The sequence below is a fragment of the Nocardia sp. NPDC101769 genome (assembly GCF_044766925.1).
Lineage (GTDB): Bacteria > Actinomycetota > Actinomycetes > Mycobacteriales > Mycobacteriaceae > Nocardia.
In genome coordinates this window covers 1-198,280 of the sequence record NZ_JBIWMX010000016.1, presented here as the reverse complement: position 1 = coordinate 198,280, position 198,280 = coordinate 1, and the positions used below count along the sequence as shown (strand labels likewise).

Below are 198,280 nucleotides of genomic sequence, written 5' to 3'. Positions count from 1 at the left end.
GTTCGGGCGCGCGAAACCAGACCTTCTCCGAAAGCGAATCCTGTTGAGTGACTGAGCAGCTCGGCCAACCGCATCACGAAATTTGTGCCAGATCCATTTTTCACGTGCTGCCGACACCGATGTCGTCTCGGCTGGTGATGCTACGAGGTGAGGGCGCGCTCGGGTGGGTTTGGCTAGGCGGTTGCCGGGTTGGCGCGACACGGTTTCAAAGGTGTTGACGGCGTCAGTAGCGAGGCGTTATCGTTTCGGCCGTCAACTGCAGCGAGATCCCCTGAAATCGCTGTTACCACTGGTTTTGACTTCGCTTGATCGATGTGAGCAGGGCCTCCACGCCCCGGAGGCAGGGGTTCGAGTCCCCTTAGCTCCACCCATCAATGCAGGTCGGGCCCGGCATTTTGCCGGGCCCGACCTGTTTGTATTGCGCCGACCCCGCGCTTACCCCACGGTTTCGATTCAATTTCTCTTTGAGTCGTGGAGTCGGGCGGTGTGGCCGACCTCCGGGTCGTCCCTTTCTGCCACGATCGCAGCCCGCCGAGCTTCTCCGGCATTCCGAAAGTCCTTGAACCCGGGCAGGCGTATGCCGAAAGTCGTTCCATGTCAATCTGTTGCAGGCTATGCAGGTGAGAAGTGGTCCGGCGCAGCGGTTTCGAGCTCATCGTGAAAGCGACCCGACCGAGATGTCGCAGGTTCGATTCCCCGGCAGGACACAATGTGATGTCTCGAGACATCGGAAACTCCCCGAACCCTGTTCGGCCGCATCTCGGATGTTCTCCGCTGCTCCGGGGGTGTGCAGCACCTGATCGATCGTCCACGCGATGATGGTGGCTGTCGTGTCGTGTCCGGCGATCAGGAGCAGTCTGAGCTGGTCGCAGATGGCGTGGTTTTCGAAGCTGTCGTGCTCGGGTCGCAGTCCGAGCAGGATGTTCAGGATGTCGAGAACGTCGTCTCGCCGCGTTCCGCCGGCATCTCGTTCGCGGATCTCCTCCAGCACGATCTGGTCCACCGCCCGGTTGCGTGCCTCGATGCGCGCCGACCAGCGATTTTCATGGGGAACGCTGACGATCGAAGCGGGATTCAGCTATCCGAATCGACCGTGATCCTCCTTGCAGGGTACGTGCAGCTCGTCGGGCGGGTGTTGGCTTCCGGGTGACCGTGCCGCCGGATCGGTGGGCAGGAGGTGATCGGGTGCGTAGCGGGCACCGGACCAACGGCGCGTTGCGCCGTCGCAGTCGACCAGGTCCGGGCCGCCGAGCCGAGTATCGAAACGGGCTGCGCAAACCTAATTCTGATCGACGATGTAGGAGAACGAGTAGGCGTCGAGCCGTCCGGCCAACACGCTGATCCGTTCGCCGGACCCACTGTTCTCCAACTGAATTCGTGCATGAGCGCGGCCGTTCACCGTTGATACGACGCTGTCTCCGCACAGCCCGGCGTCGCGTATTTCCCGCGATACCACCCGACGTACCGCGTCGTGGATCAGCGGCACCTTGTGCACCTTGCCGACGGCGGTGAGCGGTATCGCCGCGATGAGGTGCAGGAACTTCGGGGCAGCCGCCGGTTCGGGCGCGTGCGAGGCGGCCCATGCCAACAGGTCCGCCGACTGGGCCGTCGCACCGGAGCGCAGGACGACGTAGGCCGCAGGCACCTCGCCGGAATGGCTGTCCGGTCGCGGAACCACCGCGGCGGCAACGATATCCGGATGCGCGAGCAGCGATTCCTCGACCAGCAGTGGGTCTATATTGTGCCCGCCGCGGATGATGACATCCCGGGCTCGCCCGGCCAACGTGACAAATCCCCCGGCATCGACTCGGCCCAGGTCTCCGGTGATCAACCAGTCGTCCACCACGATTCCGGCCGGGTCGGGCTGCGCTCCCGCGGATCCGGCTCGGAGATATCCGCGAAAGACGCTGGGGCCTTGGATGGCGAGCACCCCGGCCTCGTCAGGTGCGCAGTCGCCGGTGGGCCGACCGTCTTCGTCGACCCGCACCGCCTTGATCCGCTGATACGGCAGTCGCAGACCTAGTGCACCGGGCCTGCTGCCGGTCACCGGCGCGAGCACGCTGACACAGGTGGCCTCGGTGAGGCCGTAGCCTTCGAGCATGGGCACCCCGGTGGCGGATTCGAAGTCCGTCCGGACTCGGCTGGGAAGTGGTGCGGCACCGACGATTCCTGCCCGCAAACTCGAGATGTCGACCCCGTCCGGCACTGCCGGAAGGGCGGCGTACACAGTTGGAACCGCCGAAAAGGTAGTGATCCGATACCGTTCCACAATCCGCCAGAAGTCAGCCATCGCCGCCCTGTCCCGATAGCCCAGCGGCCCTAGTGATACCACGGGTCGCCCGGAATGGAACGGCGCGAGAGCGGTCACATGCACCGCGTTGACATGGAACATCGGCAGTCCGGCGAGCACCACCGACTCTCCGGCGAAGACAGCGTGCTGTGCGAGTGCCCAAGCGAGGTACACCTGGTTCGCATGTGTGTGGGCCGCGACCTTGGGGGTGCCGGTGGTGCCACCGGTGTGGAAGTACGCGGCCACATCCGCAGGCCCGGGTCTCCGGTCGAAAGTGAGCTCCGCCGGCTCGGCGGCGGCCAGCTCGTCGAAGTCTCCGATCCATTGGGGCGGCGCGTCTTCGATCGCACCGCCGACGGAGATCAACGCATGCAGTTCGGGCAGCGCCGCGGCCACCGCGCAGGCTTCGCGCCACATTTCGGCATCGAGATCCGCTGCCGGAGCGACGAGTACGCGCGCGTCGGTGAGCCGGAAGATATCGACGATGTGCTCGACGGCGAGCATCGGGTTGACCGGGTTGGCGATGCCGATCGCCTGTGCGCCGAACAGCGCGGCGTAGGTGGTCCCGGTATTGGGCAGCATGATGCCGACGACACCACCCGGGGCGAGCCCCAGCGCGGCGTACAGGTTCGCGGCCTGCCCGACCCGGCGCAAAAGCTCGCCATACGACCAGGTTTCGGGCTGATCCCATCCGCGCCCGCCCGGCAGCAAGTGCAGCGCGGGCTGGTCGTGCCAACGATCGGCGGTGCGCGTGAGCAGGTCGTGGGTGCTGCTGGGTAGATCCCGACCGGACAGCGGTACGGACTCGATCCGGGCGAGTTGATCGAGCGCGGTCGCTACCTCGGATGGCGCGTTCACGCGCGCACCACCCGATTGCCGAGCACGCCGATTCCTTCGACCTCCACCTCGACGAGGTCGCCCGCGCGCAGATAGCTTCCGGAGAACACTCCGGCGCCACGTGGAGTGCCCGTGCAGATTACGTCGCCAGGTTCGAGGGTCTGATAGCGGGACAGGTGTGCGATCAGTTCCGGGATGGAGTGGATGAAGCTGCTGGTCCGATCCTCTTGGCGCAGCGTCCCGTTCACTCGGGTCCGGATGGCGAGATCGGGTGTCTCGGTGAATTCGTCGGCGGTGACCAGGCAGGGGCCCAGCGGTTTGAAGGTGTCGAAACTCTTGGCGATGCCGATCGACGCGGTGGGGTCGCCGGTCATGGCCCGGCGTTGGATATCGCGTGCGGACACGTCGTTGACGACGGTCAGCCCGGCCACGTGACGCCAGGCTTGGTCGATGGTCACGCAGCTCGCGGGGGTGCCGATGACGACAGCGACCTCACCTTCGTAGTCGACCTGTTCCGCGGCGACGGCCGGCAGCAGGATCGGATCGGCGGGGCCGGTCACCGCCGAGCCCGCGGTGACTTGCAGGTTCGGCTCGCTGGGCAGTGTGATGCCGGGTTGCCCCAGTGCCGCGAACATTTCCAGCGCCTCTTCCGCATGGCTGCCGTAGTTCAAACCGACGATCAGCACCTTCCCGGGACGCGCCACCGGTGGTCGCAGTATCGCCTGGTCGATGGCCTGTTCGCGAAGGGTTCTCGCAGTGCGGGCGGCATCGAGTCCGGGACCGCGCACCAGTGCGCCTACATCCGCGTAGGGCAGGTCGAGAACCGCGAGCACGCCGGATCGGTCCTCTCGCGCGAGCCCGTCGTCGGTGGTGTAGAGACGCATGTCGGACCTCCTTGTGTTCACCGGCGGTGCACCGGCCCCTTCTCTTGATTAACAGTTAAGAGCACGTCTTGGTTCCCAGTCAAGAGCGGGCTCTAGAGTTGCCTCATGCCCAAGAATCGCCAGGAGATACCCAAAGCTGAACGTCAGGCCGAACTGGTCACGCAGGCTCGCGAACTCTTCGCAGCGGATGGCTATCGCGGCACCAGCGTGGCGGCGGTCGGCCGGGCAGCGGGTATCGCGGCTGCGGCGGTGCACTGGTATTTCCCTACCAAGGACGACCTCTTCGCCGCGGTGATCGATTCGATCTTCGACGAGGCGAGCGCGCAGGTAGCGGCCGATCCGGGCTTGGCCGGCGATCCGCGCGACGAGCTGGTCGCCATGCTGCTGCGGATGGAGCCCTACCGCGGATTGCATCGGGTCGCCTACGAACGTATGGCGGAGTCCGCGGCGCTTCACACGGTCTACGAACGGATGCAGGAATGGCTGGAAGGACGCCTGCTCGCGGCCATCTCGCGGCGGGCCGGCAACGATGCGGACCTCGCGTCCATCGTCGATCTGGCTCATGTGCTGTTCGAGGGGTTGCTGGTCAGTGTTCGCCGCCTGGACCGGCCCACCGGTGAGTTGGTTGATCTGCTCATCACTTCGCTCGCGGCCACTGCGGAGGCCAACTGATCGACGCCTCTTGACTTTCATTCATGAGCGAGCCTAGCTTCTCTTGTATCGCATTCAAGAGAAGTTCCGGCTCAAAGGAGAGTCCGCTCATGGCATCACCCGCAAAACTCGCGCACGTCGTCCTGCGTACCGGTCGGCTACCCGAAATGGTCGACTGGTACTTGCGGGTTCTCGAGGGCCGCCTGGCATTCGGCAACGACATGCTGGCCTTCGTGACCTATGACGAGGAGCACCATCGCGTCGCGTTCCTCGCCACCGGCGCATCCCAGCGCCCCACCGACGCTCATTCGGGTCTGCATCACGTGGCCTTCGCCTACGACTCGCTCGCCGAGCTGCTCGGCACCTACCAGCGGCTGAAGAGTGCCGGTGTGCAACCCTTCTGGACGATCAACCACGGCCCGACCACCTCGATGTATTACGAGGACCCGGAGGGCAACCACATCGAATTGCAGATCGACAATTTCGCCAGCGACGCGGAGTTGACGGACTTCTTCGAATCCGGTGCGTTCGCCGCCAACCCCATCGGGGTCGAATTCGACGCGGACGAACTCGTCGCCCGTTTCGAAGCGGGCGAGCCGTTCGCCGAGCTGGTGCGGCGGCCGTGAGCGCGGCCGAACGAACCCCGGTGCTCATCGCCGGCGCGGGCCCGGTTGGTCTCGCGACAGCGTATGTGCTTGGACAACACGGTATTTCGAGCATCGTGTGTGAGCGATTCGGTGGGGTCAATCCGCATCCGCGCGCCCACGTGGTCAATACGCGCTCGATGGAGCTATTGCGCGCGTGGGGTATCGCAGACTCGGTCACGAGCGACGCGGTCGCGCCGGAGTGGATGCTGAATATCGTCTGGAAGCAGACGCTGGCGGACCGTGCGCTCGGCCGGATCAACCTTGCCGACCTCGATCGGGAACGAATCCTGCGGCGCGCCAATGCCTCTCCAGAGATGATTACGTCGTGTGCGCAGGACCGCGTCCAACAACGTCTGCTCGACGCACTCGGGGCGCAGGGCATGGCCACTGTCCGATTCGATACCCGTGTCGTCCGCGTCACCGATATCGGGGAACGAGTCGATGTCGTCGTCGAATCAGGCGGTGCCCGAGAAGCTTTGAGCGCCCACTACGTCGTCGCGGCGGATGGGGCAGCGGGCACCCTCCGCGCCGACCTCGGCATCGACATGGCGGGACTGCCCGAACTGGGGCAGCAGGTGAACATCTACTTCCACGCGGATCTGTCGCCCTGGACCGAACCCGATCCGGCCCTGTTGATCTGGATGATCAACGCCGAGTCGCCGGGTGTGCTCATCGGAATGGACGGCAAGCACCGATGGACGCTGAACCGGCCGTTCGACCCGGCTCGGGAGTCATTGTCCGACTACACCCCGCAGCGCTGTATCGACCTGGTACGCATCGCCGTCGGCAGCCCCGATCTAGCCGTCGACATCCGATCGGTGGGCACGTGGTCGATGGCGGCGCGCACGGCGGGAAGCTATCGCAAGGGCCGGGTACTGCTCGCGGGCGACAGCGCACACCAGTTCCCGCCGACGGGAGGTCTCGGCATGAATACCGGACTTGCCGACGCCGACAATCTGGGGTGGAAGCTCGCCGCCGTACTCGACGGCTGGGCGCCGGAATCCCTGCTGGACAGCTACGAAGCCGATCGTCGTACCGTCGCGCTGCGCAACAGCGAGCGCAGTGTCGGCAATGCCTTGAAGATGGTCGATGCCGGAATCGGGCCGCTGACCGTCGATATCGCACAGCGTCTCGACAGCGCTGATCCCGCGATCGCCGGGCTGGAGCGGGACCGGCTCGCCGCCGCAATCCCCAGGCACCGAGAGCATTTCGATGATCTGGACCAGGAACTCGGTTACGTCTACGGTCCGGTCGAGGCATCCGCCGATCCGATAACCACCGCGGTTGTCGGCGGCCGGTTGCCGCATGCGTGGACCCGCCACGAAGGCGTCACGGTGTCCACCCTCGATCTGCTCGGGCCATGGTTCACCGTGATCGCCGGTCCGAACGGATCTAGCTGGGCGACAGCACTTTCCGAGGCGATCGGCGAGATCCCATGCCGGGCCTTCGTGATCGGGCACGATGTCGACCTCGATGCCGGTCGGCTGGGCATCGGGGCAGCCGGAGCGATCCTGATCCGCCCGGACGGTCACATCGCCTGGTTCACCGATCGCCACTCCGATACAGCGGCAGCCGACCTTGCCGCCGCACTCCGAACAGCTTGCGGGTTCACGAATCCGTTTCCTGACGCTCCCACCTTGGAAGAAGTCATTCCGTGACGAATCAGATTGTGCGGGCCGCCCTTTCGGACCGATACACCCGGAGGTCCGGTGCCGTGCACCTCACCGGTATCCAGGCGCTCGCGCGGCTGCCGCTGGAATTGCGGCGCGCCGACCTGCGTGCCGGACGGCGTACCGCGGCCTTCATCTCCGGCTATGAAGGCTCACCCCTCGCCGGGTACGACACCGAACTCGCTCGCAATGCCGCCCTGCTGGACGAGCACGACATCGTCTTCCGGCCAGGAGTCAATGAAGAGCTGGCGGCGACCGCGGTGCAGGGCACGCAATTGGCGGCAACCCAGGACGACAAGCGCGTCGACGGTGTCATCGCGCTCTGGTACGGAAAGTCGCCGGGCCTGGATCGCGCCTCCGACGCCATCCGGCACGCGAACCTGATGGGCACGCATCCAGAAGGCGGCGTGTTGGCGCTCGTCGGCGACGATCCGGCCGCAAAGTCCTCCACCGTGCCCGGCGCATCCGAGGGGCTGCTGGCCGATCTGGGTCTGCCGATCCTCTATCCGTCGGATCCGCAGGAGGCCTTGGACTTCGGGCTGCACGGCGTGGCGATGTCGCGAGCGTGCGGGCTGTGGGTGGCGCTGAAAATCGCGACCAACGTTGCGGACGGATCGGGGACGGTGGATCTGGACCCCGACCGAGTCCAGCCCGTCCTGCCCGATCAGACCGTCGATGGCGTCGCCTACCGGCACGAGGTGACCGCGCAGGTGCTGCAGCCGACGCTCGGTGTGCTCGAACGCAGCCGCGAGGGCGCACGGCTCGAGATCGCGCGGCGCTATGCCGTGGCGAATGATCTCAATCGAATCACCCACAGCGGTGTCGGTGATCGGCTGGGGATCGTCGCGGCGGGCAAGACCTATCTCGATGTGTGCCAAGCCTTACGCATGCTCGGGCTCGACGAGGCCGAGCTGGCGCGCGGCGGCGTACGGCTGCTGCGACTCGGGATGATCCATCCGCTCGAGCCGTCGGTCGTGCGGCGATTCGCCGAGGGACTGGACGAGATCCTCGTGATCGAGGAGAAGCGGCCGTTCATCGAAATCGCGGTCAAGGATCTGCTCTACGGAGGCTCCGGCGCGCCCGCTGTCTTCGGTAAACGACTGCCCGGCGGCGCGGTATTCGTGCCCTCCGACGGCGAACTCGACCCGGACATCATCGCGGCGAAACTCGCCGCCCGGCTGTCGATCATCGGCGGGTTTCCCTCGGTGGACCGATGGCGCGCGAGTCAGCGCGGCACCGGAATCATCCCGCGCGCACTGCCACTCGTCACCAGGACGCCGTACTTCTGTTCGGGCTGCCCGCACAATATCTCGACCAAGACGCCGGACGGAGCGACGGTCGGTGCGGGCATCGGCTGCCACGGCATGGTGTCGCTGATGAGCCCCGACCAGGTGGGCACCGTCACCGGCCTCACCCAAATGGGTGGCGAGGGCACACAATGGATCGGCATGGCCCCGTTTCTCGAACGCACACATCTGCTTCAGAACCTCGGCGATGGCACCTTTCACCATTCGGGCAGCCTCGCCATTCGTGCGTCGATCGCGGCGGGCAGCCACATCACCTACAAACTGCTGTACAACTCCGCGGTGGCGATGACCGGTGGTCAACAGGCCGTCGGAGTCATGCCGGTGTCCGCGGTCTGTTCGGCAATGCTGGCCGAAGGCGTCGTGCGGATCATCGTAACGACCGACGAGGTGCAGAGGTATCGAAAAGTCGTGCTGCCCAGGGGCGTTCAGGTCTGGCACCGTGATCGCCTGATCGAAGCTCAGGAAACCCTGTCCCGCACAGCCGGTGTCACATTGCTCATTCACGATCAGGAATGCGCCACCGAGCTGCGACGTAAACGCAAACGCGGACTCGCGCCCACGCCGGCCGAGCGCATCGTGATCAATGAACGAGTCTGCGAGGGCTGTGGGGATTGCGGGCAAAAGTCGAACTGCCTGTCCGTGCAACCGTTCGACACCGAATTCGGCCGCAAGACCCGTATCGACCAGTCGTCCTGCAATATCGACCGCTCCTGCCTAGCCGGGGACTGCCCGTCTTTCCTTTCCGTCGTGCCATCCGGGGCACGCCGTCGCCCGGCGGGCCCTGCTATCGACCTGGATAACCTTCCCGCCCCGTCCGGAACCCTTCACGGCACCCACACCACTCGCATCACCGGCGTCGGCGGGTCCGGCGTGGTGACACTGGCGCAGCTGCTCAGTACGGCGGCCACGCTGTCGGGGTTGCGCGTGCGGGCGCTGGATCAGACCGGACTCGCGCAGAAGGGCGGAGCGGTCGTCTCCGACATCACGCTCTCGCGAGACCCGATCGAACAGGGCAGCAAGGCCATTGCCGGTGGGTGCGACCTCTATCTCGGATGCGATCTGCTGGTCGCCGCCGACCCCCGCTATCTCGCCGCCGCCGATCCCACCCGAACGGTCGCGGTGATCTCCACCAGCGAAGTCCCGACCGGACAAATGGTCACCGACCCGACCGTTGCTTTCCCCGCCGCCGGCCCGATTCGGGACCAGGTAGAGGCGAACACCACCGAGTCCTTCTTCCTCGACGCACGCAGTGCCGCGAATGCCTTGCTCGGCGCGGATCAGTTCGCCAATCTGCTGCTCGCGGGCGCAGCCGTGCAGACGGGTGCCTTGCCGCTGAAGCCTGCGGATATCGAAGCAGCCATCGTCCTCAATGGTGTTCAGGTCGAGGCGAATACATCGGCGTTCCGATTCGGCCGCCTGTCGGTCGCCGACCCGGTCGCCTTCGCGGCGGCCGTGGCCGAGACCGGCGGACCGGCCGAAACGCCTCACCCACTGTCGAATGCGGCGGCGGAGCTCATCGCGACCATCTCCACCGAGCCCGCATCGGAACTCCATCGCCTGCTCAGTATCCGGGTTCCCGATCTGATCTCATATCAGAACCTCTCCTACGCAAAGCAATACAGCACCTTCATCGCACAGGTAATGTGCGCCGAAACCGAAAAGCTCCCCGGCTCGACCGCACTCACCGAGTCCGTGGCGCGAAACTTGTACAAGCTCATGGCCTACAAAGACGAGTACGAGGTCGCTCGCCTCTCACTCGACCCCACGGTCCGCACCGCCATCGAAGCGGAATTCGGTCGCGGCGCCCGCATCTACTACCGCCTGCATCCCCCAGTGTTACGGGCCCTGGGCATGAAGAACAAGCTGGAACTCGGCCCTTGGTTCCGCCCCGTATATCGAGCCTTGGTCGCCCTGCGTCGAGTCCGTGGTACCCGGCTGGACCCCTTCGGCGCCGCCGTAATACGCAGAACCGAGCGCGCATTGATCACCGAGTATCGCGCCACCGTCATGGAGCTCCTCGACTCGTTGCGCGCCGACACCCACCCCCTCGCAATCGAAATCACCGAACTACCGGACATGATCCGCGGCTATGAGAGCATCAAAACCGCCAATATTGCGAGCTATCGCGCGAAATCCGCCGAACTCCTGCCCCGCTACCGCTTCGTCGCGAACAGGGGGCAATGAGTAGAAGGCCACGCGGGAGTGCGAATCCGCCGCGGAACCCCGCCCAGCACCACGAACGCATGGCGTGTCCCTCGAAGAACGCCTCCTGCCCACCAGCGGTCGATACCAGATGAACCGCCTTGCCCGAATGGGACATTCGTGACGAAAGCGGGAACCAGGTCGCCGGCTCCCCGCGCCGAGACATGTTGAACTCACCGAGAGGCCGCCTTTCCGAAACGGGAAGGGTGCACCGCCGCGAGGAGTTCCGGGCCTCCCGCATCATGCTCGAGCGCGCAAAGGCGAACGAGAAGATCCACTTCCGGCTCGACGCGGAAGTCGTTGTGGTACACGGCAACTCGAGTGCGACCAGCCTCACGCTGCGCAACACCCGCACCGGCGAGACCTCCGAGCTGGCCGCGACCGGCCTGTTCGTGGCCATCGGTCACGACCCGCGCAGCGAGCTGGTCCGCGGCCAGGTGGCGCTCGACGACGAGGGGTACGTGCTGGTCGAAGGATCCGGCACCGCAACGGATGTCGCCGGTGTGTTCTCCGCCGGAGACTTGGTCGACCACACCTACCGCCAGGCGATCACCGCGGCCGGCACCGGCTGCCGCGCGGCCATCGACGCCGAGCGCTGGCTGCCCGCGATGCGGCGCCGGTACCGGCACACGGCTGTTCACCACCGGAGCAGGGTCGGTGGATCCCACCCCGATGCTCGGTGACATCAACACCGCCGGAGCGGCCCTGCGCTCGTGGGTGCTGAACTTGCACAAGGAACTCGAACCCGAGGGCATCCAGGCCGCGCACGTGGCCATCGGGGCGTGGATCGGTGACCGCGCTCCGGAAGGCACCCCGAGCGCCTCCGCGGACCAGATCTCCCCGCTGTACTGGGACCTGCACGTCCAGCGCGACCAGGTCGAGAAGATTTTCACCCCCTGACCTGGCACGACCCCGGGACGGTCCCGCCCGGATGAAGGAGTTGCCCTGTGAATGTCGGCTTGTGGATCGTGGCTGGGGTATCGGCCGTTTTGTTCGCAGTGGCCGGGGTGATGAAGTCCACCCAGCCCAAGGACAAGCTCGCCGAGAACCTGCCGTGGGTCGAAGGCGCCTCCACCGTCACGCTGCGCCTGATCGGCGCGGCCGAGCTACTCGGCACGCTCGGGCTGATACTGCCGGCATGGACGGGATCGCACCGATTCTCACACCGATCGCTGCGGTCGGCGTGGCCGCGATCATGGCCCTGGCCATCGTCACTCATACCCGTCGCGCGGAACCCTCGGCGATCGTGGTCAACCTCGTGCTGTTGGCCGCAGCGGCATTCGTGGCCTGGGGGCGCTTCGGCCCCTACAGCTACTGACCAACCACTCGATCCGGTAGCGACATCACCGCATTCCGGTCCAGTGCGGCCGGTTGCGCGGCGATCGCCGACGCTGGGTGCCCTGCCACTCAGCTGTTGGCAGGCGCCGCGTTGGGACAACAATCGGGTGTGGGCGCAGACTCGATCCAGCCCCAACGGTTACCCCGCGCTTTCGTCGGCGAACTGGTGCCGGCGTCGGGTGCGACCGAGGGATGACCGCTCGCGGACCGGAAGGACATCGCCGACCGGTGTCGCCATTTTCCCTGCTCAATTGTCTACTCCGGCATCATGGACCGTCTCGACCGGAGTGGTCAGGGATGCTGCGTTGCCGCCGGCCGACTTGACGCCCTGACGACCGGTCATTGAGGTCGAGTAACTGATATGGAGGTCTTCCCGGGTCGCGCGGTGTAGAAGCCGGGCAGTTCGGTCCCGGCGGGAGTTCCTCAGCTTGCGCTGTATTTAGTTGTTGCCGAACACAATTCGCTGGGACCGTGACCGGCCGGTCCGGTCGTGTCCGGTGCCGTCGTGGAAGTGATCGTTGGCGTCGGAGCCGAAGGTGATACATCGGCAGACCGGGGAGTCTCATGAACCTCGTAGTGGGGGTCAGGGGTTCGAGTCCCCTTAGCTCCACTCCAGATTGGCTCGACGGCAACGTCGGGTCTTTCTTGCTTCTCTGGCACAGACTGTTCGCGGTGAAAATGATTGGTGGCCTTTCGATCCCGATCACTGTTCAGGGCTCGGGACTTCCCAGAGGGCGCTGACCGGCATTGCTAGCATCTTCGGTCCGAAGGGCAGGGTTTGCCGGCCGGTGTGGAGCACGATGCCGGTGAGGAAGTCCTCGCCGAGGCGTTCGGCGAGGTGGCGGAGGTGGCGGAAGTCGTCCGGTCCCACCGTGGAGGCGGCTTTGACTTCGATGCCGACGACTTCGCCACGTCGGTTCTCAAGTACGGCGTCGACTTCGACCCCGTCCTTGGTGCGGTAGTGGTACATCTCGACGTCCTCGGCAGACCAGGTTCGCTGGCGTGCGAGCTCCATTAATACGAACCCCTCCAGTAGCGGACCGAATCGGCCGTTGGGGCGCAACATATTCCGCACGTCGGCTCCGACGAGATTCGATGCGATACCGGAGTCGACGAAGGCTACCTTCGGGATCATTGTCGCGCGGTTGCTCAGGTTTCTGGACCATGCCGGTATTCGTTTGATCAGGTAGACCTCCTCGAGCAGCGTCAAATAGCGCTTGACCGTCGAGGCCCCGAGAGTGAGGTCGTTGCTGAGCGAGGTGTTCGCGAGCAGTTGCCCGGAGCGGGCCGCGACCAGTTGCAGGAGGGCGCGCATCTCGGAGGTGCGCTCGATTTCCGACAGTTGGCGGATGTCGCGAGTGATCAAGTCGCCGACATAGGAATCGAAGAAGGCCTTGCGTCGCTTGTCGGTGTTTCGCGCGACAGCATCGGGGAAACCGCCGCGGACGATCCGTTCGGCGTAGTCGGCGCGTGGCAGGGTCGTGGTGTGTCGCAACTTGTCTCGGTGGGTGAAGACGGCGTCGATGAAGGCGTCGGGTGTGCCGTCCATCTCGCCTTGGGAAAAGGGCCACAGTTCGATGGTCTCCATGCGACCGACCAGGGTGTCCGGTAGCGCTCGCAGCCCGAGTATGCGTGCTGAGCCTGTCAGCAGGTATCGACCCGGGCGTCCGTCTGCGTCCACTTGTGCCTTGATGGCCAGCAGCAGTTCGGGTACCCGCTGGATCTCGTCGACCACCATCAGGTTCGGCGAGTCGACGAACCCGTCCGGGTCCTCGAGTGCGGCCTGTCTGGTCAGGGTGACGTCGAGGTCGCGCCATTCTGCGTCGCGACCCTTCGAAACGAGGCGGACGAGGGTGCTCTTGCCGCATTGCCTCGCTCCATTGACGAGGACGACCCGGGTGTCGGCCAGCGCGTCGGTGACGGCGACTGCGGCCCGTCGAGGGATGACTCGGGTCTGCATGGTCATGCGCTCCGTTCGTCGAGTAGGACGAGCGCCTGTGGTCGCGCTTTTCCCCTGATCATAGCTAGTTCTTCCCTCTACGTCTGGTTGATTCGTCGCTATATAGCTGGTCGATTCGTCGCTACAGGTCTGGTTGATTTGTCGGAACATGGGTGGTTGATTTGTCGCTCAAACTGCAGTTGATTCGTCGCAATGGGACCGATGGATCGGTCGACCTGTCTGCCGCGCTCACTCACCGGCCGGATCGCGATGCCCGGTCCGTCGACCAGCACCGCGCGGTTCGTATGCTGGTCCGTCAGATCCACTCACTCACAAGCCGCAGGTCAAAGACCTGCGGCGTTGTGTTATCTGATCAGCGCTTGAACATTTCAGGCGGCTGGGGCCGATTCGTTTGCCGGATGGGTCAGGGTTGGCTCTCGGTGCTATGGCGCCAGGTTGGACAGGATCGCTAGTGCGGTCTCGGCCTGGGCCCGATGTTGGCGCGGCAGCGCACGCCAGGCGGAATGGTCGAACTCGAGTTGGGTGGCGAGTGCGGAAATTCGGCGCCGGTCGGAACCGGCGAAGGCGTCGCGTTCCGCGAACGGGTCCTCGATGCAGGCCAGCAGTGCCGCGGCATCGTGGAGATGGCGATCTCGATCGCGGGAATCTGTCGTGTAGGCGGCCGCTTTGAGGATCAGGGCGCCGAATGGGTTTGGCACGGAGATGTTTGCGACTGTCTCTGATTCGATCTCGATGCGTGCGTGGATGGTTCGGCGCAATGCTTGGGTCCCGCCCTCGATGCGTACCATGTCCCGGCCGCGGAGTCGTTCGACAACCTTGGGTGCCGGATGGTCGGCGATGAGGACATCGACGTGCTCTTCTGACGGGACACCTGCGGCGAGATCGACGGTTGTCGTCCCGCGAACGAACCGGTGCGCGGTGCTGTTGCGTGGGTCGATGGACGGCTGAAGTTGATAGCCGAGGCCTTCAAGGGCGGTCGCCGAGGCAGCCGGAATACCACGCCGGGTCTCGATGTGTAGCACGATGTCGACGTCGTTGGTTGGCCGAACGATGCCAATCCCGTGGTGGATCGTGTGCAGCTGAGTCATGAGACCACCGACGAGGGTCCAGGCGTTTTGCGGGAGTGCGTCGGCCAGTTCGGCGACATTGGGCCAGGGTGGTGGCCAGCCACCAGGCGGGGACGCGACATCGATTGTCGGTCGCGGTCGTTGCCCGCTCATCGGTAGGCCTCCAGCGTCTCGGTGAGAGCGCGTTGTCCGACTCCCCGGATGCGCGGATCGAGTGCGGTTGCGGCGTCGAGTGCCGCGACGACGACGCTTGTGGCAACGACCTTGCCGACCTGATCGAAGTCGAAGTCGGTGACGCGCAGCGTGACGTTGCCGGAGGGGTCATCCCGTAGCCCGAGGGTTTGGATTGTGTTGTTGAGCTGTTGTGCGGCGATATAGCCGTCGAGATAGTTCTCGTCGAGGTCGACGATGCCGAGAGCGTTCATGTCGGGACGCAGGACGATCGTGCGGAGCCGAGGCAGTGCGGCGCGGTGGGCCGTGAATATGCGCACGTGCGCGTGGTCGCGCACCCGTGCGATGAATTCGTTGGGGTCTGTCAGCTCCCGGAGCGTTCGCCGGACCCGAGAGACCTGAGTCTGCCCGAGCCAGTCGGCCTTCCCGCCGGAGAGAAGAGCGATCGCTCCCCAGGCCGTATGTTCCGCCCAGCCCCGGGTGCGACCTTGGCGTTGCGACATCAGATAGCGGTCCACCGAGTCACGCTCGAGCAGTCCGCGGGTGACCCGCGTCAGGTGTCCGGCATTCACGAGGCGACGAGCGTGTCGAACGGAGATGCCGAGCATTGCCGCCGCTGCGTCGAGGCTGATGAAGTCGCCTTCACTCATGACAGATAATGTCCCATTTCGGACCTATTCTGTAAAGAGTCGACGAGTCCCGGTATCGCTTGATTCGCGTTTGATTCGTTGTGGCGGACCTCAGTCGATCACCTTTGCTGCTGACACCGTCAATACCCGTTGGTCATCAAGGTGTCGGCCGGATCTGTTTTCGGGCTGCTGACCCGGACTGTCTTCATGGCCATCCGAGTTTGGTGGTGGGGTTGGTCCCCTTGCTCCCCTTTGTGGCTTGGAGATTCGGCCTGTTGGTTTCGTGTTGCGTAGCGCCGGTCTCGATCACTCGAACGTGATGATCGAGGTCGGAATTCAAATTGGCTGATCCGCGGTGTGGAATACGTTGCCAGGCAATGGTTTCTGTCCTCGATAACGCGGGTTGCGGCGGCGCGGGGTTTGTGGGTGTGCTGCCGGCGTAAGGCATTGTTCCGGTGAGAGGGACGGGTGCTCCGCGGTCGGTGGATGCACGGGAACCTGCTAGCCATGGACTCAGTGTGTGACGTGCGGTTGGAGACTTCTGTGCCTGGGGAGCGGGTGGTCGACTACAGGTTCACCCTCGCCGCCGAGCGGACGTTCCTGGCTTGGATTCGGACCTCGTTGGCGTTGATCGCAGGGGGTGTCGCTGTGCACGAGTTGGTGCATACGTTCGCGACTCCGTTGGTGCGGACGGTGGTGGCTACTGTGGTGATCGGGCTCGCCGCGGTGGTGGCGGCGGGGGCGTATGTGCGGTGGCGGTCGATTGACGACGCCATTCGTGGTGATCGCGCGCTGCCGGATTCGAGTCTGATGGTGGTGCTGACCGCGGTGATCGCGACGATCTGTGTCTTGGCCGGTGTGGCCGTGGCGATCGCATGAGCGATACCTGGCGGGATCCCGGATTGCAGGCCGAGCGCACGGCTTTGGCCTGGCGACGGACGGCGTCGTCGGCCACGGGGGTCGCGCTGGTCGTGGTGCATTTCTCGACACGGGTTTCGGGCTGGCGGGCCGGTGTCGGAGCCATGGTGCCCGCCGCTGTCCTCGTAGTTCTCGCTGTGTTCGCTCATTGCCGTGGGCGGCAACTGCGGACCGACTGTCGCAGCTCGATGGGGTGGGTGGCGCCCCTGGTCGCTGGATTCGTGGTGGTCACGGCGCTCGCTCTGGGGTTGTTGCTACCACTGTGACGTGAAACCTATGATTATGGACGTTCTGTCTATAATTAGATACGGTGTCTATGTAATGGTCGGATCGCCCGGCCTTTCTGAAGCACGGAACCGGAGGTGCGGCGATGAGCGCCGAGCGGCGGAACGTCCTGGTGTTGGTGTCCGATCAGCACAGCCCGAAAATTCTTGGCAGTAGCGGCAATTCGCTGGTGCGGACGCCGAACTTCGATGCGATGGCGGCGGCGGGCACGAGTTTCGACAACGCCTACTGCAACAGTCCGATCTGTGTGCCGTCGCGGGCCTCGCTCGCCACGGGGCGCTATGTCAATCAGACCGGCTACTGGGATAACGCCATCGCCTACGACGGTCGGATCGACGGCTGGGGGCATGCGTTGCAGCAAGCCGGTCGGCGGGTCGAATCGATCGGAAAACTGCACTACCGCAATGAGTCCGACCCGACCGGGTTCGATCGGCAGGAGCTGCCGATGCATATCAAGGACGGGATCGGCCAGGTGTGGGGATCGGTGCGCGATCCGCTGCCGCGCCGGGAGCAGGCACCGCTCATGGTCACGATTTCCGGCGGCGCCGACAGCGACTACACCCGCTATGACGCCGCGGTGACCGAGCGAGCGTGCCGATGGCTGGAGGAACCGTCGGCCAAGGCCGAACCGTGGGTGCTCTACGTCGGCCTGGTCGCACCGCACTTCCCGTATCTCGCACCGCCGCAGTTCTTCGAGCTGTACGACCCGGAGTCGATGCCCGACGCCACGATGCGTCCGGACCAAGGACACCCGCGCCATCCGTGGGTCGAACGGTACGCGCAAACGCTGCCCGGACTCGACGACGCCAACACCGAAGAAGAACGCCGTCGCGCCACGGCCGCCTACTACGCACTGGTCAGCTACCTCGACGACAATATCGGCCGCATCCTCGACGCCCTGCACCGCAGCGGAATGGCCGAGGACACCACCGTCGTCTACACCTCCGACCACGGTGATCTCGTCGGCAGCCGCGGGCTGTGGGGCAAGTCGCTGCTCTATCGCGAATCGGCAGGAATACCGATGATCGTGACCGGCCCCGACATTCCGGCCGGGCGGGTCAACCACACCCCCGTCAGTCTGGTCGACATTCATCAGACCGTCCTCGACGGTGCCGGAGTGCCGTTCGGCGACGACGATCGGCCCGGACGTTCGCTGCTCGACATCGCCCGTGGCGCAGACGAACCCGACCGTGTCGCGTTCTGCGAGTACCACGCGATGGGCGCGCCGACGGCCGCGTTCATGGTGCGCAAGGGCGATCACGTGCTGCATCACTATGTCGGCTACGAACCCGAGTTGTTCGATATGGCAGCAGATCCCGATCAGACTCGGGACTTGGCCACCGATCCCGCGCATGCGGCTGTCCTGGCGGATCTGGACGCCGAACTGCGCCGCATCGTCGACCCCGAAGCGGTCGATCACGCGGCGAAGAAGGATCAAGCGGCGCTCGTGGACAGTTTCGGTGGACCCGAGGTCGCGGCGACCATCGGAACCATCGGCGAGACACCGGCTCCGGCGACGAAATAGACGAATGGCTGTGGGAGGCAATCGAAGATGAGCGAACACTCGTGCTGCGGTCCCTCCCGCAGCCTCGATACGCCCGATCCTATTGCGGCACCGGCGTCAGCCGCCGCGCCGCGCCCGGGTCAGCGCCTGATCGATATCCCGGGCGGGACTTTCCTCATGGGTGCCGACGACCCCGACGGCATCCCCACCGACGGCGAAGGGCCGATCCGCGAGGTGGCCCTGCGGCCTTACCGGATTGCCGCCACCGCGGTCACGAACACCCAGTTCGCGACCTTCGTGAAGGAGACCGGCCATATCACCGACGCCGAGCGCATCGGCAGCGCCTTCGTATTCCACTTGTTCGTTCCGGCCGAGCAGCGGCACCGCTACCTGTCCCCGTCGCGAACCCCATGGTGGCTCGATGTTCGCGGAGCGTGCTGGCGATCCCCGGACGGCCCCGGCTCCGGCATCGGGGACCGCCCCAACCATCCCGTGGTTCAGGTGTCGTGGAACGACGCGACCGCCTACTGCGACTGGGCCGGCGTCCGGCTACCGACCGAGGCCGAATGGGAGCACGCCGCGCGCGGCGGCACTGTGCAGCAACGATTTCCGTGGGGCGACGAACTCGTCCCACGCGGCCGTCACCACGCCAACGTCTGGCAGGGTGTATTCCCCACCCACAACACCGCCGAGGACGGATACGTCGGCACCGCGCCGGTGAACGAATACGCTCCCAACGGTTTCGGCCTCTACAACGTCGTCGGCAATGTGTGGGAGTGGTGCTCGGACTGGTTCACCACCGAGCACCCGCCGGCCGCGCTGAACAGTCCGACGGGCCCGCCGACCGGCACCGCCAAGGTGATCAAGGGTGGTTCCTATTTGTGCCACCACAGCTACTGCAACCGATACCGGCTCGGCGCCCGCAGTTCCAACACTCCCGAATCTGCAACGGGCAACACCGGATTCCGTGTCGCGGCGGGGCCGATTTCCTAGCGCCCGGCGGTAGGCGTGCCGTCGCCGAGCCACTCCTCGGGCCCTCCGAGTGGGCCGAATCGACGCGCACGACCTCGACCGCGTTGCCGCGCAGGGGTGATCGGCCCCGCGGACGGGTGCCCGGCCGGACCGGCCGGGCACCCGGAGATCACTGCGTGAACGCGCCGCCGGTCGCCGGGGTGCGGCCGTGCTTCATGACCAGCACGATCAGCAGCGCGCAGATAGCCGCCGCCGCGCCGAACCAGAAACCGAGCTCATATCCCCTGTCGGCGAAGACATTCGGCAAGGGGCTCTGCTGCGGTGGCCGCCCCGCCACGCTGACGCTGGTGGTGATCGGGTGGGCGCTGACGAAGGCGGTGATGACCGCCGTGCCGATCGCCGTGCTCAGGCTCTGCGCGGCTCCCAGCATGCCGACGCTGATGCCCTGCTGCTCCGGGGGGACGGCTTCCACCATCAGGATCGGCATGCAGGCGTAGTAGAGCCCGAGTGCGGCACCGAACCCGAGGCTGGTGACCGCGAACACCTGCCAGGTATGCGGGAGCACGGCCAGTGCGACAGTGGTGGCGGCGAACAGAGTCAGCGCTCCGATCAGCGGCAATCGGGCCCCGACTCGGCGGGCGAGGAGTCCGGCGATGACGCCGAACAGCATGGCGACCAGCCCCTGCCCCAACCCGATTCGAAGCGCGAACTGCATGAGGGACAGGCCGTCACCGTAGGTGTAGCCCGGCGTGAGCGTCACGTGCACCAGTTCCGGCGGCAGCGTGTGCCCGGTCGCCTGTGCGACGCGCGCCAGTGTGCGCGAGACGATTGTCGGCTCGAGAGCGGATTCGGACGGTGTCTGCACCATGTAGGCGACGGCGTAACTGTGCACGCCGACCAGGCATGCCGCGAATACCGCCGTCATCAGCACCAGGCTGACCCGCGGCGCGAAAAGCAGCCGCATGTCCATGAGCGGGACGCGCGAGCGCAGCTCGACGATCACGAAGAGAACCAAGGCCACCGCACCGGCGATCAGCCAGGCCAGGGTGGTGGGCTTGGACCATCCCCAGCCGTTGCCCTTCGATACGAAGACCAGCACCGTGGCCACACCGCCGGAAAGCAGGACGGCCCCGGCGATGTCGACCCGGCCGGGCACACGCAACTTCGACTCGGGCACGACCAGAGCCGCCAGCGGCGTCATGACGGCCACGAAAACGAACAACACCCAGAACATCGCGCGCCAGCTGTGCTGGTCGACCAGGTATCCGGCCAGGAGCGGCGCGACGGCGGCGGAGAAGCCGAGACCGGTCGCCGAGATTCCGAGCCCGATCGGAACGTACTTGTGGGGCATGAGATCTCGGATGAGCCCGTAGGCGACGATCGCCATGCCCGCCGCGGTCGACTGGAGGCAGCGGCCGGCCAGGAACAGTGGCCAGCTGCTCGTGGTCGCGGAGAGCAGGCATCCGGCGGCGAACACGATTCCGCAGAGTAGGAAGATCCGCTTCTTGCCGTAGATGTCGCTGAGCTTGCCGATCACCGGTGACGCCGACGCCCCGATGAGCCCGAACACGATCAGCGACCAGGTGATGTTCGGCCCCGCCGCGGGAAACGATGGCGCGATCTTCTGGAGGGCGGCCGATACCATCGTGAACTGGATCGGTGCGACCTCGGTGTAGAGGACGATGACCGCCAGCACGGTGAAGATCCGTAGCCGCGACGCGTCGTCGAGCCGCCCGGTATCCGAGCCCGGCACGTCGGACGTGCCGACGGTGGAAGTTGTTGACATTGCACCTTCTTCGTCGAACGCAGGGAGGTTCCGCCAGGCTGCCCGCGAATCCCGCTGCTTCAGTGATGGTTTCGGTCAGCGGAACGGCGGTGGTGCGCCCATACGGCCTCGGTGGGGTTGTTCGACGGCCGAGTACCACTGACCGAAACCGCGGAACGAGTCCGGCTCTCGACTGGCTACCTTCCGTTCGGTCGAAGTGACCGCTCTCACATTCCATTAGCCAATCGAATGATTCGGCTTCAGAGGATCACCATGAATACACGCAGGACGACTGCTCTCGCCGCCTTCACCTCCGCCGCCGTCATCGGTGGTCTGGTGACCTCCGTCAGCGCCTCGGCCGCGCCACCCGCCACCGCACCCGCGGTGTCGTATTCCGCGACACCGACCGGGGATTCGGTGACCACCACCCTCGACGGTGGCACCTTCACACTCTCGCCCGACGGCGCCTCGGTGCTCATCCGCGACGTGGCCGGGCAGCTGCTGGACTCCTTGCCGACGGCGTTGCGGCTCGACGGCCATCAGATCGCAATCGATCAGCGGATCTCCCCGGACGGCCGCTCCCTGGTGTCGACGCCGGACTGGGATGCGGTGCGCCACGAGGACATCCGGCCCGTGGCCGCACCGCTCGAGAACCAGCTGGCCATGAACGACCTCATCAACTCGGTCAGCATCGGCAGCTCCATCGGCAGCTTGATCGGCACCGCGATCGGGGCGGTCGTCGGCGTCGGCGTCGGGTTCGCCATCGCGGGTGCCTCCTGCCTGGTCCTGACTCTCGGCTGCGCCCTGGTGGTGCTGCCGGTGGTGACCCTCGTCGGCGGCGTCGGCGGATTGGTGGGGCTGGCTCTGGGCGGCGGCCCGACCGCCGCGGCGGCGTTGTTCGACTACTTCTCGGTCCTGCGGGCCGCACCGGGGGAGAGCAAGTACGCGCCGTATCTGCCGAACCACGGTCGGCCCGCGGCGAGCGCGACGGAGGAAACCCGGTGACCGCCAGGCATATTGGGTCAGCTTCGGTTCGTATCGCGACCTTGGCCGCGATGGTGAGCGCCGGCATCGCGGTCACCACGGTCCCCGGCCGGGCCGACACCACCGAACCGGTGCACTACACGCTCACCGCGCTCGCGAACTCGGTGCAGACGGCCCTGAATGGCGGTACCTTCGCGGTGTCGGCCGACGGTCGGTCCATCGAGGTGCGTGACGACGCCGGGCAGCCGGTCGACGCGATTCCCCTGACCGTGTTCGTCGGTGACGCGCGTGTGCCGGTCGCTCAGCACCTGGACGACGAGAATCGAACGCTCACACTGACTCCGGACCTCAGCGCGGTAGATGTGGGCGCGCTGCGGCCGATCGCGTCACCGATCGAGGATCAGGCCGCGCTCACCGATCTGGCCAACAATCTCAGCCGCGGACCGCTGATCGGCACCGTCATCGGCATGGCCGTGGGCGCGGTGATCGGCGGAGTGCTGGGGTTGGGCACGTGCGCGGTGATAGGTCCGGCCTGTGTGGCGACGGTCCCGGCCGCCGTGGCCGTCTTCGCCGGGGCGGGCGGGCTGGCGGGAACGCTCGTGGGTGACGGCGTCGGCCTCGTGGACGGGGTGCGTAAGTACCTCATCACCCTGCAGTCCGCGCCCGGTGAAAGTCCCTACGCGCACAACGGATTGCTCGACCCGCAGGGCGCCGGTGTTCCGGACGGGATCCTGCGCCTGCCCAGCGGGTCGGCCAATGGGATCCGCACTGGATCCTCGGCGGGCTCCGCGCACCACTGAGGCGGATTCACAGCAGAGCGTCGTCGTCGAGCAGCGCCAGCACACGCGTGACCAACGCGTCGGCCGGTGCCGACGGCGACGCCTCGGCGGCATCGGGGTCCAGCCGCAGTGAGACCCGCCGCGCCGCGTCGACGACCAGGGGGGCGAATCTCTCTACGGTCGTGGCGGTTCCGGGCGCGCTCACCCCGAGTGCTCCGCGAACACCGTCGGCACCCCGGATCACCGTGGCTACACCGTAGATCCCAGGCAGATGCTCCCCGCTGTCGAACGCCAGCCCACCGCGGGCGCGGACCCGCCGCAGCTCCGCGTACAGGACCGGCAGACTGGTGATGGTCGCCGGTGTGCACGGCCGCAGTCGTCCCGCCAGCGCCGCCTCGGCTTCCTCCGGCTCGATATCGGCAAGCAGGGCCTTGCCCAGGGCGGTCGCGTGCGCGGGCGCGCGGTGCCCGACTCCGACCACTGTGGTCGACGGCAGCCTGGCGACCCGGTCGAGGAAGACGACTTCGTCGAAGTCGAGTACGCCGAGATAGGCGGTCGCGCCGGTGAACGCGTGCAGTTCCTCGAGCGCGGGCAGGGCCGCGACCCGCAGATCCTCGTTCGTGTCGTGGCCGCCGCCCAGGCGCAGCGCGCGCGGGCCGAGCCCGTATCCGCCGGGACGCTGTCGCAGCCAGCCCAAGACGGCCAATTGCTCGAGGATGCGGTAGCAGCTCGACCGTGGCAGTCCGGTGTGCGCGACGACCTCATCGAGACGCATGCGCACCGACCGGTCGTCGAACAGGTCGAGGATGAGCGTCATGCGCTCGAGCATCGACTGCGGCGGGCCTTCGGGATTCGGATTCATACCATCACCATGTCGTCGTGGACATCGAGGCCGAACGCCCATTGGCCGTAGAGCCGCAGCGCCGGTTCGGGTTGATTGACCATGTGGGCAGCGGCGGTTCGGACATCGCGCCACGTCCGCTCGAGGCTTCCGCCCTCGCGGACGGCTTCCGCACCGGCGCAGCGCATCAGCGATTCCAGGGCCGCGAGCGCCCGCTCGGTGGCACGCACCTGGTCACGGCGGGTCCGCAGCCGAAGTTCCGCCGAAACCGATGCGCCCTCGGTGATTACGGCCATCGTCTCGCGAGAATCCCGCTCCAACTGGAGGATCGACGCGTCGATCTCGCCCAGACCGCGCGCGACCGCCGCCTGCACCGCGGGATCGATGACCGAGCGCGCACCCGCCAGGCTGAAGGCGGCGCGGCGGCCCGCGCGTCGAAGATGGTCCTCGAACGCGCCCTGCACCGCTCCGACGATCGGCGTGCATGCCGCCAGGCTGTAGACGATGGAGAGCGGGCAGCGGCCGGGCGGATTCGCGCCCGCGGGCTCGAGCTCACGCGGCGGAGCGATTCGGACCCGGGAAGCGGGCACGTACACCTGGCGCGCGGTCACCCGCCTGCTACCGGTGCCGCGCAAGCCGGTGGTGTTCCAGTGGTCGCCCACCATCAGCTCCGAACACGGCACGACCGCGGTCGCGAGTCCGACCGGTACGCCCTCGGCGACCATTGTCAGGGCCGCCAGCGCGGCCCATCGGCAATGGTCGATCGCGGGCAGATTCGGCCATTCGCCGTCCAGCAGATACCCGCCGTCAACGGGTTCGAGCCGACCCGCCGGGGCGTGCGACGCGGATATCAGGGCCTGCGGTGACGATCCCCATATTTCTTGTCGCGCAGCAGGTTCCAGCAGGGTCACATGCCACGAGGCGGCACCCAGCATGGCGGCGACCCACCCGGTCGACGGTGCGGCCGCCGCGAGGGTGCGCACTCCGGCGTAGAAGCCGAGCAGGTCCGGTGTGGAGCCGCCCTCGCCGGGGTGCAGTAGATCGAACAGGCCGGTGTCGACCATCGCGGTCATGACCTGCGCGCTCGGCGAGCGATCGTGATCGGCGCGAGCAGCCTGCTCACGGACCACGGGAGTCAGCGCCGATAGCGCGGTCGCCACGTCGGCGTGACGGCTGCCGACTCCTGCTGTCGAGCGTTGTGGAAATCGGAACCCGGTAGCGCCGACGGGCGTGCTCGCGGTCGGGGTCGTCGGGGTCGTCTCGCTCACCGAAATAGCCCTCCTGCCAGTGATTTTCCGCTCCTACCGTCGGCTTCATGACCCATCAGACAGGAGCTACCCGTATGACCCAGGCACAGCCGGTTCCGGATGACACCACCTCCGCGGGTGAGACGGCGTTCATCGGATTCAATGTGGAGCAGATGACTCACCTGTTCTCGCGCGGCCACGGCCCGGTCGGTGAAGCGGAGATCATCGAAGCCGCGCCGCGCACCTACTACATCCGGCCCGGGACGGTCAATATCGCGCTGTTCGAGACCGACGAGGGCCTGCTCATGGTCGACACCGGGCTGGCCGGGGACGGTCCGGAACTGCTGCGGGCGGTCCGGTCGATCTCCGACAAGCCGCTGCACACCATCGTCTACACCCACGGCCACACCGACCATGCGTTCGGCCACTGGGCGTTCCTCGAGGCCGGTGAGACTCCGCGAATCATCGCGCACGAGAATCTGATCGGGCATTTCGAGCGCTACATGAAGACGCCGGGCCTGAACACCGTGATCAACAAGCAGCAGCCCGGTGGCACCGAGGGCAAGACGTGGCCCGCCGAGCGCACGGACTTCATCTGGCCCACCGAGACCTACCGCGACACACTGGAACTCACCATCGGCGGGGAACGGTTCGTGATCCGGCACGGTAAGGGTGAGACCGACGACTGCTCGTGGGTGTGGGCGCCCGAGCGCGGCGTCATCGCCGCGGGCGATCTCGTCACCGGCTATCTGCCCAACGCGGGCAACCCGCGCAAGGTGCAGCGTTATGCCGAGGAGTGGGCCGACGCCGCCGACGAAATGGCCGCCCTGCAGCCCGAGGTGATCATCCCCGGCCACGGGACCCTGGTCGTGGGCGCCGAGGCCATCCGGGACGAGCTGGGCGCCATCGCCGCGTACCTGCGCCACATCGTCGACCACGCCCTGACCGGGCTGAACGCGGGCGTGCTGCACGACGAGATCGTCGAGACGCTGCGCATTCCCGATCACCTGGCCTCCCATCCGCGACTCCCGGCCATCTACGACAAGCCGGAGTTCATCTGCCGCAATGTGATCCGCCGCTACAGCGGCTGGTGGGACGGCCACCTGGCCAACCTGCTGCCCGCGCCGGAACGCGACCAGGCCCTCGAGTACGCCGCGCTCGCCGGCGGGGCCGACCAACTGGCCGCCCGCGCGCGGGAACTCGCGCTGACCAACATCCGGCTGGCCTGCCACCTGGCCGAGACCGCCTTCTACGCAGACCCGGATGACACGGTCATCCAGTCGACCTATGTCGAGATCTTCGCCCGCCGTGCGGAAATCGAGCCCGCGCTGATGGCGAAGGTGATCTTCAGCGAGGTCTACCTGCGCGTCGAGGCGCGACGACAGTAGATCGACGCTGCCTGAGCCCCCGCGCCGCCACCACCCCAACCGGTGGTGGCGGCGCCGAGGCTGTATCGGAATCCTTCGGTCTGTCATGGTTTTCACTCGTCGGACTTTCCCGAGCGCGATCGTTGAACCTGGAGCCAGGTCAGGGCGATCAACACGACCACGGAGGGCTTGCCGAGCAGCATGGCGGCAAGCCCGAGCGCGGCAACCTGATTGGCCAGATACAGCGGCGTCAGCGCCACAACGTGCACGACCCAGTTCACGAACCACATGGCGGTGATGCGCCGATGCAGCCGCAGCCGACGTGCGGTGACCTCGCCCGCCGGTTCGATGCCCACCTTGCGGCACAGCCACAGCGTCACCGGACGTCGGCCGACCAGGCTGATCCCGAACACGATGGTCAGAACCGCGCATCCGATCACGGTGGGCAGGAAGAAGTCTCGGCCCTGACCGCTGAACTGCACGAACAGCGAATAGACCAGCACCGCGGCCACCGACACCGTGACGACCTTGACCGAATCGCCCCGGATCAGACGCACCAGCGCCAGGATCGCCGCCGCGGCGATCGCGGCGGCGATTCCGGCGTGCGCACCGGCGAGCTGATAGCCGACGAGAAAGGCCGCCACCGGGCCGACGGCGTCAGCGCTACGTTGGAATCCGTTGAGCTGCTTGAACTTCGCGAAGACTTCCGTCGCAGCCGACGCCGTACGACTCGTGTGTGTCACCTCGGACCTTTCTGTCGAGACCGGGTCACCGGTGCGGGCGGGTCCCGGCGATGGAAGCGCGTTCCATCACCCGGATCGCGGGCCAGTAGTCGCTGGAGGCGTAGTGCTGCACCGCGCGGTTGTCCCAGAACGCCACCGTGTGCGGCTGCCACTTCAGTCGCACCTGGTGCTCGGGGTAGTCGGCCTGGCGGCAGATTCGGTCGAGCAGTTCCGCGCCTTCGTCGCGGTCCATGCCCTCGATCTGCTCGACGAAGATCCGGTTGACATAGAGGTGCTTCTTGCCGGTCTCGGGATGCGCCGCCACGATCGGGTGCGCGACCGTCGGATGCGCGGCCCGCATGGCATCGCGCTTGCCTTCGGGCAACGCGTGCCCGAACGCCCGGCTGAAGTCGTGGATGGCGTCTCGCCCGTCGATGAGGCTCTTGGTCTCCTCGTCGAGTGAGTCGTAGGCGGCGTGCATATCGGAGAACAGGGTGTCGCCGCCGAGGGCCGGAATCTCGAGCGCATGCAGGATCGCGCCCGCCGACGGCTTCTCCCGCCAGGTCACATCGTGGTGCCAGCTGTTCTCGAATCCGCTGACCTGCGCGCTCTTCTGGAAACGGACCAGTTCGGGGTGATCGGTATTGGACGGGATGAACGGGTGGATCTCGAGCTCACCGAAGCGCCGGGCGAAGTGCACGTGCTGGGTGGAGGTCATGGGCTGGTCGCGGAAGAACAGCACCTTGTAGTCCCGAAGTGCTTGGCGCAGTTCGGCGATCACCTCGTCCGGCAGCTCGCTGGTCAGGTCGACGCCCGAAATCTCCGCGCCCAGGGTGGATCCCACCTGGACGGCATCGAAGTTCTGCCACCGCAGCGCGGTCAGCCGGTCGCGTTCGGCGGCCAGGTGGGTGAACGGTCCGGAGATCAGGGGCGATCCGGGCATCCGGACGGGGCGGACGTCGAGCGCGGCGGCGGGTTCCTTGTCGGCCACCACGATGGTGTCGTTCATTTCGGGATTCCTCTCGGATGGGCTGGGTGAACCCGCTGTAGTCGATCGACTACACAGCGGGTGTGCGCTAGTGTAGTCACATGACTACGAGTGGGGCAACCAAATCCTCGGGCGAGACCGGACCGGTGGGGCGTGACGAGGTCGTGGCAGCGGTGCTGACCAGCGCGGCTGATCTCTTCGCCGAGCGCGGTCCGGCCGCCACGTCGATCCGGGATATCGCGGATCGCGCGGGGGTCAATCACGGGTTGGTGTTCCGGCACTTCGGTGCGAAGGACAAGCTGGTGGCGGCCGTGCTGGCCTATCTGGGGACCGAGTCGGCGGCACTGGACGCCGACCATCCGCTGACCGCGGCCGACCCGCGCTGGCAACGTCACTGGGTCGTGTTGGTTCGCTGCATTCTCGACGGGTTCGACGTCGCCTCGCTGCAGGACCAGTTCCCGGTGATGTCCCTGCTGCTCGGGCAGGCGCGTCGCCACCATGACGATGAGCGGCGAGCGGCGATGGCGGTGGCGAATGTGGCCGCGCTCGAACTCGGGTGGAAGCTGTTCGGACCGTTCTTGCGCGCAGCCACCGGCCTGAGCGATGTGCCCGAGGCTGAACTGCAGCCGCGTATCGACAGCGAGGCCGCTCGCATTCTCCGGGGAGAGTAGAGCCAAGGCGGACAAGGGCTTCCGGAATGATCGGGCCGCTGGTTCGCCCTCTGCGCGGCCCGGCGGTTCTGCGGGCAGTCGGTCCCGCTGTCGGTCGCCTGCCCGGCCGATCGTCCAGGGTTCTCCATCATCACCGCGCGGGGACGCGGGATCAGGACTGTTCCGGACTGAGCGGCGCGGTGAGGGCAGCCGTGACCATCGCGACGAGATTCTCTTCGAATACCTTGGCGCTCAAGGGGATATCTGATCCGGTGGACAGGGAGCGCGCGCGGACCGACAGCATCGTCATCGTCAGCTGGAGAACCGACCGCACGCGTTCCTCGATCACCGCCTCGGGCAACTGGCCGATCGCTCGGCCCATCAGGCGCACTGTCGCCGCCATGGTCGGGTAGCTGAGCGACAGTGCGTCCAACTGGGACTGATCGAATCGATGCACTGACTGGGCGAGGATCTGGAGGTGGCGTCGCCCGGACTGGCTGTCGAGCAATTCGACCAATGGCGTGACGATCAGCGAAACGGCGTCCCGCACGGTCTCCGGGCCGGGGCCCGACCATTGCTCGAACAGCTCGGTCCTGCGTTCCTCCACACGGCTCAAATGCTTTTGCAGGATGGCCTCGAGCACACCCTCCCGGGAACCGAAGTGGTATCGCAGTGCGGACGGATTGCGTTGCCCGGCGCCTTGAACGATGTCGCCGACCAGCGTCGCGTCCACGCCGCGCTCCGCGAACAGCTCCTCGGCGACTTCGAGGAGTCGCTCTTTCGTCGACACCCTTTCGGAATTCATGGGCCTCAGGCTACCCTCTGCCTTGATAATAATACGGATTATTAGATGGAGGTTCGCATGACCCGACACCACACGTTCGCGATCGTCGCCGCCGCGGCATCGCTGCTGGCAATGACCTGCGGCGCCGGCGCAGCCTCGGCTGCCGATTCGATCCCGGACGTGGGCCCGACCGACACCTCGCTGATGCACAGCGACCTGTACTCGACGGACTCGATCGGGATCCCCGGCCCCGGCCCCGGCGCGCGGGTGCGCGCGGCATCGAGCCCGTCCGGACCCTGTGCGGCACCGTTCATCGGCAGTGATGGCATGCCGGTCGCGTTGTGTACCAGCTATGTCGGGCTCAACCCGCCGACCTTCCTGGCTCCCACGGTCAAGCTGTTCGACCCCGTGACCGCCCAGCCGGTCGCCCAGTTGCAGCTCGACAAGGGCAGCCTGCTGGGCAGCGCCTACGGCTACCTGGACAGCCGGGACCGGATCGTCGTCGCGGACGGGGCGAGTGCCATCGCGCGGGTCGCGCATCGCCGGACCGCGAACGGCTGGGAGTTGTATCTCGACCAGCGCATCGATGTGAAAAGTGCTGTCCCGGATGGTGACGAGCTCACTGCGATCGAGCCGGACTGGCAGGGGCGGATCTGGTTCGCGACGACCAACGGTGTGATCGGGACCATCGACGGCGACCGCGTTGCGTCGACCCACCTGCCCGCCGGGGAGAAGATCGCCAACGGTCTCACCCTGCGGCCCGCGGGGGCGTCCGTGCTCACCGATCACGCGCTCTACGAAATGACCGTCGGTGCCGACGGGGTGCCGACCACGGTCTGGAGCAACACCTATGACCGCGGCGTGGCACGCAAGCCGGGGCAGGTGAGCTGGGGTTCTGGCACCACGCCGATCTACTTCGGCGATACCGCCGACGAATACGTCGCGATCGTGGACAACGCCGCGCAGCCGAACCTGCTGGTGTACAACACCTCCGACGGCTCCGTGTACTGCAAGATGCCGGCCTTCGAAACCTCCGGACCCGGCACGGAGAACGCGCCGATGGCGTGGGGACACTCTCTGGTCATCGGCAGCACGTACGGCTACCAGATGCCGCCGGGCGCGGCCGACGGTCCGAGTGTGCCCGCCGACGCGCCGTTCACCGGCGGTATGACCCGCATAGACGTGACCGCCGACGGTTGCCGCCGGGTGTGGGAGAACAGCGACCGGTATGCCAACCTGCCGCATCTGTCGCGGGCGGACGGCCTGATCCACGGGCTGGCCTACGGCCCGCTCGCCGACCAACCCTCGACCAAGTCCGGTCCGGTGTACTACGCGGCCACCGACTTCAATACCGGTGACCGCGTCGAGACCGTCCAGGTCGGCACCTCCCCGCAGGATGATCTGATCCTGCTGACCGGTGTCATCGCCCCGGATGGAACGCTGTGGCAATCCACGAAGAGCCGCATGCTGGCGATCGGGCACTGAGATCGTGTCCGACGCGACGGAGATCGTTGTGAATGCCGTTGTGCCGGAACGAAAAGGCTCGCCCCCCACCGATCGGGTGATCGCCATCGTCGAACTGCTCGCCCGCAGCCGTGAACCGATGCTGCACCGGGTCATCGCGGAGCGGCTGCGGCTGAGCAAATCGACGACGTGGCAGATCCTGACATCCCTCGAACGAGCCGGATGGGTGTCCAAGCGAGACGCGCGCTACAGCATCGGTGACGGCCTCGCGACCACCGTGGCCCACGCGAGGCGTTGAGATACTCTCGGTGACTACGGGATTCAGGCTGGGGGCTCGCCCTCGAAGCCCGTCGCCCAGTAGCGGCCGCGCAGCGAGAGGGTGCGCAGCATTTCCGCGACCTGCTCCAAGGGCATTGGTGGTGGGTCGGTCTCGAGCCACCACTGCAACACGGAGATCTGCTCGCCAACCCAGGCGCGGGCCACGATCCCCAGATCGATCCGCGGGGTCAGCCCGAGATTGTCGGCGCGGGCGGTGAAAGCCGCTGTGGCAGCGGCGGTTCGCTCCTCGGTGAACCGCCGCAGCGCCCGTCCGTCGCCCTCGCCGCGCAGTATGACGCGGTAGGTGTCACGTTCCTCGGCGGCATGCCGGAACACCTCGAGCACGGGCTTGCCGGTAAATCCCACCTCGGACAGATCGGCGAGAGGCTCCAGACGTCCGTTCAGCTCGGCGATCACATCGGTGACCACCCGATCGAGCAGCGCGTCCTTGTCGGTGAAGTGCGTATAGAACGTCGCCCGGCCCAGATCGGCCCGCTCGGTGATGTCCTCGACGGTGACGTTCGCGTATCCGCGTTCCAATGACAGCGACACCAGTGCGTCGCGGAGTGCGCGCCGGGTACGGCGGACGCGGCGGTCTTCGGGTGGCACGGACGCCCCTTTCTCAACGTGATACGGGTCGCCTCAGCATAGCCGCCGTTGACACATCGACTGAAAATAGACAGTATGTCCAATATTGGTCTTTGTGTCATACGAGTGGAGGCTGTCGTGACCCGAGTGGTACGAAATGATGAAATGATCTGGGCGCGTGGGTTTCTCGACCCGGCGCACGTACGCCAGCACGCAACTTCGGTACGGGAAACAGGGCCGACTCGCTCGGTGTGGCGTGGCGAGACGGCACCATGGCGGTTGCCGCAATCGCCGATGGACCTGACCGAGCTGCCGATCGGATGGACCGGCGGGCGCACTATCACGCTCGCGTCGGCATTGGCCGAATCGGAAACCGACGCGCTGGTCGTCGTACACCGCGGCCGCGTTGTCCACGAGACGTACCTGCACGGCTGCCAACCCCATGAGCCGCATCTGAACGCTTCCGCGGCAAAGTCCTACCTGGGCCTGCTGGCCGCGATGCTCGAGCACGAAGGGCTGCTCCGTCGCGATGCGCTGACGGCTGAATACGTCCCCGACCTCGCGGGCACCGGTTACGGGGAAGCCACCATCGACCAACTGCTGCACATGACGACCGATGTGCGGTTCGACCGACGCCCGTACGATCGCATCCTCGAAGCCCACCGCTACTGGGCGGTGGTGACGCCGTCGCTGCGCCCCTACGGCTACACCGGGCCGACGACCATCCTCGATCACCTGGCCACCGCCCGGGCGGCCGGACCCTATGGTCGTGAATTCCGTTACGAGAACGGCAATGTCGAGGCCCTGGCGGAGGTTCTGCGCCGCATCACCGGACTGTCGACAGCGCAGTTGCTCAGTGACCTGATCTGGTCGAAGATCGGTGCCGCCGAGGACGGCTGTTACATGCTCGACAGCGCGGGCAACGAAATGGCCTGCGGTGGATTCGCCGCCACGGCAATGGATATCGCGCGACTGGGCGAAATGCTGCGTTGTGAAGGCGCGATCGGTGGCCGGCAGATCGTCCCGGGCGACGTCGTCGCCTCCCTCGGTCGTATCCCCGATGGCGCGACCGCGCGAGTCCAACTGCCGCGTGCGTCTGCCGATGCGCCCGGACAGCTCAGCTATCGCGACCTCTGGTGGCAGCTCAATGACGGCAGCGGCTCCTATATGGCCAGCGGCATTCACGGCCAGCGAATGCTGGTGTCGCCGGGACGCGATCTGGTGATCGTGCATTACGGCGCGCACATCCTGTCCCCGTCGCTGCCGCAGTCGCCGCTCATCCTGCTGTTCGCCCAGATCGCCGACGCACTGGCCACGACTTCGACCGCGGTGTGAGCGCCGAATGCAGAGAGGGCGTCGAATGACAACCCGAGCCGTCGGCTCCCGGCACCCGGCAGACCGTCGTCGAGGCAAGAACCTGGCGCTGCTGACGGCCTCGCACGCCTTCGACAACGCTGAGACCAGCGTGGTCAGCGTGCTTTTCCCATTGATCCGTGATGCACTCGGACTCTCAGCGGCGGCGCTGGGCGCGTTGGTCGCAGCCGGCAAGATCGTCGGTACGATCGCGGCGCTGCCATGGGTGTTTCTCACGCGGCGCTTCCCACGCAAGACCGTACTCGCGGTGTGCGCGGGATTCTGGGGCGTCTGGGCGATGGCGGCGGGGCTATCGGCCAATTTCGCGCAACTGATCGTATTGACCACCATCGCCGCCGCGGGTTTCGCCGGAGCCGGGCCGATCGCCCTGGGCATCCTCGGGGACCTCTACGACGACAGCGAGCGGGGCCGCGCGACCGGCGCCCTCTACGCTGGCACCGCGCTCGCCACCGGCATTGCGGCACCCCTGTTCGGTCGGCTTTCTGGATTTGAAAATGGCTGGCGCTACGGGTTTTTCATTTCCGGTGGAATCTGTGTGATCGTCGGTGTGCTGATCCTTGTGTTCCTGGACGAACCGGAGCCCGCGCATCGGCCCGCCGCGGCGGATGGTGAGATGACACCGGAGGAACGACATGCTCTCGGTTCAGTAGTGTCGAACGGCAGGGTGCGCCTAATTGGCGCGTCGCTGCGAAAGCTGTTCGGCATCAGGACCTATCGCTACCTGCTCGTTCAGCGGCTGTTCTCCGGACAGAGCATCATCATGAGCTTTGGCACGGTATTCCTGGTGCAGGACCGCGGATTCAACACGGCAACAGCCGCTTTGATAGCGCTCCCATTCGCACTCGGCTATATCGTGGGAACATTCCTCGGGGGCCGAGCAGTCGATGCCGTGCATCGGTCGCGTCCACGAAGTGGCCGTATCGCCCTGCTGCAAATCAGTCAGATCGCGTTCGCTGCAGTGGCTTTCACGGCGTTTGCAATTCCGTGGTCGTCTATCGCGGTGTACGTCGCCCTGTTTGCGGCAGTCGGGTTCCTCCAAGGACAGTACCCCGTGATAAACCGTCCGCTGATCATGGCGGTCGTGCCACCACCCCTGCGCCCGCTGGCCTTCGCGGTGTCGGTATCGGCCGCCGACGGCCTCGCCTACGCGATCTACTCCCTGCTCACCGGAGTGCTCGGCGACCAGATCGGTTTGGGCGCCGCGCTTCTGCTCGTCACGGTCGTTCTCACCGCCTCGAATGGCTTGGTTTGTGCCATCCTCTACCACCCGTACGCCCACGACAGTGCTGCTCTAGCCGAACAGCTGGCCTCGGGCGATGGCGTTACGGATGCCGTGCGGTGAGGAAGAATGCTGCGCACTGCTCGACGCCGACCTCGATCCAGCACAGCCGGCAGCGCCGAGGAGTATCGCGCCTACGACATGTTCACCCCGACAGTCGAATTCACCGACAGCGCCGATTCGTTCCTTCGGGTCATGGCTGCCTCCGGGCGAAACCCACACTGGGCGAACAATATCCGCGCCTGGTCGACATGCTCGAATCACTGCAATCCACGCTGACCCGGCGCGCGACATCGAAAGCAGGACGGCGATTATTCGGGTGTCGGTGCGGTCTCATCCGGTCATACCGTAACTCGTTCGGATCCATACACCGTCGATGAGACTTGGGATCAGGCATCACCGAGGCCGGAAGGCACGAGAAAGTCGCTGCGCTGGTGTACATCACCGCGTTCGCGCCCGACCAGGGCGAATCGGTGAACACGCTGCTCGCGTCGCCGACCTTGTCCGCAACGCGGCCGAGCCGTCTGGCCCAGCGGTCAGCGATGACGGGCTGTCGGCCACACGCTGGGATGGGGCCGACAGGTTTCGTTCGTATCGGGTCAGGGCCGTTCCTGGCTGTGGCCGAGGAAATTTCGGGGCATACCGACCGAATCGGATCGACGTCTGTTGACAGCCGCGTGAACGGCGGGCAACCATGGTTCATGCCATCATCTGACGAGGTCAAGCGGCTCGCGGAACTCACTGATCGGCTCGCGCAGCGGTTTCCGGCAATCAGCGTGTGGACTATCGCCACGATCGTGCACGAGGTCCACCACGGCTTTGATGGCCGGCCGGTGCGGGAATTCGTTCCGCTGCTGGTCGAGCGGGTCGCCGCACGACAGCTCGTGTCGGCCGTCCGCTGACCCCCCACCGCGATGCCGTCGGAATCCCCTCCCTGGCGGCGGCATCGTCAATCACTTTGGCGCAGAACGTGATTGCCGTGCTGGTCGCGATCGAATGTGACATACTGCCCGAATCGGAAATACGGGTAGTTGACGACGCAGGGGGTCGCGAACAACCATGAAGCATGGCAGTAAATGACGAAGACCAGCAGATCGCGGCACTCGTCCGACGCCTCGCCGCACAGTTTCCCACATTCAATACCGGCACCGTCGAGGGCATCGTCGCCGAAATCCACCGCGGCTTCGACGGCCGGCCGGTCCGCGATTTCATTCCGCTGCTTGTCGAGCGCGGTGCGCTGCGGAGGCTTTCCGCAACCGGCTGATATGAGCCGTCGGTGAGTGAGGATCCCGAAACCGCTCAGGCGCGCATGTTTCTCGCGGAACTCGAGTACTACGCCGAACGCCTCGTTCGCCGGCGCGGCCAGTGGCGAGACGACAACCCCAACCAGGCCATCGAGGTCGAACTCGCGCAGGTCCACCAGCAGATCGAGAACCTGCGCCGGCGATTCCCGGGATTGTGGCAGACATCCCGATGATTTCGAGCGATCGAACAATGAAACGGGATTCGGTGCGGGAACCCGGGCGCGGCTCCCGCGCTGGTTGTATCAGTTGGTCGCGGCTGCAGCCTTTTCGGTGGGATCCGCCACGCCGAAGTGGCTGATCATGACGACAGCCGATGTTCATCGGAGATCCTGCTTCAGGACAGTTCGGCGAGCGCGCCGGTGCCAGCTGGCCGGCATCGGCGAATGCACCGTGAACGAGGATTACTGTCGGGACGGACATGTGATTCTTTTCGGCGGCAGAAATCGCCGTGTTGCCGGTGGCAACCGGGTTGTGCTGTGTTCCTTCGAGTTTCGAACCCCGTGCACGATGATCGCCCCGCCTTGTCGACAGGAATCCGCCGGATCAGGACACTCCGCGACGAGGTTGTGCACCTTCCAGTGGGCGACTGTGGTCTCGGCTCACCCGGTCGGCAGGAATCCGCACCGTGATATCAGCTGCTGGAAGCCGGTACATGCCAGCCGATGACCAATGATGTCACGGCCGCCGGGATCACCACGTCGATGTACGCCGAGGGCAGGGTCCCGTCGAGTTCGAGCGTGACGAAGCCGTGCAGGGTCGCCCAGACCGCGACCGCGATGCGGTTCACCTCTGCGGTCGGGTACCGGGAGGCGTGTACGCGGCTGATCGCATCGACGAGCGGTGCCGCCGGGTCCCGGTCGCTCGGGGCGCCGCTGGGCGTGTAGGTCGTGCCGCCGCCGAAGATCACCGCGTAGAAGTGCCGCTCGTCGAGGGCCCACCGCCGATAGGCCGACGCCATCGCCAGCAGGTCGCTGAGCGGATCGTCACCCGCGGGCACCGCGACCAGAACCTCGAACAGCTGCGCCGCCAGGCGCTGGCGCACGGCAGCGAGCAGACCGTCCCGGCTTCCGAACAGGGTGTAGATCGAGGTCGTCGAAGCGGTTGCGGCAGCGGCGATTTCGCGCACCGACAAGCGATCCGACGAGCGGCCACGCAGCAGATCGGTCGCAGCGCTGATGAGGCATTCGCGCGTGGCGTCGTCGTTGGTTGGCGGACGTCCCATGGAGACGCAGTCTACCCGGCATGTAACACTGTTTCAGAACGATGTTCTGAAACTAGGGAGATCATAGTGACGTTCGTTCGACGAGGCTTGCGAGTGGTACGGACCACCGCCATCTACGTCACGGCCGTACTGGCATTGGTCGTGGTGTTCCTGGCTGTCGTGGTGCTGACCGGAGGGGCTGGGCGTGGATGGGCGGCATGGACCGTCACTGCCACGGTCGGCACGGCCACTGCCGGACTGCTGGCAGCCCGTCACCGTCGGCGCTCCGCCGTGCACGTGCTGATTCAGACGAGTCTGGCCTGCGCGCTCACCGCCAGCGCCTGCGTACCAACCGTTCCGACGAGTTGGCAATATCCTCCGGAACTGACCGGAGTTTCGAGCGAGCGTTGGACGTTGGCGACGGGCAGCCGTGTCGCTGTGTATCACTACGCACCGCCGGCGGGCGTCGCACATCACGGTATACCGCTGCTGTATCTCAACGGCGGTCCCGTCCGCAGCATCGCCCTGATCGATCACACGTTTCTGCAGCGGCTGGCGGGCGATGGCTTCGATGTCTACGCCTACGAGCAGGCCGGCGGCGGACGAAGCGATCCGCTGCCCATGCGCGACTACACCATCGACCGCTCGGTGCACGACCTCACGGCAGTGCTGGAGCACATCCCCGGCCGACGCGCCGACGTGATCGGGTTCTCCTCCGGGGCGGTGATCCTCACGCGAGCCCTGGCCGACGCCGCGAGCACGGTCTTCATCCATAGGGCAGTGATCGTGGAGCCGGGACCGATGGACGGACCCACAGCGCACGTGGCCGGCTGGACCGGAAGCGCTACGGCCGCCGGGATTGCTCCCCCACCCGGCGGTGCACGCTCGGTCTCGATGCCGCGCTATGCGGTTGCCTTCGGGCTGCAGCGGCTGGGGCTACTGTCTCCGCAGGATCAGATGGTCGGCCAGGCCGAAGCGGTCAACGCCTTCCGGGCCGCCGATCTCGGCAGCGACACCGCGAACAGCTACTGCGCGAAGGACGCCCAGCGCATCCCGGTCGAGGACAGCGCCGTGAACTTCTCGTTCAACCCGGCCGCCAGCCTCCGCATTCAGGACACGATCAGCCACTCGCCCTCGATCACTCCGCAACTGCGCGTATCCGAGGTACCGGCGATGCTGGTGATGGCCCAATGCTCGCACCAATTGCGGCAATGGGCGACGGCCATCCTGGCGTCCGATCCCGCGATTGCCCGGACCCAATACATCACCGGCGTCGGCCATCACATCTGGAACGGCCTCGACGACAACAACGACCGCGCAGCATCGGTGATCACCGCGTTCCTCGACGACGAGCCGGCACCGCTTCCCGACTACCCCACGGCCGCAGACATTCCGACCTTCCTCGGCGAACACCGGTAGGGCCGGTCCGGCGGCAGGGAACACCGCGGGCGGCTGGTGTGGAGACGAGTCTCAGGCCGGATAGGCGTCCTGGGGCTCGTGCACCGCGGGCCCGATCGCGACGTGTGCGAGCAACCCCGGTAGGTCGATGCCCAGATGCCGGGTGACCTCACACAGCGCGTTGTCCAGTGCCGCCCGGGTGGACCCCGGCTGCGGGTGCAGCAGCACGACGGTGCCCGCGTGGCGGATTTCGACGTGGCAGACCTTGTCACCGCGTGCGCACCCGGCGACCGGCCGCGGTGCACCGATGACGACATGGGCCTCACCGCCGCAGCGGCTGACCCTGCCGCTGATGAACATCTGCACTCCAGCACTTCCCCTCGACCGATTACAGGACCGCTCGATAGTTCGACGCCGCTGTGCCAGCGGATTGCTCGCACCGACGTAGCATTCCGGCCACACCGGCGATGGCGGCCATCACCAGCAGCGCATCTACTGCCCGACTCGTTGCTGTGCGATGACCTCGAAGCGCTGGTCGCGGCATCGCGGCGCACTGACAGCGCGGATCGTCGGCCGGGAGCAGGTTGTCGATGGTGGCGCGCCGGCGCCGGCGGATCCGATCGGGGACGGTGGTGTAATCGGCAGTGCGACTGTAGATGTCCGCGTCGAGGAGCTGGCGGCGGATCCCGATGCCGGCCCGGATGAGATCGGCGGCACCGCCCAGACCGGTCAACACCGGCACGCGACGGTCCAATGCTGCTCAGGCCGGGTGGATCAGAAGAGTCTGCGGGCCGATCCACCCGGCCGCCGAGCACGATGCACCGCTCGAGTTGGCGAAACGGGGCACCGGTTCCGGAGTCGTCCACTATGACCCCGGCCGGATGATCCGACGTGAGAATGCGGCGGGATAACCGCTGGATCCCCGCTACGCTCCACGATCAGCTCACCCACACCGCACAGTAATGAGATACCGTGCCGGAGCAGCCCGAATATCGCGCTGCTGGCACGAATCGAGAGTGCCCAGGCACGGAAGGTCGCAGATATCTCCGAATTAACTGCGAGATTCAGACCGGCCAGATCACCCTGCACCCGATCACTGACCGATCGTTTTCCGAACGATCTTCGGCCCTGGCCGAGGAGATGTGACTCGCCGCGGTGAATGGCGCTGTTCTCGCTGGGCCAGGTGGCGTCGATGGCGAGGACCGGAATCAGATTGCGTTGGTGAACATTCCGTTGACCGGTCCGTTCGAGGGGGCGGACAGAGCATCGCTACAAGATTTGGGCAGCGGACAACCGGTCGTGTTCGGTCACGGCTGGCCGCTCAACGCCGACGTCTGGGACGAACAACCGAAACTGGTCGCCGAGCACGGCTTCCGCGCAATCGCCCATGACCGCCGCGGACACGTGTCCTGGGTTACGTCCAGATCTGATGCTGAAGACCGCACTGTAGTGTGCGTTCGTCAACCAAGCTGATGCGATCAGCGAGGGCGATTACCCCCGAACGGGCCCCGTATCGATGTAGATCGGTACGGGGCTCGATTGGTCAGGTTCATGCGCGGTGCCATCCGGGGGCCGCATTGCGCTCGAAATATGAAGTGTCACTTCGACATAGTGCGACACGGGCCTGAGCGAAGTCGCAGACGGTTCGGCTGGTGTTTGCGCAATCCGTTCATGATGACCGCACGTGCCGGTTCGGGGACAGCATGCTGAGGTAGTGGTAGACGGCCACGACATCCTTTGGGGTGGTGCGGGTTTCGCCCCACTGGGAGGGGTCGCTCGGTGGCTGGGTGCCGGTGAGCCCGATCAGGTCGGTCATATGGCTCACAATGGCGGTGCCGCCCGTTGTCGAGCGGATCTAGAAAGCAATAACGCCGCTCTGGCGGAACTGAGCCGGGCGGCCGTGCCTATGGATTGGCACCACGATCTATCTGATGATCCTGGTGGCGATAGCGACGTGGATGATGTTCGCGATCAAATCACAAAGACACTGGGATCGGCCGGTTTCCACGCGTTGCCACCGACGGGGAGATCTCTACGCATCGATCGTCACGCCTGCCGGGATTGTGGTTGTCGACACACCGGGCGACGCTGCGCGCCTATAGGCGGATCCGATAATTCGATAAGGCATGACGATCGTTCGAGTTCGACCGGGCCGACAGACGTTCGGAAGCGGGAGTGAGTTAGGCATGTAAACCCTTCCTGTGCAATGGTTTACCTTATTTTGGCTAGCCTTACGTTGCTGGTCAGGCATCGGAAAACCTATTAGCGTCGACCTCGTGCTATTGATGAACGACGGAAATTCGGCGGTCTTGCCGCACTCCGAGACCCACGGTAACGGGCTTGCCGCACGGCTGAATTGGCTGCGCGCCGGTGTGCTGGGCGCGAACGACGGAATCGTTTCCGTGGCGGGCATCGTCATCGGTGTGGCGGCCGCCACGGCAGATCGCGGCACGATCGTGACGGCGGGCATCGCGGGCCTGGCCGCGGGCGCGGTATCGATGGCCCTCGGTGAGTATGTATCGGTGAGTACGCAGCGCGACAGCGAGCGCGCGCTTCTCGAGATCGAGCGCCGGGAGTTGGCCGAGCAGCCCGAGGAGGAGCTGGCCGAGCTGGCCGCCATCTACGAGCACAAGGGCCTGTCCCCGGCGACGGCCCGGAAGGTGGCACAGGAACTCACCGAACAAGACGCGTTCCTCGCGCATGCCGAGGCCGAACTCGGGATCGATCCGCACGAACTGACCAACCCTCTGCATGCGGCGGTGTCGTCGGCGATTTCGTTCACCCTCGGTGCCCTGCTGCCACTACTGGCGATCCTCGCCCCGGCCGCCATCCGCGTTCCGGTCACCGCGGGCGCAGTGCTGGTAGCGCTGGCGTTGACGGGCGCGGCCGGAGCCTGGCTCGGGCAAGCGCCGGTGCGGCGCGCGACGATCCGGGTGCTCATCGGCGGCGCCGCGGCCATGGTCGTGACGTATGCGGTCGGCCATTTGATCGGCATGGCGCTATAGCGGTGGCATGCCGGACGCTACTGTCCAGAAGCACTTCAGCGTGAGCGGGAAGCCGGTCGGGCTCGGACTACTCGGATAGTCCTTGGCCGGTACCATTTTCGCGACCGACAGCAACCCGAATCTCCCGCCGTACACCGACCTCGGTACCGGCTACCGTCCAGATCGGCGGCACCGCGAGGACGGAGGGCGGCCACGGCCAGATGGTAGCCACGTAGTGGCCCGCCTGTAGCAGTACATCTCGTTCCTGCGATCCGTGCGTCACGGTGGTTTGTCGGTGGGTCGCCGTAGTGTTGCGTTCATGAGCATTTCGATGTGTCGGCGCGCAAGCCCGGGCGAATTCAGTTGCGCGGCCGGGGGTTCGGATAGCACTGTGTCTGTCGTAAGCGATTCACGAGAAGGGTCATGGGGAGTGACCCTCCGGGGGAAGGAATGAATGCCATGAACCGCAATATGATTCGCGGGGAACATCGCGGCCCGAGGTTCGCCAAGAGCAGTTTCAGTTACGGTGGCGGCGATTGCGTCGAGGTCGCGTACCACGAAGGCCGGATCGCATTGCGTGATTCCAAGGATCGGCACAGCCCGACACTGTGGTTCACGAAATCTGAATGGCGAGCGTTCATGTCAGGTGTGCGGGCCGGCGAATTCGATTTCGGCGAGTGACGGGTAGGTGGTGTCGCAGCGAATTCACTGCGACACCACCACCCCCACGTGCGGCCGACCCCTCGTGCGGCCGCTGGAAAATGGTCAATTGGTTGCGATGCGGTGGATTTCGTCCCGGAGCTCGGCGAGGAATACGCGGGCATCGGTGTCGAACACGGCCATTCGAGTCAAAGCCACCCAGCGGCGGCGATGGGCGTCGACAAGTTCGGGGCCGCGAGTGACCATGCTTCCCGGGATCGGTTCCGCGGAGGCGAGCGCGTGGTCCTCGTTCTCGTAGATGACGAAACCGTGCGGGATCGTGGTGCTCGCCTCGATATCCTGCGGAATCACCCCGATGATGACCGTATCGAGTGTCTCGATCGAGATGATCCGGTCCAGTTGGGCGAGGAGCATGCGATGCGGGCCGGGCCGAAAGCGCAGGGCCGCTTCGGTAATCAGGAATTCGAAGCGCTTCGCTGGGTCGTACAACACACGCTGGCGATCCAGGCGCGCGGCGAGCGCGGCCGCCAGAGCGTCGGGCGTATAGGGCGGATCGAAAGTGGCGAACACCCGGCGGGCGTAGTCGGTGGTCTGGAGCAGACCCGGCACCAGTGCGGGCTGGAAGTTCCGCACCACTTGCGCGTCCTCCTCGAATGCCCGTACGTCGTCCTGCAAATGCGTGCGGTCCGCGAGCGAGGCGGCCCAGTCGCGCACCTCGGGTGAGTGCGCCGCTTCAGTGAGAGCGCGTAACAAATGCTGAGAATCAGGTTCTGCCCCAACCGCTTTGGCCCAGTCGAGCACCTGCGGTAGCGGGGGAACCACGTGGCCTGCTTCGATCCGAGACAACGTCGACTGGCTGATTCCGACTCGTTTGGCCAGCTCCCGCCCGGAGATTCCGGCCATGTCCCGCATCCGGCGCAGCTCCGCACCCAACTGCTGACGCGGGCCCGACTGGCGCGCAACAGAATTCGCGGCGGCTACCGCCGCCGCAGTCGCGCCCTCTGCCGGTTGATTCACTGGCAACATGATGATTCAGATCGAATCATCTCGATTCATCCGAGTCAAGACTCGGCCGGTCACAACGTGAATCAGGCGGTCACCGTCCAGCGCGCGGACAGCTGACCGGCCCATGCGCCATTGCCGGACCCGACCTGACGAGACGTCTATCCAGCCACCGTTGGACCTGTACGGTCACCTCTCTCGGATGATCTGGGCACGATGGCGGCGGCGATGAATGTCGGTGCTCACCCGTTTCCTGGGTCGCGACCACCGTTGCCGCACCAACGATCTCGCCCCGATCGATCATTGCCGCTGCCTCGTCGATCGGGACCCGGCGCACAGGTCGGTCCTCCAACCCTGCTCGAGGGTCTCTGGTCGGTGGGCCGATTGCGTTGGGCTGGAAGACCCTTTTGTGCTCGACCGACCCCAGTCGTTCGACGGATTCCGTCGGCGCGGACGGTTCTTAGCGTTGGGCGGGTCACCGTTCTCGAGGAAAGGCAATGAGATGAACGCCCAAGCTGTACCGGACCGGGAGCTCACCGAGCGGCCGGAGGGATATCAGGGACCGAACCTGTCACCGGTGGGGCTCGAGCATCGGGCACAGTGGTTCGCGGATGGGGTTGTCGCGCTGATGGCGACGCTGCCGCCGAAGGACAACAACGGGGTCATCGTGGGCAGCGCTGCGGCGCTCGTGGTGGATGCGGGTATCACGCCGGCCATTTCGGCGCGGATTCAGGCGCAGGTGGCCACATTGACCGATCGGCCGGTGCGGTACCTGGTGAATACGACCTATCACGGTGATCACACTTTCGGCAATGCCGCGTTCCCGGATGAGGTGGTGGTGATCTCGTCGCGTCTCAACAAGGAGAACATGTCCGATCTGGACAATGAGAAGCGGCACCGGACCGGGAACATGTACGGCGCGGAGGCGGAGTTCGATGCGGTGACCCGGTGGCGTACACCGGATGTGGTGTTCGACGATTTCGCCGAGATCGATCTGGGCGGGCGCGTCGTGCAACTGTGGCAGTTCGGTCCGGGTAACGGTCCGGGTGACACCGTCGTGTATGTCCCGGATACCCGCACCGCGTGGACCGGCAACTACGTCTGCCACGCGGGAGTCGCGCCGATGCTGCTGCAGGGCGGGCCGGAGCCCTATCTCGCCTCCTTGCGGAAGATGCGGGAAGCATTGCCGGACATGGCGATCGTGGTGCCGGGGCACGGGCCGATGGGCGATGCTCGCGAGGCGGTCGACTGGTTGATCGGATATCTGGAGCAGTTGCGGGACGAGGTGGCCGTGGCGGTTGCCGCGGGAGCGACCCTGGAACAGGTTCAGTCGCGGGTCACCGATCCGTGGGCGGAGACTCTGGCACCGAGTCTGATTGCCGCGCTTCGTGATTACGCGGTTCCGGTGGAGTTCGCTACTCAGGGCCTGCTGATGCTGTGCCGGAATCTGCACCGGCTCAATGTGCTGGCGACCTACCGGAGCCAGTCCCGCTCAGCGTGATTCGTGGAGGAGTGCGGCCAGTTCGGCCCGCGTCGCAACACCGAGTTTCGGATATGCCTTGTACAGGTGGTAGCCGACGGTGCGGGGGCTGAGGAAGAGCTGGCCGCCGATATCGCGATTGGACAGTCCTCGGCGGCCAGCCACACGTCCCGGCCTTCCGGGCGAGCACACCCGCGCGAGCGCAGGGAATCGCCCTGCGACCGCGTCACATCGATGCGGACTGGCCCCCAGCCGGGTGTCAGGGGCTCGAGTCCCTTGGCTCCACCGAAAGGGTCGTTGCGCGAACCGATTCCGACGGGGCCGATGCTGCGGTTTCGCGGCACCGGCCCCGTTGTCGTTATCGGGTCGGGATGGAGATCCCTTGGCCTCCGGGATGACTCCGGTTTCAGACGTGGTCGACCAGGCCTATGGCACCCTCGGACACGGCGCAGTGCACGCAGCAGAAGAACCGGCCCTCTGACTCCACACCGTGACCGATGATCTTGCAGTTGCAGTGCTCGCAGATGGGTGCCATCCGGTGGATCGCACATTCGAAGCAGTCGAAGACGTGCCGCACTCCCTGAGCTTCGACGACGATCGGCATAGCGTAATCATTACCGCAAACCTCGCATGCGCTCATGGATCGCACGCTACTCCGTGTGACCGGCTCGGTGTCTCCAGTTCCGTTTTTTAGGCCCGTGACCAGCCGAGTCATGGTGCCGAGGTTGCCGCCTCGGCTACGCCGGCAGCCCGGCGCGGCGGCGGGCCACGGCGGCGACGGCGGCCCAGTCCTTGTCGCCGTCGCCGTGGGCGAGGGCGTCGAGGAAGGCGTCGCGCAGCACGCTGCCGAAGGGCAGCGGGACATTCGCCGCGGCGCCGGCGGTAAGGGCGAGGTTGACGTCCTTGAGGCCGAGCGGCAGCCGGAAGCCGGCCGGTTCGTAGCGGCGGTCGGCGACCATTTCGCCGTAGCCGGAGTAGATCGGACCGGGAAACAGTGTGCCGCTGAGCATTTCGACCAGGTCTGTGGGCCGGACACCGTGGGACTCCGCCAGACTGCATGCCTCGGCCATGGACTCGATGGCGCAGGCGATCAGGAAGTTGGCGCTGATCTTCGCGGCGTTGGCGTGGCTGGGGCGGGTGCCGAACTGCCAGGTGTGCCGGCCCATCGCGGACAGTAGCGGTGCTGCCTGCGCCAGCGCCGTCTCACCGCCGGCGGCGAGGATGTTCAGTTCGCCGGCGGCGGCTACCTGGGGTCGGCCGAGGACGGGCGCGCCGACATACCCGATGCCGTGCTCGGCGTGCAGGGCTTCGGCCCGGTCGGCGAGCGCGATCGAGACCGTCGCCATATTGAGGTGCACGGACGCCTTCGCACCGGCCAGCAGCGCCGGGTCGAGCAGCAGCTGTTCGACGACGTCGTCGTTGGCCAGCATCGAGACGACCGCCTCGGCGGCGAACACGTCAGCGAGGCTCCCGGCCGCGTCGGCGCCCTGCGCGACCAGCGCGGCGACCGGATCGGGAGAGCGGTTCCAGACCAGGAGCCGATGGCCGGCCCGAAGCAGGCTGGCGGCCATGCCCTGTCCCATCGCGCCGAGCCCGATGAAACCAACTGTCATTGCGGTCATCGCACATTCCTCGCTGTCGTCGTCGGCTGAACGGCGGGCGTCTCCGGGTCGAAGGCCCGTGGGCTGGGCCGGACGGACCGAGCCCGATTCATCGTCCATCTTCGTCCGGCATCGCCGCGTTCCATTCCACGGCGCGGTTTTCGCTGCATCAGCCAGAAAATCTCGGTCGGCTCTCTTCCCGGCACCAACCCGCATTCGCCTGCTAATTCGCAGTGGACCGGCGACATATCGAGGCGGCGCGCGCCGGCCCGGCCCGGCGGTCGGTCGAACGGAGCACGGTGGAGATGGCGAGCCTCGCCGGCCATCACGGTGCTTTCCGATCGGTCTGCCAGGGTGTCAGAGCTCGCGTGCCGGTGTGGGCAGCGCGAATTCGAAGATTGCGCCGCCGCCGTCCGCGCTGTGGACGTCGAGGGTGCCGCCGTGGGCGTGGGCGACCCACCGGGCGATGGGCAGACCGAGCCCGGTCGAACCCGCATTGCTGTGGAAGGCCTCGAAGATCGAGTCGCGGTCGGAGTCTACGAGTCCCGGTCCCCGGTCCGCCATTATCACGCGGCCGCCGGCGACCGTCACGTGTACGCGTGCGGGTTCATCCGGCAGATGGCCGTGCCGGACCGCGTTGTCGAGGAGATTCCGGATCGCCCGGCACAGCAGGGTGGGGGCGCCGTTCACGACGGTCGGTGCGGTCGTCGAGGTGAATATTGCTGCGTCGGAGTCGATTTCCTCGATCAGATCGAGGACGATCTGATCGAGGCGCAGTGGCTGGGTTTCCATCTCCTCGATACCCGCGGTGAGCCGGGCCCGGGAGAGCAGATCCTCGACGATGTCGCCCATGCGACGGGACAGACGCACGGTGCGGTCGAGCAGTTCGGTGCGCTGGTCGGGGTGATCACGGGCGGTTTCGGCCAGTGCGCACAGCGCGGCGATCGGCGCGCGCAGGTCGTGTGCGACTCCGGCGAGAATGTCCTCCTGTCTCTCGACCGCGCGAATTCGCGCCGGCAGCAGTTGTGCGGTGAGCAGGTAGGTCATGAGGCCGAACGACGCGATGAGCGCGGCCGTGAGACCGCAGGTGAGCGCGGTGATCTGGCGTTGCCGGGCGTGGTCGGGACCCAGATCCGCCCATGCGATGGCGGCTCCGCCGAAGTGGTCGTACCGCCAATCGTCGACCGGCGTCGCCACCGCGCGGACGGCGCCGCCGGGGTAGGGAATGGTCACCTGTACCGGCACCCGCGTGTGGACCGCGCGGGCTCGCTGTCGGCCGACAAGTTCGGCGCGGGTTCGGCCGCTTCGAGCGCGCCGGTCGGCTTCATCCTCTTCTCCGCCGAGATCGCCACCCGACTGGGCTGACCGAGCTTCTGGCGTTTCGCGGAGATCGAGGGTCTCAGGGAGTCGTGAAGGTACCGAGCCCCGAGGACACGTTGACGGCTACGCCGTCGGCGGTGGCGGCAGCGACGATCCGGCCTGCCCCGGTGAACACCGGCACCGGTACCGGGGCACAGTCGCAGGGCTGCTGCGCTGTTTCTCGAATTCCCATGTCGATCACACCCGATGCTCCGGTCGTCAGGTTCACCCATCGGATCCGGGCTGCCGAGTCGAGCATGCTGCCACCGTCGAACGGTGGTGGGGTGGCGACACCGAAGGTGGTGACTCCGGGTTGGTCGCCGACGGTCGCCGTCAGGTAGATCGTGAATTGCATTGGGACACCCCATGATTGGGATACTTCAATCAATGGGAACTGGAACGTGGTCGTCTCCGCGGCGCGAGCGACGGCGTGCTGCTCCAGCACCACCCCACCCGCCATTGCACCCGCGAGACCCAGCCTGCCGACCACGCCTGCAACCCGGCGAATCACATTGTTCGTCACTGGCCCTCCTCGCAGTCGATTCCGGCGTGCATCGAGTGATTCCTGTGTGCATCGAGGTCGGCGGTGCGCTGACGACTGCCCTGAACCAGCACCCTGCCAGTAAACAACCCGAGATGCGATATTCACGGCATCGCCTCGCGCGTCGCCGCAGGGCAACCCGGTCGCGGTGCAGAGCCACCGACGCCCGCTAGGAATTTGCTCGGCGGCGGGACACAATAAGTGCAGGATGACTGTTCCAGAGCGATCTGTCGTGTTCGACAGACCCACCTCGTCTGCGCTGATTGGGGCGGAACTGACATGCACCGAGACGGTGAGCGACCGAAGCGGCTCAGTGTTTCCGCGCTGGCGGCGGTAGCCAATCCGTCGTACTCGCGAATCGATACCTGGAATCTGCTCGACGACGCGTGCCGTCAGCTGGCCGATGTCGACCATGCCGGTCAGGACACCACACACGAAGCCGCCGTGGTGCGACGTCTCCTCGATCGTCTCGGCGCCTACGAGCGGTACTGGCTGTATCCGGGAGCAGAGAGACTGGCGGCATTTCACAGATATGTCGCCGACCTCGCCACGGCGCGGCTCGCCGAGGAGGTGTCGTTGGCCGTGCGCCTGCTCTCCGAGTACGGCGACCGCACAGCTCTGTTCGACACATCCGCGACATCCGCGCCATTGGCCGATCAGGAACTCGTGGCTCGGACCAAACAGCAGCAGTTCTATACCGTCGTGCTCGGCGACGATTCCCCGCCCGAGGCTCCCGAGAGCCTGGCGGAGAGCCTGCGGGCGCTTCGCGACCCGTCCGACGATGTGCAGTTCGAGCTGCTCGTCGTCGCGAGCATCGAGGATGCCATCACCGCTGTCGCGTTGAACGGCGAGATTCAGGCGGCGATCATCCGGCATGACCTGCCGCTGCGTTCACGCGACCGGGTGCCGTTGATGAACACGTTGCTCGGCGCCAACGAGGACGTGGTCGTGACCGACCGTACCCACGACTGGGTCGAATGTGGTGAGTGGATCAGGAAGCTGCGGCCTCATATCGACCTGTATCTGCTGACCGACGAGTCGATCGCCGCGGAGACCGAGGGCGAGCTGGACGTCTACGATCGCACGTTCTATCGGCTCAACGATGTCACCGACCTGTACAGCACAGTGCTCGCCGGCATCCGGAGCCGGTTCGCCACACCGTTTTTCGACGCTCTGCGGGCCTATGCGGCCGCACCGGTCGGCCAATTCCACGCCCTGCCCGTCGCGCGCGGCGCCAGCATCTTCAACTCCAAGTCGCTGCAGGACATGGGCGAGTTCTACGGCCGCAACATCTTCATGGCGGAGACGTCGTCCACCTCCGGCGGGCTGGACTCGCTGCTGGACCCGCACGGCACGATCAGGGCGGCCATGGACAAAGCCGCCGCGACGTGGTGCGCCGATCGGACGTACTTCGTCACCAATGGAACATCCACCGCGAACAAGATTGTCGTGCAGGCCCTGACCCGGCCGGGCGACATCGTTCTGATCGACCGCAACTGCCATAAGTCGCACCATTACGGCCTGGTGCTCGCCGGCGCGTACCCGATGTACCTGGACGCGTACCCGCTCGCGCCCTTCGCGATCTACGGAGCGGTGTCCCTGCACACCATCAAGAAGGCGTTGCTGGACCTCGAGGCTGCCGGGCTCCTGGACCGAGTGCGCATGCTGCTGCTCACCAACTGCACCTTCGATGGCATCGTCTACAACCCCCGGCGGGTGATGGAGGAGGTCCTGGCGATCAAGCCGGATATCTGCTTCCTGTGGGACGAGGCGTGGTACGCGTTCGCGACCGCCGTGCCGTGGGCACGGCAGCGGACCGCGATGGTCGCCGCCGAGCAGCTCGAATCGACATTGTCCTCGCCCGGGTACGCCGAGGAGTACCGCCGGTGGAGGGCGTCGATGGAAGGCGTGGACCGTGCCGAGTGGGTCGACCACCGGCTGCTTCCCGACCCCGGGCGCGCGCGGGTGCGCGTGTACGCGACGCATTCCACCCACAAGTCGCTGTCGGCGCTTCGGCAGGCGTCGATGATCCATGTCCGCGACCAGGACTTCGCAGCCCTCGTCCGCGAGGCGTTCACCGAGGCGTTTCTGACTCACACCTCGACGTCGCCGAACCAGCAACTCCTGGCGTCGTTGGACCTGGCGCGCCGGCAGGTCGACATCGAGGGCTTTCAGCTGGTCCGGAACGTCTACGACATGGCGCTGGTCTTCCGTCACCGGGTCCGCAAGGACCGGCTGATCGGTAAGTGGTTCCGCATCCTGGACGAGGCCGACCTGGTGCCCGAGGAGTTCCGGGCCTCCGAAGTCAGCTCGTACCGGCAGGTCAGGCAGGGTGGGTTGGCCGAGTGGAACGAGGCGTGGCGGTCCGATCAGTTCGTGCTCGACGCGACACGGGTCACCCTGTTCATCGGTAAGACCGGCATGAACGGATACGAGTTCCGCGGGAAGATACTGATGGACCGGTTCGGCATCCAGATCAACAAGACCTCGATCAACAGTGTGCTGTTGATCTTCACGATCGGCGTCACCTGGTCGAGCGTGCAGTACCTGCTCGACGTGCTGCGGCGGATCGCCACCGACTTCGAGCGCAGCGAGAGCGCGGCAGGCAAGGCCGATCGCGCCCTGCACCTGCGCCGCGTCGACGCGATCACCAAGGATCTGCCCGCGCTGCCCGACTTCAGCGAGTTCGACACCGCGTTTCGTCCCGACGGCGCAAGCTCGTTCGGCGACATGCGATCGGCCTTCTACGCCGGATACGAGGAGTCCGACCGCGAACACGTCCTGCTCGGCGAGGCCGGGCGCCGGCTCGCCCATGGAAAGACCCTGGTGTCCACGACTTTCGTCGTCCCATACCCGCCCGGCTTCCCGGTGCTGGTTCCGGGGCAGGTGATCTCACGGGAGATCCTCTATTTCCTGGCCGAGCTCGACGTCAAGGAAATCCACGGCTACAACCCCGACCTCGGGTTGTCGGTCTTCACCGAGGCCGCGCTCGCGCGGCTCACGGCCCGGCGCCTGGGTGCCGCCGCGGCCAACGGTGCGCCGACTGTCGCTCCGACGCGCGTGTCGGCCACCGTCGGAAAGGTCTCGTGAGCCGTCCGACGACGGAACGGGCCGGGCGGGGTGGTCGCGGCTCACCCGAGGTTGCGATCAGAGGTGCGGGTCAGTCTTGCGGGGTGTCGGTGTAGCGCTGGAGATAGAGCGGTTCGCCGAGCTTCTCGAGGAGGTCGAGTTCGGTCTGCAGGTAGTCGACATGCTGCTCTTCGTCCTCGAGGATCTGCTCGAAGAGGCGAGCCGAGGTCGCGTCGCCTCGCGAGCGCATCAGCTCGATGCCCTGGCGAAGCCGGTTGACGGCGTCGATTTCGATCTGTAGATCGGCCTGTAGCTGTTCGGCGACGGTCTGTCCGATACGCAGCAGGCCGAGTTTCTGATAGTTGGGAAGCCCGTCGAGAAACAGGATTCGATCGGTGAGGATTTCCGCGTGCCGCATCTCGTCGATCGACTCGTGACGGGTGTACTGGGCCAGCTTCGGAAAGCCCCAGTGCTCCTGCATCTTGGCATGCAGAAAGTACTGGTTGATCGCGGTGAGTTCGGCCGTCAGCTGGTCATTGAGCAGTGCAATGATGTCCTTGTCGCCCTTCATGAGCGTGATAGTGGCACAGATCACACGGGGTGGCGAGGTGTGAGCGTGCGTGTCGGCTCAGGCCGCCGACGACTCGACGCCGGACGAGGCCCGGGCCTGGCTGAAAACCTCCGCCAGTCGCGTCGCGCAGTTGCCGCAGCCCGGCCGCCAGCCGCACGCGCGCTTCACCTGTCGGATGGAGTGGGCGCCACTCGAAACGCAGTCGTGCACATCGTCTTCGGAGACGGCGTTGCAAATGCAGACATACACGGGCGGGCCTCGCTGGCGGGAGTGATTTTCCGAACCGACCTACCATCTAGAGGTAAGCCTCCCCTAATTTATAGCACCGTATGGGGGAATCGGGAAGCCGGCAAACTCGGTGTGGCCGCTGCGCGGGTGGCGCCGACAATGGTCCTATGACCGCCAGTGTCCAACTGCGCGTGTACGCCGAGCTGAACGACTTCCTGCATCAGGACGTCCGATACACGGCGCAGCCTCGGCCGATCCGTCCCCATCAGACCGTGAAGGACGTCGTCGAGGCTGCCGGTATCCCGCATACCGAGGTCGACCTGATCCTTGTGAACGGCGAATCCGTCGGCTTCGGCCACCACCCGCAGCCCGGCGATCGGCTCGTCGCCTACCCGATGTTCGAGACGCTGGATATCGGGCCGCTGACCCGGGTACGTCCCCATCCGCTGCGTGATCCGCGTTTCGTCGTCGACGTCAATCTCGGCGGGCTCGCGCCGCTGCTGCGACTGATGGGACTCGACGCTCGCTGTGAGTGGGACGCCGACGACGCGACTCTGGCCGCGACAGCCGCCGCGGAGAATCGCATCCTGCTCACCCGCGACCGCGGACTTCTGAAGCGCCGCAACGTAACTCACGGCGTATTCGTTCGCTCGGACCGGCCATTCGATCAGATAGTGGAGGTGATCCGCCGCCTCGACCTGGCCGATCGGCTGGCCCCCTTCACCCGTTGCCCGCGCTGCGGCGGCCTGCTCGCCGACGTGCCCAAGCAGGACATCATCGATCGGCTCCAACCCCTCACCCGCCGCTATTACGACACTTTCCGCCAGTGCCCGGATTGCGGCCGGATTTATTGGCAGGGTTCGCATCAGCCCCGCCTGAACTACCTCGTCGCCCGAATCCGCGCCGCGATCGGATCGGCGTAGAGAGCCGGGAAAAAAAACTTGCCATCGAATTGCCCGCATGTATTGACTCCGGGCAAAGGTGGAGGAGACTTGTGTATACACCGAAACACCGGAGAACGCCGCAATGGCGATGGAGACGTCCATCAAAGTGAGCGGTGGTACCCACAGGATTCGGCCAGGCCCCCGGCAAGTCGATTGGAAAATCGAGTGGTCAGCGACGACTGGGACTCGAGATTTCGATAGAGACTACCGGGGACTGATCTGTTCGGGGGCAAATGTACGACGGCGCGGCGACCATCGGGGTCGCCGCGCCGTCCTTTCTCCAGTGGCGTCGCGCTCACCCGCACGACCGGATGCGCCGCGTCGACCACAACCTCGTGATGGCTCGGCACGGGCATCGGATGATCGCTGTCGGTTCATCGCCGCACAGCCGCCGACCCCGCCGTCGCCGACGGCGCGTCGCATAGTGGCAGCTGCCCGATCTGCCACATGAGCACAGCAAGCTGGATCGGGGACGAGCGCCCACCCTGAACCCCGTTGTGTCACTTGTTCGTGATCGTGTCGTGTGGAATGTCCGGCTGGGGTATACCTGCGGTATACGGTTTTCAGATTTCAGCGCCCAGGGGGCTTGCCGATGTCGGGTCAGATCGATCTGCATACCGACGTGCCGCACTCGGCTCGTATGTACGACTACTTCCTCGGCGGCAAGGACAATTACGAGGCGGATCGTGCTGCCGCGGAAAAGGCGTTGCAGGAGTTTCCGGCGGTTCGGGTAACCGCCCGCACCAATCGTGAGTTCATGCGGCATGCCACGCGTTTTATCGCCGGGCAGGGGATTCGGCAGTTTCTCGACATCGGCACGGGTATCCCGACGGAGCCGAATCTCCACCAGGTCGCGCAGGAACTGGCGCCGGAGTCCCGGGTGGTGTACGTCGACAACGATCCGCTCGTATTCGCGCACGCACGAGCACTGCTGGTGAGTTCACCCGAGGGCCGCACCGCCTACGTCCAGGCCGACGCCGCGCGCCCGCGGGACATCCTCGCAGCGCCGGAACTGCGGGAAACACTGGATCTTTCGCAGCCGGTGGCCGTCTCCCTGATGGCCCTGCTCCATTTCGTGCCCGGCGACGTCCGCGAGATCGTCGAGACCCTCATGGAACCGCTGGCACCAGGTTCCTACCTCGCGATCTCGCATGTGACAACGGACTTCGACGACGGCGACTCGGATCCCGACGGCATGGCCCGCCTGCTCCAGGTCTACATCGACCGCGGAATTCTCGTCCGGCCCCGCACCCGCGCCGAGGTCGAGCGCCTGTTCGACGGCCTGAAACTGGTGGCCCCCGGCGTCGAGGTGATCCACCGCTGGCGGAGCGAGGGCATCGACCATCCACCCGGCCACGACAAGGTCGTGTCGCTCTACGGCGCCGTGGGCAAGAAGCTCTAGTGCGTTCTCGCGGGCGACCGAGCCCAGCCAGGCCAGGCTGGGTTTCACGTCGAGAGCGCGAAGGTCGAGAGCGCGAGGATGGGGTCCCGTCGGTGTCAGTGCGCTGACAGCGGTTCGCCAGGACGGTCTCGCAGACTGGGGCAGGGCGGCGTGCGGAGCGTCGGTGGCCGTCCGGTTATATGAAAGCCGTTCCACCGCACCGACATCCGTACCAACTGAAGGAGTCAACCGTGCCGAATACCGCGCACCGCATCGCCCCGATCGCAGTCTTCGCCTCCCTCACCGCCGGATTGGTGGTCGCCGCGCCGCAGGCCGCGGCGCACACCATCACCGCGGTCACCGTCGCCCCCGGTCTGGGCGGCGGCTACGGCACCGGCTGCAGCTACCAGGTGTCCGCCACCGTGGACGAGGACGCCTACCGGATCACCTTCATCGACAACGACTATCCGATCCGCGGCAACCAGAACCTCCAGGTCTCCGGCAACACCGCCTCGCTGGCCTGGACGCCGTCCACCACCGGCACCCACGTCATCACGGCCCTGTTCACCACCGGTGACCAGGCGCCCGCGACCACGACCGTGCAGGTCGGCGGCGCCGGGGTCAACCTGGGCAGCACCTGCTTCGCCCAGTAACACCGGACGGGTTCGTCCTGCCTGCCTCGCAGGTTCCGAGAGATACTGCAATCCCTGGCACCAACCCGGCCGTTGGGCTGAACAACTATGCTGAACAGCAGCGTTCACTTCAGCTCAACGATTGGCAGGCATGGTCGACCGTCTCGAACCCGAGGCCTTCCTGATTCTCGCGGAGGAACGGCATTTCGGGCGGACGGCCCAGCGCCTGCGATCGACCACGGGCGCATCGGCCAGACCCCGCAAACTCGAGCGCAATGTCGGTGTGCCGCTGTTCGAACGCGCCATCCGCCGGGTGCGGCTCACCTCGCATGTGCGCGAGGTAGGGAGGTAGGCCGGTGGTTGCGGTATCGGCGGGGGAGGAGTTCCGCGTGCAGGTCGAGGCGACCGACAATGTCCGGCTGCCGCAATCGATACTGCGGCACGCGGTTTCGGCGGGACTGGAACCTCGACAGCTCACCCGGGACTCGGGGGTACCCGCGTGGACGCTGAGCGAGGGCGAGGAGTATCGCGTGCCCAGCGCCGGATACCTGCGCACGTGGGAGGTGGTCGAGCACGGGCTGGGTGACCCGGATGCGGCGCTCGAGATCGCCGAGCGGTACGTCCTGGGCCAAGTGGGTTTGTACGACTACCTTTTCAGCACCGCGCCGACGCTGGGGGCGGGGTTGGAACTGTGCGGAACGTACCTGGGGACCATCACTACGAACTTCCGAATGGAGCCGGGCCTCGAGACCGAGGAGGAGGTCACCTTCGACATCGGCATGATCAATGGCGAGGGCCGGGGCCGGGAGCTGGCCGCGCAGTGGGGTCTGGCGGCGATCTTCACGCGCAGCAGGCTGGTCATGGACGGGCCGGTGAACCCGGTCCGTATCGCGTTCCACCAGCGGGCCCCGCGCAACCACGACCGGCTGGTCGAGTTGTTCGGCACCGACGCCATCGATTTCGGCGCGCCCGCGGACAGCATCACGGTCAGCACCGCAGATCTGGCCCGCCCGCTGCGCACCGCGGACCCGCGGCTGGCCGAGATCCTCCAGCGGTACGCGGCCACCACCCAGCCCGTGGCGCCGCCGCGCGCCGCCACCTGGACCGACCATCTGGGCCTGGTCATTTCGGCTGCCCTGGAGGAGGATTCGGTCACCATCGACCAGGTCGCCGCCCGCCTGTTCCTGAGCCGCCGCTCGCTGCAGCGGCGACTGGCCGAGCACGGCACGACCTGGCGCACCGAGCTCGAGCGCGCCCGGCGCCAGCGGTACGAGCAGGCCGTGGTGTACGGCCCGCTCACCCGGTCCGAACAGGCGGAATTGCTGGGTTACAAGGATCTTCGGTCGGCTCGCCGCGCGGTGGAACGGTGGCAGAACTGACGGCGCTGTCGTCGGGATTGGCACGTTTTTGCCTTGTGATTGGCGCGATCAACCCTCGTCGACGGACCGGTCGTCCCATGAAACTGACGGGTGCGGGGAGTCGAATCGAGTGGGTTGATGTCGAGCGAGGGACGTGTGGGACAGATAACGCTCCTTGGTGGAGTGGGCATTTCGGCCGATGGGCAGACGAAACGGGTCGGTGGCCCGCGGGTGCGCACGTTGCTGGCACTGCTCGCCCTGCAGCCCGGCCGGGCGACGACCTGTGACGCGCTGATCGGCGCCATCTGGGGTGACAGCTTGCCGGTCGATCCGGCGAATGCCCTGCAGACGCTGGTGAAGCGGCTGCGCGCGGTGCTGCCGGAGCACGCGGTGGTGGAGTCGGACGGCGGCGGGTACCGGCTGCGCGTCGCGGCCGACGACATCGACGTGCATCGCTTCACTCGCCTGGCCGAGGAGGGCATCGGCCGGTTGGCCGCCGGTGATGCCGGCGCCGCCGCCCGGACCCTCGATATCGCGTTCGGCCTGTGGCGCGGTCCGGCCTTCGCGGACCTGGCCGACCATCCGGACCTGTACTGGCACGCGGACCGGCTGAACCAGCACCGGCTGCACGCGGTCGAGGCCCGCGCCGACGCCTATATCGCGCTGGGACGGGGACGTGAGCTGGTCGCCTCCCTCGAGGCGGAACTCCGCGACGAGCCGTTGCGAGAGTCCTTGGCGGTGCGGGTGATTCACGCGCTGACCACCGCCGGCCAGTCCGGCCGGGCCCGGGAGGTCTTCGACGCCACCCGCACGCAGCTGCGCCGTGAACTCGGCGTGCCGCCGTCCCGGGAGCTGGTCCTCGCCCTCGACCGCGGCGACAGCGCCGCAGCTCCGGCCACGCCCGCCCTGCCGGTCCGCCTGACCAGCCTGATCGGCCGGAAACCCGACCTGAACCACGTGGCGGCCCTGCTGTCCTCGACCCGGCTGCTGACCCTGACCGGTCCCGGCGGGATCGGCAAGACCAGCCTCGCCCTGGAGGCCGCCACCCGCCTGGCCCCCCGCTGGCCGGACGGCTGCCGCCTGATCGAGCTGGCCGCGATCGGCGACGCCGCCACCGCGGGCGAGCACCTGCTGGCCGCACTCGGGCTGCACGCCGACCCGAATTCGGTGCACGCCTGCCCGATCCACCGCCCGGCCGTCGGCGCCGAGGTGCTGCTCATTCTCGACAACTGCGAGCACGTGCTGGATATCGCGGAGCTGGTCGCGGACACGCTCAGCCGCTGCCCCAACCTGACGGTGCTCGCCACCAGCCGCGAGCCCCTCGGTATCAATGGCGAAACCCTGTTCCCCGTAAGGCCTTTGGCGTCGCCCCGGCCCGGATCGGCCCCTGCCGAGGCCCTCGGCTCGGCCGCGGTACACCTGTTCCTCGACCGAGCCCGCGCCGTCCGATCCGGCTTCACCCTGACCGACGAGAACTGCGAGACGATCGCCGCCATCTGCCGCCGCCTGGACGGCATCCCGCTGGCCCTGGAACTGGCCGCTGCCCGCGTCCACACCATGACCCCCGCCCAGATCCTCCGCCGCCTCGACGACCGCTTCCGCCTGCTGGCCGGTAAACGGTCCGCCGTGGAGCGGCACCGCTCCCTCTACACCGCCATCGAATGGAGCTGGGACACCCTCGCCGCCCCGGAACGCCGCCTGGCCCAACGCCTCTGGCTGTTCCCGGACGGCGCGACCCTCGAAACCCTCCAGGAGGTCGGCCCCGGCGACATCCTGGCCCCGCTGAGCCGCCTGGTGAACAAATCCCTGGTCGAGTTCGACGGTCGCCGCTATCGAATGCTGGAAACCATCCGAGCTTTCGTCGGTTCCACCGTCTGCTCCGAACAGAGCGTCGCGTAGTCACCGAGATCGCATGAGCCGGTACAGCATTCGATCAGACCGTCGCGGGTGAATGTTCCTCGTCCGAAGCGGCGGTCGTGGGCAGGGTGAAAACGGCTGCGACGCAGAGGATGCCGATGGCGAAGCAGGCGAGGGTGTACCAGAGGTTGCCGATGGGTCGCCGTTGCTGGTGACTCCACCGGTGGCGTCGAGGAAGTCGGAGAGGCCGGTGGCCCACAGGACGGCCATGACGAAGAGGTAGACCACGCTGTAGGCGCGGACGAACTGGTTGTCGTAGGCGGGGCCGGCCGATCCGGGCTGTCGCCGGCGGGTCCACTGGCGGTACGTCAGCGCGATCGCCGCCAGGGTGAGGACGATCAGTTCGAGTGCGTAGACGGTGCCGCGGACCGTCGTGCTGGTGGCTCCGAGCACGGTGGCGGGCAGCGGGAGGATGAAGGTTCCCAGTGAGGCCAGCAGGCCGATCACGATGGTGCGCCAGACCAGCTGGAGGCCGGTGAAGCGCTCGCCGCCGTCGACGCGGCGGCCGACGAACCAGTACACGCAGAACGCCAGCGACATCGGCCACAGGGCGGCGAAGACCACCACGCTCGGCAGCGGTACCGAATCGAACATGGGCTGGTTGAGCGGGTTCGAGGTCGACCACTCCCACCAGCGCAGCTGCGGCCCGATCTGATCGAAGATCTCGTAGAACGCATGGTGCACGAACCCGACGCAGGCCGCTCCGGCGATCGCACCGTAGGTCCGGAAAACCCCCAGCATGCGCACGATCTCGTATGCGAGCGTCGCCATGAACGGATAGATCGCCACGATGTAGAGCGGCAACCGCCCCCACAGGAAATCCACCGTGAAGACGTTGTGCGCGAACATCGTGTCCACATGCCCCGAAATACCGAACGCCGCAGGGAAATACAGGGGTGGCTCGATGATGAACAGGTACGCGGTCGCGCCGAACCACAGCACCAGGTTGGTGGGATCGCCGTGCCGGCGCAGCCGCACGATGGCCCACACCAGCGCGAGCACCGAGCCGAGGATCACGGTCAGCTCGAGGACGGGCAGCGTCCAGTTCTCCAGCGCCAGTGGGTTTCTTACCTCGACCAGCCCGCCCGCCCTGTCGCAGGAGAAGCCGAGCGATCGGGCGAGCTGGTCGAAGGTGGGTGCGCAGTGGCCGGCCATCAGTTCGCCTCCGCCCCGGTCGCCGCCGCGGTGTACCAGCGTGTGACGTCGTACCCGTCGTGGTAGCGCTCGAACCACACATCGGCCAGCGCCGGCGTGTTCTCGTGTGCCGGATCATAGTTGGGCAGCTGGCTGCGGATGATGCCGCGCAGCGCGGTGAGCTGCTCGCCCAGTGGCAGGTCGTAGAAGGCCCGCGGGCCCGGGCCCGCGTAGGGCAGCGCGAAGCGGGGCAGCAGTTTGCGCAGCAGTTGTTGGTAGCGGTAGGTGGCGAACATCGACATGGCGTCGATCTTCCGATCCTCCAGTGGCACATGCTTGTTGAACCCCGCGCAGGCGATGCGCACGACCCGCAGCACATGCCGGAAGATGGACGGCGCCACCCGCATGCGGTAGAGATCGCTGCCCACCAGCGAATCGAAGATGATGAGCGCGGAACTGCGGTGCTCGACCTCCTCGACGAAATGCCAGATGAACAGTGACGCGACCCGGTCGTCCCCGGGCCGGAACAGCGACGCCTCGTTGTCCAGCATGAGCTTGAAGACCGAGGTGAAGGTGGTTTCCAGATCGGCGGTGTAGGCCAGCCGGTACCTGAGCGGTGTCTCGGCGGTGAGCCGGTCGAATTCGGCGACCACCTCATCGAGGGTCTCCCGCAATCCCGGGTAGGCGCGGATCAATCCGCGCACATGCTGGCGGTGCGCGGTCGAATGCTGACCCTCCTGCCGCATGAAGGCGTCGGCCTCCTCGGCGACGGCGGGGTCGGTGAATTGCGGTTTGGCCTGCGTGATCATCTGCACGATCATCTTCTCGAAACCGATGGCCAGGAACGACACCGCGTTGGCCATGCTGGAGAAGGCCGGGTTCTCGGGATTCCAGAGGAACGGCACGTCGTGTTCCTCGAACGCGAAAGTCAGCTTCCGCACCATCAAATCCGTCATGTCGGTGGACTGGCGGCACTACGGCTACGACGACGAATCCCTGCGTGAGCTGGTGGAATTCTTGCTGCGCACCATGCGTCGTTCTTCGTCTCGCCGGGCAATCCGCCGCGCGAAGACGCGGAGTTGCGGCGATACCTGCGCCGCTGGATGGGGTCGGCGATCATCGCTCAGGCGAGCACCGTGCCGGGTGCGCCGAACGGGCGGTCGTGAGCGCGCCAGGTCATTCACTAGGCTGATCGGTTGTGTCGAATTCACGCTCGATGGAGGTTTCCCGCTCCGGTACAACGCTTTTCGTGCTCGGACTGGGTGCGGTGCTGGCGTTGGCGCTGGTGTTCACGACGGTCGATCCCTGGCTGGAGAAGGCGGGAATTCTCGCGGGCGGGCTCGATGTGCACATCTACCGCGAGGGCGCCTGGCGTTTGCTGCACGGGCATTCGCTGTATCGGGACGAGACCGTCGGCGGGCTGCTCTACACCTACACGCCGTTCTCGGCCATAGTGTTCATCCCGGGTCTCGCCGTGCCCGCGGCCTGGATCACCAATGCGTTCCTGCTGGTGAATCTCGGTGTGCTGTATGCCTGCGTCCTGCTGTGCTGGCGGATGCTCGGCTACCGGATGAGCACGCGCTCGGCGGGTATCGGTGCGCTGCTGGCGATTACGTGCGTCTTCCTCGAACCGGTGCGCACCACGCTGTTCTACGGGCAGATCAACCTGGTGCTCATGCTGCTGGTGCTGTGGGACTTCGCGCGGCCCGAGGGCGGGCGGCTGCGTGGACTCGGCGTCGGGGTGGCCGCCGGGATCAAGCTGGTGCCGGCCTTCTTCATCGTGCAGTATCTGGTGCTGCGCCAATGGCGTTCGGCCGCGACGGCGTCGGTGACGCTGGCGGCGACGATCGCCCTGGCCTGGCTCGTCTCGCCCGGTGATTCTCGCGAGTACTGGTTCTCGACCTTCTTCCGCTCCGAGCGCATCGCGCCCGATGTCGAGCCGGCCAACCAGTCGGTCCGCGGAGTGCTCGCGCACCTGACCGGGGGCAGCGAGCCTGTCTGGCTGTGGCTGATTCTCGCGGGCGTGTCGGCGGGTGTGGGCCTGACACTCGTTGTCGTGCTGGACCGCTGTGGCGAGCGGCTGCTCGCGGTCACGCTGGGCGGGATGACGGCCTGCGCGGTGTCGCCGTTCTCGTGGGGGCATCACTGGGTGTGGTTCGTCCCGCTGCTGGTCCATCTCGTGCACCGGGCGCAGACCCGGCCGCCGTGGTGGTTCGCGGCGGCGCTGCTGTTCGTGGCCACCGGGGCGTGGACGTACCAGTGGACCCCGGATTTCGCCTCGGTCGGCGTCTTCGTCCTGCCCAAGCCCTGGCATACCGAGCCGATTCTGGAGAACGCCCACGTGGTCGTGTATGTGTTCGCCCTGCTGTACGGCCTGTCGGTGGCGCGCCGCGCCGAGGTCGAGCGGCCCCGGTCATCGGTCGCGGATCCGATCCCCGTCGGCTGACACGCACGGGATTCGCTGCGGGTCATGTTCGACCATCCGATACTCGATTTATTCATCGTGATTTGCAAGAGCGTTGCGGTACCGGGGACAGGATTGTCCGGGAAATTCATGGCAAACTCGCTGCTGGGGTGAATGGTACGGTCCGGCGGCGAATTTTGTTCCTTTCCAAGGCATTTCCCGGACTATTCCGGCAGGAATGGATTTGCTTGCCATCCGTCCAGTCTCCGGCAACGAATAGGTGATCAGCACAGTTGCCGGTTCGGGTACGAACCCGCTGGTAACGGTTATTAGTTCAGAATTTCCACGAAGGAGAAAAGGCCCATGATTCCGCACTTGATCGGTGACTTCATCGACGCCGTGAATACCCTCATCGCGAAGTGGTTCCTCCCGTAGAGCCGCCGGCCCGGGGCGGTCCGCCGCCCCGGCCCCCGATATCACCCGTGCTACCGTGCCCCGGAACAGGAGGGTGCACATGGTGAAAAATGTTGTGGCACAGGTTGTGGGCGGACTCAATGCCGGTATCGTGGCGCTGACCAAGCTCCCGGTGATCGGCCCGCTCATGGGCCGCGGATTCGTCGTCATCACCTACACCGGCCGCCGCTCGGGCAAGACTTTCTCCACGCCGGTCAACTACTGGCGTTCGGGCGACGAACTCGTCATCGGCGTCGGCATGCCGGACAAGAAGAGCTGGTGGCGCAACTTCCAGGGCGAGGGCGGGCCGATCTCGTTGCACCTGAACGGCATCGACCGCACGGGGCACGCGGTGACCCAGCGCGACAATGGCCGGGTCTCGGTGCGGGTCACCCTCGACGACAAGGCCTGAGCTCCACCGCGGCCGGGCCGTGTCCCATGCCGGCAATACAGTGGCCGCATGGACATCTGCGTGTTTCTGTCGGCCGCCGACCTCGACGATCGCTACACCGGGCCCGCCCGCGAGTTCGCGGAGTTGATCGGGAAGGGCGGGCACACGCTGGTGTGGGGCGGGTCCGATGTCGGGTTGATGAAGATCGTTGCCGACGGGGTGCGGAACAGCGGCGGCAGGCTGGTCGGGGTATCGGCGGAGTTCCTGCGCGGCAAGGTGCGTGACAATGCCGAGGAGATGATCATCACCGCCGATCTGGCCGCGAGGAAGGCGAAGCTCCTCGAGCTCGCCGACTGCGTCGTCATCATGGTCGGCGGCACCGGGACCCTCGACGAGGCCACCGAGATCCTCGAGATGAAAAAGCATGGGATGCACCGGAAGCCGGTGGTGCTGCTGAACACCGCCGGGTTCTACGACGGGCTGATGCAGCAGTTCGAGCGCATGGAGGCGGAGGGTTTCCTGCCGCTGCCGCTGACCGAACTCGTGTACTGCGCCGACGACGGTGCGCACGCCATGGCCTATCTCGAGAACGCGGTACGACGCGGCTGAGCGTCTCCCCGGGCGGATTCGCGTTGCCTCGCCGCGGGGTCCGTGCCAGCCTGGTTGCAGTGGGACACCTGCCCGGGCATGTCGATCTGCGTCCGGCCGGGTGCTCGAGGAGGCAGCCGTGAAGGACCGGGCAGGACTCGAGGAGCGCTCGGCGCTGCGCGTCACCGTCGATTTCACCGATGCGGCCCATCGGTCGCTGGGGGTGGGCTGGTCGGTGGACGCCGCAACCTACCGCCGATTCGAATCAGCGCGAATCTTCCTGGTGGCGCTCGGTTCCCGGCCCTGCCGGACCTATCTGGGGCTGGTCGACGGGCAGGACAGGACCTCGATCCAGCTGCCCGAGGCGCTCCCCGCCGGCGCGTACGCTATCGATGTCGACGCCTACGGCAGTGCGAGCTGGGGCGACGGCCGACTGGATGCCCGCGGGCGCAGCCCGGTCTTCACCGTCGAGCCCGAGGCGGCCGAATCCGCCGGTGCCGATTAGCGCGGTGCGTCGGGCAGCCCGGGGCGGGCGAAGTCGACCGGCCCGAGGAGGTCCGCCACCTGGCACAGTTGCCCCGCGAACCAGGGAATCAGGTTCGGGTCCTTCAGTTTTCCGCCGGGCGCGAAGGTGAGCAGTTCGTTGCCGACCAGGCTCCACTGCGGCACCGCGCCCGCGATGTGTGCGGCGACCAGTGCCGGTCCGACCATGGCCTTGGCGTGCGCCGGGGCCATCGCATCGATCCGGAAGCGGGCGTCGAACAGCACATTGCCGGTGGCGGTCGGCTTGTCGCCGAACAGGGCCCGGCCGAACTGCGACATCAGTCCGCGCTGCCGCACCGCGAGAGCGGGCTGCGGCCGGTCGAGCAGCACCAGCGCTACCAGGTAGCGGTGCGTGGTGGTGGTCGTGGATTCACCTGTGCTCGAGGTGGTTTCGTACGAGTACTCGGCGACCGTCACCCAGCGCCCGCCCACTCTTCCGGTCAGGGTGACGCCGAGTCCGTGGCGATTGCGTCCGGGGAGCCGCGCGGTCCACGGCGCGGCCGACCGTTCCCGGAAGGTCCAGCCATTGGCCACCGCCCAATCTCGCAGTCGCGCCTTCCGATCCCGTTCGGCCAGAATCGTGATGGGCAGCAACACCACCAGCGGGATCCCGAACATCACACCGAAGACAAGCACCGCCGCCTCCATCCCCCGTCCCCTTCCATCGGCGTTCGGTCCTGCGGGACTCGAACTGTTCGCGGTGCCAGCCTTCGTGTGAAACCTTCCGGTTCGCTTAACAGATCATTGGGCCGCAGCGGTATTGACATCTTGTTGAGGAACTCTTCAACATCTTGTTGAATGTGACTTGTGACGCACCCGACCCGCATTCGTATCAGCTGGCCCGCCAACCGCCTGACCGCGACCCTCGACGACACCCCGACGGTGCAGGCGCTGCTCAACGCTCTGCCGATCACCGCTGTCGCCAGCACCTGGGGTGACGAGGTCTACTTCGAGACCGACGTGAGCGTCCCGCGCGAACCCGGCGCGCAACAGGTGGTCGAGCCGGGAACAGTCGCCTTCTGGACTGATGGCGATGCCCTGGCACTCCCGTTCGGCCCCACCCCCGTGTCCCGCGCCGGCGAATGCCGTCTGGCCAGCCCCTGCAATATCCTCGGCCGCATCGACGGCGACCCGCGCCTACTCGCCACGGTCCGCGGCGGCGACCCGATCCGCGTCGAACTGGCCTAGCGCATTCCGATTCGCCCCAGTGCCGCAATCTGATTCGGGGGGACCGGACCCGTCGGCAGCGGCTATGCTGCTCGGCGAACCGCCGCGCCGGGAACAGGGGAGCGGGGGAGGATCGAGGGGTGCGGCCGGGTTCGGCCGTGGAGTGAAAGGCACAACAGGATATGCGGGGTGGATGGGCCAAGCGGGGCCTGGCGGGAGCCGCGGTGGCCGTATTGCTGCCGTTCGGGGCGTTGACGGCCGGATCGGCTGCGGCGGACACGAATCCGGATGCGTTCGACTTCTATGTCGACTCCAGCATGGGTTCGATCAAGTCCCGGATCGTGCGCGCGGCCGACGGAAATACCGACCGAGTGGTGTACCTGCTCGATGGCGAACGCGCGCAGAATGATTACAACGGCTGGGAGATTCACACCAGCATCCCGGCGGCGCTGGCCAAGTTCAATATCAATGTGGTGATGCCGGTCGGCGGCGAATCCAGCTTCTATCAGGACTGGGATGCCCCGAGCAGCTTCGGCGGCGCCAATCCCGACGCGTCGCTGTTCCCGAGCCGGGATTCCGGTTCGGCGGTCGCGGGCTGGGACGAGACCTCCGGCAAGTCCTACACCTATCAGTGGGAGACCTTTCTCTCCCGGAACCTGCGTGATGCGCTGCGAGATCGACTGGGGTTCAGCGACTCTCGCAATGGCATCTTCGGACTGTCCAGTGGCGGTAGCGCGGCCCTGCTGATGGCGGCCTACCATCCCGACCAGTTCAACTACGCCGGTTCGCTGTCGGGCTACCTGTACATGTCGGCGCCCGGCATGCGTGAGGCCCTGCGCCTGGCCCTGCTCGCGGCCGGCGGCTACAACATCGACTCCATGGCCGCCGCGGGCAGCGCCAAGTGGCAGCGGATGGACCCGTACGGCTTCATCCAGCAGCTGATCGACAACAACACCCGCCTCTACATTGCCGCCGGCAGCGCCGTCCCCGCCCAGCAGGACCTGTCCTCGGCGGACGCGGTCATCCAGGGCATGCCCCTGGAAGGCATCGCCCTGGCCAACACCAAGGCCTTCCAGTCCCGCCTGCAGTCCCTCGGTTACGACAACGTCAGCTACGACTTCCCGAGCATCGGCGTCCACAACTGGGGCAACTGGGAGCAGGTCGCCAACCGCATGCTCCCCGACATCGCTCAGCACATCGGTAAGCCCCTCCCCCCGGGCGCCCAGCCCGCCCAGCCCCCGGCCGACGCCCCACCCGGCGGCCAGCCCCCGAACGGCGGCCCGCCCGCGGGAGCCCCAGCCCCGCAAAACTGACCGCACCCAACCGAATCAACAGCGCCAGAACCGAAAGACCCGCCGCCGCCCGAGTATTCGGACGGCGGCGGATCTCTTCTGCGCTACCCGGTGCAGCAGGCCGGCGGGCGGATCATTCTCGAACTCTGGGTGCCGGCCGGAGAACTGGAACAGTTCAATGCGCACCTGGTGGGCCCGATCGAAGTCGTTCACGAATTTCGTTGATGCACAGCCGGGTCCGGGCCGGAAGACCCGGCTCGGTCGAGTTCTAGTGGGTTTGGGTGGGGTCGGGGGTGGCCTCGATGGGGGTGTCGTTGGTCCAGCCCCAGCGGGTTTCGACGTGGACGGTGGCGGTGGCGGGGGGTGCATCGACGTAGGGGGTGAGTTTCTGGAGTTCGCCCCAGTCTCGGGTCCAGTCGTGGTCGAGGTAGGCGGGGACGGGCTGGGAGCGGAGAAGAAGGGTGGACCAGCCGAGGGGGCCGCCGCCCGCGTCACCCTGCCAGGTTTCGGAGACCTGGGCGTTCAGCTTGTCGGGGAGGATGCGCCAGGCGGGGAGTTGGGCTACCCCGTCTCGATGGTCGAAGGGGTGCTGGCACGGGAAGGCCAGGCCGACATGGAAATCGGTCAGGACGGGGGCGTTGTGGCCGACGACGGTGTCGAGGGTGGCCAGGTGGGGCAGGCGGGGTGGGGTGAGGGCGAGCCATTGCTTGCCGGTCGGGTCGTCGATGGTGGCTACCAGGCGAATCGCGGTGGTCCGGGCTGGGATTCGGTCCAGGGGGATGGGCAGGTTGCGCCAGCCGGGGGCGCCGCCGACGGTCGGGGGCGCCAGAGTCCCCAGGGGTTCGATGGTGCCGTCGTCGGCCCGGTGGGCGAACTCCAGGTGCAGTTGAGCGCCGTCGATCCGGTGGCCCTGCTCCTCGCCGGCGATGCGGCCGGCCACGGTCAACACCAGTACGTAATAGCCGGAATCCCGCTGTGCCGCGGCGAGATCCATCCGATACCACTGGGTGGTGAGATGCGCGGGCTGCGGCTGATCGGTGGTGTAACTGCCCAGGACGGGCGTGAGCTTGGGGTCGAGGCCATAGGGCAGGGCGATGGTGCTGCCGTTGATGCCGGGGTCGGCCTTGGGTCTGTCCGTGGGGCCACCGCCGGGCGGGGGAGTGCCGAGTTGCTGGCCGCCACCGCCACCAGGACCGCCACTCCCCCCGCCGCTGCTGCCACCGGGACCGCTGCTGCCGCCGGGGCCGCCCTCGGGGGCGAGGTCGCCGACGCCGTTGGCGGTGAATCCGCTGTTGTCCGCGGCGAGTCCGTCGGCTGCGGTGCCGGCGTAGGGCGTGAGGAGGGATTCCTCGGGCTTGGTCTCCACGAGCACGTCATCGGCCATGGAGCAGGGTTTCCCTTGCAGGGCATGCAGATTCGACAGCGCGACCGAGTACGCGGGGTACTGTGTCCACGCCGCCGAGGCCATGGTCGCTACTTCGAACAGCACCACCAGGGCGGCGGCGACGGTGAGCGGCCGGATGGCGATCCGATCGAAAACCCTTGCCGCCGCGCCGGTTCCGGTCGGTCGATAGGGCTCGCGGTAGTACTGCCAGGCCGCCGCCAGCAGGCACAACGCACCCAGCCCGAGGATCAGCGAGGCGACGCTGGTACCGCCCACCACGGGTGCGCGATCCGGCCAGCGCACGCCGTAGCCGGACACGTACCACCATCCGTTGGAGCCGGTGAAGCAGAATGCCACCAGGATCAGCACCGCCGCCGCGAACAGCGAGCGCAGGTACGGCAGCCGGATTCCCTTGCCGCCCACCGCGACCGCCGTCACCGCGGCCAGCGCACCTGCCAGCCCGGCATACACGCCGAAGTGATGCGTCCACTTGGTCGGTGTGAAGGCCATGAGCAGCGGTGACATGACGGCGATGCCGAGCACCCGTGCCACCGGCCCGCGGGCGGTCTCCGGAATCCGGCCACCCTTGCGCAGCGCCACCGCGACGCAGACGGCCAGGCACAACAGCATGGCGAGCACGCCGAAGCGCCGCGATAGGGAGCCGTCCGGGGTCAGGGAGAGCAGCGAGATCCAGCGGGTCGGTTCGTCCGGCCAGGACAGGTTGGGGCCCACCAGCTTTCGAACCCGGGTGGCCTCGGCGACCGCCGCCAGGGTCTGATCCGCGAAGACCACCGTCAGGACCAGGGTGCCCGCCGTCAGCACCGGAGCGATGCGCGCGAAACAACCCAGGAGCCCGCCGTTCTCCGCGCGCACCTGGGTGAGGAGAATCCGCAGCACCCGTCGTGAACCGGCGAAAAGTGCTGCCAGGCAGATCAATCCGGACGGTCCCGCCGCCAGCGAGAACGCCGCGATCAGCACCGCGACCGCGGCGGGCAGCAAGCGCCTGGTGGCAATCGCACGCTCGATGGAGCACCAGGTCAGCAGCGCGCCGAGCGCAATCAGGGGTTCCGGGCGCAGACCGTTGTCGTACGGCAGCCACAGCGCCAGGAACATCAGCACGGCCGCCCACCGCGGACCCGCCGCGGCGCGCACCCGGGAACCCAGGCGCGGCAGCACCTCCCGGCTGATCACCCACCAGCACAGCACCGCGGCCAGCAGCGCCGGTAACCGCATCCAGACGCCGGCATCGGTGACCCTGGTCATCTGCGACAGCAGTTCGTACGGCCACCCGAAGGGCGCTTCCGCCACCCCGTACCACCGGTAGTAGTTGGCGGTGTAGCCCGCGTATTCGGACACGCGCGCCATCGTGAGGATGTAACCGTCGTCGGAGGTATTGGCCCCGATCACATGCCAGACACCCAGCGTCGCGAGCGCGACCGCATCGGTGAGCGTGAACCGCCACCAGCGCGCCGGCAGGAACCGCCGCCTGCGCCTACCGTCCGCCACATCCATGAAATACAGGCAGACCAGCGCGATGAGGGTGCACAGCACCGCGCCCGCCATGGCCGCCAGCTTCAGTGCGCTCGGGCTCGACGAGAACCGCGAATCCACCTCGGCGTGCAGCTTGGCATCACTCAGCCGGGTCCGATCCAGATCGGTGTACACCCCGACGATCTGGGGCCGCACATCCCGCGAGACGGTGGTCCGGAACGGCGAACCGTCCGACCTGGTCAAGCCGGTCAACTCCGCGGTGGTGACCTCCGCACTCGAATGCACGACCAGCGCACCGCAACCGGCGTGCCGCACGAGATTCGGATTCGACCCGCTCCCCGCCCCGGGCCCGGCAGGCGTACCGGGATCGGTGCTACCGGCGGGCGGCGGTGGCGCATCCGGCGGCGGCGTCGAACCCGGCGGCGGAGTCGCTCCGGCAGGCGGATTCGCTCCCGGCGGCGGTGTGGCACCGGGCGGCGGAGTTGCTCCTCGCGCTGGATTCGAGCCCGCTATCGGTACGGTTCCGGGCGGCGGCGTGGCCCCTGGCGGCGGTGTGGCTCCGGGCGTGGGGTTCGCATTGGCGGGCGGTGTGACTCCGGGTGTCGGGGTCGTGCCGGATTGCGGGGTGACGCCGGAGGGCAAGGTGATGACCGGGTCGGAAGCTGTTCCGACGCCGGTCATCTCGAAGACGGAGGCGGTGAGCAGCGGGAGATTGCGCAGGGTCACCGAGAGAGTGCGGCCGGTGCCGGGTCGGTCCTCGACGCGGGCGATCAGACCTTTGGCCGCGGCGCCGGGAGCCTGTGCGGGCACCGTGGACAGCACTGTCCCGCTGGGCATGTCCCGCAGCACCGCGCACGGCACGCTCATATCCATCGACAGCGGCACGTAATCCACCAGCGGAGCGGTCATCTGAACCGCCTGTGCCTGTGGCCAATCGAGGCCGGCCCGATCCTGCCGAACCGGCAGCAGCGGTGTGAGAACCGCCAGCAGAACACCGAGCACCCCCGCCACGAGGGCGATCAGTCGAATTGGAAAAACTCCCCCGGAAACTGAACGCACGAACGCCGATGCTAGCCATAGCCTCCGCGAAACTCATTGCGGAATATTCGGACCGGCACGGTTTCCGGTGGCGGCCGACCCGTATCTTCGCAGTTCGAGCGGTGATCTTCGAAGATTGGCCTATCGTTTGTCGGGGCATTCGATCGGTGGACAGAGGACGCGGGAACCGGACTCAGGAGTCGTGATGGCGGAGGGGCTCGACAGCGGCGGCGTGGTACGGACCCTGGTGCCCGCCCGGATCGATCGATTGCCGTGGTCGAGATTCCACACCCGGCTGGTGGCCGCGCTGGGAGTGGCGTGGATTCTCGACGGCCTCGAGATCACGGTGGCCAGCGCGGTCGCCGACACCCTCACCAAACCCGAGACCCTGCACCTGTCCTCGACCGCGGTCGGACTGATCGCGACCGTGTACCTGGCGGGTGAGGTGGTGGGCGCGCTGGTGTTCGGCAACCTCTCCGATCGCCTGGGCCGGCGCAAGCTGTTCCTGATCACCCTGGGCATCTATCTGCTCGGAAGCGGGCTCACCGCAGCGACTCTCGGCAATGGCGCTGGCTGGGTGGCCTTCCTGTACGTCACCCGCTTCATCGCGGGCACCGGCATCGGCGGCGAGTACGCGGCCATCAATTCCGCCATCGACGAGCTGATTCCGGCCCGCTATCGCGGCCGCGTCGACATCGGGGTGAACGGAACCTATTGGGCCGGAGCGATAATCGGCACCCTCGGCACCTACATCCTGCTCAATCACCTGAGCCTGTCGCTGGGCTGGCGGCTGGGCTTCCTCATCGGCCCGGTGCTGGGCCTGGTGATCCTGTTCGTCCGCCGCCATCTGCCGGAGAGCCCGCGCTGGCAGATCATGCACGGCCGCGCCCGCGACGCGGAGGAGTCGATCGAGGAGATCGAGCGCGAAGTGGAGGCGACGGGGGCGTCGCTGCCGCCGGTCGACGAATCCCGGCTCATGGAGGTGAAGCCCGCCGATCGCATCGGGTATCTGGCGCTGACCCGGGTGCTGTTCCGCGAGTATCCGCAACGCGCGATTCTGGGCGCGAGTCTCATGATCAGCCAATCGTTTCTGTACAACGCGATCTTCTTCACCTACACGCTGGTGCTCGGCAAGTTCTACGGGGTGCCGTCCGGTTCCACGCCCATCTATCTGATCGCCTTCGCGGCCGGAAACCTGGCCGGGCCGCTCATCATCGGGCATCTCTTCGACACCATCGGCCGCCGTCACATGATCGCGGGCACCTACATTCTCTCCGGTGTGCTGCTGGCGATCTCGGCGGTGCTGTTCTACACCGGGGTCCTCAACGCGATCACCCAGACCGCATGCTGGTGCGTCATCTTCTTCTTCGCCTCGGCCGGCGCGAGTTCGGCATACCTCACCGTGAGCGAGATCTTTCCGCTCGAGGTCCGGGCCAAGGCGATCGCCGTCTTCTTCGCCATCGCACAGTGTTTCGGGGCGCTCGGACCCGTCATCTACGGTGCGCTCATCGGTGACGGCTCACATCCGGTCCGCCTGTTCCTCGGCTATCTGCTCGGCGCGGCGGTCATGATCGCGGGCGGCGTGGTGGCCCAGCTCCTCGCGGTGGATGCCGAGGGCCGGTCTCTCGAGGACATCGCCCTGCCACTGGCGGCCACCCGGCGCGAGGGCACGGCCCGGGCGGAGGGCGCGGGTTCGCCGTTCTCGACCTGAGTTCGGCAGGCCGGCACCGGATCTCAGTTGGCGAGCGACTTCATCCAGTCGAGGACAACCGCGCGGTAGTCACCCGTATTCGGCGCGAGATTGATGGCGTGGCCGCTGCCGGGGAGCACGAAGGTGCGCAACTTCGCCCGGGGGTGAAGTACGGGCGCTCGGCCGCGTAGAGGGTGGCCGTGTCGGTGCAGGTGCCGAACCCCGGGCCGCAGGTCATCCGATCCCGGCTCCCGTTCACGATGAGCACTCGCGCCGTGATGAAGCTGGAGGGCGATTCTCTGACCCGCGCCGGCGTGCTCGGGTCGAAGGCAGGGACGTGGGCGTTGGCTGCGACGAGTTCCACATTGAGGTTGCCGAAATTCACTCTGCCACTGGCGAACCCGCCGTAGTCGTCGTACTTCCAGGCGATAGGAAGGCCAAGCGTCTCGGTCAGCAGGGCGAACCCCGCGGCTGCGTCGGTCACAGGAGCGAAGACATGATCGATCCGATCGACCAGGGCTCTCGAATCCGCCATCAGAAGACCGCCACGAAGAACAACACACTGGTGGCGGTCGCCGCAGTGAGTCGGCCGAGATTGGAAGCGTGGAAGCGGCGGATCTCGGTGCGGACATCATCCGGTGTGGCTTCGGCGAGACGCCATTTGTCGACTGCCTTGTAGATGGGCAGGTTGAAGACGGCGGTCCAGATGAAGAAGCCGAGGAGGAAGACCCCGCCGCCGGTCAGCGCGCATACCTTGGCGGTGGTGTCGGGGGCATGCAGGAACGCCATCCAGATGGCGCTGATGATGGGGATGATGGTGAGTGTGGACAGGACGCGGTTGGTGCCCGCGTGTTTCAGGAAGTCCTGGAAGCTGCGCGCCGCGTCCGCTTCGCTCTGCTGATTCCACAGGCCGCGCATGACAGTCAGCAATGTGGTCATCAAGCCGACCAGCATGGCGGCCGAGAGAATCGCCAGGAAGGCAAGGGTCCGATACATTTTCGTGGTCCTATCTGTAATCGTAGGCACGCCAATTGGCGAGCACGCGTTCTTGAATGTCGGTGGGCCAGCCCTTTTCGAAGCTGCCATTCACGGGACGTCCGCCGTCCGGGTAGTGGTCGGCGAGCAGGCAGTTGTAGATGACCTTGCCCGCCATGTAGGTGTGCTTCTCTTGCTCGTCGCTCCGGGTGCGCCGAGCACCCGGAAACCGGTGCCCTGATAGTCGGTAATGTTGGTGAAAAGCGGTGCAGGTGCACACAAGTCGTAGGAATGCCGGATCACAGCGCCGATCTCCAACTGCCAGTCCACCTCCTGATCGATGGTCTGGACCTCGCCGCTGGCCTCGAGCGCGGTGATGAACTCCCTCAGGCTCTCAGGTGTTCCATGTCAGTCCTTCGCGTTCGGGCGCGGGATCCTCGCCCCAGTACGGCAGGTCGGGCACATCGATACCGAGCAGATCGAGGGCCCGACCGGCGGTGTGGTCGACGATGTCATCGACGGATCCGGGACCCAGATAAAACGCGGGCACCGGCGGCATGACGATCCCACCGGACTCGGTGACGGCGGTCATGGCGCGCAAATGCGCCATGGTGAGCGGGGTTTCGCGCACCAGCAGCACGAGTCGGCGCCGTTCCTCGAGGGTGACATCGGCGGCGCGGGGGAGCAGGTTGTCGTTGTTTGCGTAGGCGATGGCCGACAGCGTGCGGACCGAACAGGGTGCGATGATCATGCCCGCGGTCCGGAACGACCCGGACGCGGTGGCGGCCCCGACCTCGGCCGGGCGGTAGGTGACATCGGCCATGGCCGCCAGATCGCCTGCGCTGAGGTCGGTTTCATACAGGCGGGTCTGCTGAGCGGCAGCGGTCGCTACCAGGTGGGTTTCCACCTCGGCCTTGCGCGCCAGCTCCAGAATGCGCATACCGTAAGCGATGCCGGTCGCACCACTGATGCCGACCACCAGTCGTTTCGGGGTCACGGCCGTGTCCGTAGCAGGTCGGTGGTGAGCGAATTCAGTTCCACCGCACCGTTCGCGCCGACGACGACCGTGCCGCCGATATTGGCCAGGCGACCATTGAGCACACAGTTGGGTTCGAAGGCGAATGCCATGCCCTCGGCCAGCGGGAGATCGGTGCCGATGGTCGGCACCTCGGCCAGCAGCCCGTACTCGGCGGCCTCGGGCAACTCGCGCATCCCGTGGCCGAAACCACTGACGGTGCCATAGGGATTCAGGCCGTGCACCAGCGATCGGGTCGGCATCGCGAGGGAACACGACGATCGCGCCGGGGCGCTCATTGGTGAAGTAGACATCGGGCGCGTACGGCGCCGGGCCGCCGCGCTCGTGTTCGCCGTAGATGACCAGAGCATCAACGCCCTGCTCGTCCATCAGCTCGCGGGCCAGCGTCCAGCGCCGATCACGTTCGCTGAGCGAATAATTCGGGCACATGCGGGTTCCTTCCATTGGTTCGGTTCGACCTGGTAGGAACGCTATTTGTGGTAGGGGACCGGAGGATTCAGTCGTACGACTGGTCCGTAATCTGTCGTTCGTTAGGTAGGGTCCGTCGAGTGCTTCACGGGCGTGCCGAAGAACTGGCGCTGATCGATCGACTGCTGGCGGACGCGGTCACGGGCCGCAGCGGGGCGCTGGTGCTGAGCGGACCCGCCGGCATCGGCAAGACAGCATTGCTCGACTACGCGGCGGCGCGGGCCGACGGGTTGCGCGTGATCCGGGTGGCCGGAATCGAACTCGAGGCGGAATTGCCTTTCGCTGGACTGCATCTGCTGCTGCGCCCGGCCCTCGATCACCTCGACTCCCTGCCCGAACCGCAGAGCTCGGCCCTGAGAGGCGCGTTCGGACTGGCCGCGTCCAAGACCGGTGATCGCTTCCTGATCAGCCTGGCCGTACTGTCCATGCTGGCCGAACTGGCCGAGGACGGTCCGGTGCTGTGCCTCGTCGACGACGCCCAGTGGCTGGACCGATCCTCCGCGGAGGCACTGGCTTTCGCCGCCCGCCGACTACATCGCGAGGGCGTACTGCTGCTGTTCGGCGTACGCGGCGTCGCCCAGCCCATGGCCGGGATCGAGGCGCATGAACTCAGTGGCCTCGACCGCGCGGCCGCCACGGCCCTGCTCGACGAGCGGTATCCCGACCTGGCGCCGCAGGTGCGCGCCCGAATGCTCGCCGAAACCGAGGGCAACCCGCTGGCCCTGGTCGAATTGCCGTCCTCGCTCAGCGCGGAGCAACGCACCGGCGGCGGGCCCGCCGTGCCCTACGACTTGGCCGTGCTGCCATTGTCCGCTCGCGTGCAGACGACATTCGGCGCACGCGCCGCCCGGCTGAACGAAGCCGCGGGCACCCTGCTGCTCGTCGCGGCGGCCGAACCGACCGGGGAACTGTCGGTAGTGCTGGACACCGCCGCCGCGTTCGGCGCGACCACCACGGACCTGGCGGCGACCGAGGACTCGGGATTACTTGTGCGACATGGCGATCAGGTCAGCTTCCGGCATCCGCTGGTGCGTGCCGCCGTACTACGCGATGCCCCGCTGCATCGGCGGCTGGCCGTGCACCACGAGCTGGCCGAAACGCTGCGACGCAGCAATCGCCCCGAGGCGGTCGACCGGGCGACCTGGCATCGTGCAGTGGCCTCGACCGGACCGGACGACACCCTCGCCGACGATCTGGAGGCCGCCGCCGACCGCGCCTTCGAACGCACCGACCATGCCGCGGCGTCCGCGGCCATGGAGCGCGCCGCCGGACTGACCGTCGCCGCCATCCCGGGCACCCGGCGCCTCATCGGCGCTGCCGAAGCGGCCGCGCTCGCCGGTGACCTGCGCCGGACCCACACGCTGGTGCGCCAGGCCGGGCGGAGAACGATCAGCGCGACCGACACCCCGCGCCTGGCCATCCTGCAGGCCGTGGTCGAGGCCGAATTCGGCTCCCGGCACACCGCCGCTCGCATCCTCACCGACGCCGCCGATCAGGCCCCGGACGCAGCCGCCGGCCGGATGCTGGTCGACGCGGTACGCAATGGGTTCCTCGTCGGCGATGCCTCACTCACCATGCGCGCGGCCACCATGCTGCACCGTCGCCTCGGCCCCAACAGAGTGACCGAGGGGCTGCTCGGGCTGGCCCGAATGCTCGGCGGTGACGACGAATTCGGGCTGCCGCGACTGCGCGCCTGCGCCGAATTCGCACACGCCCACTCCGCCGAACTCACCCAGGACGAGCGGATGAACGGCGCCGCGATGGGCCTCATGACCGGTTTCGACCGCGAGGCCCGCGACCTGCTCGACACCCTCGTCGCCGAAGCACGCGAACAGTCGACGCTCGGCACACTGCCGATGCGGCTCTACTACCTTGCCTCGGCCGAACACGCCACCGGCCACACGCGCGACGCGATCATGCACGCCGAGGAGGCGCTCGCACTCGCGCAGTCCATCGGCCTGCACCACCAGATGGACGGCCCGCGATGCGTTCTGGCGTGGAGCGCCGCGCTGGCCGGAGACGAGACGCGCTCCCGCGAACTCGCCGAACCCGCCCTCACGGCCGCACTCGACCGCGGCGAGTCCGCGACCGCCGCCCTCGCCACCACCACGCTCGCCATGCTCGATCTCGGTGCGGGCCGCTATGACCTGGTGCTCGATCGGCTCGAATCCGCCGCTCGCGGAGAGATATCCGGTGACCGTATCGCCGTGCCCCCCACAGCCGCCGTCTCCTTCACACCCCTCCGTGTGGAAGCCGCGGTGCGCATCGGACAGACCGGCCACCTCACCGAACCCCTCGACCGGTTCCGCCGTTGGGCAGCCGCCAGCGGATCCCCCTGTACGCAGGCGGTGTACGAGCGCTGCCTGGCCCTGGCCGGGCCCGCCGACGCGACCGAGGAACATTACGATGCTGCCGAGCGTCTGCACGACAAGGGCGGGCGGCCCTTCGAAAGGGCCCGCACCGCCCTGCTCTACGGCGAATGGCTACGCCGGGACCAGCGCAAGAGCGAAGCCCGCACCCGGCTGCGCGCCGCCGCGGAAACCTTCGACCGGCTCGGCGCGCACCTGTGGGCCGAGCGCGCCCGCGCGGAGCTGCGCGCGACCGGCGATACCAGCCGCCGACGGCCCACCGCCTCGGTCCTGGATCTGCTCACCCCCCAGGAACTCCAGGTCGTCCGGCTGGCCGCGCAGGGACTGTCCAACCGGGACATCGGCGGCCAGCTCTTCCTCAGCCCACGCACCATCGGTTACCACCTGTACAAGGCGTATCCGAAACTCGGTGTGGCGACGCGAGCCGAGTTGGCCGCCCTCGTGCACGACTCATTTAATCGGAACAGCTCCGATAGGTTGCGAGCACATTGAGCCGGTGCAGATTCCGGCACGGCATGAGCAGGCCCTGGGTGGCGAACTCCACCGGAACCGCGTAATCACGAAGCGCGGCAATCAGACCCGGTGCCAGCCGCCGATCTCCTCGTCACAGATCTGCGGGTCGGTGACGATCGCCAGCAGTTCATCCAGCAGCGCTCGGCGGTCTTCTCCTGTCTTGCCGCATTCGGCCAGTTCCTCGCGCATCCGGTTCTCGGCGGCACTGAACTTCGCCGACAGCGCCTGGTCGAACAGCGCCACCACCTCATCGAGCACATCGGCGGCCGACTGCGCCAGCACGGTCAACAAGATCGGATACCGCCGCTGCGGATCACGACGTTCCAGAGCTTGACCGGTCAGACGGCGGCCCAACGTCGCCAGGAACCGGCGGCGCTCCGCTGGCAGCACCGACATGTCCAGGGTGCCGGCGCCCAGGCCACGCGCAAACCCCAGCTTCTCCCCCCGCCGATCGTAACAATCCGCGGCGCTCGCCAGAGGGAATCGCGCAGCTCATCGGCAACCTGCCAGGCGTCGGAAAAAGCCCGCGAAACCGGCTCGCGGGTGCTCGATCTCCGCGCCCGGAAGCGCTGGAATGGTGCCCATGACTCGAATCGGAGCCGAACGGGTACCGGTGGGAGCGGGACCCCTGACGCGGGCGGCCGTGGTGGCCGTGGCCCGGCACGGGGCGCGGGTGGAATTGGACGCGGAAGCGCTGACGGAGCTGGCCCGGGTGCGTCGGCACATCGACGCGCTGGCACACAGTGATCGGCCGGTCTACGGGGTGTCCACCGGGTTCGGGGCGCTGGCGCTGCGGCACATACCGCCGGATCGGCGAACCGACCTGCAACGCTCGCTGATTCGCTCGCACGCCGCCGGGGCCGGTGCGCCGGTCGAGGCGGAGGTGGTGCGGGCCATGATGCTGCTGCGCTTGCGAACCCTGCTGTCCGGGCACACCGGGGTGCGGCCCGAGACCGCGCTGGCGCTGGCCGGACTGCTCGACAGCGGGCTGATTCCGGTTGTGCCGGAATATGGTTCGCTGGGCTGCTCGGGCGATCTGGCCCCGCTGGCGGCGGTGGCGCTGGCGCTCATGGGGGAGGGGTCGGTGCTCGGTGCCGGCGGGCCGCGCCCGATCGGGCCCGCACTGGCCGAACACGGGCTGACGCCGATCACCTTGGCGGAGAAGGAGGGCCTGGCCCTCACCAATGGCACCGAGGGCATGCTGGGCATGCTGGTGCTGGCCATCGAGGACCTGCGACGGCTGTTCGATCTGGCGGATCTGACCGCGGCCATGAGCGTGGAGGCGCAGCTGGGCACCGACCGGGTGTTCGCGGCGGATCTGCAGGAGCTGCGCCCGCATCCCGGGCAGGCGGTGTCGGCGGCGCGCATGCGGGCGGCGCTGGCCGGGTCCGAGATCGTGGCCAGTCACCGGGGTGAGGACTGCCCGCGTGTACAGGACGCGTATTCGCTGCGGTGCGCGCCGCAGGTGCACGGCGCGGCGCGGGACACCCTGGACTACGCCGAGACCGTCGCCGCACGCGAATTGCGGTCCGCCATCGACAATCCCGTGGTGCTCGCCGACGGCCGCGTGGAGTCCAACGGGAACTTCCACGGCGCGCCCGTCGGCTACGTGCTGGACTTCCTGGCCATCGCGGTCGCCGACGTGGCCGGCATCGCCGAACGCCGCACCGACCGCATGCTGGACGTGCACCGATCCCACGGGCTGCCCGCGTTCCTGGCCGCCGATCCGGGTGTGGACTCCGGCTACATGATCGCCCAGTACACCCAGGCCGGGGTGGTGACGGAGCTGAAGCGGTGGGCGGTACCGGCCTCGGTGGATTCCATACCCTCCAGCGCCATGCAGGAGGACCACGTGTCCATGGGCTGGACCGCGGCCCGCAAGCTGCGGCGCGCGGTGGACGGGCTGACAACCGTGCTCACAATCGAATTGCTCACCGCCGCACGGGCATTGGACCTCCGCGCACCCCTGCGGCCCGCGCCGGTGACCGCGGCGCTGCGGGATCTGGTGCGGGCACGGGTGCCGGGACCCGGGCCCGACCGCCACCTCGCACCGGATATCGCCGCCGTGGCCGACCTGGTGCGGTCGGGTGCGGCGGATCACCTTCTCGACAAGGGGGTTTCGTCATGACCCGAACCGTCCGGGCCGCCCGCGGCGCCACGCTCACCGCCCGCACCTGGCAGACCGAAGCGGCGTGGCGCATGCTGCACAACAATCTGGATCCCGAGGTGGCCGAGCGGCCGCAGGATCTCGTCGTCTACGGCGGGACCGGCCGGGCGGCCCGGGACTGGCCCAGCTTCGACGCCATCGCGCGGACCCTGCTCGATCTGCGCGAGGACGAGACCCTGCTGGTCCAGTCCGGCCGGCCGGTCGGCGTGCTGCGCACCCACGAGTGGGCGCCGCGCGTGCTCATCGCCAACTCGAATCTTGTTCCGGACTGGGCGAACTGGCCGGAGTTCCGCAGGCTGGAGGCGGCCGGGCTGACCATGTACGGGCAGATGACGGCCGGGTCGTGGATCTATATCGGCACCCAGGGGATCCTGCAGGGCACCTACGAGACCTTCGCGGCGGTGGCCGCCAAGCGATTCGGCGGCACCCTCGCCGGAACCCTCACGCTCACCGCGGGTCTGGGCGGTATGGGCGGGGCGCAACCGCTGGCCGTCACCATGAACGGCGGCGTGGCGCTGTGCGTCGAATGCAATCCGCGGCATGCCCGCCGGCGGGTCGAGACCCGGTATCTGGACGAGATCGCCGACGACATCGACGACGCCCTGGACCGGGTGCTCGCCGCCAAGGCCGAACGGCGGCCACTGTCGGTGGGGCTCATCGGCAATGCCGCCGAGGTACTGCCGGAACTGCTGCGCCGCGAGGTCGAGGCGGACATCGTCACCGATCAGACCTCGGCCCACGACCCGCTGACCTACCTGCCGATCGGTGTCGCACTGGAGGACTGGGACGACTACGCGGGCCGCAAGCCCGACGAATTCACCCGCCGCGCCCGGGATTCCATGGCCATCCACGTCGGCGCCATGGTCGGCTTCCTGGACCGCGGCGCGGAGGTCTTCGACTACGGCAATTCCATTCGCGGCGAGGCGAAGCTGGCCGGGTACGAGCGCGCCTTCGACTTCCCGGGCTTCGTGCCCGCCTACATCCGCCCCCTCTTCTGTGCGGGCAAGGGCCCGTTCCGCTGGGTGGCCCTGTCCGGAGACCCGGCCGATATCGCCACCACCGACCGCGCCATCCTCGAGCTGTTCCCCGAGAACGAGTCCCTCGCCCGCTGGATCCGCCTGGCGCGGGACCGGGTCGCGTTCCAGGGCCTGCCCGCCCGCATCTGCTGGCTCGGGTACGGCGAACGACGGTCCGCCGGACTCCGGTTCAACGAGCTGGTCGCCGGCGGTCGGGTCGCGGCTCCCATCGTGATCGGACGCGATCACCTCGACTGCGGCTCGGTCGCCTCGCCGTACCGCGAAACCGAATCCATGGCCGACGGCTCCGACGCCATCGCGGACTGGCCACTGCTCAACGCCCTGGTCAACACCGCGTCGGGCGCGAGCTGGGTCTCCATCCACCACGGCGGCGGCGTCGGCATCGGCCGCTCCATCCACGCCGGTCAGGTCACGGTCGCCGACGGCACCCCGCTGGCCGCCCAGAAGATCGACCGGGTCCTCACCAACGACCCGGCCACCGGTGTGCTGCGCCACGTGGACGCCGGATACCCGGAAGCCGAATCGGTCGCCCGCGACAAGAACATTCGAATTCCCCTGTGGGAGGGCTGATTCGGCGCCTCAATCCAGGTCGATGCGGACGGTCAGGAGGTCGGTGCCCATCACTCGTACGGCTGCGCTGTTGGCCCTCGGGAGGGTGCGCAGCCGGGCGATGGGGTCGTCGTCGGGTAGGAGGTGGGCGGTGCCGGTGTACCAGCGGCCGTGGAGGCGGAGGCGGACGCGGGGGTCGGCTTCGATATTGCGGATGTACTGGGAGCGGGTGCCGAATTCGGAGACCAGCCAGAAGGACGCGCCGGAGCGCCGGCCGCCGATCGGGGTGAGGCGGGGGCGGCCGCTGACCCGGCCGGTGGTCTCCAGCAGGGTTTGGATGGGTAGGCGGCCCAGGATCGGGTTGCCCACCCTCCGCTGAAATGTTGTGACCATGGCATGTTGCAGATCGCGTCGGCTCGGCATGGGCCGACGCTAGCACCGGCCGCGGCTCACCGGGCCAGTTGCAGGGCCAGCGTGGCGGCGGCGGGGGCCAGGTACAGAAGGGGGAAGGGGGTGGTCTTGTAGGAGTGGGCGCGGATGGTGGTGGCCGCGGCGCCGGTGAAGTAGAGGATCAGGCCGATGGCGGCCGCGATGCCGAGGGGCGGGAGGAAGAAACCGGCCACCAGGCCCAGCGCACCGGCCGATTTGGCCAGGGCCAGCCAGTTCCACCAGGTGCGCGGGACGCCGTAGTCGATCAGCGGATCCACGACGAACTGCTGCTCGGTGAACAGGGAGTAGCCGGAGAAGCCGATCCAGAGGGCCGAGACGACACCGACGATGTGGTACGCGAGGTTCATGGGAGCCACGTCCTTTCAGGTTTGCTGTGCTCTTACCTGAATGACGAAGCGGGAGCCCGAGGAGTGACATCGGGGTCAGGGGAGATGGGATTGCAGGAAGGTGAGGGCGTCGGGCAGGGAGGCGAGAAACGCGCCGCTGTGGTCCTTGCCGGGGTAGGCCGTGACGGTGACGTGCACCCAGGGGTTGTGAGCCTGGAGGGCGGGACCGTACGCGGGGGTGTCGGCCGGAGGTACGTCGATATCGGCGGTGCCGTAGCCGATCATCAGGTCGGCGGGGACCAGGTCCTCCTGGTAGGAGACCAGCGATCTGATGTCGGCCTCGAAGGTCGGGGTGGGGTTGTCGGGATCGGCGACGAGCGCCTCGGGACGGCGGCCCTCGGCGGCGGCCACCAGATCCGAAAGGCATTCGGTGGCAGCCTTTTCCACGTACTGCCTGCCGAAGTCCGACAGGTACGGGGTGACGGTGCCGGGCGCCAGTTCCTCCAGCGCGGCGAGATAGTAGCCCGCGTAGCCGACCTGGTTCTCGGAGCCGGTCGAGCCGCGGCGGAACATCTCACGCAGGCTCTTGGCCGGATTCGTGCGCAGGCCGGTGGCGATCACGCCGGTGAGTCCCCCGACGGCGGACGGGTTCCGGGCGTACAGCGCGGCCGCGCTCATGACGGCGTGCGCGCCCTCGGACTGGCCGATGAGCACCCAGTGCGCCGACAGTGGGACGGGCAGACCACGGACCGCCGTGATCGAGTCGAGAATGGAGCGGCCCTCGACCGCGGCGTTGTAATAGCTGAAATTGCCGCCGGTGCCCAGACCCTGATAGTCGGGAGCCAGCACGGCGTAGCCCTGGTCCAGAATCTGGTTGAAATAGCTGCGATTTCGATCCGACTGCGGCCGATGCGAGGGCGCGCAGTCATTGCCGATCCCGGTCGTGCCGTGCGCCCACACCACCAGCGGCCAGCCGCCCTCCGGCGGCAGCCCGGACGGCAGATACAGCGCCGCGCCGGCCCGGGCCGGATTCTCCCGCTGATCGACCGTGGTGTAGGTGAAGCCGACCGACTCCGCGGCCTTGTCGAAAGACCATGCGCCATTGAGCAATTCGATCCCATTCGGCCGCCCGAGATCACTGCTGTCGGCCGCGGCCGGCGTCGCCGTCACGGTCAGGGTGGCGGTCAACGCGGCACATGCGCTCACCGTGCCCGCGGCCAGTGCGGCCTGCCGGACCGCGGCTGCGAACCTGCGACGAATCGGCATGGCCATCACTCCCTTTCGGTGGGCAACGCCCCGACCATACCGTCCGCAACGCACCCCGGACGGGCGCTCGAGCACGATTGGCGCGCCGCGACCTCGGTGGTGGTGTCGTCGAAGCCGGCCGTCACTCCATCCCGTGGGCCTGCGCCACCAGATCGAAGAACACCCAGACGCCGCCCTTCTGATACGCGTCCGGTGTCTCCGATCCGCCCAGGAACGGGTACGGGGTGGCGATGTAGACCTCGTCGTCGGCGAGGGGGCCCAGGCGCCGGCGGATCTCCGCGACGTGCCCCGGCTGGAGGACATAGGTGATGACGTTCGGATCGAACAGGACCCGGCTGACGAACTCGGTGATCTCGGTGAAGACGCCGTAGGGCTTCACGCCGGGGCTGTACGGATCGAGGATCCCGTACTCGCCGGTCCGGCTGCTCATCAGGAACGCGCACCCCAGATCCGAGTAGCCGACCACCGTGTCGAACTGCGGATAGTGTTCGGCCCAGGCCGGCATCACCCGGTCCATACGCTGGTCGCCGATCAAACGGAAGGGAACGCTGGTCACTGCGCCCATCCAACCAGACCGGCGGCCGGGACCGATCCTCGACAGGTCCGGCCGCGCCGCGCGAAGATCGAATCACCCGTCGCAGTGGAGGTGCCCGTGACCGAAGAATGGCGCAAAGTCGCTGAGCGCGTCCGCAACTGGGGCCGCTGGGGCGACGACGACCAGCTCGGCACCCTGAACCTGCTGACCCCGGACCGTATCGCCTATGCCGCCACCCGGGCGCGCGCTGGCCGCACCATCCAGCTGGGCATCCCGTTCGACGCCTACGGCCCGCAGGGCTCGAGCGGCTTCCGGCGCAACCCCATCCACCTCATGGCCGTGGACGGCGGCGATGCCGACCTCGCGACCGTCCTGGACGGCTGGGGTGGCCGGAACGAGGCGCAGGTGGCGGGCATGTACGCCGCCGGCCCGATGCGCTACAACGACGACTACATCATGATGCCGCTGCAGACGGCCACGCAGTGGGACGCGCTCTCCCACGTGTACTACGACGGCCTGCTCTACAACGGCTTTCCGGCCGCGGCCGTCACCAGCTTCGGCGCCGCCAAGCTCGGCATCGAACACGTCGCCGAGCGCGGCGGCGTGGTGGGCCGCGGCGTGCTGCTGGACGTGGCCCGGCACCACCACCTGGATCGGCTCGAGGCCGGGACCATCGTCACGCCGCGGGACCTGCAGGCGACGGCGGACGCGCAGGACGTCGAGCTGCGCCCCGGGGACATCCTGCTGGTGCGCACCGGCTGGTGGACCCGCTTCCTCGAAACCCGCAGGCCCGCCGAATGGTTCGGCGCCAGTCCCGGCCTGAGCTGGCGCTGCGCGGAATGGCTGCACGAGCACGACATCGCCGCGGTCGCGGTGGACAATCCGGCCGTCGAGGTCATGCGCCCCGAGGACGGCGTCATGATGCCGCTGCACATGCTCGCGCTGCGCGACATGGGGCTGCCGCTGGGCGAGATCTGGGATCTCGAAGCCCTGTCTCGCGACTGCGCCGAGGACGGCGTCCACGACTTCCTGCTGTGCGCGCCCGCCCTGCGGATTCCGGGTGCGGTGGGTACCCCGATCAGTCCGATCGCCATCAAATAGACCGGCCGGGAATACCTTTCAGAACGCCGCCAGAACCAGCGCGGCGATGAAGACCACCTGCACCAGGCCCCGCAGCGGCAGCGGCATCGACTTGATGCCGAGATCGGCGCGAGCTGCCCGGACGTTGGCCGGGAACAGGAAGACCAGCATGACGGCCAAGCAGACGGCCGCCAGGGGCGCGGCCCATGGGATGAGCAGGCCGATGGCTCCGGCCAATTCGAGGACACCGGTCAGGGTCACCAGGCCCGCCGGATTGCGCAGGCGCGGCGGAACCATGGCGATCAGGCCGTCGCGGCGGGGCTGGAGGAAGTGCGCCGACGCGGTCAGCGCGAACATGGCGGCCAGGCCGATCCGGGCGGCGTGTGGCCAGGAGTTCAGCCAATCGGTGATATCGAGCCACCCGGCCAGGCGGGCCAGACCGGAGACGACGACCAGAACGATGAGCGGTGCCATCGCGGACTCCTCTGGGGGAGAACAATCTTGACGGGGATGTGAATGATCATCGGCGACCGACCATTCCGGATACCCACGATGGCAGACAACCCCGGACGTCGGGGCCAGGCTCGGCGGTATGGGCCCGAAACCCGGGCCGGACCGGTAGATTCGGCACCGCTCATGGTCAAAATTGGACAGCCCATCCGGACATTGCGGTACGCGCCGACGGCCGGTTCCCCCACCGGTCTCGAACTGCTGACCTTCGACCAGTTGCGCCGGATGCCGGTGGCCGCCGGACACGAGGTGATCCGCGGCGACTTCCACGTCCTGGCCCGCTGCACCGCCGGAAGCGGGCGCACGACCATCGATTTCGTCGCGCACGACCTGGCCGCGGACACCGTCGCCTGGATCCGCCCCGGCTGGACCCACCGCTGGGATGACATCGCCGAGCTGAAGGGCGATCTCATCCTGTGCCGCCCGGAACTGGTGCCCGCCGCGGCCCTCGGGCACCTGCCGTCCCCGGCCACACCGCCGGTGGTAACCGCGAATCCCTTGACCGACTCCGCCTTCGAACACCTGACCAGCGAATACGCTGTCGATCCGCCGAATACGGCCATCCTGCACCACCTGCTCAGCGCGGTGACGCTCCGGCTGGCCGCGGGCCTGCCCGCCCTGCCCGACCCCACCGACCTCTTCGGCCGTTTTGCCCGCCTGGCCGAGCGGTACCACGCCGAAACCCGCGAAGTCGCCTGGTACGCGGCCCAACTCGGCTACTCGCCGCGCACCCTCTCGCGCGCCGTGCAATCGGCCACCGGCGCCACCGCCAAGCAGTACATGAACGCCCGTGTCACCCTCGAAGCCAAACGCCTGCTCGCCCACGAGCCGGTCACCACCGCCGAATGCGCCCGCCGCCTCGGCTTCGACGACCCGGCCAACTTCACCAAGTTCTTCCGCGCGAACACCGCCACCACCCCCACCCGCTTCCGCCTCGACCTCACCGGGCAGTAGACCCGGCCCGAGGCACAGCGCACCGCGACCCCGGCGGCACGTTGTTCGAGTCCGTCGAGCCGGGCCCGGCTCGGACAGCCGGGCCGACCTCGCCGATGGAAGATCGTTTCGGGGAATTCTGTGATCACCGGGCGATTCGTGTGTGATCTGGCGGATCGTCGCGTTAGGTTGGGCCGGTGCGGGTGGAGATGACGAGCGATCCGGCGGAATTCCAGCGGCGGGTGGCCGGGTTTCTCGGGCGTGATCCCTTGCGACACACGGTGATGTCGACCGTCCTCGTCCATGAAATCGCCGGTCCCACCATCGCCCGTGAGCCCTCCTATTTCGCATCGGTGCACACGGATGACGTTGTGGGCGTCGCCATGCGGAGCGCCGGGCGCGGAGTGTGGTTGGGGCAGTTGCCGATCGATGCGGTGCCGCTCCTGGTGACCCGGTTCGCCGAGCTCCTGCCGCAGATCGACGACGTGCACGGCACCGAGGCTGTGGCCGGACCGTTCGCGGCGGCGTGGAGTGCGCTGCGCGGCAGGGCCTATCACGCGGACCACGGTGCGCGGCTGTACCGGCTCGGGCCGATGCGCCCGCCGCTCGCGCCCCCGGGCTGGGCCCGGCCCGCCACCGCGGCCGATATCGAGATCAGCGGGCGCTGGCTCGCCGAGATGGCCCGCGAATTGGACGATGCGCACCTGGCCATGAGCGAGAAGGGAATCCGCGCCCGTATCGAGGCCGGACGCTTGTGGCTGTGGGAGGACGACGGGCAGCCGGTGTCCCTGACGGCGCACCAGGTCCCGGTCGGCGGCTGGGGCCGGATCGGGCCGGTCTTCACGCCCCGGGCCGCACGCGGCCACGGCTACGCCTCGGCACTGGTCGCGGAGGTTTCCCGGCGGCTGCGCGAGACCGGGGCCGAGGTCTGCCTGTACGCCGACATCGACAATCCGACCTCGAACAAGATCTACCGCGCCATCGGATTCGAGGCCGTCATCGATGAGGCGCACTACGCCTTCGAGTGATTCGCGGCCGGCGGTCACCGCCGGAACGGCCGCCTAGAGTGGGGTGCGATTTCCGGGAACTACCGCTAGGAGGGACGACCGTGGCCGCTGAACTGGTCGAAGGCGAACTGAGCGTCGATGGATTGCGCCGGACCTTCGGTGTCCGCCCACCGCAGCGGAAGCACGCGCCACTGGTGCTGGCGCTGCACGGAAACCAGGGCGCGACGACGACCGAGCGGCTGATGTACGACTGGACCAGCTTCGCCCGGCACGCCGACGAGTGGGGGATCGGGGTCGTCTACCCGGACGGGTGGGGAGGCTGCTGGGCCGACGGTCGCGGGGTCACCACGGCGGATGAGGCGGGCGTGGACGATGTCGCCTTCCTGCGGGCCGTGATCGACTGGTGCGCTGAGCAATTCGGTACCCAGGACGATCGCGCGGTCGTCACCGGCATCTCCAACGGGGCGTTCATGTCCCACCGGATGGCCCTCGAGGCCGGCGAACGGGTGGCGGTGTTCGCCGCCGTCGCGGGCGGGCTGCCCGAGGCGCTGACCGCGATCCGGCCCGGGCACGCGGTGTCGGCCATGCTCATCAACGGCGACGCCGATCCGGTGGTGCCGATCACCGGCGGCTACTCGCGCCATCTCGGTCCGAACGGCGAATCACGGGGCGGCACCAGGGGATTGGCGGAATCGGCGCGTTACTGGCGCGAGCTGGACGGCTGCGCCGGGCCCGGCGAGACCGTCACCACCGACCAATCGACCCGCACCACGGTGAGCCAGGGCGTAGGCGGCACCGTGGTATCGGAGTGGACGGTCTTCGGGGGCGGCCACACCTGGCCCGGCACACCCGTGCCGGAACGCTGGGCCGGCAGCCCGGGCTCGGCGGTGTCGCTGGAATTCGATGCCGCCGAGCAGATCTGGCGCTTCGCCGAGCCGCTGCTGCTGTCCGCGGACGCCCGCAAGCTCTGAAGAGCTCTATCCGCCGAAGGAGAACGGAATGGCGATCATCGGCAGACTGCTGCGGAACCGGCGCGCCGCGCCCGAGGACCTGGCCTGGTGCCGGCCGAATCTGGCAGCGGGTGACGTCTTCGAGGTGACCAGCTCGGATTTCGAGCACGAGGCGGCGCTCGATGTCCGGCACGCCATGAAACGGGTCGGGGGACAGGACCTGTCGCCCGCGCTGGCCTGGTCGGGAGTCCCTGCGGACACCGCGCAGCTGCTGCTGGTGGTGGAGGATCAGGACGCGCCGTTCGGCGGTCCTTTCGTGCACGCGCTCGCAATGCTCGATCCGAAGATCGGTGAACTGCCCAGTGGCGCACTGGCTCCCGGCTCCACAATCGACGGTGTCGAGGTGCTGCGATCGAGCTGGGGGCGCGGATACATCGGTCCGGGGCCGGTCCCGGGACACGGGCCGCACCGGTACGTCTTCCAGGTCTTCGCGCTGACAGAACGGGTCACCATCCCCGGCGGCGGCGCTCCCGAGTCGGCCAAGCCGCGGGTGGTACTCGCGGCTGCCAGGGCGCACGCCCGGGGCCGGATCGACGGTTTCTACGAACGTCCCTGACGGGATACGACAAGAACCCCGGCATGACGAAGAGCCGCAGCCCGATGGGCCTGCGGCTCTGTGCTTTTCGGATACGACTGTCAGTTTGCTTTTCGGATACCACAGTCAGTTGGCGGTGTTGACCGGTAGCGACAGCACCACCTCCTGCTCGTTCTCGGGCAGGTAGTGGACGTTCACCACGCGGCCGACCTGGACCATCGAGACCGCCGCCGGAGGCAGGAACTTCTCGGTGCGCGCCTCGAAGCTGCTGCCGTCCGGGCGGGTGACCACCAGCATCAGATCCAGCCGCGAGTGGCCGTCGCGGATCTCCCCGGGCACCGACAGCGACCGCACCACGGCCTGGGCCGCGATGCCACGCCGGGCGATATCGATCTTGGCGGGGGTGGTGAAGCCCTTGCGGATGTTGGCCGCGTTCATGGCCTCCTGTGCCGCGGAGGTATCGCCGGACAGGTCCACCTCGACCTTCTCGAGTCGGTCGGGCAGGTAGCGGACCGGCAGCACCACGCCGGGCCGCAGCAGCGCCAGCTGGGTCAGCGGCACGATCATCTTGGCGTGCGAGGCGAAGACCTTGCCGTCGGCGCCCTCGACCCGGAAGTCGATGCGCACCTGCGGCTGCTCGTTGAGGTAGACGCCGGTCTGGCGCACACCCTCGATGGTGCCCAGGCCCACCATGCCATTGCGGAACTGGGAGCTGTTGTTGCCGGTGAAGGCCGACATGATGCCGTCGCCGGTGAAGGCGAAGGCGATGGGGACGATGGTCAGGGCGATGATCGGCAGGGCCATCTGCGGGCCGACCCAGCCGAAGACGCTGACGGAGGTGAGGCCGTGCCACACGTAGTAGCCGATGGCCAGGACGCCGAGGGCGAGTGCTGCGTAGCGGATTTGGTTCTTCATGAGCTTTCCGGATCAGAGAGGTGGGGAGAAGAGCCCGCTCATGCCCGGCGGCACGAGCGGGGACAACGGGGCCCCGCTTCGGGGGCCGGTGGACGGACCGGCTCAGCCGCCGACGATGGTGCTGCAGGCGAAGACGATCTCGAACTTCTCGGTCTTCGGGCCGGCCATCGGGTTGGACAGGTCGGGGGTGCCGACGCCCTCGCCGGTGACGGTGAAGGTGTTGCCGCTCTTGGTGACCTTGGCGTTGCCGCCCGGCATACCGTTGCCGAAGCCGAGCGCGTACGGCTGTCCGTTGTCGCCGCCCTTGGTGCCGGTGATGCCGACCGCCTGCACGGTGGTGTCGCCGGTGATGGTGGCGCTCGCGCTGAGCGTGCCGTAGGTGGAGTTGCCGCTGTCGGTCAGTGCCAGCGCCAGGTTGCCGGCCTGCTTGGCGCAGGTGGTCTCGAACTTGGCCGTGATCGCCTTGCCGTCGACCGAGGCCGACGACGCGCCGCCGGCGGGGGCCGCGGAGCCCGGAGCCGAAGTGGCCGCGGCGGAGGTGGCCGCGGGGGCGGCGGTGGTCGAGCTGGACTTGGAGCTGCTCGAGTTGCTGGAGCAGCCGGTGACCAGCAGGGCCGCCGCGGCGGTGGCGGCGAGGACGGCGGTGGTCAGGCGGACGGGCTTGGAGTTCATGGTCATTCCTCGTTCTCGGGATGGTGGCTCCGTGGTGGAACCGATGCCAGAACCGTAGAAATCGGCACCCGGCCTACCGATCCCAACTTCCGGCACGCGAAAGCCGGTGACACTGGGCTAACCTGGGCGAATGCGACGACCGCGGGCCATGGTGCTGGATGAGGTGTGGCGCCGCCTCGACGGCGTCGAACCCTTGAGCGGACCGCACGGTGGACCCCTGCGGCGGACCGTCAAACTGATCCTGGATCCGCTGGTCATCCGCCCGGTTCAGCACCCGCAGTGCGCGGGCTCGATGCTCTCCGCCGACGGAGCGGTGTTGCTGGCCACCCGGATTCACGCCGCCGCCGATGTCCTGCGCGCCACCGCGGTCTGGTTCACACTGCTCAAGCAGACGCGCCGCGCGCTGCGGATCACCGAGGGCAATGCCCAGGACCTGTACTTCCAGCGCTGTTTCGAACTCGCCACCGTCTCGGGCGTGCCGGACCCGGTCGGCGACCGGGCCGCCGCGGAAGCCGCGCTGCGCGAGATCCACGGACTCGCCGCCGGCCGCACCACCCAGGCGCTCAAGGAGTACCTGTCCGAACCGGCCCGGGTCGGCGAGCTGACCGGACTGATCCGGACCGCCTGGCGGCGGCGCCCGCTGACCGAGGTGCCCGACCACTCCGAGCTGCTGGCCGGACTCCTGGAGGACTGCGCCGCAACCAGACTCGACGGCGCCGGTGGCCCCGCCGATCTCGACGCCGTCATCGACGCATCAGTGGGCACCCACACCGGAATCCGGTTGTGGCTCAATGAAATAGGCTGCACCGCACAGGAATTCGGCCTCACCCTGTACCCCCTTCCGCTCCCGCCCGAGGTCGGCTTCTCGGCCTCCACCGCCACTCTCGGCCTGCCCCTGGACCGCACCATCCACGAGCGCATCTTCACCGTTCTGCAAGCATCCAGCGAACGGTCCGACCTGCCTGCGATCCCCGAACTGGTCGCCGCCGAAATCGCCCGCGCCTGCGCCCCCTGGGCGCTGCTGGACGAATCCCTCCGGGTGGCCGCTGCCGCCGGTGCCACCCTGGCGGTCAACCTCCGCCCCCTCGGCGCAGCGCTTCCCATCGGCTACGACCCGGACGGCGACGCCGCCCCCACCCCCAGATCTACTGTCACCCTGGGCGGTGCGGCCACCGGTCTGCTGGGCGCGGCCGTCGGCCTGACCGGCACGGCCGCCGGGCTGCTCGGTACCCCCGCCGGGTTGCTCGGCGGTTCGACCGGGCTGGCGGGTACCGCGGCCGGGGTGACGGGCGTCGTCGCTGGATTGACCAGTGCCGCAGCCGGTCTGACCCGGCCGGGCGCACCATCGAGCGCTGCTCCGGAGGAGTCCGCGCGGATCGGCGGGTCGGCGGCGGGCCCGACCGGCAAACCCGTGGGATCGACCGGAGCTCAGAGCCCCGCCCGCTCGGTGGATGAGACGGGTGGCGCGGCCGAATCGGCCAGCGCCCGCTATACGGCGCCCGGTGCGATCGGGGGCGGCGGTGCCGCGGCGCGGTTGATCAATGGACGATGGCAGCGCGAGGCCTATGTGTTGCAGGCGCGGCGAATGGCGGTGCGGGTGGATGCGATCGACGGTCCACTGGGGGCGATAGCGGCGGATCTGCGCGTGCCGTGGCGTTCCTACCTGCGCAGATTATGGGCGCGACTGCACGGGCGGGACGTGCGTGAGTTCCCCGTGTACGCCGCGGACGAGCTCTGGGATCTGCTGGACGGGGTGGCCCGTTCGGTGATCCTGGATCACCGGATGCGGGTGAAACGGGCCCTGGCCGCCGGCGCGGCGGCCGAGCCCGGCGATCGGGAATCGAGAGTGGGATGACGAACTCGGCGGTCACGATCCATCGCTACCCCGACGGGTTGCGTGGCATAGTCCCGGTCGGCGACCCGGCCGCCCTGCACACCGCCCCTGGGCCCGACACCATGGTGCTCGAGGTCGTCGGCGGCCACCTCATCTGGAGTGTGCTTGCCGGACAAGAACTTCCGGCGGCCCTGATCGACAATGTGGATGCCGCGCAGGAATGGGTGTGGGCGCTCTACGGCGAATCCGCAGCCCTGGCCCTCGACTCCGTCCGGCCGGGCGGGCCGGTGGCGACCGCAGACGATCAGCCGGCACCGGCGGTCGCCGCGGACGAGCGCCCGGTCGACGTGCCCGCCGCTCCCGTGCTCCAGTCCCAGGCCGCCAGCGCCCGCCGACTCGCATACGCGCACTGGGCATCCCGGTGGTGGCCGGCGTCCACCCTGGACGGCATCGCCGACCTCGACCCGGCGCTGCTCGACCGCGATATCGCCCTGCTGACCGAGGAGTGCGAACTCCTGGTGGACGGCGCGGACGCGCTCGCCCCGCGGGTTTCCGCCTACCTCGAAACATTCCTGCGCGCTTCGGATTACGCCCTCGCGGCCGGTGACGAGGCCCGGCCCGGCGGCACCCTGGTGCTGGCTCGCGGCACCGGCGGGTGGGACTGGCGCCGCTGCCCGCCCGGGCTGGTCGACGCCTCCGAATCCGCGGTGTCCTGGCAACTCGTCCGCGAAGCCGGAGCGACCAGCGTGGCCATCGCGGTGGCGGCGCACCCGGGCCTGCCCGATGCGGTTCCGGCCCACCTGCGGCCCTGGGCAACCATCGATACCGGCCGTGGCGAGCTCGGCACCGAACTGCGTGCCGCCGACGACTCCTGGATCGGCGAATTCGCGCTGTCCGCACCGGCTTCCGCCGTCCGTGTCGCCATCCACGTCCCCGGTTTCGGACCGGATCCGGAGGCCGACCCGGGATCGGCCGGGGAACCCGCTGCGGATTCCGCGGCCGCCCTGCGCCGCCGGATCCGCGACTTCGCGGCCGAGCGGCTCCGCACGGCGGCCGAACCGGGCATCGGCGATTCCGGCCCGTTCGCGCCATTGCTCGCCGAAATCGCGGCCGCAGCGGGGGATTCGGACTTCTGACATGCCGAAGGATGACTCGGGCGGCGACACAGCCGAACAGTCGGAGGCACCGGCCCCGACCGCTGACGAGACCATGAACGCGGAGAGCCCCCTGCTCCGCGCGGGAGCCGAGGCGTTCGCCCGCGGCGAATTGCGGGAGGCGGTGCGGATTTTCGAGCGAGCCGTCGAGGCCGAAACCGGGGATCTACGGCTGTGCGCCCTGGTGGACATGGCGATGGTGACCGACCGGCTGGGAGACCACGCGACGGCGGTGGAGCGGTTCGTTGAAGCGCTGGAAGAGATGTCCTCCGACGCGCCGCGGGGGTATCCGGGCGCGTTGATCGGGTTGTCGCAGGCATTGCAGAATCTCGGGGATCTGGACGGGGCGCAGCAGGCTCTGGAACAGGCTCGGACCGCGCTGGGCCGGGAGGACGCGCCGGGGGATCTGCGGCTGGCCTGCCTGGTGTCCTTGACAGCGGTCGCGATGCGTCGGCAGCAGTGGTGGCGGGCGCTGGACCTGGCGGGCGAATCACTGGAAGCGGCACGGCGTTTCGGGCAGCCCGAGCAGGCCGGGCAGCCGCTGATGAACCTGGCCGCCGTGCATTTCGAGACCGGCCAGTGGGAGCTGGCACAGGATTTCGCAGGACAGGCCCTGGCCGCCTTCGAAGCGGTCGACGACATCGCCGGGGTCGCCGAGACACGGCAGAGACTGGCGCTGATGTACGCGCGCACCGGGTCGTTCGATGACGCGGAACCGCTGCTCGCCGCCGCGCAGGAGTACTTCGAGGTGGCCGGGGTCGCACACCGGGCCGGAATCGGGCTCAAGGTCATGGGGCTCATCGCCGAGCAGCGCGGACAGCAGGAGACCGCCCGGTCTCGCTACCGCGAGGCGCTGCGGCGTTTCGAGGAATCGCAGGCCGTGATCGACGCTGCGGATGTCCGAATTCGACTGGCCACCAGCGCATTTGCCTCGGGACAGTTCGAGGATGGGAAGTCCGAACTGGCCGCCGCGCGGGCTGTCTACGCGGTCCGCGGCCTCGGCCTGCACTGTGCCCAGCTCGACTACTGGTATGCAGAGCTACTGGAGCCGCTCGTCACGCAGGTGCCCGGATTGCTGACGCGGGCAGTGGATCTGGCGATTCCGGCGGCGCTGGCGCTCGATGCCGTCCGCTACGAGCTCCCCGACGGAGCACAGCGCGATTCGTGGCACCGGCGCATCGTGAATCCCGCGCTGCGGCTCGCCTTCCGCTACTCCTATCTGGCCGGTGATGCGCGACTGGTCGCCGACCTCATCGAAAATCACTGTGCGGGAGCCATCTTGGATATCAGCAAGCTGCCGGCGGAACCACCCGCGCCGCTCGATCTGCTCCAGCCCTTCGAACCGCCCTCGGAATCGGCCGCCGCCGTCCAGGACGCACTGCAACTCGGTACCGCACTCGCCGCGGTGGCGACCGGTGCGGGCCTGCCCGTCAGCCCGCCGCCGCGGGTTTCCGTTCCGCCGGACGGGCATATCGCCCTGTCCGCCTGGCTGGACGCCGCCGAACAGCGCTACGGCCGTCGTGTCCGCTCCGAGCGGGTGATACCCGCATGACACCCACCGTCTGCATCCGCATGGCCGATGCGGGCGACCTCTACGTGACCTGGCGCTGGACCGACGAGAGCGCGCGCGGCGGCGTCGGCGTGGTGCCGGAGGAACAGGTCGAGGCGGCCGTGGCCCGGTTCGCGGCGGCCCTGCCCGCGCCCGGCGTGGCCGGCGGCCTCGAATCCGCGCTCACCACCGGTGAACTGGCCTCCTACTCGGCGGAAAACGCGCTGGCCCAATACCTCTCGTCGACCTTCCTGCACTACAACCTGGCGGTGCGCCTCCACGAGCTCCATTCGCAGGGCATCCGGCCGCGTATCCGCATCCAGCCCTCGCCGCGCACCGCGCAGGTGCCGTGGGAGCTCATCGCCCCCGATCCGGACGTGCGGCTGGTGGAGATCGCCGACGTGAGCGTGCTCGCGCCCGCCGGCATCGTGCACGCGCCCGCCCGGGTGACGCGGTCGTGGGCGGAGACCCGGACCCTGCCGGTGGTCGCCATCCTGGATCCGCGGGTGCCGGGCTTTCGCGCCGACTCCGCACTGGGATCGGTGCTCGGCCGGATGGCCGCGGACGCGCCGCTCGCCGCCCTGGTCGCCACGCATGCCGCCGCCGATCGGCTGAGCCCGCCCGTCGGCGATCCCCTCGCGGCGTTCCGCCGCACCGATCTGGACCGGGCCTGGCTGAGCCGCACCCTGCACGCGGGCGCGGCACGCCTGCTGTACGTCGGTCACGTCACCGCCGCGGCCCCCGAATCCGGCCGCAGTGAATCGGCCACCCTGCATCTGTCCTGTACTGCCGCCAGCCCGGGCTGCGCACCGGCCTACCGCGACCACCGGCCGCTCTCGGCCCGCGACCTGCTGCTCGGCACGTACGCACTCACGGACGGTGCGGGCCACGACTATTCGGGCAATGGGTACGGCGAGGCAGTGCCTCGCAATGGGCACGAGGCGGTGCCTCGCAATGGGCACGGCGAGGCGGTGCCCCGCACCGGGCCCGAGATCTGGCCGATCCCGAGCCGGGTTGCCCTGATCGCCTGTGAGAGCGGCGGCGACCTCCGGTTCGCCGAGCCCCTCGGCCTGGTCGCGGCCATGCTCACCGGCGGCGCGGATGTGGTGACGGCCGGACGTTGGCCATTGCCCACCGATCTCGCGTTCCATCGCTTCGCGGGCACGCCCACCACCACGCACCCCTTCCAGGAGGCGGTGTGCGCCATCGACGCCGCCCACGAATCGCCCGATCCCGTCGCCGCTCTCAACGCGTGGCAGCGTGCGCACCTGGCTGCCTGGCGCAGCACCGGCGAGATCCAGCATTCCCCGCTGATCTGGGCCGCCTTCGCCACGGTCGACGCCCGCTGAGTCACCGGCACGGTTGACCCCCCAGAACTATCGCCCCAGAAAGTCGCGGGTCTCGAAAAGATAACGGCCCCAAGGGCTCTCCGATGAAGCTTCACGACCGATCGGGAGCGGAGGGCGAATGGCGCGAATCGTGACAGGCATCGTGGTGGCGGCGCTGGCGGCCGCCCTGGCATTGATCGCCGGGCCGGCCGGCCGCGCCGAGCCGGATGGCCTGCGGCACTGCGAGGTCAGCTCGGGTCGGCAGCCCGAGACCGCGACACCCGAAGAGGTGGGACTGGATTCGGCCGCACTACGGCAGGCGGTGGACTTCGCCTCCGACCCGACCCGATTCACCGTCCAGGTGTTCCGCGACAACTGCCTGATCGGGGGTGGGCCCAGCAATCAACGCGCTGGCGGCGTCGCCTGGAATCTGTGGAGCGGCACCAAGAGCGTGGTGTCGCTGGTGGCCGGGATCGCCGTGGACGAACACAAACTGCGCGTGGACGATCCGATCGATGTCTACCTCCCCGCCGGGCTCGGCGATGCCGAACATCGCGCGATCACCGTGCGCAGCCTGCTGACCGAGACCTCCGGCATGGAGGTCGCCATCGCCTCCGAGGGCATCACCGGGCTGGCCCGGCTGGACCCGAACGTGGTGGCGCAGGCGCTGGCCATGCCCATCGAGCATCCGCAGGGCGAGACCTGGCAGTACAGTCAGCGGGCCGTGGACCTGCTGGTCTATGTCGTCCAGCGGGCCGTGGGCGAGGACTTCCAGGCCTACGCGCAGCGAAACCTCTTCGACCCGTTGGGCATCGAGACGTCCGACTATCTCTGGGCGCGGGACCGCAGCGGCAACACCTACGGGCACGCCCACCTGGTGCTGCCGCCCGACGACTACGCCAAACTCGGGCTGCTGCTGGTGAATCGCGGCAATTGGCATGGCCGGCAGCTGATCTCCGCGGGCTACCTGACCCAGGCCACGAGGCCGAACGACGTCAATCCCTGCTACGGCTTCCTGATCACCGTCAACGGCCCGGACTGCGAGGACCTGTTCCCTGGACTGCCCAAGGACGCCATCCAGATGGCAGGGATGATGCGCCAGGACAACTTCATCGTCCCCAGCCTGGGCCTGCTGGTCAGCTGGACCGGCATCACGGTTCCCGGTGGCGCGGTGAGCTTTCCGCACGACGTGCTGCGCGGGCTCACCACCGCGTTCCGGACCCCGAGCCTGCCCGACCCGGGTCCGTACGTACCGCGGCCGGACACCAGCCTCACCGACCCGATGTTCATGAACCCCGACGCCACGCTGTCCGCTCTGGGCCTCGGCCCGATGGCCTACCCGGGCTGCGGCATTCTGGAATGCCTCGGCAAGCCGCTGTATCCGCCGTTCGGCGACTGGCCGCCGGGCTGCTTCGTCCTCGGCTGCGTGGGAACCGACCCGGCGACCCCCGGCATCCGCTGACCGAACGCTACTGCGGCTGAGCGTAGTTGGCGCAGAAGGCCGCCCCGGACCGTGTTTCGTCAGGTCCTCATCGTATGGCTCGCTTCGCCCGCAACACATCTCACGAATCCCCAGCGGCCGGGGGTGCGTGTCAGTCGGTGAAGCCGACCTCCACCTCGGTGCGGTCGCGCTGGGTGTACATGTCCCAATACCGATCGCCCAGCTCGTTATTGGTCATGCGCGGGATGCTCACGCCCGCCGGAACCACCTCGGGATGCTCGTCGATGATCTGCTCGGCCCGGCTGTCGCCGATCAGCGCGCCGATATTCAGCAGGCCGACGTACACGCCGGTGTCGCGCAACTCCTCGGCGAGCTGCAGCAGGTAACCGCGCTGGGCGGCCAGGGCGACACCGATATTGGCCAGATACGGCTGCACCGTATGCGCGGACGAACCGGAGGAGTACAGCAGCGCGCCCTCTCCGCGCTCGATCATGGCGGGTGCCAGGGCCCGGGTCATGAGCACGGGGGAGTGGAGTTTCAACGCCATCGGGACGCGCAGGTCCGGAATGTCCAGGGCGAGTGTGGAGGGAATGCGGTCGGTCATCTCGCCGGCCGCGCCGTGCAGAGCTACATCGATGTCGCCGAAGGTCTTTCGGATGGTCGCGACGGCATCGGTGAGCTGTTCCGCGTCCGTCACATCGGCCGGGAAGGCGGCCGCCTCGATGCCCTCGGCCTTCAGATCGACGACGTGCTGCTCGGCCTTGCCGGGTTTGCGGCCGATGACTGCCACCCGGAAGCCTTCCCGGCCGAAGCGCCGGGCGACGCCCATGCCCAGGCCCGGGCCGAATCCGAAGATCGCGATGGTCTTGCTCATGCTCATTCCTCACTAAGTTGAGCCATGGTTCAAGTTATGCAACCGACGCTAGCATGAACTTGAACCTATGCTCAACTTAAATCCGCAACCCGATTTGTAGGATCGGCGCATGCCCGCGCAGAAACCCCTCCGCCTCGACGCCCGCCGCAATCGCGATGCGCTGGTGACCGCGGCGCGCGAGGTCTTCGCCGAACGCGGGCTCGACGCGCCGCTCAAGGAGATCGCCGCCCGCGCGGGCGTGGCCATCGGTACGCTCTACAACCGCTTCCCGACCCGGGACGATCTGATCGCGGCCGCCGTCGAGGATCGCATCGAGGCGGGCGGGCGCATCGCGGAAGAGGCGCTGGCACTTGGTGATCCGTGGGAATCGTTCGTCTATCTCGTCGAAAAGATCTGTGAGCTACAGGCTTACGATCGGCTGCTCAACGAGCTGGCGCTGCGCGCCGCGCCGAGTCCGGAGATCGCCGCGCAACGCGATCGCGGGCATGCGATCATGCGCGAAATCATCACGCGCGCACAGGACGCCGGGGTGCTGCGGGCGGACTGGGCGCTCGAGGACATCGCCTTCATCACCTGGTCGCACACCCGGGTGGTGGAACAGACCGCGGGCATCGCGCCCGAGGTCTGGCGGCGCAATCTGGCGCTCATGCTGGACGGGCTGCGCGCGGAAGCCGCTCACCCGCTGCCGGTTCCACCGATCAGTGAGGACCAGCTGAACCGCTCACTGCTGACCGATCCGGATCGTGGCTGACCGGGCGGATCGTGGCCCCGGGAAAACGGTGGAATCGGCTCCGGTTACCGTCGAGGGGATAGTTCGTTCGCTTGCGTGTTTGGAGGTAGTGACAATGGCAGGGATTCTCGCGGTACCGACCTCGCTGCTGGTGGCCGGAGGGCTCACCGGTGGCTTCGCCCTCGCTCAGGCCACCAAGAAGCGTCAGCTCGGTGGCGCGGTGTTCGCGGCAGGCACGGCGGCCGCCTTCCCGCGCTGGCGCAAGACGGTCGGCACCGGTGGTGCGGCCGCGCTGACCGGGCTCGCCATCGGCGCGATGGGGGCCTCGCACCCGCTCGCCAAGAAGATCGGCGCCTGGCCGTCGGTCGCGGTCGTGTCCGGTGTGGTCGCGGTGGCTGCGTGGGCCGCGGTGGACCGCCGCGCCTGATTCATCCGCCGGTCCCCCGGCGTGTTTCGGACCGTAAGGTTCGAGGGCGTGCCGGGGGGCCGGAAGCGCAATACCGTGGAGTATGCGCACTTTCGTTCATCTGCTGCTGTTCGCCGCCGCCATCGCGGTGGCGGTCGGGGTTTTCGGTCCGCTGGTCGGCACGGTCGACGCGCGGAATGTCCAGTTCACCGACCTGCGGAACGGTTTTGCCCCGGGCCGGTCGCTGGACCAGATCGGGGCGCAGTCAGGGTCTTTCACGACCTCCCTGGCCATCGGGCTGCTCGGGGTGGCGGCAGTGGTGCTGGTGGCCGCGCTGGTCGGATCGCGGATCCTGGGCTGGATCGGCGTCCTCGTCGGCCTGGCCGGGCTCGGCGTGCTGGCCTGGCGCCTCGACCAGCGCTTCGATCACGAGCTGCGCACCGACTATCGGCATCTGCTCAGTGGGACCTGGGGGTTGTACCTGGTCGGCGGCGGGCTGGTGCTGTCGCTGCTGCTTTTGTCGATCCCCCGCGAGCGCCGCTTGCCGCTGTCGCCCGGACCCGGCTTCTGATCTCGTAATCCGCTGTCGGCCTTCACTGTTCGATCAACTACCGAACCACCACGTAACCCGGCGTCGTATCTAGGGCGAACGAGGAGGTTCATTCAATGCACACCAGCAACGCCCTGATCGCCGTCCGGAAACCGCTGACCTGCCTGGTCGCGGCCGGAGTGCTGTTCGCCACCGCCGCCGGCATCGCCGCGGCCGAACCGCCGGGCGCGACGATCTCGGGCGGCTCCGGGGCCGGATCCACCACCCCCGGCACATCCCACCACACCGCCATCACCTACTCGACCGACCCATACGGCTACTCCTACCAGTACGAATACGTCGACCCCGCCCCACAACCCGCCACCCCCGACCCGGCAACCGCCAACCGGCTCAGCACCGGCGGTTCGGACCACACCTGGATGCCCGCGGCCCGCCCCGACGGCACCGGCTGGACGGTGTGCACCCCGTATGCCACCGTCTGCAGATAATCCCCGCCGCAGTCGAAAGTCCTGTCTCGCCTTCGGTGAGATCGCCCCGAACCGCTGCTCGCGCGGTGAATTCCGAACCTCACCGGCCGAGTAACTGGATCAATCTGCGCAGCTGCGCGCCGTAATACTCTTCGAATTCCGGTGAGCCGGGCTGCTTTCCGGTCGCCTGCAGGGCGGTCTCGGGAAGCATGACGGGTGCCAGGATCATGCCCATCAGGGCCATTCTGATGAAGGCGGGGTCGAGCTCGGGCGAGATCTCACCGCGTTCCCGGGCCCGGGTCAGGTTGGCCAGATCGGTGTCGACGGTCGCGGATCCGTCCAAATAGTCTGTGGTAGAACCACTTCCGGTGAGGCCGCGCCACACCAGGAGGCGGGCCGGACGGGGATCGGCGAGCACCGCGGACAGATAGCGCGCGGCGACCTCGTCGAGCGGGAGTTCCGGATCCGCGCGCTCGGCTTCCGCTGCGGGCCAGCCGCGCTGAATCTCTCGGTACAGGCCCTCTTTGCCGCCGAAGTAGTAGGCGATCAGCTGTTTGTTGACCCCGGCCCGATCGGCGATCTCCTGCACCCGTGCGCCGTCGAAACCCTTGGCGGCGAACTCGTCCAGGGCCGCGTCCAGCAGGGCCCGGCGGGAGCGTTCGGCGTCGCGGCGGCGATCGGCGGCGCTGGGCGCGCGCCGGGGCCGGCGGCCCGCGGTAGGCGGGACGGGGTCCGTGTCGGGGTCGGGTGCGGTTGCCATGCGGCCATCGTAATGCGGTGGATGACTGTGTCATCCGCCGTATCGACTGTGTCATACATCCGTATGTCATCCAAATGGTTGACTCTTTTATCCAAACGGATGACACTTCGATGTGTGACTATCTCGAATATCCCGGGCGGGGTCGTGGACCGGTCCGCCCTCACTCCGCAGGCGCGCCGCGCCATCGTGGTCGTGCTGGTCGGCGCGATACTCGCCTTCCTCGACGCGACCGTCGTCAATGTGTCCCTGAAATCGCTGGCCGCCGATCTGGGCGGCACGCTCGACGCGATCCAGTGGGTCGTCACCGTCTACCTGCTGGTGCAGGCGGCCGTGCTGCCCGTGACCGGTTGGGCCGCACGGCGCGTCGGGGCCAAACGGCTCTATCTCGCCGCGCTGCTGCTGTTCACGCTCGCCTCGGTGGCCTGTGCCGCCGCGGGGAGCGTCGGCATGCTGATCGCGGCCCGGGTGGCCCAGGGGCTGGGGGCCGGGGTCATGATCCCGGTCGGGCAGATGATCCTGGTCACTGCGGCAGGGCGGGACGGGATGGCGAAAGCCATGGCGGCGGCGGGCATTCCGATGGTGCTGACCCCGGTGATCGGACCGACGATCGGCGGTCTACTGCTGGAATACGCGGGCTGGCAATGGATTTTCCTGATCAACGCACCGATCGGCGCGATCGGGCTGGTGCTGGCCGCGCGCCTGCTGCCGTCGGATGAGCGCGCCGAGTCGGCCGAGGCACTGGATGTGCTCGGCCTGATCCTGGTCTCGGCGGGCATGGCCGGAATCACCTATGGACTGTCCGAGGCGGCATCGCGTGGCCTGACCGACCCGAAGGTGCTCGTAACACTGTGTGGCGGAGCGATTCTGGTCGCGGTATTCGTCGCGCATTCGCTGCGGATCCGGAATCCGGTTCTGGACCTGCGCCTGTGGCGGGACCGCTACTTCGCCGCGGGGACTGTCTCGACCCTCGTCATCGGCGCGGTGACGTTCGGCGCAATGGTGCTGCTGCCCTTGTACTTTCAGCTGATCCGCCATCAGGACGCCGCCCACACCGGCCTGCTGATGGCACCGCAGGGCGTCGGCGCGGCCATCGCCATGGGCCTGTCCGCGCGCCTCTACGAGCGCATCGGCGCCCTCACCTGCCTGCTGGGCGCTCTCGTCTGCTGCGTCGCCACCGTACCGTTCATGCTGCTCACCGACGACACCCCCTATTGGCTGCTCTGCCTCGCCATGATCGCGCGCGGCCTTGGCATCGGCCTCGCCGCCATGCCCGCCATGACGGCGTCCATGCGGCATCTCACTCCGTCCCAGATCATCGACGCCACACCACAACTCACCATCATGCAGCGTGTCGGCGGCTCGATCGGCACCGCCGCCTTCGTGGTGATCCTGCAACAGCACCTGCCGGGAGGCATCGGGCAGCCAGGCCGAGGAGACGCCTTCGCGGTCACCTTCGGCTGGGTGCTCGCAGGCTCCGCCCTCGCCGTCCTGCCAACCGGCCTGCTGGCAGTGCTCGAGCGCCGATCGCGTCAGCGCCCGGTGTCCAACGCTGCGGCGAGCTGATCGGCGACCCACTGCTGGGCGTGGGCGAGGCCCTCGGGTTCGAGGGACAGCCAGTGCTCGCGGCCGCGTATCTTCCGGTGCACGAGTCCGGCGGCCGGATCGCCGCGAACCGGGCCACCCGCCCCTGACGACCATCCACCACGTCGTCGATCTCGACGCCGCGCGCCTGCGGATGTCCGTGCGTCGAGAGGGGCGGGAAAACCCTTCCGGCACAGCTGGTTCGGCTGGTGTGCAGGGCCGGTCACCGGTGGGCGTCCAGCCAATGCGCCAGGGCGTCCAAGGCCGACTGGTCAATGGGCTGGAAGTCGTCGTGGAGGACGTCGGGGGTGGGGCCGAGGGAGTGGCCGAGGCCGGGGAAGACATGGAGGGTGTGGTCGCGGTTGCCGGCGGTGGCCAGGGCGGCGTCGAGGCTGGACGAACCCGCAGGCGGGACGTTGGCGTCTTCCGCACCCTGCAGGATGAGCACGGGCGCAGTCAGTTTCGGGGCCTGTTCGATGACGCTGGGGAGGGCGCGGGCCGGGTCGTAGATGTCGTAGATGCCGCCCGGGCGCATGGCGGACTCCAGGTAGAACTGGTAGACGGGGCGGAACTCGAGGTTCACGTCCAGCTTGCCGTCTCGGTTCAGATCCCAGGTCGGGCGGACGGTGAAGTCTCCGCCATCGGCGTTCACACAGGCGAACCGGAGTGCGAACTTGGCCATGAGGCCGCCATCGCCGTGGAAGGCGCGGGCGAGTTCGTCGGGTCCGAGCAGGCCGTCCACCGCGAACCGAGAGAGGTACGGCGCGTAGACCTGCTCGCCCTGATAGCCGAAGGTCACGCGCCAGGGGAGTGCCACCGGGCCCTGGAAGATGGTTCCGGCCAATTCCGGATGGGTCGTCGCCAGGGCGGCCGCGACGGTGCTGCCCTCGCTCCAGCCGTAGACGAAGACACGGTGCGGGTCGACGTGTGAATCCTGTTCGGCGGCACGCAGGACCTGATCGGCGTCGTCGCGCATGCCGTTCAGGTCGAGTTTGGTCCAGTAGTCGGCATTGTCGACGTCGCCGGGGCCGTGCACGTAACGCTTGTTGTAGCGCATGACGGCGTATCCGCGGCTGGTCAGGTCGTCGGCGATATCGAGGAAGATGTGGGAGCCGGACGCCTGGTCGGCGTTGAGATCCTCGGGGCCCGAGCCCGGAATCAGCACCACCACAGGCGCATTGCGCGCGCCCGCCGGATAGTCGAGCTCACCCGAGCCGGTGAAATCTCCGAACTGGAAGGTGAAGGACTCGCGTTCGACCGTGGGCTCCGCCGCGGCCACGCCGCCGGTTCCCACGACCAGCGCGATCGCCCCCAGTGTCACTGCCCCGCGGATCCCCATGAGCGGCAATCTAACTGTCGCTGCGCGATGCGGCAATCCGATTCAGCGGTCGAGGTCGTGCAGGCGGGAGGTGAGAAAGTCCGCTTCGACCGTGTTCTCGGCGAGTAGCAGGGCCTCCTGGTAGGCGAGCCGGGCCTCGTCGAATCTGCCCAGGCGGGTGAGGAATTCGGCGCGGGCGGCGGGCAGGTAGTGGTAGCCGGTGAGCTGGGGTTCGGTGGCCAGGCGGTCGAGTTCGTCCAGGCCGCGCTGCGGGCCGTGGGCGTGGCCGAGGGCGACGGCGCGATTGAGGGCGACGACGGGGGATGGCCAGACGGCGATGAGATGGTCGTAGAGACCGGCGATCTCGTGCCAGTCGGTGGCGTCGAAGGCGGGGGACTCGGCGTGGACGGCGGCAATGGCCGCCATGAGCGGGAAGCGGCCCGGTGTACGTCCGCGTAATGATCTGCGCACCAAGGCTATTCCCTCGGAGATGGCTCGGCGGTCCCAGTGGGTGCGGTCCTGCTCGGCCAGCGGCAGGAAGCGTCCGTTCTCGTCGGTGCGGGTGCCGCGGCGGGCGTCGGTCAGCAGCAGCAGCGCGTACAGACCCGCCACATCGGGATCGTTGGGCAGCAGCAGGCGCAGCATGCGGGCCAGGTCCAGGGCGCGTTCCACCAGCTCGGGGCGGACCAGCTCGGCGCCGGCCGGGGCGGTGTGGCCGGTGGTGAACAGCAGGTGCAGCACGGTCAGCACCGCGTCGACGCGGTCGGGCAGTTCCTCGTCGGACGGGAGGCGGTAGGGGATGTGCGCCTCGGCGATCTTCTTCTTGGCCCGCGTGATGCGTGCCGCCATGGTCGGTTCCGCGACCAGGAAGGCGTGCGCGATCTCCGGGGTGGACAGACCGCACAGCAGGCGCAGGGTCAGCGCCACCCGCGCCTCCATCGACAGGGCCGGGTGGCAGCAGATGAAGATGAGCCGCAGCCGATCGTCGGCCACCGAGTCCGGGGCTGCCGGATCGGGAACCGGATCCTCCACCAGCAGTGGAATCGAGCGCTCGAACGCGATGTCGCGGCGCCGGGCGTCCAGGGCGCGCCGCCGGGCCACCGTGGTCAGCCAGGCGCCGGGGCGATCCGGGATCCCCGACTCCGGCCAGGCCTGCAGGGCCTGCGTGAACGCCTCCTGCACAGCCTCTTCGGCGAGATCGATATCGCGGGTCACCCGCACGGTCGCCGCCAGCACGAAGCCCCACTCGCGCCGGTGCGCGTCGGCGACCGCGGCGGCCACCTCCGGCGTGGTCACGGCTCGTCGTGCGGGTGGATCGGCCGGACCTCGACGCAACCGAACGGCGACGGTACGTCCGCGGCGATCCGGATGGCCTCGTCCAGATCGGCCGCCTCGACCAGGTAGTAGCCGCCCAGGACCTCTTTGGTCTCGGCGAACACACCGTCGGTGATGACCGTGCGGCCGTGCTCGTCGTGCCGGACCGTGGTCGCGGTCGAGGTGGGGCGCAGGCGGTTACCGCCGCGCAGCCGGTCGGCGTGCGCGGCCATGAACTCGACGTGTTCGTTCAGGGTGCGCTGCCGCACGGCCGGATCGGCGGCCAGCCAGGTTTGCTCGTCCTGGTGGATCAGCAGCAGGTACTCGGGCATGTCACGGCTCCCTTCGCTGGGGTGGATCGCACGGCTCCATTGCCGTGTCACTGCCGACGTCGTTGTCACTGAGCACGTCGTTCGGGATGGCGGCGAAATCGACACGGTCGCGAAAAAGATTCTCGACCAGATTGTCGATTTCCGGCCGGAGCCGCGCGACGGACTCACGAGTCGGCCGACCGGGCCGTCCACCCGATAGGAGAAACGACAATGTCCACTTACATCCTCGCCTTCCGCAACGACCCCACCCGCGCGCCTACGCCCGAGCAGGAGCAGCTGTGGGTCGACTGGTTCGCCGAGCTCGGCGAGCGCGTCACCGATTTCGGTAATCGCATGGGCCAGGCCGTCATGCTGGGCGACAACCCCGCGGCCCCCGACCGGCTCTCCGGCTACGTCGCCGTCGAGGCCGACGACCTCGACTCGGCGGTGAAACTCGCCTCCGGCTGCCCGGGCCTGACCTATGGCGGCCGCGTGGAGGTCGGCGAACCCGTCCCCATGTCCTGACGCCCCGAGTGCCCGGGCCCGCACCCCGCCGGGCCCGGCGCCCGGCTCAGCTGCGCCGGATCGCTGCCAACTACCCCTATGGGGTATGTGGCCGAGGGCGGTGGGGGCCAGTCGGCAGAGGAGTGTGAGCCCGAACGGGACTGAGCCGCACCGGTTCCGCTGTGCGCTGGGTTACAGCTCGGCCGTGGGGTGAGTCGATTCATGATGCTGGGAGTTAGCTGTCGCTAATACAGTGGAACTGCACCATGTTCCCGGCCCGAAAGACTTGAAACATGCCCATCGTCAACCTCGGTTCCTCCGCCATCGACCTGGCCAACACCGTCACCGGAATCGCCGCCAACATCACCTACATCCTGAAGGCGTGGGGCCTGGCCTGATTCGCCCCGCAACGCACGAAACCGCCTCCCCGGAGGCGGTTTTCGCGTATGTGGGCAGGATTACGCGGGATGGCCGCGGTGCTCGGCCCATTCGCGGGCCAGGATGGACATGACGGTCGCGTCGATCCACTCGTCGCCGTAGCGCAGGGATTCGCGCAGGACGCCCTCGGGTCGGAAGCCGGCCTTCTCGTAGGCGCGGCGGGCGCGTGGGTTGAAGGCGTAGACCTCCAGGGAGATTCGGTGCAGGCCGAGCTTTTCGAACCCGTAGCCGACGATCAGCCGCGTCGCCTCCGTACCCAGTCCGCGGCCCTGGCCATCCGGGCCGATCAGGATGCGGAAGTTGCAGCTGCCATTGCCGGGATCCCACTGGTTGAGGACGGCCTCTCCGGCACAGCGGCCGGTCGCCATGTCGACGATGGCCAAATCGAGGCGGTCCGGCTGGGTTTCGCGCGTGGCATACCAGTCGCGCAAGCGCTCGTGCTCAGCCGGATCCTCCGGCCCGGGCTCCGTGGTCTCCTCGTGGACGCTGCCGGTGAGCCTGCGTACGTCGGGATCGCGCAGGGCCGCGAGGATGGCGTCGAGGTCCCCGGGGATGAACGGACGCAGGAGAATTTTCGCGCCGGTCAGGGTGGGCTTGATCGAAAAGTCGGCGGATTCGAACACCGGTGAATTATCGCGCCGAGATCAATAGAGTCGGCGAATGGCCAGTTCACCCTCGGGGACGTCGCCGGCCACGCTCGCCGACGTCCTGCCGTCCGTCGCCGCGTCCTTCGGGCTCGACCAGCGCAATCCGCTGGCCCTGGCACCCAACCGGGATGTGGTGGTGCTGCTGATCGACGGCCTCGGCGCGGAACTCCTCGCCCGCCACCGCGACAGTGCGCCCACCCTGGCCGCGCACGTCCGCACCACGCTCACCGCGGGCTTCCCCGCCACCACCGCGACCAGTCTCGCCAGCCTCGCCCTCGGCGCGCCCTGCGCGACACACGGCATCATCGGCTACAGCTTCGCCCTGCCCGCCGGCGACCGTCTCCGCCTGCTGAATGCGCTGCGCTGGAATCTCGACGGCGCGACCGGCGAGGATGCCCGCGAGGCGTATCCACCGGAGTCGGTGCAGCCGCACACCAGCCGCCTGGAGGACCTCGCCGCCCACGGCGTCGAGCTGCACTACGTGATCCCCGCCTACCAGCGCACCTCCGGTCTGACCCGGGCCGTCTTCCGTGCGCCGGGCACCCTGCACGCGGCCACCACCCTCGACGAGTTGCGCACCGGAATCCTCGCTGTCGCACGGCATTCCGGCGTGAACTCGCGCTTCGCCTACGCCTATTTCCCCGATCTCGATGCCAACGGACACCTGTACGGACCCGAATCGCCCGAGTGGCTGGCCGTTCTCCGCGATATCGACGCCTGCCTGGCCGGCCTCTTCGCCGAGCTCCCCGCCACCTGCACGGTGCTGATCACCGGCGATCACGGGATGATCCACGCGGACACCGTCATCGATCTGGATGCGCGTCCCGCACTGCATCGCGATGTCCGGCTGATCGGCGGCGAGGCGCGGGTCCGCCACATCTACCTCGACCGCCCCGAAGCCCTGGCCGACGCCCACTCCGCGTGGACCGCCGAACTATCCACGCACGCAACGGTTGTGACCCGCGAGCAGGCTCTCGACGAGCACTGGTTCGGCCCGACCCCGCCCACACCGGTGATCGCCTCCCGCATCGGCGATCTCATCGCCGTCGCCGAGGGCACCGCGGTGCTGGTCCGCCCCGACCTCGAGCCACTGGAGTCCGCCCTCGTGGGCCATCACGGCGCGCGCACCTCGGCCGAGCAACTCGTCCCGCTCATCTCCACACCCTGATCTCGGTCGCGGTGCGGTGGGACACGCCGGCGGGTGCGGGGGAGATGGGCCATAGAAAGCTCACCCACCGGATCTGCGTCGCAGCGGCTTGGAACCCACTCAGGTGCGCAGTAGTGCGGTCTGGACTTTGCGCAGGCGGTCCACATCGCCGCGGAAGCCGGCCACGGCATCGTTGTAGAGGAATGCGTCCCAGAGCCGGACCAGGGCATAGGCCAGCGTGTCGCGTTCGATGGGCGGTTGGTAGCCCTCGGATTCGGCGTTTTCGATGAGCCGCTCGAGCAGGGCTACCGCGGTCTGATGGACGGTGCCGTCACTGCGGGTGATCAGACGCAGGGCGGCGGTGGACTCGTTGTCGAAATACGAACGCAGCGCATCGTTCTCGACGAGCAGGTCGACGGTACGGTTCAGGACCGCGATGAGCCTCTCGCCGCCCGAACCGCCGGAGCGGCGATCGGCGTGGGCCACGACCCTCTCCAGCTGCCGTGCCACAGCCGCGTCCAGTAGCCCGTCCCGGGACCCGAACCAGCGGTAGATGCTGGCCCGGCCCACCCCCAGTTGCGCGGCAATGGCATTGACGTCCACCCGCTTTCCGGCCAGGAACACCGCGATGGCGGCCTCCAGCACATCCTCCCGGCTGGCCGAGGCGGGCCGGCCCGGGGCTCTGGTTCCATCGGCGCGTGTCACGCGGACAGTTTAGGTGCCAGGTATGCAGACAAGGTGCGGGCGGTGGCCGCGCGTCCCAGGATGAGGGCCTGCTGGAGTACGCCGGGATCGCGGGCGATGCGCCCGATATCGGGTGCGCTCTGCGGCGGGCGGATCTGCAGCACGGCCGGATCGGAGCCGAAGTCCTGCTCGTCGCTGTGGTGTCGCTGGAGCCGATCGAGCCACGGCCCCACCGTCCCCGGCGCGTGCTGGGACAGGAAGCGGGCCACCACCCGGGATTCCAGACTCGAAGGAGGGCGCATGGGTTCGCCATCACGGCGGGTGCGCAGCACCAGAACGCGGGTCGCGCCCTGCGCCAATGCCGTTCGCACCGGTACGGATTCGGAGAGCCCGGCATCGACGTATCGGCGCGGGCCGATCCGCACCGGCCGCCCGGCCAGGATCGGCAGGCAGGTCGAGGCCCGCAGCGCCGTCTGCAGCGAGCGCACATCGCTGAGTTCCGGATGCAGATCGACGGCCGCGCCGGTGTCGGCGTCGGTGGCGATGGGGTGGAAGGTGATCGAATTGGCCAGGATCGCAGGGAAATCCATCGGCACGATGCGCTCGTACACGGTGTGCACCAGGTACTCGGTATCGACAACGCGGCCGCCGCGCAGGGCCCGGGCCGGATTGATCACGCGGTTGATCACCTCGGGATTCCAGGCTCGCCGCGAATCCGCCGCGCGCCCGCACAGCAGCCAGGCGCCGTTCAGCGCACCCGCCGAGGCTCCGTACACCGCGTCGAAACAGGGCAGGATGCCCAATTCCTCGATGGCCATGGCCATGCCGTGCGAGTACGCGCCGCGCGAGGAGCCGCCCTCGATGACGAGGGCCAGCCGATGTGAGTCGGTGCGCTGCCCGGGTGCGCTGCCCTCGCGATGCCGGCGGGCGATGAGTTCGCCGACGCCGAGTGTGCGGTCGTGGTCGGGCACGGATGGCTCCCTTGGCTGTCGGTGGTGTGCGCGGCCGTTCGAGTATACGACCCTATTTGAGACACTGATGTCTCTGTGTATCATATCCGGCGATGGCGCGGGTAGCCATGAAACTGGAGGTCAACGCATGCAACTAGCGCTCACCGACGACGAGCTCGCCTTCCGCGACGAGCTGCGCGCGTTCTATCGGAGCGAGATCCCGGCCGATATCCGCAACCGGCAGCGGCACGGGCAGGAACTCGGCAAGGACGACATCGTCACCACCCAGCGCATCCTCAACGCGCACGGGCTGGCCACCCCGAACTGGCCGGTGGAATGGGGCGGCAAGGACTGGACCCCGATCCAGCGCCACCTCTGGCACGACGAGATGCAGCTGGCCTCGGTGCCCGAACCGCTGACCTTCAACACCAATATGATCGGCCCGGTCATCGCGCACTTCGGCGCCCAGGAGCTCAAGGAACGCTTCCTGCCGGCCACCGCCAACCTCGACATCTGGTGGTGCCAGGGCTTTTCCGAACCCGAGGCGGGCTCCGACCTGGCCGGGCTGCGCACGGTCGCGGTCCGCGACGGCGACAGCTACGTGATCAACGGCCAGAAGACCTGGACCACCGCCGCCCAGTCCGCCGACTGGATGTTCTGCCTGGCGCGCACCAACCCGGGCGCGCCCAAGAAGCAGGCCGGCATCTCCATGCTGCTGTTCCCGCTCGACACCCCCGGCGTGACCGTGCGGCCGATCAAGCTCATCGACGGCGGCCACGAGGTCAACGAGGTGTTCCTGGAGAACGTCCGGGTTCCCGCGAATCAGCTTGTCGGCGAGGAGAATCAGGGCTGGACCTACGCCAAGTTCCTGCTCGGCAACGAGCGCACCGGCATCGCCGCGGTCGGCCAGACCAAGGTGAAGCTGTGGCTGGCCAAGGAGCACGCCAAGCAGACCCGCCTGGGTGAGAAGACCCTCCTCGAGGATCAGCTCTTCGCGACCCGCCTCGCCGAGCTCGAAAACGAGCTGCTGGCACTGGAACTGGTGCAGCTGCGGGTGGCCGCGGGCTCGGCCGACGGCAAGCCCAACCCGGTCTCCTCGATTCTCAAGCTGCGCGGCACCGAACTCCAGCAGGCCGTCACCGAACTGCTGGTGGACATCGCCGGACCGGATTCCGTTGCGCGCGAAGACGAGTCGGACCCGGACTGGGCCCGCCGCAGCACCGCCACCTACCTGAACTACCGCAAGACATCGATCTACGGAGGATCCAACGAGGTGCAGCGCGGCATCATCGCCTCGACGATCCTCGGACTGTGAGGCAGCACCATGGATTTCGATCTCACCCCCGAACAGGACATGCTGCGCGACACCGTGCGTGAGGTACTGTCCCGCGGCTACACCCCCGAGCGCCGCAACGACATCGTCGGCACCGAACTCGGCTGGGATCCCGAGATCTGGGCCACCTTCGCCGAAATCGGCCTGCTCGGACTGACATTCGCCGAGGAGGACGGCGGCATGGGTGCCGGGCCCATCGAGGCCATGCTGGTCATGACCGAGATCGGCCGCGCACTGGCCCCCGAACCCGTGCTGGATTGCGCGCTGCTGCCGGGCGGGCTCGTCTCCGCCGTGGGCGCCGACGCGCAGCGCAAGGACCTGCTGCCGCGCATTGCCGAGGGGGAGCTCAAGCTCGCCTTCGCGCACGACGAGCCGGGGCTGCGCTGGCCCGCCACCGACACCGTCACCCAGGCGGTTCGGCAGCCGGACGGCTGGCGCATCACCGGCCGCAAACACCCGGTCTCCCACGGTGATTGCGCCGATCTGCTCATCGTGAGCGCCGCGCTCGAGGACGGCATCGGGCTGTTCCTCGTCGATCCCGCCGATCCGGGCGTGCGGCGCACCGCCTACGCCACCCACGACGGGCTGCGCGGCGCGGACATCGCATTCGACGACGCCGTGGCCGAACCGCTCGGCGAGCCGGTCGATGCCGCCGCCGCCATCCAGGCCGCGCTGGCCGGGGCGCAGGCCGCGCTGTGCGCCGAGGCCATCGGCGCGATGGAGGAGTCCCTGCGGCTCACCGCGGAATACCTGAAGACGCGCAAGCAGTTCGGGGTGCCGCTGCGCACCTTCCAGACGCTGACCCAGCGCGCCGCCGACATGTACGTGTCGCTGGAGCTGGCCCGCGGCATGAGCATGTACGCGTCCATGTCGCTGGCCGACGGCATCGTCGATCCGGTCGTCGCCTCCCGCGCCAAACTGCGGATCGGGCGTTCTGCCCGGCACATCGGGCAGGAGGCCATCCAGATGCACGGCGGCATCGGCATGACCGACGAATACCCCGTCGGCCACTACACCGCGCGGCTCACCGCCATCGAGCACACCCTCGGTGACTCCACCGACCACCTGCGCTACCTCGGCGGGCACGTGGCCGACTACCAAATGGTCGAAATCTGATGCACATTCGCGGCGCGGTTCTGGAGGAGATCGGACGCGGGCGGCCCTACGCACAATCGCGGCCGATCAGCGTGTGCCGGCTCGAACTCGGCGATCCCGGGCCCACCGAGGTGCTGGTCGCCATCGAGGCGGCCGGGCTGTGCCACTCGGATCTGAGTGTGGTGGACGGCAATCGGCCACGCCCGCTGCCCATGCTGCTCGGCCACGAGGCCGCGGGCACCGTGCTGGCGGTCGGCGAGCGGGTCGCCGATCTGCTCATCGGACAGCGAGTGGTCATGTCCTTCCTGCCGCGCTGCGAAGAGTGCGACGCGTGCGCGCGGGACGGGCAGCTGCCCTGCACCGCGGGCACCCGCGCCAATACCGCCGGTGAGCTGCTGCACCATGCCGGGCACCTGTCGCGCGGCGGCGACCGGGTGCGGCATCACCTGGGCGTCTCCGGCTTCGCCACGCACGCCGTGGTGGACCGGGCCTCCCTGGTGCCGGTCGGCAACTCGGTGCCGCCGGAGATCGCGGCACTGTTCGGGTGCGCGGTGCTGACCGGCGGCGGAGCCGTGCTGAACGTCGCCGATCCCGGGCCGCAGGACAGCCTCATGGTGGTCGGGCTCGGCGGAGTCGGGATGGCGGCAGTGCTGACAGCGAAAGCCATTGGCGTGGAACGTGTTATCGCCGTGGATCGGATGGTGGACAAGCTCGCCATGGCCGAGGAGCTCGGGGCGACCGAGGCGTACACGCCGGAGCAGATCACCGACGAGGGGATCCGGGCGCGGTATGTGGTGGAGTGCGCCGGGCATCCATCCGCGTTCGAAACCGCCTATGCGGCAACCGAACCCGGCGGCATGACCATCACGGTCGGTCTGCCCGGGCCGAATTCGACGGTGACCCTGCCACCGCTGAGCATAACCGCCGAGGCCCGCACCATCGTCGGCAGCTACCTGGGTTCCGCCGTGCCGGCCCGGGATATTCCCCGCTACGAACAGATGTGGCGCGACGGGCGGCTGCCGGTGGAGAAATTGATCTCCTCGCGCATCCGGCTCGAGGAGATCAATGCCGCGATGGATCTGCTGGCCGAGGGAAGAGCGGTCCGTCAGATCATCATGTTCGACCATTCCTGATCCTGCTCCGGAATGCCCGGTGAGCCGACATCTCGCCGGGCATTCCGGCGCGGTGGCGTCGGACCGGTGACGGTTGCCGCGGAAACCGATGATCGCTGAGCACGGGAACTGCGCCGCCTCCTGTCCCGTACATACTCTTCCGGGCCGACGCCGGTCCGCTTGGCGTAGTCGGTTACCCGCTTGACGCGATCGGTCCTAGGCCTGGCGTGGGGTTCTCGACAGAATGGCAGAGGTTCGAAACCGGAGAGAGAAAAGGGATTTCGACTGATGTCGCAAGTTGTGCGGGACCTCGAGGGCAAGGTCGCTCTGATCATCGGCGGAACTCGCAATCAGGGTGCGGAATTCGCCAAGAACATCGCCGGGCGCGGTGCCACCACGATCGTCACCTATCAGGGGGACGAGCAGGCCGCCAAAGCGACGCTCGCGACGCTCGAGACGCTCGGCGCGACGGTGGAGGCGGTCCGCTCCGACGCCACCTCGGCCGCGGAGGTCGACGCACTGTTCACGGATGTCGTCGCGCGCCACGGCAAGCTGGATATCGTCGTGCACGTGCCGGGGCGGGTCATCAAGAAGCCGATCGCGGATACCACCGACGACGACTTCGATCAGCTGATCGTGCGCAATACCCGGACCGCGTTCAATACGCTGCGCGCCACGGCCCGGCGCATTGCCGACAATGGCCGCTATGTCGTGTTGTCCACCACGCTCACCTCGATCATGACCGGCACCTACGGGCTGTATTCGGGATCGAAGGCGGCCGTCGAACGAATGGTGGTCGCCGCGGCCAAGGAGTTGGGTGAGCGCGGTGTCACGGTCAATGCCGTCGCGCCCGGCCCGGTCGACGACGACTTCTTCCGTGGCGCGGAGACGCCCGAATCCATTGCGGCCGCGGCACTGCACAATCCACACGGGCGTCTCGGGCTCCCCACCGACACCGCCCCGTTGGTCGGGTGGCTGGTCAGCGCCGAGGCGGGTTGGGTCTCCGGACAGACGATCCGCGCCAACGGCGCGATGTTCTGAGCACGCCCGCGCCAACCGGTGACACCGGCCGGGTGCGGTCGAACCGCACCCGGCTGCCATGGGCCACCGCGGCTTGCTGAACTTTGCCGGGGCACCGAGTTGGGCGCGGATGTGGAGCGGTCGTCGATTCCGGGCCGGGTACGCGCTGGTGGCTGTCGCCGGTGTCGGGACCTCCGAATACAGTGCCGTGCACAAGGATTCGATCAGTCTCCGAGTTCCGCTCGACCCCCCGAGCGGCCCGGTGCGACGGTCGCTGGATAGCGGACGGTCAGTGCGCCGTGGACAACAGGCGGGCTCGCTGACGGGCTTCGTCCTCGGCGCAGGTGGTGGTCAGGGCGCGGCGGCGGCTGGTGCGGACCGCCGCGCTGAAAAGCTGGTATTCGGCCGAGGGGACGCAGACCTCGCGATAGGGATGTCGGTGACCGACCCGGCGCTGCGGGCCCGGAATGACCACGCCGCGACGGGGATCGGGGCCGCCCTCCTGTGAGCGCACCCACTTCTGCATGGTGCGGGAATCGATACTGGGCAGGTATTCCACCGCACGATCCCATTCCAGGCCCTCCACCTGCATCGGATCGGCGACCGCGGTGACGACAACGGCGTATGCCGCACCGACGGAGTTGTCCGCCATTGGATCTACCCCCTGTCCATGCTCGAGATCTCCGGCGTTGCGCGGGGAGTGTTCAGGATACGTCGAAAGATCTTGCACTACTGAGTCTTTCGCTGTACCCACAGGTAGTTTGCGGGTACTCCGCAGTCCTCGATAGACCGAATCGGCCAGGTGTCGGCGGAATTCCGGCATTGTGGCTCGGGTTGCTCCGCGGGTGCGGTAGTGGCACGAATCACCCCGTGCTCACGCCCCGGAATAGCCCCGCCACTCGCCATGTTCAAGTGGTTGCCATATCCACCAAAGATGGCAGCGACCCGAGGAGGACCTGTGCAGTTCGGAATTTTCAGCGTCGGTGACGTGACGATGGACCCCACCACCGGCCGCACCCCGACCGAGGCCGAGCGCATCCAGGCGATGGTCCGCATCGCCCTCAAGGCCGAAGAGGTCGGCCTCGACGTGTTCGCCACCGGCGAGCACCACAACCCGCCGTTCGTGCCGTCCTCGCCGACCGCCATGCTCGGCTACATCGCGGCGCAGACCGAGAAGCTCGTGCTGTCCACCTCCACCACCCTCATCACCACCAACGACCCGGTGAAGATCGCCGAGGACTTCGCCATGCTGCAGCACCTGGCCGGCGGCCGGGTGGACCTCATGATGGGCCGAGGCAACACCGGACCCGTCTACCCGTGGTTCGGCAAGGACATTCGCGACGGCATCCCGCTGGCGGTGGAGAACTACCACCTGCTGCGCCGGCTGTGGCGCGAACAGCGCGTGGACTGGGAGGGCAAGTTCCGCACCCCGCTGCAGGGCTTCACCGCCACCCCCGCCCCGCTCGACGGCACCCCGCCGTTCGTGTGGCACGGCTCCATCCGCTCGCCCGAAATCGCCGAGCAGGCCGCCTATTACGGTGACGGCTTCTTCCACAACAACATCTTCTGGGACCAGCAGCACACCCGGCAGATGGTGAACCTGTACCGCCGCCGCTTCGAGCACTACGGGCACGGCGCCGCCGAACAGGCCATCGTCGGACTCGGCGGCCAGGTCTTCATGGCCGAGACCGAGGCCGAGGCCAAGCGGATCTTCCGCCCCTACTTCGACAACGCGCCCGTGTACGGGCACGGCCCGTCGATGGAGGACTTCACCGAACTGACCCCGCTCACCGTCGGCACCCCCGAACAGGTCATCGAACGCACCCTGGGCTTCGCCGACAATGTCGGCGACTACCAGCGGCAGCTGTTCCTCATGGACCACGCCGGCCTCCCGCTGGACATGGTCCTCGACCAGCTCGAGATCCTCGGCAAGGAGGTCGTCCCGGTGCTGCGCAAGGAATTCGAGGCGCGCCGCGCGGCCGGAGTACCCAGCGACCCGCCCACCCACGCGTCGCTGGTCGCCGCTGGCCCAGATGCCCCGCACCACCTGGTCGAGCCCGCCCGCGAGCGCGTGCTCGCCGAAAAGAACTGAGGACGAGCATGAGTCGCAAACTCGTAGTGCTGACCGCCGGGCTCTCGCAGCCCTCCTCCACCCGGCTGCTCGCCGACCAGCTCGCCGCCGCGGTCGCCGCGGCGGTGGGCGGGCGCGGGGAGAACCTCGAGGTCGAGGTCATCGAACTGCGGGAACTGGCAGTCGATCTCGCCACCACCATGACCACCGGCGGGCTGCCCACGCCCGCGGTGGTCGCGGCCCGGCAGCAGGTCTCCGACGCCGACGGCATCATCGCGGTGACACCGGTGTTCACAGCGAGCTACAGCGGCCTGTTCAAGATGTTCATCGACGTCCTCGACACCGATGCGCTCAATGGCATGCCGGTCCTGATCGCCGCCACCGCGGGCACCGCCCGGCATTCGCTGGTGCTCGATCACGCCGTGCGTCCGCTGTTCACCTACCTGCGGTCCGTGGTGGTACCGACCGGCGTCTTCGCCGCCACCGAGGACTTCGGCTCCACCGGACTGACCGAGCGCATCCACCGCGCGGCCGCCGAACTGGCCCAGCTCGTCGTCGCCGAACCCGCTGGCGTACAAGGCTTCCTGCAGGACGAGCCGGTCCGCGGCCGCAGCTCCGGCAATGGCGTCGGCGCGGTGCGCCCGTTCAGCGAGCTGCTGGCCGGGCACACCGGAGACGGGCGGTAGTCGCACGGCGGAGACGGGCGGTAGCCGATCGGTCGCTGGGTAGCATGAGCGCATGGCCGAGGAAATACTGCCCGCCATCCCGCTCGAATCGTGGCGGCCCACCAAGGAAACCCTGCACCGCTACGCCCAGATCATCGGCAAGGTGGCGCTGGCCAAGGGCATCAGACGCAACCACTGGTGGCACCTGACCTACCGGCTGACCGCCCGCGGCTGGACCACCGTCGCGCTCGGCACCGCCACCGAGGGCCCGGTCTTCACCTGCTCCTTCGACTTCTTCGATCACGTGCTGCGGATCTGCAACGACCGCGGCACGGAGGAGGAGGTCCCGCTTGCGGGCCAGTCGGTGGCGAGCTTCTACGGCGAGGCCACGAACGCGCTGCGCATCCTGGGCGTCGAGGTGGTCCTGGCCCACCCCACCCCCTTCGACCTGCCCGACCACGGCCGGCCCTTCGACGAGGACGAAGAACACCGCACCTACGATCCGGCCGCCGCCCAGCGTGCGTTCCACGTACACAGCCAGGTCGGGCGCATTCTGGAAGAATTCAGCGCCACCTACTCCGGCAAGATCAGTCCGGTCCAGCTGTTCTGGCACACCTTCGACCTGTCCGTGCAGCGCTTCTCCGACCGCAAGGTCCCGATGCCCGACAGCGTGGATCCGGTCACCCGCGAGGCGTATTCCAGGGAGGTGATCAGCGCCGGATTCTGGTTCGGCGACGACAAGACCCCCGCCCCGACCTTCTACTCCTACACCGCTCCCGAGCCCGCCGGACTCAGCGATCGGCCGCTCCGACCGGCCGAGGCCCGCTGGGTGGTCTCCGGCTCCGGCCACAACGCCTACCTGCCCTATGACGACGTCCGCACCAGCGCCGACCCCGTCGGCACCGCCCTGGACTTCTTCCAATCCCAATACGAGGCCGGATCGAATCTCGCAGGCTGGGATGCGGTCGGTCTGGCCTGCAACAATGGCATCACCGACCCCGTGCTCACCTCGCCACGGCTGGGTTGGCCGGAATAACTCGGTGCCTCGAATCGTCTCTCCGACATAGTGTGTTGAAGAGGGAGATGCGGAGGACTCACCATGGGGAGAGGGCCCGTGAGACTTTCGCATGTGGAGAAAAGGGGTCCAGATGCGTGAGCAACGCATACCGAATCCGACGTTGACCGCGTATCGGGAAACCACCTTCACCGCCGGTCCGAGTACCCGTGTCGGCCTGATGGGAGCGCTGGTCCTGGGCAGCGTCATCCTGGTCTGGGCAGCCGAGCGGGCCTCCCGTGAGGGCAATGACCACGGCTGGTTCGTGGCGGTGTCCCTCGCCGGGCTGTTCGTGGCCCGCGGGCTGTACCTGCGCCGGCCCATCACCCTGCCGCACCTCACCTACGCGGCGCTGACCCTGGTGGTCTCGAACTTCAGCTATCGCACCGACCACCCGGTGGTCGGCTTCGTCTTCCTGGCGGCCAGCGGCGCCATGCTGGTGCTGCCGCAGGGCAGCAAGCCGCAGCCCGAGCAGTTGCCCCGGGTGGCCGAACTGGTGCGGCGCAGCCAGGGGGATCCGCTGGCGCCCTTCGCGCTGCACTCGTCCAAGACCTACTTCTTCAACGAGAGCGGCTCCGCCGCCATCGCCTACCGGGCCCGGCTCGGCATGGCGGTGGTCTCCGGCGACCCCATCGGTGACCCCGGCCGGTTCCCCGAATTGCTCACCGAATTCTCGCTTTTCGCGGGCAGCCACGGCTGGCGCATCGCGGTGCTGGGCGCCAGCCCGGAGGTCACCGAGATGTGGCAGCGGCGGGCGGTGGACCACCGTGGGCTGCACGCCATCGCCGTCGGCCGGGACGTGGTCGTCGACGTCGACCGCTTCGACATGGTCGGCCGCAAGTACCGCAACCTGCGGCAGGCGGTGAGCCGCACCAGGAACTTCGGCGTCACCACCGAGATCCTGCCCGAGGTCGCACTCACCGAGCCCCAGCGCGAGACGCTGCTGTCCATCGTCGATGAGTGGGGAAGCGGGCGGCAGACCCGCGGCTTCTCCATGATCCTCGACCACCTGCTCGACGGCCGGCACCCCGGCATGCTGGTGGTGATCGCCCGCGACGCGGACGGCCAGGTGGTGGGATTCCAGCGCTACGGCGCCTCCGGCAACGGCCAGGACCTCAGCCTGGACGTGCCGTGGCGGCGGCGCGACGCACCCAACGGGCTCGACGAGCGCATGATCGTGGACCTGGTGGAGTACGCGCGCGAACACGGGATCAAGCGAATCTCGCTGGCCTTCGCGGCGTTTCCGGAGATCTTCGCCGACAAGCACCGGTCGCGGACCATGGAGACCGTGTATCTCGCGGTGCGGCTGGGCGATCCGCTCATCCGGCTGGAATCGCTGTACCGATTCCTGCGCAAGTTCAACGCCTTCGGCGATCAGCGCTACGTCCTGATCCGCTGGCGCGAGGTCCTGATCGCGGCGCTGGCGCTGCTCACCCTGGAGTTCGTCCCGCACCGCAAGCAGTATTAGCCGACTCTCGGACGGCTCTCACCGCAGGAAGTCGACCAGGGCCGCGGAGAAGGCGGGGTTGGCGACGGCGGCGAGGTGATCGCCGGGGACCACCACACAGGTGGCGTCGGGCAGGGCGGCGGCGAGACGTTCGGGTTCGGCCGCGAACGGATCGTTGTCGCCCGCCAGCACCAGGGTGGGAATGGTGATGCCGGACAGGGATTCGATCGGGGCCTCGCGCAATCCGGCGGCGAGCATCGCGATGGCCTCGAGGTCTGCGCCCAGCGCGTCGGCCAGGATGCGGAACATGCGAGCCTGGGGAACCGCACCGGAGCCGTTACCGGACATGGCGGTCGTGATGTCCGCGGCATTGATAACGCGCCAATCGATTCCGCCGCAGTCCACCACGCCGCTGCCGATACCGCCGATGGCCAGCCGCTCCACCCGCTTGTCGGCGCCCGCGACCAGCAGCGAGACGATCGCACCCATCGAATAGCCCGCTACCGCGACGCGATCCAGCCCGAGCTCGTCGAACAGCGCGCGCATGTCGTCGGCCATGGCCTGCCACGAGTAGCGGGCCGGGTCGTGCGGCTTCTCGGAGCGGCCGTGGCCGCGCGCGTCCAGCGAGATGACGTGATGGCCCGCCCGCTGCAGCGCCGAGACCACACCCACGCTCATCCAATTGGCATTGGTGTCGGCCACGATTCCGTGCTGCAACACCACCGGAACGCCCTCGCCCTTCCACATGCGGTAGTTGAGCTCCAAACCGTCCCAGGTGGTGAATTTCGCCATGGCCGCGATGCTATCGGTGCGATTCGATCATGCGACAGCCTTCGCGCCGATTGCTCACCGTCCTAGCCCATCCGCGCCATGATCGCGCGCGGCAGCAGCGGCATCACCAATCCCAGTACCCGCCAGGGCCATTCGGGCACGGACGCGCTCACCGCCTCCCGCTCGATGGCGGCCACCATGGAATTCACGCCTTTGTCCAGCGGCACAACCAGTTTCGCGTCCCCGGCCTTGGCGGCCATGTCGGTGGCGATGAACCCCGGCTGCACCGTGGTCACCCGGATCGGGGTCCCGCGCAGCTCGATGGCCAGCCCCTCGCCCAGCGCCGTCACGCCCGCTTTGCTGGCCGCGTATGCCGCCTTCTTGCCCGGCAGCCCGCGCACCGCGCTCATGGACGAGATGAGCACCAGGTGCCCGGCCCGCTGCTCGCGGAAGATGCTCATGGCTGCCTCGGCCTGGGCCAGCGCGCTCACGAAGTTCGTGGTGGCGGTGGCGAGATTGGCGTCGGCGCGGCCGGTGCCGATGCGCGCGCCCTTGCCGATCCCGGCGTTGACGATGATCCGGTCCAGCCCGCCGAGCTCGGCGCGCAGCTCGTCGAAGACCTTCGGGACGGCCGCGTGATCGTCGACGTCCAGCGCGCGCACCGCGACCGTGATCCCCGGGTGCGCGGCCAGCAGCTCGTCGCGCAGCTGCTCGAGGTTCGAGACCCGTCGCGCGCACAGCGCCAGATCCCGTCCCCGACGCGCGAATTCGCGGGCCATGCCCGCGCCCAATCCGGAGCTGGCGCCGGTGATGAGAATCTTCCGCCTGGTCATGCGGCCACCCTAGCCGTGGGATGCGCTCGGAAGGGGTCTCGGGCAGGCCCCCGAGACCCCTTCCAAACCGTGGTCACCCGAACGAGCCCGTATCGGGCCGCGCGGGCTGTAGATGCCAGGCCCCGCAGTTCTCGGTCGAGAACCCCACATCGGTCGCCTTGATCTCCACCGTGATCGGCTTCGTCCGGGTGAAGTCGCTGGCGATGATGTAGTAGTTCGGGTCCGGGTAATCGCCCGGCTGCTGGACCTTCCACAGCCGCCGCCAGAAGCACGCGCCGGCGCCCGGATCCTGCGTCCCGTCGCCGATATACGTGCCCGGCTTGATATCCACATTGACCAAATACGTCCCGTCCACCGTGATATCGGTGGCCGGTTCGGCGGCCGCAATTCCGGTTGCGGCCATTGTCAGCGCGGAAGCGAATGCTCCCGCGGCCGCGAGCGCGCTTGCACGCACGGTGTTCCTCCCTGAGCAGCTCACTGCACCGCACGGTTCCCGGCGTGCGGTCTCGGGAGAGATCCCCGCATCTCCCGGGGAGGGTCTATCAGAAATCGCGGTCTGGTTCCGGGAAAACGGGGAGTTTCGGTGAATTCACAAACTCGAGCGATGCTCTTTCGGCTCCCGCGACGATATTCAAGCATGGGAAGTCTTCGCCCGGTCAGCACCGGATGCGCCGTCCACTGCGCTCGGCTGTGCACCGATGCGGGCCTGGCGGCCGTCCTGGCCGCCGACCGCGGCCTGCTGCACTGGCGGGCCATCAGCCGCCTCGGCGACCAGGGCCTCGCCGAACACGCCGTGCAGGAGACCCTGCTGCGAGCATGGCGCGCCTGCGCCAGCTATGACCCTGATCGGGGCAGCGTGCGCACCTGGCTGCTCACCATCGAACGCAATGTGCTCATCGATACCGCCCGCTTCCGGGCCGCCCGCCCCGGCGACACCAACTGGGACGAGATCGGGGAGCAGACCGAGAACCACTTCGCCCGCCCCGACTTCACCGAGGCGCTGACCGACGGGCTGCTGGTCGCCGACCTGCTGGCCCAGCTGCCGCCGCAGCAGCGCGACGCGGTCGTGCAGGTGATCCTGTGTGATCGCGCCTACCAGGATGTGGCCGCCGACCTGGGCATACCGGTCGGCACCGTCAAGACCCGGGTGCACTACGCCCTGCGCTCGCTGCGCCGATTGCCGATCAGCGCGTGACCCGACGCCGGAGGAGGTAGTTTCCCTGCGGCCGCAGGTATGTCGCGGACATGTGAACCCACCGACCCCCTCCGCACGTCGAACAAGCAGCGGCCGATCCACATCGGCTCGGCCCCTAGCGAGGAGTTACCGATGACCGACACCACCCCTGCTCCCGACGGATTCCGCATGGACCGCCGGACCGCCCTGGCCACCACCGCGGTCGCCGCGACCGCGCTCACCGTGGCCGGTTGCAGCAGCACCTCCGACAAATCGGCCTCGGCCGCACCCAATCCGACCCCCGCCAAGAAACAGGGCAATGTCCTGGCCAATACCAGCGACGTTCCGGTCGGCGGCGGCATCATCAGCGGTGACACCGTGATCACCCAGCCCGTCGCCGGCACCTTCGACGGGTTCTCGTCCACCTGTACCCACCTGGGCTGCAAGGTGAATACCGTCGAGGGCGGCCTGATCAAGTGCCCGTGCCACGGCAGCACATTCAACCTGGACGGCACGGTCGCCGGCGGTCCCGCGCCGCGCGCGCTGGACCCCAGGGCCATCCGCGTCGACGGGGATCAGATCGTCTCGGCCTGACCGCACCCGTCATCCAGCTCGACGCCGGGGAGAGTATCGAGCCGCCCCGAGCTCGGCTCGGGGCGTATAGCGCCGCCCGCTCTCAGCACCGACCTGACCGCCCCCGCACGCCACGATGTGCGGGGGCGGGTTCCGTGTGGCGCGTCGCCCGGGTAGGGCTGCCGAGTGCGGGATAGTGGGCGCAGTGGTCTTTGCCCATTGCGGCCGGTGGTGCCCGGATGGTGATTTTCGGACGTCTGACCACTAGTAACGGTTCCATCACGAAGCTTGCCATAGAGTAACTGATGTTGCCAGAGTGAACAGCTGGGTCTGGTGTTACTAGTGGGAAGGGAGGGGCGCTCCGCCCCGAGCGCCGTCCGCTTATGAAGCCAAGCATCACTAAGGCCGGAATCTTCACCGTCGTCACCGCGGCGGCCATCACCACCGTGGCCGGGATCGTCCCGGTCGCCGCCCTGGCCGCACCCGCGCTGCCGGAGCTGCCCCAGAAGCTCGCCGGGAAGACCATCTTCCTGGACCCCGGCCATCAGGGCCCCAATCACACTCAGGATGAGAACAAGCAGGTCAGCAATGGTCGCGGTGGCACCAAGGCATGCGAGACCACCGGCATGACCAGCCTGCACGGCATTGCAGAGCACACCATCAACTGGAATGTCGCGCAGCTGGTGCGCACCTCGCTCGAGGGCCTGGGCGCACACGTGGTCATGAGTCGTCCCGATGACATCGGCTGGGGTGGCTGCATCGACGATCGGGCCAAGGCCGCCAATGCCTCCGGCGCCGATATCGCCCTCAGCATCCACGCCGACAGCGGTCCCGCCGACGGGCGCGGCTTCCACCTCATCGTGCCGGCGCTGCCCGTCGCCGACGCCAAGGTCAACGAGGTGCAGTCCGGCGCCGGGCTGACCGCCAGCAAGGTCATGCGAGATGCCTATGTGCAGAGCGGGTATCAGGTCGCCACCTACAACGGGGCGGTCGACGGACTTCAGACCCGCTCCGACATCGCCGGGCCCGCGCTGACCACGGTGCCGGACGTGTTCCTCGAAATGGGCAACGGCGCCAATGCCGAGGACGCGCAGCAGCTGGAAACTCCCGAGGGGCAGCTCAAGCACGCCGTCACCATCACCACCGGGATCGCGTCCTACCTGCTCGGCGTGCCGGTGCCCGCCGACACCGGGCAGGCGTCCGAGCCGGGAACGCAACCGGGACAGCAGGTTCCGGTGCAGCCCGCCCGGACGCCGCAGGCTGCCCCGACGCAGCCTTCGCAGGCCCCCGCCTCGGCGCAGACGCCGCAAGCCGTGGCGCCGACTCCGCAGGCCGCAGTCCCGCAGGTCCCGCGGACGGTGGTTCCGGCGCAGGCGCCCCAGACCACCGTTCCGGCTGCTCCGGCGCAACCGGGACAGACGCAACCGGGACAGGGTCAGCCAGGGCAGGCCCAGCCAGGGCAGGGTCAGCCTGGGCAGGGTCAGCCGGGGCAGGGTCAGCCGGGACAGGGTCAGCTGTCCGCGCCGACGGCTCCCGCTCCGGCGCAACGCAATCCGGCTCCGGCGCAGCAGCCAGGCAACGCGGTGCCCGGCTTCGAGGTCGGCCCGCAGTTCTTCCAGCAGCTCGCCGAACAGCTCATGAACTCCTGGGGACAGTCGCAGACGCCGGGGCAGCCGGGTACCCAGCCGCAGACCGCACCCCAGGCGGGAACGCAGCCGCAGGCGGCAGAGCCCGCGCAGACCAACCCCGCCGTCCAGCCGATCGCGGATCAGCGTGCGCCGCAATGGCAATCGCCGGGCACCCTGGGCGGTCAGGGGACTCCGGCCACGCCGGATCGCCTGGGCACACAGTCGATTCTGGGCCCGCAGGCCCCTGTGATCGACAAGAACTCCAAGTCCAACGGTCTGAACGTGAACTCCGTGAGCACGCTGATGCAGATGGCCGTGAAGTTCCTCGGCCCGCTGGCCAATATGCTCACGGGCGACTCCGGTCTCGCTTCCGGCCTGGTCAACCTGGCCTACACCGTGGTGTCGGTGCTGGGCAGCACGCTGCTGAGCGCGGCCACCAAGTAGCGCGGCCACCAAGTAGTTCGAACCGCCATCGCGGGTCGCCCCCGCTCCGAATCCTCCGGAGCGGGGGACGTTCGTCTACCTCAGCCCCATACGAACCGTTCGGCATCTGCTGTCCCGTATCGGGCGAAAATGCCGATATGAGGCAAACATTCCGCGATCCGAACGCGCGCGGGCTGATTCGCCGTCACCTGCCCGGAACGGGAATCGCGGTGACCCATCCGGCCGGATACCCCGCCGCCCTGATGGCCGATCTGCGCACCGCCCTCGACGGTGTCGGCCTCACTCGGGCCACCGTGGTGGCCGAGCCGATCACCTGGGTGGCAGCGCTCTGAAGTGATCATTTGTCCTGCTACTCGCCGGTTCGCCGCGGCACCCCCGTGCTAATCGCCGCTAACTCGTGCAAGCATCTTGCGAACGGGCTGTTGACGCCTCTCCTGTTTGGTGTAACTATGGGGTACACATAACGCCACTGACTGGAGAGGTGACGACGATGTCTCCGACCACGACCCCCCTTGACGACCCCGTGGTTGCCGAAGCTCAGGAGTACGCCAACAAGCTGCTGCTGCTCTCGGAAGGGTCGGTGAACAAGCACTTCGACCCCTACGAAGACATCGACTGGGACAACCCCGACTTCGACGCCGACGCCCGCCCCGAGCGCTGGATCCTGCCGGAGTCCGCGGACCCCCTCGGCCGCCACGACTGGTACCAGTCGCTCCCGGTGGAGCGGCAGATCGAGGTCGGCAAGTACCGGCAGGCCAATATCGCCAAGGTCGGCCTGCAGTTCGAGTCCATCCTGATCAGCGGCATGGTGAACCACACCTTCTCGCTGCCCAACGGTGACGCGGAATTCCGCTACTGCACCCACGAGATGGCCGAGGAACTCAACCACACCCTGATGTTCCAGGAGATGGTGAACCGCATCGGCGCGGACGTCCCGGGCATGGGCCCGCTCGTCCGGCAGCTGCGCCTGTTCGGCGTGCCGGTCGCGATCGCGTTCCCCAACCTCTTCTTCATGGCCGTGCTCGCCGGCGAGGAGCCGATCGACCACATCCAGAAGCAGATCCTGCGCTCGGGTGAGGAGGTGCACCCGATCATGCGCGGCGTCATGAGCATTCACGTCGCCGAGGAGGCGCGTCACATCTCCTTCGCGCACGAGTTCCTCAAGCACCATGTGCCGGCGCAGAACGCGGCCAACCGTTTCATCCTCTCGATCGCCATGCCGATCGTCATGTTCATCCTGGGCCGCTCCATCGCGACCCCGCCGAAGAAGTTCTTCCAGGAATTCGACATTCCGGCGCAGGTGCGCAAGGAGCTGTTCTACGGTTCCGAGGAGGCCAAGCAGGTCTTCAGCGACTACTTCATCGACGTGCGCGCGCTGGCTCACGAGATCGGCCTGATGAACCCGATCTCCAAGCGGGTCTGGAAGCTGCTCGGCATCGACGGCCCCGCCTCGCGCTACCGCTCGGAGCCGATCCGCTCCGGCAAGGCCGCGTAGGGCAGGGGGACGTACAGTGCCGTACGTTGTCACCCAATCCTGTTGCAGCGACGCGTCCTGCGTCTACGCCTGCCCGGTCAACTGCATCCATCCGACCCCGGATGAGCCGGACTTCCTGACCGCGGAAATGCTCTATGTCGACCCGCAGGCCTGCGTGGACTGCGGGGCGTGCGCCACCGCGTGCCCGGTGGACGCCATCACGTCGTCGAAGAAGCTGACTTCCGAGCAGATGCCGTTCATCGAGATCAATGCCGACTTCTACCGGCAGGAGCGGCCGCGGCCGCTGCTGGCGCAGCCGATTCCGGCCGCGGAGGTCAAGCCCGGGCGGGAGCCGCTGCGGGTGGCGGTCATCGGCTCCGGGCCCTCGGCCATGTACGCGGCCGACGAACTGCTCACGCAGCCCGGTGTTTCCGTGACAGTGTTCGACAAGGTGACCACGCCCTACGGCCTGGCCCGCTTCGGTGTCGCGCCCGATCACACCAAGACCCGCAAGGTCGGGGACCTCTTCGACGTGATCTCGGCGCAGCCGGGCTTCGGGTCCTATCTGAATGTGAATGTGGGACAGCATGTCTCGCACGAGGAACTGCTGGCGCACCACCACGCGGTGATCTACGCGGTCGGCGCGTCCTCGGACCGTAAACTCGGGATTCCGGGGGAGGGGCTGCCGGGTAGCACCTCCGCCACCGAATTCGTGGCCTGGTACAACGGGCACCCGGATCAGGCGGGCCGGTTCTTCGACCTGTCGCACCGGCGCGCGGTGATCGTGGGTAACGGCAATGTGGCGCTGGACGTCGCGCGGATTCTCACCGCCGATCCGGAGCTGCTGGTCGGCACCGATGTCTCGCAGCGGGCGTTGAATGCCCTGCGGCGCAGCAATATCGAGGAGGTCGTGATCCTCGGGCGACGCGGTCCGGCCGAATCCGCCTTCACTGTGCCGGAATTCGTCGGTCTGCTGGGCGCGGACGTCGATATCGTGGTCGAGGGCGAGATTCCCGAGATCGTCGAGGGCATGTCGCAGAAGGTCGAGCACAAGCTGAAGCTGTTGCGCGGCTTGGCCGATCGGCCGATCGGCGGGCGCAAGCGCATCGTGTTCCGGTACCTCTCGGCGCCCACCGCCATCGCGGGCGTGGACCGGGTGACCGGGGTCGAGGTGGTGCGCAACGAGCTCGTCACCGGTGATGACGGTGCGGTGCACGCGGTGGCGACCGGCGATGTCGGGGCCCTCGAGGCCGGGCTGGTGCTCACCTCGGTGGGCTACCGGGGCGTGGCGCTGCCGGGCGTGCCGTTCGACGAGCGGGCCGGGGTCATCCCGAATCTGGACGGCCGGGTGCTCGAGGAGTCCGGCGGCTCGGTGGTGCCCGGTGCGTATGTCACCGGCTGGATCAAGCGCGGTCCGACCGGGTTCATCGGCACCAACAAGTCGTGTGCGCAGCAGACGGTGCGTCAGCTGGTGAACGACTTCAATGTCGGCCGCCTGGCCCGACCCGCGTGTAGTGCAGGCGATTTCGATCGACTGGTCGGTGAGCGTCAGCCGCACGCCGTCCGTGGCGGCGCGGTCAACCGCCCCCGCCGCAAGCTTCCCCTGATGGTGCGCCGCTGACCCGCCCCTTGTCAGTGCCGCCCATGAAGGCCGCCGCCCGCCAACCCCCTGCGCGTGCGGTGGCCTTCGCCGTTTCGCCCCCTTCCGCAGCCGGTGTTCCTCTACCTCGGACGGCTTCTCGTGCCGTCGATGATGACTTTTTGTGCTGGGCAACGTATCCGGTCGCGCATCGGTTGCGAATCGTGGGAGCCGTCTGGATGCACTGTACCGATGGTGTTGTGCGAGTTGTAATGCCGTGTTTGCTCGCGGCGACATCTGCAGGAGTAGAGAAGATTTCATCGCGAATCACGGAAGGTGAAGCGGCTCACGCGGGGTAATCCGGGGCAGCTACCGACCAGTGATCGGTAATTCACACCACCGCACTGACGTTGCGGTTTTATTTTTCGGACACTCCTCGCCTACCGGTTGGTATGAACTATTGGTTCGCTGAATCGTAGCCATTAAGAAGGACTGTTCGGTTGCTTTTATTGTGCGGTCGGATTCGATCTTGCTCGCAGTATTGCCTGACCAGTAGATTTGCCATCTTCGCTACTGGACGCGAAATCTTTTCTCCCGATTCGAGATTCAGGTACCGCAAACGACAGCTAACCTGAACGCGCTGTTTGGAAAACGACCGCGACCACATGGTTGGTATGCCCGTGGGCCGTGGTCTCGGTGCGTTGACGGGATGGCAATGACAGTTGGCTTTGGCATGAGCATCGGCACAGTGAACTCGGTCTGGGCGGCCACGGCCGGTGATCGGCACCGGCCCGCGGTGCGCGTTCGCCGGACCGCCGTCACCTTCGACAGCGCCGGCGGACCGCAGATCGGGGGCATTCCCCGGTTCGCCCCGGTGGTCACCGACTTCGCCGATCTCACGACCGAGCCGGACCCGGTGGTCATCGGTGGTCGCATCTGGTCTCCGGCAGACCTGGTGGCGGCCGTGGTGAACGGGCTCATCGAGACCAACGCCCCCGAGGCCCCCGCCGTAACCACCTATCCCGCTTGCTATTCGGACAAACACGTCACGCGATTGCGGCGGGCACTGGACTGGTCCGGCGCCGCCGACGTCACGCTCATGCCCGAGCCGGTGGCGGCCGTGGAATGGCTCGACGAGGAATACGGCATCTCCGAATCCGGGCTCACCCTGGTCTACGACCTCGGCGGGAACGCCCTGGACATAGCGGTCGTGCGCACCGAGTCCGATCGCGATGAACGCGGCATCCTCGGGCGGGTCGAACGCTCGCAAGACTACGGCGGACGCCCGCTGGGCGCCCTGCTGGCCCGCTACGCGCGCAGCATCGCGCCCGGCTCGACGCAGCCCGTCTCGGCCGTGGTGCCCGCCGCCGACACGAATCGCCTGCGCAGCTGGCACATTCGCAATTCGCTACGGCTGGTGCGCTCGGTCGTAGACAGCGCCGGTCTGCACATGGAGGAGATCGACCGGGTCCTGCTGATCGGTGGCGCGGCCCGCCCCGCCGAGGTGTCCCGCGTGCTGTCGGATCTGGGCCGCCCGGTCGTCATGTCGCCCGATCCGGCCAACACCGCGGCGGTGGGTGCGTCCATCGCGGCCTTTCACAGCGTGGACACCGGCTCTGCCATCGCCCGATACGCCCCCCGCGCCGCCGTAATCTCGGGCGCCGCAGTGGCTTCCGCGCTCGCGATGTCCGCCGCCACCGTGCTCGGCGGGTCCGTCGCCGGACCGCCCGGACTCCAGGCCGCGCCCGAACCCGCCGAACCGTCCTCCGGTACCGTGGCCCTCGGCACCCACGATGTCGTCGTCCTCGACGAAGTCGCCGCGCCGCCCGGCACCGGCTCCCACGCCATCGCCACCGTGGCAGCCGTCCGCGGATACTCCCCGCTGGCCCCGACCGTCACCCCCACCTGGGTCAACGGCCACCCCGTCGACTCCACCGGCGGCGGCACCCACTGCGAAACCCGCACTGTCACAGGCACAATCGGCACTTACGGCAACCCGGCGCAGTTCACCAACCCCCTCCCGTTCCCCAACCCCGCCCCCATCGGCTGGACCGTCGGCTCCTTCTCCGGCCAGGTCCCCAAGGTCAGTGCCCCCGGCACCCTCCCCGGCGGAACCCTCTCCGGCGCAACGCAACCCGGCGCGGGTCAGCCTGGTACCGGTCAACCCGGCGCGGGTCAGCCCGGGAGTGGCCGGCCCGGCTCGGGTCAACCGGGCACCGGTCAACCCGGCAGCGACCAGCCCGGCGCAGGTCATCCCGGCAGCGCAACTCCCGGAAGTACTTCGGGCGGAACCCAACCCGGCACCCCGGGTGGAACACCGGGCGATGGAACCGCGGGCGGTTCGAACCCCGGCGGTTCCACGCCGGGCACTTCCACCGGTGGAACCAACACCGGCGGCAATCCCGGCACCTCGATCCCCGGCAGCGGCACCCCCGCAGGCGGTGGCGGCAGCACTCCCGGCGGCGCAACCGGCGACCCGGTGGGAGCCAACACGGGCGGCTCTCCGGGTGGTGCCAACCATGGTGGCTCGATCCCTGATGGTTCCGATCCCGGTGGCCCGAACCACGGTGGCTCGACACCTGGCGGAACCGGCGCGGGCGCAACCTCTCCCGGCGGCTCGACCCCCGGTGGCGGTTCCCCGGGCGGCTCGACTGGCGGCGGCACCCGTACCGGCGGCAACGCGTACGGCGGCGGCTCCACCAAGGGCGGCGGCACGGGCAGGCCCGGCGGCTCCTCACCAGGCGGCAGCCACGGCGGCATGGGCGGTGGCATGGGTGGCGGTGGCAAGGGCGGAGGTGGCGGCGGTGGCCACCACTGATCTCCTGCGGCACTGTGCATCCCGTCGGCGGGGGTCATCCGGCTGCGGCGTCGATCCGGCCGGCCTCCTGGCGGCGCTGATCTTCGATGGGCGCCTGCATCATTCGGACGCCGGACCCATGGTGCGTTCGATTCGTTGTGGGCGAAGGCTTTTCGGCAAACCCCCGGTCGGGTGTGTTGTCCCGCACGCCGGTGGGGGTTGCGGGGGAGGTCGGGCGGTGGCGTCTCGCCATCGGCCTGCTCCCCACGGTGACGTAGGTGGCCGGCGGGACTGACCAACCCGCCCCACCTCGTCCCCGGGGCCCTGGCGAGCGGCAGCTCGCCCTCGTGGACCGGCGATGAGGAAGCAGCGGACCCGCGACGTCCGCGTGCCCATCGTCGAAAGTGACCGGCCCACCCAGCGCTTCTGTGCCCGGGCGCGGTGGTGGGCCAGTCGCGGGTCAGCGGGCGGTGAAGCCGCCGTCGATGGCGAGGGCCGCGCCCGTGATGAAGCTGGCCTCGTCGCTGAGCAGGTAGGCGCAGAAGGCGGCGATTTCCCCGGGGTGGGCGATGCGGCCGAGGGGGTGCAGGGCGGCGATGGCGGCCTCGCCCTCCGGGGTGGCGCCCATGGAGGCGCGGAAGGCGGGGGTGTCGACCGCGCCGGAGACCAGTGCGTTGACGCGGATGGACCGCTCGGCCGCTTCCATGGCGACGGCCCGGGTCAGGCCCACCACACCGTGTTTGGCGGCGACATAGGGCGCGACCTGGGCCATGCCGACGACGCCGAGGTTGGAGGCATTGTTGAGGATCGCGCCGCCACCGCCGGCCGCCAGCGCCGGAACCTGGTGGCGCAGGCCGTAATAGACGGCGGTCAGGTTGAGTTCCAGATCCGCCCGCCACCCGGCCTCGTCGATGTCCTGCACCGGACCGAAGGCATTGACCGCGCCCGCATTGTTGAAAGCCGCGTCCAGGCGGCCGAATTCGGTGATCGCGGCCCCCGTCAGCCGTTCCACGTCGGCTTCGACGGTGACGTCGGTGGGCACGAACAGCGCGCGTCCGCCCGCGGCGCGGATCTCCTCCGTCATCCGATCACCGGCGTCCTTGCCGCGTGCCCCGAGCACCACGGCCCCGCCTTCGGCGGCGATTCGCCGCGCGACGGCCGCACCGACCCCCGAGGTGGCGCCGGTGATCAGAACGACCTTGGATTCGAATCGTGCATCCGTCATGACTGCATTCCCCTTGCGGTAGAGCGATTTTCGTTGACATGTCATAGTCAACGCTGCAGGGAGAGTGGCCGCTGGCGGAAAACGGCCGTCACGCTTGTTGTGTCATCCAGCCGGAATCAGGCGGGCGCGAGCAGATCCGGTAGCTCGTCGAGTCCGTCGACGACCGTCGCCCGCGCGGCGTCGGGCTGCTCGGCGGTCAGGTAACCCCAGGGCCCGCGCCGGATGAGCACCGGCATCATGCCCGCCGCCAGGACCGGCAGCACGTCATTGTCGACCCGATCTCCGACGTAGCAGATCTCGCCGGGCATGACCCCCGCCACCTCCGCGACCCGCGCGAAGAACTCTGGATCCGGCTTCTCCAGCGCCCATTCGGCCGAGGTGTACACCGCGTCCACCGGCAGCTCCATCCGCTCCAGTGCCGATTTCGCCTGCGGCGGTTGGTTTCCCGCGATGATCACGGTGATTCCGCGCGCCCGCAGCTCGCCGAGCGCCCGGCGCGCATCCGGGTACAGGTCGTCGGCGTCGAAGTTGTTGCGCAGGCTCTCCGGTTCCTCGGCGGCCCACGCGATCTGCTCGGCCTCGATATCGATGCCCGGCCGCACCAGCTCGAAGGCGTCGGTGAGCGGCCGCCCGGTGGCCGCCATGCCGCCGATGACGCCCAGGAACGCGAAGCGCGGCACGCCGAGCCGATCGGCCCAGCGGCACCAGATGCGCGTCTCGTCGATCAGCGTCTCGCCCACATCGAATACCGCAGCCTTGATCATTCGCCCAGCGTATCGGGCGGTCGTTCAGCGCTGTGCATTGAGGAAGCCGATGACGGTCGAGCCCCACCAGCACAGCTGCGACACCAGTCCGGTGGCCGTGCCCCAGGCCAGCAGCCGTGGCGTGAGCGGGCTCTCGCCGCGGGCCTGCAGGCAGCGGTTGAGCGCGCACGCCTGAATCCCGTTGAGCGTCAGCACGAGTACCAGCGCCAGTTTGGTGCGGGTCATGGTGGAGGCGAGATTCGGTTCGAGGACGCAGCCGCTGGCCACCAGTCCGGCCAGGCCCAGCCAGATCGGCACGTGCAGGCGGCCGACCGCCCGCAGGGTCTCGGCCAGGCCGAGACGTCCTGCGGCCCACCGCAAGACGAAGGAATCGGCCATGAGCACGCCGCCGAAGCCCACCACCAATGAGGCCAGGTGGATGAACAGCCCGCCGGTGTGCACGGCCGGGCTGGCGGTGACGTGGGCGGCGATCCAGACGGCGGCCGCGAGGGCGCCGGTAGCCAGCAGCGCGGCGGCGGACACGATTCGCCACGAATCGTGCGGGAGTGCCGCGGTCCCGGTGCGGTACCGGGCGTCACTGGTCTGGAGCATTGCCGAGCCTTCTAGTAAGTAAGGGAAGCCTAAACTACTAAGAAGGTGAGCCCGGTGGCAAGTCGGCAACCGGCCCGTGGCCGCCCGAGTCGAGGCACACTGGTGTGAGTTGTCGTGCGCGGGAGGGGAGAACCTGATGGACGCCAGGATTCGCGGGACCGTCATGCCGGTGCTCGAGGTTGCGCTGGATCCGGGCGACCGGCTCATCGCCGAGGCGGGCCAGCTCTCCTGGATGACCGATTCCATCCGCCTCAGCACCTCCACCCGCGGCGCCGCGGGCGGCGTCTTCGGCGCGGTCCGCCGTGCTATGGCGGGCGCCGGCCTCTTCATGACCGAGTACACCGCGCACCGCGATCCTGGCCGCGTCTCCTTCGCCGCCAAACTCCCCGGCCAGATCCTGCCGGTGCAGATCGGCAAGGGCCGCGAATACCTGGTGCACCGCCACGGATTCCTCTGTGCCGCAGGCGATGTCCGTGTGGCCTTGAGTTTCCAGCGCCGCCTCGGTGCGGGCATCTTCGGCGGTACGGGCTTCACCCTGCAGCGGCTCAGCGGTGACGGCTACGCCTGGGTGGAACTCTCCGGAGAGGTGGTCCAATACGACCTGGCCCGAGGCGAAACCCTCCGTGTCCACCCCGGCCATGTCGGATTGTTCGACGCCTCGGTGAATTTCGACATCACCATGGTCAAAGGCATTCGCAATGTTCTCTTCGGCGGTGACGGGCTGTTCCTCGCCGCGCTCACCGGCCCCGGCCGAGTTTGGCTGCAGTCTCTGACCATCGCCAACCTCGCCCACTCGCTGATTCCCTACCTGCCGATCGCCGACCCCGCCGCCCAGTCGCGCTGACCAGGGCTTCCGGTCATCCGGGCGTAGCATCGGGCGACATGGACGCTGAAACCGTGGACCGCGGCTGGGCCGCCCTGCAGCAGCAGGCGCAACAGACGGCACAGCTGATCGAAACGCTGGCGGGCAAGCTGCAGGCTGCTGCGGCGGCCGGGGACCAGAACGCCCGGGAGTGGCTGCTGGACCTCAGGGAAGCCACCCTCTCCGTCCGTCAGGAGGAGAACGAGACCGCGCAGCTGCTGCAGTCGGTGCACCAGCTCGTGGACAATCACGTCAACCAGGTCGCACAGGCCGGATATCCGCAGCAGCCCGGATACCCGCCTCCCGGCTACCCCGAACCGCAGTACCAGCAGCCGCAGTACCAGCAACCGGCCTATCCGGCCGCACAAGCGGCCTACCCCCAGGGCTACGCCGCACCGCAGAGCGGTGGCATGCTGCATCGGTTCCTGGGCAGTTCCTTCGGCAGCGCCATGGCCATGGGCGCCGGTTTCGGTCTCGGCGACGACCTCATCAACGACATCTTCCGCTGACCGGCGGGCCGGCAGGTTCGGTCAGGCCGAGAGTTCGAGGGGGAGGGCGGCGGTGGCGTACCGGTCCAGGGCCACTTCGGCCAGCAGCGGGTGCGCGCCAAGGGTTTCGGCGTGCGGCAGTTCCGGCAGGGCGTCGTGCAGCCGGTCGGTGAGCAGGCCCGGGGCCAGGAACCAGGGCGCGACCAGGATTCGGTCCGCGCCGCGGGCCCGGAGCCGGGCGAACGCCTTCTGCACCGTGGGTTCGGTGGTGGCGAAGCAGATTTCGGTGTCCCAGCCGGTCATCGCGGTCAGCAGCCGTGCCACGTCGCCGGTGCGGGTATTGGCGGCCGCGGATGAGGAGCCCACGGCGGCAACGGCAACGCCCCAGCGTGGACCGGCGGGCCGGTTCACGCCGTGGGCGACGTCGGTCAAGGTCACGGGCGAGGTGTCCGCGGTCATGGCCTCGACGATGCGATCCCGCAGGGCGATGATCAGATGCGGATCGGGGCCGAGCACCTCGGCCTGGGTCAGCCGTAGCCGGGGATGCCGGGCGCGAGCGGCCTCCAGCATTCCGGGCAGGTCCACCCGGGCATGAAAGGCGCTGCCCAGCAGCAGTGGAACCACAACCGCATGCGAATGCCCGTCGGCCGCAACCGCATCCACGACCTGATCCACCGAGGGCGTGCTCAGATCCAGAAATGCCAGGCGCACATCGAGATCCGGCCGCTGGGCCGCGATCCGCGCGACCACGGCCCGCATGGTCGCGGCCGAGCGCGGATCCCGGCTGCCGTGCGCCACGGCGATGAGCGCGGGCGCGTCCTCGATCCGGAAGGGGCGGGCCGGGCCGCCGCGCACCGTGGACAGCGCCCCGGACGCTCCGCCCGGCGGGACGGCCGGAACTGCGCCGCTGCCGGGCGGATTCATCTCAGGCCCCGACCTCGACCGCGGTCAGCGCGTCGCCGACCAGGCCCGCGGCCAGGGTGTTGCCGCCCGCGGGGTCGATGAGCAGGAACGAGCCGGTGTGGCGGTTGACGCTGTAGTCGTCGGCCACGATCGGGTCGGCCACGCGCACCGAGATGCGACCGATGTCATTGAGCGACAGCGACTCCGGATCCGGATCGGCGGCCAGATGCTGCTCGTCGAAACGCTCCAGCAGCGCGCCGACAATGGCCTGCGTGGTGCGGGTGCCGTGCTTGAGCAGCAGGCGCGCGCCCGGGCGCAGCGGCTTGTCGCCGAGCCAGCACACGGTGGCGTCGAAGGCCTCGATCGGTTCGGGGGCGCCGGTGGCGGCGGCGATCACGTCACCGCGCGAGACGTCCACGTCGTCGGCCAGGATCAGGGTGACGCTGCGGCCGGGCTGGGCCGAATCCAGTTCACCGTTCGGGGTGTCGATGCGCTCGACGGTGGTGCGGGTGCCGGACGGCAGCACCACGACCTCGTCGCCCTTGGACACCACGCCCGCCGCGACCTGACCCGCGTAGCCGCGGTAGTCCGGGTACTCGGCGGTGCGCGGCCGGATCACGTACTGCACCGGGAAACGCAGGCCCACCTGGTGGCGGCCGTGCACGTCAGCGTCTACCGGCACCGACTCCAGGTGCTCGATCAGCGAGGGCCCGTCGTAGTACGGGGTGTTCTCCGAACGCGAGGCGACATTGTCACCGTGCAGCGCGGAGACCGGGATCTCCTGCACATCGTCGGCCGACCAGCCGAGTTTGGCGGTCAGCTCGGCGAATTCGGAGGTGATCTTGTCGAAGACGCCGGCCGGATCGTCCACCAGGTCGATCTTGTTGACGGCCAGCACCAGCTTCGGCACCCCCAGCAGCGCCATGACCGCGGCGTGCCGGCGGGTCTGCTCGATGACACCCTTGCGGGCGTCGACGAGCAGGATCACCAGCTGCGCGGTGGACGCGCCGGACACCGTGTTGCGGGTGTACTGCACGTGTCCCGGGGTGTCGGCGAGCACGAAAGACCGCTTGGGCGTGGCGAAGTAGCGGTACGCCACGTCGATGGTGATGCCCTGCTCGCGCTCGGCGCGCAGGCCGTCCACCAGCAGCGACAGGTCCGGCGTGGACAGACCCTTGTCGACCGAGGCGCGGGTCACCGCGTCGATCTGGTCCGCCAGCACGGACTTGGTGTCGTACAGCAGCCGTCCGACCAGGGTGGACTTGCCGTCGTCGACCGATCCGGCGGTGGCCAGTCTCAATAGGTCGGACATCAGAAGTAACCCTCTCGTTTGCGGTCTTCCATCGCTGCCTCGGACACTCGGTCGTCGCCGCGGGTCGCGCCGCGCTCGGTGAGCCGGGACGCGGCGACCTCGGCCAGAATCGCGTCATTGTCGGCGGCGTCGGAAATGATTGCGCCGGTGGTGGATCCGTCGCCGACGGTGCGATAGCGCACCGACTTGATCAGCAGCTCCTCGTTGTCGGCCGGACCGCCCCACACGCCGGGGGTCATCCACATGCCGTCGCGCTGGTACACGGGGCGCTCGTGGGCGTAGTAGATGCTGGCCAGTTCCACGTCCTCGCGGGCGATGTAGCGCCAGATGTCCAGCTCGGTCCAGTTCGAGATCGGGAACACGCGGACGTGCTCGCCCGGAGCATGCCGGCCGTTGTACAGGTTCCACAGCTCGGGCCGCTGCCGCTTCGGGTCCCAGCGGCCGAAGGCATCGCGCAGCGAGAAGATGCGCTCCTTGGCGCGGGACCGCTCCTCGTCGCGCCGGCCGCCGCCGAAGACCGCGTCGAAGCGGTTCTCGTTGATGGCGTCCAGCAGCGGCACGGTCTGCAGCGGATTGCGGATCCCGTCCGGGCGCTCCTGCAGGCGGCCGTCGGCGAGGTACTCCTCCACCGATGCGACATGCAGTCGCAGCCCGTACTTCTCGACCACCTTGTCACGGAAGTCGAGGACCTCGGACAGGTTGTGCCCGGTGTCCACGTGCAGCAGCGCGAACGGCAACGGCGCGGGCCAGAAGGCCTTGATCGCCAGGTGCAGCAGCACCGTGGAGTCCTTACCGCCCGAGAAGAGAATGACGGGGCGTTCGAACTCGCCCGCTACCTCACGGAAGATATGGATGGACTCGGACTCCAGGGCGGCCAGAGTGTCGAATTCTGCCCCGGGCGGAGCGAGAAGATCAGATGCAGCGATGGAAGTCATGATGCGTGCAACCCGCATTCGGTCTTGGCGAGCCCGGCCCAGCGGCCGGATCGCGGATCGGATCCAGGTTCCGGCTTCCGCGTGCACGGAGCGCAACCGATGGACGGATATCCCTCTTCGACAAGGGGATTCACGAGGATGCCGTTCGCCTCGATGTAGGCGGCCATCTCCTCGTCGGACCAGGCGGCGATCGGGTTGATCTTCACCAGGCCGAAGCCCTCGTCGAAGGAGATCAAGGGCGCATTGGCGCGGGTGGGCGCCTCCACCCGGCGGATGCCGGTGACCCAGGCGTTGTACCCGGTCAGCGACTTCTTCAGCGGCACCACCTTGCGCAGGCGGCAGCATTCGGCGGCGTCCCGCGCGAACAGATCCTTGCCGAGCAGCTGATCCTGTTCGGCCACACTGTGTTCCGGCTGCACATTGACGATGTTCACGCCGTACACCAGCTCGACCGCGTCACGGGTGCCGATGGTCTCGGCGAAGTGGTAGCCGGTGTCGAGGAACAGCACGTCCACGCCCGGGCGCACCTGGGCGGCCAGCTGAACCAGCACCGCGTCCTGCATGTTCGACGCGACAATGTAATTCGCGCCGAAGGTGTCCTCGGTCCACTGCAGCAGTTCCTGCGCGGTCGCGTTCGGGCCGAGTTCGGCATTGCCCTTCTCGACCAGGGCGCGCAGCTCGGATTCCGCGAGTTTCGTTGTGGTCATTGATGTTTCTCCCAACTACCGCAGGTCTGCTTCATCGGCTCGGACCGCCCACTGCGCGAAACGTTCACCCTCATCACGGCTCTTGATGAAGTTGCGCACGACGCGCTCGATGTAGTCGCCCAGCTCTTCGCTGGTCACCTTGTGCTGCCGGAGCTTTCGGCCGAAGCCGGAGTCGAGCCCAAGGGAGCCGCCCAGATGAACCTGGAAGCCCTCCACTTGATTCCCGTCGCCGTCGTCGACCAGCTGGCCCTTGAAACCGATGTCGGCGATCTGGGACCGGCCGCAGGAGTTGGGGCAGCCGTTGATGTTCACCGTGATCGGCACGTCCAGGTCGGCATTGATATCCGCGAGCCGGGTCTCCAGCTCGGGCGCCAGCACCTGCGACCGCTTGCGGGTCTCGGTGAACGACAGCTTGCAGAACTCGATACCACTGCACGCCAGCAGGTTCCGCCGCCAGTGCGACGGACGGCCGTGCAGCCCCAGCGGTTCCAGCTCCTCGATCAGCCGCTCGACCTTGTCGTCGGGGACGTCGAGCACGATGAGCTTCTGGTACGGGGTGAAACGGATCCGGTCGGAGCCCGCGCGCTCGATCGCGTCGGCCGCCTGGCTCAGGATGGTGCCCGAGACACGACCGGCGATGGGGGAGAAGCCGATCGCGTTCAGCCCGTTGCGCAGCTTCTGCACCCCGATGTGGTCGATGGGCCGCTTCGGCTGCTCCGGAGCCGGGCCGTCGATGAGCTTCCGCTTCAGGAACTCGGTTTCGAGCACTTCGCGGAATTTCTCGATGCCCCAGTCCTTCACGAGGAACTTGAGGCGGGCCTTGGTGCGCAGGCGTCGGTAGCCGTAGTCGCGGAACAGCGACACGACCGCCTCCCACACGTCGGGCACCTCGTTCAGCGGCACCCACACACCCACGCGCTGGGCCAGCATCGGGTTGGTCGACAGGCCGCCGCCGACCCACAGGTCCAGGCCCGGGCCGTGCTCGGGGTGCACGACGCCGACGAAGGCGACGTCGTTGATCTCGTGCACCACGTCCTGCTGACCGGAGATGGCGGTCTTGAACTTGCGCGGCAGGTTGGAGTATTCCTTCTTGCCGATGTAGCGCTTGACGATCTCGTCGATGGCCCAGGTGGGATCGATGATCTCGGTGAGGGATTCACCCGCCAGCGGCGAGCCCAGCACCACACGCGGGCAGTCGCCGCACGCCTCGGTGGTCTGCAGGCCGACCGCTTCGAGCCGCCGCCAGATCTCCGGCACGTTCTCGATCTCGATCCAGTGGTACTGGACGTTCTCGCGGTCGGACAGGTCCGCGGTGTCGCGCGCGAACTCGGTGGAGATCTGCGCCAGGGTGCGCAGCTGCTTCAGGTTCAGGGCACCGGCGTCGCAGCGCACCCGCATCATGAAGTAGCGGGCCTCGAGGATGTCGATGTTCTCGTCACCCGTCCAGGTGCCGTCATAGCCCTGCTCACGCTGGGTGTACAGACCCCACCAGCGCATGCGGCCACGCAGATCGCTCTTGTCGATCGAGTCGAATCCGCCCTTGGCGTAGATGTTCTCGATGCGCGCCCGCACGTTGAGCGGGTTGTCGTCCTTCTTGCTCTGCTCGTTGGCATTGAGCGGCTCGCGGTACCCGAGTGCCCACTGTCCCTCGGACTTGCGCTTCACCGGTCGCGCGGTGCGCTCCCGCGGCGCGACGGGTGCTTCCGACCGCGGGCGATCCGGACGCACGCGGCGCTCGGCGGCGGGCTTTTCGGGCCGGGCGGATCGAGCGCTATCGGAACTGGTGGCGTCGGTGCTCGACGTCATGGGGTCGCTCCTGAAGGGTCTTGCGGGCAGGCGGGAGGGGCTTGCTCACGCCTCCGATATCAGAGAACCGGCTCTTACGGCGTCAGGTGGACGCCGGATTCCGGGAGAATGGGAGCCGATCTACCGGAGGCTTCCCGGCAGACAGCTCGCGCTGCAGACACGCTTGAAGTCGACATGGCGACGCGCCACGAGTCGTACTCCAAGTCCAGTCATGGGGCTTATTGTGCCACGTCAGACGGGTCGTTCCGACTGCCGGATCGAATTTTCCGCAGTTTCCCGGGAAATCCCCTGGATATATTGTCCGATTTGTGACGGGCATCATAGATCGACGCCCGGCAACCTTTGGACGGTCGACCTGAACGGTTGGGCCGGCGAGGCTAGGTCATCCGATCGGCGTCGGACGCCGCGAGGCGGGCCTTGGCCGCCGCCAACCGGCCCAGCTCATCGGCCAGTTCGGGGGAGGTCGCCCAATCCGGGCGATCGATGAATCCTGCTGGCAGGTACGGCGAGCGGACGGCGGTCCGATAGCCCAGATCCCGCGCCCAGCAGGCCAGACCCAGCAGCGGCAGCGCCGAGACACCCTCGGGATCGTTGCGCCAGGTGTCGTTGTCGAAGAAGGCGCGATGCAGTCGCAGCGCGTTCGTCATCTCCCAGTCGAACCCCTCGGAATCACCATCCGCCAGGCGCAGGAACACCTCCACGGCCGGGCGGAACAGCAGGTCCGTCACCCGCTGCGCACCCACCCGGCTGGTGGTGTCCAGCGCCCAGGCCGCCTCGTACACGCTCTTCGGGCCGAACCGCCAGGCCGTCTGCAGCAGCCGCACCCACTCGTACTGGAAGTCGTCGAAGGCGTCGTCGCCGAACTCGCGCAGCCGCTCGATCGGATACTCGACCAGCTCACCCATGGCCTCGGCATCGCGGGCGACGAGCGCCCACCAGAACGCGGCCCGCCAGCCCGCCACCCGGTCGTACTTGTCGAAGCCGGATTCGATACCGCTCGCCCGGAACCGCCCCGTCACCGTCTGCTCGGTCGAATGCGCGAAATACCAGGTCCGTGCCCGAAACGCCGCCGGATCCGACATCAGCATGGTGGCCAGCAGCACACCGTCCATCGACCGCGAGAAGTTCGGGCCCTCCGGCCGCACCGGCATCCGCGACCGGTAGACCACCGGCGCCACGGAGCCCTCGTCGACCTCCCTGATCGATCTGGCATCGATCCCGTGCCGCGGTACCTCGATCATCGGCCCGTCCCCGTCCGCACCTGGAGCCGCTCGCCCGGCTCGCCGAAATCCCTTGGAATGTATCCGGATTCGAGGTGCCCCGCAGTCCGAGCAGCCTCCCCGCGCAGGCGGGTGCGCTGTGACCGGGACAACCGGTCACACTGGATGGGTGACCTCGACTGTTCCCCCACAGACCTCCGGCGCTGCCGCGGCGGCCGGCGCCGACGTGCCGGTGCTGCGCGATTTCGGGGGCGGGCCGTTCGGGATCTACATCCACGTGCCGTTCTGTGCGACGCGGTGCGGGTATTGCGACTTCAACACCTATACGGCGGGGGAGTTGGGTAGCTCGTCGTCGCCGCAGTCGTGGTTCGAGGCTCTGAAGGGTGAACTTGCCACGGCGGCACGGGAATTCGATGCGCTGCAGTCGGCTACGCCTGCGGTGGAGACAGTGTTCGTGGGCGGCGGCACGCCATCGCTGCTCGGTGGTGACGGGCTCGCCGGGGTGCTCGACGCCATTCGCGCGAACTTCACGCTCGCGCCCGGGGCCGAGGTGACGACCGAGTCCAATCCGGAATCCACCTCGCCCGAATTCTTCGATCGCATCCGCGCGGCCGGGTACAACCGCGTCTCGCTCGGCATGCAGTCCGCCGCCCGGCACGTGCTGAAGATCCTGGACCGGACCCACACGCCCGGCCGGGCCGTGGCCGCCGCCAAGGAAGCTCGTGCCGCGGGCATCGAGCACGTCAATCTGGACCTCATCTACGGCACCCCCGGCGAAACCGACGCCGATCTCGACGCCAGCCTCGATGCCGTCCTGTCCGCGGGCGTCGACCATGTGTCGGCGTACTCCCTGATTGTCGAGGACGGTACCGCCCTGGCCCGCCGGGTCCGGCGCGGCGAACTTCCCGCCCCCGACGACGACGTGCTCGCCACGCGCTACGAGCGCATCGACACCCGCCTGGCCATGGCCGGCCTGGAGTGGTACGAGGTTTCCAACTGGGCCGCCTCCGACGCGGCCCGCTGCCGCCACAACCTCGGCTACTGGGACGGCGGCGACTGGCTCGGCGCGGGGCCGGGCGCGCACAGTCACGTCGGCGGCGTTCGCTGGTGGAACGTGAAACACCCTGCGCGCTACGCGGATCGGGTGACCACCGGCGCCCTCCCCGCCGCGGGCTGGGAGTCCCTCACGTCCGACGAGCGCTACACCGAGCGCGTCATGCTCACCGTCCGTCTCCGGACGGGTCTCCCGTTGGCCGATCTCGATGCCGACGGCCGCGCCGCCGCCGACGGCGTCATTGCCGATGGCCTGGCCGAGCGCGTGAGCGACCACCTGATTCTCACCGACCGTGGCCGACTGCTCGCGGACGGTGTTGTCCGTACCCTCCTGGGCTGACCTCGGCGCCTGGGGCCGACGGGGCCGGATCGACCGTTTCCGTTCCGGGTCGCGGTCGGACTTGGGCTTCGACCTGCGGAGATCGGCGAACATCGGGTAGAACCGCTCGGTCCGGACTAGATTGACGGACGGAGATTTCGTACAGCCGGTCCGGATCGGGGTCGGAGCCTCGGCCGCGGCCCGCGCACTGCAGCGCCCCGAACAACTTCGGCAGCGCTCCGGACACCCTTCGGCCTGAGGACATCTCATGATGAAGCCACTCGTGCGACCCCTCGAACTCCTGCATCGCCTCCGTGCCCGCGCCGGTCACGCCGCCGCCCGCACGATGAGCGCCGCCGCGGTAGCGCTGGCGCTCGCCATGACCCCGCTCGCCGCCGCGCCGGCCACGGCTGCGCCCATGCCCACGATCGTCCTGGTGCACGGCGCCTTCGCCGACTCCTCCAGCTGGGACGGGGTCGCCGCCCAGCTGCGCGCCGACGGCTATTCCGTTGTGACGCCGGATAATCCATTGCGCGGACCCGCCTACGACGCGGCGGCGATCCAGCGCACGATCGACGGCATCCCGGGCCCGATCGTGCTGGTCGGTCACTCCTACGGCGGCACCGTGATCAGCAACGTGCACGACTCGAAGATCGAATCCCTGGTCTACATCTCGGCTTTCGCTCCGGTCCAGGGTGAAGCCGCACTGCTGGAACTGAATCCGATCCAGTACCCCGGCTCGCAACTCGCAACCGCCCTGCGGCTGAAGGTGGTGAACGACCAGCAGGGGATCATGGGCAGGAACATGGACGCCTACATCGACCCCGCCAGTTTCCCCGACGTCTTCGCCCAGGACGTCGATCCGGCCACCGCCGCCGCCATGGCCGCCCGCCAGCACTCCCTGGCCCTGTCCGCCAACCTCGAGCCATCTGGCCCGCCCGCCTGGGCCGCCACGCCGAGCTGGTATCTGGTCAGCACCGCCGACCGCACGATTCCCCCTGCGTCCCAATGGGATATGGCCGCGCGCATGAACGCCCACACCTCCTCGATCGACGCCTCCCACGCCGGCCTGGTCTCCCACCCGGCCGAGGTGGCCGCCGTCGTGGAGGCCGCCGCCGGTCAGTGACACCGGGGCACCGTGTTTGCGGACACCGGGGCACCGCCCTTGCGCCGACTCCGCCCAGGTGGCGGGCGGTGGCGCAGCTACTTGCGTCGGGGACACTAAACTGGAGGAGATAATCCGGGAAATCCGCGTGGCCGGTGCCGAATGATCGGCTGCTTCCTGCCGCGGAGGGCTCGGGCGTGCACGAGGCGTACCCGAGGGCGAGCAAGGAGGTGGGGCCGTCATGTCGAGCACCGAGCAGAGACGGCTCGAGGTCCTGCGGGCCATCGTCGCGGACTACATCGCGACGAAGGAGCCCATCGGGTCCAAGACCCTGGTCGAGCGGCACAATCTGGGTGTCTCCAGCGCCACCGTCCGCAATGACATGGCCGTGCTCGAGGCCGAGGGCTATATCGCCCAGCCGCACACCTCCTCCGGCCGCATTCCCACCGACAAGGGCTACCGGCAGTTCGTCGACCACATCTCCGAGGTCAAGCCGCTGTCCGGCGCGGAACGCCGCGCGATCATGGAATTCCTGGAGAGCGGAGTCGATCTCGACGACGTGCTGCGCCGCGGCGTCCGCCTGCTGGCCCAGCTGACCCGGCAGGTCGCCATGGTCCAGTACCCGACCGTGTCCGCGTCCACCGTGCGCCACATCGAGGTCGTCGCGCTCAACCCGGCCCGCCTGCTGCTGGTCGTGATCACCGACACCGGCCGGGTCGATCAGCGCCTGGTCGATCTGGGCGCCGTCATCAGCGAGGACGATCTGGCCGCCCTGCGGGGCATGCTCGGCAAGGCCATGGAGGGTAAGCGCCTGGCTGCCGCGTCCGCGTCGGTCGCCGAACTCCCCGAGCATTCCCCGTCGCCCAAACTCTGCGATGTGCTCATCCGCGTCTCCACCGTGCTGGTCGAGACGCTGGTCGAGCATCCGGAGGAGCGCCTGGTGCTGGGCGGCACCGCCAACCTCACCCGCAACGCCTCCGATTTCGCCGGGAATGGTTTCCCGGGTTCGCTGCGTTCGGTCCTGGAGGCCCTCGAGGAACAGGTGATCGTGCTGAAGCTGCTGGCCGCGGCACAGGTCCCGGGTACCGTGACGGTGCAGATCGGCGAGGAGACCAAGGTCGAGCAGATGCGCGGGACGGCCGTGGTGTCCACCGGCTACGGGCTGACCGGTACGGTGCTCGGAGGTATGGGGGTGCTGGGACCGACCCGCATGGACTACCCGGGGACCATTGCCTCGGTGGCGGCTGTCGCCCGATACATCGGTGAGGTGCTCGCCGAACGGTGAGCAGGCCTAGAAGACGAAACAGGACTAGAGAGCGCACGTGGCACGGGACTATTACGCACAGCTCGGAGTCGCACGCGGTGCGACCGACCAGGAGATCAAGCGCGCCTACCGGAAGCTGGCGCGCGAACTGCATCCCGACGTCAATCCGGACCCGGAGGCGCAGGAGAAGTTTCGCGAGGTCTCCACGGCCTACGAGGTGCTGTCCGATCCGGAGAAGCGTCGCATCGTCGACCTCGGCGGTGACCCGCTGGAATCCGGTGGCGGCATGGGCGGTGGTTTCTCCGGCGCCGGATTCGGTGGCCTCGGCGACGTGTTCGAGGCGTTCTTCGGCGGCATGAACACCTCCGGCGGCACCCGCAAGCCGCGCGGCCGCGTGCAGCCGGGCGCGGATTCGCTGCTGCGCACGCGACTGTCGTTGCAGGAGTGCGCGGTCGGTGTCACCAAGCACCTGACCGTCGACACCGCCATCCTCTGCGACCTGTGCCAGGGCTCGGGCACCAACGGCAATTCGAAGCCGGTGCGCTGTGAGACCTGTGGCGGCGCTGGCGAGGTCCAGACCGTGCAGCGGTCCTTCCTCGGCCAGGTCATGACCTCCCGCCCCTGCCCCACGTGCCGGGGCGCGGGCGAGACCATCCCCGACCCCTGCCGCAAGTGCGGCGGTGACGGCCGCGTGCGCTCGCGCCGCGAGATCGCCGCGCCCATCCCGGCCGGTGTCGCCAACGGCATGCGGGTGCGGCTGGCCGCCCAGGGCGAGGTCGGCCCCGGCGGCGGCCCCGCCGGCGACCTGTACGTGGAGATCGTCGAGCAGCCGCACGACACCTTCGTGCGCGACAGTGACGACCTGCACTGCACCATTCGCGTTCCCATGGTGGACGCCGCGCTCGGCACGACCGTCGTCATCGACACCATCCTCGACGGCCCGGTGGAGCTGACCATCCCGGCGGGCACCCAGCCCGGTGAGGCGTCGGTGCTGCGCGGCCACGGCATGCCCAAGCTGCGCGCCAACTCGCGCGGCGATCTGATCGCGCATCTCGACATCGTGGTGCCGAGCAAGCTCGACTCCAAGCAGGCCGACCTGCTGCGCAAGTACAAGGGCATGCGGGTGAACGAACACACCGAGGTCCTCTCGGCGCAGTCGGAGCACAACTCGGGCCTGTTCGCACGCCTGCGCGCCTCCTTCAGCGGACGCTGATCCGTTGGCCGCCACCGTCTTCTACCTCGACGAGATTCCTGAACCGGGTGCGACCGCGGTGCTGGACGGCCCCGAGGGCCGCCACGCCGCCACGGTGCGCCGCATCCGGGTCGGGGAACCCATCACCCTCTCCGACGGGCACGGGATCCTCGCCGACTCGGAAGTGGTTGCGGCCCAGAAGGATCGCCTCGAACTGAAGGTGCTGGCCAAGCGCGTCGCCGCGCCCTGGACCCCGCAGGTGACGGTGGTCCAGGCCCTGCCCAAATCCGACCGTTCGGAACTGGCAGTCGAACTCATGACGGAGGCGGGCGCCGACGCCATCGTCCCCTGGCAGGCCCTGCGCTGCGTCTCCAACTGGGAAGCCAAGGCCCGCAAGGGCGTCGAGAAGTGGCGTGCCGCCGCCAAACAGGCCGCCCGCCAATCCCGCCGCCCCTACATCCCGGACGTCGCCGACCTCCACACCACCCGCGACCTCCTGGACCTGGTCCGCACCGCGAGGGCGAACGGCGCAATCGTCGCCGCCCTCCACGAGTCCGGCGAATCCCGCCTGACCGACCTTTCCTTCACCGGCGTCCCCGAAGTCGTCCTGATCGTCGGCCCCGAAGGCGGCCTGGACGACTCGGAACTGAAGGCCCTCGCCGACGCCGGCGCCGACGTGGTCCTGCTCGGCCCGACCGTGCTGCGCACCTCCACGGCGGCCGCCGTCGCCCTCGGCGCGCTGGGCGCGCTCACCCCGCGCTGGTAGGCCGCCCCGCGCCCGGTCCGGCACGGAATGGATTCGGCGGTGCGGCAGTTGGATGACACCGGTGTGTTGCCCCTGCTGGTAGCCGTCTATTCACTGGGCGGTGTCGGTGGGCGGCGGTAAACTTCTGTCAACGAAAACGGCATCGAGACCGGAAAGCAGGCCATAGCCACTTTTGAGAACACCAGGCGAAATCGGCGATCAGAGCACACCCATTGCCGGCATCGGCGCCGGCGGCAACGGTTCCGGACCGGCGGGGCGGACCGTTCGTTCCAGCATCGAATTGGCACCGGAATCGGTGTTCGGTTTCCTGGGTTCGGCTGACGAGAACCTGCGTGAACTCGAGCGCCTCCTCGATGCCGACATCCACGTTCGCGGCAATTCCGTCACGCTGACCGGCAAACCGGCCGATGTCGCGCTGGCGGAGCGAGTGGTGGCCCAGCTGGTCGCGCTCACCGCGCGCAATCGGGTGGTCTCGCCCGAGGCGGTGCGGCACACCTACTCCATGCTCACCGAGGGCTCCTCGGATTCTCCGGCGGAGGTGCTGAGCCTGGACATCCTGTCCCGGCGCGGCAGGACCATCCGGCCCAAGACACTCAACCAAAAGCGCTATGTCGACGCCATCGACGCGCACACCATCGTGTTCGGGGTGGGCCCGGCCGGTACCGGCAAGACGTATCTGGCCATGGCCAAGGCCGTGCAGGCGTTGCAGACCAAGCAGGTCAACCGCATCATCCTTACCCGGCCCGCGGTCGAGGCGGGCGAGCGGCTGGGCTTCCTGCCGGGCACGCTGAACGAGAAGATCGACCCGTACCTACGCCCGCTCTACGACGCCCTGCACGACATGATGGATCCGGAGGCGATCCCGAAGCTCATGCAGGCCGGTGTCATCGAGGTCGCTCCGTTGGCCTACATGCGCGGTAGAACGCTTAATGATTCTTTTATCATTCTTGACGAGGCGCAGAACACCACGGCCGAGCAGATGAAGATGTTCCTCACCCGTCTGGGCTTCGGTTCCAAGATCGTGGTGACCGGTGACATCACCCAGGTCGATCTGCCGCACGGCGCGCGCTCGGGTCTGCGTGCGGCGACGGAGATCCTGCACGGCATCGACGACATCCATATCGCCGAGCTCACCAGCGCCGATGTGGTCCGTCACCGCTTGGTCGGGGAGATCGTCGACGCCTACGAACGGTTCGAGGCGGAGACGCGTCCCCCGGCCGCGGTCCACTACCCCGGCAATCGGGCGCAGCGACGTGCCGCGAGCCGAGGAGAGCGACGCTGACCTCTCCCTCTAGGCTGATCGGGTGAGTATCGAGATCGCCAACGAATCGGGTATCGAGGTATCCGAAGAAGAACTGGTCAGCGTCGCGCGGTTCGTGATCGGTCAGATGGATGTGCATCCGGCGGCCGAGCTGTCGATGGTGCTGGTCGATCTCGACACCATGGCGGATCTGCACATGCGCTGGATGGACCTGCCGGGTCCCACCGATGTCATGTCCTTCCCCATGGACGAGCTGGAGCCGGGCGGGCGGCCCGATGCCGCCGAGCCCGGCCCCTCCATGCTCGGTGACATCGTGCTCTGCCCCGAGTTCGCGGCCCAGCAGGCCGAGAAGGCCGGGCACTCCATGGATCACGAGCTGGCGCTGCTGACCGTGCACGGCGTCCTGCACCTCCTCGGCTACGACCATGCCGAGCCGGAGGAGGAGAAGGAGATGTTCGCGTTGCAGGCCTCCCTGCTGGAGGGCTGGTACGAGAACGTGCGCCAGGAAATGCGCCGCGCGGAGCTCGCCGAGCGCGACCAGCGGCTGCTGGGCAAGACCGGATTCACCGATACCACCGGTGATCCGCTGGGCCCGGCGTGAATTCATTCGTTCTGCTGCTGCTGGCGATCGTCCTGGTCCCCGCGGGTGGCGTGTTCGCGGCGCTGGATTCGGCGCTGAACACGATTTCGCCTGCCCGCGTGGAGGACCTGGTGCGCGCCGACCGGACCGGGGCGGCGCGGCTGGCCCGCATCATCGCGGATCGGCCGCGCTATGTGAATCTCATGGTGCTGCTGCGTCTCACGTGTGAGATCACCGCGACGGTGCTGCTGGCGGCGGTGCTCATGGACTGGCTGGACGAGGCCGCGGCGCTGCTGATCACCGCGGCGGTCATGGTGCTCGTCGACTATCTGGTGATCGGTGTCGGGCCGCGCACGCTGGGCCGCCAGCACGCGTATTCGCTGGCGCTGGGCGCGTCGCTGCCATTGCAGGCCATCGGCTCGCTGCTGGGCCCGATCAGCCGGCTGCTGATTCTGATCGGTAATGCGATCACCCCCGGTAAGGGTTTCCGCAACGGCCCCTTCGCCTCCGAGATCGAGCTGCGCGAGGTGGTGGATCTGGCGGGGGAGCGCGGCGTGGTGGATGCCGACGAGCGCCGCATGATCCAGTCGGTCTTCGAGCTCGACACCACCCCGGCCCGCGAGGTCATGGTGCCGCGCACCGAGATGGTGTGGATCGAGGCGGATAAGACGGCGGCGCAGGCCATGTCGCTGGCGGTACGGTCGGGGCACTCGCGAATTCCGGTGGTGGGCGAGAACGTCGACGACATTCTGGGTGTCGTCTACCTGAAAGATCTGGTGCCGTACGCAGATCGGAGCCGGAAGGTGAAGGTGCGGCAGGTCATGCGGCCCGCCGTGTTCATGCCCGACTCCAAACCGCTGGATGCGCTGCTGGACGAAATGCAGCGTCGCAGAAACCATATGGCGGTGCTGGTGGACGAGTACGGCGGCATCGCCGGGCTGGTCACCATCGAGGACATCCTCGAGGAGATCGTGGGCGAGATCGCCGACGAGTACGACAAGGACGAGATCGCGCCGATCGAGAAGATCGGCCCGGGCAAGTTCCGGGTCTCGGCGCGACTGCCGGTGGACGACCTGGGCGAGCTGTTCGACATGGAGATCGAGGACGAGGACGTCGACACCGTCGGCGGTCTGCTCGCCCACGCCCTGGGCCGTGTCCCGCTGCCCGGCTCCAAGGCCGTCATCCACGGCCTGCAACTGAAGGGGGAGGGCGCGGCCGACGCGCGCGGCCGCATGCGGATCCACACCGTGGTGGTGCGCAAGAGCCCGGAGAAGACGAGAACCGAACCGGCGGAACATGAACCGGCCGACGACGCACACGAGGATGGAGAGGCCGATGATTGAGTTGGATGCGGAGGACAACAAGCTGTTGGTCCTCGCCCGTGGCGCCATGGGCCGTACCGGCGGCAATGGCGGTGCGGCCGTGCGTGATTCGGACGGACGCACCTACGCCGCCGGGACCGTGGAGCTGACCGCGCTGAAGCTGACCGCGTTGCAGGCGGCGGTGGCGGCCGCGATCTCCAGTGGCGCAGGCGGTTTCGAGGCGGCCGTGGTGGTCGCGGGCAAGCTGTCGGATCCCGGGGTGTCGGCGGTGCGTGAGGTTTCGCCGTCGGCGCGCATCATTTTCACCGATGCCAAGGGCGCGGTGTTCGAGGTGCTGGAGGCCGGTGCGCCCGCGGACTACGGCGTCGAGAATCCCATTGCGGCCCAGCGCCCCGCGGCGGGCGACGCGGCCGGCGAGCGCGAGATCCCGGCGGGCTTCGATCTGGACACCGAATCGGAGGTTTTCGAGTGAGCGGCCAGGGTAAGGACAGCGGTGAATTCCGGTCCGGCTTCGTGTGTTTCGTGGGCCGGCCGAACACCGGCAAGTCCACGCTCACCAATGCCATGGTGGGGCAGAAGATCGCCATCACCTCCTCGCGGCCGCAGACCACGCGGCACACCATTCGCGGCATCGTGCACCGCGATCACGCGCAGCTGATCCTGGTGGACACCCCGGGTCTGCACCGGCCGCGCACGCTGCTCGGCCAGCGCCTCAACGACCTGGTGCGCGATACGTATTCGGAAGTCGATGTCATCGCCGTCTGCATTCCGGCGGACGAGAAGATCGGCCCGGGTGACCGCTGGATCGTCGATCAGATCAAGACCATGGCGCCCAAGACGACTCTGCTCGGTGTGGTCACCAAGATCGACAAGGTGAGCCGCGACCAGGTCGCCCACCAGCTCATGGCCGTCTCCCAGCTGCTCGGCCCCGAGGCCGAGGTGGTTCCGGTCTCCGCGGTCAAGGGCGAGCAGGTCGAGGTGCTCGTCGACGTCATCGCCTCCCAGATGCCCGAGGGCCCGGCCTTCTACCCCGACGGCGAGCTCACCGATGAGCCCGAGGAAGTCCTGATGGCCGAACTCATTCGCGAGGCGGCCCTCGAGGGCGTCCGCGACGAGCTCCCGCACTCGCTGGCGGTGGTGATCGAGGAGGTCCTCGAGCGCGAGGAGAACGAGGACCAGCAGACCGACGGCCGCCGCTCGGCCGAGGGCATGCTCGACGTCCACGCCCTCCTCTACGTCGAACGCCCCAGCCAGAAGGCCATCATCATAGGCAAGGGCGGCGCCCGCCTCAAAGAGGTCGGCACCAACGCCCGCAAGCAGATCGAGCACATCCTCGGCACCCGCATCTACCTCCACCTGCACGTGAAGGTCGCCAAGGACTGGCAGCGCGACCCGAAGCAGCTCGGCAAGCTCGGCTTCTGACCCGCTGGCTGCCCGGGGCTACCTGAGCGGCTGCGGGCAGCCAGCGGATCGCCCTGTGCTGTAGGCGATTTCGGCGCCGCTGCGGCGCGGGACCAGGTGTCGTATGTCCCTGCGGGGCGGACGCGTCGGCGTGTAGTCCATGCCGCCGGTGCATCCGGCGGAGCCGCCTCCTGGCTGTGGGTCAGGGCTGGGGCCACCAGGGTGCCGGGCGGTTCTTGTGCCACTCCAGCTCCGATTCCAATTGGGCCGCAACGGAAACCAGGAGGGGTTCGGAGTTGGCGGGGCCCATGAGCTGGGAGCCGACGGGGAGGCCGGTGGCGGTGAAGCCGGAGGGGATGTTGACGGCGGGCCAGCCGAGGACGTTCCAGGGCCAGGTGTAGGGGCAGGCGGCGGTGATGAGTTCGTCGGTGGCCCAGCTGCCGATGTCGTCGATCTCGTGGACGCCCGGGGGCGGGGTGGCCGTGGTGGGGGCCAGCACCAGGTCGAAGTCGTCGAAGATGCGGCCGGTTCGCGTGCGCAGCAGGGGTTCTGCGCGGCGGGCGGCGAACAGCAGCGGCGAGAGGATGCGGCCGACGGCGGCATTGTGGGTGGTGCGCGGGTCCACCCGCGCGCCGGGGAGGCGGTCCAGCGCCTCGCGGATGCCGACCATGGAGCGCGGGAGGAAGGTCGCACCCATCAGGACGCCGTAGTGGACGTCGGCGATGGTGACCTCGTGACCGAGGCGGCGCAGCGTGGCGGCGGTGGCGTGCACCCGGGCCTCGACCTCGCGGTCGAGCGTGGTCCTGGTGGCGGTGAACGGAATACGTAACGAGAGCGCGATGCGCAGGCGGCCGGGATCGCGGCCGACGGCGTCGGAGACGCGCAGTGCGGGCGGGGTGTGCAGATCGCCCGGATGGGGTCCGGCGGCGGCGTCCAGCAGCAGGGCCGCGTCGGCGACGGTGCGGGCCAGCGGGCCGTTCACGGTGAGCCCGTAGAAGGCTTCCGGCAGCGGCCAGGTCGAGATGCGGCCCCGCTGCGGCTTGATGCCGACCAGGTTGTTCCAGGCCGCCGGGATGCGCACCGAGCCCGCGCCGTCGGATCCCAGTGCGGCGGGCACCAATCCGGCCGCCACCGCCGCGCCGGATCCGCCGGACGATCCGCCCGGCGTGTGGCCGGCGCTCCAGGGATTCGTGGTGTGCCCGAAGGCGTCTCCGCTGGTGAACGGCAGCTGTCCGAGCTCGCAGGTATTGGTCTTGCCGACGATGACCGCCCCGGCCGCGCGCAGCCGCCGCACCGCCTCCGCGTCCTCGGTCTTGGCGGGGAATTCGCCGCCGCAGCCGAAAGCCGTTGGGGTGCCGGTCAAGTCGGTGTCGTCCTTGATGGCCAGTGGCACCCCGAGCAGGGGCTCGCGGTGTCCGGCGGCGAGTTTGCGGTCGGCGTCGGCGGCCTCGGCGAGCGCTTCGGCCCGCCGCACGATCCGGAAGGCGTTGAGCGCTCCCTGGCTGGCCTCGATCCGGTCGAGGGCAGCGCTGGTCGCGTCGACCGAGGTGAGTGTGCCTGCCGCCAGTGCCGCCGCGAGTTCCGCCAGCCCGAGTTCGCCAACCGACGCCAGTGTCATGTGAATCCCGTCTCTTCTGTACCGGGGAGTAACCTAGCGCGATTCTGGTCACACGTCCAACGTGTGGCGGCGTGATCGACCGGGCAGTGGTCGATCACGCCTCATCGGCATCGCGGCGAGGGCGCGGCCGATGTGTCACCCGACGTTCCACTGTGTCATACGATGTTCGACACCAGCGGCGTCCCGATCGTGAGTTCCTCCGGAAGGGCGTATCCGAATCCTCGGTCCGAGGGTCGCGTTCAGCGTGCGGCGGACGGCTAATCGCCGGCCAACGAACTTCTAATCGGCACACACCCGGTGACTCGTCGTGGTCCGGTCGGCCGCGCGTGCGAGACTGTTGCGGTGCGGTTGTATCGGGATCATGCGGTGGTGCTGCGCCAGCACAAGCTGGGCGAGGCGGACCGTATCGTCACGCTGCTGACCCGCGAGCACGGTCTGGTGCGCGCGGTCGCCAAGGGTGTGCGGCGCACCCGCTCCAAGTTCGGGGCGCGGCTGGAACCGTTCGCCTACGTGGATGTGCAGCTGCATCCGGGCCGTAATCTCGACACCGTCACCCAGGTGCACACGGTCGAGACCTTCGCCGCCGACATCGTCGCCGACTACGGCCGCTACACCACCGCCTGCGCCGTGCTCGAGACCGCCGAGCGCCTGGCCGGCGAGGAGGGCGCACCTGCCGCCCGCCTCCACACCCTCACCGCCGGCGCGCTGCGCGCCATCGCGCTGGGCCGTCGCCCCCACGAACTGATCCTGGACGCATACCTGTTGCGCGCCATGGCTTTCGCCGGTTGGGCGCCCGCCCTCGACGACTGCGCCCGCTGTGCCACCCCCGGTCCGCATCGCGCCTTCCATGTGGCCGCGGGCGGCGCGGTGTGCGTGCACTGCCGTCCGCCCGGCGCGGCCACACCCATGGTCGGCGTCCTCGACCACATGAGCGCCCTCAATCGGGGCGACTGGTCCGGCGTCGACGCCGTCCCCGACGCCATGCGCCGCCAGGCCAGCGGTCTCATTGCCGCGCATCTGCAGTGGCACCTGGAACGGCAGCTGCGCACGCTGCCGCTCATCGAGCGCACCCGCCCGCACGAGGCGATCGAGCGCGATGCGGTGGCCGAACGGCCTCGTGCCGTCATCGGCTGACGCCGAGACGAACCACCCTGGGAGTCCCGGTGAGCGGGCGTGGGAAAGCGGGTCCGGATCAGTGAGATTCGATACAGGGCCATCGAACGTTAGGGAGCCTAAAGTTCACGGCGTGTCGGGTTCACCTAATCGAAAGTTCTCGCCGTCGGCCGTCCACCGCCTGCCGGTGACGCTGGCCGTCGCCGCCGTGCTGGCCGTCTCGGCGACCGCGACCGCCGCGGCCCAGCCGGTGCTGCCGAGCTCACCGTTCGGTGGGCTCGCGTACACGGTGAAGGTCGAAAAGCCCGGCGAGAGCGACGGATTCATCTACTACACCACCGGCGTGAGCGCAGCCGCGCTGGTGCCCGGGCTGGGGACCGTGGCGCAGGTGCTGCCGGGCGGAAAGCCCGCGAACGTGATTGCCGACCGATCCGGCAAGGAGATCGAACGCTACGAACCGCCTGCGGGACAGGATGTCTCGAACTTCCGGACGCAGATCTACCAGGGGCGCAAGGTGCTCACCTGGTGGCAGGGCAGCACGGTCGCCGGACACGGCTCGGGCGTGGGGATCATCGCGGACGAGAACTTCAATGTGCTGGCGACCGTCGACCCGGGCGGCGCGGGCGCGGATGTGCACGAATTCCGGCTGACTCCCGACGGGCACGCCCTGCTCACCTCGTATCCGCAGGTCGATGCCGACCTCACGGACATCGGCGGCCCGGCGAACGGGAAGATGTTCGACACCGTGGCCCTGGTGATCGATGTCGCCTCGGGCCGGCAGCTGTTCCGCTGGAGCGCGGCCGAGCATGTGCCGCTGAGTGATTCGGAGACCTCCGGCAAGCTGGCCGGCGACGTTTACGACCCGTATCACATGAACTCGATCAGCCAGGATCCGTCCGGGAATCTGGTTGTGTCCCTGCGCAATACGGCCGCCATCTACGACGTCGACCCCAATACCGGCGATATCCGGTGGCAGCTCGGCGGCAAGCATCCGACCCTGACCGCGGATCCGGACGTGCGGTTCGCCTTCCAGCACGACGCCGAGTTCGCCGACGCCTCGACGCTGCGGCTGTTCAACAACAACTCCAGCGGTGTGGAATCGCGCGGGAAGTCGAGTGTGGAGTGGATCCACATCGACCCGGCCGCGGGGCGCGCCACCCTGGTGCGCGATCAGGAGCACCCGGACGGTCTGGTCACCCCGGCCATGGGCAACGCCCAGGCCCTGCCGAACGGCAACACCCTGGTCAGCTGGGGCATGACGCCCCGCATCTCGGAGTTCACCCCGAGCGGCGAGCTGGTCTACGATGCCGTCCTGCCCTTCGGCAGCTACCGCGCCTACCTCGACAGTCTCCCCAGCTGACCGGCCGGGCGCTCGGCGGCGGGGAAATGCCGGTTTCCCTGCCGCCGTACGCCGTCCGGTGGAGGAAATGTGGAGGTCCGGTGGCAATGGTGTGGGCGCCGTCCGGCGTCGCGGAGCGTCGGGCAGGATGGTGGGCGTGATCGGGAACCGGAAGTCATCGACTGAGCAGCGTGTTGTGCGGCCGCCGTCGCCGCATCCGTCGGGGGCGAAGCCGCCGGCGATTCCGGCGGAGTTCGTGCCCAGGCATGTGGCGCTGGTGATGGACGGCAACGGCCGCTGGGCCCAGGAGCGCGGGCTGCCCCGCACCGCGGGCCACGAGCGCGGTGAGGCGGTGCTCATGGACACCGTCGAGGGCTGTATCGAAATGGGTGTGAAGTGGCTGTCGGCCTACGCCTTCTCCACCGAGAACTGGCGGCGCAGCCCCGACGAGGTGCGCTTCCTGATGGGCTTCAACCGCGATGTGATCCGCCGCCGCCGCGACGAGATGCACGAGATGGGTGTGCGGGTGCGCTGGGCGGGCCGCCGGCCGCGCCTGTGGCGCAGCGTGATCAAGGAATTGGAGATCGCGGAGGAGCTCACCCGGGACAATACGGTGATGACCCTCACCATGTGCGTCAACTACGGCGGTCGCGCCGAGATCGCCGACGCCGCACGGGAAATCGCGCGCCGGGTGGCAGCCGGGGAACTCGACCCGGAGAAGATCACCGAGGCCACCGTGGCCCGCTACCTCGATGAACCCGATATGCCCGACGTGGACCTGTTCCTGCGTCCCTCGGGTGAACTGCGCACCTCCAACTTCCTGATCTGGCAGGCCGCGTACGCCGAATTCGTGTTCCAGGAAACGCTTTTCCCCGATTTCGACCGCCGCAATCTCTGGGACGCCTGCCTGGAGTACGCCAAGCGTGACCGTCGCTTCGGAGGCGTGAAGTGACCGACCAGCTCACCCCCGCCGAGGCGCTCCAGGACCGCGCCCGCGCCCTGCTGCTGCGCTACGGCGTGGAGGTTCGCGAGGAGGACGGCGGCCTCGGCTTCGAATACGAGGGTGCGCTGTGCTCGCTGCGCGGTGTCAACCTCTCGCCCGGCCTGGATGTGCTGGCGCTCATGTGCATCCTGGCCTGGGATCGTCCGGTGAAACCGCAGCTGCACAAGCGGGTCGCCGAACGCAATGCCGCGCTCCAGTTCGGCACGCTCACCGTCGTGTCCCGCGAGAAGCTCGCGGACGTCATCCTGCGCTACACCTTCCCGGCCGCCGGGCTAGAGGACGAGCCCCTGGCCACCATCCTGCTGCTGACCCTCTCCGGCGCGGGCCGTGCCCGCCAGGGCCTGCTGCCCTGACGCCGCTACCCGGTTCCGCCCGGGATCGGTTCAGGCTCGGGCGGATTCGGCCGCGGCATCGGCGGCGCGGCGGTAGTCGGGGAGGATCTCGGTGATGCCGCGCGCGAAGGTGTCGGGGTCGACGTCGCCGAGGATGAGGTGCTGGAGGATGAAACCGGGTAGTAGGCCGAGGAAGATCTTGGCCACCGCGTCGGTGTCGGCGTCCGGGGGGAGCCAGCCGACGTCGCGCATGCGTTCGGCGTAGTCGAACCAGAGGCGGCGGAGGCCGAGGATATTGGTGCGGACGTAGTCGGCGATATTGGCGTCGGTCAGGGCCAGCGACCAGGCCTGCGGGATGATGCGGACCGGCCCGCCGGGGACGCTGAGCCGCACGATGGCCTCGCACATGATGCGGACCAGGTCCGGGGGAGAGGGGAGCGGGTCGCTGTAGACGGCCTCGCTGAGGGCCGCGCGCAGGTCGACGGTGGCGTCGGTGGCGAGGTCCTTGATGATGTCGTCCTTGGACTTGAAGTACCGGTAGACCGCCCCGGCCGACAGTCCGGATTCGGCGAAGACGTCCTGCATGGTGGTGGCGTGCAGTCCCTTGCGGGCGAAGCAGGACTGCGCGGCGTCGAGAATCTGCTGCCGGCGGCGTTCCAGGTGTTCCTCGCTGACTCTGGGCATGGGCCCAAAGTAAAACGAATATCCGTTCTTGACAAGGTGACATCGGGGTGTCAGCCTTGTCCTAATAAAAAGAACGAACCTTCGCTTTCTTTTGGATGAGTCATGAACACAGTGCAACGCTCCCTCGCGCTCGGGCTCGCCGCGGCCGCCATTCAGGCCCTGATGCTCATCGCCTTCGCCTGGCCCGCCGCCCGCGTCGCGCCCCGGGATCTCCCCATCGCGGTCACCGGCCCGCAGGCCGCCGCAGTCGCCCGGCAGCTGACCGATCGTGAGCCGGGCGGTTTCGACATCCGCACCGTCGCAGACGAATCCACCGCTCGCGACGCCATCGAACATCGAGATGTGTACGGGGCCATCCTGACCGGCGGGCAGCCCCGGGTGTTGATCGCCTCGGCGGCCAGTCCGATTGTGGCCCAGCAACTCTCGGCCTTCGCGCAACAGCTGAACGGCGTGCAGGCGGCACCGGTGCAGGACGTGGTCGCCGCCGACGTCCACGACCCGCGCGGAAGCGGTTTCGGCGCAATGGTTCTCCCGCTGGTCATGTCCGGCCTGGCCGGTGGCGTGCTGCTGACCCTGCTGGTGCCGTCGCTACGCGCCCGCGCTCTCGGCCTGGCCGTCTTCGCGATCGCCGGTGGGCTGCTGAGCATGTCGATCGTCCAGGGCTGGCTGCACCTGCTGCCCGGCGCGTACCCGGCCATGGCCGCGATCAGCGGACTGGTGTCCCTCGCCGTCGCCGGAACCGTGGTCGGCCTGGCTGCCGTGCTCGGTCAGGCGGGTATCGGCCTGGGCGCGCTCACCATGCTGCTGGTCGGAAACCCCTTCTCCGGAGCCACCTCCGCGCCCGAGCTGCTGCCCAAGCCGTGGGGCGAGATCGGCCAGCTGCTGCCGCCCGGCGCTGCCGCCACCCTGCTCCGCTCGACGGCCTTCTTCGGCGACGCCGCCATCGCGGGCCCGCTGACGGTCCTGCTGTGCTGGGCCGCAGCCGGTCTCGCCCTGCTGGGCGTGGGTATGGCCCGCACGCGACGGACCGTCCGGGCTCTCGTTCCGGACCTGGTGCCCGCGGCCTGAACTCGCCGCTCGGACGGCAGCGGCCGCGCACCCCTCGCTCGATGAGCAGGGGTGCGCGGCCGCTCGCTGTCAGCTCTTGTGGCAGCAGTTCTGGCAGGTGCCGAAGATCTCCATGGTGTGGCTGATATCGGTGAACCCGTGCTCGGTGGCGATCGAGTCCGCCCAGGCCTCCACGGTCGGTCCCTCCACCTCGACGGTCCGGCCGCACTCGCGGCAGACCAGGTGATGGTGGTGCCCGGTGGAGCACTGCCGGTACACCGATTCCCCGGTGTCGGTGCGCAGCACGTCGACCATCCCGGCGTCGGCGAGCGACTGCAGGGTCCGGTACACCGTGGTGAGCCCGATGCCCTCACCGCGCTTGCGGAGTTCGTCGTGCAGCTCCTGTGCGGAGCGGAATTCGTCGATGTCCGCGAGCAGGGCGGCGATGGCACTGCGCTGGCGGGTGCTGCGGACCCCCACGGTTTTCTCGCTTGTTCCCACGGATCACCCTTCCTCGGCGTGCGCGACCGCGTCGATGACTATGTGTGCGAGATGTTCGTCGACCAGTTCATAGATAACCTCGCGGCCGGTGCGTTCACCGCGCACCACTCCGGCGGACTTGAGGATCCGCAGGTGCTGGCTGATCAGCGGCTGGGTCACCCCGAGAGTATCGACCAGTTCGTGCACGCAGCGCGGAGACTCCCGCAGCTGGAGCACGATGGCGATGCGGACGGGCGCCGCCAGTGCGCGCAACAGTTCTCCGGCGGAGTCCAGAATGGTGCGCGACGGCACGGCCGGCGGCTGGGGAGACCGGTAGGGGTACGGGTCATGGGGGATCGCGGCCGGGGTCTCCGTCGCGACGTGCGAGCGCCGCAGGGGCGCGCCGCTGTCCGTGGTCATCGAACCAACTCCTTATTGGAAACCGATGCCATTCTTATATGCACGTGTACGCATGTCAAACGCGACACGGTGTCAAACCCGTAGCACGCGGCAGATAGTCTGGTCTGAATCCTTTGCAATCTTCCGGACACGGATGGAGAACTGTTCAGTGGCACCCAAGTCGAAGGTGGACACCGTCGCCAATCTCGCCAAGCGTCGGGGTCTCGTGTACCCGAGCGGTGAGATTTATGGCGGAACGAAGTCGGCCTGGGATTACGGACCGCTGGGCGTCGAACTCAAGGAGAACATCAAGCGGCAGTGGTGGCGGTCCATGGTGACCAGCCGCGACGACGTGGTCGGCCTCGACTCGTCGATCATCCTGCCGCGTCCGGTGTGGGTGGCCTCGGGCCACGTCGCGGTGTTCAACGACCCGCTGGTGGAATGCCTCAACTGCCACAAGCGGCACCGGCAGGACCACCTGCAGGAGGCGTACGCCGAGAAGAACAAGATCGACGACCCGGACTCGGTGTCCATGGAGCTCGTCGTGTGCCCCGACTGCGGCACCGTGGGCAAGTGGACCGAGCCCAAGGACTTCAACATGATGCTGAAGACCTACCTGGGCCCGGTCGAATCCGAAGAGGGCATGCACTACCTGCGCCCGGAGACCGCGCAGGGCATCTTCGTGAACTACAAGAACGTCGAGACCACCGCGCGCAAGAAGCCGCCGTTCGGCATCGCGCAGATCGGCAAGTCGTTCCGCAACGAGATCACCCCGGGCAACTTCATCTTCCGTACTCGCGAGTTCGAGCAGATGGAGATGGAGTTCTTCGTCAAGCCGGGCGAGGACGAGCAGTGGCACCAGTACTGGATCGACACCCGCCTGGCCTGGTACACCGACCTCGGCATCGATCCGGAGAACCTGCGCCTGTTCGAGCACCCGAAGGACAAGCTCTCGCACTACTCCACCCGCACGGTGGACATCGAGTACCGCTTCCGCTTCCAGGGCAGCGAGTGGGGTGAGCTCGAGGGCGTCGCCAACCGCACGGACTTCGACCTGAAGACCCATTCCGAGCATTCGGGTACGGATCTGAGCTTCTTCGATCAGAACACCAACGAGCGCTTCATCCCGTTCGTGATCGAGCCGGCGGCCGGTCTGACCCGCTCGCTGATGGCCTTCCTGGTCGACGCGTACCACGAGGAGCAGGTGCCGACGGCCAAGGGCACCATGGAGACTCGCACCACACTGCGCCTGGATCCGCGCCTGGCGCCCGTCAAGGCGGCTGTCCTGCCGTTGTCGCGCAATGCGGACCTGTCGCCGAAGGCCAAGGACCTGGCAGCGCAGCTGCGCCGGAACTGGAATGTGGACTTCGACGACGCCGGGGCGATCGGCCGCCGCTACCGCCGTCAGGACGAGATCGGCACCCCGTTCTGCATCACGGTCGACTTCGACACGCTGGAGGACCAGGCCGTCACGGTGCGTGAGCGGGACTCGATGGCCCAGCAGCGCATCGCTCTCGACCAGGTAGAGGGCTACCTGGCGGCGCGCCTCGTCGGCGCCTGACCCCAGGTTCACAGGAAAGACCGGTCAATGCCTGACCGGTCTTTTCTTTATTCTATTGCCTCGAAATTCGGGGTGGCGGTGCGAAATTGGGTAACCGACTACTCACGTTAACGGCCCATGACCGGCGCACTATTTAAGGAGAGTGGGCAACGGCGCGTCTGCCGTAGCTCGATCATCCGAGGTGAGTCATGAGCGTGCGTGTTATCGGCCCCCGCTCGGGGCTGCAATGGGTCTCATTGGGGGACACCGGATCATCGTGCCCTGCCGCCCGATCCACGGTGGCGGCATTTCGATCATGGGCCGACTCCTATCTGACCCAACCCAGCGACGAACTGGGCCGCGACGGGCCGGTCTGCCCGTATGTACGACCGGCCATGCGGCGAGACCTGATGTGGATGGCGCAGGTTCCAGCGGTGGAGCCGCGGCCGATGTGGGTGCGCGCGATCATCCGTGACGCGCTGGAGGTCTATTCCGGACTGCCCACGGGGAACGGCAGTTCCACTTCTGTGCTGCGTGCATTGATCACCGTATTCCCGAATTTGAAGGATTGTTCGCTGATCGATGAGATCCACGATGAATTCAAGACCAAATTCGTGGAACGCGGCATCATGCTCGGGCAATTCTATCCGGGCTGTGACCAGGAGGGCCTGTGGAACAAGGATTTTCGGCCGTTGGACGCACCGATGCCCATGTTGGTGGTGCGCAGCATGATGACGACCGATTTTCCGTTCCTGCTCGACAGACCGGAGTGGGCCGACGCCTTCGTGCGCAAGTTCGCGCCGGGGCTGCCCGCGCACGTGCGCTCGGTCATGGTGGAGCGCTTGACCTCTCGTCCGGCCTTCGTGCCCGCCTACGAGGTGGGCGCCGTCGACGACGCATCCTGCTCGGCCAGCAGTTAGGCAGTGGTAATGACACGTGAGATCGCGGCGGATCGGACCGCCACCGTCTTCCCGCTCTCCCCGGCTCAGCTGGGGATGTTCTATGCGCAGCAACTGGATCCGGCGGTGCCGCTGTCGGAGGCCCAGTACATCGAGATGCACGGACCGCTGGATATCGCGGTGCTGCGGCTCGTGGGGGCGCAGGCAGCGCGTGAATTCGGTTCCGGTGTCCTGCGATTCGCCGAGATCGAGGATCGGCCGTATCAGGTGGTCGATACCGGGTTGGACGCGACGGTCGGCTTCCTGGACTTCCAGGACCGACCGGACCCTGTTGCGGACGCGCTGGAGTGGATGCGCGCGGATGTGGCGGCGCCGATCGAGCTGTTCGGTGCGGAGACCGGGATATCCACCGTGATCCGGGTCGGCGAGTCCCATCACCTGTGGTACACCAGAGCACACCACCTCCTCATCGATGGATTCGGCTCGATGACCATGCTGTATCGGGTCGCCGAGCTGTACAACGCCGCGGTGCGCGGGCAAACGGCGCCTCCCGGCACCGCGGCCTCGCTGCTGGACGTGCACGAGTCGGAGATGGCGTACCGGGAATCGAGCCGGTACGCCACCGACGAGCGCTACTGGCGCGAGGTCACCGCGGGCATGCCCGACCGGTGCAGCCTGGTCGGGGCCACCGCGCCCGCGAGCGCGCTGGCCCGCGAGGCGCGCGCCCAGCTGGGGGAGCGGACGGCCGCGCGGCTGGCGAGTGCAGCCCGCCGTTTCGACACCAGTTCGGCGGGCGTGGTGATGGCCGCGGTCGCGCTGTACTACGCCCGGCTCACGGCCACCGAGGACGTGGTCCTGAGCCTGCCCGTGTCCGGCCGCACCACCGCGGTGCTGCGGCGTTCCGGCGGCATGATCGCCAATGTGGTGCCGCTGCGGGTGCCGGTGCCGCGCGCGGGACGGGTGGGGGAGGTCCTGGATGCCGTGCGGGTGGCGGCGCCGGGGGCCTTGCGGCATCAGCGTTTCCGCCACGAGGACATGCGGGACGAGGCCGATCGGGACGAGTTCGGACGCGGCATGACCGGGCCGGTCATCAACATCATGATGTTCCCCGCCGGGATCGATTTCGAGGGCGTGGAGTCGAGCCTGCACGTGGTCACCTCGGGCCCGATCGAGGACCTGTTCGTCAACTTCTACCAGCACGGTGCGGGCGCGCCGATCCATGTCGACTTCGCCGCGAATCCGCGCCTGTACGACGAGGATTCGCTGAGCAGGCATCACCGGCGATTCCTCGCCGTGCTGGATTCGCTGCTGGAGGCGGAGGCTGGAACACCGGTCGCGGCACTGGATTACACGGTGGCGGACGAGCAGCCGGTGCTGGCGGGTGCACACGGGGCGGCGGCGCCGCAGCCGAAGCTGCTGCCGGAGATCCTGGCGGACGGCCTGCGCCGCGCCGGACTCGAGACGGTGGCCGTCATGGGCCGCGACCGGCGGCTGACCTACGGCGAGCTGGACGCGCTGTCGAATCGGCTGGCACGCCGGATCGCACGGGCCGGCGCCGCCGAAACCGGGGCCGGGATGCCGGAGACCGCGAACGTCGGACCGGAATCGACCGTGCTGCTGGCACTTCCCCGTTCGATCGAGGCGATGGTCGCGCTGTGGGCGGTGGCCAAGACCGGCGCGGCGTTCGTGCCGCTCGGCACCGCGCTGCCTGCCGACCGCATGGCGCGCATTGCCGCCGAGGCGGGCGCGACGATCGGCCTGACCCTCGCGGAATCGACTGCCGCGCTGCCGGATTCGGTCCACTGGATCACCCTCGACAACCTGCTGGACGAGGACGTGGCGCCGTCCGATCCGCCGCTCACCGCCGAGGAGGTGCGGGGGCGGCCGCGGGTCGGCAATCCGGCGTACGTGGTGTTCACCTCCGGATCGACCGGAGTGCCCAAGGGCGTGGCGGTGACCCATGCCGGATTGGCCGGGCTGGCCGCGGCGGTCGTGGCGGCGTACCGGGTCGGGCCCGGTGCGCGGGTCCTGCAGTGTCTGAACCCGAGTTTCGATGCGTCGGTGCTGGAATGGCTGATGGCGTTCGCGTCGGGCACGACCCTGGTGGTGGCCGAATCGGATCCGGTGGTGGGCGCTGAATTGGCGGGGCTGGTCCGGGATTTCGGCATCACCCAGGTGTGTTCGACACCCGCGGTGCTGTCCACGCTGGAGCCGGGTGCGCTCGACGGGGTGCGCGCGGTGTCCTCGGGCGGGGAGCCGACGCCGCCGGATATCGTGGCGCGCTTCGGGATCGGGCGGGAGCTGCTGAATTCGTACGGTCCCAGCGAGACCACGGTGGCCGTCACCTACACCCGGGGGCTGGTGCCGGGCGTGAATGCCGGGCTCGGCGACCCCATTCCGGGTGCCGGGATGCTGGTGCTGGATCGCTGGCTGCGGCCGGTGCCGATCGGGGTGGCCGGGGAGCTGTACGTGACCGGGCCGGGGGTGGCACGCGGGTACGTCGGCCGTCCCGGGCTGACCGCCGAGAGTTTCGTGCCCGCCCCCTCGGGTCCGGCCGGGGCCCGCATGTACCGCACCGGAGATCTGGTGCGCTGGACCGAGAGCGGCGTGCTCGAGTATGTGGGCCGCGGCGACTTCCAGGTGAAGCTGCGCGGTATGCGGATCGAGCTGGGTGAGATCGACGCCGTGCTCAACACGCACTCGTCGGTGGAGATCGCGGTCACGGTGGCGCGGCTCGGTCCCGGTGGCGGCACCGTACTGGCCGCGTATGTGGTTCCGCACGCCGGTCAGGTGATCACCGAGCCCGAGCTGCTGAATCACGCCACCCACCGCCTGCCGCCGTACATGGTCCCGGCGACCGTCACCGTGCTGGGCGCGTTGCCGCTCACCGCCAATGGCAAGGTGGATCGCCGGGCGCTGCCGGAACCCATGGTGGCGCAACCGATGTCCGGTCGCGCGCCCGCCACCGACACCGAACGCCTGCTCTGCAGCCTGTTCGCGGAGATTCTCGGGACCGAGGCCGGTCCGGACACCTCGTTCTTCGCCCTGGGCGGCGATTCGATCATGGCGATCACGCTGGTGTCGCGCGCTCGCGCTGCGGGCCTGGTCTTCTCCGCCCGTGAGGTTTTCGAGCACCGCACCCCGGCCGCCCTGGCGGCCGTGGTCACCCGGCTGGAGGACCGTCCGCAGCGGCTGCCCGAACTGCCGGGCGGTGGTGTCGGCCGCCTGCCGCTCACGCCGATCGCGGCCTGGCTGCTCGGTCGTCCCGGCTGGCGGCACTTCGCCCAGTCGATGGTGGTCCAGGTTCCGGCCGGGGTCGAACTCCCGGTGCTGCTGCGCGCCGTCCAGGCGCTGCTCGACCGCCATGAGCTGCTCCGCGCCCGCCTGGTCGACACCGACGACGGGCTCCGCTTGGACGTTCCGCCGGCCGATGACATCGAGGCGGCGGCGCTGCTGACACACGACGACTGCGCGGCGGCCGACGTGTCCGGGGCGGCGATCGACCGAGCGCTGACATCGGCCGCCGGTCGGCTGGATCCGCGTGCGGGTGTGATGATCGCACTGAACTGGCTGGACGCCGGTCCGGCGCGGCCGGGCCGGTTGGCGATCGCGGTGCACCACCTGGCCTGTGACGCGGTCTCGTGGCGAATCCTGCTGCCCGACTTGATGTCCGCCTGGACGCAGGCCGCGGCGGGGACGAAACCCGAGCTGCGGGAGACCGGGACCTCGGTGCGCACCTGGGCGTATGCGCTGGAGGCGCTGGCGTCACCGGGCATCCCGAGCGCGCCGGACGATGACTCGGAGGCCGTCGAATTGCCCTGGCCCGCCGGTGAACTCGGGTACTGGCGTGACGTGCTGGCCCCGGACGCCCTGATCGGGCGGCGCAGGCTGGACATGGCGGTGGACACCCATCGGACCGCCCGGCGGATCGATATCGAGGTGCCGGGCGAGGTGTCGGCGGCGCTGATCGCCCGGCTCGCGGGCACCTACCGCTGCGGCGTCGAGGACGCGCTGCTGGCGGCCCTCGCGCTGGCGCTGGCGCGCTGGCGGGACGGGCAGGATGCGGTCGCCGCCGGCACCGTGGTCACGGTCGAGCGGCACGGCCGCGACGAGGCCGCGGTGCCCGGGGCGGACCTGTCGCGGACGGTCGGCTGGTTCACCACGCAGGTGCCGGTGCGGCTGGGACCCGTTGCAGTGGGCGGAGATTCGGGCGCGGCCAGCGTGGACAGCGCGTTGAAGACGGTCAAGGAACAGCTGCGGGCCGTGCCGCGCGGCGGCTTCGGCTACGGGCTGCTGCGCTATCTGAACATGCGGACGGCCCGGGAGCTCGCCGCACTGCCGGATCCGCAGATCGGATTCAATTATCTCGGGCAGATTCCCGAGCTCGCCGTGGGCGATTGGCTGCCGGTCGCGATGAAGGATCGGCTGGGCGGGCTCGCGGATCCGGATATGCCACTGGCGGCGGTCATCTCGGTGGACGCGGTCACGCTGGAGTCGGAGAGCGGGCCGCGGATCCGGGCGGTGTGGCAGTTCGCCGGCCACGCCGTCGCGGCGGGGGACGTGGAAGCGCTGGCGCGGGAATGGCTTTCGGCCGTCGGTGAGATCGCCGAGCTGGTGCGGCGACCCGACGCCGGTGGCCTCACCTCCGCCGATCTGCCGCTGCTGACCGTCGCGCAGCCGGAGATCGAATCGTGGGAGCGGGCTTTCGGCCGTCTCGCCGATGCCTGGCCGCTGACGCCGCTGCAGCGCGGTCTGCTGTTCCAGGCGCAACTGGCCGCGGGCGGCCCGGACGGCTACTCGGTGCAGGCGATCATCGATGTCGAGGCAGACCTCGACCGCGACCGGCTGACGGCCGCCGCCGAGGCGCTGGTCCGCCGCCACGATGTGCTGCGCGCCGGCTTCCTCGCCTCGGATACCGGTGCAGTGCAGGTGATTCCGGCGGAGGTCGCGGTGCCGTGCGCCTATCGGGAGGCTGTCGGCGCCACGCCGGAGGAGCTCGACGAGATCGCAGCGGCCGAACTGCGGGAACCGTTCTCGGTCGACCACCCGCCCCTGATCCGATTCCTGTGCATCGCGGCGGGGGAGCGGCGCTTCCGGCTGGTCATCACCAACCACCACCTGATCCTCGACGGCTGGTCCATGCCGATGCTGTTCGCGGAACTCATCGCCCTCTACGAAACCTCCGGCGACGACACCGGATTCGCGACCCCGGCCCCCTTCCGCATGCACCTCGAGTGGCTGGCCACCCGCGACGACAACCGGGCCCGGGAGGCCTGGGCGCAGTCCCTGTCCGGCCTCGACGGCCCGACCCTGATCGCCCCGGCCGCACCGCGCGCCGACGCCGCGACCGCCCCGGTCGCCCACGAGGTGCCCCTGCCCGACGGGCTGCCGGACGCCCTGCGCCGCACGGCCGCGGCCTGCCAGGTCACCGTCAACACCCTCGTGCAGGTGGCCTGGGCGCTGCTGCTGGCCGAGCAGACCGGCGGCTCCGACATCGTTTTCGGCGCCACGGTGTCCGGCCGGCCGCCGGAACTGCCCGGCGCGGAGCGCATGGTCGGCATGCTGGTCAACACCGTCCCGGTCCGCATCGCCCTGGACCCGGCCGAATCGATCGCCGACCTGCTCACCCGCGTCCAGCGCGAGCAGGCCGCCCTGGCCGACCACCAGCACCTGGGCCTCGATGAGATCCAGGCCGCCACCGGCCTGGGCCCGCTCTTCGACACCGCCACCGTCTTCGAGTCCTACCCGGTGGACGCCGCGACCCTCACCGCCGCCACCCGCCAGGCCGACCTCACCGTCACGTCCCTGCGCGCCCAGGACGGCACCCATTACCCCCTCTCGCTGGCCGCCTACGCCAACAACGGCCTCCGCCTCGAACTGACCCGCTCCCCACACTATTTCGACGCCGATCAGGCCGATGCGCTGGCAGCATCGCTGTCCCGCCTGCTGACCGACCTCACCGGCGACTCGCGCCGCCGCGCCGCCGGGCTGCGCGGCACGGACCCCGACGCGCTGGTCTCGATCCGACCCGGAGCCGAGTCCCGCGAGGTACAGCTCCTCCCGGATCTCCTGTCCGCCAACGGATACCCGGACACACCGGCGATCATCAGCGCCGCATCGCCGACCGACAGTGCGCGCAGCACTGCCGAGCTGACCTACGCCGAGCTGGCCGCCGCGTCGAATCGGTTGGCCCGGAGGCTGATCGAAGACGGCGCCGGGCCCGAGCGGGCGGTGCTGGTGGCCCTGCCGCGATCGGTGATGTCGATGGTCGCGGTGTGGGCCGTTGCGAAGACCGGGGCGGCGTTCGTGCCGGTGGATGTCACGCAACCGGCGGCGCGGACGAGCGCGATCGCCTCGGAATGCGGTGCGGTGCTGGGGATCACCTCGGATCAGGTCACGGATCTGCCCGGCGAGGTGGAATGGTTGCGGCTGGACAGCGATGCGCCGGCCGCCGAGTGCGCGGCGCTGTCCGCCGAGCCGGTCACCGATGCCGACCGGCTCGCGCCCCTGCGCCCGGAGCATGCCGCCTATGTGGTGTTCACCTCGGGGTCCACGGGCACGCCGAAGGGTGTCGTGGTCTCGCACACCGGGCTGGCCAATATGGCGGCGGCCATGGCGGAACGCGGTGGCATCGATCGCGATTCGCGCGTGATGCACTGCCTCAACCTGGCTTTCGATGCGGCCATGCTGGTGTGGATGTCCGCGTTCGCCGCCGGAGCGACGCTGGTCGTCGCACCGCCGGAGGCGAGTGCGGGTGCGGAGCTGGCGGCGGCCATCCGTGCTGGCGCTGCCACCCACCTGACTTGTACGCCGAGCGTGCTCGCGACCCTCGATGCCGCAGACCTGCACGGTGTGCGGACGGTCGTCATGGGTGGCGAACCCTGCCCGCCCGCGCTGGTGACACGTCTGGGCCAGGGTCGCGCGTTCGTGAATTCCTATGGCCCGGCGGAGACCACGATCGCCGCGAGCTTCGGCGACCCGATGACGGCCGGCACCTCGGCCCTGCTGGGCCACCCCGTGCCGGGAGCGTCTCTGCTCGTGCTGGACGCCTGGCTGCGCCCGGTACCGCTGGGCGCGGTCGGTGAACTGTATGTGCGCGGTTCGGGGCTGGCACGTGGCTATGCCGGTCGCGCCGCGCTTTCCGCGAGCCGGTTCGTCGCCGACCCGTTCACCGCCGGGCAGCGCATGTACCGCACCGGTGACCTGATGCGCTGCACCGCGGACGGTTTCGAGTACGCCGGTCGCAGCGACTTCCAGGTGAAGATCCGCGGCATCCGGGTGGAGCCGGGCGAGGTCGACGCCGTCCTGCTGACGCATCCGGGCATCGAGGCCGCGGTGACCGTCGCCCGGCGCAATCCCGCCGGCGCGATGACGCTGTGCTCGTATGTCGCACTGTCGGATCCGGCCTCGGTGCCGGAACTGCTGGCCTGGGCCTCCGGCCGGCTGCCGCGCTACCTGATGCCCGCCGGCCTGCAGGTGCTGCCGGAGCTGCCGCTGACGGCGAGCGGCAAGGTGGACCTGCGCGCCCTGCCCGAACCCCAACTGGTGCAGGCCGAATACGTCGTCCCGGCCGGTGCCGAGGTGGCCATCGCCGAGATTTATGCCGAGGTACTGGGGCTGGATCGCGTCGGTGCTCGCGACGACTTCTTCGCGCTCGGCGGCGATTCGCTCATCGCGACCCGCGTCGCCGCCCGTCTCACCGCCCACCTGGGCCGCACCGTTCCGGTCCGCTCGCTCTTCGAGGCCCCGGTGATCGCCGACCTGGCCGTGCGGCTGTCTGCCGCCGAGATCGACACCGCCGCACCCGCTCTCACCAGGACCGAGCGCACCGACCTGATCCCGCTCTCCCCGGCCCAGCAGCGCATGTGGTTCGTCAATCGCTACGACCCCGCCTCCCCGGCCTACAACGTTCCGGTGGCGCTGCGTCTTTCGGGCCACCTGGACCGGGACGCCCTGCGCGCCGCGCTGCGGGATGTACTGGCCCGCCACGAGACGCTCCGCACGGTCTACCCCGATATCGACGGCGTCGGCATGCAGCGGGTGCTCCCCGCCGAGGACGTCCCCCTCGACCTCGAACCGGTGCCGGTGTCCCTCGCCCGGCTACCCGAGGTCGTCGCGGACACCGTCGGCCGTGGGTTCGATGTCACCGCGGCGGTGCCGCTCCGGGTCCAGGTGTTCATTGTCGGCGATCACGAAATGAGCTCGGCCGCAGCCAGTTACGGCCCGCGCGCCATGACGGACGGCCAATTCGAAGAACACGTGGTCGTGCTGGTGGCGCATCACATCGCGATGGACGGCTTCTCGATGGCCCCGCTGACCCGCGATGTGGCCGCCGCCTATGCGGTGCGGGCCGCTGGGCAGGCGCCGGCGTGGGAGCCGCTGCCCGTCCAGTACGCGGATTACACGCTGTGGCAGCGGGATCGGCTCGGCTCCGAGGCGGACACGGACTCGCTGGCGGCCCGGCAGCTCGAATACTGGTCGGATACCCTCGCCGGGGTGCCGGATCATCTGGAGCTGCCGGCGGATCGGCCGCGTCCGGCCCGCGCCTCGCATCGGGCGGCCGAATGCACCGCCCGCGTGGACCGGGACCTGACCGCCGCGATCGACCGCTGCGCCCGCGCGCATCGGGCGACCCCGTTCATGGTGGTGCACGCCGCACTGGCCGTGCTGCTGTCCCGCCTCAGCGGCACCGCCGACGTGGTGGTCGGCACCCCGGTCGCGGGGCGCGGCGTGCGCGAACTCGACGACCTGGTCGGCATGTTCGTGAACACGCTGGTGCTGCGCACCGGTGTCCGCCCGGAGGAGGGTTTCGCCGCGCTTCTCGATCGGGTGCGGGACACCGATCTCGCCGCCTTCGAACACGCGGACGTGCCGTTCGAGCGGCTCGTGGAGGTGCTGGCCCCGGCCCGGTCGGAGTCCCGGCACCCGCTCGTCCAGGTCATGCTGGTGTTCCAGAACCTGGCCATGCCGGAGCTCCAGCTGCCCGGGCTGACCGTGTCCCCGCTCGAATTGCCGCAGACCAACAGCCGTTTCGACCTGAGCCTCACGGTCATCGGCGACACCGACGGCATGGAACTGCGCTGCTGCTACGCCACCGACCTCTTCGATGCGTCGACCATGGCGGACTTCACCGGCCGACTGGTGCGCGTGCTGGCCGAGATCACGGCCGAACCCGCCCGCCCGGTCGGCGATCTTCCCCTGCTCACCGCCGCAGAGCACGAGCGGCTGCACGCGGTCGCGGAACCTGTCGCGTCCCCGCGCATGCTGGCCGACCTCATGGCCGACGCGGTCGCGGCGAACCCGGACGGCCTCGCCGTCCTCTGCGGGGACCGCCGGCTCACCTACCGTGAGCTCGACGCACGGGCCGAGCAGCTGGCGCGGCGGCTGACCGCGGCCGGCGCCGGACCGGAGACACTGGTGGCCGTGGGCATTCCGCGGTCCATCGAATCGGTGCTGGCGGTCTGGGCCGTCGCGCGGACCGGGGCGGCCTTCGTCCCGGTGGATCCGGCCTATCCGCCGGATCGGATCGCCCGGATCATCGACGTTTCGGGGGTATGTCTCGGTCTCACCGTGCGCTCGCAGTGGGACCGACTTCCGGGCACGGTGGAGTGGTGGTGCCTGGACGACCGTGACACGGAGGAGTATCCGGTCGCGGTTCATGAAATCAGCAGGAACACAGCCCATCCGGCGTACGTCATCTTCACCTCGGGATCGACGGGCGCACCCAAGGGGGTTGTGGTCTCCCACGCGGGTCTGGCGAATCTCGCTGCCGCGCAGCAGGACCGGGATGCACTCACCTCGGAATCCCGGGTCCTGCACGTCGCGTCACCGAGTTTCGACGCCTCCGTCGTGGAACTGCTGATGGCGGTGGGCGCGGCCGCCACCTTGGTGATCGCGCCCCCCACCGTCTTCGCCGGACCCGAGCTCGGCGAACTGCTCGCACGCGAACGGGTTTCGCACATCGCGCTCACGCCCTCGGCGCTGTCGACCGTGGATCCGTCCGGCCTGGACGATCTGCGCCTGATCGTCACCGGCGGCGAACCGTGCCCGCCGGAACTGGTCACCGCGTGGGCGGCCGAGGGCCGCAACCACTTCAACGACTACGGGCCTACCGAGGCCACGGTGACCGCCACCGGCGCGCCCGTACATCCCGGTGCGCCGATCACCATCGGCCGGGCCGCGCCCGGCATGCGGGCCCTCGTCCTCGACGACCGGTTGCGCCCGGTCCCGGACGGCGTGGTCGGCGAACTGTATCTCGCGGGAATCGGGTTGGCGCGCGGCTATTTCGGCCGCTACGACCTGACCGCCGCCCGGTTCGTGGCCGACCCGCACGGCCCGGCCGGCCGGCGCATGTACCGCACCGGCGACCTGGTACGGCGTCGCGACGGGAACCTGGAATACCTGGGCCGCACCGACACCCAGGTCAAACTGCGCGGCCTGCGCATCGAGCTGGGTGATGTCGAGGCCGCGCTGGCCGCGGAGCCCACGGTCGCGCGCGTGGTCGCGGTGGTCCGCGACGACGGGCGCGGCGGCATGCTCGCCGCCTACGTGGTCGCCGCGGACGGCACGGAACCCGATCCCGTGGCTCTGAAGAAGGCGGCCGCGCAACGACTCCCGTCCTACATGGTGCCGTCCGCCATCACGGTGCTGCCCGATCTGCCGCGCACCGCCAACGGCAAACTGGACCTCGATGCCCTGCCCGCACCGCAGCTGGTGGCCGGGGAGCAGCGACCGCCGGAGGGGCCCGCCGAGACGGCGGTGGCGGCGGCCTTCGCCGAGGTCCTCGGCGTCGACCAGGTCTGGCGTGACGACGATTTCTTCGCCCTCGGCGGCAATTCGCTCATCGCCACCCGGGTGGTGGCGCGGCTCGGCGCGGCACTCGACACGGCCATCCCGGTGCGCGCCCTGTTCGACGCCCCGACGGTGGCCGAGCTGGCGGCGCTCGTCGCCTCCGGCGGCGCATCGGATCGTCCGCGCCCGGGACCGCGCCCGCGTCCGGAGCGCGTCCCGTTGTCGGCGGCACAGCAGCGCATGTGGTTCCTCAACCGCTACGACCCCGCCTCGCCGCTCTACAACATCCCGGGGGCCTTCGAAATCACTGGTGCACTGGATATTTCAGTGCTGCACGAGGCGCTCGACGATGTCGTCGCCCGGCACGAGACACTGCGCACCATCTATCCGATCGGGGCGGACGGGCGTCCGTACCAGCAGATCCTGCCCGCGACAGCGGGTTCGCTGCCGATCACCGAACTCGAGGTCGCGGAGGCGGATATCGCGGCGGCCCTGATCGCCCAGCTGTCCCGCGGCTTCGACATCACCCGCGAGACGCCGCTGCGGGTCTGCGTGCTCCGCGTCGCGCCGGACCGCACGGTGCTGGCCATGGCCGTGCACCACATCGCGGCCGACGGCTGGTCCATGGCCCCGCTGGCCCGGGATGTCATGTACGCCTTCGTCGCTCGCTCGAGCGGGGTGGCGCCCGAGTGGATTCCGCTCCCGCTGCAATACGCCGACTACGCGCTGTGGCAGCACGAACTGCTCGGCTCCGACCGCGATCCCGGCAGCCTGGCCAGCCGTCAGCTCGAGTTCTGGCGCACCACCCTGGCCGGTGCGCCCGAGGTTCACGCGTTGCCCACCGACCGCCCGCGCCCGGAGGCTCCGTCCGGATCCGGCGACCGCATCGAATTCACCGTTCCCGCAACGGTTCACGACCGCATCCAGGTACTTGCCCGCAGCCACGGTGCCAGCCCGTTCATGGTGGTGCACGCCGCACTGGCCGTCCTGCTGGCGCGGCTGTCCGGCCGGACCGATATCGCCATCGGCTCGGTGGTCGCCGGCCGTGGCGACGGCGAATTCGACGACCTGGTCGGCATGTTCGTCAATACCGTGGTCCTGCGCTCGCAGCTCGATCCCGCCGCCGGCTTCGCCGACACCCTCGATGCCGTGCGGCAGGCCGACCTGGCCGTCTACGGCAATATGGACCTGCCGTTCGAGCGGCTGGTGGAGGCGCTGGCCCCCGCTCGCTCCACGGCGCACCACCCGCTGTTCCAGGTGCTGCTCGCCTTCCAGAACCTGCGGACCGAGGCAACCACGCTGCCCGGCTTGGAGATTCGGCCGCTGGAGGCGCCCGCACCCGGATCCAAGTTCGACCTGGAATGGATGCTGGCCGAACAGTTCGGGACGGCGGGGGAACCGGCGGGCATCACCGCCTCCCTCACCTTCACCACCGACCTGTTCGATCGCGGTACCGCCGCCACCATGGTCGACGGCTTCCTCGCGCTCCTGGACGCGGCGACCGCTTCCCCGATGAAGGCGATCGGCACGCTCGCCGTGACGCCTGCCGAGGGGACCCCACTGCCCGCGCTCACCGTGCATCCCCAGGACGAAGCCGCCGCCGTGGTGAATCCGCGGACCGCCCCCGCCCGCCGGGCCTACCGCGCCCCGCGGACCGACGCCGAACGCACCATCGTCGACGCCTTCGAGACTGTGCTGGAATCCCCGCGAATCGGCGTGGACGACAACTTCTTCGACATCGGCGGCAACTCCATGGGCGCGGTCCGCCTCGTCACCCTGGTGCGCGAGCACACCGGTATCTCCATGCCCCTGCAGTGGATGTTCCTCGACCCGACGCCGGCCGCGCTGGCGGAGCGCCTGGTCGAGGCCGCCGACCAGCCGGGGGTGGAGGCGTCCATGCGGGTGCTGCTGCCGATGCGCCCGCAGGGCGACGCGCCGGCCCTGTTCTGCGTGCACCCGGCCATCGGACTGGCCTGGTGCTACGGCGGATTGGTGCAGTACATCGATGGTGACCGCCCCATCTACGGCATCCAGTCGCCGGGCGTCACCGACGGCGGCACCGCCGACCGCACCGTGCGCGGGCTGGCCGTCCGGTACGTCGAGGAAATCCTCCACGTCCAGCCCGAGGGCCCATACCACCTGCTCGGGTACTCGGCGGGCGGGCCGCTCGCGCACGCCATGGCCGTCGAATTGCGCCGCCGCGGTGCGGAGGTGCCGTCGCTGGTCATGATCGACTCGCGCGCCGACGTCGCGGTGCCCGACGACAGCGCCCTGCCGCCGCTGTCGATGCTGCTGGCCGAATTCGGCGGCATCGACATCCCGCCGGAGCTCGAGCACCTCACGCCCGCCCAGGCGGCGGATCTGCTGGCGGCGTCCGGAATCACCTTCACCGCAACCGAACTGGAGAACTTCTACAGCGATCTGCAACACCTGCTGCGCCAGATCGCGGCCCACGAGCACGAGGTATTCGACGGCGACCTGCTCTTCTTCGCCGCCGCCCACAACCCGGACCCCAACCCGAACGTGACCACCTGGCGGCCCTACATCGGCGGCAGCATCCAGGATCGGCCGCTCCCGTACAGCCACAACGAGATGATCACCGCCCAGGCGCTGGCCGTCATCGGACCCCTCGTGGACGCCTACCTGCGGCGGTGATGCCGCGCAAAGCGCGCGATCTCGCGCCGCCGCTGGGGAAGAATGGCACTGGAAACCCGGTTGGTTACGGAAGGTTCGGGCGAGTGTCGGTGAACGGGAAACGGCGGCTGCTGGGGGCGGCGGTGGGGCTGGGTGCGCTCGGCGCGGGCGAGCTGCTCGCCGCGGCCAGGGGCGGGTCCGTGCTCGACGGAATCGGGCGGCTGGCCGCCGACTACGCGCCCGTGCCGGTGGTCGAGACCATGGTGGCGCAGGCCGGGGAGCACGACAAGGAGATGACCCGGCTCGGGGTGGCCCTCGGCGGCGTCGCCGCGGCCGCCGGGATGGCTCTGCTGCCGGCGCGGCTGCGGACCCCCGCCGCGGTGGCCTTCGGCGCGGGAACGGCGGCCGCGGCACTGCGCAGCGCCAACCGGTCGGTGCCCGGCGTGGCCGGTGGCGTGACCGCGGCGGCGCTGCTGCGCGCGGGACTGCGCCGCTCCACCGGGCCCCGTCACGCATTGCTGTGGGCGGCAGCGGGAACCGCCATGCTCGCGGCCGCCGAGGTGCTGGTGCGCCGCGAGGATCAGCGGCACCGCGAGGTGGCGCGGCGGTCCGGGCCGTGGAGCGCGCACGCACCCGTCCCCGAGGACGGCCTCGGGGTGGAACCGGGACTGTCGCCCCTGATCACACCTGCGAGCAAATTCTATGTGGCGGACGTGAATTCGCGGCCACCGCGCATCGACCCCGCCCAGTGGCGGCTGGCCATCGGCGGCCGGGTGGCCCATCGCCTGCGGCTGTCGCTGGCCGAACTGGCCGAGCAGGCCGTGGAATTCGACGCCGTCATGGTGTGCGTGCACAATACGGTCGGCTCGGGCCGCTGCGGCAATGCCCGCTGGTTCGGTGTCCCGCTGACCGCGCTGCTCGACCACGCCGTCCCAGAAGCAGGGGCGACCCGGCTGGTCACCCGCGCCGCCGACGGCTACACCATCTCGCTGCCACTGGAACCGCTGCGCACCGGCGAATGGCCCGGCTACCTGGTCATCGGCATGAACGGCGAACCGCTGCCGCCCGAACACGGCTTCCCCGCACGGGTTTTCGTACCCGGCATCTACGGGCAGTACTCCGGGGCGAAGTGGATCACCGAGCTCGAACTGGCCGACGACACCCATGTCGACTACTGGTGCAAGCGCGGCTGGCCGGTCGAACCGCTGTGGGTGCGCCCGCAGGCCCGCATCGATGTGGCCACCTGCGGCGGCACGAATTCCGGCAAGTTCACGGTCGCGGGCGTGGCCTGGGCCCCGCCGCACGGGGTCGCGGGTGTCGAAATCCGCATCGACGAAACCGAATGGCTCCCGGTCGAACTCGGCTCCGAACTGACGCCCGCGGCCTGGCGGCGCTGGCGCACGCTCGTCGATCTCCCGCCGGGCGTCCATACCCTCCAGGCCCGCGTGACCAGCCGCTCCGGCGAGGTCCAGGACTCTGCCGAACGTCGGCCCTTCCCGCTCGGCCCGGGCGGCCTGCACACGGTCACGGTCACCGCCTAGTCCGCCGCGGGCACCGGGCATGACATCTGTCATGCCCGAGTAGTGACGGACGACTGAGGCGCCGCGGACCCCGGCGGCCGACAGTGGAGCTATGAACGCTACTGCTGATGGCATTGCGGTCCAGCGGCTCGGGCATGGGGCGGCTCCGGCCATCGAGATGCGAGGTCTGGTCAAGACTTTCGCCGCGCCCGGTGGGACGGTGCGTGCCGTGGACGGACTGGATCTCACGGTGCGGCCGGGGGAGATCGTCGCCTTCCTCGGGCCCAATGGGGCCGGGAAGACGACGACCATCGACATGCTGCTGGGCCTTGCCCGGCCGGACGCGGGGGAGGTGCGGGTCTTCGGCGCAACACCCGTGGAAGCCGTTGCCGGGGGCCGGGTTTCGGCGGTCATGCAGTCCGGCGGGCTGCTGCCGGACCTGACCGTGGGCGAGACCGTGCGCCTGATCACCACCCTGCACGCGCGCCCGCGCCCGGTCGGGGAGGTGCTGGTGCGGGCCGGGATCGACGATATCGCCGACCGGCCCGTCGGCAAATGCTCCGGCGGCCAGCAGCAGCGGCTGCGCTTCGCGCTGGCCCTGCTGCCCGATCCCGACCTCATCGTGCTCGACGAACCCACCACCGGCATGGATGTCGAAGGGCGGCGCGACTTCTGGCACGCCATCCGCGACGACGCCCGCCGCGGCCGCACCGTCCTGTTCGCCACCCACTACCTCGACGAGGCCGACGCCTACGCCGACCGCATCGTGCTGGTGCGGGCCGGGCGGGTGGTGGCCGCCGGCAGCGCCGCTCGGATCAAGAACCTGGCCGCGGGCCGCACCATCAGCGCCACCCTGCCCGCCGCCGATCCGGCGCGACTGCTCGCCCTGCCCGGCGTCGATCAGGTGGAGCAGCGGGGCAGCCGGATCATCGTGCGCGCCAAGGACTCCGACGTGGTGGCCCGCTACCTGCTGACCGCCACCGAGGCCGTCGATCTGGAGATCTCCGGACACAACCTGGAGGATGCGTTCCTCGCCCTGACCACGACGGGAGACCACCGATGATCCCCCTCGGCACCCGGCCCGCACGACAGCTGGGCGGCTTCCGGCCCGCCTTCCTGAACCTGGAACTGCGGCGCACCCTGCGCGACAAGCGCACGGTCCTGTTCGCGCTGGTCATGCCGCCGCTGTTCTTCATCATCTTCGGCACCAGCGCCGGCTATCGCAGCGAGGGTTTCGGCACCGGCAATGCCACCGGCTACGTCATGGTCTCCATGGCCGTCTACGGCGCGTTGCTGGCGACCTCCACCGGCGCGGCCCGGGTGGCCGTCGAACGCGCGGCGGGCTGGAGCCGCCAGCTGCGCCTGACCCCGCTGCACCCGCTGGCCTACATCGCCACCAAGATCCTGGTGGCCATGGTGCTCGGATTGCTGTCGGTGACAGTGGTTTTCGTGGCCGGAGCGATCTTCGGCGCACACCTGCCGGCGTCGGCGTGGGCGAGCTGCTTCCTGATCGCCTGGCTGGGCTCGCTGGTCTTCGCCGCCTTCGGCCTGTTCATGGGCTACCTGCTGCCCGCGGAGAACGTCATGCAGCTGCTCGGCGTCTCCCTGGCCCTGCTGTCCTTCGCCGGCGGCCTGTTCAACCCGCTGCACGGCTGGTTCGAGATCGTCTCGAAACTGGTGCCCACCAACGGAATAGCCGTCCTCGCCCGCGCCCCCTTCGCCCAGCCCAGCGCGGCGGGCATCGTCCTGGCCATCGTGAACGTCGTAACCTGGGCGGCCGTTTTCATCCTCGGCTCCGCCTACCTCTTCCGCCGTGACACCGCACGCTGAGCAATCCGGCGACGCCGGCCCGGCCGAGCGCACCGCCCGGCCGGGCCTCGGCGCGTCTGTCCGCGCGGTGTGGAGCGGCTCCGCGGACCACGGCGGCCCGGACACAGAGCGATCCGCCCGCGGCACACGCGGTTCGCGACCGTCGTTGCGACCGGTCCTGTTCGGTGTAGCGTCCGGCTCTGTGGACGTGGAGGAAGAGGGCATTCGGCGACGGCGGCGGTTCGGGGCGGTGTTCGCGGCGGTGTGGGCCGTGTATCTGATCGAGCCGTTGCGGCGGGGCTGGGAGCTGGACAACCCGATGGCCCGGGTGTACACGCTCGCGGTGATCGTGGCCTTCGGCGCCTGCTACATCTGGTCGTACTGGAGGCTGGTGGCGGGCAGCCGTCCGGTGAGCGGGGCGTGGCCGCCCAGTCCCGACCTGCGGACGGTGCTGATTCCCCTGGCCGCGCAAGCGGTGCTGATCGCGGCGGCCGCGGTCACGCTGCATTCCGTGGTGCTGAGCATGAGCGTCTACATGGCCTCCTATATCGGCTTCAGCGCACCGGTCCGGTGGGCGATTCCGCTGGAGCTGGCGCTGATCGTGGCGTTCGGGGTGGTACCGCAACTGGCCACCGGGCAGTCGCCGGACTACGGGCTCATCCAGTCGATCGCATTGGCGGGCTTCGCGGTCGGCGGGATCCGCGTGATCCTGGTGCGCAATCACCAGCTGTACCTGGCGCGCAAGCAGCTCACCGAGCTGGCCGTGGCGGAGGAACGACTGCGGGTCGGGCGCGACGTGCACGACATCCTCGGCCACTCGCTGACCGTCATCACGGTGAAAACCGAACTGGCGCAACGGCTCATCGATCTCGACCCGGACCGGGCGAGGACCGAGATGGCCGATGTGGAGCGGCTGGCCCGGGAGGCCCTGGCCGGGGTGCGCACCACCGTCGGCGGCCTGCGTGAGGTGTCGCTGGCGGGTGAGCTGGCCAATGCCCGCACCGCGCTGCGCGCCGCCGAAATCGAGGCCGAGCTACCGGACTCCGACGACCTGCCGATCCGTCACAGCGTGGTGTTCGGCTGGGTGCTGCGCGAATCCGTCACCAATGTGGTGCGGCACAGCGGCGCGGCCCACTGCCAGGTCCGGGTCACCCCCACCAGCATCGAGGTGTCCGACGATGGCGTCGGCATGAACGATTCGGCGCGCACCGGCTCCGGCCTGTCCGGCCTGCGCGAGCGGGTGCAGGCCACCGGCGGCACCCTCATCCTGGCCAACCGGCCGGAGGGCGGATTGCGGGTGCTGGCAAGCTTTCCGGCGACCATCAAGGAGCCGGAATGATCAAACTGCTGCTCGCCGACGACCAGGCCCTGGTGCGCGGCGCGCTCGCCGCCCTGCTCAGCCTCGAGCCCGACCTCGAGGTGGTCGCCGAGGTGGGCCGGGGCGACGAGGTCCTCGCCGCGGTCGCGCGCACCGCCCCCGACGTGGCCCTGCTGGACGTGGAAATGCCCGGCCAGGACGGTATTTCGGCTGCGGCGCAGGTGCACGCGGCCCACCCCGAGGTCCGCATCCTCATGGTCACCACCTTCGGTCGCCCCGGCTACCTCCGCCGCGCCATCGACGCCGGAGCCTCGGGCTTCGTCGTCAAGGACACGCCCGCCCGGGAATTGGCCGATGCCGTACGCCGAGTCCACATGGGCCTGCGCGTCGTCGACCCCGCCCTCGCCACCGAAACCCTCACCGCCGGAACCTCACCCCTGACCGCCCGCGAACGCGAAGTCCTCGCCGCCGCGGCCAACGGCGCAACCGCCGGCGCGATAGCCGAACGACTCCACCTGTCCGAAGGCACGGTCCGCAACCACCTGTCCTCCGCAATAGGCAAGACAGGCAGCCGAACCCGAGCCGAAGCGGTACGAGCCGCCGAACGTCTTGGCTGGCTCTGACCTGTGCTCCCCGCGCGTTCGAACCGTCGTCCGGGCAGACCTCAGAACCTCCCGCCGCGGCTGATGCGGCGGGAGCCGTCGGAGCCGCCGAAGGTGCCGGGGCCGTAGCTGCTGCCCCCACCTCCGAAACCTCGTCCGCCGCGGCGGTATTCGTTGCCCATGCCGCGGAGCATGCCGTCGATGAGGATGCCGCCGAGGATGGCGCCGGTTTGGGGGCCGGAGGTGACGCGCTGCTGCCGGGCCTGCCAGTCGCAATTCCTCGGTGCTGATGCGAATGGCCTTGTCGGTGTCGACGAGGGTTTCCTTGGACAGCGCGTCCAGGACGACCAGGGGGAGGGCTTCCAGCGCCGCGGGATCGGTCGGATCGGTCTTGCGGGCCGAGTCCATCACCGAGCGCTCGCGCCGCATCTTTCGCCGCCGTGACCACAGCCACACGCCCAGCGCCGCCACCAGCGCCAGGATCAGCAGTTCCCGTGAAGGCGTAGGCCCGATCGTCGATGGCCACCGACAGCAACACGTCCCGATCTCCGAACCCGGACAGCCGCGCGGTCTGCTCGCCCCACGAATGTGAGTCCATCCCATTGAAATTGCGCACGTAGACGACCCACAGCCGCTCGCGGTCGCGCGAGTACAGCGAGTCGATGGCCTGCTGCAGTTCCGCGGTTTGCCCCGGATCGAGCGCGCCGGCATTGTCGGTCACGTAGCCGGGCAACCGAAGCGGCGCTTCGGCCGCGGCCGGTGCGGCCCACCGGCCGACGAGGGTCGAGGCCAGGAGCAAGCCGATCACGAGGAGGAACAGCTGCTTCGGTGGCCGCATGCCTCGAATCCAACTCTGGAACGCTGAGGGTCGGTTTCTTCTGCACACTGTGTCGACGGCCATGACTACGATCGGGGAGTGATCACGATCGATTCGCCCTATACGGGACACGTCTCGTCCGGCTCCAATCCGCAGCAGCGTGAGGTGCCGGGTGCGCGCATCGTGAAAATGTCGGTGGGCCGTATGGACAACAACACCTATCTGGTGCAGTGCGCCGCTACCGGCGCGACGCTGCTCATCGACGCCGCCAATGAGGCGGACCGGATTCTCGAGCTCATCGGCCAGGAGGCGCCGGGCCGGGTGGAGCTGATCGTCACCACGCATCAGCACCGGGACCACTGGATCGCGCTGCTGGATGTCGTGAAGGCGACCGAGACTCCCACCGCCGCCCACGCGCTGGACGCTGAGCCGCTGCCCGTCACCCCGGCCCGGCTGCTCGCGGAGGGCGACCGGATCCAGGTCGGTGAGCTGGAGCTGGAAGCCATCCACCTGCGCGGGCACACGCCTGGCTCGGTCGCGCTGGCCCTCACCGACGGCGCCGGCCGCACTCACCTCTTCACCGGCGATTCGCTGTTCCCGTGCGGCGTCGGCCGCACCCTCTCGCCGGAGCAGTTCACCTCGCTGCTCGGCGATGTCGAGACCAAACTTTTCGGCCGCTACCCCGACGACACCGCGGTGTACCCGGGCCACGGCGACGACACCACCCTCGGCGTGGAGCGCCCGCAGTTGCCCGAGTGGCGGCGACGCGGTTGGTGAAACTCCGGAACCGCCCGACCGAACCGGACCGGCTGATCCGGGACACGACCTCCGTCAACCTCGCGGGCGGACGCGGTGTGCTGCGCTGGGCCCGGCGACTGCTGGTCGGCTCGCTCCTCATGGGCATCCTGGTGGTGGGCGGCACCGCCGTGCGGGTCTGGCAGGTGGCCCGAATCGACGACTACACGCCCGCCGACGCCATCGTGGTGCTGGGCGCGGCCCAGTACGACGGCACGCCCTCGTCGGTGTTCGAGGCGCGACTGGACCAGGCGTACAAGCTGTTCCGCAAGCAGATCGCGCCCATGATCGTCACCGTGGGCGGTAAGCAGGTCGGTGACAATTACACCGAGGCGGCGTCGGGCAAGAACTATCTGAAAGACCGTGGCGTGCCGGAGGGTCGGATCCTGGCCGTCGAAACCGGTTCCGACACCCTGCAGAGCGTGGAGGCGGTGTCGAGAGCGCTGCTGGCGCGCGGCAAGTCGTCGGTGGTGCTGGTCAGCGACCCCTGGCATTCGCTGCGCACCCGCACCATGATGCGTGACGCCGGGCTGGCCGCCTGGACCGCGCCCACTCGAACCGGCCCGGCGGTGTACACCCGGGAATCGCAGGCGCACGGCATTTTCCGCGAGACCTTCGCCTTGCTCTGGTACCAGCTGACCCATTTTTCGGCGGATTTCAAATACACGGCGGATCAGTGAGTGATGAACGCGCGTATCGACTATGACGGTGTGTACTCCGAGGCCGATCGGGAACGAATGGTGCCCGAAACCGAGCGGACCGCGGGACTGAGCTGGTCGCCGTGCCCGGCCCGGCGGAGTGAATTCGCGCGAGATCGGGCGCGGGTGCTGCATTCCGCGGCGCTGCGACGTTTGGCGGACAAGACGCAGGTCATGGGTCCGCGCGACGGGGACACACCGCGCACGCGGCTGACCCATTCGCTGGAGGTCGCCCAGATCGGCCGCAGCATCGCCGACAGCCTGGGCTGTGATCCCGATCTGGTGGATCTGGCCGGGATGGCGCACGATATCGGCCATCCGCCCTACGGCCACAATGGCGAGAAGGCACTCGACCAGTTCGCCGACGCACACGGCGGTTTCGAGGGCAATGCGCAGAACCTGCGCATCCTCACCCGGCTGGAGCCGAAGGTCATCGACGATCAGGGGGTCAGCTTCGGGCTCAACCCGACCCGGGCCGCACTGGACGCCGTCATCAAATATCCCTGGGGCAGAACGGGTCCCGGCTCCAAGTTCGGCGCGTACGGGGTCGACACGGAGCGCCTGGACTGGGTCCGCAAGGGCGCGCCGGATCGCAGCCAGTGCCTGGAATCGCAGATCATGGACTGGTCCGACGATGTCGCGTACTCGGTGCACGATGTCGAGGACGGGGTGATCGTGGGCCGCATCGATCTGCGGGCGCTGGCCGACCCGGTCGAACAGGTCGCGCTCGCGGAACTCGGTGCGCGCCAGCATCCTTCGCTGACACTGGAGGAGCTGGTCGCCGCCGCCCAGCGGCTCTCGGAGATGCCGGTGGTCTCCGCCGCCGCCGAATACGACGGCTCCCTGCGCGCCTCCGTGGCCCTGAAACGACTGACCAGCGACCTGGTGGGCCGCTTCGCCACCGCCGCGGTCGAGGCCACCCGCGCCGCCTGGGGCGGACGCCAATTGTCGCGCTACACCGCCGATCTGGAGGTGCCGCGCATCGTGGCGGCCGAGGTCGCGGTGCTCAAGACCATGGCGCTGCGCTACGTGCTCTCCGACCCCATCCACCGGGTGCGCCAGGCCGGGCAGCGCGAACGCATCCTGCTGGTCGCCGACCGGCTGCTGGCCGCCGCCCCGCACGGGCTGGACCGGCTGCTGCTGCCGTGGTGGGAGGCGGCCGGCGACGATACCGCGCGGGTGCGGGTGATCGTCGACCAGATCGCGTCCTACACCGAGAGCCGCCTGGAACGGGTCGCCGCCGCGATACCCTGAATCCGGTGGAACCGGCGGCAGGGGGCGCGATGTCACGTGAGGTGGACGGCATGGTCGACCTGGATCGGTACCCGCTGGACCGGAGGTCGGTGGCACGGCTGCGCGAGGTGATCGAGCGGGCGCAGGCGGACTTCCTGGTCAGCGGTGTCACCGTGCTGCCCGAATTCCTGCGCCCCGCCGCGGTGACCGAGATGGCCGCGGATGTGCTCTCCGACGGGCTGGGCGACACCATGCGGTTCGAGTACACCGTCGCGTGCGACCGGATTCCGGATTCCTCGCCGCTGAAGGCGCTCTACCACTGGGAACCATTGCGGGAGTTCGTGTCCTACCTGGTGGGGGAGCAGGCGTACCGCTCGGCCGACGAGCTGGGGGCCATGACGGTGCAGATCCACGAGAACGGGGATGTGCAGGACTGGCACTACGACATGTCCGATTACACGGTGATGCTGCACATCGTCGCGCCGGAGCGGGGCGGCGCGCTCGAATACATTCCGCTGCCCGGGGCTTTCATCGAGCGAGGGGGCGGGCTGCCCATGCGGCATCGGCACATGGTCAGGATGCTGCCGACCGTGCCGGGGACATTGGTGCTGCACGCCGGGCGGCGATCACGGCATCGGGTGACGCCGGTGCAGGGGGAGATTCCGCGGGTGAGCGTGCACATGGCGTTCAATGCGCGGCCGGGGCAACGGCTCAACGCACACGTGCGGCGGCATCTGTTCGGGCGCGAGGAGTGATGCTGACGCATCGGGTCTCGCGGGGCATGCGTCCGCACTGGCTCCGAATCGGGAGACCCCGCTGATCAGTTCGCGGTATGCATGGCCACATAGTGCGCGATGCATTCGCCCGGCGGGCCGTCGGCCACGATGCGGCCCTCGTCGAAGACCAGCACCCGGTCGAAGTCGGCGAGCAGGTCCAGATCGTGTGAGACCACTATCAGCTGCTGCGGAAGTTCGTGCAGCAGACGGGAGATGCGGCGGGTGTTGCGCAGGTCGAGCAGCGTGGTGGGCTCGTCGAACACCACGTACTTCGGCCCCACCGACAGCACCGCGGCGATCGCGAGCAACTGCTTCTGCCCGCCGCTGAGCAAATGCGCCGGGTGGTCGCGGAATTCGGTGAGACCGTATTCGGCGAGGGTCGCGCCGACGCGGTCCGGGATCTCGGATTTGGCGACGCCGTGGTGCTTGAGCCCGAAGGCCAGATCCTCGGCGACCGTCGGCATGACGATCTGCACATCCGGATCCTGGAAGACGAATCCGACCAGTTTGCGAACGGCCCTGCCCTGCTTACGGGTATCGAGCCCGTCGACCCGTACTCGCCCGTCGGTGGGCACCTGCAGCCCGTTGAGCAATCGCGCGAACGTGGACTTTCCGGACCCGTTGGAGCCGATGACGGCAATCCGGTTCTCGCTCAGGCACAGATCGAGGTCGCACAGCACCTCACGCTCCCCGAACCGATGCGAGACGCCGTCGAGTTCGATCATGCCCGCGCCGGAATCATGGGGTACGCCCTTTTGACCGCTACCGCGGCCAGCGAGCCGATCACGGTCTTGACCACATCGCCCGGCAGGAACGCCACCGAGGTGGTGATCGCCTTGCCCAGCGAGATGTGCGCGGCCGCGGCCATCCACGGAATGCCGATGGCGTACAGCACGATCGCACCGCCCAGAAAGTTGATCAGCAGGGCGATGGGCAGGTTGTAGTACCGCCACAGGCGTTCGGTGAGCAGCCCGATCACCAGTGCGCCGATCGGATAGGCGATCACGAAGCCACCCGTCGGGCCCATGATCACCGACAGCCCGCCGCGCCCGCCCGGCAGCACCGGCAGGCCGGCGAAGACCAGCACATCGAACAGCAGGATGGCCAGCGCACCGCGCTTGGCGCCCAGAATCGACCCGGCCAGGATGACGCCCAGGGTTTGCGAGGTGAACGGCGCGAAGGCTCCCGGCAGCTGAATGAGCGGGAAGAATCCCAACACCACCATGATTGCCGCGAACAGCGCGATCTGCGCCAAATCCCTACTACGCACCGAGGCATCCTAAATGGCTGCGGTTCGAACCCCTCAGTCCAGGCCCCGGGCGTCCAGCGCCTCGCCGACCCCGTCGGCCATGCGGAGTGTGCGGATCAGTAGCGGGACCAGGAAGACCGTGCTGCGCTCGATGCCGCGGGCGCGCTGGGCCGAGCGCACGAGTTCGGCCTGGTCACGGATGACGGGGATGAATCGGATGGTCATGGCGACCAGCAGGCCCACGCGCTCGGGACGGACGCCCAGCGGCCGGAGCGGACCGAGCGCCCGCTCGATGGTCTCGACCATGGCCGAGGTGCGTGTGGTCAGTGTCACCAGATTGGCCAGCAGGACCAGCGTGAGCAGTCGCTCGCCGACCAGGATCGCGGTGTGCCTGCCGGTGAAGATCACCTGCGCGACCACGATCAATACGAGAAACGGAGCCAACCCGAGTACCTGCCGCCCGGTCGTCCGCCACGGAATCCGCGCGACCGCATACAAACCCAGCACCACCGCCAGCGCGACCCCCACCCACGCGATCGACGGCACGAAGAACAACGCCGTCCCCGCGACCGCCAGCACCAACACCTTCACCCCGGCGGGCGCAGCATGCACCGGCGTCCGGGCGTCGTGGTAGAGGCTGAGCACCGCTTGATCCTCGCAGCCCGGTCCGGCGGTTCGTCGTTGGGGACTGGACAACTGATTTCGCTGCGAGTGGGGTAACTCGTCGGGTACGTCCAAAATTCTCGTCGCCCCTGACCGCCGGCACGCGTGCAGAACGGCCAACGGCTCTTGGTTGTGCGCCGAAGGCTCGGGGAGGCGGGACTGTGCGCCGAAGGCTCGGGGAGGCGGGGGAGTGGGAGCGCTAGACTCGCTGCGTGGCAGGCCGACTTCCTGACCGCGATATCGCGGCGATTCGTGAACGTGTCCGGATCGAGGATGTCGTGGGTGAGTACGTCACTCTCAAGCGCGCCGGCGCCGACTCCATGAAGGGCCTGTGTCCCTTCCACGACGAGAAGTCCCCGTCCTTCCACGTGCGCCCCAATCACGGCGTCTTCCACTGCTTCGGCTGCGGTGAGGGCGGCGACGCCTTCGCCTTCCTGCAGAAGATCGAGCACGTCGGTTTCGTCGAGGCGGTCGAGCAGCTGGCCGACCGCATCGGCTACAAGATCAACTACGAGGGTGGCGGCACCTCCGTGCAGCGCGACCGCGGCACCCGCTCCCGCCTGGTCGCCGCCAATGCCGCGGCACACGAGTTCTACATCTCCCAGCTCGGCGAGCCCGGCGCGGAAGCGGCCCGCAAGTACCTCACCGACCGCAACTTCGACCACAACGCCGCCCGCCAATTCGGCTGCGGCTACGCCCCCGGCGGCTGGGACACGCTCACGAAACACCTGCTGCGCAAGGGTTTCGACTTCAAGGAGCTGGAGGCCGCGGGCCTGTCCAAGCAGGGCCAGCGCGGCCCCATGGACCGCTTCAACCGCCGCCTGCTGTGGCCCATCCGCAACCTCGGCGGCGAGGTCATCGGCTTCGGCGCGCGCCGCCTGTACGACGACGACACCATGACCGCCAAGTACATCAACACCTCGGAAACGTTGCTGTACAAGAAGTCCCAGGTGCTCTTCGGTCTCGACCACGCCAAGCGCGAGATCGCCAAGGGCCACCAGGCTGTCGTCGTCGAGGGCTACACCGACGTCATGGCCATGCACATGGCCGGCGTCAAGACCGCTGTCGCCTCCTGCGGCACCGCCTTCGGCGACGAGCACCTCGCGATCCTGCGCCGCCTGCTCATGGACGACAACTTCTGGCGCGGCGAGATCATCTACACCTTCGACGGCGACGAGGCAGGCCAGGCCGCCGCCCTGAAGGCATTCTCCGGCGACCAGAAACTGGCCGGCCAGACCTACATCGCCGTGGCCCCCGACGGCCTCGACCCCTGCGAACTCCGCCAGCGCAATGGCGACGGCGCGGTCCGCGACCTGGTCGCCCGCCGAGTCCCGTTGTACGAGTTCGTCATCCGCGGCCTGCTCGCCGAACACAATCTGGATTCCCCCGAGGGTCAGGTCGAGGCGCTCCGCCGTGCCGTCCCCGTCGTCTCGCAGATCAAGGACTTCGCCCTCCGCAAGGCGTACGCCACCAAACTGGCCGGCTGGGTCGGCTGGGACGACATCCAGCAGGTCGTGCGCCGCGTCGGCGATGAAGCCCGCAGGGGCGCCCGCACCGGCGCCAAACCCGGCATCCCCGAACGCCGAGCGCGCCAAGAGGTCACCGAGCACCCCGCCGCCCGCCCCAACCCCCACGACCCCACCCTGCTCCCGCAACGCCAAACCCTGGCCGCCGCACTGCAATACCCCGCCTTCGCGGGCCCCGTCTTCGATGCCCTGGAGCCGGAAGCCTTCACCCAGCCCGCCTACATCGCGGTCCGCGCCGCCATCGCCGAGGCCGGTGGCACCGCCAGTGGCCTGACCGGTGCGGAATGGGTCGCCTCGGTCGCCGACAACACCGAAGACCTCACCCTGCGGGCCCTGGTCTCCGAGCTGGCCGCCGAACCCCTCCCGGTGAAGTCCGCCGACGACATCCCCCGCTTCGTCACCGGCGTCCTGGCCCGCACACAGGAGTCCTGGGTCGGCCGCCAGATCGCCGAACTGAAGTCCAAACTCCAGCGCATCTCCTCGACCGAACAGCCCGAGGGCTACATGGCCCTGTTCGGCGACCTGGTCGCCCTGGAGCAGTACCGGAAGAGCCTGTTAACCCAGGCCATGGGCAACTCGGGCGATTTCGCAATCGGCAGCTGACCCCGCTCTCGTCCCGGGTCGGACAGCTCTCATGCCGGGAGCGGGCGCTCTCATGCCGGAAGCGGCGCTCGCTCGGCCGGCAGCCGGCGAAGCTCGCCGCCCGAGGCAGGGACGTGGTGTGTCTCAGGGCACGACCGATAGACCTGCCGACTGTGGATCGGCAGGTTCATGGGTTTCCAGATTCGGGTGGGGAGGCCCCAATCCCTCAGCGGCGCAGCTGATCCTGCGGCACAAGGATCGTGGTGCGCTCATCCAGCGGCACCATCGGCTCCAGCTTCGGCTGGGTGCTCAACTTGTCCGCGAGCTTCTGCCGCCCCATCAACACGACCTTCCGTGTGACCGGGCTCTCGCTGATCGCGCGGGTCGTCTTACTGATCTGCTCATACCGAGCCCGCCCGGCCTTAGCGCCCAGCACATACCCGGCCGCAACACCGATGATCAACCGCAGCATCCCGAGAAGCTCCTCCCATAGACCAGTCGCCCCACCATCCTGCCCGACCCCACCCCCGCCTGTCGATCCGGCACCCCGCCCACATCCCCGCAGGTAGAGCCGCGATTTGGGAACTGTACAACCGATACGCTAAAGTTTTCTCCGGCCGGTCCGAGAGGGTCGGCCAGGGAAACAATCCCCTATAGCTCAATTGGCAGAGCAGCCGACTGTTAATCGGCAGGTTTCTGGTTCGAGTCCAGATGGGGGAGCAGAAAAAGGCCCCTGACCAGCGTGAGAATATCACCGGGTCAGGGGCCGAATTCGTTCCGAGGGTCGAAAGTCTCAACTAAGTCGCACAAAAGTCGAGACCCGTCCATTTCCGTCGTGACCTTGGTCGGTGCCGGTCTCCCCACCCGTGACGACCTCGTGCAGGATCGCGGCGGCGTGATGGTGCACCCTGCCGCGGGCCATGTACTTGCGCTGGGTCATCGCAGGGTCGGCGTGCTGGAGCACATCGGCCACGACCCGCGCCGAGAGCCCGGCATCGTCGAGCACCACGGCCATGAACTTGCGGAACGTGTAGGGCACCAAGTTGTTCGGAAGTCCCAGCGCCTCACGAACCCGCTGCCATTGGTGATTGGCATTCACCGGGTCGCGCAACGTCCAGTCGAACGACGGAAAGATCAGATCGTCCTCGTAGTCGTCGGGCGGCGGATTCTCGCGCTTGCGTTGCTGGATTCTCTTCCAGCGGCGATCGAGAATATCGACGGCGAACTGCGGAAGGGCGATCGTGCCTTGCGGATTCTTCGGGTCGTCGTCCTTCACCACGCGGACCAGGCCCACGCCCGGCACACGGACCACCTTGCCGAGCGTGCGGATCTCCTTCTTCTTACTGTTGTAGTCCAGCCACGTCAGCCCGAGCACCTGACTCGGGCGTTGCCCGGTGGCCACCTCCAGCGCCACCAAGTCCGCGAGATCGGCACCCTCGCAGTACTCGGCCACCGTCGGCGGTGTGTAGGAACTGATTCCGCGCGCCTTCTCGGCCTTGGTGAGCTTGCGCGGGCACGGCACCGTGGACCAGTACACCGAGGACAGGACGAACCGCAGGTCTTCGGTCTCGATATGCGCGGCTCCGCCGGTGCGGCCCTTCGGGGTGATGTTCTCGGGAATCTCGGCCTCCCGCACCGGATTCACGCCGAGCGGCCCCTTGCGTACCGCGTAACGAAACATGCCCGACAGCATCGAGCGGGCATTCAGCATCGAGGACCGGCCGTGCTCCTCGGCGACCCATTCGAGGAACTCCTCGGCATCCCCGGTCGCGAACTCGTCGGGCATGTGCCGCCGGTAGCCGTACTTCTCCACCAGCAGCGCCGCCCAGCGGTCGTACAGCCGAAACGTATTCGGAGCACGGCCTTTCTTCACCAGGTGGCCCCGGTACAGCTTCCACAGCTGCTCCATGGTCGTCGCCGAGGTCACCTCGCTGCGGGTATCCGGAGCCAGTTCCGCCGCCGCGGACCGGACAGCGGCCTCGGCGCGACTTCCGTCGCGGTCGGGAATCCGCCGGCCGATGCTGTCGAAGCGTTCGGGCGAGACCCGCTGGAGTCTGCGACGCTTGCCGCTGCGATCACGGACGACGGTATCGGCTTCCCAATGGCCCGGTCGAAGTTCTCTAAGACGCACCGACCCCGGAGCGCCGAGCGGCTTCGGCGGGCGACCGGTTCTAGCCATGGCGCCGCTTGGGAGTGTCGCTGTCGATGGCTTCCATCGCTCGAATTAGCTCATCGACATCCCACAGCAGTTCGCGGCCGCGGCGTTTCGGGCTAGGCAGCCGGAAAGGCGCGGTTCCCGTGCGATGCCAGCGACGGAGCACCTCGGGATGGCAGCACACGATCCGAGCGGCTGCATTGGTTTTCACCCAGCGCCGAGAACCCTCGTCCTGTCGTTCGGCCATGGCACTACGCCGCCCCGCCGCGCTTGGTCGCGGCCTCCTGCTCGGCGATCCAGGTCCGAATGACGCTCTCGCGCCAGACCCGGCGGTTGCCGAGTTTGAAGTTCTCGGGGCCGCTGCCAGCCCACGCCCAGTAGCGCCAGGTGGCGGCGGGGATGCCGGTGAGTTCTTCACAGTCTTTTGCCTGGAGGTAGCGGTCGTCGTTCATGGAATGTCCTCGGGGAGTTGTGGTGTCGGGGGTGGTGCGCAGGGTGTCGCGCGGTGCGCACGAGCTGTCGCAGGCGGTGCGCAGGCTGTCGCGGTGCGCACCATCGGTGTGTCGCATGTCGCTCTCGGCGTCGCGGTGGTGTCGCATCAGTGCGCACCGCCTGTCGCACGGTGTCGCAGGGGGAAGACGCGGCCGTCGCCGGAGCGTTTCGGCGAACTCCGCCGCGTGATCAGCGAGTCCAGATCAACTGTGGCGAAGCCCAGGTCAGACTCGTAGCGGAGTATCCGTCGCGCGGTAGCGACAGCAGTCTCGGGCCGGATGTAGCCGCCGCACACGTACAGCAGTTCTGCGCACTGGTCGCGGCGCGCCTGGTCCCGTATCGCGTGCAGGCGGTGCGAGAACTCCTCCGGTGTCAGGTAGCGGGTGGTATCGACCTTGACCGCTACGCACTGCCAGTCCGGTCGCATCAGCCGCCCGTCATAGGGATAAGGGCCACGTCCGGGTGCCTCGTGTCGCATGATGCGCTCGGACATCCACTGCTGCGACGCGCACGCCTCCAGTGCGACACGGGTTTGGGCAACCGCGCGGTAATGCTCGGCCCACATCGGTGAGGGCCGCCAATCGGCGGTCCGCCAGCCCAGCGCCCACGCCGACGTACCCGGTTTGGGCACTACCCATTTCGTGCCCGCCTGCATTTCCATCAGCGGGTGGATCAGGTCGGCATCGAGCAGTCTGCGGGCCAGCCGGTAGACCTCGGAGCGACCGATCTGGAGGTAGTCGGCGAGGACATCGGTTTGCATGGCGCGCATCTCGGCCAAGCCGACCAGGGCGCGCACCTCGCGGTGAGTGAGGGTTTCGGTGTTGATCATGAGGCATCCTTGGAAGTGCGAGTTTTGTTGCGGCGCTTGCGTTTCGCCGCTCGGTCGAGGAGGAAGTCGTTCCAGGCATCGTCGAAGTCGCGGGCATCGAAAGCGATGTCGATGGAGGCGACCTCAGGCGGGAGTCGGTCGAGCGCGGCGTACACGCCGTCCTTGACGCCCGCCGAGCGGCACAGATACAGCAGGCCGACGACCTTCTCCGGGGCGGCGTCGCGGGCGGCCCACACCGCGCCCCGCAGGGCGGTATCCATGTCCTGAGCCGACTTTCGGGTCAGTTCGACCTCCAGCGCCCACCAGCCGGACACGCCGTTCACGGTGGCCAGGAAGAGCCCGTCATGGATATGGGTGACACCGCCGCGCGGGTTGCGTCCGGTGCTGAATTCCCGGTACTTGGACTTGGATTCCTGGGCCGCGACATCGGCGCGATGCCACAGGACCCGCTCGGAAACCCACGCCTCCAGATCGTCGCCGACGAGCATGATCCTGGCCTGAGCGACCGCGCGATGATGCTCGGCCTGCTTGGGCGAGGGCCGAAACTCCCGCACCGGGAACCCGAGAATCCGGGAATCGACTCCCGGGCGCAGCATCACCCACTTGTCGCCCGCCTTGATCTTCTCCAGCTCGCGGACCAGCTTCTCCTCGCGCAGATCTTTGACGAGGACATAGGTGTGATTGCGGTCCATATCCAGGAACCAGCCCAGGACATCGAGTTGCATGCCGCCCTGTTCGGCCAGTGCGGTGATCGCGGCCGACTTCCGCAGGGTCGAGCGCGGAGACCGTTTGTCGCGCAACAGGTCTCGTACGGTCCGGCGGGGCAGGCCGACGCGGCGGCCGATCTCGCTGTGACCGATGCCTGCTGCCCGCAATGCCGCGATTTCGCCGAGGACGTTTTCGACCTGGCGGGCGGTGATCCCCAGTGTGTTGGCGATGTCGCGGTAGCCTCGCCCGTCCGAGCGCAGGCCCAGGATGATTGCTTCATCTGTCACCGTGACCGCCTCCGATCTACCGTCGGGCGCGTCGGCGCTTCCACCGAAGGGCCGCGAACGTTGTTACGGTGGATGTCGCGTTCCTTGATCGGGGCGGTGTCACTGATCCAGCTCATGAGCGAACGCAGCCGATCATCGATGGCCGCAGTCACTTCCCGCTGATCACGAGGCTGCCCGAAACCGACCACAGGGTCAGGTGATTCATGTGAATCACCTGCGCGACCTGTCCGCAGATTTCGGCCCGCGACATCCGCCGATGTACGGGAACCGACCACCGAGTCACGTGAGTCAGATGGCTCAGGTGGTTCATTGTGAACCACCTGCCGCTGATCGTCCGGCCGCGGCAGGTGCTGTCCAGTTTTCTGGACACTGACCACCGGGGCGGCGGGTGCAAACAGCTCGTCGACGGTGTAGCCGGGCAGCATCATCTCCAGTACCTCGCAGTGGTGCGGCAACGGAAGGCTTTTCACCTCACCGGTCATCCACCGGTAGAACTGACCTCGGCCAGGGGCCGTGCCCACCAGGGACCGGTCGACGCGGGCGGCGGCCTTGTCGTAGGCGCGGCAGAACGTGCTGTGGGACTGCCAATGCTTCTCCCGCAGAACCGCTTTCAGCAGAGTCCCGCGAACGGCGATGATTCTGGACATCAGGCCACCGCCTCGGCCGACATCCAGGCCATGAGCCGGACCAACTCGGTCTTTCTGATGGCTACCGCATTCGGTGCTGGGAGCGGCGCACCGCCGAGCAGGTCGAACGGCGCGAACAGTTCCTCGATTGTGTAGCCAGGGAGCATCGCCTCCAGGACCCGCCGGTAATAGCGGCGCGGCAGGTCATCCATGCGCCCCAGCCAGCGCCGAAACGTCCGCGGCTCGGGCGGGTATCCGTCGACACCGAGTTCAGCGGCGATCCTGCTGTACTCGCGGGCGAAGCTGTCGTAGCGATGCCAACCACGCTCGCGCAGCAACGCCTTCAACACGGTGCCATTGGTTCGCGCGGGGTGCATCAGGCCACCTCCCGAATGGGCAGGGCCCGTACGCCCGATTCGCGAACCAGGCCAAACAAGCACACGCAGCCCACACCGCGCCCGGCGCAGTCCGCGCAGCGCGCCCATCGCGACGTCAAGTGCTGTCGGATGCAATCGTCGGAGTCGCACCCGGTTTCGCCGCACCACAAGCACTTGCCGCCGAAGCTGATCCGGCTCGGACGCGCGACCGGCTCACTCGGGCGGACCGGAATCGACCACCACGCGCACTGTTCGAACGCGGTACTCATCGCGCCCACCCCGATTCCAGTGGGGCCCAGGCCGGGCGATCCGGGACCGCCGAGGTGGTCGGGACCAGACCGTAGGCGCACATGCACCAGCCGGGCGCGGTTCCCCGGCAATCCGGGCAGATGCGCCAGGTCGAATCATTGTGGCTGGCAACGCATTCGGAGTCGGTGCAGCCGAACTGGCCGCACCAGATGCAGATATCAGCGAAGGTCAGCCGCGGCGGGCGCGCGAGACGACGGATCATCGCTAGGCCGCCTTCTCTTTGTGGTCGGCCTCGACGAACCGGACCGCGACGCGGAAGCTCACGTCGCCGTCGCCGGTGTCCACGCAGTCGATCAGACCTTCGCTGACCAGGTCAGCGATAGCGCCGAGGACGTCGGCGAACGATGCGGCAACCAGGTCGGCGGCCTCGTAGACAATCTCTTTGGGATCTAAACTGGACATGCTTCAGGGACCTTTCGTCCTGGAAGTAGGTGAATTGCTGAAGCGGCTGGAACCGCTTTGGTGTTGACTCCCCGGTAGCTGGACACTGCCGGGGAGTTTTGTTTTGGCCTGCGCCACATCGCTTTTGGGCTTTGCTGACCCGGTTGAGTGGTGCTGATTCCACTGTACATACACAGCTGTGCATGTACAAGACCTGACGATAGTCGAGCTGGTTTGACCTGCGAAAATAGATCATTGTGCATACACAGTTGTGTATGCTAAGAATGATTTTCATTAAGAATGAGGTCTACTGCCGAGCCTGGAAGGACTCAGATCCATGGGAGAACCGGCTTACGTCGCGATCGCTGCGGACTACGCTCGCCAGATTCGAAGCGGTGCGCTGCCTGCTGGCACCCAGCTCCGGAGCCTCAATGAGATGGTGGAGAAGCACGGCGTTTCAAAGATCGTGATCATCCAAGCCATTCAGCTGTTAGAACGCCAGGGGCTTGTCCGCACGGTCGCTCGTCGCGGCACCTTTGTCGCCGATCACCCGAATCTCGTCCGGGTTGCACCTGAGCGGCAGATGGAAGACCCTGAGGACACTTTCGGTCACGAATCCGACCGTGACGTCCGAATCGAGCGGGGCAGCCAACGGGTGCGGGCTACACGCGAACTTGCCGAAGCCTTCGCGCTCGATGTGGGTGCCGACGTAATGCACGTCGTCACTCGCGCATCCGAGGACGGGCGGCCGATTTCCATCTCGGATACCTACCAGCCGATCGGCCACCCGGACATCTCAGCGGCGCTGGTTCTCGAAGAGACGGTAGCGGACCGTGTGCCGACGAAGTCCCATGCCGAATGGCTCAAGGTTCCCGCTGGCGGCCTGGTGAAGGCCGTGCATCAGAGGTACATCGGAGAATCGGACCAGGTGCTGATGCTGTCGGACATCTCGTACCCTCATGACCGCTACGACGCGTTCGTTTTCCGGATGGCGCTCACGGACCCCCTGAAGCAGTCACCCAACGAGTAAGCGGGGCTCCCCTACCGCCGTATCCAGCCCTGCGCGACATCCGCAAGGTTCCACCACGAAACATATTGGGCATCTGGCGATTTCATTTCCCAGCGAGCGGAAAGAGCATCGAAAAAGGCGTCGTCGCCCGTCTTTCCGCCCTTGGGTTCGCCGATGAACACCAGGCGCTCACCGCCGGCGCTTTCGAACTCCGAGAGGGCGGCCGAGGCCATTGTGTTGCCCCATCCCGGTGGCCAGCACAGGAACAGGACGTGGTCACCGCGGCTGGCAACACGCGCCGAGAACTGTCCGAGATCTCCGACGTGATGCCACACCGCCCGCTGTCCGGCGGCATCAGGAAACGAGACGTTCTCGGTCTGGTCCGGCGGTTCGGAGTCATATGCATCAACCGAGAGGCCGAGCGACGCCAGCTGCATAGCCCAATACCCGCGACCCGCACCAAGTTCTACGATCGGCCGACCCGAGGAAAACTCTGCAATCCAGGCCAGCGTCTCGGGTGCGGGTACCGCGTAGGCGTAGACAGCCTGGAGGATCGTCTGAGCGAACCCGAGCCGTGCGCTTCCGGTCGGTCGGCCACCGTTCACTCGACGGTGGCCTTCGTGCTCGAACACCGATGGCGCGACGATATCCCAGTAGGGATTGCCGCTGGCTGATTCTCCGCCTGTCATGTAGTGCACGAATCGAAGATCAAAGGCCGAATCTGCGGTCGGATCGCCAGTGCCTGAGAGCATCGGCGCGGTGTCGAGGTACTCCGCGACCTTCGGGAACTCCGCACGCAAGCGCTGTGCGTCCTCCAACAAGGCAGCCAGTTCCTCACGGCGTTCGGCGGTCAGCGCAAGATCGGTCATGATACTGATTTTCGCTTGCACCAACCGATCTCGCGACAGACTTGCCGAAATGACCTGCCGCTGCTCGGCCAGAGACACGCCGCGGGGCCGCAGTGCACCGGCGGAGCCCCCATGTGAAGGCCCATGTGAACCGGGCCATGAACACGAGCTGAAGCTCGCAAACGGACTCGGAACTGGCGGAAGAATGGCGGGACTTTGGCGGGACAAAGGCGGGACTGTGGCGGGACTAAAAATTCCGGATCTAGTCCGGGCAATCGCTCCCGCCCATGCCCTCTGATCTGCGCCTTCGGCGCAGGCTCTTGTCTCTCGTGCTCCTGATTCCCTCCCACTTCGTTGAAGGGAATCAGGAGCACGAGAGACAAGAGCCAGTTTTGGGTTCAGAGGGCATGGTCGGGAGCGATTGCGATTGGGAGAGTGAGAGTTTCAAAAGAAGGGACCACAAGGGGAGGACCACAAAGGGGGACGTTGGGTGCGGATGTTGCGTTGGCATGTGAGTTGCGTTGAGCCTCGATCCACCGACGTAATTGGGAATCGAGAGTGCGGTGAAATAGCGAAAGTGCCCTCTGACCTGGAATGATTGGTGTTCTTGACGCAACAA

General features: G+C 68.2%; 184 protein-coding genes, 1 tRNA gene and 8 pseudogenes. 110 read left to right on the top strand and 83 right to left on the bottom strand.

Annotated elements, in window-relative coordinates; genetic code table 11:
* Positions 1–652: 652 nt before the first annotated feature.
* From ACIRRA_RS24985 to ACIRRA_RS24975, 3 genes are all read right to left on the bottom strand, one after another.
* Positions 653–991 carry a cytochrome P450 gene (locus ACIRRA_RS24985; RefSeq protein WP_402772483.1) on the bottom strand — a complete coding sequence of 113 codons (339 nt, stop codon included), beginning with the start codon at positions 989–991 and terminating at the stop codon, positions 653–655.
* 288 nt (positions 992–1,279) lie between these two features.
* Entirely contained in the window at positions 1,280–3,148 is a 1,869-nt protein-coding gene (locus ACIRRA_RS24980; protein WP_402772457.1) for an acyl-CoA synthetase, read from the bottom strand.
* A complete protein-coding gene (locus ACIRRA_RS24975) occupies positions 3,145–4,011 on the bottom strand; it encodes a fumarylacetoacetate hydrolase family protein (protein WP_402772454.1) in 867 nt (288 codons plus the stop codon). Before ACIRRA_RS24975 ends, ACIRRA_RS24980 begins: the two co-directional genes overlap by 4 nt.
* Before the next feature lie 105 nt (positions 4,012–4,116).
* On the opposite strand from ACIRRA_RS24975, the gene ACIRRA_RS24970 reads away from it, so the two are divergent.
* From ACIRRA_RS24970 to ACIRRA_RS24935, 8 genes and pseudogenes are all read left to right on the top strand, one after another.
* A complete protein-coding gene (locus tag ACIRRA_RS24970) occupies positions 4,117–4,683 on the top strand; it encodes a TetR/AcrR family transcriptional regulator (protein WP_402772451.1) in 567 nt (188 codons plus the stop codon).
* A gap of 89 nt (positions 4,684–4,772) precedes the next feature.
* The gene (locus ACIRRA_RS24965) at positions 4,773–5,288 is read left to right on the top strand and encodes a VOC family protein (RefSeq protein ID WP_402772448.1); all 516 of its coding nucleotides are present in this window, start codon (positions 4,773–4,775) and stop codon (positions 5,286–5,288) included.
* On the top strand, positions 5,285–6,967 hold the full coding sequence (locus ACIRRA_RS24960) for an FAD-dependent monooxygenase (protein ID WP_402772446.1): 1,683 nt from the start codon (positions 5,285–5,287) through the stop codon (positions 6,965–6,967). The genes ACIRRA_RS24965 and ACIRRA_RS24960 overlap by 4 nt, the downstream gene beginning before the upstream one ends.
* A complete protein-coding gene (locus ACIRRA_RS24955) occupies positions 6,964–10,470 on the top strand; it encodes an indolepyruvate ferredoxin oxidoreductase family protein (protein ID WP_402772443.1) in 3,507 nt (1,168 codons plus the stop codon). The genes ACIRRA_RS24960 and ACIRRA_RS24955 overlap by 4 nt, the downstream gene beginning before the upstream one ends.
* A 224-nt stretch (positions 10,471–10,694) precedes the next feature.
* Positions 10,695–11,171 (top strand): annotated as a pseudogene (locus ACIRRA_RS24950) (FAD-dependent oxidoreductase); the annotation flags it as partial.
* Positions 11,146–11,388 carry a hypothetical protein gene (locus ACIRRA_RS24945; RefSeq protein ID WP_402772440.1) on the top strand — a complete coding sequence of 81 codons (243 nt, stop codon included), beginning with the start codon at positions 11,146–11,148 and terminating at the stop codon, positions 11,386–11,388. The pseudogene ACIRRA_RS24950 and the gene ACIRRA_RS24945, both read left to right, overlap by 26 nt.
* A 110-nt stretch (positions 11,389–11,498) precedes the next feature.
* Positions 11,499–11,570 (top strand): annotated as a pseudogene (locus ACIRRA_RS24940) (hypothetical protein); the annotation flags it as partial.
* 56 nt (positions 11,571–11,626) lie between these two features.
* Positions 11,627–11,806 (top strand): DoxX family protein, encoded by a 180-nt coding sequence (locus tag ACIRRA_RS24935; RefSeq protein WP_402772437.1) that lies wholly within the window; start codon positions 11,627–11,629, stop codon positions 11,804–11,806.
* A gap of 723 nt (positions 11,807–12,529) precedes the next feature.
* Here ACIRRA_RS24935 and ACIRRA_RS24930 read toward each other — a convergent pair.
* From ACIRRA_RS24930 to ACIRRA_RS24920, 3 genes are all read right to left on the bottom strand, one after another.
* On the bottom strand, positions 12,530–13,792 hold the full coding sequence (locus ACIRRA_RS24930) for an ATP-binding protein (RefSeq protein WP_402772434.1): 1,263 nt from the start codon (positions 13,790–13,792) through the stop codon (positions 12,530–12,532).
* Between the two features lie 416 nt (positions 13,793–14,208).
* Positions 14,209–14,874, bottom strand: a complete 666-nt coding sequence (locus ACIRRA_RS24925; protein ID WP_402772431.1) for a hypothetical protein — start codon at positions 14,872–14,874, stop codon at positions 14,209–14,211.
* Between the two features lie 128 nt (positions 14,875–15,002).
* Positions 15,003–15,674, bottom strand: coding sequence for a helix-turn-helix domain-containing protein (locus ACIRRA_RS24920; protein ID WP_402772428.1), 672 nt, complete (start codon positions 15,672–15,674; stop codon positions 15,003–15,005).
* A gap of 522 nt (positions 15,675–16,196) precedes the next feature.
* Between ACIRRA_RS24920 and ACIRRA_RS24915 the strand changes: the two genes are divergently transcribed.
* From ACIRRA_RS24915 to ACIRRA_RS24900, 4 genes are all read left to right on the top strand, one after another.
* Positions 16,197–16,532 (top strand): YidH family protein, encoded by a 336-nt coding sequence (locus ACIRRA_RS24915; RefSeq protein ID WP_402772425.1) that lies wholly within the window; start codon positions 16,197–16,199, stop codon positions 16,530–16,532.
* Positions 16,529–16,837, top strand: coding sequence for a DUF202 domain-containing protein (locus ACIRRA_RS24910; RefSeq protein ID WP_402772422.1), 309 nt, complete (start codon positions 16,529–16,531; stop codon positions 16,835–16,837). Before ACIRRA_RS24915 ends, ACIRRA_RS24910 begins: the two co-directional genes overlap by 4 nt.
* 104 nt (positions 16,838–16,941) lie before the next feature.
* Positions 16,942–18,381, top strand: a complete 1,440-nt coding sequence (locus ACIRRA_RS24905) for a sulfatase-like hydrolase/transferase (protein ID WP_402772419.1) — start codon at positions 16,942–16,944, stop codon at positions 18,379–18,381.
* 27 nt (positions 18,382–18,408) lie between these two features.
* Positions 18,409–19,353 carry a formylglycine-generating enzyme family protein gene (locus ACIRRA_RS24900; RefSeq protein ID WP_402772416.1) on the top strand — a complete coding sequence of 315 codons (945 nt, stop codon included), beginning with the start codon at positions 18,409–18,411 and terminating at the stop codon, positions 19,351–19,353.
* A gap of 148 nt (positions 19,354–19,501) precedes the next feature.
* Here ACIRRA_RS24900 and ACIRRA_RS24895 read toward each other — a convergent pair whose 3' ends face one another.
* On the bottom strand, positions 19,502–21,118 hold the full coding sequence (locus ACIRRA_RS24895) for an MFS transporter (protein ID WP_402772413.1): 1,617 nt from the start codon (positions 21,116–21,118) through the stop codon (positions 19,502–19,504).
* A 252-nt stretch (positions 21,119–21,370) separates the two neighbouring features.
* On the opposite strand from ACIRRA_RS24895, the gene ACIRRA_RS24890 reads away from it, so the two are divergent.
* Positions 21,371–22,102 (top strand): hypothetical protein, encoded by a 732-nt coding sequence (locus tag ACIRRA_RS24890; protein ID WP_402772410.1) that lies wholly within the window; start codon positions 21,371–21,373, stop codon positions 22,100–22,102.
* 50 nt (positions 22,103–22,152) lie between these two features.
* On the top strand, positions 22,153–22,881 hold the full coding sequence (locus tag ACIRRA_RS24885) for a hypothetical protein (protein WP_402772407.1): 729 nt from the start codon (positions 22,153–22,155) through the stop codon (positions 22,879–22,881).
* Positions 22,882–22,888: 7 nt separating this feature from the next.
* Here ACIRRA_RS24885 and ACIRRA_RS24880 read toward each other — a convergent pair whose 3' ends face one another.
* Positions 22,889–23,722, bottom strand: a complete 834-nt coding sequence (locus tag ACIRRA_RS24880) for an IclR family transcriptional regulator (protein WP_402772404.1) — start codon at positions 23,720–23,722, stop codon at positions 22,889–22,891.
* On the bottom strand, positions 23,719–24,969 hold the full coding sequence (locus ACIRRA_RS24875) for a hypothetical protein (RefSeq protein WP_402772401.1): 1,251 nt from the start codon (positions 24,967–24,969) through the stop codon (positions 23,719–23,721). Before ACIRRA_RS24875 ends, ACIRRA_RS24880 begins: the two co-directional genes overlap by 4 nt.
* A 47-nt stretch (positions 24,970–25,016) precedes the next feature.
* On the opposite strand from ACIRRA_RS24875, the gene ACIRRA_RS24870 reads away from it, so the two are divergent.
* Positions 25,017–26,336, top strand: a complete 1,320-nt coding sequence (locus tag ACIRRA_RS24870) for an MBL fold metallo-hydrolase (protein ID WP_402772398.1) — start codon at positions 25,017–25,019, stop codon at positions 26,334–26,336.
* Between the two features lie 92 nt (positions 26,337–26,428).
* Here the strand turns inward: ACIRRA_RS24870 and ACIRRA_RS24865 are convergent, their stop codons facing one another.
* Together ACIRRA_RS24865 and ACIRRA_RS24860 are read right to left on the bottom strand one after the other, a co-directional pair.
* Entirely contained in the window at positions 26,429–27,058 is a 630-nt protein-coding gene (locus ACIRRA_RS24865; protein WP_402772396.1) for a DUF3159 domain-containing protein, read from the bottom strand.
* A gap of 25 nt (positions 27,059–27,083) precedes the next feature.
* Positions 27,084–28,046, bottom strand: coding sequence for a TauD/TfdA dioxygenase family protein (locus tag ACIRRA_RS24860; protein WP_402772393.1), 963 nt, complete (start codon positions 28,044–28,046; stop codon positions 27,084–27,086).
* An 80-nt stretch (positions 28,047–28,126) separates the two neighbouring features.
* On the opposite strand from ACIRRA_RS24860, the gene ACIRRA_RS24855 reads away from it, so the two are divergent.
* Positions 28,127–28,696 (top strand): helix-turn-helix domain-containing protein, encoded by a 570-nt coding sequence (locus tag ACIRRA_RS24855; protein WP_402772390.1) that lies wholly within the window; start codon positions 28,127–28,129, stop codon positions 28,694–28,696.
* Between the two features lie 151 nt (positions 28,697–28,847).
* Here the strand turns inward: ACIRRA_RS24855 and ACIRRA_RS24850 are convergent, their stop codons facing one another.
* Complete coding sequence (locus ACIRRA_RS24850) at positions 28,848–29,480, bottom strand: TetR/AcrR family transcriptional regulator (RefSeq protein WP_402772480.1); 633 nt, start codon at positions 29,478–29,480, stop codon at positions 28,848–28,850.
* Positions 29,481–29,537: 57 nt separating this feature from the next.
* On the opposite strand from ACIRRA_RS24850, the gene ACIRRA_RS24845 reads away from it, so the two are divergent.
* Together ACIRRA_RS24845 and ACIRRA_RS24840 are read left to right on the top strand one after the other, a co-directional pair.
* A complete protein-coding gene (locus ACIRRA_RS24845; protein ID WP_402772387.1) occupies positions 29,538–30,944 on the top strand; it encodes a hypothetical protein in 1,407 nt (468 codons plus the stop codon).
* Between the two features lie 4 nt (positions 30,945–30,948).
* Complete coding sequence (locus ACIRRA_RS24840; RefSeq protein WP_402772384.1) at positions 30,949–31,221, top strand: helix-turn-helix domain-containing protein; 273 nt, start codon at positions 30,949–30,951, stop codon at positions 31,219–31,221.
* A gap of 23 nt (positions 31,222–31,244) precedes the next feature.
* Here the strand turns inward: ACIRRA_RS24840 and ACIRRA_RS24835 are convergent, their stop codons facing one another.
* On the bottom strand, positions 31,245–31,850 hold the full coding sequence (locus tag ACIRRA_RS24835) for a TetR family transcriptional regulator (protein ID WP_402772381.1): 606 nt from the start codon (positions 31,848–31,850) through the stop codon (positions 31,245–31,247).
* Between the two features lie 273 nt (positions 31,851–32,123).
* On the opposite strand from ACIRRA_RS24835, the gene ACIRRA_RS24830 reads away from it, so the two are divergent.
* From ACIRRA_RS24830 to ACIRRA_RS24810, 5 genes are all read left to right on the top strand, one after another.
* Positions 32,124–33,164, top strand: coding sequence for a serine hydrolase domain-containing protein (locus ACIRRA_RS24830; RefSeq protein ID WP_402772378.1), 1,041 nt, complete (start codon positions 32,124–32,126; stop codon positions 33,162–33,164).
* 25 nt (positions 33,165–33,189) lie between these two features.
* Positions 33,190–34,545, top strand: coding sequence for an MFS transporter (locus ACIRRA_RS24825; protein ID WP_402772375.1), 1,356 nt, complete (start codon positions 33,190–33,192; stop codon positions 34,543–34,545).
* A 320-nt stretch (positions 34,546–34,865) separates the two neighbouring features.
* Positions 34,866–35,384: a three-helix bundle dimerization domain-containing protein gene (locus ACIRRA_RS24820; RefSeq protein ID WP_402772372.1), complete on the top strand. Its 519-nt coding sequence runs from the start codon at positions 34,866–34,868 to the stop codon at positions 35,382–35,384.
* Positions 35,385–35,548: 164 nt separating this feature from the next.
* Positions 35,549–35,746, top strand: a complete 198-nt coding sequence (locus ACIRRA_RS24815; RefSeq protein ID WP_402772369.1) for a three-helix bundle dimerization domain-containing protein — start codon at positions 35,549–35,551, stop codon at positions 35,744–35,746.
* 12 nt (positions 35,747–35,758) lie between these two features.
* Entirely contained in the window at positions 35,759–35,959 is a 201-nt protein-coding gene (locus ACIRRA_RS24810; protein WP_402772366.1) for a hypothetical protein, read from the top strand.
* Between the two features lie 458 nt (positions 35,960–36,417).
* Here the strand turns inward: ACIRRA_RS24810 and ACIRRA_RS24805 are convergent, their stop codons facing one another.
* Positions 36,418–37,008: a TetR/AcrR family transcriptional regulator gene (locus ACIRRA_RS24805; RefSeq protein WP_402772363.1), complete on the bottom strand. Its 591-nt coding sequence runs from the start codon at positions 37,006–37,008 to the stop codon at positions 36,418–36,420.
* Positions 37,009–37,074: 66 nt separating this feature from the next.
* On the opposite strand from ACIRRA_RS24805, the gene ACIRRA_RS24800 reads away from it, so the two are divergent.
* Positions 37,075–38,406 carry an alpha/beta hydrolase gene (locus ACIRRA_RS24800; protein ID WP_402772360.1) on the top strand — a complete coding sequence of 444 codons (1,332 nt, stop codon included), beginning with the start codon at positions 37,075–37,077 and terminating at the stop codon, positions 38,404–38,406.
* A 51-nt stretch (positions 38,407–38,457) separates the two neighbouring features.
* On the opposite strand, the gene ACIRRA_RS24795 is transcribed toward ACIRRA_RS24800, so the two are convergent.
* Both ACIRRA_RS24795 and ACIRRA_RS24790 read right to left on the bottom strand, forming a co-directional pair.
* On the bottom strand, positions 38,458–38,745 hold the full coding sequence (locus ACIRRA_RS24795) for a hypothetical protein (RefSeq protein WP_402772357.1): 288 nt from the start codon (positions 38,743–38,745) through the stop codon (positions 38,458–38,460).
* Between the two features lie 28 nt (positions 38,746–38,773).
* Positions 38,774–39,127 (bottom strand): hypothetical protein, encoded by a 354-nt coding sequence (locus ACIRRA_RS24790; protein WP_402772354.1) that lies wholly within the window; start codon positions 39,125–39,127, stop codon positions 38,774–38,776.
* A 491-nt stretch (positions 39,128–39,618) separates the two neighbouring features.
* Between ACIRRA_RS24790 and ACIRRA_RS24785 the strand changes: the two are divergent.
* Positions 39,619–39,789 (top strand): annotated as a pseudogene (locus ACIRRA_RS24785) (alpha/beta fold hydrolase); the annotation flags it as partial.
* Between the two features lie 265 nt (positions 39,790–40,054).
* On the opposite strand, the gene ACIRRA_RS24780 reads toward ACIRRA_RS24785, so the two are convergent.
* Complete coding sequence (locus tag ACIRRA_RS24780; protein ID WP_402772351.1) at positions 40,055–40,201, bottom strand: hypothetical protein; 147 nt, start codon at positions 40,199–40,201, stop codon at positions 40,055–40,057.
* 469 nt (positions 40,202–40,670) lie between these two features.
* Between ACIRRA_RS24780 and ACIRRA_RS24775 the strand changes: the two genes are divergently transcribed.
* Together ACIRRA_RS24775 and ACIRRA_RS24770 are read left to right on the top strand one after the other, a co-directional pair.
* A complete protein-coding gene (locus ACIRRA_RS24775; RefSeq protein ID WP_402772477.1) occupies positions 40,671–41,390 on the top strand; it encodes a VIT family protein in 720 nt (239 codons plus the stop codon).
* Positions 41,391–41,828: 438 nt separating this feature from the next.
* Entirely contained in the window at positions 41,829–42,050 is a 222-nt protein-coding gene (locus ACIRRA_RS24770; protein ID WP_402772348.1) for a DUF397 domain-containing protein, read from the top strand.
* 84 nt (positions 42,051–42,134) lie between these two features.
* On the opposite strand, the gene ACIRRA_RS24765 is transcribed toward ACIRRA_RS24770, so the two are convergent.
* On the bottom strand, positions 42,135–43,055 hold the full coding sequence (locus ACIRRA_RS24765) for a helix-turn-helix domain-containing protein (RefSeq protein ID WP_402772345.1): 921 nt from the start codon (positions 43,053–43,055) through the stop codon (positions 42,135–42,137).
* A gap of 478 nt (positions 43,056–43,533) precedes the next feature.
* Here ACIRRA_RS24765 and ACIRRA_RS24760 point away from each other — a divergent pair, with 478 nt between their 5' ends.
* Positions 43,534–44,532 carry an MBL fold metallo-hydrolase gene (locus ACIRRA_RS24760; protein WP_402772342.1) on the top strand — a complete coding sequence of 333 codons (999 nt, stop codon included), beginning with the start codon at positions 43,534–43,536 and terminating at the stop codon, positions 44,530–44,532.
* Here ACIRRA_RS24760 and ACIRRA_RS24755 read toward each other — a convergent pair.
* The 5 genes from ACIRRA_RS24755 to ACIRRA_RS24735 form a co-directional block, all read right to left on the bottom strand.
* A complete protein-coding gene (locus tag ACIRRA_RS24755; protein ID WP_402772339.1) occupies positions 44,524–44,676 on the bottom strand; it encodes a response regulator transcription factor in 153 nt (50 codons plus the stop codon). The genes ACIRRA_RS24760 and ACIRRA_RS24755 overlap by 9 nt on opposite strands.
* A 241-nt stretch (positions 44,677–44,917) precedes the next feature.
* The gene (locus tag ACIRRA_RS24750; RefSeq protein WP_402772336.1) at positions 44,918–45,115 is read right to left on the bottom strand and encodes a hypothetical protein; all 198 of its coding nucleotides are present in this window, start codon (positions 45,113–45,115) and stop codon (positions 44,918–44,920) included.
* A gap of 133 nt (positions 45,116–45,248) precedes the next feature.
* Complete coding sequence (locus ACIRRA_RS24745; protein ID WP_402772333.1) at positions 45,249–46,133, bottom strand: NAD(P)-dependent oxidoreductase; 885 nt, start codon at positions 46,131–46,133, stop codon at positions 45,249–45,251.
* 336 nt (positions 46,134–46,469) lie between these two features.
* Positions 46,470–47,345, bottom strand: a complete 876-nt coding sequence (locus ACIRRA_RS24740) for a sensor histidine kinase (RefSeq protein WP_402772330.1) — start codon at positions 47,343–47,345, stop codon at positions 46,470–46,472.
* Between the two features lie 166 nt (positions 47,346–47,511).
* A complete protein-coding gene (locus ACIRRA_RS24735) occupies positions 47,512–47,994 on the bottom strand; it encodes a hypothetical protein (protein ID WP_402772327.1) in 483 nt (160 codons plus the stop codon).
* Between the two features lie 297 nt (positions 47,995–48,291).
* Between ACIRRA_RS24735 and ACIRRA_RS24730 the strand changes: the two genes are divergently transcribed.
* Positions 48,292–51,102: an aminotransferase class I/II-fold pyridoxal phosphate-dependent enzyme gene (locus ACIRRA_RS24730; protein ID WP_402772324.1), complete on the top strand. Its 2,811-nt coding sequence runs from the start codon at positions 48,292–48,294 to the stop codon at positions 51,100–51,102.
* 70 nt (positions 51,103–51,172) lie between these two features.
* Here ACIRRA_RS24730 and bfr read toward each other — a convergent pair whose 3' ends face one another.
* Both bfr and ACIRRA_RS24720 read right to left on the bottom strand, forming a co-directional pair.
* Positions 51,173–51,652 carry a bacterioferritin gene (gene bfr, locus ACIRRA_RS24725; RefSeq protein ID WP_402772321.1) on the bottom strand — a complete coding sequence of 160 codons (480 nt, stop codon included), beginning with the start codon at positions 51,650–51,652 and terminating at the stop codon, positions 51,173–51,175.
* A gap of 57 nt (positions 51,653–51,709) precedes the next feature.
* On the bottom strand, positions 51,710–51,901 hold the full coding sequence (locus tag ACIRRA_RS24720) for a bacterioferritin-associated ferredoxin (protein ID WP_402772318.1): 192 nt from the start codon (positions 51,899–51,901) through the stop codon (positions 51,710–51,712).
* Between the two features lie 146 nt (positions 51,902–52,047).
* On the opposite strand from ACIRRA_RS24720, the gene ACIRRA_RS24715 reads away from it, so the two are divergent.
* From ACIRRA_RS24715 to ACIRRA_RS24690, 6 genes are all read left to right on the top strand, one after another.
* A complete protein-coding gene (locus ACIRRA_RS24715; protein WP_402772315.1) occupies positions 52,048–52,803 on the top strand; it encodes a Mut7-C RNAse domain-containing protein in 756 nt (251 codons plus the stop codon).
* A 613-nt stretch (positions 52,804–53,416) separates the two neighbouring features.
* Positions 53,417–54,226 carry an SAM-dependent methyltransferase gene (locus tag ACIRRA_RS24710; protein ID WP_402772312.1) on the top strand — a complete coding sequence of 270 codons (810 nt, stop codon included), beginning with the start codon at positions 53,417–53,419 and terminating at the stop codon, positions 54,224–54,226.
* A gap of 230 nt (positions 54,227–54,456) precedes the next feature.
* Positions 54,457–54,858, top strand: a complete 402-nt coding sequence (locus ACIRRA_RS24705; protein ID WP_402772309.1) for a hypothetical protein — start codon at positions 54,457–54,459, stop codon at positions 54,856–54,858.
* A 130-nt stretch (positions 54,859–54,988) separates the two neighbouring features.
* The gene (locus ACIRRA_RS24700; RefSeq protein WP_402772306.1) at positions 54,989–55,189 is read left to right on the top strand and encodes a LysR family transcriptional regulator; all 201 of its coding nucleotides are present in this window, start codon (positions 54,989–54,991) and stop codon (positions 55,187–55,189) included.
* A 4-nt stretch (positions 55,190–55,193) separates the two neighbouring features.
* Positions 55,194–56,216 carry an AraC family transcriptional regulator ligand-binding domain-containing protein gene (locus ACIRRA_RS24695; RefSeq protein ID WP_402772304.1) on the top strand — a complete coding sequence of 341 codons (1,023 nt, stop codon included), beginning with the start codon at positions 55,194–55,196 and terminating at the stop codon, positions 56,214–56,216.
* 210 nt (positions 56,217–56,426) lie between these two features.
* A complete protein-coding gene (locus ACIRRA_RS24690) occupies positions 56,427–58,094 on the top strand; it encodes a BTAD domain-containing putative transcriptional regulator (protein WP_402772301.1) in 1,668 nt (555 codons plus the stop codon).
* Positions 58,095–58,126: 32 nt separating this feature from the next.
* Here the strand turns inward: ACIRRA_RS24690 and ACIRRA_RS24685 are convergent.
* Positions 58,127–59,267, bottom strand: a pseudogene (locus tag ACIRRA_RS24685) (hypothetical protein); the annotation flags it as partial.
* Positions 59,267–60,202: a metal-dependent hydrolase gene (locus ACIRRA_RS24680; protein ID WP_402772298.1), complete on the bottom strand. Its 936-nt coding sequence runs from the start codon at positions 60,200–60,202 to the stop codon at positions 59,267–59,269. The gene ACIRRA_RS24680 and the pseudogene ACIRRA_RS24685, both read right to left, overlap by 1 nt.
* Before the next feature lie 4 nt (positions 60,203–60,206).
* Here ACIRRA_RS24680 and ACIRRA_RS24675 point away from each other — a divergent pair.
* The 5 genes and pseudogenes from ACIRRA_RS24675 to ACIRRA_RS24655 form a co-directional block, all read left to right on the top strand.
* Positions 60,207–60,412: pseudogene (locus ACIRRA_RS24675) on the top strand (TetR family transcriptional regulator); the annotation flags it as partial.
* 32 nt (positions 60,413–60,444) lie between these two features.
* Positions 60,445–61,692 (top strand): glycosyltransferase 87 family protein, encoded by a 1,248-nt coding sequence (locus ACIRRA_RS24670; protein ID WP_402772295.1) that lies wholly within the window; start codon positions 60,445–60,447, stop codon positions 61,690–61,692.
* Positions 61,693–62,164: 472 nt separating this feature from the next.
* Positions 62,165–62,515 (top strand): nitroreductase/quinone reductase family protein, encoded by a 351-nt coding sequence (locus ACIRRA_RS24665; RefSeq protein WP_402772292.1) that lies wholly within the window; start codon positions 62,165–62,167, stop codon positions 62,513–62,515.
* Between the two features lie 48 nt (positions 62,516–62,563).
* On the top strand, positions 62,564–63,103 hold the full coding sequence (locus ACIRRA_RS24660) for a TIGR00730 family Rossman fold protein (RefSeq protein WP_402772289.1): 540 nt from the start codon (positions 62,564–62,566) through the stop codon (positions 63,101–63,103).
* Positions 63,104–63,221: 118 nt separating this feature from the next.
* Positions 63,222–63,587: a hypothetical protein gene (locus tag ACIRRA_RS24655; protein ID WP_402772286.1), complete on the top strand. Its 366-nt coding sequence runs from the start codon at positions 63,222–63,224 to the stop codon at positions 63,585–63,587.
* Here ACIRRA_RS24655 and ACIRRA_RS24650 read toward each other — a convergent pair.
* Positions 63,584–64,273 (bottom strand): hypothetical protein, encoded by a 690-nt coding sequence (locus tag ACIRRA_RS24650; protein ID WP_402772283.1) that lies wholly within the window; start codon positions 64,271–64,273, stop codon positions 63,584–63,586. The genes ACIRRA_RS24655 and ACIRRA_RS24650 overlap by 4 nt on opposite strands.
* A gap of 159 nt (positions 64,274–64,432) precedes the next feature.
* On the opposite strand from ACIRRA_RS24650, the gene ACIRRA_RS24645 reads away from it, so the two are divergent.
* A complete protein-coding gene (locus ACIRRA_RS24645; RefSeq protein ID WP_402772280.1) occupies positions 64,433–64,813 on the top strand; it encodes a cyclophilin-like fold protein in 381 nt (126 codons plus the stop codon).
* A 161-nt stretch (positions 64,814–64,974) separates the two neighbouring features.
* On the top strand, positions 64,975–66,105 hold the full coding sequence (locus ACIRRA_RS24640) for an alpha/beta hydrolase (RefSeq protein ID WP_402772277.1): 1,131 nt from the start codon (positions 64,975–64,977) through the stop codon (positions 66,103–66,105).
* Positions 66,106–66,352: 247 nt separating this feature from the next.
* On the opposite strand, the gene ACIRRA_RS24635 is transcribed toward ACIRRA_RS24640, so the two are convergent.
* A complete protein-coding gene (locus ACIRRA_RS24635; protein WP_402772474.1) occupies positions 66,353–69,961 on the bottom strand; it encodes an arabinosyltransferase domain-containing protein in 3,609 nt (1,202 codons plus the stop codon).
* Between the two features lie 241 nt (positions 69,962–70,202).
* Here ACIRRA_RS24635 and ACIRRA_RS24630 point away from each other — a divergent pair, with 241 nt between their 5' ends.
* A complete protein-coding gene (locus tag ACIRRA_RS24630; protein ID WP_402772274.1) occupies positions 70,203–71,708 on the top strand; it encodes an MFS transporter in 1,506 nt (501 codons plus the stop codon).
* A gap of 40 nt (positions 71,709–71,748) precedes the next feature.
* Here the strand turns inward: ACIRRA_RS24630 and ACIRRA_RS24625 are convergent, their stop codons facing one another.
* From ACIRRA_RS24625 to ACIRRA_RS24600, 6 genes are read right to left on the bottom strand one after another with little or no spacing between them, the layout of a single operon-like run.
* On the bottom strand, positions 71,749–72,171 hold the full coding sequence (locus ACIRRA_RS24625) for a hypothetical protein (protein WP_402772271.1): 423 nt from the start codon (positions 72,169–72,171) through the stop codon (positions 71,749–71,751).
* 50 nt (positions 72,172–72,221) lie between these two features.
* Positions 72,222–72,683 (bottom strand): anthrone oxygenase family protein, encoded by a 462-nt coding sequence (locus ACIRRA_RS24620; RefSeq protein WP_402772269.1) that lies wholly within the window; start codon positions 72,681–72,683, stop codon positions 72,222–72,224.
* Between the two features lie 10 nt (positions 72,684–72,693).
* Entirely contained in the window at positions 72,694–72,840 is a 147-nt protein-coding gene (locus tag ACIRRA_RS24615; RefSeq protein ID WP_402772266.1) for a hypothetical protein, read from the bottom strand.
* Positions 72,774–73,040, bottom strand: a complete 267-nt coding sequence (locus tag ACIRRA_RS24610) for a hypothetical protein (protein ID WP_402772471.1) — start codon at positions 73,038–73,040, stop codon at positions 72,774–72,776. Before ACIRRA_RS24610 ends, ACIRRA_RS24615 begins: the two co-directional genes overlap by 67 nt.
* A gap of 16 nt (positions 73,041–73,056) precedes the next feature.
* Positions 73,057–73,659 (bottom strand): UbiX family flavin prenyltransferase, encoded by a 603-nt coding sequence (locus ACIRRA_RS24605; protein WP_402772263.1) that lies wholly within the window; start codon positions 73,657–73,659, stop codon positions 73,057–73,059.
* Positions 73,656–73,940, bottom strand: coding sequence for a hypothetical protein (locus tag ACIRRA_RS24600; RefSeq protein ID WP_402772260.1), 285 nt, complete (start codon positions 73,938–73,940; stop codon positions 73,656–73,658). Before ACIRRA_RS24600 ends, ACIRRA_RS24605 begins: the two co-directional genes overlap by 4 nt.
* Positions 73,941–74,246: 306 nt before the next feature.
* Between ACIRRA_RS24600 and ACIRRA_RS24595 the strand changes: the two genes are divergently transcribed.
* The gene (locus tag ACIRRA_RS24595; RefSeq protein ID WP_402772257.1) at positions 74,247–77,027 is read left to right on the top strand and encodes an AAA family ATPase; all 2,781 of its coding nucleotides are present in this window, start codon (positions 74,247–74,249) and stop codon (positions 77,025–77,027) included.
* A 96-nt stretch (positions 77,028–77,123) separates the two neighbouring features.
* On the opposite strand, the pseudogene ACIRRA_RS24590 reads toward ACIRRA_RS24595, so the two are convergent.
* A pseudogene (locus tag ACIRRA_RS24590) lies at positions 77,124–77,492 on the bottom strand (Tn3 family transposase); the annotation flags it as partial.
* A 139-nt stretch (positions 77,493–77,631) separates the two neighbouring features.
* Between ACIRRA_RS24590 and hutH the strand changes: the two are divergent.
* A complete protein-coding gene (hutH, locus tag ACIRRA_RS24585; RefSeq protein WP_402772254.1) occupies positions 77,632–79,176 on the top strand; it encodes a histidine ammonia-lyase in 1,545 nt (514 codons plus the stop codon).
* Positions 79,173–80,822 carry a urocanate hydratase gene (gene hutU / locus ACIRRA_RS24580; protein WP_402772251.1) on the top strand — a complete coding sequence of 550 codons (1,650 nt, stop codon included), beginning with the start codon at positions 79,173–79,175 and terminating at the stop codon, positions 80,820–80,822. The genes hutH and hutU overlap by 4 nt, the downstream gene beginning before the upstream one ends.
* Before the next feature lie 9 nt (positions 80,823–80,831).
* Here the strand turns inward: hutU and ACIRRA_RS24575 are convergent, their stop codons facing one another.
* The 4 genes from ACIRRA_RS24575 to ACIRRA_RS24560 form a co-directional block, all read right to left on the bottom strand.
* Entirely contained in the window at positions 80,832–81,224 is a 393-nt protein-coding gene (locus ACIRRA_RS24575) for a nitroreductase/quinone reductase family protein (protein WP_402772248.1), read from the bottom strand.
* Positions 81,225–81,250: 26 nt separating this feature from the next.
* Complete coding sequence (locus ACIRRA_RS24570; RefSeq protein ID WP_354835600.1) at positions 81,251–81,598, bottom strand: DoxX family protein; 348 nt, start codon at positions 81,596–81,598, stop codon at positions 81,251–81,253.
* A 75-nt stretch (positions 81,599–81,673) separates the two neighbouring features.
* Positions 81,674–82,843: an alpha/beta hydrolase family protein gene (locus tag ACIRRA_RS24565; protein WP_402772245.1), complete on the bottom strand. Its 1,170-nt coding sequence runs from the start codon at positions 82,841–82,843 to the stop codon at positions 81,674–81,676.
* 121 nt (positions 82,844–82,964) lie between these two features.
* Positions 82,965–83,399: a T6SS immunity protein Tdi1 domain-containing protein gene (locus tag ACIRRA_RS24560; RefSeq protein WP_354835595.1), complete on the bottom strand. Its 435-nt coding sequence runs from the start codon at positions 83,397–83,399 to the stop codon at positions 82,965–82,967.
* A 90-nt stretch (positions 83,400–83,489) separates the two neighbouring features.
* Here ACIRRA_RS24560 and ACIRRA_RS24555 point away from each other — a divergent pair, with 90 nt between their 5' ends.
* On the top strand, positions 83,490–84,479 hold the full coding sequence (locus ACIRRA_RS24555; protein WP_402772242.1) for a cyclase family protein: 990 nt from the start codon (positions 83,490–83,492) through the stop codon (positions 84,477–84,479).
* Between the two features lie 18 nt (positions 84,480–84,497).
* Here ACIRRA_RS24555 and ACIRRA_RS24550 read toward each other — a convergent pair whose 3' ends face one another.
* Positions 84,498–84,932, bottom strand: coding sequence for a DoxX family protein (locus ACIRRA_RS24550; RefSeq protein ID WP_402772239.1), 435 nt, complete (start codon positions 84,930–84,932; stop codon positions 84,498–84,500).
* A gap of 162 nt (positions 84,933–85,094) precedes the next feature.
* Between ACIRRA_RS24550 and ACIRRA_RS24545 the strand changes: the two genes are divergently transcribed.
* The 4 genes from ACIRRA_RS24545 to ACIRRA_RS24530 all read left to right on the top strand — a co-directional run bounded on the left by ACIRRA_RS24545 (position 85,095) and on the right by ACIRRA_RS24530 (position 88,474).
* Positions 85,095–85,922 carry a helix-turn-helix domain-containing protein gene (locus tag ACIRRA_RS24545; protein ID WP_402772236.1) on the top strand — a complete coding sequence of 276 codons (828 nt, stop codon included), beginning with the start codon at positions 85,095–85,097 and terminating at the stop codon, positions 85,920–85,922.
* 188 nt (positions 85,923–86,110) lie between these two features.
* Positions 86,111–86,929 carry a GNAT family N-acetyltransferase gene (locus ACIRRA_RS24540; protein WP_402772234.1) on the top strand — a complete coding sequence of 273 codons (819 nt, stop codon included), beginning with the start codon at positions 86,111–86,113 and terminating at the stop codon, positions 86,927–86,929.
* A gap of 80 nt (positions 86,930–87,009) precedes the next feature.
* A complete protein-coding gene (locus tag ACIRRA_RS24535; protein ID WP_402772231.1) occupies positions 87,010–87,879 on the top strand; it encodes an alpha/beta hydrolase family esterase in 870 nt (289 codons plus the stop codon).
* A gap of 28 nt (positions 87,880–87,907) precedes the next feature.
* Positions 87,908–88,474, top strand: coding sequence for a YbhB/YbcL family Raf kinase inhibitor-like protein (locus ACIRRA_RS24530; protein WP_402772228.1), 567 nt, complete (start codon positions 87,908–87,910; stop codon positions 88,472–88,474).
* A 105-nt stretch (positions 88,475–88,579) separates the two neighbouring features.
* On the opposite strand, the gene ACIRRA_RS24525 is transcribed toward ACIRRA_RS24530, so the two are convergent.
* Together ACIRRA_RS24525 and ACIRRA_RS24520 are read right to left on the bottom strand one after the other, a co-directional pair.
* Complete coding sequence (locus ACIRRA_RS24525; protein ID WP_402772225.1) at positions 88,580–89,368, bottom strand: hypothetical protein; 789 nt, start codon at positions 89,366–89,368, stop codon at positions 88,580–88,582.
* A gap of 102 nt (positions 89,369–89,470) precedes the next feature.
* On the bottom strand, positions 89,471–90,040 hold the full coding sequence (locus ACIRRA_RS24520) for a lipoprotein LpqH (protein WP_402772222.1): 570 nt from the start codon (positions 90,038–90,040) through the stop codon (positions 89,471–89,473).
* A gap of 130 nt (positions 90,041–90,170) precedes the next feature.
* Here ACIRRA_RS24520 and ACIRRA_RS24515 point away from each other — a divergent pair, with 130 nt between their 5' ends.
* The 5 genes from ACIRRA_RS24515 to ACIRRA_RS24495 all read left to right on the top strand — a co-directional run bounded on the left by ACIRRA_RS24515 (position 90,171) and on the right by ACIRRA_RS24495 (position 97,367).
* Positions 90,171–91,895, top strand: coding sequence for a hypothetical protein (locus ACIRRA_RS24515; RefSeq protein ID WP_402772219.1), 1,725 nt, complete (start codon positions 90,171–90,173; stop codon positions 91,893–91,895).
* Positions 91,892–93,010 carry a hypothetical protein gene (locus ACIRRA_RS24510; protein WP_402772216.1) on the top strand — a complete coding sequence of 373 codons (1,119 nt, stop codon included), beginning with the start codon at positions 91,892–91,894 and terminating at the stop codon, positions 93,008–93,010. The genes ACIRRA_RS24515 and ACIRRA_RS24510 overlap by 4 nt, the downstream gene beginning before the upstream one ends.
* 1 nt (position 93,011) lies before the next feature.
* Positions 93,012–94,580, top strand: coding sequence for a tetratricopeptide repeat protein (locus tag ACIRRA_RS24505; RefSeq protein WP_402772213.1), 1,569 nt, complete (start codon positions 93,012–93,014; stop codon positions 94,578–94,580).
* A complete protein-coding gene (locus tag ACIRRA_RS24500) occupies positions 94,577–95,926 on the top strand; it encodes a hypothetical protein (protein WP_402772210.1) in 1,350 nt (449 codons plus the stop codon). Before ACIRRA_RS24505 ends, ACIRRA_RS24500 begins: the two co-directional genes overlap by 4 nt.
* Positions 95,927–96,044: 118 nt before the next feature.
* Positions 96,045–97,367, top strand: coding sequence for a serine hydrolase domain-containing protein (locus tag ACIRRA_RS24495; RefSeq protein WP_402772207.1), 1,323 nt, complete (start codon positions 96,045–96,047; stop codon positions 97,365–97,367).
* 130 nt (positions 97,368–97,497) lie between these two features.
* On the opposite strand, the gene ACIRRA_RS24490 is transcribed toward ACIRRA_RS24495, so the two are convergent.
* Complete coding sequence (locus ACIRRA_RS24490) at positions 97,498–98,220, bottom strand: SDR family NAD(P)-dependent oxidoreductase (RefSeq protein WP_402772204.1); 723 nt, start codon at positions 98,218–98,220, stop codon at positions 97,498–97,500.
* Between the two features lie 109 nt (positions 98,221–98,329).
* Between ACIRRA_RS24490 and ACIRRA_RS24485 the strand changes: the two genes are divergently transcribed.
* The 4 genes from ACIRRA_RS24485 (at position 98,330) to ACIRRA_RS24470 (ending at position 100,394) form a co-directional block, all read left to right on the top strand.
* The gene (locus ACIRRA_RS24485; protein ID WP_402772202.1) at positions 98,330–98,971 is read left to right on the top strand and encodes a TetR/AcrR family transcriptional regulator; all 642 of its coding nucleotides are present in this window, start codon (positions 98,330–98,332) and stop codon (positions 98,969–98,971) included.
* 94 nt (positions 98,972–99,065) lie between these two features.
* Positions 99,066–99,377 (top strand): hypothetical protein, encoded by a 312-nt coding sequence (locus ACIRRA_RS24480; RefSeq protein ID WP_402772200.1) that lies wholly within the window; start codon positions 99,066–99,068, stop codon positions 99,375–99,377.
* An 82-nt stretch (positions 99,378–99,459) separates the two neighbouring features.
* On the top strand, positions 99,460–99,927 hold the full coding sequence (locus ACIRRA_RS24475) for a hypothetical protein (RefSeq protein ID WP_402772197.1): 468 nt from the start codon (positions 99,460–99,462) through the stop codon (positions 99,925–99,927).
* 95 nt (positions 99,928–100,022) lie between these two features.
* Positions 100,023–100,394 (top strand): hypothetical protein, encoded by a 372-nt coding sequence (locus tag ACIRRA_RS24470; RefSeq protein ID WP_402772194.1) that lies wholly within the window; start codon positions 100,023–100,025, stop codon positions 100,392–100,394.
* A 79-nt stretch (positions 100,395–100,473) separates the two neighbouring features.
* On the opposite strand, the gene ACIRRA_RS24465 is transcribed toward ACIRRA_RS24470, so the two are convergent.
* Positions 100,474–101,133: a TetR family transcriptional regulator gene (locus tag ACIRRA_RS24465; RefSeq protein WP_402772191.1), complete on the bottom strand. Its 660-nt coding sequence runs from the start codon at positions 101,131–101,133 to the stop codon at positions 100,474–100,476.
* A gap of 114 nt (positions 101,134–101,247) precedes the next feature.
* On the opposite strand from ACIRRA_RS24465, the gene ACIRRA_RS24460 reads away from it, so the two are divergent.
* Positions 101,248–102,696: a DHA2 family efflux MFS transporter permease subunit gene (locus tag ACIRRA_RS24460; RefSeq protein ID WP_402772188.1), complete on the top strand. Its 1,449-nt coding sequence runs from the start codon at positions 101,248–101,250 to the stop codon at positions 102,694–102,696.
* Between the two features lie 241 nt (positions 102,697–102,937).
* Here ACIRRA_RS24460 and ACIRRA_RS24455 read toward each other — a convergent pair whose 3' ends face one another.
* Genes ACIRRA_RS24455 through ACIRRA_RS24445 form a run of 3 tightly spaced genes read right to left on the bottom strand, consistent with a single transcriptional unit; the run spans position 102,938 to position 105,678 of the window.
* Positions 102,938–104,053, bottom strand: coding sequence for a serine aminopeptidase domain-containing protein (locus tag ACIRRA_RS24455; protein WP_402772185.1), 1,116 nt, complete (start codon positions 104,051–104,053; stop codon positions 102,938–102,940).
* A 42-nt stretch (positions 104,054–104,095) separates the two neighbouring features.
* Positions 104,096–105,328, bottom strand: coding sequence for an RNA polymerase sigma factor (locus ACIRRA_RS24450; protein ID WP_402772183.1), 1,233 nt, complete (start codon positions 105,326–105,328; stop codon positions 104,096–104,098).
* Positions 105,325–105,678 (bottom strand): YciI family protein, encoded by a 354-nt coding sequence (locus tag ACIRRA_RS24445; RefSeq protein ID WP_402772180.1) that lies wholly within the window; start codon positions 105,676–105,678, stop codon positions 105,325–105,327. The genes ACIRRA_RS24450 and ACIRRA_RS24445 overlap by 4 nt, the downstream gene beginning before the upstream one ends.
* Before the next feature lie 210 nt (positions 105,679–105,888).
* Here ACIRRA_RS24445 and ACIRRA_RS24440 point away from each other — a divergent pair, with 210 nt between their 5' ends.
* Positions 105,889–106,182, top strand: coding sequence for a hypothetical protein (locus ACIRRA_RS24440; protein ID WP_402772178.1), 294 nt, complete (start codon positions 105,889–105,891; stop codon positions 106,180–106,182).
* A gap of 437 nt (positions 106,183–106,619) precedes the next feature.
* On the opposite strand, the gene ACIRRA_RS24435 is transcribed toward ACIRRA_RS24440, so the two are convergent.
* Positions 106,620–107,222 (bottom strand): GNAT family N-acetyltransferase, encoded by a 603-nt coding sequence (locus tag ACIRRA_RS24435; RefSeq protein ID WP_402772176.1) that lies wholly within the window; start codon positions 107,220–107,222, stop codon positions 106,620–106,622.
* Positions 107,223–107,259: 37 nt separating this feature from the next.
* On the opposite strand from ACIRRA_RS24435, the gene ACIRRA_RS24430 reads away from it, so the two are divergent.
* Positions 107,260–108,414: an alkaline phosphatase family protein gene (locus ACIRRA_RS24430; RefSeq protein WP_402772173.1), complete on the top strand. Its 1,155-nt coding sequence runs from the start codon at positions 107,260–107,262 to the stop codon at positions 108,412–108,414.
* A gap of 99 nt (positions 108,415–108,513) precedes the next feature.
* Here the strand turns inward: ACIRRA_RS24430 and ACIRRA_RS24425 are convergent, their stop codons facing one another.
* Both ACIRRA_RS24425 and ACIRRA_RS24420 read right to left on the bottom strand, forming a co-directional pair.
* Positions 108,514–109,098: a QsdR family transcriptional regulator gene (locus ACIRRA_RS24425; RefSeq protein ID WP_402772170.1), complete on the bottom strand. Its 585-nt coding sequence runs from the start codon at positions 109,096–109,098 to the stop codon at positions 108,514–108,516.
* On the bottom strand, positions 109,095–110,048 hold the full coding sequence (locus ACIRRA_RS24420) for a patatin family protein (protein ID WP_402772167.1): 954 nt from the start codon (positions 110,046–110,048) through the stop codon (positions 109,095–109,097). Before ACIRRA_RS24420 ends, ACIRRA_RS24425 begins: the two co-directional genes overlap by 4 nt.
* A gap of 127 nt (positions 110,049–110,175) precedes the next feature.
* Here ACIRRA_RS24420 and ACIRRA_RS24415 point away from each other — a divergent pair, with 127 nt between their 5' ends.
* From ACIRRA_RS24415 to ACIRRA_RS24400, 4 genes are all read left to right on the top strand, one after another.
* Entirely contained in the window at positions 110,176–111,342 is a 1,167-nt protein-coding gene (locus ACIRRA_RS24415; RefSeq protein ID WP_402772164.1) for an acyl-CoA dehydrogenase family protein, read from the top strand.
* Positions 111,343–111,351: 9 nt separating this feature from the next.
* Positions 111,352–112,476 (top strand): acyl-CoA dehydrogenase family protein, encoded by a 1,125-nt coding sequence (locus tag ACIRRA_RS24410; RefSeq protein WP_402772161.1) that lies wholly within the window; start codon positions 111,352–111,354, stop codon positions 112,474–112,476.
* The gene (locus ACIRRA_RS24405) at positions 112,476–113,588 is read left to right on the top strand and encodes a zinc-binding dehydrogenase (RefSeq protein WP_402772159.1); all 1,113 of its coding nucleotides are present in this window, start codon (positions 112,476–112,478) and stop codon (positions 113,586–113,588) included. The genes ACIRRA_RS24410 and ACIRRA_RS24405 overlap by 1 nt, the downstream gene beginning before the upstream one ends.
* Positions 113,589–113,855: 267 nt before the next feature.
* The gene (locus tag ACIRRA_RS24400; protein WP_402772156.1) at positions 113,856–114,608 is read left to right on the top strand and encodes an SDR family oxidoreductase; all 753 of its coding nucleotides are present in this window, start codon (positions 113,856–113,858) and stop codon (positions 114,606–114,608) included.
* A gap of 268 nt (positions 114,609–114,876) precedes the next feature.
* Here ACIRRA_RS24400 and ACIRRA_RS24395 read toward each other — a convergent pair whose 3' ends face one another.
* On the bottom strand, positions 114,877–115,239 hold the full coding sequence (locus tag ACIRRA_RS24395) for a hypothetical protein (protein ID WP_402772154.1): 363 nt from the start codon (positions 115,237–115,239) through the stop codon (positions 114,877–114,879).
* A gap of 306 nt (positions 115,240–115,545) precedes the next feature.
* On the opposite strand from ACIRRA_RS24395, the gene ACIRRA_RS24390 reads away from it, so the two are divergent.
* The 4 genes from ACIRRA_RS24390 to ACIRRA_RS24375 all read left to right on the top strand — a co-directional run bounded on the left by ACIRRA_RS24390 (position 115,546) and on the right by ACIRRA_RS24375 (position 119,845).
* The gene (locus tag ACIRRA_RS24390; protein ID WP_402772151.1) at positions 115,546–116,679 is read left to right on the top strand and encodes an LLM class flavin-dependent oxidoreductase; all 1,134 of its coding nucleotides are present in this window, start codon (positions 115,546–115,548) and stop codon (positions 116,677–116,679) included.
* A gap of 8 nt (positions 116,680–116,687) precedes the next feature.
* Complete coding sequence (locus ACIRRA_RS24385) at positions 116,688–117,344, top strand: FMN reductase (RefSeq protein ID WP_402772148.1); 657 nt, start codon at positions 116,688–116,690, stop codon at positions 117,342–117,344.
* Between the two features lie 52 nt (positions 117,345–117,396).
* Positions 117,397–118,359, top strand: a complete 963-nt coding sequence (locus ACIRRA_RS24380; RefSeq protein ID WP_402772145.1) for a DUF5996 family protein — start codon at positions 117,397–117,399, stop codon at positions 118,357–118,359.
* A gap of 112 nt (positions 118,360–118,471) precedes the next feature.
* The gene (locus ACIRRA_RS24375; RefSeq protein WP_402772142.1) at positions 118,472–119,845 is read left to right on the top strand and encodes a bifunctional lysylphosphatidylglycerol flippase/synthetase MprF; all 1,374 of its coding nucleotides are present in this window, start codon (positions 118,472–118,474) and stop codon (positions 119,843–119,845) included.
* Between the two features lie 18 nt (positions 119,846–119,863).
* On the opposite strand, the gene ACIRRA_RS24370 is transcribed toward ACIRRA_RS24375, so the two are convergent.
* The 3 genes from ACIRRA_RS24370 to ACIRRA_RS24360 form a co-directional block, all read right to left on the bottom strand.
* The gene (locus ACIRRA_RS24370) at positions 119,864–120,616 is read right to left on the bottom strand and encodes an alpha/beta fold hydrolase (protein ID WP_402772139.1); all 753 of its coding nucleotides are present in this window, start codon (positions 120,614–120,616) and stop codon (positions 119,864–119,866) included.
* Between the two features lie 62 nt (positions 120,617–120,678).
* On the bottom strand, positions 120,679–121,428 hold the full coding sequence (locus tag ACIRRA_RS24365; RefSeq protein ID WP_402772136.1) for an SDR family oxidoreductase: 750 nt from the start codon (positions 121,426–121,428) through the stop codon (positions 120,679–120,681).
* Positions 121,429–121,501: 73 nt separating this feature from the next.
* Entirely contained in the window at positions 121,502–121,882 is a 381-nt protein-coding gene (locus ACIRRA_RS24360; protein ID WP_402772133.1) for a hypothetical protein, read from the bottom strand.
* A gap of 183 nt (positions 121,883–122,065) precedes the next feature.
* Here ACIRRA_RS24360 and ACIRRA_RS24355 point away from each other — a divergent pair, with 183 nt between their 5' ends.
* The 7 genes from ACIRRA_RS24355 (at position 122,066) to ACIRRA_RS24325 (ending at position 131,118) form a co-directional block, all read left to right on the top strand.
* Complete coding sequence (locus tag ACIRRA_RS24355; protein WP_402772130.1) at positions 122,066–122,623, top strand: sigma-70 family RNA polymerase sigma factor; 558 nt, start codon at positions 122,066–122,068, stop codon at positions 122,621–122,623.
* A gap of 132 nt (positions 122,624–122,755) precedes the next feature.
* On the top strand, positions 122,756–123,196 hold the full coding sequence (locus ACIRRA_RS24350) for a Rieske (2Fe-2S) protein (RefSeq protein WP_402772127.1): 441 nt from the start codon (positions 122,756–122,758) through the stop codon (positions 123,194–123,196).
* Positions 123,197–123,558: 362 nt separating this feature from the next.
* Positions 123,559–125,247, top strand: coding sequence for an N-acetylmuramoyl-L-alanine amidase (locus tag ACIRRA_RS24345; protein ID WP_402772124.1), 1,689 nt, complete (start codon positions 123,559–123,561; stop codon positions 125,245–125,247).
* Between the two features lie 137 nt (positions 125,248–125,384).
* Entirely contained in the window at positions 125,385–125,579 is a 195-nt protein-coding gene (locus ACIRRA_RS24340; protein WP_402772121.1) for a hypothetical protein, read from the top strand.
* A gap of 158 nt (positions 125,580–125,737) precedes the next feature.
* The gene (locus tag ACIRRA_RS24335; protein ID WP_402772118.1) at positions 125,738–126,742 is read left to right on the top strand and encodes a diiron oxygenase; all 1,005 of its coding nucleotides are present in this window, start codon (positions 125,738–125,740) and stop codon (positions 126,740–126,742) included.
* A gap of 16 nt (positions 126,743–126,758) precedes the next feature.
* A complete protein-coding gene (locus ACIRRA_RS24330; protein ID WP_402772115.1) occupies positions 126,759–128,342 on the top strand; it encodes an FAD-dependent oxidoreductase in 1,584 nt (527 codons plus the stop codon).
* Positions 128,343–129,033: 691 nt separating this feature from the next.
* Complete coding sequence (locus tag ACIRRA_RS24325; RefSeq protein WP_402772112.1) at positions 129,034–131,118, top strand: hypothetical protein; 2,085 nt, start codon at positions 129,034–129,036, stop codon at positions 131,116–131,118.
* A gap of 439 nt (positions 131,119–131,557) precedes the next feature.
* On the opposite strand, the gene ACIRRA_RS24320 is transcribed toward ACIRRA_RS24325, so the two are convergent.
* The 3 genes from ACIRRA_RS24320 to ACIRRA_RS24310 form a co-directional block, all read right to left on the bottom strand.
* Positions 131,558–132,322, bottom strand: a complete 765-nt coding sequence (locus tag ACIRRA_RS24320; RefSeq protein WP_402772110.1) for an SDR family NAD(P)-dependent oxidoreductase — start codon at positions 132,320–132,322, stop codon at positions 131,558–131,560.
* 116 nt (positions 132,323–132,438) lie between these two features.
* Entirely contained in the window at positions 132,439–133,086 is a 648-nt protein-coding gene (locus ACIRRA_RS24315; protein WP_402772108.1) for an HAD family hydrolase, read from the bottom strand.
* Positions 133,087–133,110: 24 nt separating this feature from the next.
* Complete coding sequence (locus ACIRRA_RS24310) at positions 133,111–133,677, bottom strand: hypothetical protein (protein ID WP_402772105.1); 567 nt, start codon at positions 133,675–133,677, stop codon at positions 133,111–133,113.
* 136 nt (positions 133,678–133,813) lie between these two features.
* Between ACIRRA_RS24310 and ACIRRA_RS24305 the strand changes: the two genes are divergently transcribed.
* On the top strand, positions 133,814–134,521 hold the full coding sequence (locus ACIRRA_RS24305) for a TIGR00266 family protein (RefSeq protein WP_357004287.1): 708 nt from the start codon (positions 133,814–133,816) through the stop codon (positions 134,519–134,521).
* 38 nt (positions 134,522–134,559) lie between these two features.
* Positions 134,560–135,048 (top strand): hypothetical protein, encoded by a 489-nt coding sequence (locus ACIRRA_RS24300; protein ID WP_402772102.1) that lies wholly within the window; start codon positions 134,560–134,562, stop codon positions 135,046–135,048.
* 21 nt (positions 135,049–135,069) lie between these two features.
* Here the strand turns inward: ACIRRA_RS24300 and ACIRRA_RS24295 are convergent, their stop codons facing one another.
* The 7 genes from ACIRRA_RS24295 to ACIRRA_RS24265 all read right to left on the bottom strand — a co-directional run bounded on the left by ACIRRA_RS24295 (position 135,070) and on the right by ACIRRA_RS24265 (position 141,931).
* Positions 135,070–135,786, bottom strand: coding sequence for a sirohydrochlorin chelatase (locus tag ACIRRA_RS24295; RefSeq protein ID WP_402772469.1), 717 nt, complete (start codon positions 135,784–135,786; stop codon positions 135,070–135,072).
* Positions 135,787–135,952: 166 nt separating this feature from the next.
* Positions 135,953–137,242, bottom strand: coding sequence for a sulfate adenylyltransferase subunit 1 (locus ACIRRA_RS24290; protein WP_402772100.1), 1,290 nt, complete (start codon positions 137,240–137,242; stop codon positions 135,953–135,955).
* Positions 137,242–138,195, bottom strand: a complete 954-nt coding sequence (gene cysD / locus ACIRRA_RS24285) for a sulfate adenylyltransferase subunit CysD (RefSeq protein ID WP_402772098.1) — start codon at positions 138,193–138,195, stop codon at positions 137,242–137,244. Before cysD ends, ACIRRA_RS24290 begins: the two co-directional genes overlap by 1 nt.
* Entirely contained in the window at positions 138,174–138,884 is a 711-nt protein-coding gene (locus ACIRRA_RS24280; RefSeq protein WP_354835471.1) for a phosphoadenylyl-sulfate reductase, read from the bottom strand. Before ACIRRA_RS24280 ends, cysD begins: the two co-directional genes overlap by 22 nt.
* Positions 138,885–138,899: 15 nt before the next feature.
* Positions 138,900–140,690, bottom strand: coding sequence for a nitrite/sulfite reductase (locus ACIRRA_RS24275; protein WP_402772095.1), 1,791 nt, complete (start codon positions 140,688–140,690; stop codon positions 138,900–138,902).
* A 120-nt stretch (positions 140,691–140,810) separates the two neighbouring features.
* Complete coding sequence (locus ACIRRA_RS24270) at positions 140,811–140,903, bottom strand: Ms4527A family Cys-rich leader peptide (protein WP_354835468.1); 93 nt, start codon at positions 140,901–140,903, stop codon at positions 140,811–140,813.
* 164 nt (positions 140,904–141,067) lie between these two features.
* Positions 141,068–141,931, bottom strand: a complete 864-nt coding sequence (locus ACIRRA_RS24265; RefSeq protein WP_402772091.1) for an immunity 49 family protein — start codon at positions 141,929–141,931, stop codon at positions 141,068–141,070.
* A gap of 148 nt (positions 141,932–142,079) precedes the next feature.
* On the opposite strand from ACIRRA_RS24265, the gene hemW reads away from it, so the two are divergent.
* The 10 genes and pseudogenes from hemW (at position 142,080) to era (ending at position 152,194) form a co-directional block, all read left to right on the top strand.
* Positions 142,080–143,303, top strand: a complete 1,224-nt coding sequence (gene hemW / locus ACIRRA_RS24260; protein WP_402772088.1) for a radical SAM family heme chaperone HemW — start codon at positions 142,080–142,082, stop codon at positions 143,301–143,303.
* 325 nt (positions 143,304–143,628) lie between these two features.
* Positions 143,629–144,408, top strand: a complete 780-nt coding sequence (locus tag ACIRRA_RS24255; RefSeq protein WP_402772466.1) for an alpha/beta fold hydrolase — start codon at positions 143,629–143,631, stop codon at positions 144,406–144,408.
* A 220-nt stretch (positions 144,409–144,628) separates the two neighbouring features.
* Positions 144,629–145,672 carry a heat-inducible transcriptional repressor HrcA gene (gene hrcA / locus ACIRRA_RS24250; RefSeq protein WP_402772085.1) on the top strand — a complete coding sequence of 348 codons (1,044 nt, stop codon included), beginning with the start codon at positions 144,629–144,631 and terminating at the stop codon, positions 145,670–145,672.
* Positions 145,673–145,709: 37 nt separating this feature from the next.
* On the top strand, positions 145,710–146,864 hold the full coding sequence (dnaJ, locus tag ACIRRA_RS24245) for a molecular chaperone DnaJ (protein ID WP_402772082.1): 1,155 nt from the start codon (positions 145,710–145,712) through the stop codon (positions 146,862–146,864).
* 4 nt (positions 146,865–146,868) lie between these two features.
* Complete coding sequence (locus ACIRRA_RS24240) at positions 146,869–147,609, top strand: 16S rRNA (uracil(1498)-N(3))-methyltransferase (RefSeq protein WP_402772079.1); 741 nt, start codon at positions 146,869–146,871, stop codon at positions 147,607–147,609.
* A gap of 211 nt (positions 147,610–147,820) precedes the next feature.
* Positions 147,821–148,891, top strand: a complete 1,071-nt coding sequence (locus ACIRRA_RS24235; RefSeq protein WP_402772463.1) for a PhoH family protein — start codon at positions 147,821–147,823, stop codon at positions 148,889–148,891.
* Positions 148,892–148,913: 22 nt separating this feature from the next.
* Positions 148,914–149,471 (top strand): rRNA maturation RNase YbeY, encoded by a 558-nt coding sequence (gene ybeY / locus ACIRRA_RS24230; protein ID WP_357004316.1) that lies wholly within the window; start codon positions 148,914–148,916, stop codon positions 149,469–149,471.
* The gene (locus ACIRRA_RS24225) at positions 149,468–150,793 is read left to right on the top strand and encodes a hemolysin family protein (RefSeq protein WP_402772076.1); all 1,326 of its coding nucleotides are present in this window, start codon (positions 149,468–149,470) and stop codon (positions 150,791–150,793) included. Before ybeY ends, ACIRRA_RS24225 begins: the two co-directional genes overlap by 4 nt.
* Positions 150,786–151,091: pseudogene (locus ACIRRA_RS24220) on the top strand (cytidine deaminase); the annotation flags it as partial. The gene ACIRRA_RS24225 and the pseudogene ACIRRA_RS24220, both read left to right, overlap by 8 nt.
* Positions 151,092–151,240: 149 nt before the next feature.
* A complete protein-coding gene (gene era / locus ACIRRA_RS24215; protein WP_357004321.1) occupies positions 151,241–152,194 on the top strand; it encodes a GTPase Era in 954 nt (317 codons plus the stop codon).
* A gap of 181 nt (positions 152,195–152,375) precedes the next feature.
* Here the strand turns inward: era and ACIRRA_RS24210 are convergent, their stop codons facing one another.
* Positions 152,376–153,791, bottom strand: a complete 1,416-nt coding sequence (locus tag ACIRRA_RS24210; RefSeq protein ID WP_402772073.1) for an amidase — start codon at positions 153,789–153,791, stop codon at positions 152,376–152,378.
* Between the two features lie 342 nt (positions 153,792–154,133).
* Between ACIRRA_RS24210 and recO the strand changes: the two genes are divergently transcribed.
* The 4 genes from recO (at position 154,134) to ACIRRA_RS24190 (ending at position 157,599) form a co-directional block, all read left to right on the top strand.
* Positions 154,134–154,925: a DNA repair protein RecO gene (gene recO, locus ACIRRA_RS24205; RefSeq protein ID WP_402772070.1), complete on the top strand. Its 792-nt coding sequence runs from the start codon at positions 154,134–154,136 to the stop codon at positions 154,923–154,925.
* A 112-nt stretch (positions 154,926–155,037) separates the two neighbouring features.
* Complete coding sequence (locus tag ACIRRA_RS24200; RefSeq protein ID WP_402772068.1) at positions 155,038–156,264, top strand: arylsulfotransferase family protein; 1,227 nt, start codon at positions 155,038–155,040, stop codon at positions 156,262–156,264.
* 127 nt (positions 156,265–156,391) lie between these two features.
* The gene (locus tag ACIRRA_RS24195) at positions 156,392–157,195 is read left to right on the top strand and encodes an isoprenyl transferase (protein ID WP_354835454.1); all 804 of its coding nucleotides are present in this window, start codon (positions 156,392–156,394) and stop codon (positions 157,193–157,195) included.
* Positions 157,192–157,599 carry a hypothetical protein gene (locus ACIRRA_RS24190; protein ID WP_364617732.1) on the top strand — a complete coding sequence of 136 codons (408 nt, stop codon included), beginning with the start codon at positions 157,192–157,194 and terminating at the stop codon, positions 157,597–157,599. Before ACIRRA_RS24195 ends, ACIRRA_RS24190 begins: the two co-directional genes overlap by 4 nt.
* A gap of 30 nt (positions 157,600–157,629) precedes the next feature.
* Here the strand turns inward: ACIRRA_RS24190 and ACIRRA_RS24185 are convergent, their stop codons facing one another.
* Entirely contained in the window at positions 157,630–158,262 is a 633-nt protein-coding gene (locus tag ACIRRA_RS24185) for a TetR/AcrR family transcriptional regulator (protein ID WP_357004330.1), read from the bottom strand.
* Positions 158,263–158,364: 102 nt separating this feature from the next.
* On the opposite strand from ACIRRA_RS24185, the gene ACIRRA_RS24180 reads away from it, so the two are divergent.
* Entirely contained in the window at positions 158,365–159,330 is a 966-nt protein-coding gene (locus ACIRRA_RS24180; protein WP_402772063.1) for a hypothetical protein, read from the top strand.
* Between the two features lie 69 nt (positions 159,331–159,399).
* Here ACIRRA_RS24180 and ACIRRA_RS24175 read toward each other — a convergent pair whose 3' ends face one another.
* Both ACIRRA_RS24175 and ACIRRA_RS24170 read right to left on the bottom strand, forming a co-directional pair.
* Positions 159,400–159,810: a Fur family transcriptional regulator gene (locus ACIRRA_RS24175; RefSeq protein ID WP_402772060.1), complete on the bottom strand. Its 411-nt coding sequence runs from the start codon at positions 159,808–159,810 to the stop codon at positions 159,400–159,402.
* A gap of 3 nt (positions 159,811–159,813) precedes the next feature.
* The gene (locus ACIRRA_RS24170; protein ID WP_040861788.1) at positions 159,814–160,209 is read right to left on the bottom strand and encodes a metalloregulator ArsR/SmtB family transcription factor; all 396 of its coding nucleotides are present in this window, start codon (positions 160,207–160,209) and stop codon (positions 159,814–159,816) included.
* Positions 160,210–160,357: 148 nt separating this feature from the next.
* Between ACIRRA_RS24170 and ACIRRA_RS24165 the strand changes: the two genes are divergently transcribed.
* The 8 genes from ACIRRA_RS24165 to ACIRRA_RS24130 all read left to right on the top strand — a co-directional run bounded on the left by ACIRRA_RS24165 (position 160,358) and on the right by ACIRRA_RS24130 (position 181,322).
* A complete protein-coding gene (locus ACIRRA_RS24165) occupies positions 160,358–161,749 on the top strand; it encodes a glycine--tRNA ligase (protein ID WP_402772056.1) in 1,392 nt (463 codons plus the stop codon).
* A gap of 188 nt (positions 161,750–161,937) precedes the next feature.
* The gene (locus ACIRRA_RS24160) at positions 161,938–162,648 is read left to right on the top strand and encodes a DUF6875 domain-containing protein (RefSeq protein ID WP_402772053.1); all 711 of its coding nucleotides are present in this window, start codon (positions 161,938–161,940) and stop codon (positions 162,646–162,648) included.
* A gap of 9 nt (positions 162,649–162,657) precedes the next feature.
* The gene (locus ACIRRA_RS24155) at positions 162,658–176,073 is read left to right on the top strand and encodes an amino acid adenylation domain-containing protein (RefSeq protein WP_402772050.1); all 13,416 of its coding nucleotides are present in this window, start codon (positions 162,658–162,660) and stop codon (positions 176,071–176,073) included.
* Between the two features lie 83 nt (positions 176,074–176,156).
* Positions 176,157–177,593, top strand: coding sequence for a molybdopterin-dependent oxidoreductase (locus ACIRRA_RS24150; protein WP_402772047.1), 1,437 nt, complete (start codon positions 176,157–176,159; stop codon positions 177,591–177,593).
* A 91-nt stretch (positions 177,594–177,684) separates the two neighbouring features.
* Positions 177,685–178,635: an ABC transporter ATP-binding protein gene (locus tag ACIRRA_RS24145; protein ID WP_402772044.1), complete on the top strand. Its 951-nt coding sequence runs from the start codon at positions 177,685–177,687 to the stop codon at positions 178,633–178,635.
* A complete protein-coding gene (locus ACIRRA_RS24140) occupies positions 178,632–179,402 on the top strand; it encodes an ABC transporter permease (protein ID WP_402772041.1) in 771 nt (256 codons plus the stop codon). The genes ACIRRA_RS24145 and ACIRRA_RS24140 overlap by 4 nt, the downstream gene beginning before the upstream one ends.
* A 181-nt stretch (positions 179,403–179,583) precedes the next feature.
* Positions 179,584–180,720: a sensor histidine kinase gene (locus ACIRRA_RS24135; RefSeq protein ID WP_402772038.1), complete on the top strand. Its 1,137-nt coding sequence runs from the start codon at positions 179,584–179,586 to the stop codon at positions 180,718–180,720.
* Positions 180,717–181,322 (top strand): response regulator, encoded by a 606-nt coding sequence (locus ACIRRA_RS24130; protein WP_402772035.1) that lies wholly within the window; start codon positions 180,717–180,719, stop codon positions 181,320–181,322. Before ACIRRA_RS24135 ends, ACIRRA_RS24130 begins: the two co-directional genes overlap by 4 nt.
* Positions 181,323–181,806: 484 nt before the next feature.
* Here ACIRRA_RS24130 and ACIRRA_RS24125 read toward each other — a convergent pair.
* Positions 181,807–182,139, bottom strand: a pseudogene (locus ACIRRA_RS24125) (TPM domain-containing protein); the annotation flags it as partial.
* A gap of 78 nt (positions 182,140–182,217) precedes the next feature.
* Between ACIRRA_RS24125 and ACIRRA_RS24120 the strand changes: the two are divergent.
* The 4 genes from ACIRRA_RS24120 (at position 182,218) to ACIRRA_RS24105 (ending at position 185,599) form a co-directional block, all read left to right on the top strand.
* Positions 182,218–182,895, top strand: a complete 678-nt coding sequence (locus ACIRRA_RS24120) for an MBL fold metallo-hydrolase (protein WP_402772032.1) — start codon at positions 182,218–182,220, stop codon at positions 182,893–182,895.
* A 119-nt stretch (positions 182,896–183,014) separates the two neighbouring features.
* The gene (locus tag ACIRRA_RS24115) at positions 183,015–183,593 is read left to right on the top strand and encodes a YdcF family protein (RefSeq protein ID WP_402772460.1); all 579 of its coding nucleotides are present in this window, start codon (positions 183,015–183,017) and stop codon (positions 183,591–183,593) included.
* Between the two features lie 3 nt (positions 183,594–183,596).
* On the top strand, positions 183,597–184,865 hold the full coding sequence (locus tag ACIRRA_RS24110; RefSeq protein ID WP_402772029.1) for a deoxyguanosinetriphosphate triphosphohydrolase: 1,269 nt from the start codon (positions 183,597–183,599) through the stop codon (positions 184,863–184,865).
* A 5-nt stretch (positions 184,866–184,870) separates the two neighbouring features.
* Positions 184,871–185,599: a hypothetical protein gene (locus ACIRRA_RS24105; protein WP_402772026.1), complete on the top strand. Its 729-nt coding sequence runs from the start codon at positions 184,871–184,873 to the stop codon at positions 185,597–185,599.
* 65 nt (positions 185,600–185,664) lie between these two features.
* Here the strand turns inward: ACIRRA_RS24105 and ACIRRA_RS24100 are convergent, their stop codons facing one another.
* The 3 genes from ACIRRA_RS24100 to ACIRRA_RS24090 are packed head-to-tail and all read right to left on the bottom strand — an operon-like array spanning position 185,665 to position 187,514.
* Positions 185,665–186,345 carry an energy-coupling factor ABC transporter ATP-binding protein gene (locus ACIRRA_RS24100; protein WP_402772023.1) on the bottom strand — a complete coding sequence of 227 codons (681 nt, stop codon included), beginning with the start codon at positions 186,343–186,345 and terminating at the stop codon, positions 185,665–185,667.
* Entirely contained in the window at positions 186,342–186,890 is a 549-nt protein-coding gene (locus tag ACIRRA_RS24095) for a biotin transporter BioY (RefSeq protein WP_357004377.1), read from the bottom strand. The genes ACIRRA_RS24100 and ACIRRA_RS24095 overlap by 4 nt, the downstream gene beginning before the upstream one ends.
* Positions 186,891–186,923: 33 nt before the next feature.
* Complete coding sequence (locus ACIRRA_RS24090) at positions 186,924–187,514, bottom strand: energy-coupling factor transporter transmembrane component T family protein (protein WP_402772020.1); 591 nt, start codon at positions 187,512–187,514, stop codon at positions 186,924–186,926.
* A 230-nt stretch (positions 187,515–187,744) separates the two neighbouring features.
* Here ACIRRA_RS24090 and dnaG point away from each other — a divergent pair, with 230 nt between their 5' ends.
* The gene (dnaG, locus tag ACIRRA_RS24085; protein WP_402772017.1) at positions 187,745–189,661 is read left to right on the top strand and encodes a DNA primase; all 1,917 of its coding nucleotides are present in this window, start codon (positions 187,745–187,747) and stop codon (positions 189,659–189,661) included.
* 205 nt (positions 189,662–189,866) lie between these two features.
* On the opposite strand, the gene ACIRRA_RS24080 is transcribed toward dnaG, so the two are convergent.
* A complete protein-coding gene (locus ACIRRA_RS24080; RefSeq protein ID WP_402772014.1) occupies positions 189,867–190,112 on the bottom strand; it encodes a hypothetical protein in 246 nt (81 codons plus the stop codon).
* Positions 190,113–190,287: 175 nt separating this feature from the next.
* Here ACIRRA_RS24080 and ACIRRA_RS24075 point away from each other — a divergent pair.
* Positions 190,288–190,360: transfer RNA gene (locus ACIRRA_RS24075), tRNA-Asn, on the top strand.
* 73 nt (positions 190,361–190,433) lie between these two features.
* On the opposite strand, the gene xerC is transcribed toward ACIRRA_RS24075, so the two are convergent.
* The 8 genes from xerC to ACIRRA_RS24035 form a co-directional block, all read right to left on the bottom strand.
* Positions 190,434–191,819 (bottom strand): tyrosine recombinase XerC, encoded by a 1,386-nt coding sequence (gene xerC / locus ACIRRA_RS24070; RefSeq protein WP_402772012.1) that lies wholly within the window; start codon positions 191,817–191,819, stop codon positions 190,434–190,436.
* Between the two features lie 227 nt (positions 191,820–192,046).
* The gene (locus ACIRRA_RS24065; protein ID WP_402772009.1) at positions 192,047–192,394 is read right to left on the bottom strand and encodes a helix-turn-helix transcriptional regulator; all 348 of its coding nucleotides are present in this window, start codon (positions 192,392–192,394) and stop codon (positions 192,047–192,049) included.
* The gene (locus ACIRRA_RS24060) at positions 192,394–193,116 is read right to left on the bottom strand and encodes a hypothetical protein (protein WP_402772006.1); all 723 of its coding nucleotides are present in this window, start codon (positions 193,114–193,116) and stop codon (positions 192,394–192,396) included. The genes ACIRRA_RS24065 and ACIRRA_RS24060 overlap by 1 nt, the downstream gene beginning before the upstream one ends.
* Entirely contained in the window at positions 193,113–194,111 is a 999-nt protein-coding gene (locus ACIRRA_RS24055) for a hypothetical protein (protein WP_402772004.1), read from the bottom strand. Before ACIRRA_RS24055 ends, ACIRRA_RS24060 begins: the two co-directional genes overlap by 4 nt.
* The gene (locus tag ACIRRA_RS24050) at positions 194,108–194,758 is read right to left on the bottom strand and encodes a hypothetical protein (RefSeq protein ID WP_402772001.1); all 651 of its coding nucleotides are present in this window, start codon (positions 194,756–194,758) and stop codon (positions 194,108–194,110) included. The genes ACIRRA_RS24055 and ACIRRA_RS24050 overlap by 4 nt, the downstream gene beginning before the upstream one ends.
* Entirely contained in the window at positions 194,758–195,114 is a 357-nt protein-coding gene (locus tag ACIRRA_RS24045; protein WP_402771998.1) for a hypothetical protein, read from the bottom strand. The genes ACIRRA_RS24050 and ACIRRA_RS24045 overlap by 1 nt, the downstream gene beginning before the upstream one ends.
* 265 nt (positions 195,115–195,379) lie before the next feature.
* Entirely contained in the window at positions 195,380–195,625 is a 246-nt protein-coding gene (locus ACIRRA_RS24040) for a hypothetical protein (RefSeq protein WP_402771995.1), read from the bottom strand.
* Between the two features lie 2 nt (positions 195,626–195,627).
* Complete coding sequence (locus ACIRRA_RS24035) at positions 195,628–195,825, bottom strand: hypothetical protein (RefSeq protein ID WP_402771992.1); 198 nt, start codon at positions 195,823–195,825, stop codon at positions 195,628–195,630.
* Between the two features lie 316 nt (positions 195,826–196,141).
* Here ACIRRA_RS24035 and ACIRRA_RS24030 point away from each other — a divergent pair, with 316 nt between their 5' ends.
* Positions 196,142–196,834, top strand: coding sequence for a GntR family transcriptional regulator (locus ACIRRA_RS24030; protein ID WP_402771989.1), 693 nt, complete (start codon positions 196,142–196,144; stop codon positions 196,832–196,834).
* A gap of 11 nt (positions 196,835–196,845) precedes the next feature.
* Here the strand turns inward: ACIRRA_RS24030 and ACIRRA_RS24025 are convergent, their stop codons facing one another.
* Entirely contained in the window at positions 196,846–197,682 is an 837-nt protein-coding gene (locus tag ACIRRA_RS24025) for a hypothetical protein (RefSeq protein WP_402771986.1), read from the bottom strand.
* Positions 197,683–198,280 lie beyond the last annotated feature (598 nt).

Coding starts and splice junctions, on each gene's coding strand:
- ACIRRA_RS24975 (WP_402772454.1), bottom strand. CDS start 4,011: ATGCGTCTCTACACCACCGACGACGGGCTCGCGCGAGAGGACCGATCC.
- ACIRRA_RS24970 (WP_402772451.1), top strand. CDS start 4,117: ATGCCCAAGAATCGCCAGGAGATACCCAAAGCTGAACGTCAGGCCGAA.
- ACIRRA_RS24965 (WP_402772448.1), top strand. CDS start 4,773: ATGGCATCACCCGCAAAACTCGCGCACGTCGTCCTGCGTACCGGTCGG.
- ACIRRA_RS24935 (WP_402772437.1), top strand. CDS start 11,627: ATGGACGGGATCGCACCGATTCTCACACCGATCGCTGCGGTCGGCGTG.
- ACIRRA_RS24930 (WP_402772434.1), bottom strand. CDS start 13,792: ATGACCATGCAGACCCGAGTCATCCCTCGACGGGCCGCAGTCGCCGTC.
- ACIRRA_RS24925 (WP_402772431.1), bottom strand. CDS start 14,874: ATGACTCAGCTGCACACGATCCACCACGGGATTGGCATCGTTCGGCCA.
- ACIRRA_RS24920 (WP_402772428.1), bottom strand. CDS start 15,674: ATGAGTGAAGGCGACTTCATCAGCCTCGACGCAGCGGCGGCAATGCTC.
- ACIRRA_RS24910 (WP_402772422.1), top strand. CDS start 16,529: ATGAGCGATACCTGGCGGGATCCCGGATTGCAGGCCGAGCGCACGGCT.
- ACIRRA_RS24905 (WP_402772419.1), top strand. CDS start 16,942: ATGAGCGCCGAGCGGCGGAACGTCCTGGTGTTGGTGTCCGATCAGCAC.
- ACIRRA_RS24900 (WP_402772416.1), top strand. CDS start 18,409: ATGAGCGAACACTCGTGCTGCGGTCCCTCCCGCAGCCTCGATACGCCC.
- ACIRRA_RS24895 (WP_402772413.1), bottom strand. CDS start 21,118: ATGTCAACAACTTCCACCGTCGGCACGTCCGACGTGCCGGGCTCGGAT.
- ACIRRA_RS24890 (WP_402772410.1), top strand. CDS start 21,371: ATGAATACACGCAGGACGACTGCTCTCGCCGCCTTCACCTCCGCCGCC.
- ACIRRA_RS24885 (WP_402772407.1), top strand. CDS start 22,153: ATGGTGAGCGCCGGCATCGCGGTCACCACGGTCCCCGGCCGGGCCGAC.
- ACIRRA_RS24880 (WP_402772404.1), bottom strand. CDS start 23,722: ATGAATCCGAATCCCGAAGGCCCGCCGCAGTCGATGCTCGAGCGCATG.
- ACIRRA_RS24870 (WP_402772398.1), top strand. CDS start 25,017: ATGACCCATCAGACAGGAGCTACCCGTATGACCCAGGCACAGCCGGTT.
- ACIRRA_RS24860 (WP_402772393.1), bottom strand. CDS start 28,046: ATGAACGACACCATCGTGGTGGCCGACAAGGAACCCGCCGCCGCGCTC.
- ACIRRA_RS24855 (WP_402772390.1), top strand. CDS start 28,127: ATGACTACGAGTGGGGCAACCAAATCCTCGGGCGAGACCGGACCGGTG.
- ACIRRA_RS24850 (WP_402772480.1), bottom strand. CDS start 29,480: ATGAATTCCGAAAGGGTGTCGACGAAAGAGCGACTCCTCGAAGTCGCC.
- ACIRRA_RS24845 (WP_402772387.1), top strand. CDS start 29,538: ATGACCCGACACCACACGTTCGCGATCGTCGCCGCCGCGGCATCGCTG.
- ACIRRA_RS24830 (WP_402772378.1), top strand. CDS start 32,124: ATGGACCTGACCGAGCTGCCGATCGGATGGACCGGCGGGCGCACTATC.
- ACIRRA_RS24825 (WP_402772375.1), top strand. CDS start 33,190: ATGACAACCCGAGCCGTCGGCTCCCGGCACCCGGCAGACCGTCGTCGA.
- ACIRRA_RS24815 (WP_402772369.1), top strand. CDS start 35,549: ATGGCAGTAAATGACGAAGACCAGCAGATCGCGGCACTCGTCCGACGC.
- ACIRRA_RS24805 (WP_402772363.1), bottom strand. CDS start 37,008: ATGGGACGTCCGCCAACCAACGACGACGCCACGCGCGAATGCCTCATC.
- ACIRRA_RS24795 (WP_402772357.1), bottom strand. CDS start 38,745: ATGTTCATCAGCGGCAGGGTCAGCCGCTGCGGCGGTGAGGCCCATGTC.
- ACIRRA_RS24780 (WP_402772351.1), bottom strand. CDS start 40,201: ATGACCGACCTGATCGGGCTCACCGGCACCCAGCCACCGAGCGACCCC.
- ACIRRA_RS24775 (WP_402772477.1), top strand. CDS start 40,671: ATGAACGACGGAAATTCGGCGGTCTTGCCGCACTCCGAGACCCACGGT.
- ACIRRA_RS24770 (WP_402772348.1), top strand. CDS start 41,829: ATGAACCGCAATATGATTCGCGGGGAACATCGCGGCCCGAGGTTCGCC.
- ACIRRA_RS24765 (WP_402772345.1), bottom strand. CDS start 43,055: ATGTTGCCAGTGAATCAACCGGCAGAGGGCGCGACTGCGGCGGCGGTA.
- ACIRRA_RS24760 (WP_402772342.1), top strand. CDS start 43,534: ATGAACGCCCAAGCTGTACCGGACCGGGAGCTCACCGAGCGGCCGGAG.
- ACIRRA_RS24750 (WP_402772336.1), bottom strand. CDS start 45,115: ATGCCGATCGTCGTCGAAGCTCAGGGAGTGCGGCACGTCTTCGACTGC.
- ACIRRA_RS24745 (WP_402772333.1), bottom strand. CDS start 46,133: ATGACCGCAATGACAGTTGGTTTCATCGGGCTCGGCGCGATGGGACAG.
- ACIRRA_RS24730 (WP_402772324.1), top strand. CDS start 48,292: ATGCACCGAGACGGTGAGCGACCGAAGCGGCTCAGTGTTTCCGCGCTG.
- bfr (WP_402772321.1), bottom strand. CDS start 51,652: ATGAAGGGCGACAAGGACATCATTGCACTGCTCAATGACCAGCTGACG.
- ACIRRA_RS24715 (WP_402772315.1), top strand. CDS start 52,048: ATGACCGCCAGTGTCCAACTGCGCGTGTACGCCGAGCTGAACGACTTC.
- ACIRRA_RS24710 (WP_402772312.1), top strand. CDS start 53,417: ATGTCGGGTCAGATCGATCTGCATACCGACGTGCCGCACTCGGCTCGT.
- ACIRRA_RS24700 (WP_402772306.1), top strand. CDS start 54,989: ATGGTCGACCGTCTCGAACCCGAGGCCTTCCTGATTCTCGCGGAGGAA.
- ACIRRA_RS24680 (WP_402772298.1), bottom strand. CDS start 60,202: ATGACGGATTTGATGGTGCGGAAGCTGACTTTCGCGTTCGAGGAACAC.
- ACIRRA_RS24665 (WP_402772292.1), top strand. CDS start 62,165: ATGGTGAAAAATGTTGTGGCACAGGTTGTGGGCGGACTCAATGCCGGT.
- ACIRRA_RS24660 (WP_402772289.1), top strand. CDS start 62,564: ATGGACATCTGCGTGTTTCTGTCGGCCGCCGACCTCGACGATCGCTAC.
- ACIRRA_RS24650 (WP_402772283.1), bottom strand. CDS start 64,273: ATGGAGGCGGCGGTGCTTGTCTTCGGTGTGATGTTCGGGATCCCGCTG.
- ACIRRA_RS24640 (WP_402772277.1), top strand. CDS start 64,975: ATGCGGGGTGGATGGGCCAAGCGGGGCCTGGCGGGAGCCGCGGTGGCC.
- ACIRRA_RS24630 (WP_402772274.1), top strand. CDS start 70,203: ATGGCGGAGGGGCTCGACAGCGGCGGCGTGGTACGGACCCTGGTGCCC.
- ACIRRA_RS24620 (WP_402772269.1), bottom strand. CDS start 72,683: ATGTATCGGACCCTTGCCTTCCTGGCGATTCTCTCGGCCGCCATGCTG.
- ACIRRA_RS24615 (WP_402772266.1), bottom strand. CDS start 72,840: ATGGCGGGCAAGGTCATCTACAACTGCCTGCTCGCCGACCACTACCCG.
- ACIRRA_RS24600 (WP_402772260.1), bottom strand. CDS start 73,940: ATGCCGACCCGATCGCTGGTGCACGGCCTGAATCCCTATGGCACCGTC.
- hutH (WP_402772254.1), top strand. CDS start 77,632: ATGACTCGAATCGGAGCCGAACGGGTACCGGTGGGAGCGGGACCCCTG.
- hutU (WP_402772251.1), top strand. CDS start 79,173: ATGACCCGAACCGTCCGGGCCGCCCGCGGCGCCACGCTCACCGCCCGC.
- ACIRRA_RS24575 (WP_402772248.1), bottom strand. CDS start 81,224: ATGCCGAGCCGACGCGATCTGCAACATGCCATGGTCACAACATTTCAG.
- ACIRRA_RS24570 (WP_354835600.1), bottom strand. CDS start 81,598: ATGAACCTCGCGTACCACATCGTCGGTGTCGTCTCGGCCCTCTGGATC.
- ACIRRA_RS24565 (WP_402772245.1), bottom strand. CDS start 82,843: ATGCCGATTCGTCGCAGGTTCGCAGCCGCGGTCCGGCAGGCCGCACTG.
- ACIRRA_RS24550 (WP_402772239.1), bottom strand. CDS start 84,932: ATGGCACCGCTCATCGTTCTGGTCGTCGTCTCCGGTCTGGCCCGCCTG.
- ACIRRA_RS24545 (WP_402772236.1), top strand. CDS start 85,095: ATGGTCAAAATTGGACAGCCCATCCGGACATTGCGGTACGCGCCGACG.
- ACIRRA_RS24540 (WP_402772234.1), top strand. CDS start 86,111: ATGACGAGCGATCCGGCGGAATTCCAGCGGCGGGTGGCCGGGTTTCTC.
- ACIRRA_RS24530 (WP_402772228.1), top strand. CDS start 87,908: ATGGCGATCATCGGCAGACTGCTGCGGAACCGGCGCGCCGCGCCCGAG.
- ACIRRA_RS24525 (WP_402772225.1), bottom strand. CDS start 89,368: ATGAAGAACCAAATCCGCTACGCAGCACTCGCCCTCGGCGTCCTGGCC.
- ACIRRA_RS24520 (WP_402772222.1), bottom strand. CDS start 90,040: ATGAACTCCAAGCCCGTCCGCCTGACCACCGCCGTCCTCGCCGCCACC.
- ACIRRA_RS24515 (WP_402772219.1), top strand. CDS start 90,171: ATGCGACGACCGCGGGCCATGGTGCTGGATGAGGTGTGGCGCCGCCTC.
- ACIRRA_RS24510 (WP_402772216.1), top strand. CDS start 91,892: ATGACGAACTCGGCGGTCACGATCCATCGCTACCCCGACGGGTTGCGT.
- ACIRRA_RS24505 (WP_402772213.1), top strand. CDS start 93,012: ATGCCGAAGGATGACTCGGGCGGCGACACAGCCGAACAGTCGGAGGCA.
- ACIRRA_RS24500 (WP_402772210.1), top strand. CDS start 94,577: ATGACACCCACCGTCTGCATCCGCATGGCCGATGCGGGCGACCTCTAC.
- ACIRRA_RS24495 (WP_402772207.1), top strand. CDS start 96,045: ATGGCGCGAATCGTGACAGGCATCGTGGTGGCGGCGCTGGCGGCCGCC.
- ACIRRA_RS24490 (WP_402772204.1), bottom strand. CDS start 98,220: ATGAGCAAGACCATCGCGATCTTCGGATTCGGCCCGGGCCTGGGCATG.
- ACIRRA_RS24485 (WP_402772202.1), top strand. CDS start 98,330: ATGCCCGCGCAGAAACCCCTCCGCCTCGACGCCCGCCGCAATCGCGAT.
- ACIRRA_RS24480 (WP_402772200.1), top strand. CDS start 99,066: ATGGCAGGGATTCTCGCGGTACCGACCTCGCTGCTGGTGGCCGGAGGG.
- ACIRRA_RS24475 (WP_402772197.1), top strand. CDS start 99,460: ATGCGCACTTTCGTTCATCTGCTGCTGTTCGCCGCCGCCATCGCGGTG.
- ACIRRA_RS24470 (WP_402772194.1), top strand. CDS start 100,023: ATGCACACCAGCAACGCCCTGATCGCCGTCCGGAAACCGCTGACCTGC.
- ACIRRA_RS24465 (WP_402772191.1), bottom strand. CDS start 101,133: ATGGCAACCGCACCCGACCCCGACACGGACCCCGTCCCGCCTACCGCG.
- ACIRRA_RS24455 (WP_402772185.1), bottom strand. CDS start 104,053: ATGGGGATCCGCGGGGCAGTGACACTGGGGGCGATCGCGCTGGTCGTG.
- ACIRRA_RS24445 (WP_402772180.1), bottom strand. CDS start 105,678: ATGCCCGAGTACCTGCTGCTGATCCACCAGGACGAGCAAACCTGGCTG.
- ACIRRA_RS24440 (WP_402772178.1), top strand. CDS start 105,889: ATGTCCACTTACATCCTCGCCTTCCGCAACGACCCCACCCGCGCGCCT.
- ACIRRA_RS24430 (WP_402772173.1), top strand. CDS start 107,260: ATGGCCAGTTCACCCTCGGGGACGTCGCCGGCCACGCTCGCCGACGTC.
- ACIRRA_RS24415 (WP_402772164.1), top strand. CDS start 110,176: ATGCAACTAGCGCTCACCGACGACGAGCTCGCCTTCCGCGACGAGCTG.
- ACIRRA_RS24410 (WP_402772161.1), top strand. CDS start 111,352: ATGGATTTCGATCTCACCCCCGAACAGGACATGCTGCGCGACACCGTG.
- ACIRRA_RS24405 (WP_402772159.1), top strand. CDS start 112,476: ATGCACATTCGCGGCGCGGTTCTGGAGGAGATCGGACGCGGGCGGCCC.
- ACIRRA_RS24400 (WP_402772156.1), top strand. CDS start 113,856: ATGTCGCAAGTTGTGCGGGACCTCGAGGGCAAGGTCGCTCTGATCATC.
- ACIRRA_RS24395 (WP_402772154.1), bottom strand. CDS start 115,239: ATGGCGGACAACTCCGTCGGTGCGGCATACGCCGTTGTCGTCACCGCG.
- ACIRRA_RS24385 (WP_402772148.1), top strand. CDS start 116,688: ATGAGTCGCAAACTCGTAGTGCTGACCGCCGGGCTCTCGCAGCCCTCC.
- ACIRRA_RS24380 (WP_402772145.1), top strand. CDS start 117,397: ATGGCCGAGGAAATACTGCCCGCCATCCCGCTCGAATCGTGGCGGCCC.
- ACIRRA_RS24375 (WP_402772142.1), top strand. CDS start 118,472: ATGCGTGAGCAACGCATACCGAATCCGACGTTGACCGCGTATCGGGAA.
- ACIRRA_RS24370 (WP_402772139.1), bottom strand. CDS start 120,616: ATGGCGAAATTCACCACCTGGGACGGTTTGGAGCTCAACTACCGCATG.
- ACIRRA_RS24365 (WP_402772136.1), bottom strand. CDS start 121,428: ATGACCAGGCGGAAGATTCTCATCACCGGCGCCAGCTCCGGATTGGGC.
- ACIRRA_RS24355 (WP_402772130.1), top strand. CDS start 122,066: ATGGGAAGTCTTCGCCCGGTCAGCACCGGATGCGCCGTCCACTGCGCT.
- ACIRRA_RS24350 (WP_402772127.1), top strand. CDS start 122,756: ATGACCGACACCACCCCTGCTCCCGACGGATTCCGCATGGACCGCCGG.
- ACIRRA_RS24345 (WP_402772124.1), top strand. CDS start 123,559: ATGAAGCCAAGCATCACTAAGGCCGGAATCTTCACCGTCGTCACCGCG.
- ACIRRA_RS24340 (WP_402772121.1), top strand. CDS start 125,385: ATGAGGCAAACATTCCGCGATCCGAACGCGCGCGGGCTGATTCGCCGT.
- ACIRRA_RS24335 (WP_402772118.1), top strand. CDS start 125,738: ATGTCTCCGACCACGACCCCCCTTGACGACCCCGTGGTTGCCGAAGCT.
- ACIRRA_RS24325 (WP_402772112.1), top strand. CDS start 129,034: ATGAGCATCGGCACAGTGAACTCGGTCTGGGCGGCCACGGCCGGTGAT.
- ACIRRA_RS24320 (WP_402772110.1), bottom strand. CDS start 132,322: ATGACGGATGCACGATTCGAATCCAAGGTCGTTCTGATCACCGGCGCC.
- ACIRRA_RS24315 (WP_402772108.1), bottom strand. CDS start 133,086: ATGATCAAGGCTGCGGTATTCGATGTGGGCGAGACGCTGATCGACGAG.
- ACIRRA_RS24310 (WP_402772105.1), bottom strand. CDS start 133,677: ATGCTCCAGACCAGTGACGCCCGGTACCGCACCGGGACCGCGGCACTC.
- ACIRRA_RS24305 (WP_357004287.1), top strand. CDS start 133,814: ATGGACGCCAGGATTCGCGGGACCGTCATGCCGGTGCTCGAGGTTGCG.
- ACIRRA_RS24300 (WP_402772102.1), top strand. CDS start 134,560: ATGGACGCTGAAACCGTGGACCGCGGCTGGGCCGCCCTGCAGCAGCAG.
- ACIRRA_RS24295 (WP_402772469.1), bottom strand. CDS start 135,786: ATGCGGGCCGTGGTCGCGCGGATCGCGGCCCAGCGGCCGGATCTCGAT.
- ACIRRA_RS24290 (WP_402772100.1), bottom strand. CDS start 137,242: ATGTCCGACCTATTGAGACTGGCCACCGCCGGATCGGTCGACGACGGC.
- cysD (WP_402772098.1), bottom strand. CDS start 138,195: ATGCGGGTTGCACGCATCATGACTTCCATCGCTGCATCTGATCTTCTC.
- ACIRRA_RS24280 (WP_354835471.1), bottom strand. CDS start 138,884: ATGACCACAACGAAACTCGCGGAATCCGAGCTGCGCGCCCTGGTCGAG.
- ACIRRA_RS24275 (WP_402772095.1), bottom strand. CDS start 140,690: ATGACGTCGAGCACCGACGCCACCAGTTCCGATAGCGCTCGATCCGCC.
- ACIRRA_RS24270 (WP_354835468.1), bottom strand. CDS start 140,903: ATGACTGGACTTGGAGTACGACTCGTGGCGCGTCGCCATGTCGACTTC.
- ACIRRA_RS24265 (WP_402772091.1), bottom strand. CDS start 141,931: ATGATCGAGGTACCGCGGCACGGGATCGATGCCAGATCGATCAGGGAG.
- ACIRRA_RS24255 (WP_402772466.1), top strand. CDS start 143,629: ATGAGCGCCGCCGCGGTAGCGCTGGCGCTCGCCATGACCCCGCTCGCC.
- hrcA (WP_402772085.1), top strand. CDS start 144,629: ATGTCGAGCACCGAGCAGAGACGGCTCGAGGTCCTGCGGGCCATCGTC.
- ACIRRA_RS24210 (WP_402772073.1), bottom strand. CDS start 153,791: ATGACACTGGCGTCGGTTGGCGAACTCGGGCTGGCGGAACTCGCGGCG.
- ACIRRA_RS24195 (WP_354835454.1), top strand. CDS start 156,392: ATGGTGGGCGTGATCGGGAACCGGAAGTCATCGACTGAGCAGCGTGTT.
- ACIRRA_RS24185 (WP_357004330.1), bottom strand. CDS start 158,262: ATGCCCAGAGTCAGCGAGGAACACCTGGAACGCCGCCGGCAGCAGATT.
- ACIRRA_RS24180 (WP_402772063.1), top strand. CDS start 158,365: ATGAACACAGTGCAACGCTCCCTCGCGCTCGGGCTCGCCGCGGCCGCC.
- ACIRRA_RS24170 (WP_040861788.1), bottom strand. CDS start 160,209: ATGACCACGGACAGCGGCGCGCCCCTGCGGCGCTCGCACGTCGCGACG.
- ACIRRA_RS24160 (WP_402772053.1), top strand. CDS start 161,938: ATGAGCGTGCGTGTTATCGGCCCCCGCTCGGGGCTGCAATGGGTCTCA.
- ACIRRA_RS24155 (WP_402772050.1), top strand. CDS start 162,658: ATGACACGTGAGATCGCGGCGGATCGGACCGCCACCGTCTTCCCGCTC.
- ACIRRA_RS24145 (WP_402772044.1), top strand. CDS start 177,685: ATGAACGCTACTGCTGATGGCATTGCGGTCCAGCGGCTCGGGCATGGG.
- ACIRRA_RS24140 (WP_402772041.1), top strand. CDS start 178,632: ATGATCCCCCTCGGCACCCGGCCCGCACGACAGCTGGGCGGCTTCCGG.
- ACIRRA_RS24130 (WP_402772035.1), top strand. CDS start 180,717: ATGATCAAACTGCTGCTCGCCGACGACCAGGCCCTGGTGCGCGGCGCG.
- ACIRRA_RS24115 (WP_402772460.1), top strand. CDS start 183,015: ATGGGCATCCTGGTGGTGGGCGGCACCGCCGTGCGGGTCTGGCAGGTG.
- ACIRRA_RS24110 (WP_402772029.1), top strand. CDS start 183,597: ATGAACGCGCGTATCGACTATGACGGTGTGTACTCCGAGGCCGATCGG.
- ACIRRA_RS24100 (WP_402772023.1), bottom strand. CDS start 186,345: ATGATCGAACTCGACGGCGTCTCGCATCGGTTCGGGGAGCGTGAGGTG.
- ACIRRA_RS24080 (WP_402772014.1), bottom strand. CDS start 190,112: ATGCTGCGGTTGATCATCGGTGTTGCGGCCGGGTATGTGCTGGGCGCT.
- xerC (WP_402772012.1), bottom strand. CDS start 191,819: ATGGCTAGAACCGGTCGCCCGCCGAAGCCGCTCGGCGCTCCGGGGTCG.
- ACIRRA_RS24065 (WP_402772009.1), bottom strand. CDS start 192,394: ATGCGACACCACCGCGACGCCGAGAGCGACATGCGACACACCGATGGT.
- ACIRRA_RS24060 (WP_402772006.1), bottom strand. CDS start 193,116: ATGATCAACACCGAAACCCTCACTCACCGCGAGGTGCGCGCCCTGGTC.
- ACIRRA_RS24050 (WP_402772001.1), bottom strand. CDS start 194,758: ATGTCCAGAATCATCGCCGTTCGCGGGACTCTGCTGAAAGCGGTTCTG.
- ACIRRA_RS24045 (WP_402771998.1), bottom strand. CDS start 195,114: ATGCACCCCGCGCGAACCAATGGCACCGTGTTGAAGGCGTTGCTGCGC.
- ACIRRA_RS24040 (WP_402771995.1), bottom strand. CDS start 195,625: ATGATCCGTCGTCTCGCGCGCCCGCCGCGGCTGACCTTCGCTGATATC.
- ACIRRA_RS24035 (WP_402771992.1), bottom strand. CDS start 195,825: ATGTCCAGTTTAGATCCCAAAGAGATTGTCTACGAGGCCGCCGACCTG.
- ACIRRA_RS24030 (WP_402771989.1), top strand. CDS start 196,142: ATGGGAGAACCGGCTTACGTCGCGATCGCTGCGGACTACGCTCGCCAG.
- ACIRRA_RS24025 (WP_402771986.1), bottom strand. CDS start 197,682: ATGACCGATCTTGCGCTGACCGCCGAACGCCGTGAGGAACTGGCTGCC.